The following is a 222,883-nucleotide window of genomic DNA, read 5'->3' on the forward strand; positions in this document are numbered from 1 at the left end:
CGGCCCGGCGGTCTGGACAACCTCAACGTTTTCCGGATGGTCGGGGCCGACCAGGCGGAACGTGAATGGCACCTCGTAGGCGTAGAGCGCGATCAGCACCTTCCAGGTGTAGGACGAGAAGGGATGGCCAAAGAGTTCGAGGCTGGGGCCGGGATTCATGCGGAGGTTCCTGCCAGTGCGGCTTCGATGGCGGCTATGTCGATCTTGCGCATCGTCATCATCGCTTCCATCGCCCGCTTGGAGGCGGCGCGATCAGGATTGGTGAGGGCGTCCGACAGGGCTCTGGGCGTGATCTGCCACGACAGGCCCCACTTGTCCTTGCACCAGCCGCACTTGCTCTCCGCGCCGCCATTGCCGACGATGGCGTTCCAGTAGCGGTCGGTCTCTTCCTGCGTTTCGGTCTCCACCTGAAACGAGAAGGCCTCGCTATGCGGAAAGGCGGGGCCGCCGTTGAGGCCGAGGCACGCGATCCCCATCACCGAGAACTCGACGGTGAGCACATCACCTGCCTTGCCGTCGGGATAGTCGGCGGGTGAGCGGGTCACCGCGGTGACGAAAGTATCGGGAAACACGCCGGCGTAGAAGTTTGCCGCTTCCTGCGCCGCGCCGTCATACCACAGGCAGATCCGGTTCTTGGCCCGAGGTGCCGGCGCGGTCATTTTTTCATCTCGGCAATCAGCGTGTTGTCCACCGCCTTCGCGGCCTTGTAGGCGTCGCGGGCCTGAAGCCGTTCGGCATAGGCAACAAAAGCAGGGCGCGGCGGCATCGTGCCGAATGTCAGCCCCCAGTCCACCGCGCTGCCGACATAGACGTCCGCCATCGTGAAACGTGCGCCGCAGACCCAGTCACGCCCTTCGAGGTGCTTTTCCAGCGTGTTCATCGTGCGCTCGAAGCTGCCCCAGCCGGCCATCATTTCCTGTTCGGGAGAGGGTTCGCTGTTGAAGTGGCGCGACATGACCGCCTGTTCGACCGGCCCCGAGGCGAAGAAGGTCCAGCGCAGATAGTCGGCCATTTCGGTTTCGCTGGGCAGGAGGCCGGCTTCGGGGTTCATCTCGGCCAGGTAAAGGCAGATTGCGGCGGCTTCGGTCACCACCCGGTCGCCGCTATCGGCATGATGGACAAGCGTGGGCACTTTGCCCATCGGGTTGATGTCGAGGAAGCCTGCGGGCTTATCCTTCCACTCGACAATCACCTGATCGTAGTTCGCACCGGCTTCGTGGAGGGCCCAGCGGGCGATCTGGCCGCGCGACATGGGGTTGGTGTAGAAGGTGTAGTCTGCCATTCCCGGTGCTCCTCGCAGTCCATGTCCTCGATGGAACAATTATGGAACAAATGCCCGCCGTCAAGCCATGATCGACGGGCTGCCCGCATCAAGCGCCCTTGGGTCCGACAACACCGAAACCTGCCCCTTGCGGGTCCATGGCAACAATGATCCACTCGCCGCCGGGGATTTCGTGCGGCCCCATCAGCACGGTTCCGCCATGGGCCTCGATCGCCGCCTTTGCCGCGGTTATGGAGGGGACGCCGAAGTAGAACAGCCACATTGCCGGTTGCTGGTCGCTCTGCCGCTGCATGATCGCGCCGAGCGTCTGTCCGTGGTGGCCGATGAAGCAGTAGTCGCCCATGTCGCCCATCGACATCTTCTCGTTGAACGTGAAGCCGAAGTGCCTGGCATAGAAGGCCATGGAGGCGGCCTGGTCGGGGCTGGCGAGTTCGTTCCAGCGCACGTGCTGGGTCTCGGTGGCGGAAAAGACATCGCTGACGGAGCCGGCATCGTCCTGATCCTGGCCATCGCTGGACAGTGATTGTCCGGCGGGGGACACCGGCTTCATCAGGTAGATCGGCACGCCTTGCGGATCGGCGACCATGGCGATGCGGCCGACCGGCAGGTCGAAGGCGGGAAGCTGCTCTCGCCCGCCGGCAGCGACGATCGCATGGACTTCGGCATCGACGTCGTCGACCGCGAGATAGGGCAGCCAGCAAGGGCGGGCGCCGCCCATTGCCATGTCCTGCGTGATCTCCATCGCACCGCCGGCCATGCCGCCGTCGTCGCGGCCGATCATGCGATAGTTCATGTCCTCGGCATCAGGATAGGCATCGGGCGAGATCGTCCAGCCGACCACCGCCTTGTAGAAGACGGCGGCGCCGTCGATGTCGCTGGTGAGAAGCTCGTACCAGATGAAGCTGCCGACCGGGTTGCCCATCGTCATTCTCCCACCGCGACGACGCGCTGGAACCCGCCGAAGATCATCCGGGCGCCGTCGAACGGGGGCGGATTGGTCTGCGGGTCGAAGCGCGGGTCGTTTTTCATCAGTTCGCCGAGCAGGCCCATCTGGCGGTCGCGGGTTTCCTTGTCGGGCCATTCGATCCAGCTGAAGCAGACCGTCTCGTCCTCCCTGGCGGCGACGGCGCGATGGAAATCGGTCTGCTTGCCGTGGGGAACGTCGTCGCCCCAGCATTCCCAGACGCGGATGGCGCCATATTCGATGAAATAGTCGTCGAATTCACGCGCGTGGGCGATGAACCGGTCCTTGCTTGCAACCGGTACGGGGATCACGAAACCGTCGACATAGGCCATGGCTGTATCTCCTGTGGGGGTCACTCTCCCGTGGGGGCGGCGTAGGCTTCAAGCTGTTCGGCAAGCGCGCGGACAAAGGCGGGGCGGGCCTCGCCGCGTGCCTTGTAGGCGGCAAGGGCCGGGAACTCGGCGAGGACATCCGTGTGGTCGAGCAGGCGCAGCACGGTGACCATCAGCACGTCGGCGATGGAGAAGGGGCCCGCCAGCCACGCGCGCTCGCCCAGCGCCTTCTGGAGCGAGGCCAGCTTGCGCCGGGCCTGCTTGACGGCGCCGGGACGGGCCTGCTCCGCCCAGGGTTCCTGCGCGAAAAACAGGTCCAGCCCGTTAAGGTGGGCAAGCGCCGGTTCGACCGAGTTGCCGGCGGCAAACAGCCAGGTGATCGCCTGCCAGCGCGCTTGCGGGGCCGTGGGCAGCAGGTGCGCGTCCTGTTCGCCGAGATAGAGCAGGATCGCGCCGCTTTCGAACATGCGGATCTCGCCATCGTCGAAGGCGGGGACCTGGCCGAAGGGCTGCCATTGCCGGTACTCGCCGCTGCGCGGGGCCATCGCGTCGATCAGGTCGAGCCGGTAGTCGCGCCCGATTTCCTCCAGCGCCCAGCGGATGCGCAAGTCGCGCACGTGTCCGCGCACTTGCGGCGGCACGTTGCTGAAGCCGCTGATCACCGTTGCCGCGTCATCGCACAGGGGCATCTGTCGTCTCCCTTCGAGGATCGTACCACAAGTTCGCTCAGGAACGGATCATTCAAGCGTTCCCGAACGGCGCACTTGCGGCGAATCGTTATTGCCATGGGCTGCGCTTCAAGGTTACGAAAAGCAACCATGAAGTTACTAAATGAAACTGATGTGGCGCCGAAGCGCGCCGGGGCTGCGCCAGTCTCCGCGCCCGCCCGCCACGGGCGCTGGTATGACGATGCCTGCGGGGCGTCGCTGGCGCTGGAACTCATCGGCGAACGCTGGTCGCTGCTGATCGTGCGCGAGATGCTGCTGGGCCCGCGCCGCTTCAACGAACTGCGCGGCGCGCTGCCCACGCTGAGCGCCAAGGTCCTGACCGAGCGCCTGGTGGCATTGGAGGCTTCGGGCATCGTCCGGCGCATCCGCATGGCGCCGCCCGCCTCGGTGCAGGTCTATGGGCTCACCGAATGGGGGCAGGGGCTGGAGCCGGTGCTGCTGGAACTGGTGCGCTGGGGGCTGCGCGCGCCGGGGCACGATCCGGCGCTGGCGTTCACGCCGGTGGCGCTGATGCTGTCGCTGCGGGCGCTGATCGATCCGGTCCGCGCGGGCGCTCTTTCGCTCTGGGTGGAATTCGACATCGGCACGCAGAAGTTCGCGGCCCGGCTGCGCGGGGGTGAGCTTGCCATCCACCCGGCCGGAGAGGGCATGAGCGCGCCGGACCTGCGCTTCACCGCGGCCAGCGCGTCCGATTTCCTGCCGGTGTTCTACGGCAAGCGCAGCCTTGGCGAGGCGGTGGGCAAGCTCAAGGTCGGCGGCGATCCGGCACTGGCCGGGCGGTTCATCGATCTCTTCGCGTTGCCGCCGAAGTTTCGCGGCTGACGGGCGGGGGCAGTGTTCAAACCCTGTTGCGGTGCAGCGCCCGCTTGTCTACGCGGTTAGGCACGATGACTGAGACCATGAAAGCCGAGAGTCGCGACGCCACCGTGCTGGCCGCCCCCGATATCGAACTCGACGTGCGCGAGACCTTCGGGATCGATATCGACATGAAGGTGCCCGCCTTCTCCGTGGCGGACGAACGCGTGCCCGATCTGGACGAGACTTATGTCTTCGACCCGGATACCACCCTCGCGATCCTGGCGGGCTTTGCCTACAATCGCCGCGTGATGGTGCAGGGTTACCATGGCACCGGCAAGTCGACGCACATCGAGCAGGTGGCCGCGCGCCTCAAGTGGCCGTGCATCCGCATCAACCTCGACGCGCACATCAGCCGTATCGACCTGATCGGCCGTGACGCGATTGTCCTGCGTGACGGTCTTCAGGTCACCGAATTCCGCGAAGGCCTGCTGCCCTGGGCGCTCCAGCACCCGGTGGCGCTGGTGTTCGACGAATACGACGCGGGCCGTCCGGACGTGATGTTCGTGATCCAGCGCATCCTCGAAACCGAGGGCAAGCTGACGCTGCTCGACCAGAACCGCGTGATCCGCCCGGACCGGAACTTCCGCCTCTTCGCCACGGCCAATACCGTCGGCCTTGGCGATACCTCGGGCCTTTACCACGGCACCCAGCAGATCAACCAGGGCCAGATGGACCGCTGGAACTTGGTGGTCGGCCTCAATTACCTGCCGCAGCCGGTCGAGACGGAAATCGTCACGAAGAAGGTGCCGCAGGTGGATGCGGCAACGATCGCCAACATGGTCAAGGTCGCCGACTTCTCGCGCCAGGGCTTCATGAACGGCGACATCTCGACCGTGATGAGCCCGCGCACCGTCATCACCTGGGCGCAGAACACCGCGATCTTCAAAGACGTGGGCTTTGCCTTCCGCCTCTCGTTCCTCAACAAGTGCGACGAGACCGAGCGAGTGATGGTTGCCGAATACTACCAGCGTGTGTTCGGCACCGACTTGCCCGAAAGCGTCGTCGCCAAGGCCTGATGGCCCGAGAGTCTGTTTGAAAAATGCCCGATAGGGCATTTTGAGGGCGGCTGGTGCCGCGAAATTCGCTTTTGGCGAATTTCCAAACGGACTTTGCGCCTCGGCGAACAGGCAAAAGGGAGGCCGCGGCCTCCCTTTTTTCATGTCAGTCGTAGGAGAACGCCGTCACCGTGCCGTGGCGGGTGTCGCACTTGAAGGTCATCTTCTTCATTTTCAGCTTGCCGTCCTTGTCGGGGATCGCGACATCGACTTCGGCGCGCACCGAGGCGCGGCCGTCGCTCTTCTTGTCGGTATCCTCGACCTTGCGCATGCTCACGTCGCGCGCGCCGAGCTTTTCGCCGCGCGCCTTGGCCTCGGCCATGCAGACCTGGACCACCTGATCGCGTTCATCGCCCGAAACCGGGGGCGGCGAGGGGTCCTGGCTCCAGGCCTTGGTCACGAATGCGACGCTGAGCACGAGCACGTTCGCGCTGGCAAAGTACTTCAACATGAGATCCCGCATTGCCACCTCCTGCCCAATCCCGGCGGGGCATGACCGGCCGGGCCGATGTCATCCATTCGGCAGGATCGAAGGTACCGGGAAAGTGTCAGCGCTCCCATTGGGGCAAACCCTCGTCGGCGCAGGGGAAATCCCCAAGACGGCGTATGGCGCGGCGCGCTGGACCGGCCCCGATCAGTCCCCGGGATACGTCGCCTTGACGAAATAGAGCCCGTCCGGCGGCGAATTGAGGCCGAGGGCCTGCCGGTTGCGCGCTTCCAGCGCCGCGGTGACTCGGGCTTCCTCCCAGCGGCCCATCCCCACGAGCGCGAGGCAGCCGACCATCGAGCGAACCTGGTGGTGCAGGAAGCTGCGCGCCTCGGCCTCGATCAGCACCATCTCGCCCTCGCGCCGGACCTCGAGCCGGTCGAGTGTCTTGAGCGGGCTCTGCGACTGGCAATGGGTGGAGCGGAAGGTGGTGAAGTCGTGCAGCCCCACCAGCCTTTGCGCGGCGCGGTGCATGGCCGTTTCGTCGAGCGGCTTGGGCACTTGCCAGGCCTTGCCGCGCTCCACCGTGAGCGGGGCGCGGCGGTTGGCGATGCGGTAGATGTATGAGCGGCCGATGCACGAGAAGCGGGCGTGCCAGTCGTCCGGCACCACCTCGCAGCCGACCACCGCGATCGGATGCGGGCGCAGCCGCGCGTTCATGCCTTCCGAGAACTGGAAGGGCGTGAACGGCTTGTCGATGTCCATGTGCACTTTCATGCCCAGCGCATGGACCCCCGCATCGGTGCGCCCGGCGGCATGCATGCCGGTGACTTCCCCGGTCAGCGCAAAGGCCGCTTCCTCGACGCTCTGCTGCACCGAGGGCCCGTGCACCTGCCGCTGCAGGCCCATGTAGGGCGCGCCGTCGAATTCGAGAGTGAGGGCAAAACGGGTCACGCGAGCCTCGTTCCGGCAGCGACCGGACGGCCGCGCAGCAGGTCCGCCGCTTCCATGGCGGGCTTGCCCGCGCGCTGGATGCGGGTCACGCGGATCGCGCCTTCACCGCAGGCGACGGTGAGAACGTCGTCGAGCGTTTCGCCGGGCGTGCCCGAACCCTCCGCGAGATCGGCGGCGAGTACCTTGTAGCGCTCGCCATCGAGTTCGAAGAAGGCGCCGGGCGCAGGCATGAAGGCGCGCACCTGGCGCTCCACCTGCTCGGCGGGAGCCGCGAAGTCGAGCCGGGCTTCGGCCTTGTCGATCTTCCTGGCATACGTCACGCCGTCTTCCGGCTGGGTGACGGCGCGGTGCACGGCAAGGTCGCGCAGGGTGCCGACCATGAGCTGCGCGCCCTTTTCGGCCAGTTCGGCGGTGAGTTCACCGGCGGTCTTGCGGTCGATCGTCGTGCGCAGCGTCGCCAGCATCGGCCCGGTGTCGAGCCCGATTTCCATCTGCATGATCGTCACCCCGGTGGTGGGATCGCCCGCCAGGATCGCCCGCTGGATCGGCGCCGCCCCGCGCCAGCGCGGCAGGATCGAGGCGTGGATGTTGAGGCAGCCAAGGCGCGGGGCATCGAGCACCGCCTGCGGCAGCAGCAGGCCGTAAGCGGCGACAATGGCGATGTCGGCGCCCAGCGCGGCGAACTGTTCCTGTTCCTCGGCGCTCTTCAGCGAAACCGGATGGCGCACCGCGATCCCGCGGGCCTCGGCTTCCTTGTGGACGGGCGAGGGGGTCAGCTCCTTGCCGCGGCGACCGCCGGGGCGCGGCGGCTGGCTGTAGACGGCAACGACTTCGTGCCCGGCCTCGACCAGCGCGACGAGTGCGGGCACCGCAAAATCGGGCGTTCCCATGAAAACGATGCGCATGGTGTGGGGAATTCTCCGAAGGACTATCTCTTGGGCTGCGCAGGCCCTATCTCCGCCGCCATGGCATCGCAAGAGATCGAGACGCTTACCGCCGCGCTGTCGCGCCTTCCCGGCCTTGGCCCCCGCTCCGCGCGGCGGGCGGTGCTGTGGCTCATCAAGCGCCGGGAAAGCTCGCTGGTGCAACTGGTCGATGCGCTTGCCGCCGTGCGCGAGGCGCTGGTCGAGTGCCGGACCTGCGGCAACATCGATACCACCAACCCTTGCGGCATCTGCGCCGATCCGCGCCGCGATGCAGGTTCGCTCTGCGTGGTGGAGGAAGTGGCGGACCTCTGGGCGCTGGACCGCGCGCGGCTGTTCAATGGCCGATATCACGTGCTTGGCGGCCGGTTGTCGGCGCTCGACGGGGTGCGGCCGGAAGACCTGACCATCGACCAGCTCTTGCGCCGGGTCGAGGAAGGCGGCATCGACGAAGTCGTGCTCGCCATGAATGCGACGCTCGAAGGGCAGACCACCGCGCACTATATTGCCGAGCGTCTTGAAGGGCTTGCCGTGCGCATCACCCAGCTGGCCCATGGCCTGCCGGTGGGCGGTGAGCTGGACTATCTGGACGAGGGAACACTCGCCCAGGCCATTCGCGCAAGGCGGCCGGTGGCCTGACGATCACTCTGATCGGACCGACGACCTTGCGAGAATCGGCCATCGCGCTTATTTGGCGGGCATGGCTATCCGTGAAATCCTCGAAGTTCCCGATCCGCGTCTCAAGCAGGTTTCGGTCCCCGTCGAAAAGTTCGACGACGAGCTCAAGACGCTTGTCGAAGACATGTTCGAGACCATGTACGATGCCCCGGGCATCGGTCTTGCCGCCATCCAGGTGGGCGTGCCGCTGCGCGTGCTGGTGATCGATCTCCAGCCTGACGACGAGGATGCGGAACCGGAAGTGTGCACGGCCCATGGCGGTCACCACCACACGCACCAGCCGACCAGGAAGGAACCCCGGATCTTCATCAATCCGGAAATCCTCGACCCTTCCGAAGACCACACGGTCTATCAGGAAGGCTGCCTGTCGGTGCCGGAGATCTTCGCCGACGTCGAACGCCCCTCGCGCATCCGCGCGCGCTGGCAGGATCTTGACGGCACCGTGCACGAGGAAGAGATGGACGGCCTCATGGCCACCTGCCTCCAGCACGAGATGGATCATCTCGAAGGCATTCTCTTCATCGATCATCTCTCGCGCCTGAAGCGCCAGATGGCACTCAAGAAGCTCGACAAGCTGCGCCGCGCGGCCTGATTTGCACGCATTGGGGAAAAGCCGGCCGGAAGGCTGGCGTTCCCTGAATGTTCTGGCTATGCTGCCGGAATGGAAATCGCAGTCGTCGCCATTGTCGCGCTCGTTGTCGGTCTTGGGGCCGGCTGGTTCTTCGGATCCCGGCCGGCCGCCGACTGGCGAAACCGCCACGAAACCCGCGATCGCGAAGCGCGTGAACTCGACGAGAAGTTCCGCGCCGCGATTCGCGACCTTGCCGCCGCCGGTGAACGCGCCAGCCGGGCGGACGACCTTGCCGAAACGCTCGAACGCACCCGTGCCGAGCATGGGCAGGCGATGGAACTTGTCCGCCGCGGCCATGACGAAGCGCAGCAGCGCCTGCGCGGCGAACTGACGCAGGCGCTCGACACTACCCGATCCGAACATGCGACGCTGGTCGACGCCTTGCGCCGCGAACAGCGCGAACTGGCCTCGGAACTGGCGACCCTGCGGGAAAAATCCGCCAATTTCGACGAGCAGAAGCGCCTCCTCATCGAAGCGCAGGAAGCGCTGCGCAAGGAGTTCGAGAATGCCGGGGCCAAAGTGCTGGCAGGAGCGCAGGAAGCCTTCCTCAACCGCGCGGGCGCGCGCTTCGAGGAGAGCGAAAAGGCCAGTGCCGAGCGTATCCGCACCCTGCTGGCCCCGGTCGGCGAGCGCCTGAAGAGCTACGAGGAGCAGGTCGCCACGCTTGAAAAGCAGCGCACCGATGCCTTTGCGACGCTGACCGGACAGCTTGTCGAACTGAGCGCCGGGCAGGAACGTGTGCGTAGCGAGGCGGCGCGTCTCAGCAATTCGCTGCGCAACGCGCCCAAGGCGCGCGGCCGCTGGGGCGAGCAGCAGCTCAAGAACGTGCTCGAACAGTGCGGCCTTGCCGAACATACCGATTTCGTGACCGAGCATTCGGTGGAGACCGAGGATGGCCGCCTGCGTCCCGACGCGATCGTGCGTATCCCCGGCAACAAGCAGCTGGTGATCGACGCCAAGGTCTCGCTCAACGCCTATCAGGATGCCTTCGAGGCCGAGGACGAGACGCTGCGTGCCGCCTTCCTCGACCAGCATGCCGCCTCGATGCGAGGCCACATCCAGACGCTGGGCAACAAGAGCTACCAGAGCCAGTTCGAGAACGCGCCCGACTACGTGCTGATGTTCGTGCCGGGCGAGCATTTCATCGCCGCTGCGCTCGACCACGATTCCAGCCTGTGGGACTATGCCTTCGAGCGGCGCGTGCTGCTGGCGAGCCCGACCAATCTGGTCGCGATCTGCCGCACCATCGCGCAGGTCTGGCAGCAGGAAGGCCTCGCCAAGGAAGCGCGCGAGATCGGCAAGCTGGGCAGCGATCTCTATGACAGCCTGGCCAAGACGCAGGACGATCTCGGCAAGGTCGGTGTGCATCTGGGGCGCGCCGTGAACAGCTTCAACGACTTTGCCCGCACCTACGAAGGCAACGTGATGAGCCGTGCCCGCCGTCTTACCGAAAAGCACATCAAGATCGGCAAGCGCGAGATTTCCGATGAAGTGGCGGGGGTGGAAGCGATGCCGCGCTACGCCGAAACCGGGGGGCAGATCGCCGACTTTTCCGGCGATACAGCCGGCGATACAGCCGGCGGTTCAGGCAGCGATGCAGAGAGCGAGGACGCCGCAGCGGCCGAATGAACCCCGGGGCCTATTTGCCGGCGACGGCGGCCTCTCGTTGCAGTTCGGCGCTATGGCCGCTCGACTGCAAGGTCATCCGGCCATGGTCGACGACCATGCGCGGCGTGGCGACGAGCAGCGCGCCGATGGCCTTTTCCTGATCCCAGGCGGGCGTCGGACAGCTCATCTCGGTGAGCGAGAGTGGGCCCGCGATCAGCCGGTCGTCGTCGACATGCCAGGGGCCGTCCAGACGGTTGCAGCCCACCCGGACGCCGATCTTGCCGCCCACGAAGGCGATGCTGGCGCCGTCGGCCTGCGGCCGCTGGCCGTCGATCAGGGTAATCCGCCAGGAGGTGCGGGCAAGCTGCGGGTCACCATCGCCGCCGGGGCTCGAGCAGGCCGCAAGCATGGCGGCGCAGGAGGCCGGAAAAATCGCGTGACGAAGCATGGCGAAGCCTTGTCACAGCTGACCTGAGGCTGTGATGAACGTGCGCCACAGATATGCCGTTCCCAGCGAGGCGTTGACAGCCATCGGGCCGGGAATGGCGGCGATGCAGGCGCGGGCAGGGGCTTGCCCCGCCTCTGCCGGTTTCGGTCGGTGACGGCAATCAGTCCCGGCGCAGGTGGGCGAGCGCTTCGTAAGCCAGAACTGCCCCCGCAACCGCCGCGTTCAGGCTGTCCGCACGGCCCAGCATGGGGATCGTGACACGCAGGTCGCAGGCTTCTTCGTAGGCCTGCGGCAGGCCTTGCGATTCGTTGCCTACCATCAGGAAGCAGGGCGCGGCGTAGGCCGCCTCGCGGTAGTCGGTCGGGTCCCGCAGCGAGGCGGCGACCAGCTGGCCGCCCAGTGCCCCGGCGTCCTGCGTTCCGGCGCCTTCGCGCAGCCAGGGCAGGAACTCGTCCCAGCGGGCCGTGACGATCTTCTGCGTGAAGATCGCCCCCATGCTGGCGCGCACGGCCTCGACCGAGAAGGGATCGGCGCAGTCGTCCAGCAGGATCAGGCCGCCCGCGCCCACGGCGTCGCCGGTGCGCAGCATGGTGCCGAGATTGCCGGGGTCGCGCAGCGCCTGCGCCACCAGCCAGATCGGGGCGGCAGAGCGGTCGAGGGTGGCAAGGCGGGTGTCGAATTCGGCAAAGACGCCGGCGACGGCCTGCGGATTGTCCTTGCCGGTGACCTTGGCGAGGATCTCCACGTCCATCTCGACGATGTCGCCGCCGGCGGCCGCAACGGCCGCTTCCAGCGCATCGAGCAGGGGATGGGGATCACGGCCGATTGCCATGACCAGGATCTCGGGCACGATGCCGCATTCGCGCGCGTCTGTCAGCAGGCGCAGGCCTTCGGCGAGGAAGCGCCGTTCCTGCTTGCGGTGCTTCTTCTCGCGCAGCGAGCGCAGGAACTTGACGAGCGGGTTGGAAAATCCGGTAATGGTACGGCGCACGGCCAAAACTCTTGCCTTCTACTCTTCGCCGAAACCGTCGCGCACCAGCGTGGCGAGCGTGGCCAGCGCTTCGGGGGCGCCTTCGCCCGCGCAGGAAATCTCGATGCTGTCGCCCTTGGCGGCGCCCAGCATCATCAGGCCGAGGATCGAGTTGCCGGCGGCCTCGGTGCCGTCCTTGCCGACCTTGACCAGCACGGTGGCCGGCAGTTCGGCGACGTGGTTCACGAACTTGGCGCTGGCGCGGGCATGAAGGCCGCGCTTGTTGACGATCAGCACCGTTTCACGAAAATCGCTCATGCCGCATCCTGCCCCAGATACTCGCTGGCGATGGTGATGTAGTTGCGCCCGGCGTCGCGCGCGGCGGCGGCGGCTTCGCGCACCGACATGCATTCGCGGGCCTTGGCGAGGCGGATCAGCATCGGCAGGTTGATGCCGGCGATCACTTCCACGCGGCCCGCTTCCATCAGCGAAATGGCGAGGTTGGACGGCGTGCCGCCGAACAGGTCGGTGAGGATGATGACGCCCGAACCGCTGTCGACCGCGGTGATCGCGTCGGCAATCTCGCTGCGGCGGCGCTCCATGTCGTCATTGGGACCGATGCAAACGGTTGCAACCGCCGACTGATCGCCGACGACGTGTTCCATCGCGTTTACGAACTCCTCGGCTAGATTGCCGTGAGTGACGAGGATCATGCCGATCATGCTGGAAGCAGGCTCCGAACTTTTTCTTGCGTGGGCGACCAGGTTACTTGTTCATTTTTCACGCCGCTGACCCCCTTCCAGAAGATCGGCTGCTCGCGAGCCCAGGTTGCGGTGCAGCAATGTGGGCGAAAATCCCGCATCGCGCAAGGCCGCAGCCATGAGTTCGGCGGTGAATACCGACCTGTGACGCCCACCCGTACACCCGAAAGCGACGTGAACATAGGCTTTGCCCTGTGTGCGATAGCGTGGAAGCAGGAGCAGGAGAAGGTCGCGAATCCGCGTGAAAGCTTCGTTAAACGCAGGGTCCTGCCGGACATAGTCGCCCACGGGGGCATCAAGCCCGGTCATCGGCCTCAGCACCGGATCCCAATGCGGGTTTTCCACGAAGCGCATGTCGAACACGAGGTCGGCAAGCGGCGGCATCCCGCGCGAAAAACCGAAGCTCGATACCGTCAGCGTGAGGTCTTCCGGCGCTTCGGTTGCGAATCTTTCGCGAATCACGCGCTGGAGGTCGTTCGAGGTGAACTCGGTGGTTTCGACCAGGAGATCGGCCCAGCGGCGCAGTGGTGCCAGCAGTTCACGCTCGGCGCGGATGCCGGTGTCGACCGGGGCGTCGGCGGCCAGCGCGTGACGGCGGCGGGTCTCGTTGAAGCGGCGCTCCAGTTCCTTGCTCGAACAGTCGAGGAACAGGGTGTTGAGTTCGACATCCTCGCGCTCGTCGAGGGCCTTGACCTGCGCGATCACCCGCGCCGGGTCGAAGCCGCGGGTGCGACAATCGAAACCGATCGCCAGCGGCGGGCGCGGCGACCCTTCCGCGGTCGGGGACCGTTCGATCAGGCGATCGAGCAGGCGCACCGGGAAATTGTCGATGATCTCCCAGCCGAGGTCTTCGAGTACCCGCAGGGCAGTGGTCTTGCCCGCACCCAGCATGCCCGTGACGAGCAGGACACGCTGACGATCGGCAGCCGGGGTGGGGGGAGGAACGGCGGCGCAGGGGGATGCGCCGCTTTCCGGGGATTCGCGATTCATCGCGTCTGTTTGCGCCGGGCGGCCGCGAAAGGGAAGGGGGTGCCGGTGCGGTCAGCCCGGCCTGTGGCCAAAGTGGGACAGTGCCAGTTCGGTCTTGAGCGCGAGCGGTCCCGATCCCGGCCAGAGGCGCAGATGTGGCAGCGGGATTCCGGCAATTTCAGTGGTTTGTGGGATCTCGATGAAGCGCGGTGCCGCGGGATCGAGGGTGACGAGCAGGGCGAGCGGCACCTCTTCCACGCAGGGAAACGGCAGCAGCCCGAGATTGCGCACTTCGATCAGCCCGCGGGTATTGGGATGCGGGCGGGCGAGAAGCACGCCGTTTTCCGCCATCAGCAGCACGCTGTCGTCGCCCACCAGCGCGGCTCCCCGGTCGATCAGTTCCAGCGCGAGGCTGGACTTGCCGGTACCGGATGCGCCCTCGATCAGCACGCCGCGCCCGCCGATGGCGACGCAGGTCGACTGGCGCGCGAAGGGGGAGGGATGTGCCGGTGCCGGTGCGGATGCGGGTGGGGTGTCCATGCTCATTCGCCCTGCCATGCGGGCAGCGAGACCACCAGCCGCGCGCCGTGTTCGCCGTCGATCCGGTCGGTCGCGCGCAGCTTGCCGAAGTGGGCCTCGACGATGGTGCGGGCGATGGCGAGGCCGAGGCCGCTGTGCTTGCCGAATTCCTCGCCGGAAGGGCGCAGCGAGTGGAAACGGTCGAAGATGCGTTCGCGCGCGCCTTCGGGGATGCCCGGGCCGTGGTCCGATACCGCGATGATCACCCGCGTACCCTCGCGCGCCAGCATGACCTCGATCGGCGCGCCGGCCGGGGAGAACGACACGGCGTTGTCGAGCAGGTTCTGGAGCACGCGCTCAAGGCGCGGCGCGTCGCCCGGCACCATCAGGCGGGTGGTCTCGTCCATGCCCGGTTCGCTGGTTTCCAGGACTTCGACCGGGCAATGGCCGTTGACGCCGCGCTGCGCCCTTTCGCTCGTCAGCGCGCGCACCAGGCGCCCCATGTCGACCGGCTCGAAAGTCGTGCGGCTGAGTTCGGCGTCGATGCGGCTGGCATCGGCGATCTCGGTGACGAGGAAGTCGATCCGCCGCACGTCGTCCTTGGCGATGCCGATCAGCTGGCGGCGCAAGTCGGGCTCGTCCACCCGGTCGAGGCTTTCGAGCGCGCTGCGCAGCGAGGTCAGCGGGTTCTTGAGTTCGTGGGCGACATCGGCGGCAAAGCTCTCCACCGCGTCGATGCGCTGGCGCAGGGCTCCGCTCATGTCGGAGACGGCGCGGGCCAGCAGGCCGATCTCGTCGCGGCGGTCGGGCAGGCGGGGGACGACCACGCTGCGGTCGCGTCCGAGGCGCACGCGCACGGTGGCGCGCACCAGCTTGCGCAGCGGCTCGACGATGGTGCGCGCCAGGAACAGCGAGAGCAGGATCGAGACGGCAAAGGCGCCGCCGACGATGATCGCCAGGGTCTGGCGGGCCATGCGCACGTTTTCGGTGATGTCGCGGGCGTTGCGGGTGACCAGCAGGGCCTCGCCGTCATGGCCGACCGGCGTGGCGGCGATGATGATCGGGGTCTGGTCGGGGGCGGCCTCGTGGTTGACCTCGGTGCGGCCATTGAGGAGGGCCTGGGTGATCTCGGGCCATGCCCGCGCATTGGCCCCGGGATTGTCCTCGTACGGCGGGATCGGCGGGGCGCCGAGAACGAAGTCCATGCCCTGGTCGATGGCGCGGGCGGCATCCTGCAGCCAGGGCTCGCTGGCGGGATCGACCAGCCGGTAGGAGGGCGGCGCGAGGTCGAAGCTGTCGGCGACGAGCTTGCCGCCTGCGTCGTAGAGGCGCAGGCGCAGCGCCTGCCCGGCGCCGATGCGGGCGATCAGTGCGCGGCGATCGGCAGAGTCCATGCCGGTCAGCGCATGGGCAACGATCTCGGCCTGCGAGGCGGCAAGCCGATACCGCTCGGCCAGCAGTTCGCGCCGGTAGCTGTCAATGTAGAACAGGCTGCCGGCCAGCAGGGCGAGGGCGATGACGTTGACGGCGAGGATGCGCGCGGTGAGCGAGACGCGCCAGGGCAGGCCCAGCCGCATGCCGAGGGGCGTTTTCCGGTGCTTGCCCTTGCCCCGTTTGCCCTTGCCGCGTTTGCCCGTGCCGCGCCGGGAGCGCTTCATGCCCTGTTGGCGGGGCGCCATGCTGCGGGATTCAGGCATCGGAGAAGGAGTAACCGGCGCCGTAGAGCGTGTCGATCGCGCCGAACTCGGGGTCGACCGCGCGGAACTTGCGGCGCAGGCGCTTGATGTGGCTGTCGATCGTGCGGTCGTCGACGTAGACGTCCTCGCTGTAGGCGGCATCCATCAGCTGGTTACGGCTCTTGACCACGCCGGGGCGGGTGGCGAGCGCCTCGAGGATCAGGAATTCGGTCACCGTCAGCGACACCGGCTCACCTTCCCAGGCGACCTGATGACGCGCGGGGTCGAGTTGCAGGCGGCCGCGCACGACGAGGTCCGGCAGGCCTTCGCCAGCGGCCGCATCGCTGGGCGTGCGGGTCAGTTCGCTGCGGCGCAGGATGGCGCGGATGCGCGCCACCAGCAGGCGCTGGCTGAAGGGTTTGGTGATATAGTCGTCGGCACCCATCGCGAGGCCGAGGGCCTCGTCCGGCTCCTCGTCCTTGGACGTGAGGAAGATCACCGGCAGGCTCGATTGCGCGCGCAGCGCCTGCAGCAGCGAGAGGCCGTCCATGCGCGGCATCTTGATGTCGAAGATGGCAAGGTCGGGCGGATTGTCGAGCAGGGCCTTCAGCGCGGTTTCGCCGTCGGTATAGACCCGCGTGGCGAAACCTTCGGCCTGCAGGCTGATCGAGAGGGTGGTGAGGATGTTGCGGTCGTCATCGACCAGCGCGATGGTCTGCGCGCGTGCTGCGGGACTGTCTCCGGGGGCTGTCGCAGGATCTGCCATGGGGCGGTGCACTGTCCTCTTGTCGCAGCATTTTTCGATAGGATGGTACGCCTAGCCGGACCGCTTCGGGCTGACAATCTCCGTTCCCGACGCAAAAGGGATGGCGTTCGTCGCGAGGGGCTTGGTTTATTTCTGCGGCGATTTGATCGAAAAGGGAGCGGCGCGTAAGCGCGGCCCCGAGTCTTGCGTAAAAATGTCCGGGCGCCAGACGACCCCGTCGTCTGGCGTCTGAAAATGGAGGAGATGACATTGACCGCTACCCTGAACTACTCGCTTGCCAAACAAGGCATTGAAACCAGTGCGGAAATATTCGCAAACCTGGGCACGGCACCGCTCGTCGAGCATGCAGTACGCAATGGAGAAGGCGTACTGAGTGCGGACGGTCCGTTCGTCGTTGCCACCGGCAAGCACACCGGCCGTTCGGCCAAGGACAAGTTCATCGTCAAGGACGCCGAGACGCAGGATACCGTCTGGTGGGGCAAGACCAACGTCGCCATGACGCCGGAGCACTTCGCGGCGCTCAAGGAGGACTTCCTCAAGGCCGTCGCCGAGAAGGACACGCTCTACGTGGCGGACCTGTTCGGCGGCTCGCAGCCCGAGCACCGCGTCAAGGTGCGGGTCATCAATGAATTCGCCTGGCACAACCTGTTCATCCGCACCCTGCTGGTGCGTCCCACCGAGGCCGAACTCGCGGATTTCGCGCCCGAATACACGATCATCGACTTGCCGGGCTTCCGCGCCGATCCCGCGCGTCACGGCTGCCGCAGCGAAACCGTGATCGCGGTCAACTTCACCGAGAAGCTGATCCTGATCGGCGGCACCGCCTATGCGGGCGAGATGAAGAAGTCGGTCTTCGGCATCCTCAACTACCTGCTGCCGGTCAAGGGCGTGATGCCGATGCACTGCTCGGCCAACATCGGCCCGGACGGCGATACCGCGGTGTTCTTCGGTCTGTCGGGCACCGGCAAGACCACGCTTTCGGCCGATGCCTCGCGCACGCTGATCGGCGATGACGAGCATGGCTGGTCGGACACCGCCGTGTTCAACTTCGAAGGCGGTTGCTACGCCAAGATGATCCGCCTCTCGGCCGAGGCCGAGCCGGAGATCTTCGCCACCACCAAACGCTTCGGCACCGTGCTCGAGAACGTGGTGATCGATCCGGTGACGCGCCAGATCGATCTTGAAGACAACTCCCTGGCCGAGAACAGCCGCGGTTCCTACCCGATCGACTTCATCCCGAACACTTCGGAGAAGAACCTCGGCCCGGTTCCCAAGAACATCATCTTCCTCACCGCCGATGCCTACGGCGTGCTGCCGCCGATCGCGCGGCTTACCCCCGACCAGGCGATGTATCACTTCCTCTCGGGCTATACCGCGCGCGTCGCCGGTACCGAGATCGGCGTGACCGAGCCGGAAGCCACCTTCAGCACCTGCTTCGGCGCGCCGTTCATGCCGCGTCACCCCTCGGTCTACGGCAACCTCCTCAAGGAGCGCATCGCCAAGGGCGGCGTGAAGTGCTGGCTGGTCAACACCGGCTGGTCGGGCGGCAAGGCGACCATGGAAGGCATCAAGCGCATGCCGATCAAGGCCACCCGCGCGCTGCTCAATGCGGCGCTCGACGGCAGCCTCAACACGGCCGAGTTCAAGGAAGATCCGAACTTCGGCTTCGAGGTTCCGGTGGCGGTGCCCGGCGTCGATGCCCGGCTGCTCGATCCGCGCGGCGCCTGGGCGGACGGCGCCGAGTACGACAAGACCGCACAGACGCTGGTCAAGCAGTTCATCGACAACTTCGCCCAGTTCGAAGCCCATGTCGACGAAGGCGTGCGCAAGGCGGCTCCCGTTTCGGCGTGATCCGGCGCTGTTCGGCGTGAAATAAGGGCAGGGCCCCGGAGCGACCGTTCCGGGGCCCTTGTCTTGTCACGAATAGGGTGCATCTTGCGGTTCCCCCCTCTCTTTCATGGAGATACGAACATGGGACTTTTCGACGGCATTCTCGGTCAGGTCAGCGAACACCCCGATGTCGCCAACCTCGCAGGCCAGCTGGGCATCGAGCCGGCGACGGCCGAGAAGGCGATCGCCGCGCTCGGCTTCGCGCACCAGCAGGAAGGTGACACCGCGCAGCTGGCCGCCGCCAAGACCGGCCTCGGTGTCGACACGATCCAGCAGATCATCGCCGCGATCGGCGGCGAGGGCTCGCTGAGCCAGTTTGCCGGCATGCTGGCGAACGACCCCGGAAAGTTCGCGGCCTTGCTCGACAAGGACGGCGACGGCAGCGTGATCGACGACATCACCGATGCCGCCAAGGGCCTGTTCGGGCAGCGCTGATCGCCAACGCGGCGCAGCAAAAAGGGCGCTCCGGCCAGGCCGGGGCGCCCTTTTCCTGTCTGCGGTGAAATCAGCGCTTGCGCGTTACCGCGATGTAGTCGTCGATGTTGGTGGCCAGCACGTCGAGCGGGACGTTGCCGCCGTCGACCACGGCCTGGTCGAAATCGCGCAGGTCATAGGCCGAACCCAGCGCCTGCTGCGCGCGGCTGCGCTGGAGGTTGATCTCCGAATGGCCCATCTTGTAGCCGCAGGCCTGTCCCGGCCAGGAGCAGTAGCGGTCCACTTCGCTGGCGATTTCCTCCCGCTTGTTGCCGTTCTTCTGCATGAAGAACTGCACCGCCTGTTCGCGGCCCCAGCCCTTGGTGTGGAGGCCGGTGTCGACCACCATGCGGCAGGCGCGGAAGGCCAGCGACTGGAGGTAACCGAGGCGGCCGACCGGATCGTTGTCGTAGGCGCCCAGTTCGTCGGCCAGCTGCTCGCCGTAAAGCGCCCAGCCTTCCGAATAGGCGTTGAACGCCAGCATCGAGCGGATCAGCGGCAGGCGGTTGGCATATTCGCCCTGCCAGACGTGGCCGGGGATCGCCTCGTGATGGACCAGCGTGGGCAGGTCGTACTTGCGGTGCAGGTCGGTGGAACGCAGGTTGATCCACATCTTGCCCGGCACCGTGCCGTCCTTCGAGCCGCCGCCGCCGTAAGCGGTGGGGGCGCCGGGTTCCTCGGCAAGCGGCAGGCGGTGCACTTCCACCTTGCCCGAAACCGGATCGCGGAAGGCGCGCGGCATCTGCGCGCGGATCCAGTCCACCCGCTTCTGGATGAAGGCCATGATCTCGGCGCGGCCGGGATCGCCCTCGGGGAACATGAAGCGCTTGTCGCTGCCGAGCGCGGTCATGCGCTCGCCCACGGTGCCCTGCGTGTAGCCGAGCGACTTCAGGATCGGCTCCATGCGGGCGTGAAGCACGGCCAGTTCCTCGAGGCCGCGCTCATGGATTTGCGCGGCGGGGACGGTCGTGGTCGTGCTGGCGCGCAGGGCCCAGGCGTAGAATTCGTCGCCGTGCGGGCGCGCGCTCATGCCGGGGTCGCTCTTGGCAAGGCCGCGCTGGCGCTTGAGTTCGGCGAGCTGGCGTTCGAGCGCGGGCACCACTTCGCCCGCCACGATCCTCTTCGTGCGGCCTTCCCAGTCGCCGGGGATCGTTTTGGTGCGGCTGACCAGCGAGGAGACCATGCCGCCGCCGCCATCGCGGGCATCGGCAAGGGTGCTTTCCATCTGGGCGATGGCGCGGTCCAGCAGGAAGTCGGGTGGGACAAGGCCCTGGTCGGTCGCCGCGCGCATGCGCTCCAGTTCGCCGTCGAGCTGGCTGTCGAACTGCGAGAGGCGCGCGACATAGGCCTCGGCGTCCTCGGCGGTCTTCACCTGGTGGTCGGCATCGAGGAACTTGGGCGTGTCGAGATAGGCGCCGACGTTCTGGATCACCACGTAGGGGGTGTTGCGCCAGCCGCCGACGGCAACGTCGCCGTAGGGCAGGGCAAGACCGTCGAGCGAGGTCTTGTAGGCGCTGCGGATCACCGCCAGGCTGGTGCGCTCGGCATGGTTCAGGTGGCTGGGGTTGAAGGCCTGCACTTTGGCAAGATCGCCGCGCAGCGTGTCGGCAAGCGCCGCGCGTCCGGCAAAGGAGCGGTCCTCCAGTTGCGATCGCAGCGCGGCATGGGTGCCGGTATCGACGCCAAGCGTGGTGGCGGTTTCGGGGGCGTGCCGGATCAGGTCCCAGGCGACCGCATCGAGCAGCGGCGCGGCGCTTGTCGGCGCGGCAGGCGAGGCGGCCAGCGCGCGGGCGCCCGGCAGCGCGAGCGCGGCCGTGCCGGTGGCGAGAAGCTGTAGCGTGGTGCGGCGCGAGAGGGGCGCGCTTCCCATGACGTGGTTGTTCATGGCCGGCGAAACTGGCGAGCGCGGGGCCCGCTGTCAAACCCGCTCGATTGCGCCGCCGTGCTGGGCTAGGGGATAAGCCATGGATATTGCGCTTTCCCTGCTCGTTCTTGCCATTGCCGCGCTTGTGCTGGGGGCGACCGCGCTGTTCCGGCGCGGCGGCTATCGCAGGCAGGCGGTGCTGATGCTGGTGCTGGCGGCCGTGATGGCGGTGAACGTGGCGATCCTGGTGGTGCCGACGGGCCGCGGCGAGACGGTGGCGGCGGCAGCAAAGGAAAAGGCGCCGGAGTAGCTCTCCGACGCCTCGTGTTTTCCGGTCCGCGGTCTCGCGCCGATTACTTGATCGGGCAATCCGGCGCGAGGCGCATGTCGAGGTAGTTGTCGACCGAGCGCATCAGGTCGTCCATCTCGTTCTCGAAGAAGTGGTTCGCGCGCGGGATCTCGTCGTGGTGGATGGTGATGTGCTTCTGCGTGCGCAGCTTGTCGACCAGCTTCTGCACGGCATTGGGCGTCACCACCGTGTCCGCCGCGCCCTGGATGATGATGCCCGAGGCCGGGCAGGGGGCGAGGAACGAGAAGTCGTACATGTTGGCCGGCGGCGCCACCGAGATAAAGCCGCGGATTTCCGGGCGGCGCATCAGCAGCTGCATGCCGATCAGCGCGCCGAACGAATAGCCCGCGATCCAGGTGGACGAAGCCTCGGGGTGGATCGACTGCACCCAGTCGAGCGCCGCTGCCGCGTCGGACAGTTCGCCCACGCCGTTGTCGAAGCTGCCCTGGCTGCGGCCGACACCGCGGAAGTTGAAGCGCAGCGTCGCGAAGCCGCGCGCCACGAACGTCTTGTAGAGGTGCTGGGTGATGCGGTCGTTCATCGTGCCGCCCGCCTGCGGGTGCGGGTGGAGGATCATCGCCACCGGTGCGCGCGGGCGCGTTGCGGGCTGGAAGCGGCCTTCGAGGCGGCCTTCGGGTCCGGGAAAGATGACTGATGGCATGTGTTTTGCGGGCCTGACCTGTTGAAACTCCCGCGAAATACCGCCGGCCATTGGCCGCATCGACATTCACGGGAGTGGTAAAGGAATGGATCGCTATATAGAAACACTGGGCCCAAAAACAACTTTTGCAGAACATGGCCTCTCAAACGATCTATCTCGATCACGCCGCGACCACTCCGATCATGCCCGAAGCGCGCGAAGCCTGGCTTGAAGGCGCCGCGATCTGGGCGAATCCGTCCAGTCCGCACAAGGCCGGACGCGCCGCCCGCGCCGCGCTGGAGCAGGCGCGCGAACGGGTGAAACAGGCGCTCGGCTGGCAGGGTGAACTGATTTTCACCTCGGGCGCCAGCGAGGCCCTGGCGATTGGGCTTGGCCGGGCCAAGGCGGAGCGGCGGCTGGTCTCGGCGGTGGAGCACGATGCGGTGTTTCGTGCCGCGCCCGGCGCGCTGGAATTGCCGGTGCGCGAAGGCGAGGTCGATCCCGAGGCTCTGGCGGCTGCGTTGGCTGACGGTGGACGGGCGGTGGTCGCGGTCCAGTCGGTCAATTCGGAAACCGGCACGATCTTGCTGCCCTACGCACGCAATCCGCTGATCGAGCAGGTGCGCGCGGCGGGCGGGCTGGTGCTGGCGGACTGTTCGCAAAGCGCCGGCAAGGCGCCGCTTCCCGATGCCGACATGGTGGTGCTGTCGGCGCACAAGCTGGGCGGCCCGATCGGCATCGGCGCGCTGCTGGTGAAGGACTGGGCCATGCTGGAGCCGAGCGGCGGGCAGGAGCGCGGCTACCGTGCGGGCACCGAAAACCTGCCCGGCGCGATGGGCTTTGCAGCGGCGCTTGAGGCGCGCGGGCTGGAGGACTGGGCAACCACCGCCGAGCAGCGGTTCGATTTCAAGAACGCGCTGTTCAGGCATGGCGAGGTGATCCAGCCCGGGGTGCAGTGCTCGCATATCTTTGCCGTGGCCGCGCCGCGTCTGGCGGCGACGGCAATGCTCATCCGCATGGATGCGATGGGCTTCGCGATCTCGGCGGGCAGCGCCTGTTCCTCGGGTACGCTCAAGCAGAGCCGGGTGCTGAAGGGCTTCGGCATCGACGAGGATCTTGCCCGCCGCACCGTGCGTGTGAGCATCGGCTGGAACACCACGCCCGCCGAACTCGATGCCTTTGCCGAGGCCTGGGCGCAGGTGAACGCGTGATCTACCTCGACTATCAGGCCACCACCCCGCTCGCCCCGGAGGCGCGCGACGCCATGCTGCCCTGGCTGGGCGGGCCTGAGGGCATGGGGTTCGCCAATCCGCACAGCCCGCATCGGCCGGGGCGCGGCGGCGCCGCCATCGTCGAGGTCGCGCGCGAGCAGGTTGCGGCGCTTTTGCCGCCGGGTGGGAGGGTGATCTTCACCTCGGGCGCTACCGAGGCGATCAACCTCGCGCTGCAGGGCAGCGGCGCGCGGCGTCTCGCCGTTTCGGCCATCGAGCATGCCGCCGTGCTGGACACCGCGCGGGCGATCGATCCCGAGGTGTCGGTGCTGCCCGTCGATGGCCAAGGACTGATCGCCAGCGATGCATCGATCCCGGAGGGGTCCGGCCTTGTCGCGGTGATGCAGGTCAACAACGAGATCGGCACGATCCAGCCGGTCGAGGCGCTGGCCGAGGCGGCGCACCGGGCAGGCGCGCTGTTCCTGTGCGACGGGGTGCAGGGCGCGGGCAAGCTCGCCGCGCCCCAGGGCGCGGACCTGATCGCGATCTCGGCGCATAAGCTCTACGGCCCCAAGGGCATCGGCGCGCTGTGGATTCGCGATGGGATCGACCTCAAGCCGCTGATCCACGGCGGCGGTCAGGAGCAGGGCCTGCGCTCCGGCACGCTGAGCCCCGCGCTCTGTGCCGGGTTCGGCGCGGCGGCGGCATTGGCGGCGACCCGCATGGACGAGGACGCCGCCCATGTCGAAATGCTCTGGGCCCACGCCCGCGCGATCCTTGCCCGCTGGGTGCTGAACGGCTCGGCCGAGCATCGCTGGCGCGGAAACCTCAATCTGCGGCTGGCGGGGCTCGATGTCGCGCGGCTGATGTCGGACCTTCGGAACATCGCGTTTTCCGCCGGTTCCGCCTGCGCCAGCGGCTCGGGACGGCCCAGTCACGTGCTCAAGGCACTGGGACTTTCGGACGCGGAGGCCAAAAGCTCTATCCGTCTGGGATTCGGGAGATATAGTGGCCTCAGGGAAATCGAGGATGCCTGCACACGAATAGAAGCCGCGGCAGCGGTGCAGGGAGTCTGAATTGTTGAACGTCAGATTTGTTACCGCCGAAGGAGCCTCCGTCACGGCCGAGGCCGAACCGGGCACGCGCCTGCTTGCGCTTGCGCAGCGCTGCGGCATGCCGCTTGAGGGAACCTGCGAGGGGCAGATGGCCTGTTCCACCTGTCACGTGATCGTCTCGCCCGACTGGTTCGACGTTCTGGAGCCTGCCTCCAACGACGAGGAAGACATGCTGGACCTTGCCGCCGGCGTCACCCGCACCAGCCGCCTTGCCTGCCAGATCGAACTGACGGACGCGCTCGACGGCCTTGAAGTGCGCATCCCCGGCCTCTCGCGGGACATGCAGATCGGCTGATCGCGATAAATCGGAACGAATCGGGAAACCAAGCTCTGGAAAACGCTGGAATCCGACTTGGCACCGGGCGGGGCGCTGCTAGGTTCCGCGCATGGTGACCACGACCGACGAAGACTCCGATCCGTTCGACGCCATTGTCGACGCGCCTTTCGATGCCGCGCTCTCGCAGCGCTACCTCGTCTATGCGCTCTCGACGATCACGGCGCGCTCGCTGCCGGACTTGCGCGACGGGATGAAGCCGGTGCACCGCCGCCTGCTCTGGGCGATGCGGCAGCTCAAGCTCGATCCCGCCAGTGCCTACAAGAAGTCGGCCCGCGTCGTCGGCGACGTCATCGGCAAATACCACCCGCATGGCGACGCCTCGGTCTACGATGCGATGGTCCGCCTCGCGCAGGACTTCTCGCTGCGCTATCCGCTGGTGCAGGGGCAGGGCAACTTCGGCAATATCGACGGCGATAACGCCGCCGCCTACCGCTATACCGAAGCGCGCCTGACACGCACGGCGATCCACCTCATGGCGGGGCTGGACGAAGGCACCGTCGATTTCGTTCCCACCTACAACGGCGAAGAGAGCGAGCCGGACATCTTCCCCGGCATGTTCCCGAACCTGCTGGCGAACGGCTCGACCGGCATCGCCGTGGGCATGGCCACCTCGATCCCCAGCCACAACGTCGCCGAGATCATCGATGCGACGATGATGCTGATCGACAATCCCCAGGCCGAGCATGACCAGCTCATGCAGGTGTTCCACGGCCCGGACTTCGCGACCGGCGGCCTGGTGGTCGACAGCCCCGAGGCGATCAGCCACGCCTACGAGACCGGCAAGGGCGCGTTCCGCGTGCGCGGCCGGTTCTCGACCGGAAAGGACGAGGCGGGCAACTGGGAAGAGACCGGGATCGAGAAGCTGGGCAGCGGCCAGTGGCAGCTGGTCATTTCCGAAATCCCCTACATGCTGCCCAAGGGCAAGCTGATCGAGCAGGTCGCCGCGCTGATCGGCGACAAGAAGCTGCCGATCCTCGAAGACATCCGCGACGAGAGCGACGAGCAGATCCGCATCGTCTTTGTGCCCAAGAGCCGCAACGTCGATCCCGAGATGCTGAAGGAGAGCCTCTACAAGCTCACCGATCTCGAAAGCCGCTTCTCGCTCAATCTCAACGTGCTGGATTCGCACCGCACGCCGGGGGTGATGGGCCTCAAGCTGCTGCTGTCCGAATGGGTCTACAGCCAGATCGACATCCTGCTGCGCCGCACCCGGCACCGGCTGGAAAAGATCGCCTCGCGGCTGGAGCTGGTTGCCGGCTACATCATCGCCTACCTCAACCTCGACCGGATCATCGAGATCATCCGCACCGAGGACGAGCCCAAGGCGGTGATGATGGCCGAGTTCGAGCTGACCGACCGTCAGGCCGAAGCCATCCTCAACATGCGCCTGCGTTCCTTGCGCAAGCTGGAGGAGATGGAGCTTCGCAAGGAGCATGAGGACCTGCTGAAGGAGCAGGACGAACTCAACAAGCTGCTCGAAAGCCCGGCCCGCCAGCGCACGCGCCTGAAGCGCGACCTGACCACGCTACGCAAGGAATATGCCGAGGATACCGTGCTCGGCCGTCGCCGCACGACGATCGCGCAGGCCAGGCCGACGGTCGAGTTCAGCATGGACGCGATGATCGAGAAGGAGCCGGTGACGGTGATCCTCTCGGCGCGCGGCTGGGTGCGTGCGGCCAAGGGGCACGTGGCTCTGGACGGCGATTTCAAGTTCAAGGAAGGCGATGGCCCGGCTTTCGCCTTCCATGCGCAGACCACCGACAAGATCCTGATCGCGCTCGACAATGGCCGTTTCTACACGGTCGGCGCCGACAAGCTGCCGGGTGCGCGCGGGTTTGGCGAGCCGATCCGCACGATGGTCGACATCGATGCCGATGCGCACATCATCGCCGCGCTGGTCTACAAGCCGAAGTCGCAGATCCTGCTGGCCTCCAACATCGGGCGCGGCTTCGCGGTGGAAGCCGAGGACCTGCTTGCCGAAACCCGCAAGGGCCGTGCGGTAATGTCCACCAAGCCGGGCATCCACCTCAAGATCGTGCGCGAGATTCCGGCGGAGCACGATCACGTGGCCGTGGTGGGCGACAACCGCAAGCTGGTGATCTTCAGCCTCGAGGAACTGCCGCTGATGGCCAAGGGGCAGGGCGTCACGCTCCAGCGCTACCGCGACGGCGGGCTGTCGGACCTCATTACCCTCAGGCTGGAGGATGGTCTTTCGTGGACGATGGGCGGCGAGACCGGCCGCACGCGCAACGAGAAGGACATGGGCCTGTGGAAGGTCGCGCGCGGCGCGGCCGGCCGCTTGCCGCCGACCGGATTCCCGCGCGACAACAAGTTCCAGGGTTAGCTTTTGCGAGATTAAACCTTGTCGTCCCCGCGCAGGCGGGGACCCCGCTTTTCCTTCGCGGTTTGGCAGAAGGTAGCGGGGCCCCCGCCTGCGCGGGGGCGACGAGGTGTTTGTTGTGAGGGCGTGCGACGGCTCAGGCTACGCTCCCCTGCTTTAACCTTTCTTCTTCACCCGCCCGAAGCGGCAGCCTTGGGCACCAGGATCAGCTGGTTGTTCTCCACCCGCCACGATCCGAGCTGCGAGAGCAGGTTCATCCCGATCACATTGGTTTCCACCTCGTTGTCCGGCCCGATGGCGACCGGCAGCGAGGTCGCCTCGATCGAGCCGAAGCGCAGCGAGCCGGCGGTCGCCATGCGGGCGACGATGGTGCCGTTCGCGGTATCCAGCATCACGCCCTGATCGCCGTCGTCCGGCAGGATCCCGGCGCGCTGGGCGACGGATTGCGAGATGCCGGTATAGGTCGCGCCGGTATCGATGAGGAAGTTCACCGGCTGGCCGTTGAGCTGCGCTTCCACCCAGAAATGTCCGTCGGTGCGCAGCGGTAGCACGGTCTGCGCGCCTTGCACCGTGGCCGGGCGCAACTGGTCGAGCCAGAGCGCGGCGTCGGAGCGGTGGGCGTTGCCGGCGAGGCTGGCCACGGTCAGCAGCAGGGCGGCGGTGAGGCCCAGATAGGAGGTGTTGCGCAGCCCGTGGCTGAGGCGCGGGTAACGCACCGTCAGCATGCCCGCCAGGATCGAGACCAGGATCGCCGCGATGGTCAGCGCCATCAGCGGCTTCTGGTAGAGGAATTCGGATAGTTCGCCGAGATTCACGAGTTCTGCTCCGCCAGTTCGGCGTCGAGCAGGGCATCGACGCGGGCCGCCGCGGGGAAGCCTTCGGCAATCCAGCGCTCTTCCACGCGGCGCAGCAGGCGGGCGACTTGCGGCCCGGCGCTGACGCCGCGAGCGACGATCTGGCCGCCTTTCAGCGGAAACGCGGGGATCTGCCAGCCGGTGATCGATGCGGCGTCGGCCCCGGCGATCAGCAGCCGGTCGAGCGCGCCGTCCTGGCCGAGGCGGTAGGCGAGGGCGCGGGCCTCGCCGGGCTCGGCCTCGCGCGCGGCGGCGAGGGCCAGGCGCTTTTTCTGCGCGCCGGAGAGGCGAAAGCGCGAGGCAACCTGTTCGGCCAGCGGCACTTGCGCCGGTAGCAGCGCGGCAAGACGGCGCAGCGGATCGGGGCCGATGTCCTGTGCCTGCTCGGCAGCGACCAGCGCGGCAAGGGCAGCGGGATCGGCTTCGGGCAGGATGACGGCAAGCACGCCAAGCTCTGCCATGCGCGCTACGGTCGGCGCGGGATCGGGCAGGCCGAGGAGGTTCATCATCTCCATGCCCACGCGCTCGCGGGACAGGCCCTTGAGCGTGGCGGCGAGTTCGGAGCAGGCGCGTTCGGCTTCCTCGTCCGCCGGTTGCGACCCGAACCGGGCCTGGAAGCGGAAGTAGCGCAGGATCCGCAAGTGATCCTCGCGGATGCGCTGGCGGGCGTCGCCGATGAAACGCACGCGGCGCTCGGCAAGGTCGGCAAGGCCGCCGAAATAGTCGACGATTTCGCCGTTCAGCGGATCGGCATAGAGTGCGTTGATCGTGAAGTCCCGGCGGGCGGCATCGTCGCGCCAGTCCTCGGCGAACTCCACGGTGGCACGGCGACCGTCGGTGGAGACGTCGTGGCGCAGGGTGGTGATCTCCACCGGCCCGCCGGGCAGCACGGCGGTCACGGTGCCGTGTTCGATGCCGGTCGGCACGCGGTGGATGTCGGCGCGCTTGAGGCGGATCATCACTTCGTCCGGTTCCAGCGTGGTGGCCATGTCGATGTCCTTCACCGGCAGGCCGAGCCGCGTGTCACGCACGGCGCCGCCGACGAAGCGGACGTTCTGCGCGCCCAGCGTGTCGACCAGCGCGGCGATGTCCTCCCGGTGCATCCATTCGGGTGCGATGCGGGCGGGCAAGTGTTCAGTCATTCCAGTCGAGCCTGCGGGAAAGGTTGTGAAGGATCGCCCCGGTCACGCCCCAGATGCGGTGGTCGTGCCAGTTGATCTCGACAAAGCGGTGGTAGCGGTTTTCCCACTCGACCGAGCAGTGCTGCTGGTTGGCGGGATCGAGGAGATAGCCCATCGGCGCCTCGAACCACTGCGCCACTTCGGCCGGGTTGGGGTGGATCGGCAGGTCGGCGGGGATCACCGCGAGGACCGGGGTGATCTCGTAGCCGCTGCCGGTGCGGTAGACGTCGCTGGTGCCCAGCACCTGCACGTCGCGCGGATGGATGCCCAGTTCCTCGTCCGCTTCGCGCAGAGCCGCTTCGATCGCGGTCTCGCCGTCATCCAGCCGGCCGCCGGGAAACGCGATCTGGCCGGGATGGGCGCGCATGGTGGAGGGGCGGTGGAGCAGCAGGGTGCCGGGTTTTTCCCGCTCGGTCAGCGTGATGAGGACGGCGGCGGGCTTGAACTCCGGGATATTCTCGATGCGCGGATCGAGCCAGAGCTGTGGCGGGGCGTTCCTGTGGGCGGCCTCGAAACGCGGGCGCAGGCGGTCGAACAGCAGGCTCATGCCGGCACCAGATCGAACGTCGCGCCCTGGCTGGTTACCGACAGATCGCCGCCCGCGAACGCGATTTCGGCAAGCTGGCCATAAGTGCTGCGGTTGAGGCGGGCTTCGGTGCCGTTGCGCACGGAAAGGTAGATCGCCGGGGTTTCGGGATCGCCATGGCTGCGGATCGGGTGGTCGGGCCCGGCGATGACAAGATCGTCGGTGTTGAGGCGGAAAACCAGCGCATCGCCCTCGGCGCGCACGTCGGTGGCGATGAAGGCGGCGTCCTCGACTTCGATGGAAAGCTTTTCGGCGGGCGTGACCAGCCAGTGCCGGCCCTCATCGTCGCGCAGCAGCAGCGAGGCGAAGGCGCGGACCATCGCGGGACGGCGGATCTCACCGCCCTGATGGAACCAGCGGCCATCCGCCGCGATGCGCATTTCGCTGTCGCCGATGACCGCAGGCGACCACTGCGACACCGGCGGCAACTTGCGCGCGGCCATGAGTTCGGCCGCTTGCGAGAGCGTCAGCGCGTTCAGATCGGGCGGCACGTCATAAGGCATGGCTATCGCGATGCCAGATAGGGACGCCCGCGCCAAGGTCCAGCCTGCGATTTAACGCGGGCCGGTTGTTGTGGATCAGCGCAGCCCCAATCAGCGCAGCCCCAATTAGCGGAGCCAGGGCCCCAGCATGCCCTCACGCGGGAGGACGGCGGGATTTTCGCTGCGCACCAGCAGGCGGTGCTGCTCGAACGGGCCGGGCAGGCTCCAGCCGCCGGTGGCCTCGCTGGTGAAGCCCCAGCGCTCGTAGTACTCGGGATCGCCGATCAGCACTTGCGGCAGCGGCGCGCGGGCGTCGATCCCGGCGAGGCTGGCCGATACCAGCGCCTTGCCGAAGCCCTGTCCCTGCAGTTCGGGCAGCACGGCGACCGGGCCGACCATGATCAGCGGATGGGCACGGCCTTCGCCATCGGTGAGTGCCACCGGCCAGCACTGGATCGAGCCGACCAGCATCTCGGCGCTGTCGAGCGCGGCGAAGGACAGGCCGGGCAGCCATTCGGTCCCCTCGCGTACCTTGTAGGCGGTGCGCGTGTGTCGCTCCGGCTCGAACGCACGGTCGAGCAGCGCTTCGACGAGCGCGGGATCGACATTGTCGAGCGGGATGAGCGTGGCGGTGTCGGGGATGGTTTCGGACATGGCGCGCGCCGATAGGATTGGCGCGCGCCTTTGTCGATTCAATTCGGCTAATGCGGGATTAGTGTCTGTTTGGAAAATGCCGTCCCGGCATTTTCGTGGCGGCACCAGCCCACTCCCCCACCCGACCACCCATCAGGGTACACTAGTGGGTGGTCGGCCCCCTCAGCGAAAAGGTCCGCCGGACCTTTTCGTGTTCTTCGGGACGGGAGTGGGCTGGTGCCGCAAATTCGCCTGCAGCGAATTTCAAATAGCCGCCTAGGTTTGCGGCGTGAGATGCAGCAGGTGCCCGGAATCCGGCGCCGGGCCGTCTTCCAGCAGCCAGATCGATCCGTCGAGGCCCTGCTGGATCTCGCGGATGCGGTTGCCGAGCGGGTAGCGCGCTTCCTCGATCGCCTTCTCGCCGTCGATCCGCACGGTGACGAGGCCGGGTTCGGAGAACGAGGCGATCACGAACTTGCCCTTCCACTGCGGGAAGCGGTCGCCGGTATAGAAGATGAAGTCTCCCGGCGCGATCACCGGGTTCCAGCTGATCGCCGGCGCGGCAAGATCGGGACGGGTCTTGTGGCGCGGGATCGGCTTGCCGTCATAGTGGTCGCCGTCCGAAACCAGCGGCCAGCCATAGTTCTGCCCCGGCTTCACCAGGTTGATCTCGTCACCGCCCGCAGGTCCATGCTCGAGATCCCAGAGCCGCCCCTTGTCGTCGAACACGAGGCCAAGGACATTGCGGTGACCGTAGGACCAGATCTGGCTGGTCGGGGCGGGTCTACCGGCAAAGGGGTTGCCCGGGGCGGGCGTGCCATCGGGCAGCAGGCGCACGATCTTGCCGAGATTGGTGCCAAGATCCTGCGCAGGCGTGAACTTCTGCCGCTCACCGGAACTGACGAAGAGGTACTGGCCATCGGGCGAGAAGGTCAGGCGGTGCGAATAGTGGCCTTCGCCGGAAACCTTGGGGGTCTGGCGCCAGATCACCTGAAGGCCCTGCAGCGCGCAGCTTGCCGGCTGCGGGCAGGAGAGGGTGGCCTTGCCGACGGCGGCGCCGCGCGTCTCGCCTTCGCCCGCCTCGGCCCAGCTGAGATAGACCACGCGGCCGTCCAGGGTCTTGGCCGGCGTCTTGCCGCTTTGCCCCGGTGCGAAGATCACGTCGCCAAGCCCGCCCTGTCCGCCGTAGGCGACCGTCGGTGCGCCGGAGACTTCGCCCAGGGTGCCGTCGGCCAGGCGCAGGCGGATCGCGCCCTTCTTCTCGGTGACGATCATGGCCCCGGTGGCCGCGTCGATGTCCATCGCCCAGGACTCGTCGAACGCGGCGACCTGTTCCACCTTGAAGGGCGCCGCCTCGGTCGCGGCCGCCGAGGCCTTATCCCCCGAGCCTGCCGCACCGCAGCTTGCGAGGATGCAGGCGACGGGCGATACCGCAGCCAGGAACGATCTGGAGTTTTTCCGCTTGGTCACGTCGAGTAAATCCCTTGCCGCCAGCGCACCGGGCCGCCTGATCATCGGGGTGGATGAGGCAGGGCGTGGCCCTCTGGCAGGGCCGGTTGTGGCGGGCGCGGTCGTGCTGTGCAAGCCCCGGCCTGCGGGGCTGGACGATTCCAAGAAGCTTTCCGCCCGGCGCCGCGCCGAACTGGAAGAGGCGATCAAGCGCCGCTGCCGCTGGGCGGTGGGCGTGGTGGACGTGGAGGAGATCGACCGCCTCAACATCTTCGGCGCGACGATGCTGGCGATGACCCGCGCGGTCGCCGCGCTCTGCGCGCAATTGGGCGAGGAGCCGGACGAGGTCCTGATCGACGGCAACATGACCCCGCAGGGCCGCACGGCGGAGTGGCGCTGGAAGGCCCGCGCCATCGTTGGCGGCGACGCGGTGGAGCCGTGCATTTCCGCCGCCTCGATCATCGCCAAGGAACACCGCGACCGCATCATGCGCGATCTGGCGCTGGTCCATCCACACTACGGCTGGGAGCGCAATGCCGGCTACGGCACCGCCCAGCACCTCGAGGCGCTGCGCGTCCATGGGCCCACCATCCACCACCGCCGCAGCTTCGCGCCGGTCGCTCAACTGGAGATGATGTTGTGACGGGATTTACCGCGGCCGACGTGACCGGGCAGGCCGGCAAGTGCTTCCTTGTCAGCGGCGCCAATACCGGCCTCGGCTTCGAGGTGACAAGAGTGCTGGCCGCGCGCGGCGCCCGCGTGCTGCTGGCCTGCCGCAGTGAGGACAAGGCCCGGCTCGCCATGGAGCACATCCGCATGGAGGTGCCCGGCGCCAATCTCGCCTTCGTGCCGCTCGATCAGGCGGACCTTGCCAGCGTGCGCGAATGCGCAGGCATCGTGGCGCGGGACGAGCCCCGGCTCGATGTGCTGGTCAACAACGCCGGCGTCATGGTGCCGCCGCTGGAGCGCACCGTGCAGGGGCATGAACTGCAGTTCGGCGTGAACCACCTTGGCACGTTTGCGCTCACGGGGCTGCTGCTGCCCAAGCTCGCCGAAGTTCAGGCTGGCCGCGTTGTCATTACCGCCAGCCTTGCCCACCGGCGCGGCAGGGTCGACTGGGACGATCTCGACGCGCATCGCGGCTACAGCCGCTCCAAGCGCTATGGCGACAGCAAGCTGATGAACCTGCTGCACATGTACGAACTCGACCGGCGCCTGCGCGCGGCGGGTTCGCCGGTCACGGCCCTGGCCTGCCATCCGGGGGTGGCTTCCACCGAACTGGGACGCCACTCGCTGGCATTCCGGGCGCTCTTCCCGATTGCGGGGCGGGTGCTCAACAATGCCGAGGACGGCGCCTGGCCGACCTTGCAGGTGGCGACGGGGGCGGTCGAGCCGGGGCAATATTACGGCCCGCAGCGTTTTGGCGAACTCTCCGGCCCCTCGGGCGTGGCCAGGCGCAGGGCTTCCGCCACCGATCCCGACGCGGCGCGGCGGCTCTGGGAGATCAGCGCGGCGATGACCGGGGTCGACTACGCGGGGATTTGAATTTCATCGCGCCCTGCCGGACTCGGGCAGGTTCAACGACGCGGCTGTGCATTTCGCATGCGGCGGTGTTGATAAAAAAATTTGCCGGAATCGCGCGAGTCGCTGCCGAGTCGCGAACCCCAAGATGTTGAGTCAGGTGATTCCCTCATGACTCGATATCTTGTGTGGGATTCGTTTTGTTCCATAGTGCTGAACAGGTGAATCACTAGGGAATCCGGCGAGTCGCAGCTTGACGGTGAATCCCGAAAGACTCATTGGGGAGTCAATCCACAGTTCAAATTCCCCGGAGCAAACATGGGCCAGCTACTCGTCAAGCAGAAGATCCGCGCTCGCGCACCCGCGCCGACGCCGAAGGAACTGCTGCCCCTCGGCCAGATCATCCCGGGCGACTGCATCGAGGCGATGCGCACCATTCCCGACGCCAGCGTCGACATGGTCTTCGCCGACCCGCCCTACAACCTCCAGCTCGGCGGCGACCTGTCGCGTCCGGACGGCAGCCATGTGGACGCTGTCACCAACGACTGGGACAAGTTCTCCAGCTTCGCCGTCTACGACCAGTTCACCCGTGACTGGCTGACCGAGGCCCGCCGCGTGCTCAAGCCCGAGGGCTCGCTGTGGGTGATCGGTTCGTACCACAACATCTTCCGCCTCGGCGCGATCATGCAGGACATGGGCTTCTGGATCCTCAACGACATCGTGTGGCGCAAGGCCAACCCGATGCCGAACTTCAAGGGCACCCGCTTCACCAATGCCCATGAAACGCTGATCTGGGCCTCGATGGGCGAGAAGTCGAAGTACACCTTCAACTACCGCGCGATGAAGACGCTGAACGACGAGCTGCAGATGCGTTCGGACTGGGTCCTGCCGATCTGCAACGGTGCCGAGCGCCTCAAGAAGGGCGGCCGCAAGGTTCACCCGACCCAGAAGCCCGAGGCGCTGCTCTACCGCGTGATGCTGGCCACCACCAACGAGGGCGACGTCGTGCTCGACCCGTTCTTCGGCACCGGCACCACCGGCGCCGTCGCCAAGCGCCTCGGCCGCGAGTGGATCGGCTGCGAGCGTGAGGGTGACTACCGCGAAGCCGCGCTGGAGCGCATCGAGATGGCGCTGCCGCTCGACGAGCGTGCCCTCAAGACCATGCAGTCGAAGCGCACCGCGCCCAAGGTGGCGTTCGGCACGCTGATCGAGACCGGCTGGATCGCCCCCGGCACGGTGCTTTCGGACAAGAAGAACCGCTTCCGCGCTGTGGTGCGCGCCGATGGTTCGCTGGCCGCCGACAAGGTGACCGGCTCGATCCACGGCCTTGGCAAGGAACTCCAGGGCGCGCCTTCGTGCAACGGCTGGACGTTCTGGCACCTTGAGCATGAAGGTCAGGTCAAGCCGATCGACGCGATCCGCCAGCTTTACATTCTGGCCACCGAGCCCTGAGGCTTCTGAACCGCCCTTCGAGACCGATCGAAGGGCGGTTCATTCTTAGCGAGAGGTGATTGGGCAAAATACGGGGTGGGCCCCGAAACCTGTTCTGCGTGGCCCGCGCAAAGGCTAAGGGCCGCTCCATGACTCGCCAGATCTACATCCAGCCCATCGCCTTCGCCCAAAGCCCGCAGTGCGAGGACGGCGAGGCCGTCCGCCTCGCCGGTTCGCTGGTCTGGGCCAGCCGCTTCGCGCTGATCGTGCGGGAAAACGGCAAGGTGGTCTCGCGCGACCGGCTGGGCGCGGCCGATGTGCCCGCCGCGCTGGCGGCGCTGCCGGACGATCTGGCGGCTGCGGCCGAGACACAGTGGGCAAACTTCAAGAAGATCCACCCACCGCTCCAGCTGAAGCTGGCAGGCGGCGGTGCGCGCACGATCCGCCTCGAACAGCCGCAAGTCGCCGGCATCCTCAACATGACGCCGGACAGTTTCTCGGACGGCGGCGCGTTCCTCGACAAGCCCGATGTCGCCTCCGGTCACGCCGCCGCCATGCTCGAAGCGGGCGCGGCGATGATCGACCTCGGCGGCGAATCCACCCGTCCCGGCGCCGGCGCGGTGTGGGAAGGCGATGAGATCAGGCGCGTGGTGCCGATGGTCGAGCAGCTTGTCGCCATGGGGGCTGCGATCAGTGTCGACACCCGCCGACCGGCGGTGATGGAAGCCACGCTGGCAGCGGGCGCGCATATCATCAACGACGTCTCGGCCTTGCGCTACGATCCGCGCAGCGTCGAACTCGCGGCGGCATCGGGCGCGCCGGTGGTGCTGATGCACGCGCCGGGCAAGGCGGACGACCTCCATTCCAACGGCACTTACGCCGACGTGGTGCTGGACGTCTACGACTGGCTCGAACGGCGCCGGGACGAGTGCCTGGCCGCGGGCATCCGGCCCGAGAACATCATGCTCGACCCCGGCGTCGGCTTCGGCAAGACCCTGGCCGAGAACCTCGCGCTGATGAACGGCCTCGCGATCTTCCACGGCCTTGGCCATCCGCTTTACGTCGGCGCCAGCCGCAAGCGCATGATCGGCGCGCTTTCCAACGAGGCGCCCGCGCATGACCGGCTCGGCGGCTCGCTGATGCTGGCGATCAGGGCGATGGATGCGGGCGCGCATATCCTGCGTGTCCACGATGTGCGCGAGACGGTGCAGGCGGTCCACGTCTGGCGCGGCCTGCGCGACGCCGCACTGACCGATTTCGGCCAGCTCCCGCGCTGATTTCTGCGACAAAACTGGCTGGCGGATGAACCCGGGATTGCCCCCGGATGAATGCGCGCTCCTGCTGTGTCGCCTGGTGACCGCATGGCCGCGTCCGGTCTCGGATCGTCCGTCCGGCGCCCCGGTTCGTCTCTCCGGCTTGAGCAAAATCGTGTTTCGGCTCGTTTCTCCATCGAACCGACCACACGAAGCCAAGGGAGAAGTCCCCATGAAGAAGACGATTTTCCGCACCGCACTGGTTGCCATGGCCCTCGTTCCCGCCGGTGCCGCGATCGCCATACCGACGATGTACGAAAAGGAAGTGGCGCGCGGCGAGGAAGCCCGCATCATCCAGAGCCCGATCGGCGGGATCCAGAACAGCAAGTGGTATGACTATCGCATCAACGTGAACGAGAGCCGCAAGGAACTCGCCAGCGATCTGCGCCGCGCCAGCGACATCGAGGACCAGCGCGATGCCTACAGCGAATATGCCACCGAGCTTTCGCATGAGCGCGGCAAGTACGTGAAGTACATGGCCAAGCGCGGCTACCGCGTGCCGCAGGTCTATCTCGAAGCGCTGTAATCTCGGCCTGCGCTAGGCTTGACTGAGAGCAGATTGGTCAAGCCCGCGCGGCGCCTGAGCGTTCCAGGCGGCTGATGCCTCCGCATCACCGCAGCCTGGTATGGCGCCTGCAATCCCCTTGGGGGCAGCCCCGCAAGGGGCGGCGGCCTCGGAGCTACGGCTCCGGGGCCGCCTATCGTTATGCCGCCTATCGTTATGCCGCGTTGTCGATGCCGAGTTCGCTGAGCTTGCGATAGAGCGTGGACCGGCCGATCCCGAGCCGGCGCGCGACTTCGGTCATGCGTCCGCGATACAGGCCGATGGCGAGACGGATCACGTCCGCCTCGATATCCTCCAGCGGGCGCAAGTGGCCGTCCGGCGTGTAGAGCATGACGCCCGAGCTTTCCTGGCGCGGATTGGCCGCCACGCTCGACGAATCGGTGCCGAGGATGCTGAGAAGCTGGGGGAAATCGTCCGAAGTCAGCGCATCGCCGTCGCAGAATACCGCCGCGCGGAACAGTACGGCCTGGAGCTGGCGGACGTTGCCCGGCCAGTCATAGGCGGCAAGCAGCGAGAGGGCGCCGTCGGTGATGCCCAGTTCCCTGAGGCCCGGCTGCTCGCCGATGCGGGCGAGGAAAAAGCGGGTGAGGGCGGGGATGTCGCCCGTCCGCTCGCGCAGCGGCGGCAGCTCGACCTTGGTGGGCGAGAGCAGTTCCAGCAGGTCCGGCAGGAATTCGCCGACATCGACAAGGTCCTGCAAGGGCATGTTGCTGGCGGCAATGACCCGCACGTCGACCCGGAACGAATGGCGCGCGCCGATCGGGCGCACGTCGTTCTTGCGCAGCGATTCCAGCAGGCGTTCCTGGACGCTGAGGGGAAGGCGGTCCACCTCGTCGAGCGCGATGGTGGCGCCGTCGCAATGCTGCATGGCGCCGATCTGCCGTTCGAACGCGCCGGGAAAGGCGCCTTTTTCGTGGCCGAACAGGTTGGATTCGATCGAGTTGGCGGCCAGTCCGGCGATATTGACGATCCGCAGAGGCGACTTGGCGCGGGGGCTGGCGGCGTGGATCGCGCGAATCAGCACTTCCTTGCCGGTGCCGCTTTCGCCTTCGATCAGCACGTGGCCGTGCCCGCGCGCGGCCTTGGCGGCGACCGCCAGCGCCTTGCGGAAATTGGGCGAGGCCCCGATCATCGATTCGAAATCGGGGGTGGAGGGCATCTTCTCGGTCAGCGGCGCCAGTTCGTCGCGCGGGGCTTCGCGCGTGGTGGCCGAGCGCAGCGCGTGCATGAGCCGGTCCGGCGCGATGGGCTTGACCAGATAGTCGGTCGCGCCCGCGCGCATCGCCTCCACCGCCAGCAGCGGCGAGGTATTGGCGGTGAGCATCAGGATCGGCAATGCCGGGCGGCGCACCTTGAGTTCGGCGATCAGCGCGCAGGCATCGTCGCCCGGTACCCATTGGTCGAGAACGATGGCGGAAAGCTGCATGCCCTGGCGGGTGCCGAGCGTGGCGATCGCGGTTTCGGGGTCACGGGCGATCAGCGTGCGCCAACCTTCCCGCGCCGCCAGCGCCGAGATGAGGCGGCTCTGCGCAGGTTCGTCGTCGATCAGCATGAGGAGGCGTTGTTCGGAATCCGCCATTTCTTACGCTTGTTCTTGCGCCCCCTTGTTGTGGTGCCAGAGACTTAGGTCAAACCGGTAAAGAGCAACTTAAGCCTGACGCCGCGTTCAGGGCTAGCCGATTGTTGAACCTTAAGGGAGTCTCCAGTCTCAAGTTCGATCCGAAATGGCATCAATCCGGCGCCATCGCGATGCCAAGGCCCTTGAGCCCGGCGCCCTGCAAGGTTAGACCATCGGCAATAACACAAGAATGACAACGCTTTTGAAAGCGGCGGACCTCGCCAAGGCGCGCAACAGGGGATTTCATCTGATGGCTTCCGGCACGGACATCAAGGCAGCTACCGAAACCTACAACAGCTTCATCAAGGCGACGGTCTGGGGCACGGCAGTCGTGCTGGTGATCGTTGTCCTCGTCGTCGGCCTGATCGCGTCCTGAGCCGCCCGGTGGCGGGCACGCGCTTCGCCGTCCTGAAAGAGCGGGCGGCGGGTGAAACGCGGGTTTCGGCTACGCCGGAGACCGTCAGGAAGCTCATCGCGCTTGGCGCAAGCGTCGCGGTGGAAACGGGCGCAGGGTTTGCGGCCAGCATCGGCGATGACGACTATGGGGCGGCCGGGGCCGAAGTCGGCCCGGCGGCGCAGGTGATTGCCGGCGCGGATGTGGTGTTTGGCGTGCAGGGCCCGGATCCCGCCTTGCTGTCCGGCGCGAAGGCTGGGGCATGGGTGGCGGCCGGGCTCGATCCCTTCGGGAACCGGGCGCGGGTGGATGCTTACGCCGCAGCCGGTATCGAGGCGCTGGCGATGGAATTCATGCCGCGCATCACCCGCGCGCAGTCGATGGATATCCTCTCCTCGCAATCGAACCTGGCGGGCTACAAGGCGGTGCTGGTCGCCGCCAATCTCTACGGCCGGGCCTTCCCGATGATGATGACGGCGGCCGGCACGGTCACGGCGGCCAAGTGTTTTGTCATGGGCGTGGGCGTTGCCGGATTGCAGGCGATCGCCACCGCCCGCCGCCTTGGCGCGCAAGTCTCGGCAACGGACGTGCGCTCGGCCACGAAAGAGCAGATCCTGTCGCTGGGCGCCAAGCCGATCTTTGTCGAAACCGTGGCGGGGATCGAGGGGGAAGGCTCCGGCGGCTATGCCACCGAAATGAGCGAGGAGTACCGGCAGGCACAGGCCGAACTGGTTTCCGGGCACCTTGCCAAGCAGGACATTGTGGTGACGACGGCGCTCATTCCGGGCCGGGCGGCACCACGCCTCATCACCGACGCGCAGATCGCGACGATGAAGCCGGGCAGTGTGATCTATGATCTGGCAGTGTCGCAAGGCGGCAATGTCGAGGGTTCCGAGGCGGACCAGGTGGTGGTGCGCCACGGGGTGAAGATCGTCGGCTATTCGAACACGCCCGCGCATCTGCCCGCTGACGCTTCGGCGCTGTTCGCGCGCAACCTGTTCAATTTCATCTCGGCGTTCTGGGACAAGGAGCAGGGCAGGCCGGTGCTTGACGAGGAGATCGGCAATGCGATCCGGCTGACGCGGGGCGGCAAGGTGGTGAACGAGAGGCTGTTGGGGTGAGGGCCATCGCTTTTGGACTCGCAATAGCGATGCTGGCTCTCCCGCAAAATGTCTGGCCGCAGGTCAAAACTGATACCGGATCGATCAGGTACATATTTGAGACCCTTCTCGTCCCGAATGCAGGTGCTGAACGTTCGATAACCGTAGACAAATACGGCCCTTGGGTCGGCGGCAAAGCGGTTCCTGCGAAGGCCGTAGTGCTGGCGACCGATGTGCCGCTTCCCGAAACAGGGATCTTTCTGCGCAGCGGCACGGTCATGACGGCCGCAACCGCAGATCGTCTGATCGCATGTGCAAACGGCGTCCTCGTCAAGGCCGGCGTAGGGGGGATGGGGAAGTCGCCGATATGCCTTGTCGATCTGGATCAGGATGGCAGGCCCGACGGGTGGTTCAAGGGTAGCATCAACGCGCTAGGGCCTTGGGGATATTACGAAATTCGATTTGGGCAGGGCATGCTGACTTGGTGCATCGGGCGGTCAGATGTCTGCAAGCAGGGGGCGCCCAAGATCAAATTGACCGATAGCGAGCAACTGAGCGAGTTCATGGGTGGGGTGTTCGCCTATCGCAAGTTGGCCGACGGAAATCTGGCGGTTCGAATAGTTCGCGATCCTGGGGAGGGAAAATACTAGCCATGGACTTCGTCTCGATCCTCTCGATCTTCGTGCTGGCCTGCTTCGTGGGTTACTACGTCGTCTGGTCGGTGACGCCGGCGCTGCATACGCCGCTGATGGCGGTGACCAATGCGATCTCCTCGGTGATCGTCGTCGGCGCTCTTGTGGCGAGCGCGGCGCCGGGCTCGCCGCTGTCGAAGTGGCTGGGGCTGGGCGCGGTCATGCTGGCCAGCATCAACATCTTTGGCGGTTTTGCCGTCACCGCGCGCATGCTGGCGATGTACAAGAAGAAGGACAAGCCGGCCTCCAGGGAGACGAAGTGATGGAGGCCCACGCGGTGAACCCCTGGGTGGCGGTCGCCTACCTGATCGCCGGTATCTGCTTCATCCTCGCACTGCGGGGGCTTTCCTCACCCGCGACCAGCCGCAGGGGTAACCGCTACGGCATGGCGGGCATGGCGATTGCCGTGGTGACGACGCTGGTGACGCACGTGCCCACCGTGACGGCGATCGGGACCGACTACAAAGTCCACATCGACGGCTGGCGGTTTCTGGAGATTTTTGCCGCCATCGCGATCGGCGCGGTGATCGGCCTCACCACGGCGCGCAAGATCCAGATGACCGCGATGCCGCAGCTTGTGGCGGCGTTCCACTCGCTGGTCGGCCTGGCCGCGGTGCTGGTGGGCGTGGCGGCCTTTTACAATCCGGCGGCCTTCGGCATCCTGGAGGCGGGCGGGCTGGACATCCTCAAGGGAAGCCGGATCGAGATGGGGCTGGGCGTCGCCATCGGCGCGATCACGTTCTCGGGTTCGGTGATCGCCTTTGCCAAGCTCAACGGCAACATGAGCGGGGCGCCGATCCTGCTGCCCGCGCGCCACTCGATCAATCTGGCCGCGCTGCTGGCGATCATCGTGCTGGTCAGCCTGTTCCACGGCGATACGCCGCATCTGTTCTGGGGTATCGTGGCACTGAGCTTTGTCATCGGTTTCCTGCTTATCATCCCGATCGGCGGGGCGGACATGCCGGTGGTCGTCTCGATGCTCAATTCCTATTCGGGCTGGGCGGCGGCAGCGATGGGGTTCACGCTGCACAACACGGCAATGATCGTGACCGGCGCCTTGGTCGGCTCTTCCGGCGCGATCCTCAGCTACATCATGTGCCGGGCAATGAACCGCAGCTTCATCTCGGTGATCGCCGGCGGGTTCGGCGCCGAGAACGCGGCGGGCGGCGGCGAGGGCAGGGAGCAGCGCCCGTGGAAGCGCGGATCGGCGGAAGACGCGGCTTTCCTGATGCAGGAGGCGGAGAACGTCATCATCATTCCCGGCTATGGCATGGCCGTGGCGCAGGCGCAGCATGTGCTGCGCGAGATGGCGGATCTCCTGAAGAAGCACGGCGTCAACGTGAAGTACGCGATCCACCCGGTCGCCGGGCGCATGCCGGGGCACATGAACGTGCTGCTGGCCGAAGCCAGCGTGCCCTATGACGAGGTCTTCGAACTGGAGGACATCAACGGCGAGTTCGCCCAGTGCGACGTGGCCTTCATCATCGGCGCCAACGACGTGGTGAACCCGGCCGCGCGCACCGACAAGTCCTCGCCGATCTACGGCATGCCGGTGTTCGACGTGGAGAAGGCCAAGACGATCTTTTTCGTCAAGCGCTCGATGGGCGGCGTGGGTTATGCTGGCGTCGACAACGACGTGTTCTACATGGACCAGACGATGATGCTGCTGGCCGACGCCAAGAAGATGGTCGAGGACATCAACAAGGCGCTGGCGGATTGAGGATGAGCCGCTAAGGGCGCGGCATGCGTATGTTGAAGCGAATCCTGTTGCTTGCGGGTCTTGTCGTGGTTCTGGTTGTCGGCGCGCATTTCTATGCGGCCTGGCGCCTGCATTCGGCACTGATCGAGAATGGCATGTCGAACCGTGTCGCCACTTGCATGACCAGGCGCATGATGAAGCGGCTGAACCTGATCCAGATCGTCAAGCTGCAGAAGCTGGAGGGCGACAAGCCCACGCTGGGCGCCTGGGTGCGTGCGGTGAAGTCGGTGGACGATAGCGAGGTGATCCTTGTCACCACCTCCTCGGCGGCGCTGTGCAAGACCGGTCTGGCCACGTGAAGCGGTTGCAAGTCAGGTGTTTCCCCCGCCACTCGAAATGCTCTAGGGCGGCGGGAAATTTCTAGGCCGTTGATGAGTTCACGACCTAGCTCCAGGAAAGACCAAGGCTTGACCCTCGCTCCTTACGCATCCGATCCGGCTCGCACGCGCGGGCGCGAGTTCCTGACCGACGACAGCGGCACGCGCGGGCCGCGCAGCGCCTATCAGCGCGACCGTGACCGCATCATCCATTCCATCGCGTTCCGCCGCCTGCGCTACAAGACCCAGGTCTTCATCGCGCCCGACGGCGATCATTATCGCGTGCGCCTGACCCACAGCCTGGAAGTCGCCCAGATCGCGCGTGTCATCGCCCGCATCCTCGGGCTCGACGAGGATCTGAGCGAGGCGCTGGCGCTGGCGCACGATATCGGTCATCCGCCGTTCGGCCATGCGGGGGAGGAGGCGCTCGACGCCGCGCTCCACCAGGCTGGCGGGTTCGACCACAATGCCAATTGCCTGCGCACGCTGATGCGCATCGAGACGCCCTATTGCGAGCACGACGGGCTCAACCTGACGTGGGAGACCCTGGAAGGGCTGGCCAAGCACAACGGCCCGGTCACCGCGCCGAACTGGGCGCTGGGTGAGCTGGATGCGGCCTATAACCTCGAACTCGGCTCCTATGCCTCGCTGGAGGCGCAAGTGGCGGCGCTTTCCGACGACATTGCCTACGACAACCACGATATCGACGATGGCCTGCGCGCGGGGTTCCTCGATCTCGACGAACTGCTGGCGCATCCCTTTGTCGCCGCGCGCTGGCGCGAGGTGGAGCGGCGCTTCCCGGGCGTGGCGCGCAGCCGGCAACTGGCGGAGCTTATCCGCAGCCAGATCGGCTTCATGGTCAACGACCTGATCGCCCAGACCAGGGCCAACCTCATCGGCATCGAGAGCGTGCACGACGTGCGCACCGCGGGGCGTCAGCTGGTCACCTTCTCGCCGGACGTCGAGGAGGGGGAGCGGGCCTTCAAGCGCTTCATGTACGAGAAGCTCTATTACCACCCCGAACAGCTCGAAACCGCGCGCCGCGCGCGGGCGGTGATCGCCGAACTCTATGCCGCCTATTCGCAGGAGCCGGTGCTGATGGAGGAAAGCTGGATCGACGGCTTGCCGCGCCAGGAGCCGCAGCGCAGCCGCCATATCGCCGACTATATCGCCGGCATGACCGACCGCTATGCCATCGCCTGTCACGCGCGGATCTACGGATCGACGCCGGAGGGGCTGCGCAATGTCTGAAGCCGCAACGCCTGTATGGCGGCTTTGCCTCGTCGGGGCGAGCGGGCTGGTCGGGCAGGCGGTGATCGCCGGCAGCGTGGCGCGCGCCGATGTGCGTGTGGTCGGTGTTGCCCGGCGCGAGGTGCCCTTGCCGGAAGGTGCGCGGATGGAAGTGCTGGTGGGCGATAGCGACCAGTGGCCTGCGCTCATCGCCGCCGCCCGGGCCGAGGTGCTGGTCTGCGCGCTCGGCACCACGCGCAAGGCGGCGGGCAGTGACGAGGCGTTCCGGGCGGTCGATCACGACCTCGTGCTGGAGGTGGCGCATGCCGCCCGCGCCGCCGGGATCGCGCATTTCATCCTCGTCTCCTCGGTTGGCGCCGACCGGGCGAGCGGCAACCTCTACTTGCGCACCAAGGGCGACGTCGAGGATGCTGTCCACAAGCTGGGTTTCCGCCGCCTCGACATCCTGCGCCCCGGTCTGCTGCGCGGCCCGCGCCGCGAGAGCCGCCCGCTGGAAAGCCTGGCGCAAGTCTTGAACCCGCTCGCGGATGCCACCGTGCTGCATGGCCGGTTCTCGAAATTCCGCTCGATCACGGTACGCCGCCTTGCCGAGGTGATCCTCGCGCTGAGCGCCGAGAAGACGCGCGGCCGCTTCATTCACGAGCACGCAGCGATGATGCGCGTGCTGGGCCGGGCGCAAAGATAGGTGGGACGGGGCGGGGGGTGCGGCGGGGTTTGCAGCGGGGCCTTGCGCGAAATTGTGCGGCACTGCAGCGCAAGCGGCGTTGACACAAACGCACCGGTCACCCAAGGGACAAGGCATCGCTGACAGCGCGGGAGAGACCTGCCGATTCGCATGTGCGGCCTAGGCCGCGTTTGGGATGAAGTGGGCGCCGAAGGAGCAACCGCCCCGGAATCTCTCAGGCAAAAGGACCGCGCAGCGTCGATAGCGAGACTCTGGAAAGTGTCTCATTCCTTTGGAATGAGGCCGCCGACGGTGTAACTTTGGCCATGCCTGTCATGGGCGCGCCAAGGGAAGCTCTCAGGTTTCCGTGACAGAGGGGGCACCTGGAATGGTGTGCCGAACTGTGCGGAGTCATGTCTTGAGCGAATACCCGATTTCCGATTCCGATCAGGAACCCGAAGAACTGGCGCCGATGCTGTTGCCGCTGGATGGCTGGCACCGCGATCACGGTGGCCGCATGGTCGAATTCGCCGGTTACATGATGCCCGTCCAGTACGAAGGGATCATGGCCGAGCACCTGTGGACGCGTGAGAGCGCCGGGCTGTTCGACGTCAGCCACATGGGCCAGCTGTTCATTTCCGGCGAGGGTGTCGACGCCGCGCTCGAAGCGGCGCTGCCGATCGATCTTTCGACCCTCAAGCTCGCCTCGGTGCGGTATTCGCTGCTGCTCGACGAGAACGGCGGCGTGCTCGACGATCTCATGGTCACCCGCCAGGAAGACGGCTTCTACGTTGTCGTCAACGGCGCGACCAAGTGGGACGACATCGCCGTCTTCCACGAGCTGCTGCCCGAGGACGTGACGCTCAACCACCTCGATGACCGCGCGCTGCTGGCGCTGCAGGGGCCCAAGGCGGTCGATGCGCTGGAGCGCGTGGCGCCGGGCGTTGCCGCGCTCACCTTCATGAAGAGCGGGCGCTTCACGCTGGGCGGCGTCGAGGCCTGGATCAGCCGCTCGGGCTATACCGGCGAGGACGGTTTCGAGATCTCGATCCCCGGCGATGCCGCTGCCGAGGTGGCGGACCTGCTGCTGGCCCAGGCTGAAGTGAAGCCGATCGGCCTTGGCGCGCGCGATTCGCTCCGCCTTGAAGCCGGCCTGCCGCTCTATGGCCATGACATGGACCCCGAGCGCGGCCCGGTCGAAGCCGGTCTTGCTTTCGGCGTGAACAAGCGCCGCCGCCTCGAAGGCGGTTTCCCCGGCGCGGCCCGTGTCCAGCGCGACTTTGCCGAGGGCACGGCCCAGAAGCGCATCGGCCTCACGCTCGAAGGCCGTCAGGCCGCGCGCGAAGGCGCCAAGGTTTTCCATGGTGAACAGGAGGTTGGCGTCGTCACTTCAGGCGGTTTCTCGCCTTCGCTCCAGCATCCCATTGCCATGGCCTATGTCGACGCGGCGCTTGCCGCCGACGGCACCGCCCTTTCCATCGACATCCGGGGCAAGAAGCTGGGCGCCACCGTCGCAGCCATGCCCTTTGTCCCCAATCGCTATCACCGCTGAGGAACTCTCCCATGACCCGTTATTTCTCGCAGGAACACGAGTGGATCGAAATCGAGGGTGACCTCGGCACCGTGGGCATCACCGACTACGCACAGGGCCAGCTGGGCGACATCACCTTTGTCGACCTGCCCGCCGAAGGCGCGACGTTCGAAAAGGGCGATTCGGTTGCCGTCGTCGATTCGGTGAAGGCCGCTTCGGACGTCTACACCCCGGTTTCCGGCACCATCGCCGAAGCCAACGAAGTTCTGGCCGACCAGCCCGAACTGGTGAACACCGACGCCGAAGTCGGCGGCTGGCTGTTCCGCATCACCCTGTCGGACGCTTCCGAACTGGAAGCGCTCATGGATGAAGCGGCTTACAAGGACTATGTCGAAAGCCTCTGAGCCTTCGATCCTCCCCCTGAGGGGGAGGGGCACCGCCGCCAAGCGGTGGTGGAGGGGTATTCAGACCTGCGGCGTGGTTCCACGCCGCGGGCAGCTTGCCCCTCCGTCAGCCCTCCGGGCTCCGCCTTTCCTCAGGCACCTCTCCTTGCAGGTGAGGATCCTCGAGATTTCTGACCAGGAAACCCCATGCGCTACCTTCCCCTGACTCCGGCCGACCGTGCCGAGATGCTCGGCGTCATCGGCGCCGCCAGCGTCGACGATCTCTTCGTCGATGTGCCCGCCGAAGCCCGCCTGTCCGGCCCGATCGCAGGCCTGCCTGCCCACGCCAGCGAAATGGCGGTCGAGCGCCACATGGCGAGCCTCGCGGCCAAGAACCTCTCGGCCGGCACGGCGCCGTTCTTCATCGGTGCGGGCGCCTACCGCCACCATGTTCCGGCCTCGGTCGATCACCTGATCCAGCGCGGCGAGTTCCTCACCGCCTACACGCCCTACCAGCCGGAAATCGCGCAGGGCACGCTGCAGGTGCTGTTCGAGTTCCAGACCCAGGTCGCGCGCCTGTTCGGCACCGACATCGCCAATGCCTCGATGTACGACGGTTCGACCGCGTGCTGGGAAGCGATCCTGATGGCCAGCCGCGTGACCCGCAAGGTCCGGGCCGTGCTGTCCAGCGGTCTGCACCCGCACTACGCCGAAGTCGTGCGCACGATGGCCAAGTTCACCGAGGACGAGATCGTCAGCCTCAAGCCCGAACTGGTGGCCGAGGCCGATGACGCCGCCGTGATCGCCGCGATCGACGACAAGACCTCCTGCGTCGTTGTCCAGTATCCCGACGTCATGGGCCGCATTCCCGATCTCGCCGCGATTGCCGAGGCCGCGCATGCCAAGGGCGCGCTGCTGATCGCCGTCGTCACCGAGCCGGTGGCGCTGGGCATGATCGAGGCGCCGGGCGCGCTGGGTGCCGACATCGTCGTGGGCGAGGGCCAGTCGCTGGGCGTCGGCCTGCAGTTCGGCGGTCCGTACCTGGGCCTGTTCGGCTGCCGCGAGAAGTTCGTGCGCCAGATGCCGGGCCGTCTCTGCGGCCAGACCGTGGACGCCGAGGGCAAGCGCGGCTTCGTGCTGACGCTCTCGACCCGCGAACAGCATATCCGCCGCGAGAAGGCGACCAGCAACATCTGCACGAATTCAGGGCTTTGCGCGCTGGCTTTCAGCATTCACCTGACCCTGCTGGGCGGTGAGGGCCTGGCCCAGCTGGCCGCCGTGAACCACGACAAGGCGCAGGCGCTGATCGAGCGTCTGGCCAAGGTGCCGGGCGTGACGGTGCTGAACCAGGCCTACTTCAACGAGGCGACCGTGGTGCTGCCGCGTGACGCCCGCGAAGTCGTGCGGGACCTTGCCGACCGCAAAGTGCTGGGCGGCGTCTCGCTCGGCCGCCTGTTCCCCGAGGACTGCGATCTGCACAACGGCCTGCTGGTGACGGCGACCGAGACCGTGACCGACGAGGATATCGAAACCTTTGCCCGTGAGCTTGAAGGAGTGCTGGCATGAACGCGGTAAACGCAAGCGGCTGGCGCCCCCAGATGGGCGAAGCCGGTGAGGGCGCTGTCTTCAAGACCGCCTCGGGCGACTATGGCCTGATGCTGGAAGAGGCGCTCAGCTTCGAACTCGGTTCCTCGGCCAAGTGCGGTGTCGATCTCGACACCCCGACGCGCCCCGTTGCCTCGGGTCTTGCGAAGTTCCTGCGCAAGGCGGCCCCGGCGCTTCCGGGCCTCACCGAGCCGGAAGCGGTGCGCCACTACACCCGCCTGTCGCGCCAGAACTACGCGATCGACCTCGGGCCGTTCCCGCTCGGTTCGTGCACGATGAAGCACAACCCGCGCCTGAACGAGAAGATGGCTCGCCTGCCGGGCTTTGCCGACGTTCACCCGCTCCAGCCGCAGAAGACGGTCGAGGGCGCGCTGGAAGTGATCGAGCAGCTGGCCGACTGGCTGATCACGCTCACCGGCATGGCCTCGGTGGCGATGAGCCCCAAGGCAGGCGCGCACGGCGAGCTGTGCGGGTTGCTCTGCATCCGCGCCGCGCTCGATGCGCGCGGTGAGAAGCGCGACGTGGTGCTGGTGCCGGAAAGTGCCCACGGCACCAACCCGGCAACCGCGGCTTTTGCGGGCTTCAAGGTGCAGTCGATCCCGGCGACCCCGGAAGGCCGCGTCGATGTCGAGGCGCTCAAGGCGAAGCTCGGGCCCAACGTGGCCGGCGTGATGATCACCAACCCCAACACCTGCGGCCTGTTCGAGCCGGAGATGAAGGCAATTGGCGACGCGGTTCACGCCGCCGGCGGCTACGTCTACTGCGACGGCGCGAACTTCAACGCCATCGTCGGCAAGGTGCGCCCAGGCGACCTCGGCGTCGATGCCATGCACATCAACCTGCACAAGACCTTCTCGACGCCCCACGGCGGCGGCGGTCCCGGTGCGGGTCCGGTCGTGCTGTCCGAAGCGCTGGCGCCCTTCGCGCCGCTGCCCTTCGTCAGCCGCGGGGACGATGGCCGCATCCACCTCGTCGAGGAAGAGAACCGGGGCGAGGGTCACGATCAGGCCTTCGGCCGCATGGTCGCCTTCCATGGCCAGATGGGCATGTTCACCCGCGCGCTGACCTATATCCTCAGCCACGGCGCGGACGGTCTGCGTCAGGTTGCCGAGGATGCGGTGCTCAACGCCAACTACGTCCTGCGTTCGTGCGAGGACCTGCTGCCGGCGCCTTTCGCCAAGAGCGGCCCGTGCATGCACGAGGCGCTGTTCAGCGATGCCGGGCTCGCCGAGGGCTTCTCCACGCTCGACATCGCCAAGGGCCTGATCGACGAGGGTTTCCACCCGATGACGGTCTACTTCCCGCTGGTGGTCAAGGGCGCGATGCTGGTCGAGCCGACCGAGACCGAAAGCAAGGCGGGCCTCGACCGCTTCATCGCTTCGCTGCGCAGCCTTGCCCAGCGCGCCAAGGACGGCGACCAGAGCCTGCACAGCGCGCCGCACTTCGCGCCGCGCCGCCGGCTTGACGAAACGCTCGCCGCGCGCAAGCCTGTGCTGGTATGGCAGGACACCCCGGGTGAGCCGGGCACGCCTGCGCTGAGCGAGTTCGGAGGCAGCTGAGGCATATGGGGGGATCCGGTAACGGCATGGCGGCATGGGTGCCGCTGGCGATTTTCGGTGCGGTGATGCTCTGGCGTTTCCGCAATCTTGAAAAGGCCCGCCCGCTCCGGCTCCCCCTCCTGTGGATCATGCCGCTGATCGTGACGGCAGTGGTCTGCTTTGCGCTCAGCGCGATGATGCCATCGCCGCTGGGGTGGGCCAGCCTCGCCGCGGGTTTCGTGGTCGGCGGCGCCATCGGCATGCAGCGTTCACGCCTGATGCGGCTTCATGTCGAGGGTGAGGGCGAGGATGCCCGCGTGATGGTGCGCCAGTCGCCGCTTGCGCTGATGCTGATCGTCGGCGTCGTGATGGCGCGCAAGCTGGTGCTGCCGGGCGGCATGGCGATCGGGGCCGGGCATCCGGCGGCAACCGCCTTGCTGGTGACCGACGGAATGCTGGGCTTTGCCCTGGGCGTGGTGCTGGTGAGCCGGTTGGTGCTCTGGCAGCGCGCCCGCGCCATGGTGGCGGCGCACGTCTCAGACAGCTGAAACACGGGAACGGCCTGCCGGGATGACCCGGCAGGCCGTGTTTCTCACATCGCGCGGTCGACCGAGTTCGCCGCCGATTCCAGGTCCTGCCCGACACCGCGTACGGTGTTGCAGGCAGCCAGGCCCAGCACGAGACCGGTGCTCACGGCAACCAGGACCAGCTTCCTCACCATCTTTTCGCTACCCTTATCGCTCCGCGGCCACGATTGGCCGGGACCTTCTGCCGCTAGGCGAAGGCGAAGAATAGCGAAAGAGGAGAGGCGCTGCCGCCCGGATTATACCAGGCTGCAGTGATGCTGACGCATCAGCAGCTAGGCACGCTCAGGCGCCGCGCGGGCTTGACCAACCTGCAATGAGCCAAGCCCAACGCAGGTTGGTATTACTTGTGGATCGCGTCGTCGCCGGCCTGACCCACCGATTCGATGTCACGGCCCGCGCCCTTGACCGTGTTGCAGGCCGAGGCCGACATCACGATGCCGCCGGCCACGAGGGCGAGTACGATTTTCCTGACCATAGTGCGTTCCTTTCAGGCTCTTCCGGCGCATGGCCGGGATCGCTCAGAGCAACGCGTGATGGCGGAGCAGGTTCCCTCGAGGAAATTCAGGCGGCGATCTCTTCGGTCGCGCCTTCGTCGAGCGCGGACGTCGGGGCGATGCGCTTGGACAGGGTGTGTTCGCGCCAGGTGATGATGAGCCCGGCCAGGATGATCAGCGGCGCGCCCGCCCAGATCGATGAGGGTGGCAAGGCGCCGAAGATCGTCAATTCGTAGAGGGTCGCCCAGATCAGGGCGCTGTAATCCATCACCACCACGCTCGCCACCGCGCCGTAGCGCAGGGCGGCGGTGATCAGCAATTGCGCCAGCGTGCCCGCCAGCCCCACCGCGACCAGCAGCGCCCAGACATGCGGCGCATGGAACTGGCCGTAGAACGGCAGCAGCACGGCGGCGAGAAGGGCGCCGAAGAACGAGAACCAGAACACGCAGGCGATCGGCGCCTCGGTGCGGGCAAGGTCGCGGATCTGGAAACTGACGATCGAGACGACCACGCCGGCGCCAAGCCCTGCCGCAAGACCGGCCAGCGGCACCGCCTGTTCGCCCGGCCGGGTGATCAGCAGCACGCCCACGAAGCCCAGCACCACCGCCGTCCAGCGCCACGGCCCGACATGTTCGCGCAGCACCAGCGCGGTGATCAGCACGGCAAACAGCGGCGCGGTGAAGCCCAGCGTCGTGCCCACGGGCAGGGGCAGCAGCATCGCGGCGGTGACGTTGCACACGAGGCCCACGGTGCCGGTGGTCGCGCGCATCGCGTGATTGCGCAGGCGCTGCGTCTTGAGCACGCCGATACGCCCGGTCGCGAGCAGGCAGCCGGCGATCAGCGGCACCGCCATGGCCTGGCGCCAGAACACCATTTCCGGCGCCGAGACGCCGTTCTGCCCGGCCAGCCGGATCAGCATGAACATCGTCGAGAGCATGACCATCGCCAGCAGGCGCAAGCCGATGGCGAGCATCGGGCGATCGCGTGACGGCGTGGCGGTCCGGGCGGGCATGGCGGGCGATGCGTTCACGAGGGAGGGCTTTATCTTCCTGTCACGACGAGGCAAGGGGCTGCGCCATGATCGACACCGACCTTGTCATGGCCATCGCGGGCCTTGTCTGCGCGTTTGTGGCTGCCGCCGCCTGGATCGGCGACCATCGCCGCATGAAGCGCCGCGATCTCGACCGGGTCGGCTTCATGCCCTGGACGGCGCTGTTCTTCATCGGCCTGATGGGGGCGGTGCTGCTGCTGGGCATTTCCGCCAAGGACTGGTTTTCGCGCTAGGTCGAGGCCGACCGCTGGCTGCGCGGCTTTTGCAGCACGGCGCCGGAGGCCTTGCGCACGGCATCGGTCAGGGCGCGCAGCGCCCCTGCCTGAAGCCGCGTGACGGTCCAGTAGAGGCTGACTTCGAGCGCTTCGCCCGGCGGCAGTTCCTTGAGCTGGCCCGAGGCGATATGCGGCAGCGCAAGCGGTTCGGGGTGCATGCCCCAGCCGATGCCTCTTGCCGTGAAATCGAGGAAGCCTTGCGTGGAGGGCACCCAGTGCGTCGGCGCCGAGAGCTTTACTGCGTGGAATTCGGCCGCCCAGCGGGCCTGCACCGCGTCGCGGCGGTCGTAGCGCAAGGTCGGGGCGGCGGCCAGCGAACGCGCATCGACGCCCTCGGCAAAATGGCGCGCAAAGAATTCCGGCGAGGCACAGGCGCGGTAACGCAGGGCGCCGAGTTCGATCGTCGAGCAGCCCTGGATCGGTTCCGGGTCGGAGGTGATGACGGCGGCCACTTCGCCCGAGCGCAGGCGGTCTGCGGTATGCGCCTCGTCATCGACGATGAGGTCGAGCAGGGTGCCGCTGGTTTCCACGAACAAGGCGGCGGCATCGGGAAACCACGTGGTCAGGCTGTCTGAATTGACCGCGACCTTCAGCGTCAGCGGCGCTTCGCCCTTGCGCAGCTGGGGGGTGAGGTGCGGGGCAAGGTCGGCCTCCAGCAGCCGCACCTGATCGAAATGGGCGCAGAGGGCGCGGCCGGTCTCGGTCGGTTCGCAAGGCTGGGCGCGCACGACCAGCACCGTGCCCAGCCGTTCCTCGAGGCCGCGCACGCGCTGCGACACCGCCGAGGGCGTGATGCCAAGCGCGTCGGCGGCCCGTTCGAACGAGCCTTCGCGCACCACCGCGGAAACCGCCGCCAGAGCCGGATAATCGAGCATGATGAAGCAATGCTTCATCGGCCTTAGGCGATCAAGTTTTATTGTTCCGATGCGGGGCGGTAGACGCTGCGCTCATGGACACGATCATTTTCCCCCTCTGCCTTGCACTCGGTGTGGTCTGCGCCTCGCTGGTTTCGCTGTGGTCCGGCCTGCGTGCCGGGTCCTCGGCTGCCCGCAAGGGCCTGGCACGACGATGACCGGCACCGCCTATCTTTCCGGCTTCGCGCTGTCGGCGGCGCTGATCGTCGCCATCGGGGCCCAGAACCTCTTCGTGCTGCGGCAGGGGCTACGGCGCGAGCATGTCGGCGCGATCGTGCTGTTCTGCGCGGCGGCGGATTCGATCCTGATCGCGGCGGGCGTCGCCGGGGTGGGAGCATTCCTTGCCGCCCTGCCGCAATTGACGAGGGCGCTTTCGCTGGGCGGGGCCGCATTTCTGGGCTGGTACGGCGTGGCCGCGCTTCGCCGCATGGCCGCGCCGGGTTCGGTGGACGTCACGGGCGGCGGGACCGTCACGCTTGGCCGTGCGCTGGCGGCAACCGCGGGCTTCACGTTCCTCAATCCGCATGTCTACATCGACACGGTCCTGCTGATGGGCGCGGCAGGTGCGACCCAGCCGCTGGCCTTGCGGCCGGTGTTTGTGGCCGGTGCCGCCAGCGCCAGCGTGCTGTGGTTCTCGGCGCTGGGCTACGGCGCGCGGCTGTTGATCCCGCTGTTCGCCCGCCCGGCGGCGTGGCGGGTGCTGGACGCCGTGGTCGGCGCGACGATGCTGACGCTTGCCGCCTCGCTGATTGCCCGCGCGCTGGGATAAGCGCGCTTTCCTACAGCGGGCAAATCTGTCCTAACCTTGCGGATGCAACGCCCTTCGCTCCGCAGCAAACCCCGCCATCTGCGGGTTCCCGCTTTCTCGCCCGTGCCCTTGCGCGCCCGCGCCGATGGCTGGACTGCGGCCCGGCAGGCGGCCTTCCTTGGCGCGCTGGCGGAGACCGGCTCGGTCCGCGAAGCCGCGGCGCGCGCGGGCATGACGCGCGAGACCGCCTATCGGCTGCGGCGCCGGCCGGGGGCGGGCAGCTTTGCGGCGGCGTGGGACAAGGTGACAGGCGCCTCGGCGCAAGGTGACAGGCGCCCAAAACGGAAGGTCACACTGGAGGAGCGGGCGGGGCGGGCGCTTTACGGCGTGCTCAAGGTGCGGATGTACCGTGGCCGCCATGTCGCGACCGAGCGAAAGGCCGACAATTGCGCGCTTCTGGCCTATCTCTCGCAGCTCGACCGTCTTGCCGCATCCGGCGAGCCCGACTTCACAAGTTTACGGCGTTTCACACCCGCTTGCGTGTCAACCGGGTGTGAAACGTGAAGGGGCCGTGCTCAGAGGCAGGCTTCGAGATAGGCCTGATCGAACCCGAACTGGCGAGCCTTCTCCAGCGTATAGGGACGCAGGCCCGAGGGGCGGAATTCGCCGATGATCTTGCCGTCGTCGGTCTCGTCCAGATACTCGAACTTGAAGAGTTCCTGGGTGACGATGACGTCGCCTTCCATGCCGATCACTTCGGTGATGTTGGTGGTGCGGCGCGAACCGTCGCGCAGGCGCTTCACCTGCACGATGATGTCCACCGACTCGGCGATCTGGCGGCTGATGGCTTCCTTGGGGATCTTGATGTCGCCCATCAGGATCATGTTCTCCATACGGCCAAGGCACTCGCGCGGGGAGTTGGCGTGGAGCGTGCACATCGAACCGTCGTGGCCGGTGTTCATGGCGGCGAGCAGGTCGAAACACTCGGCGCCGCGGATTTCGCCCAGGATGATGCGGTCAGGACGCATGCGCAGCGCGTTCTTGACGAGGTCGCCGATGGTGATCGCGCCTTGCCCTTCAAGGTTCGGCGGGCGGGTTTCCAGCGGCAGCCAGTGCGGCTGCTGCAGGCGCAGTTCGGCGGCGTCCTCGATGGTCAGCACGCGCTCGCCCGGATCGATCATCTTGGACAGGGCGTTGAGCATCGTCGTCTTGCCCGAACCCGTACCGCCGGAGATGACGATGTTCATGCGGCAGGCACCGGCGATCTTGAGCGCGGTCGCCATCTTCTCGCTCATCGAGCCGAAGTCCTTGAGCATGTCGATGGTGATCGGCTTTTCGGAGAATTTGCGGATCGAGATCGCGGTGCCGCGCAAGCTGAGCGGCGGCACGATGACGTTGACGCGGCTGCCGTCCTTGAGGCGGGCGTCGGCCAGCGGCGTGGTCTGGTCGACGCGGCGGCCGACCTGGTTGACGATGCGCTGGGCGATCTGGAACAGGTGCTGCTCGTCGCGGAACTTGGTGGGGGCGAGCTGGAGCTTGCCCTTCTTCTCGATGTAGGTCTGGTTGGGGCCGTTGACCATGATGTCCGACACGTCGGGGTCGTTCAGCAGCTCCTCCAGCGGGCCGAAGCCGAGCAGTTCGTCGATCAGCACCTTCTCCAGCGCGAACTGTTCGCGGCGGTTGAAGGTGATCTTCAGTTCGGCCAGCACCTCGATGATGATCGGGCGGAATTCCTCGGAAAGCTCGTCCTTGGTCAGCGTGGCGGCGGCCTCGGGGTCGACGCGTTCGAGCAGGCGGGGAAGCACCTGTTCCTTGATCTTGTGGATCGAGGCTTCGAAGCCGCCCTGTTCCGACTCGCCCGAGTGCACCGCGTTGGAACGCTCGGCCAGGCGCGACATCGCGTCGTCGCGCAGGTTCTGCGGGGCGGAGGAGGGGCCGTCCATGCCCGGGACCGGCGGGAACTGGTCGCCGCCGGGAAGCGGCGAAGAGCCGGGGGCAGGGGCCTTTTCGCCGGCGCCGCTCTTCAGCGGCTTGGCCACGCCGAACGCGGGACGCGCGCCCTGGCCCATCCCTCCGATGCCGTTACGTCGCCCGAATGCCGTCATGTCTCACTAAACCTTTCCAGCGCCACGATTGCCCGGGTTTCCCCGGGAACCTGTGCGAATATGCAGAGGATTAAGGTTGAAACTTTGATAACTTCCTAATGCCGCACCGGCTCGCGCCGGGATTTTGGGGCTATCGTCCGCAGCCGCTGAACACGGTCTGCACTTGCGGGCCGTTGTGATCGTAGATGGTGAACTTGCGCTGGCGCTTGCAGGCGCGGACATAACGCTCGACCTGCCGGACGTTCGTCATGTTGAGCGGCGCGGCCTGGATCGGGAACTGCGAGATCACGGTGGAGGGGCGGCCGGCAAGCACCTGGCGCAAGGCTGCAACCTCGTCGATGCCGGTCCATTCGCGGCCCTCGTACATGTGCGGGGCAAAAGCGAGCACGCTGGGCGGACGGGTGCCGACCACGGCGTAGAGGAAGTTCGGATTGCCCCAGACGAAGATGTCGCGCCGTGGGGTCTGCTCAAGGATGTAGTCCACCATCTCGCGCGCTGCCGAGCGGGCCTGCCAGCGGTCCTTGAGGTGGAAGGTGCCGGAGAGCGCAAGGCTCACGCCGACCAGGGCGGCGATGCCGAGCCAGGGGCTGCGGCGATGGATGAAGTAGCCCGCGCAAAGGATGGCGAAAGGCGCCAGGGTCGACTGGGCGTAATGGACGTAGATGTTGGGGAAGGTGGCAAGCCCGAACAGCGCGGCGGCGAGCCAGAGGCAGACGAACGCCAGAACCTCGCGTCGCTGCGGTTCGCCGCAGGTTCGCGCCTCGGTGACGAAGCGGTGCAGGCCGATGCCGCCAAAGACCAGCGGGATGCCAAGCATGCCGATCATGACCAGTTGGCCCTTGAAGCGGATGCCGGGGTCGGCATAGCCGCGCGCCAGATTGGATTCGACAAGCGCGGTCCACATCTCGGGGAAATGACCGCGGGCAAAATAGAACAGCCCGGTCAGCAGCATGGGCAGCGCTCCTGCAAGCGCAAGCGGAGCGGCCTTCCAGAGCACGGAGAGCGGTTTGCAGCCGCCGCGAAGAAGCATGACGATGACAAACAGGCCGAAGCAGGCGCCTTCGATCGCGGTGGACTGCTTGTAGGCGATCGCGATCCCGGCGCAGGCAAAGGCGGCAACGACGGCGCGGTCGATGTGGCCCCGGCTCAGGCGATCGAGGCGCGAGACGATCAGCGCCGCTGCCGCGATCAGCCAGGTGTTGAAGAACACGCCGGCCTCGGCGTTGTCACCCTCGAAGCGATTGAGCAGGGCGATGTAGACGACGCCGGACAGCAGCGCCCACTGTGCGGGGGCGAGCCGTCTGGCAATGCGATTGACGCCGTAACCGCCCATCGCGGCAACCAGGGTGGCGACAAGCTGATAGGCGATCGCCGAGCGCGAGATCAGCCCGATCAGCGAAAAGGTCAGATAGAGGGCAGGGCCCTTGCGGTCCCAGATGTCGACATAGAGCAAGTCGCCGTCGAGCAGGCGGTGGCCTACGAGGGCGTAGTACTGGTCGTCGATGGCGTAGTTCCATTCGCCGTAAGCGGGAAACCGGAACGCCACGGCCAGTGCCAGGATGACAAGAAACTGCGCGGTGCGGCTTGCGCACAGACGCGACACAAGGGATCGTGCAGGGATAGTGGTCGATCGCGGGAAGTGCGACGTCAGCGGCATGCTTGTCATGAGGATCTCGCAGATTTGCGAGTATTCCTAGGCATGCAGTGGTTACCAAAGCGATAAATGCAAAAAGGGGCGCCGCGGTTGCCCGGCGACGCCCCCTTTCAAAGCCATGCGGCCTGCTGCGAGATCAGCCTTCGACGTGCTCGGCCAGCAAGGTCAGGCCCTTTTCGCCCACTTCGGCGAAACCGCCGGTGATGCGGATCTCTTCCGGCATGCCGCTCTCGGTCTTGTAGACCTTGATGGCGCCGTCAGCGACGGTCGACATGAAGGGCGCGTGGCCCTCCAGCACGCCGAACTCGCCTTCGGTGCCGGGGACGACCACCATGTGGACGCTTTCCGAGCGGACGAGCTTCGCCGGCGTGACGAGTTCGAAGAGCAGAGCCATGATCGCTTACGCCTCTTCGGCCAGCTTCTTGGCCTTGGCGACCACTTCCTCGATGCCGCCGACCATGTAGAAGGCTGCTTCCGGAAGGTGGTCGTATTCGCCTTCGACGACGGCCTTGAACGACTTCACGGTGTCTTCGAGCTGCACGAACTTGCCCGAAATGCCGGTGAAGACTTCGGCCACGTGGAACGGCTGCGACAGGAACTTCTGGATCTTGCGGGCGCGGGCGACGGTGAGCTTATCTTCTTCCGAAAGCTCGTCCATGCCCAGGATCGCGATGATGTCCTGAAGCGACTTGTACTTCTGCAGGGTTTCCTGGACCTTGCGGGCGGTCTCGTAGTGCTCGGCACCGACGACGCGGGGCTCAAGAACGCGCGAGGTCGAGTCGAGCGGGTCGACGGCCGGGTAGATGCCCAGTTCCGAGATGGCGCGGTTCAGCGTGGTCGTTGCGTCCAAGTGGGCGAACGAGGCGGCCGGCGCCGGGTCGGTAAGGTCGTCCGCGGGGACGTAGATCGCCTGGACCGAGGTGATCGAGCCCTTGGTGGTCGAGGTGATGCGTTCCTGCAGCGCGCCCATGTCGGTCGACAGGGTCGGCTGATAGCCCACGGCCGAAGGAATACGGCCGAGCAGAGCCGACACTTCCGCGCCCGCCTGGGTGAAGCGGAAGATGTTGTCGACGAAGAACAGGACGTCCTGGCCTTCCTGGTCGCGGAAGTACTCGGCCATGGTCAGGCCCGAGAGCGCGACGCGGGCACGGGCGCCCGGGGGTTCGTTCATCTGGCCGAAAACGAGGGCAACCTTCGAACCGTCCGAGGTGGCGTTGCCTTCGGCGTCCTTGGCGATAACGCCGGCGTCGAGGAACTCGTGGTAGAGGTCGTTGCCTTCACGGGTACGTTCACCGACGCCCGCGAAGACCGAGACGCCGCCGTGGCCCTTGGCGATGTTGTTGATCAGTTCCTGGATGAGAACCGTCTTGCCGACGCCGGCGCCGCCGAACAGGCCGATCTTGCCGCCCTTGGCGTAAGGCGCGAGAAGGTCGATGACCTTGATGCCGGTGACCAGGATCGCCGCTTCGGTCGACTGGTCGACGAATTCGGGAGCCTTGGCGTGGATCGGGGCGAACATGTCCGAACCGACGGGGCCACGCTCGTCGATCGGGTCGCCGACGACGTTCATGATGCGGCCGAGGGTCTTCGGACCGACGGGGACCGAGATCTGCTTGCCGGTGTTGGCGACGGGCTGACCGCGGGTGAGGCCATCGGTGCCGTCCATGGCGATGGTGCGGACGGTGTTCTCGCCAAGGTGCTGCGCGACTTCGAGAACCAGCTTCTGGCCGTTGTTCTCGGTCTCGAGCGCGGTGAGGATTGCCGGCAGTTCACCTTCGAAGGTGACGTCGACGACGGCGCCGATGATCTGGCTGATCTTGCCAGTGGCGGTCTGGTTTAGCACGGGTGCGGTGGCCATTTTGGTTTCCTTGCCTGCGATGTCTTAGAGCGCTTCCGCGCCCGCGATAATTTCGATGAGTTCGGTGGTGATCGCGGCCTGGCGGCTGCGGTTGTACTGGATCGTCAGCTTCTGGATCAGGTCGCCGGCGTTGCGCGTGGCGTTGTCCATCGCGGTCATCGACGCGCCCTGTTCGGAAGCGGCGTTCTCCAGCAGTGCACCGAAGATCTGCGTACGCAGGTAGCGCGGCAGCAGCGCGGCGAGGATTTCTTCCTCTTCCGGCTCGTATTCGGTCACGGCATCGCCGGACACGACCGCCTTGGGGGCGGGAACCGGGATGATCTGCTGGTCGGTCGGCTCCTGCAGAAGTGCCGAACGGAACTTCGAATAGAACAGGTGCGCGACGTCGAACTTGCCGGCCTCATACATGGCCACCAGTTCGTCGGCGATGCGCTCGGCTTCGTTGAAGCCGGGGTCACGCACGTCGGTGGTGTCGAACATGTGCGCGATCTGCTTGGGGAATTCGCGGCGCAGCGCGGCGCGACCCTTGCGGCCGACGAGGTAGAACAGGACGGTCTTGCCCTGTGCTTCCAGCTCACGCGCCTTGACGCGAGCGGCCTTGACGATGTTCGAGTTGAACGCGCCGCACAGACCCTTGTCCGAGTTGGCGACGACGAGCAGATGCACCTTGTCGCTACCGGTGCCGGCGAGCAGCTTGGGGCTGTTCTCGCTGACCGTGATCTTGCTGGCGAGCGAGCCCATCACCTCGGCGAGACGCGCAGCGTAGGGACGCGCGGACTCCGCGGCGGCCTGCGCCTTGCGCAGCTTGGCCGCGGCGACCATCTGCTTGGCCTTGGTGATCTTCTGGGTCGACTTGACCGAGTTGATGCGGCCTTTGAGTTCCTTGAGCGAAGCCACTCGTTTCTCTCCGTTTTCCGCTCCGGCCGCCTTTACGGGCAACCGGAACGGAGGATCAGGTCAATCTCAGGCGAACTGCTTGGCGAACGCGTCGAGCGCAGCCTTGGTCTTCGCCTTGGCTTCGTCGCCGAAGTCCTTGGTCGAACGGATCAGTTCGAGAACGTCGGCGTGCTTTTCGTGCATGAAGTCAAGCATTTCGGCTTCATACTCGGTGACCTTCGAAACCGGCAGGCCGTCGAGGTAGCCGTTGGTGCCGGCAAAGATCGACACGGTCTGCTCTTCGAACTTCAGCGGCGAGAACTGCTTCTGCTTGAGCAGTTCGGTCAGGCGCGCACCGCGGTTGAGGAGCTTCTGGGTCGAGGCGTCGAGGTCCGAACCGAACTGGGCGAAGGCCGCCATTTCGCGGTACTGCGCCAGCTCCAGCTTGATCGAGCCGGCAACCTTCTTCATCGCCTTGGTCTGGGCCGAACCGCCGACGCGCGACACCGAGAGGCCGACGTTGATGGCCGGACGGATGCCCTGGTAGAACAGGCCGGTTTCAAGGAAGATCTGGCCGTCGGTGATCGAGATCACGTTGGTCGGAATGTAGGCCGAGACGTCACCCGCCTGGGTTTCGATGATCGGCAGCGCGGTGAGCGAGCCGTTGCCGTTCTCGTCGTTCATCTTCGCGGCGCGCTCAAGCAGGCGGCTGTGGAGATAGAACACGTCGCCGGGATAAGCTTCGCGGCCCGGAGGACGACGCAGCAGCAGCGACATCTGGCGGTAGGCGACGGCCTGCTTCGAAAGGTCGTCGTACACGATCACGGCGTGCATCGCGTTGTCGCGGAAGAATTCGCCCATCGCGGCGCCGGTGTAGGGCGCGAGGTACTGCAGCGGAGCGGGCTCCGAAGCGGTTGCGGCGATGACGATGGAGTATTCCATCGCGCCGTTTTCTTCGAGTTGACGGACGATCTGCGCCACGGTCGAGCGCTTCTGGCCGACGGCGACGTAGATGCAGTAGAGCTTCTTGGACTCGTCGTCGCCCGCGTTCGCTTCCTTCTGGTTGATGAAGGTGTCGATGGCGACGGCGGTCTTGCCGGTCTGGCGGTCACCGATGATCAGCTCGCGCTGGCCACGGCCGACGGGGACGAGGGCGTCGATCGCCTTGAGGCCGGTCTGCACGGGTTCGTGCACCGACTTGCGCGGGATGATGCCGGGAGCCTTGGCTTCGACGCGCGCGCGCTTTTCAGCCACGATCGGGCCCTTGCCGTCGATCGGGTTGCCGAGAGCGTCCACCACGCGGCCGAGCAGGCCCTTGCCGACGGGAACGTCGACGATGGTGTTGGTGCGCTTGACGCTGTCGCCTTCCTTGATCTCGGCGTCCGAGCCGAAGATCACGACGCCGACGTTGTCGGCTTCGAGGTTCAGGGCCATGCCCTGCACACCGTTGGCGAATTCGACCATTTCGCCGGCCTGGACCTTGTCGAGGCCGTGGATGCGGGCAATGCCGTCACCCACCGAGAGCACGGAACCGACTTCCGAAACCTGGGCTTCGGTGCCGAAATTGGCGATCTGGTCCTTGATGACCTTCGAGATTTCTGCGGCGCGGATGTCCATTGTGGTGCCTTTCTTAGCCCTTCATGGCCTGGGCGAGCGAATTGAGACGGGTGCGGATCGAGCTGTCGATGCGCTTGGAGCCGATGGTGACGACCAGGCCGCCGAGCAGATCGGCGTCAACGCTGGTCTTCACGCTGATCTTGCGGCCCTCGCGCAGTTCCAGCTTCTGGCGCAGCTCTTCGACCTGAGCGTCGTTGAGCGGGTGCGCGGTGGTGACTTCGGCAGTCGCCTCGCCGCGCTGGGCAGCGGCGATCGCGGCGAAGGCACGAATGATCTCGGGCAGCGCGGAAAGACGGCGATTGGCCGCCAGCACGCCGACGAAATTCTTCGTCAGGGGTGCCAGGCCAAGCACGTCGGCCACAGCCTCCATGGCCGCACCGGCCGCCTTGCGGCTGATTTCGGGATTGCGAATCAGGTCGGCGAGGTCGCCGTTTTCCTTGATCGCAGCGCCGATACGCTCGAGGTCGCCCTCGACGCTCGTTACGACGCCGTTCTCGCTGGCAAGGTCAAACAGCGCCGAAGCGTAGCGCCCTTGCAAGCTGGCTTTGATGCCGCCGGAATTCTCCACGCGTGTCCTATCCTTACATCGGGTGGGCTGAGGCACTTGGGTACACGAATATAACGTGCCCCCCGGCCCGCAGACGGGGCGCGCATAGCGACGATAGTGTTACTATGCAAGGTGCGGGTGGCCACCTGGGGACAATGCCCAAAAAAGCGGTTTGAAAGCAAGGTGCGGGAAGCGGGGGCGGCGTGGGTGCTGCAGAACTTCGGGTGAAGCGTGGCAGGAGTGTGGCAGTGTCTTTTCGAATCGTTGGCCTGGAGGCAGGTGATTTCGCCCCCTATTTCTTCATGAGTGACGCGGAACTGAGACGTTCCGGCGCACGAATGGTCGTCGCCGATGCGCATCCCGGCTTTCCGTGCCGCGCCAGCCTTGAAGACGCGCGGCAAGGTGAGCGGGTTCTGCTGATCAATTTCACGAGCCACGATGTGGCGAATCCCTATCGAACCGCACATGCGATATATGTTCGCGAGGGGGTGTCGGCACCCGAGCCGTGGATCGATCGGCTGCCGCCGGTGTTCGCCGGCCGGACGATGTCCCTGCGCGGATTTGATGATGAGGGCATGATGGTGCGGGCGCTGCTGGCCGGGTCGGGAGAGGTGGAGGCGGGAATCGCTGCGCTCTTTGCCGAACCGCGTGTGGCCTGCATTCATGCTCACAACGCCGCCTATGGCTGTTTCGCGGCCCGGATCGAACGAGAGGGAGATGGCCTGTGACCCCGACGACCGCCCAAGCCGATCACGCTCCCGTCGATGAGGAGCGGGCCTGGCAGGCCGTAATGGCGCGGGACAAGTCCTTCGACGGGCGTTTCGTTACCGGGGTTCTCTCCACCGGCATTTACTGCCGCCCGTCCTGTTCGGCGCGCCATCCCAAGCGGGAGAACGTGCGCTTCTTTGAGGAGGCCGGTGAGGCAGAACTCGCCGGGCTGCGGGCCTGCCTGCGATGCAGGCCCAATGAAGTTTCCCGCGACGATGAGGCGGTGAATCGCGCGCTGAAGATACTGGACGCGGTGGACGGCGTCGCGCCGGGGCTTTCCGAACTGGCGGATGCGGTCGGTTATAGCCCCACGCATTTCCAGCGTGTGTTCAAGCGGGCGGTGGGGCTTTCGCCCGCCGCATATGCCCGTGCGCGGCGCTTCGATCGCGCGGGTGAGGCGCTGAGCAATGGTGCCAGCGTGACCGAGGCGATCTACGAAGCCGGTTTTGGTGCCGCGTCCCGGTTTTACGAGGGGAGCGACGGGCGGATGGGCATGGTGCCTTCGGCTTGGCGTGGCGGCGGAGCCGGGGTGGTGATCCACTGGTCTGTGGTGCCGACCACGCTGGGGGCGATGCTGGTTGCCGCCACCGCCAAGGGCGTTTGCCGGTTGTCGTTCGGTGAGGGACGCGAGGAATTGGCCGAGCGCTTCCCCAAGGCCGACCTGGTCGAAGGCGGCGAGGACTTCGCGCGGATCGCAAGGGATGTCGTTGCGGCCGTCGAGCAGCCGGGGCAATCGCGCGCGATCCCGCTCGACGTGCAGGGCACCGCGTTCCAGCAGGCGGTCTGGCACGAGTTGCAGCGCATTCCTCCCGGGGAGACGCGGACTTACGCGCAGATTGCCGCTGCCGTCGGCAGGCCCGGCGCGGTTCGGGCTGCGGGGTCGGCCAATGGCGCCAACAACGTGGCCGTGCTGATCCCTTGCCACCGCGTGATCCGCTCCGACGGATCGATCGGCGGTTATGCCTATGGCGAGGCGATCAAGCGCGAACTGCTGCGTCGTGAGAAGGCTCAGACGAAGCTGTAGGGGTCGACGTCGATGTGCACGCGCACGCCGCGCGGGAACTGGAGCGGCTCCAGCCATTCGCGCAGCACCCGCTGCAGTTCGGCTGAGCGCTTTGCGTTGATCAACAAGCGAAAACGGTGGCGCCCGCGCAGCAGCGACAGCGGCGCGGGGGCAGGGCCCAGCACCAGCATGTCGGGCAGGTTGGGTGCGGTGCCGCCGATGGTGCGGGCGGCGGCCTTGGCCTCGGCCTGATCCTCGGAAGAGACGATGATCGCGGCCCAGCGCCCGAACGGCGGGGCATTGGCATCGCGCCGCGCCTCGATTTCGGCGGCGTAGAAGGCATCGCGGTCTCCGGCCGCCAGCGCCGCGATGACCGAGGCTTCCGGATGGCGCGTCTGGATCAGCACTTCGCCGGGCTTTTCGCCGCGCCCGGCGCGCCCGGCGACCTGGGCGACTTGCTGATAGGTGCGTTCCGCCGCGCGCAAGTCTCCGCCTTCAAGGCCGAGATCGGCATCGACCACGCCCACCAGTGTCAGTTCGGGGAAGTGGTATCCCTTGGTGACCAGCTGGGTGCCGACGATCACGTCGATCGCCTTGTTTTCCGCCTTGGCGACGAATTCGTTCATGGCTTCGGCGGTGTTCATGGTGTCCGAAGTCACCAGCGCCACGCGCGCTTCGGGCAAGATTTCCGCGACTTCGTCGGCAATGCGCTCGACGCCGGGGCCGCAGGCGACCAGGCAGTCGCCGGTGCCGCATTCGGGGCAGGCCTCGGGCACCGGCACTTCGTGGCCGCAGTGATGGCAGGCCAGGCGCTGGGAGAAGCGGTGCTCCACCAGCCAGGCCGTGCAGTTCGGGCATTGGAAGCGGTAGCCGCAGTGGCGGCACAGCGTCAGCGGCGCATAGCCGCGGCGGTTGAGGAACAGCAGCGATTGCTCGCCGCGTTCGAGGCGCGCCTTCATTTCCTCGACTAGCCGGGGGGCGAGCCATTTGCCGCGTTCCGGCGCTTCCTTGCGCAAGTCGACGATCTGGATGTCGGGCAATTGCGCGCCGCCGAAGCGGGCGGGGAGGTCGATCTTTCTGTAGACCCCGGCCTCGGCCAGTTGCATCGTCTCCAGCGCCGGCGTGGCGCTGGCGAGGATGACCGGAAAAGCCTCGAATTTGGCGCGCATGACCGCCACGTCGCGGGCGTTGTAGCGCACGCCGTCGTCCTGCTTGAACGAGATTTCGTGGGCTTCATCGACGATGATCAGGCCGAGATGGGCGTAAGGCAGAAACAGGGCAGAACGTGCCCCTACGACGACCTGAGCGTCCCCTAGAACGATGGAGCGCCACGCGCGGCGGCGTTCGCTGGACTTGAGCGAGGAGTGCCAGAGGATCGGCGATACCCCGAAGCGATGTTCGAAGCGGCGAAGGAAGTTCTCGGTGAGCGCGATCTCCGGCAGCAGCACCAGCACCTGCCGATTCAGGCGCAGCGCTTCGGCCACGGCCTCGAAGTAGGTTTCGGTCTTGCCCGAGCCGGTGACCCCGTCGAGCAGGAACGGCGCGAACCTGGGGGTGCGGACGGCCTCCACGAAAACATCCGCGGCGGCCTGCTGTCCCTCCGACAGTTCCGGGACCGCGAATTCCGGGTTGGCGCGCGGATAGGGGCGGTCGAGGTCGACGGTGACCGGCTCCAGCAGTCCCGCGCCGACCATGCCGCGCAGCACGCCGTCGGAAACCGAGGCCAGCTCCGCCAGTTCCTTGATCGAGGCCTGCTCGCCCTGCAGCGCATCCAGCGCTGCGGCGCGCTGCGGGGTGAGGCGGGCCGGTTCCATGTCGGTCAGCCTGTACTCGGTGGTGGTCCCGCCGCCGCGCAGCGCCGCCATCGACCCCAGTGCCATGCGGGCCACCGAGGCCAGCGGGGCGCAGTAATAGTCCGCCGTCCACTCGATCAGCCGCCGGAGCCGCTCGGGGATGGGCGGGACCGGCAGGACTTCCAGAATCGGACGCAATTTGCTTTCGGGCACTTCTTGCGCGCTCAGGCGTTCCGCCTCCCAGACGATCCCCAGAACCTGACGGGGGCCGAGCGGCGCGATCACCACGGATCCGTGTTCGACGGGCCTGCCTTCGGGCACGCGGTAGTCGAGCACGCCCAGCGCGGCATTGAAGACAAGGATTCGAATGCGTTTCATCTGAAATGCATATAGGCATCGGAGTAAGGTCGCGTGAAGGACATGATGATGGTGAATTGGGGATCGCCGGACCTGGCGGACGGACATGAAGGTGCAGGGCAGGGGTACATGATCGAGCGCCGTGCCCTGCTGGGCGGCTTTGCGCTGTTGGGGGCCTTTGCCGTTTCCGGCTGCGCCACGACGGGCCTGCGCCGAGCTTTCACCAGCGATGCCGAGCCGGTGCGCCGCCTGATGCGGCTGTCGTCCGAGCGTGCCTTCACCTGGCTGGTCCAGCCGGACGGGTTCTGGACCAGCCCGGTTGCGCGCATTGCGCTGCCGGTGCTGTTCACCCGCACCGGTGCGACCCGCTCGCGCAAGTTGCGCTCTGCCGATTTCAGGATGAAGCTGCAGCACCAGCTCAACACCATCGCCGGCAAGAGCGCGGCGGTGGCCGCCCCGCTGGTGGCGCAGGCGGCCCGGCAGGTTCCGATTCCCGACCCTGCCGAGGTGCTCGGCGGCGGCCGTACCGCGGCAACCACGTTGCTGCGCAAGGCGATGGGCCCGGCGCTGGTCAATGCCATGCTCCCGGAGATGGAACGGGCGATGCAGCAGGCCGGTGATCCCACGCTGGGTGAGGCGATTGCCGCGCTGAAGGGGGTGACGATCACCGATGCCGCCCATGCCCTGGCGCTCGAGGCGGACAATGCCATCTGGTACGAGATCGGCTCGGCCGAGGCGGCCATCCGGCAGGATCCGGCACAGACGGGCGACAGCCTGCTGATCGCCACCTTCAAGGCGGCCTGATCGTTCGGCCGTTCGGCGGGGTATCCAGCACGGCGCTCTGTGCCTATAGGGGGCGCCAGAATCGCCCCTCGGGCCGTGGGCCTGAGGGGCGTGATGCCATTACAGGAACCCCGCCATGAAGTTCTTCGTCGACACCGCCGACACTGCCGAAATCGCCGAGCTGGCCGCTACCGGCCTGCTTGACGGCGTTACCACCAACCCGTCGCTGATTGCCAAGTCCGGCCGTGACTTCATCGAAGTCACCAAGGAAATCTGCGGCCTTACCGATGGTCCGGTCAGCGCCGAAGTCGTCGCGCTCGACCATGCCGGCATGATGCGCGAGGCCGAAATCCTGCGCAAGATCGCCGACAACGTCTGCATCAAGGTGCCGCTCACCTTCGACGGCCTCAAGACCTGCAAGGCGCTGACCAGCGACGGCACCATGGTCAACGTCACCCTGTGCTTCTCGGCCAACCAGGCGCTGCTTGCCGCCAAGGCGGGCGCCTCGTTCATCTCGCCTTTCGTTGGCCGTCATGACGACAACGGCTTCGACGGCATGGACCTGATCCGCGACATCCGCCTGATCTACGACAACTACGCCTTCGAGACCGAGATCCTCGCCGCCTCGATCCGCCACCCGGTTCACGTCCTCGAATGCGCCCGCATCGGCGCCGACGTCGCGACGATGCCGCCGGCGGTCATCAAGAACCTGGTCAAGCATGTCCTCACCGACAAGGGCATCGAAGGCTTCATGGCCGACTGGGCCAAGACCGGCCAGAGCCTCTGACAGGCTGCACGGGAAATGCCCATTCGGGCATTTCCCGTGCGGCACCGGCCCACTCCCCCACCCGACCTCCCACGAGCATATCCTGACGGGAAGTCGGATGGGGGAGTGGGCCGGTGCCGCAAGATCCGCGTGTCGCGGATTTCCATTCCAGCGTCTTGCGCCTGCGCGGCGATGTCGTCATTGAGCGGTGATGTCCGAAGAAACACCTGTCGACCGCTTCAAGCTCGCGCTGACCGGCGCTTCGCGCGCCATCGCCAACGATGCCGAAGTCGAGGTCAACTGGACCGCCGATGCCCCCAGCGCGACCGGGGGCACCTTCCGCATCCCGATGCCGGGCCGCTCCGTACCACGCGCCGCCGCGATGCAGGCGCGTGGCTATGCCGACAGTTTTGCGCTCAGGCTGCGCCACCACAACGAGGCGCTGCACCGCCGTCACGCCCCGTCCGAACCTTCCGCGCGCGCCTGCTACGACGCGGTGGAGATGGTCCGCTACGAAGCGCTGGGCGCCAATGCCTATGCCGGTATGCGCGACAATCTTGACGCCTCGCTGGAAGCGCGCATCGCCAGCGACCCGATCGCGCGCGCCGATGCGCCGGACAAGGTTCCGGTGCCGACGGCGCTGGCACTGCTTTTGCGCGAGCGCCTGACCGGCCAGCCCGTGCCCGACGTGGCGCAGGACGGCGTGCAGATGGTGCGCCGCTGGATCGAATCGAAGGCGGGCGACGACTTTGACGCGCTCGCCGGATTGCTGGAGGACCAGAAGGCCTTCCAGAAGCTCTCGCTCGACATGCTCGCGCATCTTGAGATGACGCAGGCCGATGAAGTCGACCTGCCGCCCGAGGACGCCGACGAGATGGACGGCGACGAGCAGACCGAGGAAGACGAGACCGGCGATGAAAGCGGGCGCGAGGAGCAACCTGCCGAAGCCGCCGCCGAACCCTCCCGGGGCGAGGACCAGGGGGAGGCCGAGGCCGAGGGCGAAAATCCGGCGGACATGGACGAGGGCCAGGAAGGCGACGAGGGCGATGAGGGCATGCTGCCGGTCCGCCCGAACCGCCCCTGGACCGACATTCCGGAAAGCTTCGACTATCAGGTCTTCACCGAGGCCTATGACGAAGTGGTCGGCGCCGCGGACCTCTGCGACGAAGAGGAACTGACCCGCCTGCGCGCCTATCTCGACGCGCAGCTCAAGGGCCTTCAGGGCGTCGTCACGCGGCTGGCCAATCGCCTACAGCGGCGCCTCATGGCGCAGCAGAACCGCTCGTGGGACTTCGATCAGGAAGAGGGCATGCTCGATGCCGCGCGGCTGGCCCGTGTGGTCGTCTCGCCCGGCCAGTCGCTGTCCTACAAGATCGAGCGCGATGTCGAGTTCAAGGACACGGTCGTCACGCTGCTGCTCGACAATTCGGGGTCCATGCGCGGGCGGCCGATCTCGATAGCGGCGATCAGTGCGGACGTGCTGGCGCGCACGCTGGAACGCTGCGGCGTGAAGGTGGAAATCCTCGGCTTCACCACCCGCGCGTGGAAGGGCGGGCAGAGCCGCGAGGCATGGCTCGCCAGCGGCCGTCCCGCCCATCCGGGCCGCCTCAACGACTTGCGCCACATCGTCTACAAGAAGGCCGACGAGCCCTGGCGCCGCGCGCGCAAGAACCTCGGCCTGATGATGCGCGAAGGGCTGCTGAAAGAGAACATCGACGGCGAGGCGCTGCTCTGGGCGCACAACCGGATGCTCGCCCGCCAGGAAGATCGCCGCATCCTGATGGTGATCTCGGACGGTGCGCCGGTGGATGATTCGACCCTCTCGGTGAACTCGGCGGGTTATCTCGAGGCGCACCTGCGCCGGGTGATCGAATGGATCGAGGCCAAGAGCCCGGTCCAGCTTGTTGCCATCGGCATCGGGCATGACGTTACGCGCTATTACCGGCGCGCCGTCACCATCATGGATGCCGAGCAGCTTGGCGGCACGATGATCGAGCAGCTTGCAGGTCTGTTCGAGGAAGAGTGATTTTTCTACCGGGCGGTATTGAATATGTGCCGCCCGGTCCCAAGTTCGGCGGCGGATTGCAAACTGCCGCCAACGAAGGGAAATTCATGAACGTCACCGACGCCGTCCTCAGCCGCCGCTCTATCCGCGCCTTCAGCGACGAGCCGGTGAGCCTCGACGTGCTGCACCGCGTGCTCGACAAGGCGCGCATGGCGCCTTCCGGTTGCAACTTCCAGCCCTGGGAAGCGACCGTGCTGACCGGTGAGCCGCTGAAGGCGCTGCAGGACAAGATGCTGGCCAGCCAGCCGCAGGATCCTGAGGAATACAGCTGGTCCGCGCCGATGCAGTCGCCCCGCCACGCCGCGCGGCTGCAGGAACTGGGCGGTCTCATGTATGGCGCCATGGGCATCGCGCGGGACGACGCCGCAGGGCGCCAGGCCTTCATGAACCAGAACGTCACCTCGTTCGGCGCGCCGGTGCTGCTGGTCTGCTATTTCGAGCGTTTCATGGGTTCGCCGCAGTGGTCGGACGTGGGCATGTGGCTGCAGACGATCATGCTGCTGCTGCGCGAGGAGGGCCTCGATTCCTGCCCGCAGGAATGGATGGGCCTCTATGCCCGGCTCATCAAGGACCACATCGGCGTGTCGGACGAGACGCACCTGCTGTTCTGCGGGCTCTCCATCGGCAAGCGGCTGGATACGGCCGTGAACACCTTCGATCGCCCGCGCGTCGCACTGGACGATCAGGTGAAGTTCCTCGGTTTCGAATGACCGGAATGCCGGGCGTGGCTTGACTGCGCCCGGCACCTGCCTAATTGCCCTGCGTCATGACCGAGACGCAAAGCCTGACGCTGTTCAACAGCCTGACCCGCCAGCTGGAGCCGTTCCAGCCCGTCCACGCCGGCGAGGCGCGCGTCTATACCTGCGGGCCGACGGTCTACAATTACCCCCACATCGGCAACATGCGAGCCTATGTCTTTGCGGACATCCTCGGCCGGACGCTCAGCCATGCGGGGTACAAGCTTACCCACGTCATCAACATCACCGACGTCGGCCACCTGACCGACGATGCCGATGCGGGTGAGGACAAGATGGAGAAGATGGCAAGGGCGCAAGCCCAGTCCATCTGGGACATCGCCGAGCACTACACGCAGGCCTATTGGGCCGACATCAAGGCGCTCAATATCCGGCAGCCGGCCAAGTGGTCGATCGCGACGGACTACGTTCCGCAGATGATCGCATTTGCCGAGAAGATCGCACCAAGGCACTGCTACGAACTGGAAAGCGGCCTCTACTTCGACGTTTCCACCGTTGCCGACTACGGCCGCCTTGCGCGTGCCGTCACCGATGAGGGGGAGGGGCGCATCGAGGCCGTAGAGGGCAAGCGCAACGCCGCCGACTTCGCGATCTGGCGCAAGACGCCGGAGGGCGAGAAGCGCCAGATGGAATGGGATTCCCCCTGGGGCCGGGGCGCTCCCGGCTGGCATCTCGAATGCTCGGTGATGTCGGGCGATCTGCTCGGCTTCCCGTTCGACATCCACACCGGCGGCATCGACCACCGCGAGATCCACCACCCCAACGAGATCGCCCAGAACCAGGCGTTCTGCTGCCAGCCCGAAGATGCCTGCGGCCTCGACGTGCCCGCAAATTCGGGTGCCAAGGTGTGGATGCACAACAATTTCCTCGTCGAGCGTTCCGGCAAGATGAGCAAGTCCTCGGGCGAGTTCCTGCGCCTGCAACTGCTGATCGACAAGGGCTACCACCCGCTTGGCTACCGCATGATGTGCCTGCAGGCGCATTACCGGTCGGAGCTGGAGTTCTCGTGGGAGGGCCTCGCCGCCGCGCTCGTGCGCCTGAAGCGCATGATTATCGTGGTGGAGCGGCTGGGCGATGTGGAAGCCGGCGATCCCGGCCACCCCAAGCTCGCGCCGATGCTCGAAACGTTCGAGAAGGCCATTCGTGACGATCTCAACACCGCGGTCGCGCTGACGGCGCTCGAGGATGTGCTGGCCGCCAAGAAGGTCGATGCGGGTGCCAAGCGGGCCGTCGTCGAGCGAATGGATGCCGTGCTCGGGCTTGATCTGTTCGGCACCGGCCGCGCCGATCTGCGCCTTCGTCCCAAGGCGGCCGAAATCACCGAGGCCGAGATCGAGGACGTGCTGGCCCGCCGCAAGGCCGCGCGTGCGGAGAAGGACTTCGCCAGCTCCGACGCGCTGCGCGATGAACTTGCGGCCAAGGGCGTTGAGGCGATGGACGGCGACCCGCTCGGCTGGGAATGGAAGCTCGCCTAGCCGAGCGGCACGACTTTCAGCTTGTAGGGCAAGAAGAGCAGCACTTCGGAAAGGCCGGCGCGCGTCCACTCGACCGGGCATTGCAGACCTTCGATTTCCACGCCGTAGCCATTGCCGAGCCGGCTCGCCATGCCCCTGGCATCGGCGGCGATGGCATCGGCGATCTGGCCGCGATACTGGTCCGGAGCGACGATCGAGAGGGTCAGGTCGCCGCTCTCGCTCATCAGCGCGCGGCCGACGGGCTTTACCGATTTCACGAAACGCGTGATCGCGGCCTGTGCGCTCTGGGCATCGATCGTGCCGGTCAGCGGTACTTTCGCGAGAAAGCTGGTGCGTTGGCTGTCGGGCCGGGAATCGTTGCGCAGTGTCAGGTCGCGGTAGTTCTGCGGGGTGAGCGGCTGGAGCGTACGCTCGCCATAGGCCAGTTGCACGCCGGCGCCCGGCGCGGCGGCGATGGCGCTGCGGATCATGTCGTAGATTTCGCTCTCGCGCTGGGCCTTGTCGCGGCTGTCGCCCGATACGGTGACTTCGACGATGGCAAAGTCGGCCTTTCGGCGTAGTCCCACGGCGGGCATCGTCGCGGAATAGTCATCGGCATCGCGGCGCGAGGCGGTGACCACGACTTCCTGCGAGCCTTCGTCCTGCGCCATTGCGCCGAACGGGACCAGCGAGCCCAGAAATGCAACCGCATATGCCCATTGCCGTCTTGCCATGTCGGCTTCCCCTGCCAATTTCACTCTTCTTCAAGTTGTTATGTCTGTCCGGAGCCTGTCAATGACCATCGTCCTCATCTCCGCGCAGTTCCGCCCCGGTCTTGAGGGGCGCTTGCCGGAGGGGATCGAGGCGCGCTGGTACAGCGATGGCGGTGAACTTCTTGCCATGGTGGAACAGGCGGATGCGGTCTGGCTGCACCTGATCGACGGCACGACCGCGCGCGAGGCGGTCACGCGGGGAACACGGCTCAAGTGGTGCAACGTGCTGTCCTCGGGTGTCGACTGGCTGCCGCTCGACCTGCTGCGCGAACGGGGCATCACGCTGACCAACGGCGGGGGCATCCATGCGCAGTCGGTTGCCGAGTTCACCGTCATGGGTATGCTGACGATGGCCAAGGGCTGGCGCGAGGTCGTGCGCGCGCAGGACCGTCACGAATGGCTGGCCGAGCCTCCGGGCAAGCGCGAACTGCTCGATTCGCAGGTACTGGTGATCGGTGCCGGTGAAATCGGCAGCCGCATCGCGGAAATCCTGCGAGCCTTCGGCGCTCAAGTGACCGGCGTTCGCCGTCGTCCGGGCCCGGGGGAACTGGGTGCGGAGGAGTGGCGCGGCGTGCTGGGGCAGTTCGACTGGGTGATCCTGATCGTGCCTTCGACGCCGGACACATACCGCATGTTCGGTTCGGCGGAGCTGGCGGCGATGAAGCCAGGGGCGGCACTGGTCAATTTCGCGCGCGGCACCGTGGTCGATCAGGAGGCGCTGCTGGCATCGATCGATTCGGGGCATCTGGGCGGCGCGTTCCTCGATGTCACCGATCCCGAGCCGCTTCCCGCCGATCACCCGCTATGGTCGCGGGAGAATGTCCATATCTCGATGCACCTTTCGGGGCGGGCGCAGGATCTGCTCTTTACGCGCGGCGAGACGCGCTTTCTTGCCAATGCCGAGCGGTTCGTTGCGGGTGAACCGCTTGGCCATGTCGTCGATCCGGGGCAGGGGTATTGATACCAACCTGCGTTGAGTTCGACTCCTCGCAGGTTGGTATGAGGCGGTGGCGGCTCAGCAGTCGTCGAGCAGCAGCAGTTCCACTTCCACCGTCATGCGCGCGGGCGGGCCTGCCGCATGGTCGACCGCGGCGATGGCGGCATCTGCGACGATTCGCCCCGGCACGGTGAATTCGTGATCGGGCAGGGCGGCGATCAGTGCCTCGCCCTCGACGATGGCATCCACGCCCTCGAATGCCAGCGCGATGGTGTGGCGCGAGCCGGAGAAGGTGGCGCTGCTCCACGGCCGTTCGGCGTGATGGATGAATTCCACTTGCTTGCCTGCCAGCAGCAGCACTTCCGAAAGCAGGAGCAGCCAGGGGCCGCGCGGCCTGCCCGCGCCATCGCCCAGCGCGCTGCGGGCGGTTTCGAGCATGGAGCGGAACTCGCCGGTGTTGCGGGCGTGGTTGCGACCGGCTTCGCGATGGGCGGCGGAATTAGTGCGCATGGAGGCTCTCCAGATAATTGTTCATGAAATGTTCGACGCGTTTCACGGTGCCGGCGCGGGGATTGCGGCCGTTGCGCAAGTCGGCGACGAATCGCGGGTCGTGGGTCGCCAGGCGACCGAACTTGGTCCACGGCATTTCCGTCAGGCGCAGAAAGCGCTCGATCTGGCGCAGTAGCATCGTGTGAAAGCTCCGGTTTTGGATGTTTTCGTAATGTTCCGGAAATCTCGGCATCCAAATCCTACTTGTCTAGGAAATTTCCTTCGGTTACGGATTACATTATGGAAACCCCGGACCCCCGCTCCCGCCTGCTGCAACTCGCCGATGCACGAGGGGTCAGCCTTTCGTCGCTCTCCCGGATGATCGGGAAAAATGCCAGCTATCTCCAGCAATTCATCAAGAAGGGCAGTCCTCGAAAGCTGGAGGAGCAGGACCGCAGCCTGCTGGCGCGGTTCTTTGGCGTGGATGAGGTGGAGCTGGGCAAGGGCGGGGAAAAATCCTACGATCTGACCGGATGGGTCGATGTGCCCCGGCTGGCCGTCGGCGCATCCGCCGGGCCGGGGGCCCATGCGGGGGAGGAGGAGACTTTCGGCACCTTGCGCTTCACCGCGCGGTGGCTGCGTTCGCTCGGGCTGCGGCCCGACGCGCTCTCCGCGATCAGCGTGACCGGCGATTCGATGGAGCCGACACTGCGTCATGGCGACGAGATCCTTGTCGACCGCGATTGGCAGCCGCTGCGCGATGGCATTCATGTCGTGCGTCTGGACGATGCCGTGCTGGTCAAGCGGCTGGAACCGGTCGGGGCCGGGCGGATCGCCTTGCTCAGCGACAATCCGGCCTACCGGGTGATCGAATGCGGGCTCGACGATGTGGTGGTGATCGGGCGAGTCGTCTGGAAGGGCGGGCGCATCTAGCGCAGTTGCATTCAGGGCGGCTTGCGGCCATCTCGTGCGACATGACCGAAACTGCCGACGAACGTCCGATGCGGGTGGGGATCATTCCCGTCACGCCGCTCCAGCAGAATTGCACGCTCCTGTGGTGCACCAGGACGATGCGCGGCGCCTTTGTCGATCCCGGGGGAGACTTGCCCAAGCTGCGTCAGGCGCTGGAGAAGACCGGGGTGACGCTGGAGAAGATTCTCGTCACCCATGGTCATCTCGACCACTGCGGCATGGCGGGCGTGTTCGCCAAGGAAATGGGCGTGCCGATCGAAGGCCCGCAGGAGGAGGACCGGTTCTGGATCGCGCAGCTTAATGACGACGGTCCGCGCTGGAACATGGAAGCGCATACTTTCGAGCCCGATCGTTGGCTCGAGAATGGCGATAAAGTGACGGTGGGCGAGCTGGAGCTCGATGTTGTCCATTGTCCCGGGCACACGCCGGGCCACGTGATCTTCCACCATGCGCCGAGCAAGTTCGCGATGGTGGGCGATGTCCTGTTCCAGGGCGGAATCGGTCGCTGGGACTTCCCGCGCGGGAACCTCGAGGATCTCGTCAACTCGATTACCACCGGGCTCTGGCCGCTCGGCGACGATGTGACGTTTGTGCCGGGGCACGGTCCGATCAGCACGTTTGGGGATGAGCGCCGGACGAATCCCTATGTCGGTGATGCGGCGCTGGAGCGCGGCCTGCCGGCGTGATCTTTGCGGTGGATTAAATGAAAAGGGCGCCGGTCCGACCGGCGCCCTTTTTGTTTGCCTGCCCTGCGCGGCAGGATCAGAAGCGGCCCAGCGCGATCAGCACGGCCATTACCGAAAGCCCCAGCAGCGTGAGCACGGTGACAAGTACGCCGGCCATGCGAAACAGGTTGGGCTTGGGGATGTCCATGCCAAGGCCATGCGAGACGCGTCCCAGCATGAAGACCGCACCGACGATGGCGAGCCAGGGGCCCGCCTTTCCGGTCATTTCTATGGCGGCAACGAGGATCAGCACGAAGGGTGTGCTTTCCACGAAATTGAGCTGGGCGCGCATGCGGCGCGACAGCAGGTCGTGGCCGCCGTCACCGAAAAGGACCTTCTCGCGCATGCGCAGCTGGCCGATACGTGCTATGTGCCAGAAAGTGATGACGGCCGCTGCCGCCGCAAGGCACAGCGTGGTTTGAAGAATCATGGGCTCGTTTTCCCCTTTGTCGATTTCGCGTTCTTGCTGCGGGGACGAACGGGTTGCAACTGGTGAGAAATCGGTTATAGGCGCGCCTTCGCAAGCCGCCGGTCCGCGAAAACGGTTCCCGGCGGCCTTTTTGACATTAATCCAGTTTCAGGAACAGGTGCCGAAATGGCTGTCCCTAAAAGAAAGACCACCCCGTCCCGCCGTGGCATGCGCCGCAGCCATGATGCGCTGAAGGTCGAAGCTTTCCACGAGTGCCCGAACTGTGGCGAACTCAAGCGTCCGCACAACCTGTGCAACGCTTGCGGTCACTACAACGGTCGCGAAATCGTCGCGGTCGAAGTCTAAGACCAAAGACGAGTTTCGGAGAAAAAGCATGAGTCTGCCGCGTATCGCTATCGATGCGATGGGCGGCGACGAAGGTGTGCGCGTCATGATAGAGGGCGCCGCACTTGCGCGCCGTCGCCATGATCAGTTCAAGTTCCTGCTGGTGGGGGACGAGCCGCGGATCAAATCCGCACTTGAGGCTCATCCCAACCTCAGGGCCAGCTCCGAAATCCTGCATACCGAAGGCGTCATCAGCGGTGAGGACAAGCCCAGTCAGGCCTTGCGCCGGGCCAAGGGCACCTCGATGGGGCGCGCTATCGAGGCGGTGAAGGCGGGTGACGCCGGAGCCGCCGTCAGCGCCGGTAATACCGGCGCGCTGATGGCGATTGCCAAGCTCTCGCTGCGCACGATGCCCGGTATCGACCGGCCCGCGCTTGCCGCCTTGCTGCCGACGCTGGAAGACCATGACCTCGTCATGCTCGACCTTGGCGCCAATGCGGAATGCGATGCGCGCAATCTCGTGCAGTTCGCGATCATGGGCGCTGCCTATGCCCGCGTCGCCACGGGGCGCGAGCAGCCGCGCGTGCGTCTGCTGAATATCGGCACCGAGGAAACCAAGGGCACCGAAATGCTGCGCGATGCGGCTGCGATGCTCAAGGCTTCCGCCGCCGACCTGTCGATGTCCTTCGACGGTTTCACCGAGGCCGACAAGCTGGGCCGCGGCGACATGGATGTCGTCGTGACCGACGGTTTCTCGGGCAATGTCGCGCTGAAGGCGGTGGAAGGTACGGCCCGTTTCGTCGCCGACCTGCTGCGTCGGGGCTTCACCAGTTCGCTGCGCTCGAAGATCGGGTTCCTGATCTCGAAGCCGGCCACCGAACTGCTCAAGCACCATCTCGATCCCAATAATCATAACGGCGCAGTTTTCCTGGGTCTCAACGGTATCGTGGTGAAAAGCCATGGCGGCGCCAATGCTGCCGGGGTCGCCAATGCCGTCGCGGTGACTGCGCGACTCCTGGAGGAAAATGTGACCGAGCGGATTTCCGCCGACCTCGCCCGTATGGGTGGGACGTCCCTGCGCAAGACGCGCGTCCAGGAAGAGCGCGCCTGATGCGGCGTTCGGTCATCGTCGGCACGGGCTCGGCCCTGCCGCGCCGCGCGGTCAGCAACGCAGAACTGGCAGAGAAGGTCGATACCAGCGACGAATGGATCGTCGAGCGTACCGGCATCTCCAACCGTCACATCGCCGATGCCGACGAGACGACGTCGAGCCTGGCCACCGATGCCGCCCGCAAGGCGATCGAGGCAGCCGGCATCGACGCCGCGTCGATCGATCTCATCGTGCTGGCAACGGCCACCCCGGACCAGACGTTCCCGGCCACCGCCACGATCGTCCAGGCCAATCTCGGCTGCCGCGGCGGTATCGCCTTTGACGTGGCGGCTGTCTGCTCGGGTTTCCTCTACGCGGTTGGTGTTGCCGATTCGATGCTGCGCTCGGGCATGGCCCAGCGTGCGCTGGTGATCGGTTCGGAAACTTTCAGCCGGATTCTCGACTGGGAAGACCGCACGACGTGCGTGCTTTTCGGCGACGGCGCGGGCGCGATCGTGCTTGAAGCGCAGGAGCAGGAAGACGGCGAGAAGTCGCGCGGTGTGCTCGCCACCCGTCTGCATGCCGATGGCGCGCATAACCAGCTTCTGTTCGTCGATGGCGGACCGTCGACGACGGGAACCGTTGGCAAGTTGCGCATGAAAGGCCGCGAGGTGTTCCGTCACGCGGTGACGAATCTCGCCGAAGTGCTTGAGGAAGTGCTGACCGAAACCGGTCACACCGCGCAGGACATCGACTGGCTGGTGCCGCATCAGGCCAATGCCCGCATTCTCGATGCGACCGCGCGCAAGCTCAATCTTCCCGCCGAAAAGGTGGTGATGACGGTCTCCCAGCACGCCAATACCTCCGCTGCATCGGTGCCGCTGGCGCTCGATCAGGCGGTGCGGGACGGCCGAATCGTGAAGGGCGACCTGGTCGTGCTGGAAGCGATGGGCGGCGGCTTTACCTGGGGTGCCAGCCTGATCCGGATGTAATTCCGTAGAGCCTGTTTCAAATCGGCGCAGTCTCCTGCGTCGAGCATTGCTTTTCCCTCATTTTTTCATATTATCGTCATGGGGGTTCGGGCTCGAAGGGGATGTGGTGGTATGCGCTCCACGGAAACATTGACAAGGGCTGAGATCGCGGAAGCCATCCATCGCCGGTTGGGCCTGTCACGGGCAGAATCGCTTGGTATGGTCGAAGCCATTCTTCAGCATATGTCCAACGCATTGACCGATGGGGAGAACGTCAAGATCTCCGGTTTCGGTACGTTTTTGTTGCGGGACAAGGGTGAACGTATCGGTCGAAATCCCAAGACAGGGATTGAGGTGCCCATCACGCCGCGTCGGGTGATGACGTTCCGTGCCAGCCAGATGCTCAAGGATCGCATCGCGCAAGTCTGACCATGGCCGCTCTGGGGGCGGTGGCCCGTAAGGAGCGAATTTCATGTCTCAGAATCCGGATCGTGATCCGGTGTCGCAAGCGCCGCTTTCTCGTTTTGACGATGGGAAGGCGGCGGATGCGCTGCGCACGATTGGCGAAGTGACCAAGGCTCTGGGCGTGCGCCAGCACGTGCTGCGTTATTGGGAAGAGCAGTTTCCGGCGCTTCAGCCGATCAAGCGGGCGGGTGGACGCCGCTATTATCGGCCGGAAGACGTTGCCTTGATCGCCGAGATCGACCGTTTGGTTCACCGCGAGGGGTATACCCTGCGCGGTGCCCGGCAGGCGCTGGAAGGTGGAACCGTGCCGGAAGCGACGGGGCTGCGAGCGGCTCCGGCGGCAGAACCCGCGTCGCCCGTAGCGGATATTTCGCCCGAACGTCTCGCGCGGCTGCGCGCCATCCGCGACAAGCTGGCAGCGGCCCTGGCCGCCTGAGGTTGCATTTGTCCTGATCAGCGCGGCGCGAGGCCCCTGCTGCCGATCAGAATTCGATCTGCGGGCCCAGTTCTGGGTCCAGGTCGCGCGGGCGGGTGAGGTGCACCAGTCGGCCGCAGCCGTCGGTAATCTCGCTCCAGGATTCGATGTCCAGTTCGATCACGGCAAAGGCGGCGGTCGGAAACTTCTCCTCGACCATGTCTCGCATCGGGCTTGACCCGTCGTCGGGCACGAGGTCGAAGATCAGGTCTTCGAGGCCCGGATTGTGGCCGACAAGCATGAGCGTGCGGGGGTCGGTGGTCTGCTCGCGCAGCAGGTCCATGAGAATGGCCGAACTGGCGAGATAGAGGCGGCGGTCCCAGGTGATCGGCGGCGATTCGCCGGCAGCTTCCTCGGCCAATTCGATCGTCTGCGCGGCGCGCACCGCCGGAGAGGCGAGGATGCGGTTCCATTTCACCGCATGGTCACGGATGTGCAGGCCCATTAAGGCCGCGCCCTTGCGTCCGCGCTTGTTCAGCGGGCGGTCGAAATCCCGCAGGCGGGCGTCGTTCCAGTCGGATTTGGCGTGCCTGAAAATGCCGAGAGTTTTCATGCGGGGATCAAGCTCACACTGAACGGGTCAAACCGGCGGGCGGGCGTGATTGCCGTCCTTGACGGTTTCCCCTGAAACACTTGCGGCCACGCGATGCAAGGCTTCTTCCAGTGAAATCCGATGAACCGGGGTGCCCTTCGGGAACGCGCTCAGGAGGCGCGAAGGGAAGGCCGAGGAGAGGACGACAAAATGGCCGCGGTCGCCGCGGCTGCGGATAAGGCGGCCGAACGCCTGCGCCAGCTTGGCGCGGATCAGGCCGTCGTCGTAGGACGAGCCGCCCCCGGCCAGCCGCCGCGCGCGGTGCAGGATGGTGGGGCGCGGCCATGGCACTTGCTCCATGACGACAAGCCGCAGCGAATGGCCGGGCACGTCCACGCCGTCGCGCAGGGCATCGGTACCCAGCAGCGAGGCGGCGGGATCGTCACGGAAAATGTCGACCAGCGTGCCGGTGTCGATCGGATCGACATGCTGGGCGTAGAGCGGCAGGCCGCCGCGTGCGAGACGGTCGGCAATGCGTCCATGCACGGCGCGCAGGCGGCGGATCGCGGTGAACAGGCCGAGCACGCCGCCTCCCGAAGCCTCGATCAACCGGCCGTAGGCACCGGCGAGCGCGGGGATGTCGCCGCGCGGGATGTCGTTGACGATCAGCACTTCGGCCTGCTCGGCATAGTCGAAGGGGCTGAGATGTTCGGAGAGTTTCGGGGTGACTTCGATATAGGGCACGCCCGAGCGCTTGATCGCCTTTTCCCAGCCTTCGCCGTCGCGCAGCGTGGCCGAGGTCATGACCACGCCATGGGCCGGTTCCAGCACGACACTGGCGAACGGCTTCATCGGATCGAGCCAGTGGCGGTGGATGCCGATATCGTATTCGCGCGCGTCGGACCGGTCGACCGCCAGCCAGTCCACATATTCGGGATCGGCGGGGCCGCTGAGCCGGGCCAGCATCGTTTCCCATGCCGAGAGCAGGTCGATCCGCCAGCCGAGCGATTGGCGGGCGCCTTCGATACGGGCGCGGCCGGGGCCGTCGAGCCAGTCCGGCCCGTCCTCGAGCAGGGCCTCGAGCCGCAGGCCGAGCCGCATCAGCGGCTGCCGCAGTTCGGCCAGAGCCTCGCGCGCGGCCTCGGCGCGTTCGACGAAGGGGCCGTCGAGGCCCGCGGCTTCGGTTTCGAGGCCGTAGCCCGCTTCCTGTCCGCCGCTCTCGTCGCGGGCGTAGACGGTGGCGCGGGCGGCGGCGAACAGCTCTTCCAGCGGGCCGGAGGGCGCGCCGTCGACGATGCGCTGCATCCAGCTGTCGCCGGGTAGGGACTCGGCGGCGGCGCAGGCGGCGGTGATGGCCTTGGCCCCGGCCTCGTCATAACTGGCGACGTCGGCAAGGCGGGCGGAGAGGCCGCGGCGGCGGCCACGCGCGTTCTTTTCGGGGCCGATCACCCAGCGGCGCAGTTCGATGGCCTCGGCGCCGGTGAGCGCGGCGGCGAACGTGGAATCGGCGGCGTCGAAAACGTGATGGCCTTCGTCGAACACCACGCGGGTAGGGCGGGAGGCCTGATCGCGCCCGCGCGCGGCGTTGATCATGACAAGCGCGTGATTGCCGATCACGAGGTCGGCGCCGACGCTGGCGCGGGTGGCGCGCTCGATGAAGCATTTGCGGAAATGCGGGCAGCCGGCGTAGACGCATTCACCGCGCCGGTCGGTCAGCGCAGTGATGCCGCGCTGGCGGAACAGCGTGCCGAGCCAGCCCGGCAGGTCGCCGCCGATCATGTCGCCATCCTGCGAATAGGCGGCCCAGCGTGCGACGAGTTGCGCCATGATCGCGGCGCGGCCCGCAAAGCCGCCTTGCAGCGCGTCTTCGAGGTTCAGCAGGCAGAGGTAGTTCTCGCGGCCCTTGCGCACGACCACGGGCTGGCTTCCGTCCGGCCGATACTCGGGCCAGGCGCGGCGGCTTTCCTTGCGGAGCTGGCGCTGGAGCGCCTTGGTATACGTCGATACCCAGACGGTGCCGCCCGATTCCTGCGCCCAGAGCGAGGCCGGTGCGAGATAACCGAGGGTCTTGCCGATGCCGGTTCCGGCCTGTGCCAGCACCACATGCGGGCGGCCACGTGCCTCGCGCGGGGCGAAGGCATAGGCCGCTTCGGCGGCATAGGCCTGCTGGGTGGGGCGCTGTTCGGCATTGCTGCCGGTCAGTTCGGCCAGTCGGCGCAGCACGGCATCGGGTTCGAGCACGATCTGGCGGGGCTGCGGCAGTTCGGGCGTCTCTTCCCATTCGGGCAGGCGGGTGAACAGCCAGCGCTCCGCCCGTTCCGGTTTGCGGATGTGTGCCCCGAGCAGGCCTGCCCAGGGCCAGCGCATGCGCACCAGCGATTGCAGGCCGGTCCATGCGCCTTCGCGTTCGGCCCATTGGTCGCTTTCGCAAGTTGCCAGCAGCGCCCCGGCAGCCTCCTGAAGCAGCCTGGGCACCTCGGCATCGCCCTTGGGTTCGTCGAGCCCCAGGGCGTGGGCAAGCCCCTTGGCGGTGGGGACGACAAAGCGGGCAGGGTGCACGAAGGCAAACAGTTCCAGCAGGTCGAGCCCGGACAGATCGGGGTAGCCGAGTCGGGTGGCGACGAGCGGGGCGTTGAGGATCAGCAGCGGGGTGTCGGCGGCTGCGGTGACTGCCTCGCCTTTGGAAACGGGACGAGTCGAGCCGGAACCCTCGCGCAGCCAGGAGCCTGCGTGGCTGGCGTGGAGGGCGGGGATGGAGAGGGCGGCCATTGCCCCGTCTTAGGCACGGCGGAACGGAAAGGGAAACCCGGCAATGCCCGGTTTTGGCGGAAACGCGCGCTTCAGTGGCGTTCTCATTAAAAAAATACATCAAGATACATTTTAGGTTCTTGCGGAATGCGATTTAAAATATATCTTGAGTCCATCATGAAGATAGGAAACGAGAAGAGAATGATGAAGCATCATCACAACTGCGGCATGGGTCGCGGAAGTCGTGGCGAACACGGCGGGCGCGGCGAAGAGTTCCGCGGTGAGGTTCGTGGCGAACGCCATGGTGAGGGCCGTTTCGGTCCGCGCGGCATGCGTGGTCGCGGTGGTTTCGGCATGGAGCGTGGACCGTTCGGCCGCGACGGCGGCGATTTCGAGGGCGGCTTCCCCGGCGGTCGTGGACGCGGTCGCGGCGGTCGCGGTGAAGGTTTTGGCGGCGGTTTCGGGGGCGGTTTCGGCCCCGGCGGTGGCCGGATGGGCGGTGGACGCCGCAAGCGGCTGTTCGATCAGGCGGAACTGCAGATCCTGCTGCTCGCGCTGATCGTCGAGGCGCCGCGTCACGGCTATGAACTGATCCGCGAGATCGAGGCGTTTTCGGGCGGCGACTATGCGCCGAGCCCGGGCGTGGTCTATCCGGCGCTGACCTACATGGAAGAAGCGGGCCTGATCGCGGCCACGGCCGAAGAGGGGGCCCGCAAGTCCTACGAGGCGACCGGGGAAGGCCGTACGCAGGCTGAAGCCGATGCCGAGAAGGCCGTCTTGCTCAAGGCCCGCCTGTCGGCACTGGCAGAGGCGCGCGACCGGGTCGATCCCGCGCCGGTGCGCCGGGCCATCCATGCCCTGCGGACTGCGGTGCACGACCGTCTTTCCAAGGACGGTGCCGATCGCGAGATCATCCTCCAGATCGCCGATGCGCTCGACGAGGCGACCCGCAAGATCGAAAGGATCGCAGGATGAGCCACACGATCGGGGCAGAGGTCGCCACGCCCAATGGCGCGAAGTACGTGCTGCAGCTCTGCAAGCACTGGAGCCACAAGCTCGAAACCACTGTGGAAGGCAGCACCGGCACGGTGACCTTCCCCAATGCGGTGGCGACGATGGCGGCGGGGGATACCGGCATCGCCATCGCCATCACCGGTGAAAACCGGGACGACGTGCAGGGGCTGACCGATGTGGTCGCCCGGCACATCGACCGCTTCGCTTTCCGCGAAGCGCCGCTCACCTACGACTGGAAGTGGCAGGATATCGCACGGCCGTAATCCGCCGAAGCTTTCGTCACGCAGTGAAGCGGCCCGCTCTCCGGATGGAGGGCGGGCCGCTTCATTTTTTGTCAGGCCGCGCGCTTGTCCGGCGTGTGGGCGTGATCGATCGGCAGGGCTTCCTTGAAGGTGTTGGTCACGTAAGGGTAGGGGATCTCGATGCCTTCTTGGTCGAGCGCCGCCTTGATGCGCTTGATCACCGCGCTTTTCACGACGCGAAGGTCGTTTGTGGTTGTCAGCGTCCACCACTGGACCAGGAAGTCCACCGAACTGGCGTTGAATTCCTGGGCCACCACCAGCACACCCTTGGCCAGGTCGAGGCCATCGGTTCCTTCCACTGCAGTGCGGATCACCCGCTCGGCTTCGTCGAGGTCGCTGTCGTAGGAGACGCCGACGACGACTTCGTTCCGGCGCACCGGCTCGTCGGTCAGGATGAGCACCGGGTTCTTGAACAGCATCGAGTTGGGCACGACCGTGAGTTCGCCGGTGAACTGGCGGATATGGGTTTCGCGCAGGGTAATGCGTTCGACCTTGCCGGTGATGCCCTGGCACTGAATCGAATCGCCGATGTTCATCTTGTCGCGCAGCATGATGAGCACGCCCGCGAGGAAGTTCTCGAAGATGTCCTGAAACGCGAAACCGATGGCGAGGGCGCCGACGCCGAGGCCGGCGAAAGCGCCTGCAGGGGTGAAGCTTGGCACTGCCACCGTCAGGGCGACCAGCGAGCCGATGATCCAGACGAACAGGCGTACAAGAGTGTCGAGCAATTGCTTGAGATCGTTGCGGATCGTTGCGCGGGATGTCAGCTTGTCGGCCAGGCGCACGGCGAAGCGGGCAAGCGCCCAGGTAACCATGAGCACCATGAGCGCGATGACGAGGCTGGGCAGGGCCTGCACGAAGCCCTCGGCCATGCTTTCGAGCTGTTTCTGCAGGGTATCAACGTACTTCACGACTTGACCATGTCCTTCTGCGACCTGAAAATTCACAACGGCTCCCCGTTCGAGTGGTTCCCCGCACAGCTTCGCGCTTGCGAAATGCGGCAAATTCGCGTCATAGCGCGCGCATGACTGAACAAGCCCTGATCGAAGCCGCACGTGTGTCCAAGGCCTGGCCCTTCCAGGAGGCCCAGAAGCTGCTCAAGCGTTTCCCGAATGGAAAACTCGGCCCGGACGGAAAGCTTGTGCCGGTGCTGTTCGAGACGGGCTACGGTCCCTCGGGCCTGCCGCATATCGGCACCTTCCAGGAAGTGCTGCGCACCACGCTGGTCCGCCGTGCCTACGAGGCGCTGACCGGCGGTGCGCCCACGCGCCTTGTCGCCTTCTCGGACGACATGGACGGGTTGCGCAAGGTTCCCGACAACATTCCCAATGCCGAAGTTCTGGCCGCCAATCTCGGCAAGCCGCTCAGCCGCATTCCCGACCCGTTCGGCACCCATGAGAGCTTTGCGCATCACAACAACGCGATGCTGCGCGAGTTTCTCGACCGTTTCGGTTTCGACTACGAATTCGTCTCGGCCAGCGACCGCTACAATTCCGGTGAATTCGATGCCGCGCTGACCCGTGTTCTGGAATGCAACCAGGGCATTCTCGACATCATGTTGCCGACGCTGCGCGAGGAGCGCCGCAAGACCTATTCGCCGATCCTGCCGGTCTCGCCGACCAGCGGGGTGGTGCTGCAGGTGCCCGTGGAAGTGCTCGATCCGGCGACCGGCATGGTCCGTTTCACCGACGAGGACGGCTCGGTCGTCGAACAGTCGGTGTTCGGCGGCAAGGCCAAGCTGCAGTGGAAGGTCGACTGGGCGATGCGCTGGTATGCGCTGGGCGTCGACTACGAGATGTGCGGCAAGGACCTTACCGATTCGGTCACCCAGTCGGGCAAGATCGTGCAGGTGCTGGGCGGCCGCAAGCCGGAAGGGCTGATCTACGAACTGTTCCTCGACGAGAACGGCGAGAAGATTTCGAAGTCCAAGGGCAACGGCCTGACCATCGAGCAGTGGCTGACCTATGGCACCGAGGAATCCTTGGGCTTCTACCTGTTCCGCGAACCCAAGAGCGCCAAGCAGCTTCACGTCGGCGTGATCCCCAAGGCGGTCGACGAATACTGGCAGTTCCGTGGCAACCTTGCCGATCAGGCGCTGGACAAGCAGCTTGGCAACCCGGTCTGGCATCTGCTGCGCGCCAATGGCGAAGGTGAGGGCGCGGGCGACAGCGTGCCGGTGACGTTCTCGCTTTTGCTCAACCTCGTGGGCGTGCTGGGCGCCGATGCGACGGCGGAACAGGTCTGGTCCTACCTCGGCAACTACATCGAGGATGCCCGTCCCGAGGCGTACCCGGAACTGGGCGAGATGGTCCGCGCGGCACTTGCCACCAACCGCGACTTCATCGCGCCGACCCTGAAGCGCCGCGCGCCGACCGCCAATGAGGCCGAAGCGCTCAAGGTGCTGGATGCCGAGCTGGAGAAGCTGGGCGGTGAGGCAACGGCCGAAAACCTCCAGAATGCCGTCTATGAGATCGGCAAGAACGAGGCTTACGGCTTCGAAAGCCTGCGTGACTGGTTCAAGGCCCTCTACGAAACCCTGCTCGGTTCGCCGCAGGGGCCGCGCATGGGCAGCTTCATCGCCCTTTACGGCGTGCCTGAAACGCGCAAACTGATCGCCGAGGCCCTTTCGGCCGCCTGAGGTCGGAGTCTAGCCTGAATGCGTAAGAACCCGCGAACGCCCGAGGAACTCGCTGAAGAACTCCTCGGGCGCAAGCTGGAGGAGCTCGATCCCGAGGATCGGCGGGTGCTGGGCCGGCTGGCCGCTGGCACTCTGGTCGGGCCCGATGCCGACGAACTGGCGGCCATGCACGCCTCGCACGGCGACCGCATCGCCGACAAGGTGGCGGCGGTCGGCGGCAGCTGGGGGTTCATCATCGCCTTTGCGGTGGTGCTGTTTGGCTGGATGCTGCTCAATTCGAGCGTGCTGCAGATGCTGGGCGTCAAGCCCTTCGACGCCTATCCCTATATCTTCCTGAACCTGATGCTCTCGATGCTGGCGGCGATCCAGGCACCGGTCATCATGATGAGCCAGAACCGGCAGGCGGACAAGGACCGCATCACCGCGCGGCACGACTATGAGGTGAACTTGCGCACGCAGCTGGAAATCATCCGGCTGCACCGCCGCTTCGATCAGCTGATGGAATATCTCGACAATCGCAAGGCCGCCGAAAACGGCGAGGAATGCTGAGGATCGCTACTGCCAGGTGCGGGCGCGATACCATTTGGTGACGACGTACTTCACCCCGCGCACGACGGGGCGGGCCGCGTGGATCGTCCAGGGATTGGGCGTGCCGTCGGGCAGGGCGTTGTTCCATAAGAGCAAGGTGCCGGGGCAGGGCGCGACACGCAGGCCGAGGCGGGTGAAATCGGTGTACCCGCCTTCCTCGACGGCGTTGAGATAGACCATCGCCGTCCAGCTGCGCTGTCCGCCGTTGCGATCCTCTCCCGCCCAGTAGGCGGCCTTGGTATCGAACCAGTCCCAGTGCTCGTGGTAATATTCCCCCGTGAGGTAGCGCTGGCCTTGCGCGCATTCGCTGCGGGTGGTGTCGAGCCCGGTAAGGTGCGCCAGTTCCCGCTCGAGGTCGCGGACGGTGGCGTCTCCGGGGTCTATATCGCCGGAGTAGCTGGTGCGGTATCCCTCCCAGTCCGCTTCCTCGACCAGCCGGGAAGGGCAGGCAACGGCGTCGATCAGGGCCGTCAGCCGCCGGCAGGTGGCGGAAGGGAGGAAGTTGGCGATGGTATAGATTTCCGCATCATCGACGGCGACGCGCCTTGCAGCCGCCATCAGCGAGAGGCGATCACGAACATCGGCACCGATCCGGGCGAGCGCTTCGCAATCTGGATGGTGTTCTTGCGCCATTGCCGGATCAGCTTAGCGCGGCATTCGACAAGATCAATCGGTTGCCGGTTACGTTCATGAAAATGCCTCCGAAGCAGGGACTTCGGAGGCATTTCTCGAATTACCAGAAGAAGTCGTAGATCACGTCGACCACTTCGCCGGTGTAGGTGTCGACCAGCAGCACGTCGTCGTAGTAGCGGACCCAGCGGTAGGGGCCGTAGACGGGCGGCAGGCGATACATCCAGGGATCGTCGAGCCAGTAGGAACTGCCGTAGAACATCGAGCTCATGTAGAAACCGATGCTCAGGCGGCGGTACGAATAGCCGCGATAAGGGGCGTAGTAGGGCCGTGAGCGGTAGACCGAGCGGTGGCGGTCACGATAGTCGCGCCAGTCGTAGCGGTTGTCGCGGCGCCAGTCGTTGCGGTCCCAGCGGTGGTCGTCGTTGCTCCAGCGGCGGTCACCGCCCTGCCTGTCGCCCTTCCATGCGGGGGTGCGATCACGGTCGCGGTCGTTCCAGCGGTTGGCCCCGTCACGATCCCGGTCGGGACGAGTGTCTGGCCTGCGATCGGGACCACGATCGGGACCACGGTCGGGCCCGCGATCAGGACGTCCATCGGGACCGCGATCAGGGCCGTCACGACCACCCTGCCACGACGGGCGCCCGGACTGATTGTCGGAAGGACGGTTCCGGTCGGTGTTGGCGCCGGGGCGATTGTTGCCCAGATTGCGGGCCCAGTCCGGCGTGCGCGACGGCTGGCCCTGTCCGCGCCAGGCGTTGCCGCCATTGCCCTGCGCAGGCCGCTGGGCATCGGGGCGGGGAGCCTGGGGCTGGCCGCCACCTTGCTGCTGCGGTGCACGCATCTGCGGACGCGGTTGCTGGGCCTGCTGCGGAGCGCCGCGATTGCCGCGCCAACTGCCGTTGCCGCCGCTGCGTTCGCTGCGCGTTTCGCTGCCGCGGCGGTCGTCATCCGCCATCGCCGGGGTTGCCGCGAGCGAGGTCAGCGCCACCGCCATGGCACCAGCTGCACCCGCACCCTTGAGGAACTTCAGTGTCGTACCCTTTGTCATTGTCTTCCGGTCTCCAAACCGGACTTGTCGCAGGCGACCCGCGACTTATCCTATGACGAGTAGTTATACCCCATCGGCTGTCGCATCGGTGAACCGTGCTGTTGCCATTCGTTCATTTTACCGGATCTTAAAATGAACAAGGCCGCCGTCCACGTTTTGGGACGACGGCCTTGTAATATCAGCTAAATCGCTAAGGTCAGCGCGTCAGCTTCTTGTAGGCAAGACGGGTCGGACGGTCGGCCGCATCGCCCAGGCGGCGGCGCTTGTCCTCTTCGTAAGCCTCGAAGTTGCCTTCGAACCATTCGACGTGGCTGTTGCCCTCGAAGGCGAGGATGTGAGTCGCCAGACGGTCGAGGAAGAAGCGGTCGTGGCTGATGACCACGGCGCAGCCCGCGAAGTTCTCGATGGCTTCTTCCAGCGCGCCCAGCGTTTCGACGTCGAGGTCGTTGGTCGGTTCGTCGAGCAGGAGGACGTTGCCACCCTCCTTGAGCATCTTGGCCATGTGGACGCGGTTGCGTTCACCGCCCGAGAGCTTGCCGACGTTCTTCTGCTGGTCGGCGCCCTTGAAGTTGAACGCGCCGACATAGGCGCGGGTCGACATGTCGTGGCCGTTGACCTTCATGTAGTCGAGGCCGTCCGACACTTCTTCCCAGACGTTCTTCTTGGGGTCGAGGTGGTCGCGGCTCTGGTCCACGAAGCCCAGGTGCACGGTCGAGCCGATCTCGATCGAGCCGCTGTCGGGCTGTTCCTTGCCGGTGAGCATCTTGAACAGCGTCGACTTGCCGGCGCCGTTCGGACCGATGACGCCGACGATGCCGCCCGGCGGCAGGATGAACGACAGGTCCTCGAACAGCAGCTTGTCGCCGAACGCCTTCGAGATGTTCTTCACCTCGATGACCTTGCCGCCCAGACGCTCGGGCACCTGGATGACGATCTGGGCCTTGCCGGGCTTGCGTCCGGCCTGGGCTTCCTGGAGCTGCTCGAACTTGCGGATACGCGCCTTCGACTTGGTCTGGCGGGCGGCCGGGGTCTGCCGCATCCACTCCAGCTCGTCCTTGAGCGCCTTCTGGCGGCCGGATTCCTCGCGGTCCTCCTGCTCCATGCGCTTGGCCTTCTTCTCGAGGTAGGTCGAGTAGTTGCCTTCGTAGGGGAAGTACTTTCCGCGGTCGAGCTCGAGGATCCAGTCCACCACGTGGTCGAGGAAGTAACGGTCGTGGGTGATCATCAGCACCGCGCCCGCGTATTCCTTGAGGTGGTTTTCCAACCATTCGACGGATTCTGCGTCGAGGTGGTTGGTCGGTTCGTCGAGCAGCAGGATCGACGGCTTCTGGATCAGCAGGCGGGTGAGCGCGACGCGGCGCTTTTCACCGCCCGAGAGCTTGTCGACGGGCCAGTCGCCCGGCGGGCAGCGCAGCGCTTCCATCGCGATTTCGAGCTGGTTGTCGAGCGTCCAGCCATCAACTGCGTCGATCTTGTCCTGCAACTCGCTCATCTCGGCGCCGAGGGCTTCGAAATCGGCGTCTTCCTCGCCCATTTCCATGCCGATCGCGTTGAAGCGATCGACCATGTCGGCCGTCGCGCGGGCACCGTCCTTGACGTTTTCGAGCACGGTCTTGGTCGGATCGAGTTCCGGTTCCTGCTCGAGGTAGCCGACGGAGATGTTCTCGCCCGCCCAGGCTTCGCCGGTGAAGTCGGTGTCGATACCGGCCATGATCTTGATCAGGGTCGACTTACCGGCGCCGTTCGGGCCGACGATGCCGATCTTGGCGCCCTGGTAGAACTGCAGATTGATGTCGTTCAGCACCGGCTTCTGGGCGCCGGGGAAGGTCTTGGTCATGCTCTTCATGACGAAGGCGTATTGCGCGGCCATCGGATTCCTCTGGATGGAAAGTCTGTAAGATCGAAATGTCGGGTGTCTTGGGCGCCGCTCTACAGGCGCGCGCCCCTGTTGCCAAGGGCAGCGGCGGGGAACCGGCGCGTGCCATGTCCCGCCTGCCACGATGACTGGAACGTCGGGGCCGGAACGTCGGGGCTGGCCCGGCGAGTTTCAAGGGGGCGTTCGGCGGGGGCGGGCCTTGCCCAAATTTCGCAATGCACCCGTTGGCAGAATGACCAAGCCGGGCTAGCCAGTCGACATGCAACGCTCATTCACCCGCGCGGCGCTTCTCGCCGCTTCCGCCGCCGCGCTTGTCGCTGTTCCCGCATTCGCCACGCCGACGCAAGGTTCGGGCGTCGCCTGGGACATCGTCGAGGGGCTGACCACCGAGATCGGCCCGCGCATCGCCGGATCGGATGCCGAGGGCCGCGCCCGGGCATGGGCGGACGCGAAGCTGAAGGCGCTGGGGTTCCAGAACGTCAAGGTGGAGCCGTTCACCACGCTCGCGTGGACGCGCGGCGAGGAAAAGGCCGTGCTCACCGCGCCCTATAGCCAGCCGCTGGCGATCGCCGCGCTGGGCATGTCGGTGCCGACGCCTGCCAGCGGACTCAATGCGGAAATGATCTATTTCCCGACCCTTGATGCGCTGCGCGCCGCGCCCGATGGGTCGTTGAAGGGCAAGATCGCGTTTGTCGATCACGCCATGCGGGCCGCGCAGGACGGTTCGGGCTACGGGCCCTACGGCGATGTGCGCCGCAAGGGTCCGGCGCTGGCCTCGCAGAAGGGCGCTTCGGCGATCGTCATCCGTTCGGCCGGTACGGACAGCCACCGCAATCCGCACACCGGCGTGACGGTGTTCCCCAAGGGTGTCGCCGGTATTCCGGCTGGCGCCGTTTCCAACCCGGACGCTGACCTCATTGCTCGCATCGCCAGCCGCGGTCAGCCGATGAAGATGGACCTGACGCTGGCGGGCAAGCCGTTCCCCAACGCCCCATCGGGCAATGTGATCGCCGAACTGCCGGGCCGTGATCCCTCTCTGCCGAAGATCGTGCTGGCGTGCCACCTCGATTCCTGGGACCTCGGCACCGGCGCCATCGACGATGCCTCGGGCTGCGCCATCGTCACTGCTGCCGCGCTTGCCGCGCAGAAGGGCGGGCAGACGCTGCGCACCATCCGCGTGCTCTGGGCCGGTAACGAGGAAATGGGCCTGAGCAATGGCGGCAACGCGGCCTATGTGAAGACGCATGGCTCCGAACCCCATGCGCTGGCGATGGAAAGCGACTTCGGCGCGGACAAGGTCTGGCAGGTGAAGTTCTCCGCCGCGCCGCAGAACCAGGCCATGGTGGACAAGGTGAAGGCCGCGCTGTGGCCGATGGGCATCACGCCCCATGCCGGTGCGGCCGATGGCGGCGAGGATGTCTCCGGAATCATTCAGGCCCAGAACCTGGCGGTGATCGATCTGGGGCAGGATGGCACCCATTACTTCGACCTGCACCACACGCCCGACGATACGCTCGACAAGGTGGACCCGGCGGCGCTCCAGCAGAACGTCGATGCCTGGACGGCGGTGCTCAAGGTCGTTGCCAACGAGACGGGTGAGATCGCCAAGGTTCCGGCTCAGGGCGAATAAGCCGGATCATCCAGAAAAAACGGGAAAGGGGCGGGCTTTACCGCCCCTTTTTCATATCAGCCGGCAGCAGCGATCTGTTCGGCCACCGCAAGCAGGCGTCGTGCCTGGTCGAGGTGGAGCAGTTCGGTCATCTTGCCGTCGACGCGGATGGCGCCCTTGCCCCGGTTTTCGGGCAGGGCAAAAGCCTCGATCACGCCGCGCGCCCATGCCAGATCGGTTTCGCTGGGTGAAAACACCGTGTTGCAGGGATCGATCTGGGCAGGATGGATCAGGCTCTTGCCGTCAAAACCGAACATCAGCCCCTGGCGGGCTTCCGCCTCGAACAGGTCGAGGTCGCGGAACTCGTTGCAGACGCCGTCGAGAATGGAGATGCCGTTGGCACGGGCAGAGGCAACCGCCATCGACAGGAACGGCAGGAACGGCGTTCGGCAAGGCGTCAGCTGCGCGCGCATTTCCTTGGCCAGATCGTTGGTGCCCATGATCCAGAGGGCAAGCCGGGTCGTGTGTGCCATGGCGGCGATGGCGGGCAGGTTGCCGACGCTCGCACACGTCTCGATCATCGCCCAGAGCCGCATCCGCGGCGGCGCGCCGTCAAGCGCTTCCTCGTAGCGCGCGATATCCGCGGCATCGTTGACCTTGGGGACCAGCACCGCATCGGCCTGCGACCCGGCAATTGCGGCAAGATCCGCCGCGCCCCATTCGGTGTCGAGTCCATTGGCGCGGATCACCAGTTCACGGTGACCGAAACCGCCTTGTGCAATGGCCGCGATCGCGGCATCGCGCGCCTCGTCCTTGGCCTCGGGCGCGACGGCGTCCTCCAGATCGAGGATGACCACGTCGCAAGGCAGCGTGCGTGCTTTGGCAATCGCCTTGGCGTTCGAGGCGGGCAGGTAGAGCGCGCTGCGACGCGGGCGCGGGACGGTCGGGGTGGCGGACGAGGCAGTCATCGTGAGAAGGCTCCTGGGATAGCGCACGGCGGTCTTTCGGCTGGCGATCCGGACAGGTCAAGCGCGGCATGATCGTGGTTCGGGGGCAGGGGATGGTTAGCCGGACGTTGCCTGTCGCACAGGCGTTTGCCCCCCGGTCGAAAGTCCTAATGATATCGTTTGCGAAGCGCGGTATTCCTTGCCTGTCGCCAACGATCACAACAGCCTCGGTGATCGCGGAAATGCAGACTTCCCCTTCTGCCCATCCCGGCGACAGCCTTACGGGTCGCACCGCCGTCCCGTACTCGCGCCACATCCAACCCCCTCGACTGGCGCGGGTACGGGACGGTTCTTTTTCAGTCCGTTATGAGGCGGATGCGAGAATCGCTTGCAGCATCTTCTCGCTCTCGGCCCAGAGTTTCGCGGCAGCGGTATCATCCCGCGCCTGAGGCGCCGGCTCCTCCTCCCCGAGATCGTGGAAATAGCGCCCGCCCATGCCGCCCAGTTCCTGTGCATTGGCCATCCAGACGAGGGTTCGGGCTGGCTGCTCCGGCGGCACGGTGTCATTCCCTCTCATCCAAGCCTGCATCTGCGGGTCGGCGTGGCTGGCGAAGTTCGACGCCACGCGGCCGGGGTGCATGGCCAGCGAGACGATGCCCCTGTCGCGAACCTTGCGGTCAAGCTCACGCGCGAACAGCAGGTTGGCGAGCTTGGCCTGGCAATAGGCGGCATTGGCGTCGAATGCCGCCTTCATCGCCAGATCGTACCAGCGCATCCCGGAGCAGGCCGCGTGACCTGCCGATGAGACCGCGATGACCCGCACCAGTCCGGGAGCGCTGTCTCCCGCGGCCCGCTCCAGCAGCGGCATGAGTTCGCGGGTCAGGAGAAAGGCGGAAAGGTGATTGGCGGCAAATGTCGCCTCCAGGCCGTCGGAGGTGCGATAATACCCGTCGCGGACACCGCCGGCGTTGTTCACCAGGACATCGACATGGTCGGTCAGGTCGGCGATCTCGCGGGAGATGCGCAGGACCTCGCGCATTTCCGTGAAATCGCCGCGCAGCATGTCCACCCGCGCCTCTCGGCTGGCGGCGGCGGCAATCTGCTGGGCCGCATCGTCGCAGCGGGCCTCGTCGCGGCCGGTGCCGATGACGTGCCAGCCCATGCGTGCAAAGGCCTGTGTGGCGGCGCGGCCGATGCCCGAGCTTGCGCCGGTCACCACCACGCAGCGCCGTTTTCGCGCCGGGGTCGGTTTTGCCGTTGCTGCCATGTCGTTCTCTCCCGTTATTGTTTTGATCTGGCGTGGTTCAGCGGGGCAGGGCGCCTCTCAGGAACAGGCGGACCGCAAAGGTCACGCGGTGGCTGACGCTGGCGGCATCGAGCGCATTGCCGGAGGCGAGAAAGCGGACCGGGCCGCTCACTACCATGCTCATGAAGACATTGGCCGCGAGCATCGGGTCTTGAGCCGCCAGTGTCCCACGGGCGGTTTCCTCTGCCAGCAGGTCGGCAAGGAACTCCACCGTCGGCAGGGCGGCGATCTCGTAGTAGGTCTGGAAAATATCCGGGAAACGATAGGCTTCGGTGTTGATGAGTCTCTGAAGCTTGATGCCTTCCTCGGTTCCGGCAAGTTCGATCCGCAACATCGCGATGTTGACCAGCGTCTGTTCGAGGCTGTCCACATAAGTGGCCTCGATCCGCGCGCGGCTGGCGGCACGGCGTTCCATGCCCCGGCGCAGGGCGGCACGGAAAAGCGCGGCCTTTTCGGGGTAGCGGGCATAGACCGTGCGCTTGGTCATCGAGACTTCGGCGGCGATCGCCTCGATCGTGGTGGGCTCGTACCCCTTGTCCAGAAAGTGCCCGAAGGCGCAGTCCAGAAGCTGTTCGTGCCGTGCGCGCGCTTGTTCGCGCGTCGGACGGCCCGCGCGCACGCTGACCGAAGGGGCGGGGGTGTCCATGATGTCGCGCGCATCGCTCATCGGTCCATAGGAACCGATCCTGCTTGTCCTGCCAAGTGAATCGTGAATAATGAAACGCACAAGATGCCATTAATCGAGTCGAAACCCTGCGTCCAGCGGGGAGCTTCGGTCGGCAGGATTGGGGAGAATGGGAATGGGAGAAGCGGCCGACAGGCTCATGGCGCGCATTGCCGATCCGCAGCGCTTCAGCTTCAGCGCCGGGGAATTGCGGGAAACGCAGCTTGCCGCGCTGAATGAGCGTTTTCAGGAGCGCAGGGACCGGATCAGGCTGCTGGGCCTGCGCGCCCGCGATGCCGGGGTCGAGACGATCGAATCCATCGCCGACGTGGTGCCGCTGCTGTTTCCGCACACGGCTTACAAGTCCTATTCCGAGACCTTTCTGATGGAGGAGCGGTGGGGCAAGCTGACCGGGTGGCTGGGCGCGGTTTCGCCCTATCCGATCGAGGCGCTGAACCTCGAAAGCGTCGAAGGTATCGACGACTGGATCGAGCGGCTGGCGGCGCTGGGCCATTTCATTTCGTGCTCCAGTGGAACTACCGGCAAGTCGGCCATGCTGATCGCCTCGCAAAAGGACATGGACTGGTCGAGGCGTGACACGGTCAATGTCTTTGCCTGGGGATCCGGCGTGGCTCCGGCGCAGGACCGGGTGATTGTCGGTTGTGCGCCGGTCGCCACAGTGCCGAAGAACCTGACCATCGCTCAGGCGCAGTATGAGGCGTTTGCCGATCCGTCGGCGCCGCGCTGGCATTATCCGGTGCCGCCGATCACCGTGGGTTCGCTGACCTCGATGGTGGTGATGCGCAAGAAGATCGCCGAGGGCACGGCCCGGCCCGGCGAGATCGCGGCTTTCGAGGAAACCTCCGCCGCGCGGGCCAGGGCGGTGGCTGATGCGATCCCGGCGACGGCGCAGTTCATCATCGAGAACCGCCATCGCAAGCTTCAGCTTTCGGGCCTGTGGAGCGGGTTGTGGCAGGTGGCCAAGGCCGTGCGGGATGCCGGGTATGGTCGTGCCGATTTCGACCCGGACAACTCGATCTATGTCGGTGGTGGGCTGAAGCGTGCGCAACTTCCCGATGATTATCAGGAGTATGTTTTCGATACCTTCAACATTCCGGAAGATCGCCACTTCCAGAATTATTCGATGCAGGAACTGAACTCGGGCATGCCCAGGTGCCGCGAGGGCGGGCGCTATCACGTGCCGCCGTGGGTCGTGCCGGTGCTGCTCGACACGTCCGGCGACGCTGCAGTGGAGGGGGCACTCGACCACACTTCAGGTGAAATGGAGGGGCGTGCCGCTTTCTTCGATCTCTCCCTCGACGGGCGCTGGGGCGGCGTGATTACCGGCGACCGGATCTCGCTCGATCATGGTCCCTGCAAGTGCGGAAACAACGGTCCTTCGATCCGCGACAACATTGTCCGTTATGCGGATCTGGAAGGCGACGACAAGATCGGCTGTGCCGGCACGGTCGATGCTTATGTGCGAGGTCTGGCATGAACTCTGTAACGCAACATTCTGAAACAGAAGAACTTGTCTCGGCTCCCTTCTTTCTGCGCGGAGAGGTGCTGCATGGCGCTGACGTGATCCAGAAATCGCGTGACCTGGGTGTGACCTTCGTGACGCCCAGGATACCTTTCGACCGTGCGGTGCCCCCACGCACCGAGGTGCCGCCTCTGCTCGGCGTGCGGCTGGCGGAGGTCATCGACTTTCTTGTCGAAACCGGCCAGCGTCTCGTCGCCTCCGACAACGATCACATGCAGGAGTGTATCGAGCGGATGTGCCGCACGCACATCTTGCCGCGCGCCGTCGTCGAGAATACCGCTCGCCATGCCGCCGCCTATCTCGACAGGCGCGTGCTCATGGCGGAAGTGGAGCAGAACTTCCCCGATCCCCGCGCACTCGATGAATGGGTGCCGAGGCAGGACTTCACCGGCCGCAAGAGCTTCGTGCGCGCCTTTGCGCCCCGCCTGATCCATGTGCTGCCGGGCAATTCGCCGGGCGTCGCGGTAAAGTCGGTGGCGCAAGGCGCGATGGTCAAGGGCGTGAACCTGTTCAAGATGAGCAGTGCCGATCCCTTCACGATGGTCGCGATCCTGCGGACCATGGCGGATATCGATGCGGATCATCCGATCGTGCGCTCGATGTCGGCCGTCTACTGGCGCGGCGGCGACGATGCGACCGAGCGTGTGCTCTATCGCCCCCAGTATTTCGACAAAATCGTTGCCTGGGGCGGAGGTGATGCGATCGGTAATGTTATCAAGTACCTGGGTCCGGGATTTCAGCTGGTTTCCTTTGATCCCAAGACTTCAGTTTCGTTCGTCGGCCGGGAGGCGCTGGTAGACGAGGAGGTCGTCGATCGTGTGGCGGATCTTTGCTCCGCTGACGTCATGACGTTGAACCAGGAGGCCTGCGTTGCCAGTCGTTTCCAGTTCGTTGAAGGTAGCGAGGAGGACGTCGACCGCTTCTGTGCGCGGCTGCACCATCACATCGCCCGCCGCGCGGCCGAAAGCGGAGATGTGCGCCCGCTCGACCGCGACATGCGCGAGGCGGTCGATACCATGATGCTGATGGATCAAGACTATCGTGTCTGGGGGCGGACCGACGGCAAGGGGCTGGTCATCCGGTCCGATGAGCCGGTTGACTTCCACCCCATCAACAAGACCGCCAACGTCGTGCGGGTGGATAGCCTCGACGATGCGGTGAAGCGGATCAACGTCGCCACCCAGACGGTTGGTTTCTATCCGTTCCACCGAATGGCGCAATTCCGCGACCGCTTGGCCGCAGGTGGCGCGCAGCGGGTTGTCCATCTGGGCGAGGCGGGGCCCGCGACGATCGGCAATCCGCACGATGCGATGTATCCGCTCCATCGCTTCGTGCACTGGATGGTGCATGAGGACGGAACGGTGCCCGTCTGATCAACCCGGCGCGAGCAATGCAGGGGCGATACCCGTCAAATTGCTCGCAAATCCCGATAGGCGGTGGGGTCGAAGCTGCTAGTCCCATGATTGGGCGCCTCCTGTTTGACGGCAGGCGGCCGGTTTCGGGACAAGGAGTTATGCGGATGAAGATGGCACGGATCCTGGCGGGGTTAGGCGGAGCGGCGGCGCTGGCAGCCTGTGCATCCGCCGTGGCGTCAAGCGAACCGCAGGGCGCTGCCGCGCCGGCGGCTGCCACGTCGCTGGACGATGCGCAGAAGGCGGCGATGGCGGCTGTCATGCGTAACGGCAGCTATCTGCCGAAAGGGACCGCGCCGAACAGCCTGCTGTTCAATCCGCCGCCGCCGGCGCCGGGATCGGCGGCGATGGCGCGCGACGAGGAAGGGGCCCGTGCCGCGATTGCCATGCAGGGCACGGCGCGCTGGGAACAGGCGAAGATCGATGCCAACCTGTTCACGCCGAGCGTCACCGATACGTTCTCCTGTGCGGCCGGCTTCCGCATCGGCCCCGAGACGACGCCTCGGGTCCAGGCGCTGCTGCTCAAGTCGATGATGGACTTCGGGCTAGCCAGCTACCCCACCAAGAACCGCTACCAGCGGGCCCGGCCTTTCATGGAAAACGGCAAGGCGACCTGCACGCCGGATCAGGAGGCGGTGCTGCGCAAGGATGGTTCCTATCCTTCAGGGCACAGCACGATCGGTTTCGGGATGGGGTTGATCCTTGCCGATCTCGTGCCGGATCGGGCTGGGGAGCTTGTCGCACGGGGGCGGGCCTTCGGGGAGAGCCGCCGGATCTGCAATGTCCACTGGCTCAGCGATATCGAGGAAGGCCGCGTGGTCGCCGCGACGGTATTTGCGCGCCTGAATGCCGATCCCGTCTTTGCCGCCGACATGGCGGCAGCCCGTGCGGAACTGGCCGAAAAGCGCGCTTCTCTGGCCGCACCGGACTGTGCGCGAGAAAACGCGGCGCTGGCGATGTAATCGTACCGGCGAAACCTGCATGTGCCCGCGCTCTCGGCCCTATGCCGGTGCGCGGGTGCACGATAGGCAATGGTCAAAGACATTCGCAAAGGATCGAGAAAGACCATGGCCGTTGAAATCCTGCTCCCCAAGATCGGCTTCTCCATGCAGGAAGGGCAGATCGCGGAATGGCTTGCCAGTGATGGAGACCAGGTTGCCGAAGGTCAGCCGCTGTTCTCGCTCGAGGCTGACAAGTCGACCAACGAGGTGGAGGCTCCGGCGTCCGGCACGCTGAAGATCGTGGCTGCCATCGGCGAGACCTACGAAGTGGGAACGGTTCTCGGATATATCGAGTAAGCTGCGGGAATTACGCTCCGCAAGGCGGCCGGGGAAGGGGGCTGGACAGCATCCCTCCCAAGGTCCAGATTGCGCGCCATGCGCAAGACTTTTCCCGCTCTCGCCGCCGCCATGGCTCTTGTTGTTTCCGCCGGCGCGGCCGATGCGGCGCTTCCTGTCGGTGCCAAGGCGCCGGTCTTCTCGACGCAGGGCGCCAAGGGCGGAAAGGTCATGCCCTTCGACCTCAAGGCGGCGCTGAAGAAGGGGCCTGTTGTCCTTTACTTCTACCCCAAGGCCTTCACGCAGGGCTGCACGCTGGAGGCGCACGCCTTCGCTGATGCAACCGACGATTTTGCCAAGCTGGGCGCTACCGTGGTTGGTATGTCGAACGACGACTTGCCCACGCTTCAGAAATTCTCGACAGAGGCCTGCCGCGACAAGTTCACGGTTGCCGTTGCCTCGCCGGCAGTCATCAAGGCCTATGATGTTGCGTTGAAGCGCGAAGGCGCACCCGCCGGCATGACCGACCGCACCAGCTATGTGATCGCGCAAAACGGGAAGATCGTCATGGTCCATTCCGATCTCGACTACCGCGACCATGTGAAGCTGACGCTTGAGGCGGTGAAGAAACTGAAGGGCTGAGAAGTCCGTTCACGGCACTTGAACAATACCCCCCTCAGCGGGTAATAGCGCCGCTTTCCCGCGTCGTGCGCCGGTATCCGGCGGCTCGCGTGCTTTACTTATGTCGCTGGTCCGCTATGCGCGGCACCGGAGTCATGGGCGTTTCTTGGGAGTTTCAAGTCATGCGTGCCGAAGGGCAGGCCCACATTGCGCGTATCGAGAAGGCCCTCGCGCTGGTCCGCAAGTTCCTCGACTGGGACCGTGCCCTGCGCCGGTTCGACGAGCTGAACGCGCGCGTCGAAGATCCTACGCTGTGGGACAAGCCCAAGGAAGCCGAAGCGGTGATGAAGGAACGTCGCCGCCTTGAAGCCTCGATCGGTGCGGTGAACGAGATCAGCCGCGAGATGCAGGACGCCGTCGAGTTCGTCGAACTGGGCGAGATGGAAGGCGACGAGGATACCATCAATGAAGGTATCGCCGCGCTGGCCGCCCTTGCCGAACGCGCCGACCACGACAAGGTCACCGCGCTGCTTTCGGGCGAGGCCGACAGCAACGACACCTACCTTGAAGTCCATGCCGGTGCCGGCGGTACCGAGAGTCAGGACTGGGCCGAGATGCTCCAGCGCATGTATACGCGCTGGGCCGAGCGTCACGGCTACAAGGTGGAGCTGGTGGACTATCACGCCGGTGAAGCCGCGGGCATCAAGAGCTGCACCCTGCTGATCAAGGGCGAGAACGCCTATGGCTATGCCAAGACCGAGAGCGGCGTCCACCGCCTGGTCCGCATCAGCCCCTATGACAGCTCGGCGCGCCGCCATACCAGCTTCTCGTCGGTCTGGGTCTACCCCGTGATCGACGACAGCTTCGAGATCGAGATCAACCCGGCCGACCTGAAGATCGATACCTATCGCGCTTCCGGCGCGGGCGGCCAGCACGTCAACACCACGGACTCGGCGGTGCGTATCACCCACGGTCCGTCGGGCATCGTCGTGGCGAGCCAGATCGACCGTTCGCAGCACAAGAACCGCGAAATTGCCATGGGCATGCTCAAGGCGCGCATGTTCGAGGAAGAAATGCGCAAGCGCGAGGAAGCCGCCAGCGCCGAACATGCCTCGAAGAGCGACATCGGCTGGGGCCACCAGATCCGTTCCTACGTTCTCCAGCCTTATCAGCAGGTGAAGGACCTGCGCACCGGTGTCGTTTCGACCGCGCCGGGTGACGTGCTCGACGGTGCGCTCGATCCGTTCATGGCCGCCGCGCTGTCCCAGCGCGTGACGGGTGAAAAGGTCGAGGTCGAAGACGTCGATTGATCCGTGGCGGTATCGGCCCGGCGCTTGCGGCAGAGTGTTTTGCCAAGCGCGGGCCGAACCGCTAAAGGGCCGCATGCGTTTGCCTCGCCCCCTTTCCGGTCGAACCGCTTTGCTGGCCTTTGTGCTGGCGCTTGCGGCGTGCCAGCAGAAGGCGCCGGATGACGGGCGGCCGGAGACGGCGCGTGCCTTCCCGGTGGCGGACCGTCCGGTTTCCAAGGCCAGCGAGACCGATTTCGGCAGCGAAGTCCAGCGCGACTCCCTGCACGAGGCCGAAGTGGTCATGGACCTCGCCCGGATCGCACCGGGCATGACCGTGGCCGACATCGGCGCTGGCGAGGGCTATTACACCGTCCGGCTTGCCAAGCGGGTGGGGACCCGTGGCCGGGTGCTCGCCGAAGACATCGATCGCGGAGCGAACGAGCGGCTGGGCCAGCGCGTGCTGCGCGAACAGCTCGACAACGTTTCGATCAAGCTCGGACGCAGTGATGATCCGAGCCTGCCCGAGAAGAGCTTCGACCGGGTATTCCTGGTCCACGTCTATCACGAAGTGAGCGAACCTTACGCATTCCTGTGGCGGCTTCAGCCGGCGCTGCGCAAGGGCGGCAAGGTCGTGGTCGTCGAGGCTGACCGGGCCAGCGACAGCCACGGCATGTCGCCGCAACTGCTTTTCTGCGAATTTGGCGCCGTGGGGTTTCGTTTGACGGAATTTGTCCGTAAGCCGGAACTTCAAGGCTATTTCGCCCAGTTCGAAGCCACCGGGGAGCGGCCCGATCCGGCCAGTATCGTGCCGTGTCGACTATCCGGAAAATCGACGACGCAAAACAGGTGAGCGTCATTCACACAGGGCGTATAAGGCAGGTCTGATCGACCCGCCACGCCGGGGGAAAGTTGAAAGAGAAGATGGGTTTCAAGGGTCTCAAGCCGATTGTCTATGGTGGACGCGAAGTCTGGCCGCTCGTCGAGGGTGGCAAGGGCGTTGCCGCGACCAATCACATGAGCTCGGGCGCCTGGGCGGCGGCCGGCGGCATCGGCACCGTCAGTGCCGTCAATGCGGACAGCTATGATGCGGAAGGCAAGATCGTTCCCCAGATCTACCGCGCGCTCACCCGCAAGGAACGTCACCAGGAACTGATCGACTATGCCATCGACGGCGCGGTCGAGCAGGTGCGCCGTGCCTACGAGATTTCGAATGGCAAGGGCGCGATCAATATCAACGTCCTGTGGGAAATGGGCGGCGCCCAGACGATTCTCGAAGGCGTCCTGGAAAAGACCAAGGGCATGGTTGCCGGCGTCACGTGCGGCGCGGGCATGCCCTACAAGCTGTCCGAGATCGCGGCGCGCTTCAACGTCAACTACCTGCCGATCGTCAGCTCCGCGCGTGCGTTCCGTGCGCTGTGGAAGCGTGCCTATCACAAGGTTTCCGACCTGCTGGGCGCGGTCGTTTATGAAGATCCCTGGCTTGCCGGCGGCCACAACGGCCTGTCGAACGCCGAAGATCCGCTGAAGCCGGAAGATCCGTACCCCCGCGTGAAGGCGCTGCGCGACACCATGCGCGCCGAGGGTATCTCGGATTCGGTGCCGATCGTCATGGCCGGCGGCGTCTGGTTCCTGCGCGACTGGGAAAACTGGATCGACAATCCCGAACTCGGCTCGATCGCCTTCCAGTACGGCACGCGCCCGCTGCTGACGCAGGAAAGCCCGATCCCGCAGGCGTGGAAGGACCACCTGCGCACGCTCGAACCCGGTGACGTGCTGCTGCACCGCTTCTCGCCCACCGGCTTCTACTCGTCGGCCGTGCGCAACCCGTTCCTGCGTAATCTGGAGGCCCGTTCGGAGCGCCAGATCCCTTACTCGAAGGTGGAAGCGGGCGAACATACGGTGCGCCTCGACGTCGGCGTCAAGGGCAAGAACTTCTGGGTCGCCCCCAAGGATCTCGACCGTGCCCGCGCCTGGTCGGTCCAGGGCTTCACCGATGGCCTGCGCACACCCGACGATACGATCATCTTCGTGAACCCGGCTGAACGCGACGAGATCCGCCAGGATCAGGCTGACTGCATGGGCTGCCTCTCGCACTGCGGTTTTTCGTCGTGGAAGGACCATGACGACTACACCACCGGCCGCCTTGCCGATCCGCGCAGCTTCTGCATCCAGAAGACCCTGCAGGACATCGCTCATGGCGGCCCGGTCGACCAGAACCTGATGTTTGCGGGGCATGCGGCTTACAAGTTCAAGCAGGATCCGTTCTATTCGAACGGTTACACGCCGACCGTGAAGGAACTCGTGGATCGTATCCTGACGGGCGACTGATCCCGCGCAGAGCCTCTGGCAGACAGGAAAAGGGCGGCCTCCCGGGGCCGCCCTTTTTCATGGGCGCTTTCTTGGTCTAGGCTTCGGCCCCGGTGTGTCCCGAGCGACAGATACGGTCGCGGCCGCCGCGCTTGGCGTCGTAGAGGGCCTGGTCGGCACGCTGGAGCGTTTCCTCGACATCTTCGCCGCGCCAGCGGCTGACCCCGGCGGAAAAGGTGATGGTGCGGCCATCCACTTCGCCGATTGGCATCTCGCGCATCCGCGCGGCGATCCGGCTCAGCGTCCAGTCGGCCTCCTCTTCAGTGCTTTCGCGGGAAGATGAAGGGCGTCGCGAGATAGAACTGCATGGGCACCCGATGTTCTTGTCTGGACAGGGTAAATTGACTGCAGTTCTGAAGGTTACCTCAATTCCGACAACGATCATGCGTTACCGGACGGGGCGTAGGATTATCGGGATCAGTCGCGCGGTGGTGTGGCAGGCGGAATGAAAAACGGCGGAGATCGTCTCGATCCCCGCCGTTTGTCTGATCAGATTCGCGCTTCGTTTGCGGCGCTGAGGACGGCTCGTACCGAAGCTGTCGCCACGTCCTCGTCGATGCCGACACCCCAGATGGTGCGGCCGTCCGGCGTCACGCATTCGACGTAAGCGGCTGCGCGGGCATCCGAGCTCTTGCCCATCGAATGCTCGGCATAGTCGCGCACTTCGAGGCTGACGCCGAAACTTTCGGCCAGCGTTGCGGTGACCGAGGAGATCAGTCCGTTGCCACGGCCCGAAACGGTCTGCTCCTTGCCGTCGACGCCGATCTTGCCGGCAAAGACACGGGTGCCGTCGGGGCGCTTGGCCTCCTCGTAGTCGATCAGCGCGAAGTGCTGCGGATCGTCGAGGCGGTAGGCCTGCTTGAACACGTCCCAGATATCGGCAGCCTGCAGTTCGCGGCCCAGTTCGTCGGCCAGGTTCTGCACGTGCTTGGAGAAGTGTGCCTGCATGCGCTTGGGCAGCTTGAGGCCCTGGTCCTGTTCGATCACCCAGGCAAAACCGCCCTTGCCGGACTGCGAGTTGACGCGGATCACGGCTTCGTAATCGCGGCCGAGATCGGCGGGGTCGATCGGCAGGTAGGGCACGGCCCAGAGCTCGTCGTTGCGCTTTTCCTGCGCGGCGAAGCCCTTCTTGATGGCGTCCTGATGGCTGCCGGAGAAAGCGGTGAAGACCAGTTCGCCGCCATAGGGGTGGCGTTCCGCGACCTTCAGCTGGTTGCAGTATTCGACCGTCTGGATCACTTCGTCGATGTCCGAGAAGTCCAGTTCGGGGTCTACGCCCTGCGTGTACATGTTCAGCGCCACGGTGACGAGGCAGCAGTTGCCGGTGCGTTCGCCATTGCCGAACAGGCAACCTTCGACGCGGTCGGCGCCGGCCATCAGGCCCAGTTCGGCGGCGGCGACACCGGTGCCGCGGTCGTTATGGGTGTGCAGCGAGATCACCGCCGAATCACGGTTCGGCAGGTTGCGGCAGAAATACTCGATCTGGTCGGCATAGACGTTGGGCGTCGCCGCCTCGACCGTCGCCGGCAGGTTGAGGATGATCGGATTTTCCGGGGACGGCTGCAGGATGTCCATCACCGCCTCGCAGACCTCGATCGAGAAATCGAGTTCGGCGGTCGAGAAGGTCTCGGGCGAGTATTCGAACTGCCACTTGGTCTGCGGATACTTCGCCGCCTGATCGCGCAGGATCTTGGCACCGTTCTGGGCGATGCCCTTGATCTCGTGCGGTTCCATGCCGAACACCACGGTGCGCCACAGCGGCGAGACGGCGTTGTAGAGGTGGACGATCGCCGCGTGGACGCCTTCCAGGCTCTCGAACGAGCGGGTGATCAGGTCTTCGCGCGACTGGGTCAGCACCTGGACCAGCACGTCTTCGGGAATGCGGTCGTTCCTGACGAGGCCGCTGATGAAGTCGAACTCGGTCGCGCCGGCGCTGGGGAAGCCGACTTCGATTTCCTTGAGGCCCACCTTGACCAGCAGGTCGAAGAAGCGGTTCTTCTTCTCCGCGCCCATCGGGTCGATCAGCGCCTGGTTGCCGTCACGCAGGTCGGTCGAGAGCCAGCGCGGCGCCTTGGTGATGACCTGCGAGGGCCACTGGCGGTTCGGCAGGTCGATCTGCGGGAAGGGGCGGTACTTGACCGAGGGGTCTTTCAGCATGGTCATGGGTATTCTCGCTCGGATTTACGTCTTCGTCTGGAAAGGCCGTGATTTCGGCCTGGTCTGGCAGGGTCCCCTTGAGCGCCGAGCGCGCCGCAGGACCGACGCGTCAACTCACGCCCAAGGGCGTGTAAGTCGAAGGGTAAGGCCAAGACGAAGGTTCATGGCCGTGCCTATGCGCATTGGCGGCATGCTTGTAAAGCGAAAAGGCGCATCCTGTTGCGATCCTTCGGCTTCGCCGCGCAACAAACTTGCCGTGTCAGGCGGGCGGGTGGCGATCGAGGAACAGACGGTCGAGGCCGCTCCACGGCAGCATCCAGAACACGGCGACCAGCGCCGCGCTGGCTACGCCGAGCCACGGCGAAACGTAAGTCAGCGGAATGCCGAGAGCATAGACGAATGCCGCCGCGAGGCCCTTGCGGTGGGAGGCCTTGTGGTAGCGGCGACTGGCCGAGGTCTGCGCGCCGGTCGCGGCGATCCGGCCTTGCAGCAGGACATAGGCAAGGGCGGGCGTCAGCATCGTTACCAGATAGAGCAGCGTCGCTTCGCGGCTGAAATGATGCTCACCGAGATAGGCGGTGGAGAAGGGGATCAGCGAAAGAGTGAACAGCAGCAGCATGTTCGCCCAAAGGAGGCCGCTCGTCACCACGCGCGCATGGCTGAGCAGGCGGTGGTGGTTCACCCAGTAGATCGCGACGTAGGCGTAGCTCAGCACATAGGCGACAAAGATCGGCCACAGGGGCCAGAGCGCTGCCAGCCCTTCCGACACCGGGGTTTTCAGCTCCAGCACCATGATGGTGATGATGATTGCCAGAACCCCGTCGGAGAATGCCTCCACGCGGGTAAGGCTGTCTTCGCGTTCGATATCCGTAGCTTCGGTCATGGGGCCCCTGCTGATGTGCGGCCTTCATGCCTGGACGAGACAGGGGGCGGGATCAAGGCGCTGGCGGCCGAAAATCAGGCGCAGTTGAAGCCCTTGATCTTGCCGTCCTCGCCGATCTGCACGTTCAGTCGGTCGGGGCGGAAGTCCATGGTCATCGGCTGGCCTGGGCGCAGCACGCGCATCGGCTTGTCGCCGCGCCACTGGGTGATCGCGGCGATCACCTCGTCGCTGGCGGGCTGGCCGATATAGGCACCGAGTTGATCGGCGCCGCAACCGGGCGCCATCGAGGGCGGGGCAGGCGGCGTTGCTTCAGCCACTGTGGCGTTCCCGGTAGTGCAGGCGGAAAGAGCCGTGAGGCTGATGGCGAGAGCCGTCATCGCGGTCGATTTGCGCAACATGTCATTCTCCCATCGGGATTTTACCGGAGGAGAGCATGCATGAAAATCCGCGACGCGTCGATGACGGCCTCTGCTTCGGCCCCGAACGAGCGTGCCTTTATTGCTTTTCGAACGCCGCGTTGATGACCAGTACCGTCTCGTCGGAGACCATCGGTACGTACTTCGAGACGCCGAAGTCCGAGCGCTTGATCTGGGCGCGGGCAAGGAAGCCGATCGAGTCCTTCTTGCTCATCGGGTTCTGCGCGGCGCCGAAGAAATGGGCCATGATCGTGATCGGCTTGCTGACGCCGTGAAGCGTGAGGGTCCCGTCGATCATCGCCATGCCGGAGCCGTGCGGGGTGACCTTGGCGGCGACGAAAGTCGCGCTGGGAAACTTTGCCGCATCGAGCCAGTCGGCGCTGACGAGTTCTTCGGAGAGCTTGGAACTGGTCGTCTGCACCGAGGCGGTCGGGATGGTGACGCTCAGCTTGGTGGCTGCGAGGTTCGCGGGATCGAGAGTCATGGTGCCGCTGGCGCCGGAAAACGTGCCGGCAAAGGGCGAGATGCCCATGTGCGAGACGCTGAAGGTGACCTGGGTGTGCGCCGGTTCGACCGCATAAGTGCCGGCCTTGACGTCGGCGGGCGTGCCGGCGCCGTGCAGCATTTCCATGTGCCCGCCCGTACCGGGCTGGGCGATGACGGGAGCGGCAAGAACGGCGGCGGCAAGGACAAGCGCGATAGGCGAACGACGCATGGGTCTGCTCCCGAAAGAAAAGAGGCGGCGCATTTCTGCGCCGCCTCCCGAATTTCGTCAAACGCGAAAGCGCGAGTGGGAAATCAGTTCTTTGCCTTGTCGACCAGGGCGTTGGCGCCGATCCAGGGCATCATGGCGCGCAGCTTCGAGCCGGTTTCCTCGATCGGGTGACGCTTGGCGGCGATGCGCGACGCCTTCAGTTCGGGCTGGCCGGCGCGGTTGTCGAGCACGAAGTCCTTCACGAAACGGCCCGACTGGATGTCTTCCAGAACGCGCTTCATTTCCTTCTTGGTCTCTTCGGTGATGATGCGCGGACCGGTCTTGATGTCGCCGTATTCGGCGGTGTTCGAGATCGAGTAGCGCATGTTGGCGATGCCGCCTTCATACATCAGGTCGACGATCAGCTTCAGCTCGTGGAGGCATTCGAAGTAGGCCATCTCCGGTGCGTAACCGGCTTCGACCAGCGTTTCGAAACCGGCCTGGACCAGCGCGGTGGTGCCGCCGCAAAGCACGGCCTGCTCGCCGAACAGGTCGGTTTCGCATTCCTCGCGGAAGTTGGTTTCGATGATGCCCGAACGGCCGCCGCCGACGCCCGATGCATAGGCCAGGGCGACGTCCTGCGCGTTGCCGGTCACGTCCTGGTGGATCGCGACGAGGCAGGGCACGCCGCCGCCCTTGACGTATTCGCCGCGCACGGTGTGGCCCGGGCCCTTCGGCGCGATCATGATCACGTCGATGTCGGCGCGCGGCTCGATCAGGCCGAAGTGGACGTTGAGGCCGTGGGCGAAGGCGAGCGCCGCGCCGGGCTTCAGGTTCTCATGGATGTCGGCAGCGTAGATCGCGGCCTGATGCTCGTCGGGGGCGAGGATCATGAGCACGTCGGCCCATGCGGCCGCTTCGGCGTTGGCGAGCACCTTGAAGCCGGCGCCTTCAGCCTTCTTGGCAGAGGGCGAACCCGGACGCAGCGCGATGGCGACTTCCTTGACGCCCGAATCGCGAAGGTTCTGCGCGTGGGCGTGACCCTGGCTGCCGTAGCCAAGGATCGCGACCTTCTTTTCGGTGATCAGGTTGATGTCGCAATCGGCGTCGTAATAGACCTTCATTGTATTGCCCTTTCGAGGACCATGACGTCTCGTTCCTGTGAGAGGTCAGGCCGGATTTGTGGTGCGCCTTGCAGCGCGTTCTTTCAGTTCCAGCGCCAAATTTCAGAGGCGGCTGGATGGGATGGTTTCCGTCAGGCGCCTTCGGGCCCGCGGATCATGGCGACGATGCCGGTGCGGCCGACCTCGACGAGGCCGAGGTCGCGCATCAGCGCCACGAAACTGTCGATCTTGTCGGGCGCGCCGGTCAGTTCGAAGATGAAGCTGCCGGTGGTGGTGTCCACCGGGCGGGCGCGGAACACGCCGGCGATCCGCAGGGCCTCGACCCGCTTTTCGCCAACGCCGGTGACCTTGATCAGCGCCAGTTCGCGCTGCACGTAAGGGCCGACTTCGGTAAGATCGGTCACCTTGTGCACCGGCACCAGACGCTCAAGCTGGGCGTGGATCTGGTCGATCTGGCTGGGCGGGCCGTGCGTCACGATGGTGATGCGGCTCACCGAGTGGTTCTCGGTAATGTCGGCCACGGTCAGGCTGTCGATGTTGTAGCCGCGCGCGGTGAACAGGCCTGCGATCTTGGCGAGAATGCCGGCCTCGTTGTCGACCGTCACGGTCAGGACGTGGCGTTCCTCGGCTTCGTGCTGGATATGCATCATGATTGTTCTCTGATCTCTCGCAGTCTCAGACCAGCGCCTTGGCGGCATCGTCCATCGTTCCGGCGACGGTATCGCCGTAAAGGATCATCTCGACATGCGACGCGCCCGAGGGGATCATCGGGAAGCAGTTGGACTCCTTGGCGACAAGGCAGTCGACAATGACGGGGCCGTCATAGTCGATCATCGCCTGGATGCCCGCGTCGAGTTCGCTCTCGTTCTCGATGCGGATACCCTTCCAGCCATAGGCTTCGGCCAGCTTCACGAAGTCCGGCAGGCTGTCCGAATAGGACTGCGAGTAGCGGCTCTCATAGGTGAGTTCCTGCCACTGGCGAACCATGCCCATCCACTCGTTGTTGAGGATGAAGATCTTCACCGGCAGACGGTACTGCGTGGCGGTGCCCAGCTCCTGGATGTTCATCTGGATCGAGGCGTCGCCGGCGATGTCGACGACGAGGCTGTCCGGGTTGCCGAGCTGCGCGCCGATCGCGGCTGGCAGGCCATAGCCCATCGTGCCGAGACCGCCCGAGGTCAGCCACTTGTTCGGACCGAAGAAGTGGAAGTGCTGCGCCGCCCACATCTGGTGCTGACCGACCTCGGTCGAGATGATCGGATCCTTGTCCTTGCTCAGTTCGAACAGGCGCTGGATCGCCAGCTGCGGCATGATCGCGTTGCGGTTCTCGGGGAATGAGAGGCTCTTCTTCTCGCGCCAGCTTTCGACACGGGCCTTCCACGGCGCCAGGTCCTGTGGCTTGCGGTCGCCCCACAGGTCGAGGATCTGTTCGAGGACGGTCGCGCAGTCGCCGATGATCGGCAGGTCGACGCGCACGGTCTTGTTGATCGAGGCGCGGTCGATGTCGATGTGGATCTTCTTCGAATTCGGCGCGAAGGCGTCGAGACGGCCGGTCACGCGGTCATCGAAGCGGGCGCCGATGCAGACGATCAGGTCCGCCTGGTTCATCGCCAGGTTCGCTTCGTAGGTGCCGTGCATGCCCAGCATGCCCAGCCAGTCGGCATGGTCGGCCGGGAAGGCGCCGAGGCCCATGAGTGTCGAGGTGACCGGCGCGCCGATCTTTTCCTGAAGCTCACGCAGCAATGCGGTGGCGCGCGGGCCGGAGTTGATGACGCCGCCGCCAGTGTAGAACACCGGTGCCTTGGCCTTGGCGATCATCTCGACCGCTTCGGCGATCTCATCGGCCGAACCTGCGGTGCGCGGATCGTAGCGCTTGCGGCGCTGGATCGGGCCTTCGTGCCACGGAGCCATGGCGATCTGCACATCCTTGGGGATGTCGATCAGCACGGGGCCAGGGCGGCCGGTGGTGGCGATCTCGAAGGCTTCGTCGATGATCGCGGCAAGGTCCGCCGGATCCTTCACCAGATAGTTGTGCTTGGTGCAGTGGCGCGAGATGCCGACGGTGTCTGCTTCCTGGAAGGCGTCCGAACCGATCAGGGCGGTGGGGACCTGTCCGGTAATGACGACCAGCGGAATCGAGTCCATGAAGGCATCGGCAATGCCGGTGACGGCATTGGTCGCACCCGGACCGGATGTGACCAGAACGACGCCGGGCTTGCCGGTCGAACGTGCATAACCTTCGGCCGCGTGAGCCGCACCAGCCTCGTGACGCACGAGGATGTGCCTAAGTCGCTCGTCACCGAAGAGAGCATCGTAGATCGGTAGCACGGCACCGCCGGGATAGCCGAATACGAATTCGACTCCCTGCTTGACCAGGCTTTCGACCAGGATGTTCGCGCCGCTGCGCTCTTCAGTCACAATACTTTCCTTTTCGACTCTCGGCAGACCCCGGGGATAGGGTGCCTACGAATGTTGCGGCTCGATACGCTCTTTGCCGCATGACACAACACTTAGTCCGCCGTTTCGCGCACTATAATGAAACCGACCCGACACGACGGACGCCGTGCCGGGTCTCCCTCTCCTCCTGCATCACTTCCACGGCAGGACGATGGGGGCTCTAGGGGGACGAAAATGTTACGTCAACCCCATAACCTGAAATAATCTATCTTCAAGAGATTTTTGATCGAAACTTTCGTACTCAAGCCTAACCCATTCTTGCGGGGGCTGATGGCGGAGCCAGGTGAATTGACGCTTGGCGTAATTGCGCGTGGCCTGGGAGCCGCGGGCGATGGCGTCATCCAGGCTCCATTCCTTACGGACGACTCCCGCCAGTTCGGGCACGCCGATGGCGCGCATGACAGGCAGCGCGGGATCGAGATGGCGTTCCAGCAGCGCCTCCACTTCGCCAAGCGCACCCCGTTCGATCATGCGTTCGAAGCGCAAGTCGCAGCGGCGATAGAGCGCCTGACGCTCGGGCAGGAGTACGACGGGGAACAGGCTGATAGTGTGCCCAATCCCGCCGGTCAGTTCCGCCTGCCAGTGCGCGAGCGGTTTTCCGGTGGAGCGGACGACTTCAAGCGCGCGCGCGATGCGCGCCGAATCGGCCGGGGCGAGGCGAGCGGCGCGTTCCGGGTCTTCGATCTGGAGGGCGGCATAAGCTTCCGAAACGGGCAGGGCGCGCACGGCCTCGCGCACGGCCGCGTCAATTTCCGGGACCGGCGCAATGCCATCCAGCAGCGTGCGGATATAGAGGCCGGTGCCGCCGACCAGGATGGGCACGGCGCCTTCGGCATGAATTGTGGCGATGGTTTCGCGCGCCGCCTTGGCCCAGTCGGCGGCGGAGCAACCGGTTGCGCCATCCCATGCGCCGAACAGGCGGTGCTCGATGCCGCCCATCTCGTCGGGCAGGGGGCGGGCGCTCAGGACGGCCAGATCGGCATAGACTTGCGAACTGTCGGCATTGACCACGACCGCCCGGCGGCCGCGCCGTTCCAGTTCCTGTCCCAGCCTGACGGCACAATCGCTCTTGCCGCTGGCAGTCGGCCCTGCGATGAGCGCGAGCGGTGGTCTGCTGTCGTCAGCAGGCGCGCCAGTGGAATTTTCATACGCAGCTTCAAGGGAATTCGCAGTGCTCATTGCGCGGCTGATAGCAGAACCGGACCACCTCTCGGCAAGAATCGATGCGGCTCGTGCCGAAATGCAGGAAAGCGGCGTGCGACTGGCCTCTGCGGCGATGCTCGATTTCTGCGACCAGACCATGCAGATCGCGTCTCCCGACAGCGATGCGGCGGCGCTGCGCAAGGCACTGGACGATCACTTTGCGCCGACCGATGGCCTTGTCTGCGATCACGAGCCGACGATCCCCGGCCTGTTCATCTCCGACATGGATTCGACCATGATCGGGCAGGAATGCATCGACGAACTGGGCGATTTCGCCGGTATCAAGGATCGCATCGCCGAGATTACCGAGCGCGCCATGCAGGGTGAACTCGATTTCGAGCAGGCCCTTCGCGAACGCGTAGGGCTGCTCAAGGGGCTGTCGGTCGACGCGATCGAGGAATGCCTCGCCAGCCGCATCCGGCCGGTGGAAGGCGCACGCACGCTGGTAGAGACGCTCAAGAAGTTCGGCTGCCGCACGGTGCTGGTCACCGGCGGTTTCCACCACTTCGCCGATCCCGTCGCTGCGCATCTCGGCTTCGACTATGTCGTCGGCAACCGGCTTGAAGTCGTGGGCGGCAAGCTGACCGGCGGGCTCGACGGTCCGATCGTCGACAGCTCGGTCAAGAAGGCGACGCTGCTGGCCGAACTCGAACTGCTGGGCGGCAATGTCACCACGCTGGCCACCGGCGACGGCGCCAACGACATCCCGATGCTGGAGGCGGCGCATTACGGCATTGCCTATCGCGCCAAGCCCAAGGCCCGCGCGGCCGCCAACGGCTGGATCGACCGGGGAGACCTGACCAGCGTGCTGCGCCTGCTCGGCATCGACGAGCAGGAATGGGTCCGCGTCTGATCCAGGGGAGCGAAATGCGATGGCTGGTGAGCGAGATCCCTTCCTGAGCCGGCTGTCGCATCCGCGCTACCTGCTGTTCCTGGGCGTGATGACGGCAGCGGCCATGGCGCTACTGTTGGTGCTCCCCGCCGTCGAAGCGGTGATCACCGCATTCGACCTTGGCGTGATCGCCTTCGTGACATCCTGCGTGCCGCTGTGGCGTAGCGGCAATGCCGAAGTCATGCGCCGGCAGGCCAAGCGCGACGATGTCGGTCAGATCATGCTGCTGATGCTGACGGCGGTGATCACCTCGGTGATCCTTGCTGCGCTGGGCACGCTGGTTCTCGACAACAAGATCCTGAAGGCGGGCGAGATCGCCTTGCTGGTGGTCACGCTGCTGTCCTGCTGGACCTTCGTGAACCTGATCTATGCCTTCCACTACGCCCGGCTCTACTATTCCTCGCGCGCCGGAGGGGATCATGAGGGGCTGGACTTCCCGGGCGACTGCGTGCCGGACTTCTCCGACTTCGTGAACTTCGCCTTCGTGATCGGCATGACCTGCCAGACCGCCGATATCGCGATCACGCAAACGAGCGTCAGGCGCGTCTCGACCTTCCACGGCCTGTTCGCTTTTGCGTTCAACCTCGGCATCCTGGCGCTGACGGTGAACGTGCTGGCATCGACGACGGGCGGAAGCTGAGCCTCAAACGAAAAGAGGGCGCCGATGCGGCGCCCTCTTTCCGGTTCCATACGCGCTGACGCGGTGGATCAGGCTTCCATCCAGTCGCGGAAGAAGGCCTCGTTGGCTTCCTTGAGCGCTGCAATCTCGTTGCCGGCCACCTGGGTGCCGCCAACCGTGCCGATCTTCACGGCGCCGGGCAGGGCGGTGCCGGCAGGGGCAGTGACGACATAGCGTGACTGGTCCTCGCCGAATGCCTCGGCAGTGGTCAGTGCCGCGTCCAGTTCGACGCCAAGGCCGCTGGCGAGTGCCATTTCGGCCAGCGCGACGAGCAGGCCGCCGTCGCTCACGTCATGCACCGCGGTGACCTTTCCTTCGGCGATCCAGCCGCGGACCGCAGCGCCGTTGGTGGCTTCGGCCTTGAGGTCGACCTTGGGGGCATCGCCTGCTTCCTGGCCGGCGATCTCGCGCAGCCAGATCGACTGGCCGAGGTGCGTGCCGCTTCCGCCGAGCACGAAGACCTCGTCGCCGGCGTTCTTGAAAGCGACGGTCGCCATCTTCTCGTGGTCGCCCAGCAGGCCGACGCCGCCGATCGCCGGGGTCGGCAGGATCGCCGAGCCGCCGCCGGTGGCCTTCGATTCGTTGTAGAGCGAGACGTTGCCCGACACGATCGGATAGTCGAGCGCACGGCAGGCATCGCCCATGCCGTTCAGGCAGCCGACGATCTGTGCCATGATCTCGGGACGCTGGGGGTTCGCGAAGTTCAGGCAGTTGGTGATGGCGAGCGGAAGGCCGCCGACCGCGCTGATGTTGCGATAGGTCTCGGCCACGGCCTGCTTGCCGCCTTCGTAAGGATCGGCGTAGCAGTAGCGGGGCGAGCAGTCGGTGCTGATTGCCAGCGCCTTCTGCGTATCGTGGATGCGCACCACGGCTGCGTCGCCGCCGGACTTCTGCATCGTGTCTCCGCCGACCTGGCTGTCGTACTGTTCCCAGATCCACTTGCGCGAGGCAAGGTCGACCGTGCCCATGAGCTTGAGCAGGTCGGCGCCGACGTCGGCGCTTTCGGGTGCGCCCGCGATGGCGGGAACCTTGGCCCAGGCCTTGTATTCCTCGGGCGAGACGTAAGGGCGCTCATATTCCGGCGCATCGTCGGCAAGCGGGCCGAGGGGGATGTCGCAGACCACTTCGCCGTTGAATTCCAGCACCATGTGGCCGGTGTCGGTCACTTCGCCGATCACCGCGAAGTCGAGTTCCCACTTCTTGAAGATGGCCTCGGCCATGGCTTCCTTGCCGGGCTGAAGCACCATGAGCATGCGCTCCTGGCTTTCCGAGAGCATCATCTCGTAAGGCGTCATCGCCTCTTCGCGGCAGGGCACGGCGTTCATGTTGAGGCGAATGCCGGCACCGCCCTTACTGGCCATCTCGACCGACGAGGAGGTGAGGCCGGCCGCGCCCATGTCCTGGATGGCGACGATGGCGTCGGTGGCCATGAGTTCGAGGCAGGCCTCGATCAGCAGCTTTTCGGTGAAGGGATCGCCTACCTGCACGGTCGGGCGCTTCTCGTCCGAATGCTCGTCGAAGTCGGCCGAAGCCATCGTGGCGCCGTGGATGCCGTCGCGGCCGGTCTTCGAGCCGACGTAGACGATCGGGTTACCGAGTCCGGTGGCGGCGCAGTAGAAGATCTTGTCGGTGTCCGCGACGCCCACGGTCATGGCGTTGACAAGGATGTTGCCGTCGTAGGCCTTGTGGAAGTTGGTCTCGCCGCCGACGGTCGGCACGCCCACGCAGTTGCCGTAGGAGCCGATGCCCTCGACCACGCCCTGCACCAGATGCTTCATCTTCGGGTGATCCGGGCGGCCGAAGCGCAGCGCGTTCATGTTGGCGACCGGACGCGCGCCCATGGTGAAGACGTCGCGCAGGATGCCGCCGACGCCGGTGGCCGCGCCCTGGAAGGGCTCGATGTAGCTGGGGTGGTTGTGGCTTTCCATCTTGAAGATGGCAGCCTGGCCGTCGCCGATGTCGATCACGCCCGCGTTCTCGCCCGGGCCGCAGATGACCCAGGGTGCCTTGGTCGGCAGCTTCTTCAGGTGGAAGCGGCTCGACTTGTACGAGCAGTGCTCCGACCACATGACCGAGAAGATGCCGAGTTCGACAAGGTTCGGCTCTCGACCAAGGGCGTTCAGGACGCGCTCGTATTCTTCGGGATTGAGGCCGTGCGCCTCGACGACGTCAGGGGTGATTTCGCTCATGCGAGGCGCCTTAGCCATGTCCGTCGCGGAGCGCTAGACGGCATGGACCCTGACATGAACTTTCACTTTCGATGCCGGGGGTGATGTGCCAGATGCCGCTGAGCGACTTTCCGATTGAAACGGGGTATTTATGCGTAAGATTATCGCCGGGCTGCTGCTCGCCCTGGGCACCATGACGAGCGGTGTGGCTGAGGCCCAGATGGTGACGGCCAAATCACCCGCCAGCCTTGTCTCGGCCTTGCAGGACGCGGGCTACCGTGCGGAACTGACCAAGGATTCGGTTGGCGACCCGATGATCAAGAGCGCGTCGTCGGGCTCGAAGTTCACGATCACGTTCTATGGCTGCACCGACGGCGCCGATTGTTCCAGCATCCAGTTCTATGCGGGCTGGACCGAGGCGACGCATTGCAGCCTCGACGCGATGAACACCTTTTCCCAGAAATATCGCTTCGTGACCCCTCAAGTGGACGGCGATGGCGACTGCGTGATCCAGTACGACCTCGATCTCGACGAGGGCGGCATGAGCAAGGCGCTGTTTCTCGACACGCTGGAGTTCTGGACCGACACGATGGCGACATTCCAGGACTACATCTACGAGAAATGACGGCGGGATTTTCGCGACTTGCGGCCGGACCGTGGTCCGCCCGGCGGACCGGCGGCGCAATCCGGGAAATAGCGGCCGGCTCCCCTTGACCGGCCCGTGCGCTAAGGCCATTGCTTCGCCATGGTAGACGAGACTGAAACCATCGAAAGCCTCAGCTTCGAGGACGCCCTGCGGGACCTTGAGGGCATCGTGAGGCGACTGGAAAGCGGCGATGTCCCGCTCGAGGATTCGATCACGCTCTACGAAAAGGGCGAGAAGCTGCGACAGCATTGCCAGAAACGCCTGGACGCGGCGCAGGCGCGGATCGAGCGCATCGTCGCCGGTCCGGACGGTGCGGTTGCCGGCACGCAGCCTTTCGACGCGGAGCGCTGAGGGGATGGGCGAGGTCGTAATCAGCGACCCGCTGCTGGCGGAGGGGCTTGCAAGGATCTCTGAGGAGATCGACGGTGCATTCGATGCGCTGCTGCCGGTGCCTGACGATCAGCGCGCGCGCCTGGTGGAAGCCATGCGCTATGCGGCCATCGGCGGCGGCAAGCGGCTGCGTCCGCTGCTGCTGACGGCGGTTGCCGAGATGTTCGGTGTCGTGCGCGAGGCGGCGATCCGGGCGGCCATCGCCATCGAATCGATCCACGTCTATTCGTTGATCCACGACGATCTGCCTTGCATGGATGACGATGCCCTGCGTCACGGCAAGCCGACCGTGCATCTCGCCTATGACGAGGCGACGGCGGTGCTGGCGGGCGATTCGCTGCTGGCTTTTGCGTTCGAGGTTCTTGGCGATCCCGCCGTCAGCGCAGACCCCTTCACCCGGATCGAACTGGTGCAGGCGCTTGCCCACGCCAGCGGCGCATTGGGCATGGCAGGTGGCCAGATGATGGACATCGTGGCCGAGAACAGCGAGTTCGACCTTCAGACGATTACCCGCCTGCAGCAGCTCAAGACCGGCGCGCTGCTGGGTGCCGCGGTGGAGATGGGGGCGATTCTCGGGCGTATCCCGCCGGAAGGGCGCACGCATTTGCGCGGTTATGCGCGTGATATCGGGCTGGCGTTCCAGATCGCGGACGATCTCATCGACCACGAAGGTGATGTGGTGCTGGCCGGCAAGGCGGTCGGCAAGGATGCGGCGGCAGGCAAGCAGACCTTCGTGTCGCTGCTGGGCGCCGAACGGGCGCGCGAGCAGGCGCGGATGCTGGTCGAGCAGGCCATCGGCCATCTCGCCCAGCACGGCAAGGAAGCCGATCTCCTGCGCGCGGTGGCGCGTTATATCGTCGAGCGGAAGCATTGAGGCCGCAAGCCTGCGGAAATCTCGCAGGCGTTTGGCGGATCGCTGAAATTGCGTGCGCCGCTGCGGCGGCGGGTTCAAGGGAATTGGGGAATAATCGGCCATGACTGAACGCATCGGGGTCTATCCCGGCACTTTCGATCCGATCACGCTGGGGCACGCCGACATCATCCGGCGCGGCGCCAAGCTGGTCGATCGGCTGATCATCGGGGTGACCACCAATCCCTCCAAGAACCCGCTGTTCACGCCGGAAGAGCGCATGGCGATGGTTGAACGCGAAGTGGCGTCGCTGGGTATCGAGAACGTCACTGTTGTCGGCTTCAACGCGCTGCTGATGAAGTTCGCGCAGAAGCAGGGGGCGAGCGTGATCGTGCGCGGCCTGCGGGCGGTCGCGGACTTCGAGTATGAATACCAGATGGCGGGCATGAACCAGCAGCTCAACCCGAACATCGAGACAGTTTTCCTGATGGCCGATGTCAGCCTTCAGCCGATCGCCTCCAAGCTGGTCAAGGAAATCGCCACGTTTGGCGGCGACATCTCACGGTTCGTCAGTCCTGCGGTGCGGGCGGATGTGGTGGACCGTATTGCTGCCAAGGGCCTCCAGGGCGACTACTGAGAGCGCTTGCGACAAATTCATTCATTGTCACGTCAGGCCGCGCGCTCTATCGCCGCGAGCCTGAACGGCTTCCTTCAGTGAGTAATCGATGACGTTTCGCCTGACCCTTACCACGACGATGATCGGCCTCGCGCTGGCGGCAACGCCGGCAATGGCCAAGAAGAAGGAAGCGCCGACCCCCGATGCCGCCGCCGCTCCGGTGGCGCCGCCGCTTTCGCCGGTGGTCGATGCCGATATCTCGCACGAGCCCGAAAACGTTCTGCTGCTCGACCTGTCGGACGGTGGCCGCGTGGCCATTCGCCTGATGCCGCAATGGGCGCCGCACCATGTCGAGCGTATCAAGACGCTCGCCTCGCAGGGCTTCTACAACGGCCAGATCTTCCACCGCGTGATCGATGGTTTCATGGCGCAGACCGGCGATCCGACCGGGACCGGGCAGGGCGGTTCGCAGCTTCCCGACCTCGAGGCCGAGTTCAACTCGCTGCCGCACTTGCGCGGCATGGTCTCGATGGCGCGTACCAACGAGCCGAACAGCGCGAACAGCCAGTTCTTCATCGTGTTCTACCCGCGCTTCTCGCTCGATCATAAGTATACGATCTTTGGCCGTGTGATTTCGGGCATGCAGTACGTCGATGCGATCCAGCGCGGCGAGCCGCCGGCGAATCCCACCAAGATCGTGCAGGCTTCGCTGGCGTCGGAAAACAAGGCGCCGCCGGTGGCCGCTCCCGCGCCGGTTGCAGCGCCCGCCAAGATCACGGCCGACCAGTTGAGCAATTCGAAGTCGAACTGAATTTCTCCGAAAGGGGATGACGAAGCGATGGCGCGCGCCTAGACGCGCGCCATGCGCGTTGACCTTTTCGACTTCGACCTTCCGCCCGAGAACATTGCCCTGAGGCCGGCCCGGCCGCGCGATTCCGCGCGCATGCTGCTGGTGGAAGGGGCCGAGAGCGGATCGCTCGTCGATCGCCACGTCCACGATTTGCCTGGCATCCTGCGGCCCGGCGATGTGCTGGTGTTCAACGACACGCGTGTCATCCCCGCCCAGCTCGAAGGGCGACGCGGCGAGGCGAAGATCGGTGCGACGCTGCACAAGCGCATCGATCTGCGCCGCTGGCAGGCTTTCGTGCGCAATGCCAAGCGGCTGCGGCCCAGTGACCGCATCGAATTTCCTGCCGGTGTCACCGCGCTGGCCGAGCAGCGCCTGGACGACGGTAGCTGGGTGCTGTTCTTCGAAGGCGAGGAGCCGGTCGAAGTCCTGCTGGAGCGGGCAGGACGCATGCCGCTTCCCCCGTATATCGCCGGCAAGCGCGAAACCGACGAGGCAGATCGCAGCGACTACCAGACGATGTTCGCCGAGAAGGATGGTGCGGTTGCCGCGCCGACCGCCTCGCTGCACTTCACCCCGGAACTGATGGCGCGCCTGGAGGCCGCAGGCGTGAAGCGGGAGACGCTGACGCTGCATGTCGGCGCGGGCACTTTCCTGCCGGTCAAGGCCGACGATACGCAGGACCACCGGATGCATGCCGAATGGGGCAGCATCGACGCGGCGACCGCCGATCGCCTCAATGCCGCGCGTGCGGCGGGAAATCGCGTTATCGCGGTGGGCACCACCAGCCTGCGCCTGCTGGAAAGCGCGACCGGCGACGACAACGTGATCCGTCCGTTCGAAGGCGATACCGCGATCTTCATCACGCCGGGCTATCGCTTCAAGGCGATCGACGGACTGATGACCAATTTCCACCTTCCCAAGTCCACCCTGTTCATGCTGGTCTCCGCGCTGATGGGGCTGGAACGTATGCAGGCGGTCTATCGACACGCTATTTCAACGGGTTATCGTTTCTATAGCTATGGCGATTCCAGCCTGCTGATTCGGGAATAGGGGGAACTATCATGATCATTTCGAAGTGGCCGGCGGCGGCGGCGGCTGTCGCACTCGCGGCGCTGCTGCCGGTGGGCGCGGCTGCGGCCCAGACGCCGACTTCGCCTGCCGCAACGGCGCCGTTGGCGCCGGACGTCGAACGCGATCTTGCCGGCAAGCTTGGTGAGTGCTTCGCGATGAAGTCGACCGGGGAGGACCGGGTGACGTTTGCACGGTGGTTCCTGACCGCGATGGGCAGTGCGCCGCAGGTGGCCGACGTCGCCAAGATCGACCCGGCCGTGAAGGACAAGCTGGACCGCCAGGTAGCGACGATTTTCACCCGCCTTATCACGGTGGACTGTGCCGAACAGGCCCGCCCGCTCTATCGCGCGCACAGCAGCGCCGGGTTCCGCACGGCGGGGGAAACGCTGGGCCGGATGGCGATGCAGGAACTCATGGGCAACCCGGAGACTGCCGCGAAGATGTTCGGCGGTTACGTGGGGTATATTCGTCAGGACGACTTCAAGGGCCTGGAACAGTAATCTCCCGCTTCGGCCGGCTGGTGGAAATTTCCCCGGTCGGCCCGATATTTCGGTCTTGGAACCGTCATCGCTTTCGCGCATCACGCCGGCCATGGATGCCATTCTTGAAATCAAGGGTCTGACCAAGACCTATGACAGCGGGTTCACGGCGCTTCACGGCGTGGATCTTTCGATCAACCGGGGCGAGATCTTTGCGCTGCTGGGGCCCAATGGCGCCGGCAAGACGACGCTGATCGGTGCGGTCTGCGGCCTGGTCCGGCCGACCGGTGGCAGCATGACCGCTTTCGGTGAGGACATGGGGCGCCACTGGCGGCGCCTGCGTGCCCGGATCGGACTGGTTCCGCAGGAACTGGCGACCGATATGTTCGAGACGGTGATCCATTCGGTCAACTACTCGCGCGGGCTGTTCGGCCTTGCGCCCGACGCGGCGCGGGTCGAGGAAATCCTCAAGGCGCTGAGCCTGTGGGACAAGCGCAACGACCAGATTCGCGCGCTGTCCGGCGGCATGAAGCGCCGCGTGCTGATCGCCAAGGCGCTGGCGCACGAGCCCGAACTGCTGTTCCTCGATGAACCCACGGCGGGCGTCGACGTCGAACTGCGCCGCGACATGTGGGCGCAGATCTCGCTGCTGCGCGATCGCGGCACGACGATCATCCTGACCACCCACTACATCGAGGAAGCCGAGGAAATGGCCGACCGGGTGGGCATCATCCAGGGGGGGCGCATTCGCATGGTCGAGGAAACCCGCGCGCTGATGAAGCGACTGGGGCGTACCGAAGCCCATTTCGCCCTTGGCGCGCCGCTGGCCGCCGTTCCCGAGGTGCTCTCCGGCCTGAACGTCAGCCTTTCCGAAGACGGGCTGGAACTGGTCTACCGCGGGGGGGACGGCTCCGGGCGGGGCAAGGCGGAAGTGGCGGAAGTCACCAAGCGGCTGGCCGGTGCGGGCATCGACTATGTCTCGATCGACATCCGCGAATCGAGCCTCGAGGACATCTTTGTCGACCTTCTGGAAGGAGCGGCGGCATGATCGCCTTCAACGCGCGCAGCACCTGGACCATCTACAAGCGCGAGGTCATGCGGGCCATGCGCACCGCGATGCAATCGATCCTCGGGCCGGTGCTGACGACGGTACTCTATTTTGTCGTGTTCGGCGCCGCGATCGGCGGGCGGATGGATTCGGGGGTGACCGGCGTCAATTACGGCGCCTTCATCGTGCCGGGCCTGCTGCTGTTGACGATTTTGGGCGAAAGCGTCTCGAACGGCAGCTTCGGCATCTACATGCCGCGTTTCACCGGCGCGATCTACGAACTGCTGTCCGCCCCCGTCGGCGTGGCCGAGACGCTGATCGGCTTCGTCGGTGCCGCGGCGACCAAGTCCCTCATCCTTGCGGCGATCATCCTGGGCACCGCGACGTTCTTTGTCGACTACACGATCGTCCACCCGTTCTACGCGCTGGGCTTCATCCTGCTGGTTTCGGCGACGTTCTCACTGTTCGGTTTCATCCTCGGCATCTGGGCCGACAGTTTCGAGAAGCTTGGCATCGTGCCGGTGCTGTTCGTGGTGCCGCTGACGTTCCTGGGCGGCACGTTCTACTCGATCCAGATGCTGCCCGAGCCATGGCGTTCGGTGGCGATGGTCAATCCGGTGGTCTACCTCGTCAACGGTCTGCGCTGGTGCTTCTATGGCAGGTCGGACTTCCCCATCGGCATCTCGCTGGTAATGACGCTGGCATTCCTCGCGCTCTGCGTGGGTTTCATCGCCTGGATCTTCCGGACGGGGTGGCGCCTGCGCGCCTGAGCGGATAACTGTCTGTCATGTCGATGCGTTTGATGGGTCTTCCGCTTGTGCTCGCCGCCGTGCCGGCGCAGGCGCAGACCCTTGTCCACCTCCCCCCGGCGCCGCAGCCGGTACCGTTCATCGTGCCGGTGGTGGCGGTGGCGCTGCCGACGTATCCCTGGCCGATGCCGTTCGTGGCTGCGGGACCGCCGCGGCTGCCGGAAAACGTGCGTGCCATGCTCGAAGCGGCGATCCGTACCGGTGATTCGGCAACGGTTGCCGCGGTGGTGAAGGTCGCGCTGGATACCAAGCCCTACGACAAGGATGAGATCCGTGCGATGCAGAAGGCCTTCAACGACGAGGCTGCCCGCCTTGCCGCTGCCAAGGCCAATGCGGAAACCCAGCGCATCCGCCAGTCCGACATCTTCCAGTTGTGGACCGGGAAGGTCGAGGCCGGCGCGTTCCGGGCAACCGGCAATACCAACAATTTCGGCTTCAGCGGGGCTATCAATCTCGATCGCAAGGGGATCGACTGGCAGCACACGATCCAGCTCACGGCCGATTACCAGAAGGACAAGGGCACGGTCACGCGCGAGCAGTACCTGGCCGGCTATCAGGCGCGCTACACCTTGCGTGACGGCCTGTTCACGTATGGGCGTACCCAGTGGGAGCGTAATGCGATCCAGGGCTACGATGACCGTTATTCGCTTTCGGGCGGTCTCGGCTACCGCGTGATCAAGCGAAAGGATCTGGCCCTATCCCTGGAAATCGGTCCGGCCTTGCGCCGTACGCGCTATGTCACGGACCCGGTCGAGACAACCTGGTCGACCCTGACTTCGCTCGATTTCAGCTGGAATGTCGACGATGCGGTGAAGTTCACCCAGACGGCCTCGTCGTACATCGAAACCGGCAACAGCACTTTCACGACCAACACCGGCATCGAGGCGGGCGTGTCCAAGAAGTTGAAGGCCAAGCTCTCCTATTCGTTCGAGCATGAGACCTCTCCGCCCGCCGGGACGCTGAGGACCGATACGATTTCGCGCTTCTCGCTGGTCTACGGCTTCTGAATTCGATAACGGGCGGGCTATGAACCCCCGTTTCGAATTCTCCATCCACGCCACCGACGGCAAGGCCCGCACCGGCGTCATCAAGATGCGTCGCGGCGAGATCCGCACCCCGGCCTTCATGCCGGTGGGAACCGCCGCCACGGTCAAGGCCATGAAGCCGCAGGATGTGCGCGCCACCGGCGCCGACATCATCCTGGGCAATACCTATCATCTCATGCTGCGCCCCGGCGCCGAACGCGTGGCGCGGCTGGGCGGGCTGCACAAGTTCATGAACTGGGATCGCCCGATCCTGACCGATAGTGGCGGGTATCAGGTGATGAGCCTGTCGGACCTGCGCAAGATCACCGAGAACGGCGTGACCTTCGCCAGCCATCTCGACGGATCGCGCCATCTGCTTACGCCCGAACGGTCGATGGAAATCCAGCGGCTGCTGGGTTCCGACATCGTCATGTGCTTTGACGAATGTCCCAAGATCGACCAGCCGCGCGATGTCATCGCGCGTTCGATGGAAATGTCGATGCGCTGGGCAAGGCGCAGCCGCGACGGCTTCGACAGCGGCGGTGAGCATGCGGCCAATTCGGCGTTGTTCGGCATCCAGCAGGGCGCGCTCGACGAAGGTCTGCGCAAGACTTCGGCGGATGCACTGATCGACATCGGTTTCGACGGCTACGCGATCGGCGGCCTGGCTGTGGGCGAGGGGCAGGAGGCGATGTTCGCGACGCTGGAGTTCGCGCCGCTGCAGCTTCCGGCCGATCGTCCGCGCTATCTCATGGGCGTCGGCAAGCCCGACGATCTCGTGGGCGCGGTGGAGCGCGGCGTCGACATGTTCGATTGCGTCCTGCCCAGCCGTTCAGGGCGTAACGGACAGGCTTTTACCTGGAACGGTCCGCTCAATTTGCGCAACGCCCGCCATGCCGAGGACAATGGTCCGCTTGACGAGCGCTGCAAGTGCCCGACGTGCGCGACGTATAGCCGTGCCTACCTGCACCACCTCGTGCGCTCGGGCGAGATCCTGGGCTCGATGCTGATGACCGAGCACAACATCTCCTTCTATCAGCAACTCATGCAGGGAATGCGCGACGCCATCGCAGAAGCGCGGTTCGCGGCTTTCGCGGCCGACTTCCGGCGTTCCTATTTCCGTTTATAGGGGGTGGCTGAGCTGTTCCGGGTTGCCCCGGAGCGCCTCTCCCGCTCGTCTTGAAGGGGCTGGCTAGGGCAGTCAGGCCGAGACTTCGAGCCGCGTTCCGGGATAGGCGACGAAGCGGCCGCTGCGCAGATCGAGGAAACCGGCGCCGATCTGGCTGGCAAAACGCTGGGCCAGTTCGAGGGTGGCATACCATTTGCCGGTGCGGTGCGGAGTGATGAAGCGAAAGCGATTCATGATGCAGGTCCAATGCCGTCAAACGATGTCGGTTCCCTGACAAGTCCCTCGATTCGCCGTATTTTCGTGCCATTCGTCGTGCAAAAGAAACGGGCGGCTCCGTGGGGAGCCGCCCTTCCTATTTCTGGTCCGGAGACCCGAAACTTAGCGCGAGTAGAACTCGACGACCAGGTTCGGTTCCATCTTCACCGGGTAGGGCACTTCGTCGAGCGTCGGGACGCGGACGAAGGTCACCTTGTCGGTGCCGTCCTGAGCGACGTAGTCGGGGACTTCACGCTCGGGCAGGTTCTGGGCTTCGATGATCAGCGCCATTTCCTTGGCCTTGTTGCCCAGGCTGATGACGTCGCCGACCTTCACGCGACGCGAAGCGATGTTGCACTTCACGCCGTTGACGCGGATGTGGCCGTGCGAAACGATCTGACGGGCCGCGAAGATGGTCGGAGCGAACTTCGAGCGGTACACGACCATGTCCAGGCGCTGTTCGAGCAGGCCGATCAGGTTCTGGCCGGTGTCGCCCTTCATGCGCGAGGCTTCCTGGTAGGTAGCCTTGAACTGCTTCTCGGTCACGTCGCCGTAGTAGCCCTTGAGCTTCTGCTTGGCGCGCAGCTGCAGACCGTAGTCCGAGATCTTGCCCTTCCGGCGCTGGCCGTGCTGGCCCGGGCCGTAGCTGCGGCGGTTAACCGCGCTCTTGGGGCGACCCCAGATGTTTTCGCCCATGCGGCGGTCGAGTTTGTACTTGGCGCTTTTACGCTTCGACATAAGTCGTCTCCTTTTCTGCTGCCGCATCCACTGTGGATGCGGTCCATGTTTTCCCGGGGCGCACCATTCCGCCTATTTCGCGGAATGCGGCCGCCGCTTCACCGGGGTGCGGGGCCGAATGGACGGACCTGTCAAGAAGACAGGCGCCATGTGAAGGGGTGCCCCATACGGGCTCGGGGGTGAAAGTCAAGCGGATAAGCCGGAAACCGGCTCAACTCCGCGGGCGACGCTCGTTTCCGAGGGCAGAGAGCACACCGCGAAGGGTGCGCACTTCGAGGTGATTCCAGGCCGGCTTCGTGAGAAGATTGCGCAAGGTCAGCCGGTTGGCTGCCGCGCGCGTTTCCGGCCAGAAATAGTTCTTGGGTTCGAGCAGTTGCTCGAAATGGCCGATGAGGCCTTCCAATTCGTCCTGGGGGGCAGGGGGAAGCAGTTCCTCCTGCGTGGGCTGTGCCAGTTCGCCGGACGCCGCCGCGCCTTTCGACCATTCATAGGCGCAGAGAATGACGGCCTGCGCGAGATTGAGCGAGGCAAATTCGGGGTTGATCGGCACCGTCAGGATCGCGCGGGCGAGGGCGACGTCCTCGGTTTCCAGGCCCGAACGCTCGGGCCCGAACACGTAAGCCGAGCGGGCACCGGTAGTGCGGGCGGTCTCGTGCACTTCGCGGGCGGCCTGCTCGGGCGTGACGACCGGCTTGGTAACGCCGCGTTTGCGTACGGTGGTGGCATAGACATTGGCGCAGTCGGCCACGGCTTCCGCCAGCGTGTCGAAGACCTGCGCGTGTTCCAGTACCACGTCTGCCCCGGCGGCGGCCGGGCCGGCCGAGGGATTGGGCCAGCCGTCACGGGGGGCGACAAGGCGCATTTCGGCAAGGCCGAAGTTGAGCATGGCGCGGGCGGCCTTGCCGATATTCTCGCCCAGTTGCGGGCGGACCAGTACGATGACCGGCTTGCTTGCGTCAGCCATCATTCGGCGCCCTTTGTTACGCCCTTGGTCGCACCTTGCCCGGCGACATCGCGCACGGTGCCTGCAAAAGCTTCGAAATCGCGCGCTTCGTTGAAGGCGCGGTAGACCGAGGCGAAACGGATATAGGCGACCGAATCGAGCTGACGCAGCCCTTCCATCACCATCTCGCCGATTTCGCGGGAGGGAACTTCGGATTCGCCCAGCGTCTCGACCTGGCGCTGTACGCCGGAGACGAGCTGATCGATCTTCTCGCGCTCGATCCCGCGCTTGCGGCAGGCGAGCGTGACCGACTGTTCGATCTTGGCGCGGTCGAACGGCTCGCGCGCATCGTCACTTTTTACGACAGTGATGTCGCGAAGCTGGACACGCTCGAACGTGGTGAAACGCGCGCCGCAGCTGGAACACTGGCGGCGACGGCGGATCGCCGTGTTGTCCTCGGTCGGGCGGCTGTCCTTGACCTGGGAATCGTCATGGGCGCAAAAAGGACAGCGCATTCAGTCGGTTACTTTCGAATAATCAGGCAAGACAGAGCAGGCTTTCAGGGGCGCACGCGCTTGTAGAACTGGTATCCCGCGCCGACCGCAAGGCCGAGCGGGATCGACACGAACGGAAGCACGGCCGCCGCGACCGCCCCTGCCGCGCCCCAGATCAACACCGGTTTGGTCGATGGATGGTCCAGGCCATCCTGCAGCATTCCGGCCAGCTCGTGGCGGGCGTCGGAAATGAAGTCACCGGTGTCGTCGGGGCGGTCAGGGTCGGTCATGGCGTTCAGGCTCCTGGATCAGTTCTCGTAGATCGGGAAACGGTCGCACAGCGCTTCGACGCGTGCACGCACGTTCTGCTCCACCTGAGCGTCGCCCGCTTCGCCGCACTTGGCAAGGCCGTCGAGCACGTCGGCGACCATGTTGCCGATTTCACGGAACTCTTCCGGACCGAAGCCGCGGGTGGTACCGGCGGGCGAACCCACGCGGATGCCGCTGGTCTTCATCGGCGGCAGCGGATCGAAGGGGATGCCGTTCTTGTTGCAGGTGATGCCCGCACGTTCCAGCGCCTCGTCCGCATCCTTGCCGGTCACGCCGAGCGGCGAGAGGTCGATCAGGGCGAGGTGGGTGTCGGTGCCACCCGAAACGATCGCGGCGCCGCGTTCCTTGAGGGTGTCGGCAAGGACCTTGGCGTTCTCGATCACGCGCGCGGCGTAGTCCTTGAACTCGGGGCGAAGCGCTTCACCGAAGGCGACGGCCTTGGCGGCGACGACGTGCATCAGCGGACCGCCCTGGAGACCGGGGAATACCGCCGAATTGATCTTCTTGGCGAGAGCCTCGTCATTGGTGAGGATCATGCCGCCGCGCGGGCCGCGCAGCGTCTTGTGCGTGGTGGTGGTGGCGATGTGCGCGTGCGGGAAGGGCGAGGGGTGCAGGCCCGCGGCTACCAGGCCGGCGAAGTGGGCCATGTCGACCTGGAACAGCGCGCCCACGCTGTCGGCGATTTCGCGCATGCGCTTGAAGTCGATCACACGCGGATAGGCGGAGCCACCGGCGATGATCAGCTTGGGCTGGTGTTCCGTGGCGAGAGCCTGGACCTCATCGTAGTCGATCAGGTGGGTGTCCTTGGTCACGCCGTACTGCACGGCCTTGAACCACTTGCCCGAAAGCGCCGCGCGGGCGCCGTGGGTGAGGTGGCCGCCGGCATCGAGGCTCATGCCCATGATGGTGTCGCCGGGCTTGACGGTGGCGAGGAGCACGGCGCCGTTGGCCTGCGCGCCCGAGTGGGGCTGCACGTTGGCGAACTGGCAGTCGAACAGCTGCTTGGCGCGTTCGATGGCGAGCGTCTCGACTTCGTCCGAGGGCTCGCAGCCCTGGTAGTAGCGCTTGCCGGGATAGCCTTCGGCGTACTTGTTGGTCAGCACCGAACCCTGGGCTTCGAGCACGGCCTTGGAGACGATGTTCTCCGAGGCGATCAGTTCGATCTGCTTGCGCTCGCGCTTGAGTTCGTGGCCGATGGCCTTGGCAACAGCGGGGTCGCTCTGGGCAACGCCGTCAGAGAAGAAGCCGGCGGAACGGATGGCGGTTTCTACAGTCATGTTCGGGCTTCTCCGTTTCAGAAGACGGGGTTGGAAAGCTTTTCGACGCGGCCTGCGTGGCGTCCGCCACCGAACTCGGTCGAAAGGAAGGCATCGAGGCAAGCCTTGGCCATGTCCTCGCCAGTCAGGCGGGCACCCATGGCGATGACGTTGGCGTTGTTGTGCTCACGCGCGAGTGCGGCCGAGAGCGGCTCGGATACGAGCGCGCAGCGGCAGGCCGGATCACGGTTCACGGCAATCGAGATGCCGATGCCTGAGCCGCAGAGGGCGACGCCGAACTGCGCAGTGCCGTCGGCGACGACCGAGGCAAGTTTGTAACCGTAGTCGGGATAATCGACACGATCGGCGGTCTCGGGGCCGAGATCGGCGACTTCGTGGCCGAGTTCGATGAGGTATTCACGCAGAACCGTCTTGAGGTCGACGGCGGCGTGGTCTGAAGCAATCGCAATGCGCATGGGATCGGGCTGCCTGTCCTGATGCGGGGATTCGTTTGCGCCTCCCCTTAGTCGCGACTTCGTCGCATTGCCACCTTTGTTGACATTCCGCCTGCGCATTTCCCGGATGTGCAAGGATCAGGCGCAATTACGGTCTGAACGCGCAGGAATCCGCTGCTCGTGACCGTGAATGGCGCAGAATTCCAAACTTGGTCGGATGCGATTGACACCCGGGCGGGCAGGCATGATTGTTTCGCGTTTGCGATGAAGGGGTTAGCGGTGAAATCGGCGAAATTGCTTGTCCTTGCGCTGCTGATCGGGGTGGTCCTCGCCATCCTCGGCACGACGCCGCCGCGCCCGCTCGCAGCCGATACGGCCGGGGAAGACTTCTCGGCAGGCCGCGCCATGATCGAGGTCGCGCGGATCGCGCGGGCTCCGCATCCGAGCGGTTCGGCCGAGCATGCGGCCTTGCGTGGATATCTGATGGATCGGCTCGGTGCCCTCGGCCTGGTCGTGCATACGCAGGAAGCACTGTTCCCGGACGATGCGCGGGAAAAGCTGAACCATCGCGGCGGGGAGAACCGCGCGCAGATCCCGTTGGTCAACATCGTTGCGGTGCTGCCGGGGCGGGATCGCACTTTGCCCGCCGTGGCGCTGATGGCGCATTACGACAGCGTCTGGGGCTCGCCTGCCGCTGCCGACGACGGCGCGGGCGTGGCTTCGATCCTCGAGACGATGCGTGCGCTGTCCGGCCAGCGCGATCGTCGCCGTGACGTGATCGTCATCCTGACGGACGGCGAGGAAGCGGGGCTCAACGGAGCAGAATTGTTCTTTGGGCAAGCGCCCGAGGCAAGCCGGATCGGCGCGCTGATCAATCTTGAAACCCGTGGAGGCGGCGGCAAGGCGAACCTGTTCCAGACTTCCGCGATGAACGGCGACGCGGCGCGGCTCTGGGCAGCCACCGCGCCGCATCCGGCGGGCACCTCGCTGGCGACGTTCATCTATAGCGTCCTGCCCAACGACGCGGACCTCACCGTCGCGCTGCCGCACGGCTATGCGGCGTGGAACTTTGCCTTCATCGGTAGGCCCGGGCTCTACCACTCCCCGCTGGCGACGCCGGCCAATCTCGATCAGGGGGCGCTCCAGCAGATGGGCGAGCAGACGCTGGGGCTGGCGCGGGCCATGGTGGAGGCGCCCGAACTGCCGGGGCGGTCGCCGGATATCGTGTTCTTCGACGTGTTCGGGCTGTTTGCGGTGCACTATGCCGCATGGTGGGGCTGGGTGATGCTGGCCGTGGGATTTGCCGGATACGGTATCCTTTCGCTGCGGCGGTTCGATGGCCGGGCGCTGGTCGGCGGAATGGTCCGCATGCTTGCTCTGGTCGCGGTGACGGCGGGCTTGCTCTATCTGCTCAACTTGCTGTCGGGCGCCGATGGTCCGGTGAACTATTACGACCGTCTCGCCGCGATCCCCAGGCTTCAAGGCATGGCGCTGTGTGCGAGCGTGGCCGTTGCAATTCTGCTGGTGGGGCGAAAGCCGGACGGCGAGGCGGGGGAGGCAGGGCTGGTGCTGCCTGTATTGCTGGGCGGCGCTGTGTTTCAGGCCTTTGCGCCGGCGGCGGCCTATGTCCTGACCGTGCCGCTGCTGCTGGGCGGCGTTGCGGCGCTGGTGCGCGCCTCGGGGCACGACGGTCTGGCGCGGGCGGTCGCGGTGGTCGTGGCCGGCGTGGTGACGGGTTATGCGCTCATGCTCGGCTATGCGCTCATGCAGGCGGTTGGCCCCACCATGCCGATGGTGGCCGTGCTGCCGCTGATGGCCGGCGTTTGCGTGCTGATACCGCTGCGACCTGCATTGTCCTTGGTGCCCGGGCGTGTGGTGGCCGTGCTGCTGCTGGCAGGAGCCCTCGCCGTTTCGCTGTGGGTGCGACTGGATGCCCCGGCGCCCAGTATCGCCGCCTATTCGGACAGTGCCAAGAACCGCGGCAGGACCTGAGCGCTACTCGAAGAACTCGGGCGATGGCTCGCGCAGATTCCGTGCGCCGCGCATGCCTTGTTGCACGAGTTTGCAGACCACGAGTGCCAGCGTCCCGATCGGGATAACGGCGAAAACGCCGATGGCACCAACGGGCAGCGCGAGGTAGGCGGTAGCAAGAACCGTTGCCAGCAGGGTGGCAAGCATCAGGTAGCCGGTGTGTTCCCCCTTGTACGCTGCAAAGCGCGCAGCACAGGCAAACGAACCGACGGGGATCCATGCGATGAGAACGAGTAGCGCCATTGGCAGAGAAAGCCACACCTGAAGGCCTGCGATGCGAACCATCCACAGCAGTTCCAGGATTACAAACGAAGCAAACGTGACGCAGGCGGCGGCGGCACAACGGAGTGCTTCACGCGCGCCTGCTTCGCTGACGATGTCGGTATCTCCGAAGGCCATGGGTCTTGTCTTTTTCCAGCCTGAGGGGTGAGGGGGCTAAAAAAGAACCCCGCCGAAGCGGGGTCCTTTCATCTTCAGGCAGCCGTTACTGATCGAGGAACGAGCGCATCTTGCGGCTGCGGCTCGGGTGCTTGAGCTTGCGCAGGGCCTTTGCCTCGATCTGGCGGATACGTTCGCGGGTGACCGAGAACTGCTGGCCGACTTCCTCGAGCGTGTGGTCGGTGTTCATGCCGATGCCGAAGCGCATGCGCAGCACGCGTTCCTCGCGCGGGGTGAGAGAGGCAAGGACACGGGTGACCGTTTCCTTGAGGTTCGCCTGGATCGCGGCGTCGACCGGGATGATCGCGTTCTTGTCCTCGATGAAGTCGCCGAGGTGCGAATCCTCCTCGTCGCCGATCGGCGTTTCGAGGCTGATCGGCTCCTTGGCGATCTTCATCACCTTGCGCACCTTCTCGAGCGGCATCGACAGGCGCTCGGCCATTTCCTCCGGCGTCGGCTCGCGGCCCTGCTCGTGGAGGAACTGGCGGCTGGTGCGCACCAGCTTGTTGATCGTCTCGATCATGTGCACCGGGATACGGATCGTTCGGGCCTGATCCGCGATCGAGCGGGTGATGGCCTGACGGATCCACCAGGTGGCATAGGTCGAGAACTTGTAGCCGCGGCGGTACTCGAACTTGTCGACCGCCTTCATCAGGCCGATGTTGCCCTCCTGGATGAGATCCAGGAACTGCAGGCCGCGGTTGGTGTACTTCTTGGCGATCGAGATGACGAGGCGCAGGTTCGCCTCGACCATTTCCTTCTTGGCGATGCGAGCTTCGCGCTCACCCTTCTGGACCATGTTGACGATGCGGCGGAACTCGGGAAGCGCCATGCCGGTGGCGGCGGCGATGTCCGAGACTTCCGCGCGGATACGCTCGACAGGGTCCGCTTCGTTTTCGGCGAAGGCAGCCCACTTCTTGTCCTTCTTAGCCATGTCGGTGAGCCAGGTGTCGTCCAGCTCGCGGCCCACGTAGGTCTCGAGGAAGTCGGCACGCTTGACCTTGTGGCGCTCGGCCAGGCGCAGCATCTGGCCGCCTAGCGTGGTGAGGCGGCGGTTGAAGGCGTAGAGGTTGTCGACGAGGTATTCGATCTTCGTCGCGTGGAACTTCACCGATTCGACCTGCGCAGTCAGTTCCTCGCGCAGCGAATGGTACTGTTCTTCCTTGGCGGCAGGGAAGTCGATGCCCAGCGCCAGCGCTTCGAGGCGTTCCGACTGGAGGCGTTCGAAGGTCTGGAACAGCTCGGTGATGAGCAGGAACTTCTCCAGCGCCTCGGGCTTGAGGGCCGCTTCCATCTGGGCGAGGCTGAGGGTGTTGTCCTCCTCCTCTTCCTCGGCTTCGCGCTTGGGGATCGGGTTGCCGTCCTCGTCGACTTCCTCCGAGTTGTCCTCGTCGGAATCGTCCTCGTCCTTGAACGTGGGGCCGGCGGTGGCTTCGCTGATCTCCCCGTCCTCGTCGCCTTCGCCGTCTTCGCTCAGGCTTTCGGGCGCGGGTTCCTTGGCAAGCATGGCGTCGAGATCGAGGATCTCGCGCAGTTGCATTTCACCGTTGTTGAGGGCTTCGGACCACTGGATGATCGCGTGGAAGGTGATCGGGCTCTCGCACAGGCCCAGGATCATCATGTCGCGGCCGGCCTCGATGCGCTTGGCGATGGCGATTTCGCCTTCGCGGCTGAGCAGTTCGACCGCGCCCATCTCGCGCAGGTACATGCGGACGGGGTCGTCGGTCCGCTCGACCGTTTCCTTCTTCTTGGTCTCGACGACCATGCGCGGGCCGGCGTCGTCGCCATCCGCATCGTCGGTGTCGGTATCCCGGTCGGAATCATTGTCTTCCTGACCGTCGGCATCTTCATCGCTCTCGACGATGTTGACGCCCATCTCGTTCAGCGCGGCGGTGATGTCCTCGATCTGGTCGGAAGACATGTCCTGCGGGAGCGCTTCGTTGAGCTCGTCGTAAGTAATGATGCCGCGGCGTTTGGCGCGGGCGATAAGCTTCTTGATGGAAGCTTCGTTGAGATCGATCAGCGGCGCATCGTCGTTCGGTTCGCCGGTGTTGTCGTTTTTGCTCATTCTTCGCCGTTATCCCCGTGCATCCGAACTGATTATACAATCAGGACGAAGCCGCCTGTCTTGTCGCCATTTGCCTGAGGCGACTGTCAAATTCCAGCTTTCTCTTGAGGAGGCGTTGCTGCTCGGCAAAAGCATCGTCGGACAGTTCGTTTTCGAACCGCGCCGTTGCCTGTGCCAATGCCGCCTCCAGAACCGGACGTTCCACCAAGAGATCGACCGCCTGCACAAGATCCTCTGCCGCCTGATCCGCGCCGGTATCGGGATTCAGGAACCCGAAGCGCAATCCTGAGTATTCGGCGGTGCCGGGGATCTCCAGACCACTGTCGGCCAATATGGAGGCAAGCGCTGCGCTTTCAAGCGGTTCGTGCATGTGGCAGCAATCAAGCAGCAAGGAAAAGCGGGGGTCGAGCCCCGGGGTGCGGGCCAGGGCTTCCGCGTGACGGATGATCTGGTCGGGCCAGCGGATGAGCCCGGCCAGAACGGCGGCCGAAAGGGCGTCGCGCGCGCCGCCCGCGATCGCCTTGCGCAGGCGTTCGAGTGATTCGGGATCCGATTCGGGGATCGGGCTCCAGCGGCCTTTCTGGAAATTGCCCCGGCCCCCGCCGCGCGGCGGATTGGGCTTGAACGCTCCGCCCTGACCGCCGCCCTGCTGCCAGCGGCTTTCGCGCTTGGGGAAGGCGAATTCGGAATAGCGGTCCTGCAACTCGCGCCGATAGAGGCTGGCGATGTCCGGGTGCTGGATCGCATCGACATGGGCCATCAGTCGCGCCTTGAGACCGGCCTTGTCTTCGGGCGTGGTGAGCGGCTGGGCATCGCGTTCCACGTCCCAGAGCACTTCGATCAGGCTCTTGGCGGCGCCCAGCACGTCTTCCATCGCCCGTGCGCCCCTGGCCTTGATAAGGTCGTCGGGGTCAAGCCCTTCAGGCAGGCGGACGATCCGCAGGGAATGGGCAGGGCGCAGCAGGGGCAGGGCGCGGGTTACCGCGCGCATCGCCGCGCGCTGGCCGGCGGCGTCTCCGTCGAAACACAGGATCGGCATCTCGACGTGGCGCCAGAGCATCTCGATCTGCTGCTCGGTCAGCGCGGTGCCGAGCGGCGCGACGCATTCGCCAATGCCCGCCGCCGCCATCGCGACCACATCCATGTAGCCCTCGACCACGACCATCCGGCCAGACTGGCGCGCGGCAGGCGCGGCGCGGTGCAGATTGTAGAGCGTGCGGCCCTTGTCGAAGAGGGGGGTGTCGGGAGAGTTCAGATACTTGGGCGCATCCGTCTTCTCCTTGGTGAGAATACGGCCGCCGAAAGCGATGACCCGGCCGCGTGCATCCTCGATCGGCAGCATCAGGCGGCCGCGGAAGCGGTCGTAGGGATCGCGGCCTTCGACTTCGATCCTGAGGCCCGCCTCGATCAGCATGGCCTCGGGAAACTTGCCGAGCGCTTCCTTCATCGCCTGGCGGCCTTCCGGAGCGTAGCCGAAGCCGAATCGCTGGAGGGTGTGGGCGTCGAACCCGCGGGTCGCGAGGTAGGCGCGCGCCGATTCGCCGCCGGGGGCGGAAAGGTTCTGCACGAACCAGCCCTGCGCGGCGGCCATCACGTCATGAAGCGTGTCGCGCTTTTCGGCCGCCTTGGCCGCGCGCGGATCGGGGGCAGGGACGTCCATCCCCGCTTCGGCCGCCAATTCCTTGACCGCGTCCATGAAGGACAGGCCCTGGTGATCGGTCATCCAGCGGATCGCATCTCCATGTGCGCCGCAGCCAAAGCAGTGATAGAAGCCCTTTTCATCGTTGACGGTGAAGCTTGGAGACTTCTCGTTGTGGAACGGGCAGCAGGCCTTGAACTCGCGCCCCGCCTTGGTGAGGCGGGTCGAGCGACCGATCAGCGCGGACAGCGTGATCCGCGTGCGAAGCTGGTCGAGCCATTGAGGGGTAAGCACGGTCCTGCCGCCCTATCGCGTGTCAGGTCAGGCCAGCGCCGCCTTCACCCAGCCCGAAGCCTTGCCCATGTCGAGCTGGGTGCCGTGGCGTGCCTTCAGCGCGGCGACGACCTTGCCCATGTCCTTCATGCTCTCGGCGCCGACTTCGGCCTTGATCGCCTCGATCAGGGCCTTGGTTTCTTCCTCGGAGAGCTGGGCGGGAAGGAAAGTCTCGATCACCTCCAGTTCGGCCTTCTCCTCGGCGGCCTTTTCGGGACGGCCACCTTCCTCGAAGAGCTGGATCGATTCGCGGCGCTGCTTCACCATCTTCTGGAGCACGTCGATCACCATGGCATCGTCGTCGGGAAGAGAATCGGCGGTGCGCAGTTCGATGTCGCGGTCCTTGATCTTGGCAAGGATGAGGCGAACCGCGGCGAGGCGCGGCTTGTCGCCCGCCTTCATCGCGGTGATCTGGGCGGCCTTGATCGAATCACGAAGCATTGTTTTCCTGCTGTTCTGCTGGTTCTGGAAAAGGGTGATGGCGCAAAACTAGCAAGCCGCGCGCCAAATTGCACCTCTCGCGCCTTGACGCGGTGCACAACCCTGTCTAGCGGGCGGGCCTTAGCACACATAGTCAGAAACGCCGAAAACGGAGCGACCCACCATGGCCGACGCCGCATATACGCTTGCGCCCAAACCTGAAGGGGCGACAGGCGTTCTCGTCCTGAGCGATGGACACGTGGTCTGGGGCCGCGGCTTTGGAGCCGTTGGCGAAGCAGTCGGTGAAGTCTGCTTCAACACCGCGATGACCGGGTATCAGGAAGTGATGACTGACCCGTCCTACGCGGGCCAGATCGTCACGTTCACTTTCCCCCACATCGGCAATGTCGGTGTCAACGACGAGGATCTCGAATCCCGGGTCGATGGCGCCGTTGGCTGCGTTGTCCGCGAGGACGTGACGCTGCCCTCGAACTTCCGCTCTGCCGGTGAGTTCGGCGATTGGCTCGCCGCCAAGGGCAAGGTCGGTCTCGCCGGGGTCGATACCCGCGCGCTGACCCGCCGCATCCGCCTGCAGGGCGCGCCCAACGCGGTGATCGCCCATAATCCGGCGGGCGAGTTCGACATTCCCGCGCTCATCAAGCGTGCGCAGGAATGGCCGGGCCTCGAAGGCATGGACCTTGCCAAGATCGTCAGCCGCGAGATCCAGGAGGGCTGGGAAGGTTCGACCTGGGAACTCGGCCAGGGCTTCGGCGCGACCGAGGGTGATGCTCTGCCGCATGTCGTCGCCATCGACTACGGCGCCAAGGACAACATCTTCCGCAACCTGGTGAAGGCCGGGGCCCGCGTGACGGTGGTTCCCGCCGAAACCTCGCTCGAGGCCATCCTCGCGCTGGAGCCGGCGGGCGTGTTCCTCTCGAACGGCCCGGGCGACCCTGCCGCGACCGGCGAATATGCCGTGCCCGTCATCAAGTCGCTGCTTGACCGCGACGTGCCGGTCTTCGGTATCTGCCTCGGTCACCAGATGCTCGGCCTTGCGGCCGGCGCCAGGACCTCGAAGATGCACCAGGGGCATCGCGGCGCCAACCACCCGGTGAAGCGCCTGACCGACGGCGTTGTCGAGATCACCTCGATGAACCATGGCTTCGCGGTCGACAACCAGTCGCTGCCCGAAAACGTCGAGGAGACCCACGTCTCGCTGTTCGACGGTTCGAACTGCGGCATCGCGATCAAGGGCAAGAAGGCGTTCGGCGTGCAGTATCACCCGGAAGCCAGCCCCGGTCCGCAGGACAGCTTCTATCTCTTCGAGAAGTTCGTGGGGATGCTGGCCTGATGGGCGTAACGGGTTGGAACTTGATGGCGGCATTCGTGCCGCGCCCCGCATCGGCGATCATTGCCGGTGCGGACCAGCGAGTTTTCGACCCGGTATCGCACTTTGCCTATGCACGGGAAATTCCGGCCTTCGCGCCGGGAACCCGTGTTAAGCAAGGTGCCACGCCATGACCGACCTCATCGACCACATGCTCGCTTACTACATTGCCGGACAGGCTGCCGAACTCTCGGTTGCGCCGCGGTTCTACCCTTACGGGGAACTGCAGCTCATTTTCGAGGACAAAGTCTCGGTGGCGGTTCGCAAGTTCGGCCCCAAGGTGCGCAAGCACGCGAAGGAAGCCGGCAAGGCGTTCATCGACAGGATGCTCGAGGCGGGCGCCTGGTCGACGACGCAGGGCGAATATGGCGGCTCGATGCACCAGTTTCAGGCTGACCGGTTCAAGGCGGTGATCCGCATGGAACAGGAAAGCAACCCGATCATTCTCCAAGCCAAAGCCGAAGGCCCGGATTACTGGGACAAGGCGTTTGGCGAACTGGTGGCCTAGGCCGCCAGTCCGACATACAAGACACACAGGACACCCCAGGACAGCCCATGCCCAAGCGCACAGACATCTCCTCGATCCTCGTCATCGGCGCTGGCCCGATCATCATCGGCCAGGCTTGCGAATTCGATTATTCGGGGACGCAGGCGATCAAGGCGCTCAAGGAAGAGGGTTACCGGGTCATCCTGGTCAACTCGAACCCGGCCACGATCATGACCGACCCGGACATGGCCGACTCCACTTATGTCGAGCCGATCACCCCGGAAGTGGTCGCCAAGATCATCGAGAAGGAGCGCCCCGATGCGGTGCTCCCGACGATGGGCGGCCAGACCGCGCTGAACTGCGCGCTGGCGCTGTTCAACGACGGCACGCTGGAGAAGTTCGGCGTGCAGATGATCGGCGCCGATGCCGACGCCATCGACAAGGCCGAGGATCGCCAGCGCTTCCGCGACGCGATGGACAAGATCGGCCTCAACTCGGCCCGTTCGGGCGTGGCCCACACCATGGACGAGGCGTTCAAGGTGCTGGAGACCACCGGCCTGCCGTCGATCATCCGTCCCAGCTTCACGATGGGCGGCACCGGCGGCGGCATCGCCTACAACAAGGCCGAGTTCGAGACGATCGTGCGCTCGGGTCTCGACGCCTCTCCCACCACCGAAGTGCTGATCGAGGAATCGCTGCTCGGCTGGAAGGAGTATGAGATGGAGGTCGTGCGCGACAAGCACGACAACTGCATCATCATCTGCTCGATCGAGAACGTCGATCCGATGGGTGTCCACACCGGCGACTCGATCACCGTCGCTCCGGCGCTGACGCTGACCGACAAGGAATACCAGATCATGCGCAACGCCTCGATCGAGGTGCTGCGCGAGATCGGCGTCGAGACCGGCGGTTCCAACGTGCAGTTCGCGGTCAACCCGAAGGACGGCCGCCTGATCGTCATCGAGATGAACCCGCGCGTCTCGCGCTCGTCCGCGCTTGCCTCGAAGGCCACCGGTTTCCCGATCGCGCGCGTCGCGGCGAAGCTGGCCGTCGGCTACACGCTCGACGAGATCATGAACGAGATCACCGGCGCCACGCCGGCGGCGTTCGAACCGACCATCGACTACGTCGTCACCAAGATCCCGCGCTTCGCCTTCGAGAAGTTCAAGGGCGCCAAGAACGACCTCACCACCGCGATGAAGTCGGTCGGCGAAGTCATGGCGATCGGCCGCAACATCAAGGAATCGATGCAGAAGGCCCTGCGCGGTCTTGAAACCGGCCTCGACGGTTTCAACCGCGTGGTCGAACTGGAAGGTGCGGGCCGTGACGTGATCACCGCGGCGCTGTCGAAGGCGACCCCGGAGCGTCTGCTGCACGTCGCGCAGGCCTTCCGCGAAGGCTTCACCGTGGACGAGATCCACGCGATCGCGCATTACGACAAGTGGTTCCTTCGCCACATCGAAGAGATCATCGCCGAAGAAGCCAACATCATGAAGCACGGCCTGCCGGCCGATGCGCAGGGCATGCGCCGCCTCAAGGCGATGGGCTTCTCGGACAAGCGTCTTGCCACGCTCGCCGTGCGTTCGGTCGGCGTCGCGGGCGGCATGGGCGAGACCCAGGCCAAGCGCTCGGGCCTGCTGCACGATGCGTTGCTGGCGATGGCGGGTGCCACCAGCGAGGACGAAGTGCGTAAGCTGCGCGGCAAGCTGGGCGTCCACCCGGTGTTCAAGCGCATCGACTCCTGCGCGGCCGAGTTCGAGGCGGTGACGCCCTACATGTACTCGACCTACGAAGCCCCGATCTTCGGTGAGCCCGAGAACGAGGCCAATCCGTCGGAGCGCAGGAAGGTCGTCATCCTCGGCGGCGGTCCCAACCGCATCGGCCAGGGCATCGAGTTCGACTACTGCTGCGTCCACGCCTGCTTCGCGCTTGCCGAGGCCGGCTACGAGACCATCATGGTCAACTGCAACCCCGAGACCGTCTCGACCGACTATGACACTTCGGACCGCCTCTACTTCGAGCCGCTGACGGCCGAGGACGTGCTGGAAATCCTGCGTGTCGAACAGTCGAAGGGCGAACTCGTCGGCGTGATCGTGCAGTTCGGCGGGCAGACCCCGCTGAAGCTCGCGCAGGCGCTCGAGGATGCGGGCATCCCGATCCTCGGCACGTCGCCCGACGCCATCGACCTTGCGGAAGACCGCGAGCGTTTCTCGGCTCTGGTCGAGAAGCTGGGCCTCAAGCAGCCTGCCAACGGCATTGCCCGCAGCCGTGACGAGGCCGTCGCCGTCGCCAATCGCATCGGCTACCCCGTCCTCATGCGTCCCAGCTACGTGCTGGGTGGCCGCGCGATGGAAATCGTCGACAGCGAGCAGCAGCTTGACGACTACATCACCACCGCCGTCCAGGTCTCGGGTGACAGCCCGGTGCTGATCGACCAGTATCTGCGTGATGCCGTTGAATGCGACGTCGACGCGCTCTGCGACGGCGAGCAGGTTGTCGTGGCCGGCGTCATGCAGCACATCGAGGAAGCGGGCATCCACTCCGGTGACAGCGCCTGCACCCTGCCGCCCTACAGCCTGCCGGCCGAGATCATCGCGGAAATGGAACGCCAGGCGGAAGCGCTGGCCTTCGGGCTCGGCGTGCGCGGCCTGATGAACATCCAGTTCGCGGTGAAGGACGGTGAGGTCTACCTCATCGAGGTCAACCCGCGTGCTTCGCGTACCGTGCCGTTCGTCGCCAAGGCGCTTGGCCAGCCGGTTGCCAAGATCGCCAGCCGCGTGATGGCGGGCGAGAAGCTGTCGGACTTCCCGCCGTTCAAGCGCGACCTGTCGTACATGGCGGTCAAGGAAGCGGTGTTCCCGTTCGCGCGCTTCCCGGGCGTCGACCCGGTGTTGAGCCCCGAAATGAAGTCCACCGGCGAAGTCATGGGCCTCGACGCCGACTTCCCGCGTGCCTTCCTCAAGGCCCAGCTGGGTGCGGGCATGCGCCTGCCCGACAGTGGCACGGTGTTCGTGTCGGTGAAGGACAGCGACAAGGCCGTGATCCTGCCTGGCGTGCAGACGCTGGTGAAGGAAGGCTTCAAGATCGTCGCCACGGCCGGTACCCACAAGTACCTGAGCGAAGCCGGGGTTCCGGTGGAGCTGGTCAACAAGGTCGCTGAAGGCCGTCCGCACATCGTCGACAAGATCGTCGACGGCGAGATCGCGCTGATCTTCAACACCACCGAGGGTTGGCAGAGCCTCAAGGATTCGCAATCGATCCGCGCTTCGGCGCTGACCGGCAAGATCCCCTACTTCACCACTGCAACCGCCAGCGTCGCTGCTGCACAGGCAATTTCCGCCCTGCGCGGGACCCAGCTTGAAGTGCGTTCGTTGCAGGATTATTATAACTGAAATCGATCTAGCCTCCCCACATCGCTGCGGATCGGCCCGCCCCCGGAAATTTCCTGAGGGGCGGGGCAGGGAACTAGTCGCCTCCGACTGGTTTCGCGTGCGGGGAGGTTGCAGGAAGGAAGTGTTTGATGGCCAGTATCGAAAAGCTCCCCATGCTCGCCGAAGGGTATGAGAAGCTGACCGCAGAGATCAAGGCGCTCCGCGAGGAACGCCCGCGGATCGTCGATGCGATCGAGGAAGCGCGCGCGCACGGGGATCTCTCGGAAAATGCCGAGTACCACGCGGCCAAGGAACGCCAGGGCCAGGTTGAAGCCACGATCGCCGATCTGGAAGACAAGATCAGTCGTGCCCAGATCGTGGACCCGGCCACGCTGACCAGCGAGAAGATCATCTTCGGTGCTACCGTGACCTTGCTCGACGATGACGACAAGCCGGTGAAGTACCAGATCGTCGGTCCTTACGAGGCCGATGCCAAGGTTGGGCGGATCAGCTACAACTCGCCGCTGGGCAAGGCGCTGATCGGTCGCCGGATCGAGGACGAGGTCGAAGTGACCGTGCCCTCGGGCGACAAGTTCTACCTGGTGCAGAAGATCGAGTTCATCTGATCTCGTCCGGCTGCGGCAGGCAAAAGAAAAGGCCGGCGAAAGCCGGCCTTTTTCGTATCCGCTTGCCAGTTGGAAGCGGGGAGCCTTGTCAGGCTAAGGCTCAGGCTTCCGGCTGGTCCGGCTGGAGCAGGCGGTGAAGGTGCACGATGACGTACTTCATTTCGGCATCGTCGACGGTGCGCTGCGCAGCCGAGCGCCATGCGTCTTCGGCCGCGGCATAGTCGGGGTAGACGCCGACGAGATCGAGTTCGTTCAGATCGGCGAATTCGAGCGTGCGCGGGTCCTTGACCCGGCCACCCATCACGAGGTGAAGTTTCTGCATGGAGAGGGATCGCTTTCCTGTGGGAGAGACGAAGGTCCCCATAGGTCGTGGCGATCAGCAGGGCAAGAGCCGATCGCGCCTGCGATGCGGCTCTTTAATGCTCCTGTAAATCATTATCGATAATTTATCAACGACTGATGCGCTGCGCGAAATCCTGAATGCGCCGAGCGAAACGTTGCGACGATTCCGACGCGGTTTCCGCAGCTTCATGACCGAATTTTCCAGCCTTTTCGGCCGTGCTACCGGCCTTTTCGGCCGCTGCCTTGCCCAGCGCTCCAGCTGCGGCGAGGGCGGCCAACCCGAATCGCTCGAGTCGCTCCGCGGCGGCGCCGCCGGCCTTCTCGGCGCGGTCGGCAAGGTGGCCGGCCTCGCGCCTGGCGCCGATGCCAAGATCATGGGCCTTGTCAGAGGCGTTACGTCCCAGCAACGCTGCCGCGCCGCCTGCCGCTTCGGCCAATGCGACCGAGCGGTTCAACGCCTTGCCGGCAACGCCGCGCGTCAGGCGCCTGGGGAGCAGCGCGCTGACAAGCGCCCCTGCCGCAAGCCCGCCTGCCACGACCAGTACGGGATGCTCCTTGGCAAATGCGATGATCTTGCGGGAAGGGCGCTCGTCCTGCGCCGGCTTTGCCCTGATCGGCACCACCGCGCCGAGATTGGCCTCGGTTGCCGACTGAGCTGGCGTTTTCGGTTCAGCTTCGCTCACCGTCGAACTCCTTTTTACTGTCGTTACCGTGCGATCCTTCACCGTGCAGTCGGCCCAACACGTCGGAGACCAGCGAAAGGATCGGATTTCGGAAGATCCAAAGCACCAGCGCCGTGAAGGTTCCCCCCACTGCGGCAGGGTGTTCCTCAACCACGGTGACGGCTTCATCGAGGACGTCGATGGCCTTTTCGATCGCCTCATCAGCAAGGCGACCGCCGATGCCGCGTTCATCGATATCGGCCTTGATCGCGGCGTAATGGGCATCGAACGCGACCCTGGCCGCGTCCCTGGTGGCGCGATGCTCGGCGAGGCGATGGGCGAGTGCGGACATCAGGCGTCTCCCGCCGAAAGAGCCGTACGCATCCGCCGCATGCGAGCCCGCGCCAGCAGGAGCAGGGCAAGGGCGATGCCGCCGATGATCAAAGTCCCCGCCGCCATCGCCGCCCAGGGCCCCAGAACGCTGCCAAGCGCGATGACAAAGCCGACCACCAGCGCCATCAGTGCAAAGAACACGAAGACAGCGCCGAGCATGCCGAGCAAGGTGATCGTGCGCAATTCGGCACTGACATAGGCGGCGCGCGCTTTCTGGAAGGCCAGTTCGGCCTGGGCCAGTGTACGCGCTTCCTCTGCCAGCAACCGAAGGTCCTGGGCGAACGAAAGGTCCTCCTCCTCGGTCTCAAGGCCGAGGGACGGTGCGGGATCGAGCATTGTCGCGATCTGTCCCGACCTGCCCGATCAGTTGCTCTTCTTGAACAGGCGGCCAAGCAGGAAGCCTGCCGCGATGGCCGCGCCGATCGCCACGCCGGGGCTCTTGCGCACGAATTCGCGGGCTTCGTCGCCCAGTTCGTCGAGGCTTTTCTCGTCGAGCTTGGTCGCGGCGCCGGAAACGGACTTTGCCGCCGAGCGGGCGTAGTCGCCGTACTTGGGACCGACCTTCTCGTCGATCAGGCTGACGTTGTCGTCGATCACCTTCGACAGGCTGATCATGGCCTGGCTGGTCTTGGCCTTGCCCTGGTTGGCAAGGTCGACCGCCTTGACCTTGGCGTCGTCCGCGAAGGCGCTGGCTTTCACCTTCGCGTCGTCCGCGAAGGCACTCGCTTTCACCTTGGCATCTTCCGAGCGGACCTTGGCCTCGCTCGACCATTCGGTCTTCGCTTCGTTCAGCTTGCCGAGGTAACCTTCCGCCGCGCTCTGGGCTTCCTTGCCCAGCGCAGCCGCTCCGGCACGGACTTCTTCCATGGCCTTGGTGAAGTGGCTCTTGGCATTTTCGGTTCCGTTTCCGGTTTCCGTCGTTGGATCGGCCATGGGGTTTCACTCCTCGTTGTCGGTTAACCCGGTCATTCGCCTATAGGCGATGCACATTAAGTGTAACACATCTTGCACTCTGTGCTGCAACGCAACTTGTAACCTCGGGTTCCCCTGCTAAGACGCCCTCAAGAGCGCCGAAGCCTCGTTCGAAGGCGCCTTTAAGGAGGAATTCCCAGCATGACCGCGATCATCGATATCCACGGCCGCGAAATTCTCGACAGTCGTGGCAATCCCACCGTCGAAGTCGACGTTCTCCTTGAAGACGGCAGCTTCGGCCGCGCCGCGGTGCCTTCGGGCGCCTCGACCGGTGCCCATGAGGCGGTGGAGCTGCGTGACGGTGACAAGAGCCGTTACCTCGGCAAGGGCGTGCTCAAGGCCGTTGATTCGGTGAACACCGAAATCGCCGAGGAACTGGTGGGCATGGATGCCGAAGACCAGCGGGACCTCGATCTTGCCATGATCGAACTCGACGGGACCGAGAACAAGGGGCGTCTTGGCGCCAACGCGATCCTCGGCGTCAGCCTCGCTGCCGCCAAGGCGGCCGCCAATGCACGTGGCCTGCCGCTCTATTCCTACGTTGGCGGTGTTTCGGCGCATGTCCTGCCGGTACCGATGATGAACATCATCAATGGCGGCGAGCATGCAGACAACCCGATCGATTTCCAGGAATTCATGATCATGCCGGTCGGCGCCGATTCGATCGCCGAAGCGGTGCGTTGGGGTTCGGAAATCTTCCACACCCTGAAAAAGGGCCTGCACGAGAAGGGTCTCGCGACGGCCGTGGGTGACGAAGGCGGTTTCGCCCCCAACATCGCCAGCACACGGGCCGCGCTCGACTTCGTGCTCGCCTCGATCGAGAAGGCCGGCTTCAAGCCCGGCGTCGACGTTCAGCTCGCGCTCGACTGCGCGGCCACCGAGTTCTTCAAGAACGGCAAGTATGAGATCAGCGGCGAAGGTCTTTCGCTCAGCCCGATCCAGTTCGCCGACTACCTTGTCGACCTCTGCGGTGCTTATCCGATCGTGTCGGTCGAGGACGGCATGGCCGAGGATGACTTCGAAGGCTGGACTGCGCTCACCGAAAAGCTTGGTCACAAGGTACAGCTTGTTGGCGACGACCTGTTCGTGACCAACCCCAAGCGTCTGACCATGGGCATCGAGAAGGGCATGGCGAACTCGCTGCTGGTCAAGGTCAACCAGATCGGCACCCTGACCGAGACGCTGGAGGCTGTTTCGATCGCCAATCGCGCCGGCTACACCGCTGTGATGTCGCACCGTTCGGGTGAAACTGAAGATGCCACCATCGCCGACCTCGCCGTCGCCACCAACTGCGGTCAGATCAAGACCGGCTCGCTCGCCCGTTCGGACCGGCTTGCCAAGTACAACCAACTGATCCGCATCGAGGAAGAGCTTGGCAGGGCTGCGCGCTTTGCCGGAGCCTCGGCGTTCGCCCGCCTCGCGCGCTGAACCTATCGGTAGCTGAAAACAAGGGCCTGGCTTCTTTCGGAAGCCGGGCCCTTTTTGCAGCCGGCTGTTTCCTGGAGCAGTTTCCGATCCGATTGCATCGGATAAACTGCTCTAAGATTTTGGTTTTCCGGGTCATCAAGCGATTCCACCTGATTGGGAAACGCTCTAGCGTGCGGCGGCCAATTCCTGTCGGGGATCGTCAAGCAGGACGACCGAGCGCGATGCGGAGGAAAAATATTCCAGCATGGCGGCATAGCCCCGCGCGCTTAGCTTTACGTAGACGCGGCGCGCATCTCCGGGGTCCGCCTCGCGCATCAGCAATCCCTGCTTTTCGAGGATCGTGATCCAGCGCAGCGCGGTTGTGGACGGGACGGCGGAGCCGATGCAGGCACTTGTTACCGAGACGCGGCGCCGTTCCTTGGCCGCGATGAACAGGTCGAGGAGGATGTCCCAGGCAGGCTCGCCGAAAAGTTCCTCCGAATCGAAGATCTTCGTGCGGCGCCGCCGGTCATCGTACGTCTGGCGGGCCAGTTCGACCCAGATGGGATGGTCCTGGCTGGCCGATGTCTTGCCGCTTTCCCGTTGTACCGAATTGGCGATTTCTGTGGCTATCGTCTGTCCGATTTCGAGTTCGCGCGCCATGGCGAGAAGCTCGTTGGCAATTCCAATAAGGCGAATGGCCTTCGCCCGATTGCGCATCAACTGATCGGTCTTCTCCATACAACTGAGCCCACCAAGCCTTGTGGCCGCAATGATCCGTGTCGAGGGGGGCGCCGAGCACGAATACGAGTCGCAGCAATTGCTCCTGCAAGGCTGCAGTCCGCCGCGCCGATGTGTTTTCGCTTCAAATCGGCGAAACCGCATCGACGTGTCGTGCCGCACCTTGCAGGGTTTGTTGCATGCGCGAGCGGCGGCGTCAGCGGTCGGTTAGTCCAGATCGGAGGGGTCTTGGTCCAGGCCCGAATCGCGTCGCAGCGCGTCGATGGCGGCCTGCATGTGGGCCGCGGCGATTTCGGCGCCCAGGTTCTCGAGTTGGGCGAGGTTGGCCATCATGGCTTCGATCAGCGCACTGCGCTTCGCTTCGATGTTCACCTGCAGTACTCCTCCGTCGCGGGTGCGTGCCCGGTCGGGCCCCGCTTCCCGGGGGCATGGGTTGCGACCCTCGTCCCGTAGGCGGGGTATTCTTGGTTAATGATGTGTCCGATTAAGATCGAATTCGGATACTTCTTTCTCTGGCTACAGTATCCGGCCAATTTGCAAACCGGACTTTTTATGGTGTCCAAGTTGGATACATGCAACTTGAGGATGGATAACGGGCGCCGGATGGCTTCCGTCAGAACTATTTATCTGATGTTCTGGCGGAATTCCATGCAGAATAGGGGTATTTGCTTGGCTACCCTCGTGCGTCGTTGGCGAGAAAGGCTTCCGCGGGAGGTTGCAAATCGCAGATCATGGCAAGCTCGCGCACTTTCTCGGGCGAAGTGGCGCTGGCAATGGGGGCGGCAACGCCTGCCCGCGTGTTGAGCCAGGCTAGTGCGGTTTGCGCGGGAGTGGCGCCCAATTCATCGGCGATCCTGCGAAGCCAGGCCAGACTCTGCCAGCCGTTTCCGGCGGCAGCCTCGTCGAGCGCGTGGGCGCGGGCTGTTCCGGCCCATTGATCGGCCTGCGTGTACTTGCCCGTCAGGAAGCCTGCAGCGAGGCCATAATACGGGAATGCCGCGATTCCCCGTTCAACGCAGATGTCCTGCAAGCCGCCCTCGAACTGCGCGCGGGCGACGAGGTTGTAGAGCGGTTGCAGTACGGTGAAGGGGTGAAGACCCCTCTCGCCAGCCACCGCGAGGATGGCGGAAAGCCGGGCGGGGGAGTAGTTCGACGCGCCCAGTTCGCGGGCGCGGCCCGAGGTAAACGCCTGATCGTAGGCTTCGGCCACTTCGTCCAGCGGCGTCGCGGCGTCATCGCGGTGGGCGTAGTAGAGATCGACATAATCGGTGCACAACCGCTGCAGAGACGCCTCTAGCGCCGCGCGGACAGTGTCGGGAGCCAGCATGCCAGGTGCGCCGCCCTGACCGGTCTTGGTGGCGATGCGCATCTCGGAGCGGACCCCGCGCGTTTTCAGCCATTCACCGATGATCGTTTCGGATTCGCCGCCCTTGTGACCGGGAACCCAGTTGGAATAACCGTCGGCCGTGTCGATCATGCGGCCGCCGGCTTCGTAGAAGGCGTCGAGGACCGCAAGGCTGCGATCCCGATCGATTGTCCATCCGAAGACGTTTCCACCCAGCACCAGGCGGATGCCGCCAAGGCAGGGGTGCTCGCAGTGCGGGCTGTCCTTCAGGTCGGAGACCGGGATCGTGTCAGCCATTCCTTACTCCGTCAGGCGAAGCGCTCCTTGAGGTCGTAGAGCGCGATGGCGGCCTTGGCGGCTTCGCCGCCCTTGTCCTTCTGTGCGGGATCGGCGCGGACCAGCGCCTGTTCCTCGTTCTCGACGGTAAGGATGCCGTTGCCGATGGCAATGCTGTCCATGGTCAGCGCCATGATACCGCGTGCCGATTCCCCGGCGACGATTTCGAAGTGGTAGGTCTCGCCGCGAATGACCACGCCGATGGCGACGTAGCCGTCATAGTCGCCGGTCGCCTCGGCCATCGAGATGGCGGCGGGGATTTCCAGCGCGCCGGGCACGGTGATCACTTCAGCCTTGTGGCCGGCGGCCTTGAGCGCGGCCTTGGCGCCGGCGATCAGCTGGTCATTGAGGTGGTCGTAGAAGCGGGCTTCGACGATGAGAAAACGGGCCATGTCAGTTCGCTCCTTCAGCGGCAGCATCTTCGGAAGTGCTGGGAATGGGGCGCTCGTTCACGATGTTGAGGCCATACCCCTCCAGCGCGACAAGCGAATGATGCGTGTTGGTGAGCAGGATCATGTCGTGGACACCAAGTTCCGCGAGAATCTGCGCCCCCACCCCATAGTCGCGAAGTTCTTCGATGTCAGGCGTTTCGCCCGCACGAATCTGTTGCTTGATGTCCATGACCTTGGACATCGAGCTGCCGATCTGGCGGTTGATGACGACGATCACGCCGCTGCCTTCTTCCGCGATCATTTCCATCGAGCGGTGCAGCAGGTTGCCGCGATCCGCCGACTCCTCGCCGAACACGTCGGTGAACATCGAAAGCGTGTGCATGCGCACCAGCGTCGGCTTGGCGGGATCGATGCGGCCCTTGATCAGCGCCATCGTCTCGTCGCCGGTGGCCTTGTTGTAATAGCTGCGGGCAAGCCACTGGCCGCCGTGGCGGCTCTGGAAGGTGATCTCGTTCTTCTTCTCGACCATGCGGTCATGCTTGCGGCGATAGGCGATGAGGTCGCGGATCGTGCCGATCTTGAGGTCGTGGATGCGGGCGAAGCCGATCAGGTCGTCCATGCGCGCCATGGTGCCGTCGTCCTTCATGATCTCGCAGATCACGCCCGAAGGGTTGAGGCCGGCAAGGCGCGAGATGTCGACGGCGGCTTCGGTATGGCCGGCGCGGACCAGCACGCCGCCGTCACGCGCGCGCAGCGGGAAGACGTGGCCGGGGGTGACGATGTCGGCCTTGCTCTTGGTGCCGTCGATGGCGACCGAGATCGTGCGCGCGCGGTCGCCCGCCGAGATGCCGGTGGTCACGCCTTCGCGCGCCTCGATCGAAACGGTGAAGGCGGTTTCGTGGCGGGTGCCGTTGTGGCGGCTCATCAGATCGAGGCCGAGTTCGTCGATGCGCTGGCTGGTGAGCGTCAGGCAGATCAGCCCGCGGCCATGGGTGGCCATGAAGTTGATCGCTGCCGGGGTTGCCATCTGCGCCGGGATCACGAGGTCGCCCTCGTTCTCGCGGTCCTCGTCATCCACGAGGATGAACATGCGGCCGTTGCGCGCCTCGTCGATGATCTCCTCGATGGGGACAAGCATCTGGCGGTCGTCGTTGGAGAACAGTGCGCGCTCCAGCTTGACCAGGGTTTCGGCGGTGGGGTTCCAGTCCGGCTCGGTGCAGTCGCGCAGCGTGTTGGCGTGGAGCCCGGCTGCGCGGGCAAGGCCCGACTTGCTCATGCCGCCCTCGGCGACGAGCTTGCGGACCTGTTCGATCACATTGCCTGCCATTGGAGTATCTCATTCTCACATTGTGGTGTGAGTGCGATATGAACTCATCACATCGAAATTCAAGACCCCTTGAATTCGGGCCGTCGCTTTTCGAGGAATGCCTCGACCGCCTCGGCGTGATCCTGGGTGGCGTGGGCGGCGGACTGCATGGCGGCGGCCATTTCCAGCAGGGTGGCGAGATCGGCGCGGCGGCCTTCCCACAGCAGGCGCTTGGTCATGCGCACGGCATGCGGTGGGTTGGCGGCGATGCGGCGGGCGAGGGCGCGGGCCTCGTCCATCAACTGGTGATCGGGCACCACCTTGGAGACGAGCCCGCAGGCCAGCGCCTCCGCCGCGTCGATCATGTCGCCGGTCAGCGCCATTTCGGCGGCCTTCGACCAGCCGACGACGCGCGGCAGCAGCCAGGAGCCGCCGTCGCCGGCGATCAGGCCGATCTTGACGAAGCTTTCGGCAAAACGCGCGCTTTCACCGGCAATGCGCAGGTCGCACATGCAGGTAAGGTCGCAGCCCGCACCCGCCGCCGCGCCGTTGACGGCGGCGATCACTGGCACTTCGAGCGCGGCGAAGGCGAGCGGCAGGCGCTGGATGCCGCGCTTGTAATTGAGCCGGGTGCGGATCGGCTCGCCGCCGTTGACGTTGCCGCCGGGCTTCATCTCGTTGATGTTGCCGCCCGAGGAGAAGCCCTTGCCCGCGCCGGTGAGAATGGCGACGCGCGCGGCGGGATCGTTGTCCAGCCGGTCCACGGCGCCCAGCAGGGCCTCGATCACTTCGGGATCGGAGATCGGATTGCGCATTTCCGGCCGGTTGAGAGTGATCGTGACGATGCCTTCGGCGTCGATCTCGTACAGTACGGCGTCGGTCATGCTTGTGGTCCTGCTCCTTGTTCTTGCGACTGCCTTAGCAGGTTGACGCATAGGTAAAAGAGGCGGGGGTAAAAGGGGCTGGGGTAAAAGGGGCCGGATGCACAGGCAGCCGACCCCTTTTCGAATTTTGTCGCCGAGCGATCAGGCAGGCTGCTTGGAAGCCGCGCTCATCATCTTGGTGATGTCCACTTGGCCCGTGGCGAGGCCGCCCATGAAACCGCCGTCCACCGGCATGACGATGCCGTTGACCACGCCGGCAAGGTCGCTGCAGATCAGTACCAGCGGACCGGCCTGTTCGGCGGGCGTGGTGTAGCGGCCGAGCGGCTCGGCGGCGGCATCGACCACATCCTTGCCCGAAGTGGCGTGGAAGGTCGCCATCATCGGCGTCTGGGTGGGCGAGGGCAGCGAGCAGTTGATGCGGATGCCCTTCTTGATGAGCTGCGCGCCCATGAACTGGGTCCAGACGATCACCGCTTCCTTCGAGAAGGCATAACCCTCGTTGACCTGTTCCATGTTGGCCTCGCACCAGGCGAGACCGGCGTCGAAGCCCTGGGTCGCAAGCAGTTGCATGTGGACGGGGATGCGGCGGCTCCAGCCAAGGCCGCCGGTGGAGGCGATCGAGACGATGGCGCCGCCCTGGCCCATCAGCGGCACGACCTGTTCGGTAAGGTGGCGGGTGCCGAGGAAGTTGACCTTCATCACGTCCATCGCCGGGAAGCCGCCGCCGCCGGGCAGCCCCGCGCAGTTGAACAGGGCGTCGATCTTGCCGCCGACACCGGCAACCGCGGCTTCGAGACTGGCCGGGTCGCGCAGGTCGATCCGGGTGAACGAGGCCATCGGCACCGCGCTTTCCTTGAAGTCGAAGCCGTGGACTTCTGCGCCGAGGTCGACAAGCAGCTTTGCCGTCGCCTCGCCCATGCCCGAGAAGCAGCCGCTGACGATTACACGCTTGCCTTTGTAGCCGAGAACATCGCTCATCCGGTTATCCTTCCTCTCTCGGGCGCGCGCATGGGCTGGCCCCGATCTCTTGTTGCCGGATAGCTAGTCGCACAGGGGCTGCGGCATCAACCGCGATGCGGGCTGATCGCCGGTACGATACGCCGTGACGGCTCGCAAACGGGCGGCGGTGCTGCTAGGCGAACGGGCATTCCAGCGGAGGGACGAGGTGCACGGACAGGCGGAAACGGAAGGGGCGGGGGCCGTGCCTGCCATCTATCGCGAGCCCGGATGCGCCGCGCGGATCGCCTTGATAGCCGGGAGCTTCGAGCGCCTGCTGGGGCGTCCGCTGGTGCGCGGCGGCGATCCGATAGCGGCGTTGTGGCAGGCGCCGTTTGCCGTGGTTGCCCACGGCACCGAGGCCGATCCGCTGTTCTTTTTCGGCAATGCGCGCGCGCTCACGGCATTCGAGAGCGATCTTGCGACGTTTGTCGGCATGCCCTCGCGCCTCTCGGCCGAGGCGCCGCTGCGCGAAGAGCGGCAGGCCCTGCTCGACCGCGTGACCGCCCACGGCTTCATCGACGATTATGCCGGTGTGCGCATCAGCGCCAAGGGGCGGCGCTTCCGGATCGGCCCGGCGGTGGTCTGGAACCTCGTCGACGGCGATGGGGTCTGCTTCGGTCAGGCCGCGATGTTCCCGCTGTGACCGGGCTCGATCCCCGCCTTGTGGATGCCGTGATGGAGCAAGTCCAGGGCGCGCTTTCCGGCGCGCTTTCAGGCCCGCGGCCCGGCTCTTGGCCCGGCTCCCGCCATCGTCCCGTCGTCATCGGCATTTGCGGCGCGCAAGGGTCCGGCAAGTCCACGCTGGCGCAGACGGTGCAGGCCCGTTGCGCGGCCGAGCGCCTCGCGAGCGCGGTGCTGTCGCTGGACGACCTCTATCTCACCCATGCCGAGCGGCAGGCACTGGCGCGCCACGTTCACCCCCTGCTCGCCACGCGCGGGGTGCCGGGCACGCATGACATCGCCCTCGGGCTGGACGTGCTCGACGGGCTGGAGGCGGGCGGTCCGGTGGCGCTGCCGCGTTTCGACAAGGCCCGCGACGACCGGGTTTCGGAGCATGACTGGCCCATCGTCGGGCCCGGCTGCCAGGTGCTGGTGCTGGAGGGCTGGTGCCTCGGCGCCTTTCCGCAGCGGACACGCGAACTGGCCGAACCGGTCAATGCGCTGGAGGCGGGGGAGGATCCCGATGGCCGTTGGCGGCGCTGGGTGAACGACATGCTCGGCGATTCGTACCAGCGGCTCTTTGCCCGGATCGACCGGCTGGTGCTGCTGGCCGCGCCCGGTTTCGAGGTTGTCCACCGCTGGCGCAGTGAGCAGGAGCGCGATCTCGCCGCGCGCGCCGGGCCGGACGACAAGGTGATGAGCGAGGCGCAAATAGCGCGCTTCATTGCCCATTACGAGCGGATCACCCGCGCCATCCTCGCCGAGATGCCCGCGCGGGCGGATCTGGTGGTGCGGCTGGATCGGGACCGCCGCCCGCAGGCGGTCGAGGCGCGTTAATCCGCCCTTCGGCGTGCCTTCTCGGCGCGGCGGCTGCGCTTGCGCTGGAGGTCCGCGAGCGAGGGCACCCGGTCGTCGATGACGTCGGCCAGCACGGCCCCGCGCTCACCGGGCGGTTTGGGCGGACCTCTGGTGGTGTCGCAGAAGGTCTGCCGCTCGATTTCCGCATTGAGCAGGGCGCCGAGCAGGATGCCGTAGGCCGACAGGAACAGCCACATCAGGAACACGACGATGGCCGAAAGCGAGCCATAGGTCGCGTTGTAGTCGCTGATATAGGCGACATAGAGCGAGAACCCGAACGAGACGGCGATCCACAGCAGGGTCGCCAGCAAGGCACCGGGGGCGAGCCAGCGCCACTTGGCGGGGCGCCGGTCCGGGCCGTAGCGCATGATGAGCGCAAAGCCGCTACTGCCGAGAAGGATGGCGGCGAGCCAGGTGAGCCAGTTGAACAGGCTTTGCGTCGCATCGCCGAGGTAGGCGGCGGCATGGGTCTGCAGCCATGCGAAGATGCCGCCGGAAACCACGCCGGTCATCGCGATCAGCACGGCGGACAGCGTCAGGCCTCCGGCGCGCAAGGTGAGGGCGATGATGCCGCGGGTCTCGCGCTCCTCGTTGATGACGTTGAGCGCGCTGATCATGCCGCTCGCCGCGCGCATGCCTCCGTAGATCGCAAAGAACAGCGCGATCACCAGTGCAAAACCGGTGACGCCGCGGCTGGTGGTGACGATCTGGATCAGTTGCTGTTCGAGCATATGGGCCACTTCGGGTGGGACCACCCGGACGATGCTCTGCATCTGGTCGCGCACGGTGTCGACGTCGCCGACGAGGCCGTAGGTCATCACGGTGGCGGCGATCAGCGGCGTCAGCGCGAGAAAGCAGTAGAACGCGAGCCCCGCCGCCAGCAGGCCGAGTTCATGGAACCCGCTCATCACCCAGACCCGCCGCACCACCCGCCACCATGCGCGCGCCGGCAAGGCGAGCGGCGTATCCGCATCCCAGCCCGGCGTGACAGGCGCGGGACCGATTGCCGCCGGAGCCGCCGTCAGGGGTGGCGCATTCGTGTCGGAAACCGTATCCGGCGTGTCACGCTCGACGGTTCCTTCGTGTCCATTCATCAGCTTCCCCCTTGCCGCCGGGAACTTTCGCTGTTGCAATGCGATACGCTAAGGCACGAGGGCGTCCGTTGCCCAGACTCGAAGTGGCCATCACGACCTGGCCACGGATGATACGGTTGATTATCGGGCCGGTCTGCGCAAGGCCGGACGCTACAGGGGGTATTCATAAGTCTGCTCATGCCAGGACCAAGCGATCACGCCGCCATCGGTTCCCGACTGGTGCGTGAAGGCGCCGGATTGGCGACGCTGGCATTCGTGCTGGCGCTCACCGGTACGCCTGCGCGCGCGCAGCAAGCCGATCCGGCCAGCCCGGCGGCAGACAGCAGCGATGCCAGGCGGCCTGATGCGAGAGGCGCGGATGCCGGAAAGCCCGACGAGAACGATACCCTGCAGGCCGGAAAGCTTGCCGTGCCGGCGCCGCCTGCCGATGCGGTGATGCCCGATGTGAAGCCGGTCATTTCCGACGACGAGTTTAACCGTTCGATCCCCAGGCTGGGCGCCGAAGACGATCCCGAACTTGGCAAGCCGCTGGAGACGATCGACGAATTCGAGAAGCGACTGGCGGGCGATGGCAAGGCGGCGAATGCCCAGTCTCCTGTCCAGTCTCCTGTCCAGTCTCCTGTCCAGTCTCCTGCCCCGGCGCCTCCTGCTGCTCCTGCCTCGGCGGGCGCTGCCGTCCAGCAGGCGGCGGCTCCCACCGCCGAAACCGAAACCATCGGCACCGCGCCGGTTCGGGACGCGGAACTGACCGCACCCCTGCCGCCGATCGACCAGTTCGAAGTGACCCCGGTCCAGTTCGCCGAGGCCGAGGAAGAGGCCAAGGACACCGAAGTCGCCTATGCGATGCGGATCGACGGGGTGGAGGAGGCCGACAAGGCCGCGGACACCGATCTGCTGGCCGAGTTCAAGTCCCATTCCGCCCTCAAGAAAGGGGACGGCAAGGCCGCCAATATCGCGATGCTGCGCGCGCGTCTGGCGGAGGATGCGACGCTCATGCAGACCGTGCTCGCGTCCGAGGGCTGGTATTCGCCGGTCATCCGTACCCGGGTCCAGCGTGATCGCAACGACGAGGGCAAGGTTGCGCTGACCGCGGTGATGACGGTGTCGCCGGGCAAGCGCTACACGCTTTCCGACATCGTCGTGAAAGCCGACCCGACGGTGCCGCCAAGCCTCATCGCCGACAATCTCGCACTCAAGCGCGGCGAGCCGATCATCGCGCAGCGCGTGCAGGGCGCCGAGGCGCAAGTGGCGCTGGCGCTTCCCGAAAACGGCTATGCCTTCGCGCAAGTGGGGGACCGCGACATCCTGCTCGACCCGGATAGCGGCGAGGGTGTCTATACGCTGCCGGTCGACGTCGGCCCGCGCGGCCGCTTCGACGGGTTCACGACCTCGGGCGATCTGGCCTTCGATGCCAGGCACATCGGCGTGCTTGCGCGGTTCAAGAAGGGCGATCTCTACGACAGCCGCAAGGTCGACGACTTGCGCAAGGCGCTGATCGCGACCAGCCTGTTCTCGACGATCGCGGTGGAACCCCGCAAGACCGGGCAATCCGCGGGGAGCGACGGTACCGAATACGTCACCCTGCACGTCCAGCAGGACGCCGGGCCGCCGCGCACGATTGCCGGGACCATCGGGTATGCCACGGGCGAGGGTCTCAGCGCCCAGGCCAGCTGGACCCATCGCAATCTGTTCCCGCCTGAAGGCGCGCTGATCGTCAGCGCCATCGCGGGTACCAAGCAGCAAGGGCTGTCGACGACGTTCAGGCGCTCCAATTCGGGGCAGCGCGATCGCACGCTGGAACTGGTGACCGAGGCGTTCCACAACGACTACGACGCCTACAGCGCCTATACCGGGCGCATCGCCATCCGCATGGCGCGCGATTCCACGCCGCTCTGGCAGAAGAAGATCACGTATGCCGTCGGCGCCGAAACGCTGATCACCGGCGAGACCGACTACAACACGGCAACCGGCACGCGCGACCGCAAGCTCTATTACGTGGCCGGGGTGAACGGGCAGCTCGGTTTCGACCAGACCGACAGCCTGCTCGACCCCACCAAGGGCTTTCGCCTGACCGCGCTGGTCCAGCCGGAAGCGACCGTGAAGGGCGGCTTCAACCCCTATATCCGCAGCCGGATCGATGGTTCCGGCTACTTCCCGGTGACCGACAGTCTTGTCCTGGCGGGGCGTGTGCGCCTCGGCACCATCAAGGGCGCCGGTCTGTTCGACATCGCACCGTCGCGGCGGCTCTACGCCGGCGGCGGCGGCTCGGTGCGCGGCTACAGCTATCAGGCGCTGGGCGAGCAGGCCGCCGACGGCAAGGCGGTGGGCGGGCGCAGTCTCAACGAGGCGTCGGTCGAGGCGCGTTACCGTTTCGGCAACTATGGCATCGTCGCCTTTGTCGATGCCGGGCAGGCCTATCGGCAGACCACCCCGCAGTTCAACGACTTGCGCTACGGCGTCGGCATCGGCGGGCGCTTCTACACGAATTTCGGACCGATGCGCCTCGATCTCGCCACGCCGATTGACCGCCGGCCGGGCGAATCGCGCCTCAATATCTACGTTTCGATCGGACAGGCCTTCTGATGAGCGGCGACGAAGACAACCTGCCCCCGGCAGAGAGCGGAAACCTGCCGGAAGCGGACATGGCAGTGACCGGGGACGAGACGAACGAGCGGCCCCGGCTCACGCTTGGACGGCGCCTGCGCATTCGTGCCCTGAAAACGGTTGTCACCGTGGTGCTGGGCGCGGTGCTGCTGGCCGGGGCACTGATCTTCGGCATCGATACCGGCCCCGGCCACCGCTTCGTCGCCGAGCAGATCGCGGGGCTGCGCTTCGACAACGGCATGCGCATCAAGGTCGGGCGGATCGAGGGTTCGCTCTACGGCAGGATGACCCTGCACGACCTCTCGGTCAGCGACCCGCAGGGCGAGTTCCTGTTCTCGCCCGAGATCGATGTCGACTGGCGCCCCTTCGCCTATCTCGACAAGCACGTCGACGTGCGCAGCGCCGTGGCCGAGCGGATGGTCCTGCGCCGTTCCCCCCGGTTCAAGCCGACCCCGCCCAGCACCGAGCCGCTGCTGCCCGATCTCGACATCGACGTCGGCCGCCTCCGGATCGGCCAGTTCGTCGCCGAGCCGCCGGTGGCCGGGGTGCGCCGCATCCTCACCGTCGACGGCCGCGCGCATATCGCCGATGGCCGCGCGCAGGTCTTTGCCAGGGGCGGCGCGGTGGCGATCAAGGGCGCCGTCAAGAACGGGGAGGGCGGGGACCGCTTCGATCTCGTGCTTGATGCCGTGCCCGCCAGGAACCGGCTGGCGCTCAAGGCCGACGTCGATGCGCCGGTGGGCGGCGTGATCGCCGCGCTCGGCGGGTTCAAGCAGCCGATGGCGCTGCGGCTCGACGGCAAGGGCGACTGGAAGTCCTGGAACGGCACCTTCGATGCCGATCTTGGCGGCAGCGAGATGGCGCGGCTGGCACTGACCGCGCGGGACGGCACGTTCGTCGTCAAGGGGCCGACCCGGATCGCCCGGCTCTTCACCGGCCCGACCGCGGGTCTGCTGGGGCCGGTGACGAACGTCGATCTCACGGCAGCACTGGACCAGCGCAAGGCCAGGCTGTCGGGCCTGGTGTCGAGCGATGCCTTCACCCTGCGTCCCGACGGCGTGATCGATCTATCCGCCAACAGCTTCGAGAACCTGCGCCTGCAGTTCGCGCTGCTCAAGCCCACGGTCATGGCGAAGAACCTCGGCGGATCGGGGCTGACCGCCTCGCTCGCGCTGGACGGTGCCTTCACCGCGCCAAAGGCTGCCTACAAGATCAATGCCGCGCGTCTGATGATGAACGACATGGGGCTTGAAGGGCTGAGCGCGCAGGGCGCCGCGCGGGTCGATGCCGACAAGATCCTGATCCCCCTCGATGCCCGCGTGCGGCGCATCGTCGGGCTCGACACCGTGGCTGGCGGCACCCTGGCCAATGTCACCCTCAAGGGCGACCTTGCCATCGACGGGCCGCGGGTGCTGTCCGACAACATGCGCCTCAAGTCCGACCGCATCGACGCCGGGCTGATCCTGGTCGCCGATGTGAGCAAGGGTTTCTACACCGGCGCCATCGACGGCAAGATCGACAACTACCGCCTCGAGAGCGTCGGCCTGTTCGACATTCGCACGAACATGGACCTCAAGAGCGAGAACCAGGGCTTCGCACTGGAAGGCACGGTCCACGCGCGCTCGCGCAAGCTGTTCAACTCGACCCTGCAAAGTTACCTCGGCGGCAACTTCGCGGCCTCCTCGCGGGTGCGCTACGGTTCGGACGGGATCGTGCGTTTCGCCGCGCTCAGGATGAACGCGCCGGATCTGCGGATCGTCGACGGGCAGGGCAGCTGGTCGCCCGAGGGCCGGATCGCGCTTACCGCGCGCGGCGCCTCGCAGCGTTACGGCGCGCTTGGCGTCAGGGTCACGGGCACGCTGACCAATCCCGACGCGCACCTTACCGCCGAGCATCCCGGTTTCGGGATCGGCCTCGCCAATCTCGATGCGCGGATCACCGGCGTGCGCGGCGGCTACCGCCTCGACGTCCGGAGCGACACCGACTACGGCCCGCTCAAGGCCGACGTGAACCTGCTGATGGGCGGCCAGATGGCGATCCGGATCAACAGCGGCAACTTGTCCGGCGTCGATTTTGCCGGGCAGATGACCCAGACCGCGGCCGGGCCGTTCGCCGGTGAACTGACCGCCAAGGGCAACGGCATCGGCGGCGCGCTGCGGCTGGCGGCCGAAGGCAAGTTCCAGGCCGTGGACTTCAACCTGCGCGCCAAGGACGCGACGTTTGCAGGGCCTGCCAACCTGACCATCGGCTCGGCGCTGATCGACGGGCGCGCGGTGCTTTACGACAAGCCCACCGTGGTTGCCGATGCCCAGCTTGCCGGCACCTCGATCGGCGCACTCGATCTGGCCGCCGCGCGCGTGCTGGTCGATTACCGCGATGGGCGCGGGCAGGCCAAGGGCCTGATCGAAGGGGTTAGCGGGGTGCCGTTCAAGCTCGGCGTCAATGCCGACCTGGCGCCCGAGATGTGGCGCGTGGCGCTGTCCGGGCGGGTTCGCGGCCAGTCGCTGCGCACGCTCAGCCCTGCGCGGATCGTGCCCGGCAAGGACGGCTACGAACTGCTGCCGACCACGCTGTCGTTCGGCCGCGGCCAGGCACGCGTGGCGGGCAAGTACGGCGAAGGCATGCGTTTCGAGAGCCGGATGGAGAATTTCGACGTCGGTGTCATCAATGCCTTCGTGCCGGGCTACGGCCTTGGCGGCAGTGCCAGCGGCAGCTTCGATTTTGCCCAGGCCGGCAGCGATGCCTTCCCGCAGGCCGATGCACGCCTGACCATCACCGACTTCACCCGCACCAGTTCCAGCACGATCAGCCAGCCGGTGGACATCAATTTCCTCGGCAAGCTGGTGAGCGACGGCGCCGAGGCCCATGCCGTGATCCGCAAGCGCGGCAGTGTCGTCGGGCGCATGGAGGCGACGCTGCGGCCGCTTCCGGCGGGTGGCGGCACCTGGTCGCAGCGGCTGCTGGAAGCGCCGCTGGGCGGCGGCATCCGCTACAACGGCCCGGCCGACACGCTGTTCTCGTTCGCCGGGCAGCCCGGACAGACGCTGGTCGGCTCGGTCGGGCTGGCGGCGGACTTCTCGTGCAAGCTCACCGATCCTTGCGTGAACGGTCTGGTGAAGGGGCGTGACCTCACATACGAATACCAGGCCTATGGCACCAAGCTGACCAACATGACGCTGGAAGGCCGCTTCAACGGCAACAACTTCGAACTGCAGTCGCTCAATGCCAATGCCGGCAGCGGCACCGTGAGCGCGAGCGGGCGGATGAGCCTGGCGGCGGCGGAAGGCTATCCCATGGACCTCGCGGTCAAGCTCGACAAGGCGCGGCTGGCGCGCAGCTCCTCGCTTTCGGCCAGCGCCACCGGCACCGTCAACCTGACCAAGCGGGCGGGCGAGAAGGCCCTCCTCTCGGGCGAGCTGCGGCTGCCGGAAACGCGCTACCAGATCGTGCGGGAAGGGGCCGTGGAGATCCCGCAGCTCACCGGCGTGCGCTTCAAGCCGAAGACCGGGCCGACCCGCGTGACCGGCGACGAGCAGGCCGAGCCGATACTGACCGCGTTCTCGACGCTGCGTCTCGACCTGCACCTCAAGGCGCCGGAAAAGCTCTACGTCTCGGGCATGGGGCTCGATTCGGAGTGGTCGGCCGACTTCACCGTGGGCGGCACCAGCGCCGCGCCGACGATGGCGGGCGACGTCACGCTGATCCGCGGCAACCTCGACTTTGCCGGGCGCTCGTTCGACATCTCGTCGGGCAAGATCTCGTTCAACGGCGGACGCACGATCGATCCTTCGGTCTCGATCGCCGCAACCGACACGATCGAGGACGTGGCGGTGACCGTCTCGGTCAGCGGCAGGGCCTACAACCCGCAGATCGAGTTCAGTTCGGACCCGAGCCTGCCCGATGACGAGATCCTCTCGCGCATCCTGTTCGGCAGCTCGATCGCCAACCTTTCGGCGATCCAGGCGGTGCAGCTGGCGACCTCGCTCAACTCGCTGCGGGCAAGCGGGGGCGGCCTCAATCCGCTGGGCAAGCTGCGTTCGGCAACCGGCATCGACCGCCTGCGCATCCTCAGTCCCGACCAGACCACCGGGCGCGGCACCGCGCTCGCCGCCGGGCAGTACCTGACCGACGACATCTACGTCGAACTGATCACCGACGCGCGCGGCTTCACCGCGACGCAGCTGGAAGTCAGCGTGACCAAGTGGCTGTCGGTGCTGAGCCAGGCGGGCGGCTCGGGGGTCAACTCGCTCAACGTGAAGATCAAGAAGGACTACTGATGCGGCGCGCCTCCCTTTGCGTGGCCCTGCTGGTGCTCGTGGCGGCCTGCCACCGCGAGCCCAGCTTCGACGAGCGCTACAAGGCCGCGCAGGACAGCATCGGCGCAAAGGTCAAGGAGATCGACGCCCAGGCCTCTGGCAGTGCGCTCCCTCCGGCGGAAGACGCACCTGCATCCGGTGAGGCTGGCCGCTAGGGCGCGGCCGAGAGGTTTAGCACGGATCGGGCTGGGCGAGACGGGCAGGGGCCATCCTGCGCCCGGTTCGGGATCGCTTCGGACCTGCCCCGCTCATCCTGCGCTTGTTGAAGAACGGGAAGCCGCGCGCCGCGTCTCAAGGGGCTTCGACAGGCTCAGCCTGAGCGGGGGTGGAAGGTCTGGTTTGAGTGGGTTGTGGACTGTCGGGTTCCGATTTTAAAACACCCGTTGCTGATGCCAAATCCGCACCCGGATCTTCGTCATTCCCGCCCCTCTTCGTCATTCCCGCGGAGGCGGGAATCCAGTTAACGCAGCGCTTCGAAGCCAAAGTCGGTGTGGAGATCGCGCCACTGCGGATTGCCTTCGAGTGTGCCGACATTGCGAGGTTGCTACTGGATTCCCGCCTTCGCGGGAATGACGAATGGAGTGAACAATCGGCAAACCATCCGGGTTCAATGAACGTCCGCAACGGGGCCCGTCCTGCCGTTCCGCGTTTAAACCCCACCCCGCTCAGGCTGAGCTTGTCGAAGCCTGCACCCGGCGCGTGACCATTCGCTGCAGGGGCTTCGTGCAGCGCTTTGCTGCCTGGGGCATGACAAGCTCGGCCTGAGCGGAGTTCGGGGGTGCTATGGCGGCGTACCCCGGCCCTGCGTTGTCTTGGCGCTCCCCGAGGGCTTTCCTCCCGGCGCGGCAGAAATATTTTTAGCGGATTTCCTGCGCCGTTCACCAAGCTGCGTGCCTTCCGGCGAGACGCGGTGCCTGTCCGGGCCTGCCCTTACGGCATGGCTGACGCCGTCATAACGAACATCGTTAAGTTCGGTTAAATGCGTTCTTATACGAAGCTGCGTAGGATGGTTCTAACCATGGAGGCCCCAGACCTCGGGAGCCGTCGTCCGTCCCTGCTTGCAACGCAGGGCAGCGGCGGCGTTACCAAGGAAAGGGATAGTCTATGAACAGGACTGCACTCACGGTAGCCGCGCTCGGGATCGCGCTGGCCATTTCCGGTCCGGCACTCGCCGGCACCAAGGCGGGCGACCTTGCGGCAAGTGTCGCCAAGGCGAACGCTGCGGGCAAGAAGGGGCTTCCCCCGGGCTTCTACACCTCGCAGGGCCACGCGAACGGACATTCGGCCGGTGCGCCGGGTCATGACTACGACCACCACACCAAGTCGCGCGGCTGCTGAGCCGACCTGACCTGACCTGAAAATGGGGAGAGGAGCCTGGGGGGCACCCGTCACGAGGTGCGATTCGCGCTCTGTCGCGAGGCAGGCTTCGATCGGAAGGAAAATGCGCTGAAAGGCGCGGTGGTGGACGCACTTGGGCTCGAACCAAGGACCCGCTGATTAAGAGTCAGCTGCTCTACCAACTGAGCTATGCGTCCACACGCGTTGCCGCGTAAGTGACGGAAATGGTGGACGCACTTGGGCTCGAACCAAGGACCCGCTGATTAAGAGTCAGCTGCTCTACCAACTGAGCTATGCGTCCACACACGTTTCCGTGCAAGGACAGGACTGGTGGACGCACTTGGGCTCGAACCAAGGACCCGCTGATTAAGAGTCAGCTGCTCTACCAACTGAGCTATGCGTCCACACTTTACCCTGTCCGGGCTGCCGTTTCAGAGCCTTGCGGGCTCCTCCTCGGCGGCGGAGAGGCCCCTATAACGGCAAAAATTTGGATGGGAAGGGGGTAGTTCGATTTTTTTTCAGGAAAGGCTGCTGGGGCGCGTATTCCAGCGGTTGATCGCCATCAGCGTGCCGATGCAGATCATGTTGGTCATCATCGAAGTGCCGCCGTGGCTCATGAAAGGCAGCGGAATGCCGACCACCGGGGCAAGCCCCATGACCATCATCAGGTTGATGGCGACGTAGAAAAAGATCGTCGCGGTCATGCCGGCGGCCAGCAGGCTGGAGAATCGGTCCGGCGCGCTGCGGGCGACCCGCATGCCCCAGGTGAGGATGACCGCAAAGACCAGCAGCACGAAGTAGCCGCCGACCATGCCCCATTCCTCCGACATCGTCGCGAAGACGAAGTCGGTGTGCGGTTCGGGCAGGTATTGCAGGTGGCTTTGCGAGCCGTTGCCGAAGCCCTTGCCGAATATGCCGCCCGAACCGATCGCGATCTTGGACTGGGTGATGTGGTAACCGGTGCCCAGCGGGTCGCTCTCGGGATCGAGGAAGGTCAGCACGCGGTTGCGCTGATAGTCGTGCAGGACCGTGAAGAAGGCGATCGGGGCGCCGATCAGTGCGGTCACGCCCGCGCTGACGAACCACCACATTGGCAGGCCCGCCAGGAACATCGTCACGCCGCCGCCAAAGCAGATGGCCAGCGCGGTGCCGAGGTCGGGCTGGATCGCCACGAAGGCGACCGGCAGCAGGATCAGCAGGCCAGCGGGAACGAGGCCGCGCCAGCTGGCGGTCATCGCGTGGGGCAGTGTCTCGTAGAACCGCGCCAGCACCAGCACGATGGCCGGTTTCATCAGTTCCGAGGGCTGCAGGGTCATGAAGCCGAGGTTCAGCCAGCGCTGGCTGCCGCCGCCGACCGCGCCGATCGCCTCCACCAGCACCAGCAGGATCACGATGGTGCCGTAGATCGGATAGGCGGCCATGCGGAACATGTCCCGGCTGAAGCGGGAAATGACGATGGCCATGCAGAGGAACACGAAAAAGCGCAGGACGTGGCTCAGCGCATAAGGCTGGAGACTGCCCCCTGCTGCCGAATAGAGCACCGCGCCGCCCAGCGAGACCAGCCCCATCAGCGGCACCAGCATCGCCCAGGGTTGGCGGGCGATGGTGTCGGGGACGATGGAGCGGCTGATCATTGCGGATTTCCGGGGGTTTGCGCGGGTGTCGCAGTCGGAGTGGAAGAGGACGCGGGGGGCGATGCGGACCCCGAGGCGGACCCCGAAGCGGACGCCGAGGCAGGCTGGGCCGTGCCCGCCGCCGGATTGGCCGCGGCGGCGGGTTCGGGCGCGGGTGACTGCGCGTCACGGACGATCGGCTGCGCGGCTTCCGGTGCGGAATTGGACTGGTCCACCGCCGCGCTTTCCTGTTCGGACGACACGGCCGGGGCGCCGACACCGTATTCGGCGGCATACTTGCGGTATCGCGCGTCGAGCCGCTGCTTGGGCGTGCCGCCCCAGCCCTGTTCCAGCTCGGTCAGGATATCCATGCCCTTCTGCTTGTCGAAGATGTAGGTCAGGATGTCGCGGGCGACCGGATAAGCGGCAGGCGAACCGCCGCCGTGCTCGATGACGACGGAGCAGGCGTAGCGGGGGTTCTCCACCGGCGCGAAGCAGATGAAGTGGCCGTGGTCGCGGTGCTTCCACTGGCCGCCCTTGCCGTTGCCGATGTTGAGGCCGACGACCTGGGCGGTGCCGGTCTTGCCCGCCAGCTTGATGTCCGGGAAGGGCAGGCGTGCGTGCGGCGCCGAGCCTGGGCCGTTGGCGACGTCGGACATGGCCTGGTGGATATAGGCCAGGTGCTCCTCGGCAATGCCGAGCGACTTGGGGGCTTCGTAGTCGCTGCCGTGGATCAGGCGCGGCATGATGATCTTGCCGCTGGCAAGCCGCGAGGCCTGAATGGCCTGCTGCAGCGGGTTCACCAGGAAGTAGCCCTGGCCGATGGTGGCGTTGACCGTGTCGAAGGTCTGCCATTCCTTGCCGTATTTCTTCAGCTTCCACGCCGGGTTCGGCACGGTGCCGTAGGACTGGCCGGAGACCGGCAGCGGGAAATCGTGGCCGAGGCCGAGGCGGCCCGCCATCGCCGCGATCGGGTCCATGCCGATGCGCTGGGCGAAGTGGTAGAAATAGACGTCGCAGCTCTGGTAGATGCCCTTGGCCATGTTGACCTGGCCGTGGCCGCGGTGGTTCCAGCAGTGGAACACGCGGTTGCCGACACGCAGGCCGCCGCCGCAGAACACCGATTCGTTCGGGTCGAGGCCTGCTTCCATGAACGAGAGCGCCACCATCGGCTTGACCGTGGAGCCGGGCGGATAGAGCCCGCGCAGCACCTTGTTGCGCAGGGGCACATGGTCGTCGTCCGACAGCATCTTCCATTCGAGGCGGCCGATGCCGTCGGAAAAGCTGTTGGGATCGAAGCTGGGCATCGAGCACATCGCGAGGATGTCGCCGGTCTGGCAGTCCATGACCACCGCCGCGCCCGATTCGATGCCGATGCGGCGCGCGGCATAGTCCTGGATGCCGGCGTCGATGGTCAGCTTGATGGTCTTGCCGGGGACGTCCTCGCGGGTGTCGAGATCGCGCACGATCCGGCCCGAGGCGGTCACTTCGACGCGGCGGGCGCCGGGCTTGCCGCGCAGGTCCTTCTCGTAGAACTTCTCGAGCGCGTCCTTGCCGACCTTGTAGCCCGGCGTGATGAGCACGGGATCGTGGTCCTTCTCGTACTCCTCGGCAGAGGCAGGGCCGACATAGCCGATCAGGTGGCCGACCGAGGGACCGAGCGGATAGAACCGCGAGAAGCCGCGCTGGGTGACGACGCCGGGAAGGTCGGGCAGGCGCACGCTGACCGAGGCGAATCGCTCGAAATCGAGGCCGCTGGCAACTTCGACCGGTGCGAAGCCGCGCGCCTTCTCGATCTTGTCCTCGAGGTCCTGCACGGCGATCGGCGTCATGTTGAGGAGCTGGCGCAAGGTGCCCAGCGTCTGTGCCTTGTCGCCCATGCGCTCGGGGATCACGTCGACCCGGAAGTCGGCGCGGTTCGAGGCCAGCGGAGTGCCGTTGCGGTCGAGCAGCCAGCCGCGGCGCGGCGGGATCAGCGAGAGGTTGACGCGGTTGCTCTCCGCCTCCAGCTCGTACTTGGCGTTCTGGCCGATGGCCAGCCAGGCCATGCGACTGGCAAGGAGCACGCCGATGCCGCCCTGGATGCCGCCGACCACGAGGCTGCGGCGGTCGAAGCTGTTGCGCAACGTGCCCGCGCTGACGTGGCGCGGCTCGATCAGGCGCCGGAAGTTGATCTTCATCGGCCGACCAGCAGGGGCTTCAGGCGGAAGCGATCGGCAAGGGCCACGAAACGGCCGACAAGCGGATAGGAAAGCACGGAAATCACGATCTGCGGTACGATCACACGAAGAGGGGCGTCGGCTCCGCCGAAATTGGCAAAGACGAGGCACAGCAGGATGTAGGTAACGATCAGCCCGTTCGCCACCAGCCATTCGATGAGGAAGTGGCGCCAGGGAATGCGGGTCTCGACGATGTCGATCACGATCGAGGACAGCGACCAGAGCAGCACCGCGCAGCCGAACGGTTGTCCGGAAAACAGGTCGTCGAACAGCCCGAGCGGCAGGCCGGCCCAGATCGGCATCAGGCCGGGGCGCAGCTGGTGCCAGGCAAGGAAGACCAGGTAGCCGAGCGGCGGCATCACCGGAGCCGAGGCGATCATCAGCCACGACGGCGCCAGCGATCCCAGCATGATCGTCAGCCAGGGGACCGAGTGGGCCAGGAGCGGCGAGGGGGCCCGGTTGATGCTGCGCCGGGGCTGGCCGTGGCCGGAGCGGAGCGCCATCAGGGCTTGCCCGGCTTCTTGGCGGCGGTGGTGGCGGCCGGAGGTGGCGGCGGCGGTGCCCAGGTGCGTTCGACCATGACGTAATCGGTATCCGAAGGGTTGCTCAGCACGCGGGCAATGGCGCCGTCGCGCAGCAGGTCGGTGACGATCGCGATCGGGGTGCCGGGGCGGTAGAGCCCACCGGACCCGGACGTGACCATCACGTCGCCCTTCTTCAAGGGATTGAGGCCAAGGTTGATCAGGCGAATGCGCAAGGTCCCGTCGGACGCCCCCTGGGCGAAGGCGGGAACGCCGTCGCTGGCGCGGCGCACCGGGACGAGGCTCTCGCTGTCGGTGATCAGCAGAACGCGCGAGCTGGAGGCGCCCACTTCGAGCACGCGGCCAACGAGCCCCATGGGCGAGCGTACCGGCATGCCGGTGACGACCCCCTTGTCACGTCCGGCGCCCAGCGTCGCATAGCGGCGCGTGCTGGCCCCGGTCGAGGCGGTGAGGCGCGAGAAGGCCACCGGATTGGCGTCCTTGTCGCCAATGCCGAGCAGGCCCTTGAGCCGCTGGTTCTCCGCCTTGGTGGCTTCGGCCTCGACAAGCCGGACCTTGGCTTCGGCCAGTTCGCGGCGGATGCGCGCGTCTTCGCTACCGGTGTGGAAAAAACCGGTGACGTTGGCGACGACATCGTGCCCGAACGTGCGTCCGCTGGCCGCCGCCTGGCTGGCAGGCTCGGTCGCGTCGGCGGCAAGGCCGCGCAACGGGGAGAAGAAATCGGGGTTGACCAGCGAGACCACCACGAGCCCCAGCCCCACGACGGCGCCCAACACGCCCGCGGAGTAGCTCAGGAAGGTGGTATATTGCGCTCTGCGCGAATAGCTGGAGCGCCTGTTTGCGGGCGGCGCCATGCGCCATGCACTCCTGAAACAAGGGCGGACGGTCCGCCGGGATTACTCAGCCGGCAACCTGGTGCCGGAATAGAAAACGGGCGGCGCGTGCCTCATGGCCGCGCCGCCCGCGCGAACGCTTATGCGGACATCAGGACGCCGCGATAGACCGGGTCTTCCATCGCGCGGCCGGTGCCGAGCGCGACGCAGGACAGCGGGTCTTCGGCGACGCTGACCGGCAGGCCGGTCTCTTCGCGCAGATAGTCGTCCAGGCCCTGGATCAGCGCGCCGCCGCCGGTGAGCACGATGCCCTGGTCGACGATGTCGGCGGCGAGTTCCGGAGCGGTGTTCTCAAGCGCGATGCGCACGCCTTCGATGATCGCGCCGATCGGTTCCGCCAGCGCCTCGGCGACGTTCGCCTGGCTGATGGTGATTTCCTTGGGCACGCCGTTCACGAGGTCGCGGCCCTTGATGTGGATGGTTTCGCCGATGCCGTCCGCCGGGATGGTGGCGATGCCGTAGTCCTTCTTGATGCGTTCCGCCGTGGCGTCGCCGATCAGGAGGTTGTGGTGGCGGCGCACGTAGGAAACGATCGCTTCGTCCATCTTGTCGCCGCCGACACGCACCGAGGTGGTGTAGGCAAGGCCGCGCAGCGACAGCACGGCGACTTCGGTGGTGCCGCCGCCGATGTCGACCACCATCGAGCCGACCGGTTCGGTGACGGGCATGTCGGCGCCGATCGCGGCGGCCATCGGTTCGAGGATCAGGTAGACCTGGCTGGCACCGGCGTTCGAGGCGGCGTCACGGATCGCGCGGCGTTCGACCGAGGTCGAGCCCGAGGGCACGCAGATGACGATTTCCGGATAGCGGAACAGGTTCTTCTTGCCGTGCACCTTGCGGATGAAGTGCTTGATCATCTCTTCCGCGATTTCGATGTCGGCGATCACGCCGTCACGCAGCGGGCGGATGGCTTCGATGTTGTCGGGCGTCTTGCCCATCATCATCTTGGCGTCGTCGCCCACGGCCTTGACCTTCTTGACGCCGTTCAGCGTCTCGATGGCGACCACCGACGGTTCGTTCAGCACGATCCCGCGATCCTGGACATAGACGAGCGTATTGGCGGTACCCAGGTCGATAGCCATGTTCTGGGAGCCGAGCTTGAAGAATCGCGAGAAGGGCGAGGCCATCAGTAATCCGTTGTCTTTCAGGCCGATTGCCGCCCTGTTGGGGGACGGCGTGGCCGGCTTGTTTGAAGGAGAGACAGCCCCTTAGCCCATCGATTTGCGAAACGCCAAAATTTTGTGTCATTTTCCGGGGGGAATCCACGGGGGTCCGTCTCGAATTCCTCGCGCTTCGTCGCTAGGGATGGGAACAGTTCGTGAATGCGGCTTTCCCCCGGTAGAAGCCGCGATGACCAGCGCGCCTCCCGGCGCCACCTAGCCCCGCCGCAACGGGCCGAACCAGAGACCTGAAAATGCCCACGATCCGCCGTCTTCCCGAGCATCTCGTCAACCGCATCGCCGCGGGCGAAGTGGTCGAGCGGCCCGCGGCGGCGCTCAAGGAACTGGTCGAGAATGCCATCGACGCGGGATCGACCGAGATCACCGTGCGGCTCGCCTCGGGCGGTCTCGACCTCATCGAGGTGACCGACGACGGCTGCGGCATGCGCCCCGACGAGATCGCGCTGGCGTTGGAGCGCCATGCCACCTCGAAGCTGCCCGACGAGGCGATCGAACTGGTGACCACGCTGGGGTTCCGGGGCGAGGCGCTGCCCTCGATCGGCTCGGTCGCCCGGCTGACCATCGAAAGCCGTCCGCACGATTCGGTCGAAGGCTGGAAGCGGGTGGTCGATCACGGGCAGGTGGTGGTCGATTCGCCCGCCGCGCTGCCGCCGGGCACGCGCATCCGGGTCGAGGACCTGTTCGGCAAAGTGCCTGCGCGGCGCAAGTTCCTGCGCTCGGCCCGCTCCGAATATGCCGCCTGTCAGGATGTCGTGCGCCGCCTCGCGATGGCGCGGCCCGATATCGGCTTCGTGCTGGAGCATGAGGGGCGCCGGGTGCTGGCGGTGCAGCCGCGCGAGGAACTGGCCTCGCGAGTCGCCCGCCTCGTCGCGCGCGAACTCGCCGACGACGGCGTGCTGATCGATGCCGAGCGCGGGACGGCGCGGCTGACCGGGGTTGCCGGCCTGCCGACCTACAACCGCGGCGTTGCCGATCACCAGTACCTGTTCGTCAACGGGCGCCCGGTGAAGGACCGCCTGCTGGTCGGCGCGGTGCGCGGCGCCTACGCGGACATGCTGGCGCGCGACCGGCACGCGGTGCTGGCGCTGTTCCTCGAACTTCCGCCCGAGGAAGTCGACGTCAACGTCCATCCGGCCAAGACCGAAGTGCGGTTCCGCGACCCGGCGTTCATTCGCGGCTTCCTTGTCGGCGCCTTGCGCCACGCGCTCGAATCGTCGGGCCAGAAGAGCGCGCAGCCGCCGCAGGCCTCCGCGATGAACATGTGGCAGGTCGAGCCGCTGGCCCCGCGCGCGCGCGAACCCGCTCCGGCACTGGGCTCGCTGTTCGCGCGGCAATATTCCCCCGGTCCGCAATATTCCTCTCCGGGCGCGCGCCCGGCAGACCCGCGCGTGGCCGAGGCCGGCGCGGCCTGGCGTTCCTACGAGGCGCAGGTCATGGCCGAACCTTCGGGCCGCGCCGAAATGGTACCCGAGGAGCCGCAGGAGGAGATCGGCTACCCGCTGGGCGTCGCGCGCGGGCAGGTGGCAAGCACGTACATCGTTGCCGAGGCGCAGGACGGCCTCGTGATCGTCGACCAGCACGCCGCGCACGAGCGCCTTGTCCTTGAACGGCTGAAGGCCGCCGGGGCCGAGGACGCGATGGCGCGCAGCCAGGCGCTGCTCCTGCCCGAAGTGGTCGAACTGGAAGAAGCCGCCTGCGACGCGCTGGAAGACAAGATCGCGGACCTTGCGAAGTTCGGCCTTGCGCTCGAACGCTTCGGGCCTTGCGCGATGCTGGTGCGGGCGGTTCCCTCGGTGCTGGGCAAGAGCAACGTCCATGCGCTGGTGCAGGACGTGGCCGACGATCTCGCCAAGAACGGCGATGCCCTGCTGCTGGGTGAAAAGCTCGATCTGGTGCTGGCGACGATGGCCTGCCACGGCTCGGTACGGGCAGGGCGTGCCCTTTCGGTCGCCGAGATGAACGCGCTGCTGCGCGAAATGGAACGCACCCCGCGTTCGGGCCAATGCAACCATGGCCGCCCTACGTGGGTTAAACTCGCACATCAGGATATCGAGAAGCTGTTCGGACGAAAATGATGCGATCTGCGGTACTTGCCTTGGCGGCTTTGGGTGCTCTCTCGGCTTGCGGCAAGGAGGATCCGGCCCGCCAGAGAGCCGAGGATGCCCATGACATCGCCATGGTCGAGCGGATGAGCAAGGAGCCGTTCCGCCCGATCCTGCCCAGGCCGATCACCCGCATCGATGTCGAGCGTTACGGTCTCGACAAGCCGGGCTGCCGGTTCGTCAGACAGGGCGAGGCCGACCCGATCTTCATCGGCAATGCCGAGGAAGGGTTCATGCGGATCGAGGGTGACCTCAAGCGTTACGCCGCCAAGCTGGAAAGCGCGCAATTACCGGGGGATGCGCGGACAACTTATGTCGGTCTCTCGACGTGGGTGGATCTGGTCAGCCTGCCGGACCGTGCCGGGGGATCGGATACCACGCACTGGCCTGCCCGGCTGATCCTGCACGATGCGCAGGAGCGTGTGGCCTTCCGCGCGGACGGCGAGATGCGCTGCCGGGGCGACGCGGCAGCGCCCGGCGAGGCGACCCCGGCCGCCTGACGGGCACGCTTGACCCGTTCCGCGGCATCGGCATTATGTCCGATCATTGAACGGGGGATTTCATGAAGTTACGGTTTCTTGGCGTCGCGGCGGCGGCGCTGATTGTTGCGGCCGGCGTGCCGGTCAGGGCGGCGGACGCGCCGGTGCAGCTTCCCGAAGCAGTTGTTGCCGCCGCCAAGTCGCTGCAGCCCCGGCATGGCAAGATCGCCATCGCCGAGGCCCATGCGACGCTCGATCTTGGCGATGCCTACGATTTTTACGGCCCCGAAGACGCGCGCAAGATCCTGGTCGATATCTGGGGCAATCCGTCGCAATCGGCCGACCGGGTGCTGGGCATGGTCATGCCCGCCGGCGCCTCGCCGCTCAGCGATGCCTGGGGCGCGGTGGTGACGTATGAAGAGACCGGCTTCGTGAGCGACGACGATGCCGGCAAGGTCGACTATGCCGAATTGCTCACGCAGATGCGCGAGGGCGAGGACGAGAACAACGAGAAGCGCAAGGCCGAAGGCTATCCGGCGATGCATCTCGCCGGTTGGGCCGAGCAGCCGACCTATGACGCAGGCACGCATTCGGTGGTCTGGGCGCAGGATATCGCCGTTGGCGATGCGGCCAGCCATACGCTGAACTATGATGTCCGCACGCTGGGCCGGCGCGGGGTGCTGAGCCTCAACCTGGTCTCGTCGATGGACCAGCTTTCGGATGTGCGGCAGGCGGCCACGGCCTTTGCCGACCATGCCGCCTTCGATCAGGGCGCGCGCTATCAGGACTACGATTCGTCCACCGACAAGACCGCCGAATACGGTATCGGCGGGCTGATCGCGGCGGGTGTGGGCGTGGCCGCGGCCAAGAAGCTGGGTATCCTGGCGATCCTGCTCAAGTTCCTGAAGCCCATCGCGATTGCCGCGATCGCCGCGTTTGCGGTCCTGCGCAACAAGATCGCCGGACTGTTCGGCCGCCGCAAGGCCGAGGAGGACGATCCGTCGTTCGAGGAGCAACAGCCGGTCGCCGCTCCGGCCGAAGAAGCTTCCCAAGACGGTGCCGAAGACGGTGCCGATGAGGCTGCCTCGGGCGCTCCCGAGCGCGCGGAAACGCCGGTCGCCTGATGGCCGGTTCGACGGCGGAGCGGCGCTGCTACTTCGCCGTCAGCACGCTGCGGAACGGCGCATCGCTGCCGTCGCCATCCGGGGCCTGCGGCAGCCCGACAAGGTCGCGCAGCAAGGGGGCGACGTCGACATTGTCGAACGCGGGCAGTTTGCCGGAGGCCTTGAATGCCGGTCCCGCGGCCACGAACAGCGCGGCCATTTCCGGCGCGGCATTGTCGTAGCCGTGCGAGCCGCCGCTCCGGGCGGTCCGGGGCGTGGTCGCGGCGATTTCCCAACCGGTCTCGGCCAGGCAGAAGTAGGGCGCGATGCGGGCGTTGGTGCCGTAGCGAAGGCGCGCCGGAATGTCCTGCCGGCGCCAGCACTGCATGTGCGGATGGGGCTTCAGCAGGATTGCGGCGAGCTTGCCGTCCTTGCCCCTGGTCGGCGTGATTGCCGCGAAGGGGCCGGCATCGCCCAGCTTGAACAGCTTCGGGCTGGCGAGCCGGTCGAGCGCGATCGTGCGTTCGCTCGAAGTGGCGGCCATGCCGTGGTCGGCGACGATCACGAGGTTGGCCGGTTGCCCAAGCGCGCGCAGGCCCTCGATCAACATGCCGATGTCGCGGTCGGCATCGGCAACCGCGGCATTGGTCTGCTCGGCATCGGGGCCGTAACGGTGCCCGGCGGTATCGACCTGGTCGAAGTAGACGGTCACGAACTTCGGGCGGGAGGCGGCGGGGCGGCGCAGCCAGTCGATCACCGCCGAAACCCGCTGGCCGGGGGAAACCGCCTGGTTGAACTGCTGCCAGTCGGACGGACGCGTGCCGCCCTGATCCTCGGTCCACGACGACTTCACGCGGCGGCCGCCCCAGGCGACGTTCGAGCCTGGCCAGAACATTGTGGCGGTGCGGATGCCCGCCTTTTCCGCCGTCACCCAGATCGGTTCGGCGCCGTTCCACCAGAAGGGATCGTCGCTCGCCATGGTGAAGACTTCGCCCGGACGCGCGGGGTCCTCGAAGCGGTTGGCGACGATGCCGTGATGATCCGGGACTTTGCCGGTCACCAGCGTCCAGTGGTTGGGGAAAGTCTTGCTGGGGAACGAGGGGCGCATCGCCGCGCTGATCCCGCTTGCGGCCAGTGCGTCGAGATGAGGGGTGATGCCGCGGTCCAGATAGTCCGCCCGGAACCCGTCGATCGAGACGAGGATCGTCACCGGCGCGCGCGTCTCGTCGGGTGCCGTGGTTGTCGGCGGCGAGGACTGGGCAGGGGTGGCGGCAAGAGGGGCGGCGCTGGCGGCGAGAAGGGCCAGCGAAAGGGCAAATCGCTTCATGGGGGCTGCTTGGCGGGGGGACTTTGCAGAATTATGCCAGAACGGCGCGGAAAGTGATTTTCCGCGCCGTTCAGATGGTCAGAGTTTGTTTGGTAATTCGCGGAAGAGCGAATTTCGCGGCACTGGCCCGGTACCGCTAACGGGAATGCCCGTGCGGGCATTCCCCAGGCAGACTCTTAGACGTTGAACTTGAAGTGCATGACGTCGCCGTCGTGCACTAGGTATTCCTTGCCTTCCTGACGCAGCTTGCCGGCTTCCTTGGCGCCGGTTTCGCCGCCGAGCGCGACGTAGTCGTCAAAGGCGATGGTTTCGGCGCGGATGAAGCCGCGCTGCATGTCCGAGTGGATCTCGCCGGCGGCTTCGGGGGCCTTGGCGCCCTTGTGCACGGTCCAGGCGCGGGCTTCCTTGGGGCCGACGGTGAAGAAGGTCAGCAGGCCGAGCAGGTCGTAGCCGGCGCGGATGATGCGGGCGAGCCCGGTCTCGTGGAGACCCATCTCTTCAAGGAACACCATGCGTTCCTCGATCTCCATGCCGACAAGTTCCGATTCGATGGCGGCGGACACGATGACGACGGTGGCGCCCTCGGCCTTGGCCTTCTCGAACACCCGGGCCGAGAATTCGTTACCCTCGGCGGCGGCTTCTTCCTCGACGTTGCAGACGTAGAGCACCGGCTTGGCGGTGAGAAGCTGGGCCTGCGCGAAGACGCGGGCTTCGTCCTCGTCCTTGGGCTGGGTCAGGCGCGCGGGCTTGCCGTCGCGCAGCAGTTCCAGCGTCTGGCCGAGCACCGAAGCGATGATCTTCGATTCCTTGTCGCCCTGGGCGGCCTTCTTTTGTGCCGCGGGAACGCGCTTTTCGAGGCTTTCGAGGTCGGAGAGCAGCAGTTCGGTCTCGACCGTCTCGGCATCGGCGATGGGGTCGACCTTGTTGTCGACGTGCTGGATGTCGTCGTTCTCGAAGCAGCGCAGCACGTGGACGACGGCGTCTACTTCGCGGATGTTGCCGAGGAACTGGTTGCCCAGGCCCTCACCCTTGGATGCGCCCCGCACGAGGCCGGCGATGTCCACGAAGGAAAGCTGCGTCGGGATGATCTTGGCCGAACCGGCGATCTCGGCCAGCTTGTCGAGGCGCGGATCGGGCACGCCGACCTGGCCGACGTTGGGCTCGATCGTGCAGAACGGATAGTTGGCCGCCTGCGCCGCCTGCGTCTCGGTGAGCGCATTGAACAAGGTCGACTTGCCGACATTCGGCAGGCCCACGATTCCGCAACGGAAACCCATGTGTAACTCCGGGAAGAAATGATTGGCCGCGCCTTAGCGTCAGTCGCGGTAAATGGCCAGCCAGCTTGCAGGCTCAGTCCTGCTGGCGCAGCGCGACATCGTTCATGAAGCGCACGTCATCGCCGGCGGAAAGGCGGTCGGCTTCGGCGGCAACGGCGCCCAGCATGCCGGCCAGCGGATCCATCTCGGCCTTGGCGTAGTTGCCCAGCACATAGCCGTGGACGCGGTCCTTGTGGCCGGGATGGCCGATGCCGAGGCGCACGCGGCGGAAATCGGGGCCGAGGTGCTGGTCGATCGAGCGCAGGCCGTTGTGGCCGGCATGGCCGCCGCCCTGCTTCACCTTGACCTTGAAGGGCGCGAGGTCGAGTTCGTCATGGAACACGGTAAGATCCGTGATCGCCAGCTTGTAGAAGCGCATCGCTTCGCCAACGGCGCGGCCGCTCTCGTTCATGAAGGTGGCGGGCTTCAGCAGCAGCACTTTCTGGGTGCCGATGCGGCCTTCCTGCAGCCAGCCCTGGAACTTCTTCTGGACCGGGCCGAAGCGGTGGATTTCCGCAATCGCATCAACCGCCATGAAGCCGACGTTGTGGCGGTTCATCGCATATTGCGGTCCGGGATTACCGAGGCCGACCCAAAGCTGCATGGTTGTACTGATCCCGAAAAAGCGAAAGGCCCCTTCCGCGCGCCGGGCATGCCGGGGCGGAAGGGGCCAATCTCTAGGACTGTCCGATTACTCGGCTTCAGTCTTGGTCGTGTCGCCTTCCGAGCTCTTCAGAGCCGAAGGGGCAGCGATCGTCGCGATGGTGAAATCGCGGTCGGTGATCGCCGAAGCAACGCCCGAAGGCAGCTTCACGTGGTGGATGTGGATCGATTCGCCCACGTCGAAACCGGTCACGTCGATGGTGATCTCGTGCGGGATCTTGTCGGCATCGCAGACCAGTTCAAGGTCGTGACGAACGACGTTCAGCACGCCGCCGCGCTTGAGGCCCGGCGAGGCTTCTTCGTTGGCGAACACGACGGGCACGTTGACGTGCACGGTCGCGTTGGCGCCAAGGCGCAGGAAGTCGGCGTGGAGCGGACGGTCGGTGACCGGGTGGAAGGCAACGTCCTTGGGCTGCGTGCGCAGCTTCTTGCCGCCAACTTCGACTTCGACGATCGAGTTGAAGAAGTGGCCGGTCATGAGCTGACGGGTCAGCTCCTTTTCCTCGACGTGGATCGCGATGGGTTCTTCGTTGCCACCGTAGATGACAGCGGGAACACGGCCGTCGCGACGCAGTGCACGGGAGGCTCCCTTGCCAGCCCGTTCGCGCGTCTCGGCCGGCAGGTTAAGCGTATCGCTCATGGGACTTGCCTTTCAAAACTGGATATAGATCGGCAGCGGATCGCTCATCGACCTGCGCCGTTCCCGCCACGCCTCCAGGGATGACCATGACGGGAAGCGCGGGCCCTTAATGCGAATTCGGCGGAAATGCAAGCGGAGCGGGGCTGGATCGCCCGGAAGGCGCCTTGAGGGGGCGGGGCGGCGGGCAGTGGATGCGCCGGGCCGGAACCGAGACCAGCTCCAGTTCGGGATAACGCAGCGCCGTCAGTTTGCCGCCGAAGACACAGCCGGTGTCGATGCAGACCGTCCGGCCCACCCATTCAGCCTCGCGGACCGGCGTGTGTCCGTAGACGACCATGGCCTTGCCTGCGTAACCCGCGGCCCAGTCGCCGCGAACGGGCAGGCCGAATTCGTCGATCTTGCCGGTCGTCTCGCCATACATGCAAAAGGCGCGGACGGATTTGCCGGTGCGGCCGAGCAGGCTTTCCTTGAAGCCGGCATGGGCCACGATCAGCTTGCCGTGGTCGAGCACGTGGTGGCTGGGCAGGGTGCCGAGCCATGCCTGCATCCCGGCCAGGAACTCCGGCGGTTCTTCGCGGAGTTGTTCGATTGTCTCTGCAAGGCCATGGGAAATGGTGACATTCCGTCCCGCGAGGTGCCGCATGAGCTTGTCGTCATGGTTCCCTACGACTGCGAGGGCGTGGTCGTTCTCGACCATGTGACGGGCGATGCGCAGGGTGTCCGGCGATCGCGGTCCGCGGTCGACCAGATCGCCGAGAAACACCGCGCGGCGGCCGGTCGGCGGCGTGACGGTGACGGTCTTGCCGTTCCATTCCACCCGGTAGCCGAGGTCGTCCAGCAGCTCTTCCAGTTCGTCGGCGCAGCCGTGCACGTCGCCGATGATGTCGAACGGTCCGCTGCCGGAGGTACTGTCGTCCATGGTCATCACTCGACCCGCGTGACCTTGTAGCCGTTTGCCGCGAGCAGGGCGGGCAGGCCTTCCGGTCCGGCCATGTGCGCCGCGCCGACGGCAACAAAAGGCCGGTGTCCTTGCGTCATGGCGGCGGCGATCCTGCTCGTCCAGTCGCGGTTGCGGCCGGTGAAGAGGACGGCGCGCAGTTGCGGGTCGGTGAGCATGCCGCGCCGGGTTTCCCGCTCGATCGCGGTCATGTCGCCCTTGCGCCAGCTTTCCGCGAGGCGGCTGTCGTCGTCGCCCTGCTGGTCGGTCACGACGGCGGTGAGCAGATCGCGCTGGTCGGCTTCGGCAAGGCCGTCGAACAGGCCGAGCTGGCGTTCGGCGCCTTCGAGTTCGACGACGGGTTTCTCGCCTGCCTGTGCCATTACCGCCCGGTCCACGCCGTTACGGCTGTCATCGTCGCTGGCGCCGATGCGGGCGAGGGTGAGGGCGGCGGCCCAGGTGTCCATCAGCGCAAAGTCGCCGTCGGTATAGCCCCCGCGCTTCAGGAGGGCTGCGAGCGCGGGGCGGTATTTCACGGAAATTCTCTGTGAAAGAACGGGTTGCCCACTACTCTTGGCAAGCCGCGCGAACGTGGCGGCCACCGCTTTCTCGTCGGCAAGGTTGCTCACTTCCACCATCACGCTGTCGGCGGCGGCCAGCGCCCCGCGCACCTTGGCGGTGTCCCATGCGAGCGGGCGCTTGACGCTGTGGATCGTGCCGAAGAGCCAGGCCTGCTGGCCGCCGGAGCCTTCGACATGCCAGAGCGCGGGATTTGCCGGCTCGGGCGACTGCGAGCAGGCGGCCAGCAAGGTGCTCGAAACAAGGCCAAGAATGCGTCGCATCGTGTTGTTACTGAACCCGTTTTGCCTTTATTCCGACTTTTGCGAGCTGGTCCTGCACACTGCCTTCACCGGCAAGGTGCCCTGCGCCCACGGCGACAAAGACCGTGCCCGGCTCCGCCATGCGGGCCTGCAGCCACTGGGCCCATGCCTTGTTGCGGTTGGTGATGAAAGCTGCGCGCACGGCCTCGTCCGACTCGTCCTCGTTGAGCAGGCTGGCAAGTTCATCGGCGCGGCCGGTCTTCCAGGCGGTGACCACTTTCGCGACGTCCTCGCGCAAGGTCGGCAACTGCTCCAGCACTTCGCCAAGGTAGCGGTTCTGGCTTTCGAGTGGCATGCCGTCGAACAGTTCGATCTGGTATTCAGGCGTTTCCAGTGCCTTGCGGGCCTTGTGCTTTTCCGCCGCCCGGGCCTCGATCAGCGTCTCGACGCCGTTGGCCTTGTCGTAACCGGCGGCCTTGAGCGGCAGGAGGGACAGCAGCAGCCCGGCATACCACGGCTCGAAACGGTCGAAGGCTTCGGCCGGGATGCCCATGCCGGCCAGCGCCTGCTCGAAGGCCGCGCGCTCTTGCGCAGGCAGGCTGGCGCGCAGGGTCGTGCCGTCGCTGCGCATGCCCTTGTCGATGAAGAGTTGCTGGAGCGATTCGGCGGAGCCGATCTCGGTTTCGGTGACCAGCAGGTCGGACGAATCGAAGGCCTTCTTCACGGGCCCTGCGAACCAGTGGGTGTCTTCCGGCAGGATGTGGATCGTGCCGAAGAGGTAGATCGTGGTGTCCTTGTCCGCGATCTTCCACATGGCAGGGCGTGCGGGCGCCTCCTCCTGCGCCAGCGACGGCGTGGCGGCAAGAAGGCCAAGGGCGGTGGCAGCGGCAAGACGGACCCGGGATTTACGGAAGAATTTCATCGCCATTCCATGAAACGGTACAGGCAAACGTGCGATTAACGGCGCCTCTGGGCTTGCCTTAGCGGCATCGATTGCTCCGGGGTAGCGCTCTGTGTCACGATCGCGTCGTTCAGCGCGGTTGATTTGCCGGTGTCGATCCGCCAAAGGCCGGCTGTTCAAGAGTTTTGACGGGATTTCGATGTCGACCGCCGTGCCATCCGCAGAAAGGCAGCCGCTAAGCTTTCAGGACATGATCCTGACGCTCCATGATTTCTGGAGCAAGCAGGGCTGCCTCATTCTCCAGCCTTACGACATGCGCATGGGGGCGGGTACGTTCCACCCCGCGACCACGCTGCGCGCGCTCGGTCCCGAACCGTGGAAGGCGGCCTATGTCCAGCCTTCGCGCCGCCCGACCGATGGTCGCTATGGCGAGAACCCGAACCGCCTCCAGCACTATTACCAGTATCAGGTGATCCTGAAGCCGAACCCCGAGAACCTCCAGGAACTTTACCTGCAGAGCCTCGCGGCGATCGGTGTCGATCCGCTGGCGCACGACATCCGCTTTGTCGAGGACGACTGGGAAAGCCCGACGCTGGGCGCCTGGGGGCTGGGCTGGGAAGTCTGGTGCGACGGCATGGAAGTGACGCAGTTCACCTATTTCCAGCAGGTCGGCGGTTATGACTGCAAGCCGGTTGCGGGCGAACTCACCTACGGCCTCGAACGCCTTGCGATGTATATCCAGGGCGTGGACTGGGTCTACGACCTCAAGTTCAACAACGAAGGCGTTACCTACGGCGACGTCTTCCTCGCCAACGAACAGCAGCAGTCGAAGTACAACTTCGAAATCGCCGACACCGACGCGCTGTTTGCCGGTTTCAAGGCTGCCGAGGCCGAGTGCATGCGCTGCATCGAGGCGGAAATCCCGCTTGCCGCCTATGACCAGGCGATCGAGGCCTCGCACCTCTTCAACCTGCTGCAGGCGCGCGGCGTGATCTCCGTGCAGGAGCGCGCAAGCTACATCGGCCGCGTGCGCGAACTCGCCAAGGGTTCGTGCAAGGCCTGGATCGACAAGAACAAGGACCAGTGGGAAGCCAAGTTCCCGGGGTGGAGCGCATGACCGACTTCCTTCTCGAACTGCGCAGCGAAGAAATCCCCGCGCGCATGCAGGCCGGCGCCCGTGCCGACCTTGAAAAGCTGTTCCGCAAGGAAATGGAAGCCGCCGGCGTTGCCGTGGGAGACGTCACCGTCTGGTCGACCCCGCGCCGTCTGGCGCTGATTGCCCATGGTCTGCCGCTGGCGACCGAGGCCGTCCATGAGGAAACCAAGGGCCCCGCCACCAGCGCGCCCGAGCAGGCACTCGAAGGCTTCCTGCGCAAGACCGGCCTTACGAAAGAGCAGCTCGAAGTCCGCGACCTCAAGGGCAAGGACACCTATTTCGCGGTTGTCGAGAAGCCCGGCCGCGCGGTGAAGGACGTGCTGGCAGAGGCGATCCCGGCTATTGTCCGCGCGTTCCCCTGGCCCAAGTCGCAGCGTTGGGGCGCGGCTTCGCTCTCCACCGAATCGCTGCGCTGGGTGCGTCCGCTCTCGGGCATCGTTGCGGTGCTCGGCGAAGATCTGGTCGCGTGTGAGGTCGGCGGCATTGCTTCGGGCTACGTTACCAAGGGCCACCGCTTCCACGCCTCCGGCGAGATCACCATCGGCGGCGCGCATGACTATGCGGACAAGCTGCGCCTCGCCCATGTCCTCGTGAACCATGAGGAACGGCAGGACATCGTGCGCACCAAGGCGCGTGAGGCCGCGTCCGCGGCCGGTCTGGTGCTGGTCGAGGACGAGGGGCTCGTTGTCGAGAACGCGGGCCTCACCGAATGGCCGGTGCCGCTGCTCGGCCGGTTCGAAGAGGACTTCCTCGAAGTTCCGCCCGAAACCATCCAGCTTACCGCGCGCGTGAACCAGAAGTACTTCGTCTGCGAGGACGCTTCGGGTTCGCTGGCGAACGCCTTCGTCTGCACCGCGAACATCGTCGCCACCGATGGCGGCACCGCGATTGTCGACGGCAACCGCAAGGTCCTGGCAGCCCGCCTGTCCGACGCGCGGTTCTTCTGGCAGCAGGATCGCAAGACGGCGCTTTCGGTCCACGCCGAAAAGCTGGCACGCATCACCTTCCACGAGAAACTGGGCACGGTCGCCGACAAGGTCGAGCGCGTGGCCAAGCTGGCCGAATGGCTGGCGAGCGAAGGCGTGGTGCCGAATTGCGATCCGGCGCTGGCGCGTCAGGCAGCGGAACTTTCCAAGGCCGATCTCGTCACCGAGATGGTTGGAGAATTTCCAGAACTTCAGGGGCTTATGGGTGGTTATTACGCCCGCGCCGAAGGTCTGCCCGATGCCGTAGCCGATGCCATCCGCGATCACTACAAGCCAGTCGGGCAGGGCGATGAAGTCCCCACCGCCCCGGTGACGGTGGCCGTGGCGCTGGCGGACAAGCTGGATACTCTGCGCAGCTTCTTCGCGATCGACGAGAAGCCCACCGGCTCGAAGGACCCCTTCGCGCTGCGCCGTGCGGCGCTGGGCATTATTCGGCTGATTACCGACAACACCTTGCGCTTCGGCGTGGCCGAGGGCGATCTGCTCGACTTCTTCGTGGACCGCCTGAAGGTCCAGCAGAAGGAAGCGGGCATCCGCCACGACCTGATCGATGCGGTGATCGCGCTGGGCGGCGAGGACGACCTCGTGCGCTTGCTGGCCCGCGTCCATGCGCTTCAGGCCTTCGTGCAGACCGATGACGGCGTGAACCTGCTTGCGGGGTACAAGCGCGCGGCGAATATCCTCAAGAAGGAAGATTTCTCCGGCGCCATCGCCCGCACCGGCGACGAGGATCCGCTCGAAAACGTCGACGATCCCGACATGAAGGACGTCTACGCCGCGCGCGGTTCGCTGCCTTATGCGGCCGAGCCTGCCGAGCAGGCGCTGCTCGATGCCGTGGCAGCGGCGGAACCGCAGGCGGCCAAGGCGGTCGAGGGTGAGGACTTCGCGGCGGCCATGACCGCGCTTGCCACGCTGCGGGCGCCGATCGACGCCTTTTTCGAAGGCGTCACGGTCAACGATGCCGATCCGGTCAAGCGCCGCTCGCGCCTCGCCTTGCTTGATCGCTTCCGCAGTGCAGTGCACAACGTGGCGGACTTCTCGAAGATCGAAGGATAAGGGTCTCTTCCCCCGACGGTTCTCGAAGGAGCATACGAGCCAGGACAGGAAAGTCGGGGATAGATGAACAGGCAGGTCTACACGTTCGGCGGCAGCGCGGGGAACGATGTCAGGAATGACGATCCTCGCGGGCGCGACAAGGTCGTGGTCGGCGGCAAGGGTGCGAACCTGGCCGAAATGGCCGGGATCGGCCTGCCGGTTCCTCCCGGTTTCACCATTACCACCGAAGAATGCGTGAAGTACCTCGCCGAAGGCGGGGACTTCTCGGATGCGCTGCGCACCGATGTGGCCGAGGCGCTGACGCATATCGAGAAGACCGTCGGCAAGGCTTTTGGCGACGCCGCCGATCCGCTGCTGGTCTCGGTCCGTTCGGGCGCGCGGGTGTCGATGCCGGGCATGATGGACACGGTCCTCAACCTTGGCCTCAACGATGCCACGGTCGAGGGGCTGACGCAGACCTCGGGCGACGAGCGTTTTGCCTGGGACAGCTATCGCCGCTTCATCCAGATGTATTCCGATGTCGTCCTCGGCCTCGATCATGGGCGCTTCGAGGAAGCGCTGGAGATCGCCAAGGAAGACAACGGCTACATGAACGACGTCGAGATGACGGCGTCGAACTGGAAGGCCGTGGTCAGGGAATACAAGGGCATCGTCGAGGAGGAACTCGGCCGGCCGTTCCCGCAGGATGTGCACGAACAGCTCTGGGGCGCGATCCGGGCGGTGTTCGATTCGTGGGATTCCGACCGCGCCAGGGTCTATCGCCGCCTCAACGACATTCCCGGTGACTGGGGCACGGCAGTCAACGTCCAGGCCATGGTCTTCGGCAACATGGGCGATACCTCGGCCACCGGCGTCGCCTTCACCCGCGACCCGGCGACTGGCGAAAAGGCCTATTACGGCGAGTGGCTGGTCAACGCGCAGGGCGAGGACGTTGTCGCCGGCATCCGTACGCCGCAGTATCTCACCAAGGCCGCGCGCGAACGGGCCCGGGCCAAGCCGCTGTCGATGGAAGAGGCGATGCCGGAGGCCTACACCGAGCTTGCCGCGGTGTTCGAGCTTCTCGAAAAGCACTACCGAGACATGCAGGACATCGAGTTCACCGTCGAGCGCGGCAAGTTGTGGATGCTGCAGACCCGCTCGGGCAAGCGTACCGCCAAGGCGGCGCTCAAGATGGCGGTCGACATGGTGGACGAGGGCCTGATCGACGAGGCGACCGCGATCCGGCGTGTCGATCCGATGGCGCTCGATCAGCTTCTGCACCCCACGCTCGATCCCAAGGCGCCGCGCGACATTCTCGGCAAGGGCCTTCCCGCATCGCCGGGGGCGGCTTCGGGGGCTATCGTGCTTGATGCCGACACTGCCGAAAAGCGCGCGGAAATGGGCGAGGCGGTCGTGCTTGTCCGGGTCGAGACCAGTCCCGAGGACATTCACGGCATGCATGCCGCCAAGGGCATCCTGACGGCGCGCGGCGGCATGACCAGCCATGCCGCCGTGGTGGCGCGCGGCATGGGGCGCCCGTGTGTCTCGGGCGCCTCCGGCCTGTCGATCGACATGAAGAGCCGCACCTTGCGCATGGGCAGCCGGGCGCTGAAGGAAGGCGACGTCATTACGCTCGATGGCGCCACCGGTGACATCATGGCCGGGGAAGTGCCGACCATCGAGCCGGAACTGGCGGGCGATTTCGCCACGCTGATGGTCTGGGCCGACAAGCATCGCCGCATGAAAGTGCGCACCAATGCCGAAACCCCGGCGGATTGCCGGATGGCGCGCCAGTTCGGCGCCGAGGGCATCGGCCTGTGCCGGACCGAGCACATGTTCTTCGATGCGGGCCGGATTTCGGCCGTGCGCCAGATGATCCTCGCCGAAGACGAAGCCGGGCGCCGCGCGGCGCTGGCCAAGCTGCTGCCCGAGCAGCGCGCCGACTTCACCGCGATCTTCGAGGTCATGGCCGGCCTTCCGGTCACCATCCGCCTGCTCGATCCGCCGCTGCACGAGTTCCTGCCGCACGGCGACGGCGAGTTCGCGGAACTGTCGGACAGCATCGGAATCGGCGTCGAGACGCTCAAGCGCCGTGCGGACGAACTGCACGAATTCAACCCGATGCTGGGGCATCGTGGGTGCCGCCTTGGCATCACTTTCCCCGAAATCTACGAAATGCAGGCCCGCGCCATCTTCGAGGCGGCCTGCGACGTGGCTGCCGCATCGGGCGAGGCGATCGTGCCGGAAGTGATGATTCCGCTGGTCGCCACCCGGCGCGAGTTGCAGATCCTCAGGAAGGTGGTCGATGAGACTGCCGCCAGGGTCTTTGCCGAAAAGGGGCAGGTGCTCGATTACATGGTCGGCACCATGATCGAACTGCCGCGCGCGGCGCTGATGGCGGGCGAGATTGCCGAGGAGGCGCGGTTCTTCTCGTTCGGCACCAACGACCTCACGCAGACGACGCTTGGCGTTTCGCGCGATGATGCGGCGCGTTTCCTCAGCCCTTATGTCGAGAAGGGCATCTACCCGCGCGATCCCTTCGTCAGCCTCGATATAGAGGGTGTCGGCCAGCTTGTGCAGATGGGAGCCGAGCGTGGGCGCGCGGTCCGTTCCGATCTCAAGCTGGGCATTTGCGGCGAGCATGGCGGTGACCCGGCCTCGATCGCGTTCTGCGAGAAGGTGGGGCTCGATTACGTCAGCGCCTCGCCCTACCGGGTTCCCATTGCGCGCCTCGCGGCAGCGCAGGCGGCACTGGCGACATGAAAAAAGGCCGGGGCAATGCTCCGGCCTTTTTCTTATTTCTTCCAGCCGGATAGGGTCAGGATTTCGAAAGTTTCGACGGTCTTGCCGTTGGCTCCGGCGGCCTCGAACGCGGCCTTGGCGCGCGCCAGCGCGGCCTTGCCGAGCGCCGGGCCGGGGTCGGCCAGGACGCTGGAATGGGCCTGGGCACGCAAGTCGCCGATCAGGCGCTCGAAGCTGCGGAACGAGACCTGGAGCGGGCGCTGGTCGATCACCGGGTCGGCATAGAGCGTGCGCTGGAGCAGTTGCCCGCCCGCCCGCACGTCCACCATCGGATGGATGCGGGCGGCGGGACGGTCGGCGTCGGCGGCCAGCATGATCTCGCGCAGGCGCGGCAGGCTTCCCGAGGACAGGAAGCTGGCGATCAGCATGCCGCCCGGGGCCAGCGCCCGGCGGGCGTGGATCAGCGCGCCGGGCAGATCGTTGACGGTATCCAGCGTGCCGAGGCTGGCGATGAGATCGAAGCCGTCGAAGGGGTAGGGCGCCTCCTCATCGAACCCGGAGGCGGGTTCCGCCTCGACCACCTCGATGCCGCGCAGTCGCAGGCTCCGGGCGAGAGAGCCGGTCCAGTCGCCGATCACCAGCGCGCGGCGCGGTTCGAAGCGCAGGAACGAGAGGCGTTCCTCGACATCCTCGATCAGGTCGTCGAGCAGGTAGTGCGGCGCGTCGGGCAGGCGTTGCAGCGCCTCGGCGCGGCGGCGGGCGGCGATGCGGCGGGACGGGGCGAAGATACGCGGCGGGGCGGGGGGAGTGCTTTCGGCCATCGCTTGGCTCCCTGCCGCGTCCGGCGGCTTCGCGCAACCTTGCAGGCGGCTTCGCGGATGAACAGCTTGTAGCTTGCCGTGGCGCCCGGGTCGCCTAGTCTCGGCGCGATGGAGATTGGCAAGGCGCTTGCGCCGCTGTTGGACCTTGTATTCCCGCCGCGCTGCCCGCTGTGCGGCACTGCGATCGTTGCCCAGAACGGGCTCTGTCCGGCGTGCTGGCAGCAACTGATGCTACCCGGCGATCCCGGTTGCCGCACATGTGCCAGGCCCTTCAAGCAGAGCATACCGCAAGGGGCGATGTGCGCGCCTTGCATGGCCGAGCCGCCCAGACATGACGGCATTGCCGCGGCCACGCTCTACAACGATGCCTCGCGGCGCCTGGTGCTGGCGCTCAAGCACGGCAACCGCATCGCACTTTCGCAGATGATGGGCGGGCTGATCGCTGGCCGCATGAGTGATGTCGATGCGGACTGGCTGGTGGTTCCGGTGCCGCTGCATCGCTGGCGGCTCTGGCGGCGCGGCTACAATCAGGCGACGGAGCTGGCCCGCGTCCTCGCCCGGCAGCGGGGTGCGCGATTAGGCGTCGCCGTGCTGGAGCGCCGCAAGGCCACACCCTCGCTCGGCGGCCTGGGGCGCGCGGCGCGCCAGCGGGTGCTGTCGGGGGCGATCGCAGTGTCCCGGCGCCATCGTCCTTTGGTGAAAGGCGCGCGGATCGTGCTGGTCGACGATGTGCTGACCAGCGGTTCGACCAGCGATGCCTGCGTGGCGGCGCTCAAGCGCGCGGGCGCCCGCGAAGTGGTGATCGGTTGTTTTGCCCGGGTTCTGGACGAGGCGCTTTGACCTCAGGGCAGGCTTTGAAAAGGAAATGTCCGATTGGGGCAGGGTAAAAACGAAAACGCCCGGAGCCAAATTGGCTCCGGGCGTTCTCGTGACGAAACTCGTGGACCCCGCTAAGCGGTTCGGCGGCCCCCCTGCAGGCCGCCTGGTCCGATCCCTCAATTCTTCCCTGAACCGTGGTGCCTGTTTCCTGATATTGCCTTGGCATTTCTGCCGGTGAGACATCTATCAGTCAGCGACCTAAGGTCGGAAGCAGCCCCCCAGCTGCAAGGCGACATTCCCAGCAAACGCGGGGGTTGAAAAGGGGCTTGAGCACGTTACGGGGATTTTGGTGATCGGCTGTGGTTATCGTGCAACAACCATTTGGCCGTGACGTATCTGGGGAATATATCTGAAATGTCCGATACCGGTTCCGAGATTTCCAAGGCCGAGCGCGAGCAAGGTTCTGCTTTCCTTCCCAAGTTCGACGCGCAGGGGCTGGTGATCGGCATCGCGGTGGACGCCCTGACCCGGGAAATCCTGATGGTGGCGTTCATGGATGCCGAAGCTCTGGCGCGTACGCGTGAGACCGGGCTTGCCCATTTCCATTCGCGCTCGCGCGGGAAGCTGTGGCTGAAGGGCGAGACTTCCGGCCATGTGCTGCGGGTCGAGGAGATCCGAGTCGATTGCGACCAGGACGCGATCGAACTGCGGGTCCGGCCGGAAGGCCCTGCCTGCCATACCGGAGCGCGCAGCTGCTTTTATCGTCGCCTCACTGGCGAAGGACTCGAATCGGTAGAGGGCTGAAGGATTTGCGGGCTCGCTCCGGGCCTGCAAGTTCATCGCGCAAGAAATGCATATAGAACAGTCTGTTTCAGGCTTATCTGTTCAATTCAGCATGTTAGGCTGAAATTGAGAGGGCCTTCGATTGGCCCGATCCGACGGACGTATCGTCGCAACGCGCTCGCATGCTGCACTGCGAAAGGGAAGGCTCCCGGTTGGCAGTGGTGATTGGCGCGCGATCCCTATTGCCCTGCGATAATTGCAAAAACTGTTTTTCGACTGTCCCGTGGCCGGTGTCTTGCCCCTTCACCGGCCGAGGGAAGACTCGTGCCTGCTGACCGGAACCGGCGCGGGTCGACTTGGGGCAGCGAAGGAGAGGTCGTCGGCCTGGAAAGGTCGTTCGGGGCGCAAAGAAGGAAGGGAAAACCTCATGATGCAACGTCTAACCGTTACTGCCGCCGCCTTGGGCCTGCTGGCAGTCGCTCCAACCGCCGCCATGGCGGGGGAGAAGGCCGCTCAATCGACGCTGAGCGCGTCGAAGCTCAAGCTGGCTGCGCTGACCGGGGATTTCGGCAGGAGCAAAGGCTGGCAGGGCAGCCGGCACGGCAACAAGTGGGGCAACAGCGGCGACCACCGCAATGACGGGGATCATCGTCCCCCCGTCGGCGGAAACAAGTCCAACGGCTGCTGACAGGCCATGAGACGGACCGTGGCTGCCTCGAGGGGCAGCCACGGCCTATATCCTGGCGTTCAGTCCAGAACTTCGTCGAACAGCGAAAGCATCGCGGCCCAACTTTGACGGTCGGCACTGGCGTCGTAACCGAGGGCGGCCATGCCGCGTTCGTCGCTGCCGCGGTCGGTGAAGCCGTGGCGCACGCCGGAATAGGCGTGGAAGTGCCAGTTGGCCCCGGCCTTGTCCATTTCCTCCCAGAAGCCGATGACCTGTTCGCGCGGGACCAGCGGATCGGCATCGCCGTGACAGATCAGGATGCGCGGGCGGATCGTGCCCGGTTCCGCGGGATTGCGCGTTGCCAGCGTGCCGTGGAAGCTGACCGCGGCCAGCAGGTCCTGGCCGTCGCGTGCGGCCTCGAGAACCGCCTGACCGCCCATGCAGTAGCCCACGCCGAGCATCGGCAGGCCTTGCGCTTCGGGCAGCGCGCGCATCGCCGCGATGGCAGCGGCGATGCGGCCACGGTAATGGCCGTTGTCGGCGCGCAGCGTGTCGGCCAGCGGGAACGAGGCCTCGAAGCTGGCGACGGGCTCACCATAAAAGTCGGCGACGAGCGTAAGGTAACCAAGCTCCGCCAGCATCTTCGCGCGGCGTTCCATCGGCGCGTTGACGTTGGCGATGGTCGGGAAGAGGATGACCGCAGCGCGGACCTCGCCCGAGGGGCGGGCCAGCCAGCCAGTCAGCTGCTGACCGGCGTGGCTGTAGGCGATGGCGTCCATCCCGCTCATTCCGGCAGGAAGTCCGGCACCGAGAGATAACGCTCGCCGGTGTCGTAGTTGAAGCCGACCACGCGCGAGCCTTCGGGCAGCGAGGGCAGCTTCTGGGCAATGGCGGCCAGCGTTGCGCCCGAACTGATGCCGACCAGCATGCCTTCCTCGGTCGCGCAGCGGCGTGCCCATTCCTTGGCGTCGGCCGGGTCGACCTGGATGGCGCCGTCGATCGACTGGGTGTGCAGGTTGCCGGGGATGAAGCCGGCGCCGATGCCCTGGATCGGGTGCGGGCCGGGCTGGCCGCCGGAAATCACCGGCGAAAGCGTCGGTTCCACGGCATAGGCCTTGAGCGAGGGCCAGGACGCCTTGAGCGTCTCGGCGCAGCCGGTGAGGTGACCGCCGGTGCCGACGCCGGTGATCAGCACGTCGACCGGGGTCTCGGCGAAGTCCGCGAGGATTTCCTGCGCGGTCGTCTTCACGTGGGCGGCGACGTTGGCAGGGTTGTCGAACTGCTGCGGCATCCACGAGCCGGGGGTTTCGGCGATGAGCTCGCGCGCGCGCTCGATCGCGCCCTTCATGCCCTTTTCGCGCGGTGTCAGGTCGAAGCTGGCGCCATAGGCCAGCATCAGGCGACGGCGCTCGATCGACATCGATTCGGGCATGACAAGGACCAGCTTGTAGCCCTTGACCGCCGCGACCATGGCAAGACCGATGCCGGTGTTGCCAGAGGTCGGCTCGATGATGGTGCCGCCAGGCTTCAGGGTACCGTCGGCCTCGGCGGCCTCGATCATGGCAAGCGCGATGCGGTCCTTGATCGAACCGCCCGGATTGCCGCGCTCCGCCTTGATCCAGACCTCATGGTCCGGGAACAGGCGCGAGAGGCGGATATGCGGGGTATTGCCGATGGTGGCGAGGATGCTGTCGGCCTTCATTGCTCTTGCTCCCAACGTGGTGCGAAGGTTCGGGCCCGGCGGATCTCGGGGAAGCCCCAGGCCCAGATTGCGGTAATGACTATGGCAGCGGTGCCGCCGAAGACAACTGCGCCGGTTGCACCCAGAAGTGCGGCGGCGACACCCGACTGCATCTCGCCAAGCTCGTTCGAGGCGGAGATGGCGAGCCCGGAAATGGCGGAAACGCGCCCGCGCTTGTCATCAGGCGTGCGCAGCTGGACCAGCGAGCTGCGGATGAACACCGAGATCATGTCCGCCGCGCCGATCAGCGCGAGGAAGCCCAGCGAGACGGCAAAGCTGCGCGACAGGCCAAAGCCCAGCGTCATCGCGCCGTAGGCGGCGACCGACACGAGCATCTTGACGCCGACGTTCCTCGCCAGCGGGCGGAACGAGAGCCAGAGCGCGACGACGGCGGCGCCGGCGGCCGTCGCCGCGCGCATCTGGCCGAGCCCCTCGGGGCCGACGTGCAGGATGTCGCGCGCGAACACCGGCATCAGCGCGGTGGCCCCGCCCAGCAGCACCGCGAAGAGATCCAGCGTGATGCAGCCGAGCAGGAAGCGTTCGCTCCAGATGAAGTGGAAGCCATCGACGATCTGGCGCAGCGGGTGCGCCTTGCGCGCATCCACGGGCACCGGCGGAATGTTGCGGATTGCCAGGATATTGAGCGCGGCAAGCGCCATGAGCGCGGCCGCGACCCAGTAGGGGGAGGCGTGGTGGCTGGCGAAGAGGAAACCGAAGGCCGCAGGGCCGACGATCGTACCTGCCTGCATGGCGATCGAGTTGAAGCCGATCGCGCGGGGGATCAGGCTGCTTGGCACGATGTTGGGGGCGATCGCGCTCATCGAGGGGGCGACAAAGACGCGCACGGCGCCGTGTACCGCGGCAAAGATGTAGAGTGCGGGCAGGCTGCGCCAGTCGAGCGTGGTGGTGATGCCGAGGCCGAGCGCGACGAGGATGTCGATGCCCATGGCAAGGCCGGCCACCCGGCGCCGGTCGAACCGGTCGGCGATGACGCCGGAAATCGGGGTCAGCAGGAAGATCGGCAGGAACTGTGCAAAGCCCAGCAGGCCAAGCTGGAACGAGGCCTGGGTGATCGACATGCCATAGTCGCTGCGGGCGACGTCATAGAGCTGGTAGCCGATGATGACGACCATGCCGGTCGAGGCCAGTACCTGGAAAAACCGGGCAAGCCAGAACTTGCGGTAATCGGCGATGCGCAGCGGGGATGTTGGTGGGGATGGGGGCTGCGCTGGGGCGGCTGCAGGGGAAGGGGGCGTATTCACGTCGGGCTGCATGGCAGCATGACCGGCGCTTGCCAAGTCATGCTGCCATGGGGAGCCGATAGGTTATGTTTGGGATCAATAAGTAAACCGCGCGGTGAGGCGCACGTCACGGCCGGCGATCGGCACGAAGTCGCGCGTTTCCGAGGCGGCGAGGCGGCCCGTTGCGTCGAGCAGGTTGTCGGCGGCGAGGATCAGCGAGAGCGGGCCGTCCTGGCCCATCGGGCGCCAGGTGGCGCTGAGGTTGACGAGCGTGAAGGCGCTGGTCGGGTTCTCGTTCTCGGTCACGCGGTCCTGCTTGGCATTCCATTCCACTTCCCCGCGCAGGGTGACGGCCGGCGAATCGAATTCGAGGCCGCCGCGCGTGCGCAGCGGGGGAATGCGGGGTACCGGGCCCATGTTGACCAGCTTGGCATGGGTATAGTCGACCCCGCCGTCGGCCTTGAGCGCGTTGTCGCCCCAGCGTGCGAAGGTCAGCGCGCCTTCAGCCTCGATGCCGCGGAAGCGGGCGGGGGCCTGGAGGTACTGGTAGACCGGGAAGTCCTCGATCACTTCGCCGGTCGGAACGGCGGTGATGAAGTTGTCGAAGTTGGTGCCGAACAGGGTGACCGAGCCGACAAAGGCGCCACCATTGTAGCGCAGTCCCGCCTCGACGGTGTTGCTCTTCTCGACCGTGAAGTTCGGGTTGCCGCGTTCGTAGGACTGGGTGGCGTCATGCAGGCCGTCGACGAAGAGTTCCTCGGCCGACGGTGCGCGTTCGCCGTGCGAGAAGTTGGCCGAGAAGGTCAGCGTGTCGGTGGCGTGCCAGGCGACACCGGCAACGGCGGCGTACTGGTCGAAATCGCGGTGCTCGGTGGCCGGGATCGTGCGGATCTGCGTGTTCTCGTAGCGCAGCGCGCCTTCGAGGTCGAAGCGGCCGACTTCCAGCTGCTGCAGCGTGAAGACCGCGAAGCGGTTGGTGTTGTTGTCCGGCAGCAGGGCCTCGTCGCCGCTGATGTCGAGGCGCGAGGACGAGTACTGGACACCGGTCGAGCCGCTCCAGATGCCGCGCTTGGCCTGGTCGGCCTGGAGGCGCACTTCCACGGCCTGGTTGTGGAACTGGGTGCCGATGTCGCCGTCCTCGATCTCGGCGTGCTCGTAGTCGCCATAGGCGCCGCGCACTTCGAGGCGCTTGAGGAAGCCGGTGAGGTTGAGCCCGGCGCGCAGGTCGACGCGGGTCTGGCGCAGCGAGATGCTGGTGGCCTCGGGATCGGTCGAGGGACGCGGCGGGATGCCGTAGTCGGTGGCGAGACGCTGCACCGAGACGCCGATGTCGCCGCCGTCGTCGATGAAGGCGAGGCCGCCGCCGTAGCTCCAGCCCTCGGTGCCGCTGTTGGCGATCTTGCCCTTGGCGTTGGCCTGCTCGGTGAGCGTGGCGGCGCCGGTCAGGTCGCCGGCGGCGGCAAGGTCGCTCGCCTGGGTCAGCGTTTCGGCGCGCAGTTCGGGCGAGAGCACGTGGCCGCCGACGTGGAGGTCATCGCTGTGGTAGTAAGAAGCGTCGAAGTGGGCAACGAGGCGGCTGGCAAGGCGCACGTTGGTGGCAATGCCGCCGTTCACCATGTCGGCGGCGGTGCCGAAGGAACCCAGCGCGTCGACGGTGAAGGCCTTGTCCGGCACGCTGCGCGGGATGCGCTTGTCCACCGCGTTGACGGCGCCGCCCGAGGGATCGCTGGCGTAAAGCAGGACGCGGGGGCCGTGGAGCACTTCGACACGCTCGACATTGAGCGTGTCGAGCGAGACGGCGTGGTCGGCCGACACCGAGGAGGCATCGAGCGAGCCGATGCCGTCAAGCAGCACCTGCACGCGCGGACCGTCAAAACCGCGCAGGACCGGGCGCGAGACACCCGGCGCGAAGCCGGTGCTGGAGACGCCGGGCAGGCTTGCCAGCATTTCGCCGATCTGCGGCTTGATGTCGCGGGTCAGTGCCTCACCGGTCAGCACCACGGGCGCGCTGATCGGATCGGCATTGCCGGAGATCACGCGGCCGGTGACGATGATTTCCGGGCCGTTTTCCTGCGGATGAGCGCTGTCTGCAGTCGCGGCAGCGTCAGCGTCAGCGGCAAATGCGGCTCCCGGTGCGGCAAGCAGGGCAGTGGTGGCAAGGGCGCCGGCAGAGGCCAGCAGGGCGATTCGGGCTTGGGGCGTCTTCATGGCGCCTGGGCTAGTGGTGATGTTATACTGTATCAAGAGGTAATCGCAGCATGACGTAAAATTCATGTTGCAGTGCGGTGAAGATGCCACGCAAGAAAGCCGCCCGGAGCGGATCCGGGCGGCTTTCTTGCGTGATGCCAATGGCTGGCAGGTGTTACCGGCGCGGGCGGAGGCGCGGATTGGGCTGCGTGGCGTCGACCAGCTTGAGGAAGTCGTCGATGCGGATGATGCGTTCGAACTGGAAGCCGGAGCGGCCTTCGTGCGACCAGATCAGGTGGGCCTCGATCCGTCCCACCACGGGCAGGCGCATCACCAGCCGTTCGCCGCGATCAAGCGCAAGCTCGCCCTTGCACATGAAGCCCTGGGCGGAAAAGTTGACGATATGCAGGTGGACATCGCCCAGTTGGCGATGCTCGGCGATCAGCTTGTGATCGACAGGGTGGCGGGTTGCCCGCCGCTTGTCGGTTACAGAGAGCTGGGCTCCTGCACTCATGTTCTTGTCCGCCTATTGGTTGCCGCCGTGAAACGGTACAGTGCATCAAAATGGCAAACAAACGGTAAACTTCCGGCAGGATTTTGCCGCCTGCCGGAAGTAATGCATTGATGCGGCTCTTTCAGGCGCCGCGCAGGATCGCGTGCTTCTTCTTGCCCAGGCTCAGCTTTCGGGTTTCGCCGGAAGCCACTTCGATCAGGAAGCCGGGATCATCCATGGTGACATCGTCCAGTTTCACGGCGCCTTCACCGATCTTGCGCTTGGCCTCGCCGTTGGAGGCGGTGAAGCCGAGTTCGGTGAGCGCCGCGCCGAGGCGAACGCCTTCGCCGGTGACGTCGAGCGTCGGCAAGTCCTGACCGAGGCCGCCGCCCGCGAACGTTGCCCTGGCGGTGGCTTCGGCGGCGACGGCAGCATCCTCGCCGCGGCACAGCCGGGTCACTTCATTGGCCAGAACGACCTTGGCATCATTGATCGCGGCGCCTTCAAGCGCTTCGAGTCGGGCGATCTCGTCCAGTGGCAGGTCGGTGAACAGGCGCAGGAACTTGCCGACGTCGCGGTCGTCGCAATTGCGCCAGTACTGCCAGAAGTCATAGCTCGGCAGCATCTCCTCGTTGAGCCAGACCGCGCCGGAGGCGCTCTTGCCCATCTTGGCGCCGTCCGCGGTGGTGAGCAGCGGCGTGGTCAGGCCGAACACTTCCTTGCCGTCCATGCGGCGGGTCAGTTCGATGCCGTTGACGATGTTGCCCCACTGGTCGGAGCCGCCCATCTGCAGGCGCACCTGCTTCTCCTTGCAGAGGTGGCGGAAGTCGTAGCCCTGCAGGATCATGTAGTTGAATTCGAGGAAGGTCATCGGCTGCTCGCGCTCGAGGCGCAGCTTGACCGAATCGAACGAGAGCATGCGGTTGACCGTGAAGTGCGTGCCCACTTCCTGGAGCAGCTGGATATAGCCGAGCTGTCCCAGCCAGTCCTGGTTGTTCACCATGACCGCGTCGGTCGGGCCGTCGCCGAACTTCAACAGGCGCGAGAAGATCGAGAAGATGCCCTTGATGTTGGTCTCGATCGTCTCGTCGGACAGCATCTTGCGGCTTTCGTCGCGCCCGGTCGGGTCGCCGATGCGGGTGGTGCCGCCGCCCATCAGCACGATCGGCTTGTGGCCGGTCTGCTGGAGGCGGCGCAGCATCATGATCTGCACGAGGCTGCCGATGTGCAGCGACGCGGCGGTCGCGTCGAAGCCGATATAGCCCGGCACGACCTGCTTCTCTGCGAGAGCGTCGAGGCCCTCGGCATCCGTCGTCTGGTGGATGTAGCCGCGTTCTTCGAGGACGCGGAGCAGGGAAGATTTGTAGGTCATGACCGTGCTTCTTGTTTATGGGAGCGGGGCGCCTAGCATGGGGGGCGCAGGATATGAAGCAATTGGTCGCGTTCGTGGTGATATCCGGCCGAAACCGAAGCGGTCCGGATTGCCAGCATGACCCGCGCGGCTCTACGCAGGGGCCATGTCCGACCTGATCTGCCACCCCGCCCATCCGCCCGTCCTTGTCCGTTCGATGGAGGCCCGCGTGATCGGCCTCGACCAGAGCTGGCTGCGTGTGCGCTGGCGGATCCTGGGTGCGGGCAAGCTGGTGGTTCCCGCCTTTGCGGGCAAGGGCCGGGCCGACGGGCTCTGGAACACCACCTGTTTCGAGCTGTTCCTCCAGGCGCCCGGCGCGGAGCCTTATGTCGAGATCAACCTCTCGCCGTCCGAGCGCTGGAACGCTTATGACTTTACCGCGCGCCGGGAGGGCATGAGCGAGCGGCCGATGCCGCGCGAACCCGAATGCACGATGCGCAAGGGCTCCGACATCGCCATCTTCGATGCCGCCATTCCCGCCGCGGGCCTGCCGGACCTGCCGCTCGGCATGGGCTTCACGGCCGTGATCGAGGAAGAGGGCGGCGTGCGCAGCTTCTGGGCGCTTTCCCACAGCGGCGAGGCGCCTGACTTCCATGATCCGGCTTGCTTCACGCAGGCGCTTGCGGCACCCACCGCGTCATGAAATTCGGTATCGATCGCCTGCTGGCGGACCCTGAACTGCGCAAGCCCCTCGAAGGGCGCCGCGTCGCGCTTGTCGCCCATCCCGCTTCGGTGACGGAGGACCTCGTCCATTCGCTTGACGCGCTGATCGCGGCGGGGGTGAACGTGACAAGCGCCTTCGGCCCCCAGCACGGCCTCAAGGGCGACAAGCAGGACAACATGGTCGAGACGGCGGACGAGCTGGACCCGACCTATGGCATCCCCGTCTACAGCCTCTATGGCGAAGTGCGCCGCCCCAGCGCGGCGATGATGGCCAGTGCCGACGTGTTCCTGTTCGACCTCCAGGACCTGGGCTGCCGCATCTACACGTTTGTCACCACGCTGCTCTATCTGCTGGAAGCGGCGCAGGAACAGGGCAAGAGCGTCTGGGTGCTGGACCGTCCCAATCCCGCCGGTCGTCCGGTAGAAGGGCTGACGCTGCTGCCGGGGCAGGAGAGCTTTGTCGGTGCCGGACCGATGCCGATGCGCCACGGCCTGACGCTGGGCGAGATGGGCCACTGGTTCATCCGTCACTTCAAGCTCAACGTCGATTACCGGGTGATCGCGATGGACGGCTGGGAGCCGGAAGGCCCCGGATTCGGCTGGCCGCTCGACCGGGTGTGGATCAATCCCAGCCCCAATGCCGCCAATCTCAACATGGCGCGGGCCTATGCCGGGACGGTGATGATCGAGGGGGCGACGGTTTCGGAAGGACGCGGCACCACGCGCCCGCTCGAAGTGCTGTTCGGCGCGCCCGACCTCGACGCCAAGGCGGTTCTGGCCGAGATGCAGCGCTTTGCGCCCGAGTGGCTGGAAGGCTGCGCCTTGCGCGAGTGCTGGTTCGAACCGACGTTCCACAAGCATGCGAAGAGCCTGTGCAGCGGCCTGATGATCCATGCCGAGGGCCCGTTCTACGATCACCACGCCTTCCGGCCCTGGCGGCTTCAGGCACTGGCGTTCAAGGCGATCCGGCGCCTCTATCCCGACTATCCGATCTGGCGGGATTTCCCGTATGAGTACGAGTTCACGCGGCTTGCGATCGACGTCATCAACGGCGGTCCGGGGCTGCGGGAGTGGGTCGACAATCCCGATGCGCTACCAGGCGATCTGGAGGCGGCGGCCGGAGCGGACGAAGCCGCGTGGAAGGCCGAAGTCGCCGATCTGCTGCTCTATCGCTGAACAGGATGCCTCAGGGCTTCGCCGTTTCGGCGAAGCCCTGAGGATGCCGCCGCTGCTTAGAAGCGGATGCCGCCGGTGAGCACGGCATGGCGGCGCTGGAAGTTGATGCCTTCAAAGCTGCCGAGATCGGCGTAGTTGATCTCCACGCCGACATAGGCCTTGCTCGACAGATTGTAGTCGAGACCGATGCCGCCCATGACGCCGTCGAGCGTTTCGGTGCCGGATTCGCCTGCGTAGGTCGCCTTGAGCTTCATGCTGTCGTAGCCGAGCTTGCCGTAAAGCTGGAGGGCGGAGCCGAGGTTGAGGCCGATGCGGCCGCCTGCGGCCAGGTTGCCGTCCGAACCCAGGCAGTAGCCGCTCGCGCAGTCCTTCGAGCGGGCATAGTCGTAGTTCACGAAGGGACCGACGGTGACTTTCGTGCTGACCGGAATGTCATAACCGATCTCGCCGCCAATCGAGACCGACTGCCCCAGCTTGTAGACGTCGTCGTCGCTGACGGTCGGGGTTTCCAGACCGACGCGGGCTTCGACGCGCAGCCCGGAAAGCCTGGCTTCGTCGGCGAGCGCCGGCTGGGCCAGAAGGGCTGCGGAGATGAGGCCGTACTTGATGAAACGCATAAATTCCCCCTATTGGAGAAAGCGCACCCGCTTCTCCATTCAACCGATACAGTGTTGTTATGATTTGGTTCTGCGCACCCGAATGGGGCGCCCTTAACGAAGGGGGTGGACGTTCTCAATCGGCAATGGCGGTTACTTTTTTGAAATCCGCCGATAGCGTCACCGCATTGTTTAGCGTCGACGCGAAAGGCTGAGCGTCACGCCTTCTTGCGCGACAGCTCCCGCATCGCCGCGTCGAGCCCGTCGAGCGTGAGCGGGAACATCGCCCCGCCCATCAGTTCGCGGATCATGCGGGTGGAGCCGGAATAGCCCCACTGGTTCTCCGGCGTGGGATTGAGCCACACGGTGGCCGGATACGTCTGCGTCACGCGCTGCAGCCAGACGGCGCCGGCCTCCTCGTTCATATGCTCGACCGAGCCGCCCGGATGGCTGACTTCGTAAGGGCTCATCGCCGCGTCGCCCACGAAGATCACCTTGTAGTCATGGCCGAACTTGTGGAGCAGGTCCCAGGTCGGGGTGCGCTGCGACCAGCGGCGGCGGTTGTCCTTCCAGACGCCTTCGTAAAGGCAGTTGTGGAAGTAGAAGAACTCCATGTTCTTGAACTCGGCGCTGGCGGCGCTGAACAGGTCTTCCATCATCGCGATGTACGGATCCATCGAGCCGCCGACATCGAGGAACAGCAGCACTTTTACGGCATTGTGGCGTTCGGGACGCATGACCACGTCGAGCCAGCCCTGCTTGGCGGTGCCCCGGATCGTCTCGTCGAGGTCGAGCTCCTCGGCCGCGCCTTCGCGGGCAAACCGGCGCAGGCGCCGCAGCGCCACCTTGATATTGCGGGTGCCGAGTTCGCGGGTGTTGTCGAGATTGGCGAATTCGCGCTTTTCCCAGACCTTGATCGCGCGGCCGTGTTTGCCTTCACCGCCGATGCGGATGCCCTCGGGATTGTAGCCCGAATGGCCGAAGGGCGAGGTGCCGTTGGTGCCGATCCACTTGTTGCCGCCGGAATGGCGCTTTTCCTGCTCCTCCAGACGCTTCTTCAGCGTCTCCATGATCTCGCCCCAGGAACCCAGCGACCGAACCTGCTCCATTTCCTCCTGCGAGAAGTAGCGCTCCGCCACCTTGCGCAGCCAGTCCTCGGGAATGTCCACCGGCTGCTGGCCATAGTCGGTCAGCACGCCCTTGAAGACCTTCTGGAACACCTGGTCGAAGCGGTCGAGCAGGCCTTCGTCCTTCACGAATGTCGCCCGGCTGAGGTAGTAGAACGCCTCGGGCGTGCGCTCGATCACCTCGCGGTCGAGCGCTTCGAGCAGCACCAGATGCTCCTTGAGCGAGGCGCCGATGCCCGCGGCGCGCAGTTCCTCGACGAAGTTCAGCAGCATGGCCGCTCTCGCCGGTCAGCCGAACGGCACAGGGAAGCAACGAGGCGGGCAGGGGCCGGGCAAGCGTTCATGCCCATCGCATAGCCTATCGCGCGGCGGGTGGGAAACGCCTGCCCGATGACCGGCGGACGATTGAGAGGGCGCCGCGAAGCTTTATAGATCGCACCGTGCAACTTACCCCGAATCAGATCGCCCGCCTTCGTGAAGATGCCGTCCGCGCGCTGCAGCGCCGGGACGGCCCGGCAGCGCTTGCGGCGCTGGAGCCGCTGATGCAGCTTCCCGATCCGCCGCTGCTGTCGGCGGCGCAGGCCTATCTCTTCGCGGGAGACCCGCGCCAGGCGGATGCGGTGCTCGACAGGGTGCTGGCAGCCGACCCGCGCCATATCGGCGCCCTCCTGCTCAAGGGGGAGGCGCATGGCCAGATCGGCGACAGCCGGGCCGCCACGGCATTCTATCAGGCAGCGCTCGACACCGCCGCCCGGACGCCGAACGTGCCGCAGGGCCTGCAAGGTGCGCTCCAGCGTGCCAGGGAGGCTATTTCCGGCTTCGCTTCGCGTTACGAGGAAGAACTGCGCGGCCGGCTGGAGCAGGAAGGCATTCGCGGCGCGGCGATGAGCCCGAGGATCGCCGAGGCGCTCGACATCCTGACCGGGCGCAAGCAGGTCTTTGTCCAGCAGCCGCAGAGCTTCTATTTCCCCGGCCTGCCGCAGAACCAGTTCTACGAGCGCGAGGCTTTCGACTGGGTTCCCGCGCTGGAGGCGCAAAGCGAGGTCATTCGCGCGGAACTGGAGGGCGTGCTGGCCGAGGAGGATGGTTTCCGGCCTTATGTCGAATCCGAGCCGGGGCGGCCTCCCAAGGCCAATGCCATGCTGGGCGATCCGCGCTGGGGCGCCCTCTATCTCTGGCGCGGCGGCGAGCCGGTGGCGCGCCAGGCCGAGCGCTGCCCGCGCACGATGGCGGCCCTGGAAGCTGCGCCGATCCCGCGCATCGCCGGTCGTTCGCCGATGGCACTGTTTTCGCGGCTCAAGCCCGGCATGCATATCCCCGCGCACACCGGGTTCCTCAATACCCGCCTGATCTGCCATTTGCCCTTGGTGGTGCCGCCGGGGTGCAGCCTGCGCGTGGGCAACGAGGTGCGTTCGTGGGAGCCGGGCAAGTTGCTGATCTTCGACGACAGCATCGAGCATGAGGCATGGAACCGCGGCGAGGACGACCGCGTCGTTCTGCTTTTCGAGATCTGGCGTCCGGAGATCAGCGAGCAGGATCGCGCCGCCCTGACCGTGATGTTCGAGTATATCTCGGCCTACGACGCCTGACCTGAAAGGGTGTGGGGCACCCGTCCGGCGCTCGGCGACGCTGGTCTTGCTGGGGCCAACCCTACCGGGGATCGACACCGGGCGGCGGCGGGGGCTGGCGCGGCCACTGCTCCAGCGCGGGGTCGATCATTGCCCATTGCGGTGCGTCCTCGGTCCAGATCACGGCGTCGGGCTTGAGGCCGTGTCCGGCATCGAGCGCGCCGAGGCGCATGGTCTTGAGGTGCGGGCGGGCCGAACTCTGCGCAAAGATCTGGGTGCCGCATCGGGGGCAGAAGTGGAAGGTCAGCCTGTTGCCGCTGGCGGCCTGCCATGCCGAGGCGGCAAGATCGCCGTCGATGGCGACGTCCTCGGCCTTGAAGATCGCGTTGTTGGTGGGGCCGCCGGCGGCAAGCTGCTGGCACTGGCGGCACCAGCACTGGCGCGTGGCGACCGGTTCGCCCGCGATCGCGAGCGTGACGGCGCCGCAGACGCAGCCCCCGGTGTAAGGTGCGGTCATCGTGTCAGTTCCCCCGGCGCGCCATGAAGGCGAGCCTTTCGAACAGCATGACGTCCTGTTCGTTCTTGAGCAAGGCTCCGTGGAGCGGCGGGATCGCCTTGGCGGCATCCTGGTTCTGCAACACGTCGAGCGGCATGTCCTCGGCCAGCAGCAGCTTCAGCCAGTCGAGCAATTCGCTGGTGGAGGGCTTTTTCTTGAGCCCGGGCACTTCGCGCAGTTCGTAGAAGATCTCCATCGCGCGGGTGACCAGCGTCTTCTGGATGCCCGGGAAATGCACGTCGACGATGGCCTGCATCGTCTCGCGGTCGGGGAACTTGATGTAGTGGAAGAAGCACCGGCGCAGGAAGGCGTCGGGCAGGTCCTTCTCGTTGTTCGAGGTGATGACGACGATCGGGCGTTCGGCGGCGGCGACGTGCTCGCCCGTCTCGTAGACGTCGAAGGCCATGCGATCGAGTTCGGCAAGGAGGTCGTTGGGGAACTCGATGTCGGCCTTGTCGATCTCGTCGATCAGCAGCACCGGAAGGCGCGGGGAGGTGAAGGCTTCCCACAGCTTGCCGCGGCGGATGTAGTTGTTGATGTCATGGACCCGGGCATCGCCGAGCTGGCCGTCGCGCAGGCGGCCGACCGCGTCGTACTCGTAAAGGCCCTGATGCGCCTTGGTGGTGGACTTGACGTTCCAGGTGATCAGCGGGGCGCCGAGCGAGGCGGCGATCTGTTCGGCCAGCACGGTCTTGCCGGTGCCCGGCTCGCCTTTCACCAGCAGCGGACGGCGCAGCAGCACGGCCGCATTGACCGCGACCTTGAGGTCGTCCGTGGCGACGTAACTGCCGGTGCCTTCGAAACGCTGCATCATCCATCCTTAGTTGATCGCTTGATGGGTAGGTTTTGCCTCGCCGCATGGCAAGCGATCTGGCGCGGCTCTTATCGAAGGCATGGACTTCGCCGCCGGGGCGTTGCAAGCAGTCGCAAAATTGGGGCTGCTTATCTTGCGTGAAATGAACTGGCTGGGCGCGGGCCGGGTGCGGGGCTACCTGCGCCTGCTCGCCCTGCTCAATGCGGCGATGGTGATCTGGTTGCTGGCGACCTCGCACGGCGGGGTGGACGCCAATGGGTTCCTGCTGGGCAGCGACTTCATCAGTTTCTGGACCACGGGGCGGATGCTGATCTCCGGCGCCGACCCGTATGACGCGGCGGCGCATATTGCGGCGCAGCGCACCTTTTTTGCCTCGGCGAGCGGTTACACCGCGTTTTTCTATCCGCCCTCGTTCCTGGCGCTGTGCTGGCCGCTCGGCTGGCTGGGCTATTTCCCGGCACTGGCGGCATGGCTGCTGGCGACAGGCGCGCTCTATGTGGCGGCGGTGCGGGTCTGGTGGCGTGAACTGCCGGTACTGGCGCGCCTCGGCATGCCGCTGTGGCTGCCGCTTCTGGCCTATCCGGCGATGGTGATCGTGGTGACCCATGGGCAGACCTCGTGGCTGCTCGCTGCCTTGCTGGGAACGGGGCTGCTTCTGGTTCGCCGCCAGCCCGTGCTGGCAGGCCTGTGCCTCGGCCTCGCGACGGTCAAGCCGCAGTTCGGCGTGCTGGTGCCGCTGGCGCTCATCGCCTCGCGCGAATGGAAGGTGGTGCTGGTGGCCGCGACCACCGCGCTGCTGCTGGCGGGACTGTCGGCCTGGGCGTTCGGCCCGCAGCTCTGGGTAGAGTGGTTGGACGCGAGCGCGCGTGCACAGATCGCGATGGCTGATGGCGCCGTGGGTTTTGGCAAGATGACAAGCGTATTTGCGGCGCTGCGCCTGCTGGGGACGGCGAGCGTGGCTGCCTATGCGGTGCAGGCGCTGGTGGCGGCAATGGTCGCGGCGCTGGTCGTGACCCATGGCTGGCGCAAAGGGTGGCGGCCGGGGCTGGCGGCGCTGGTTCTGGCGGGAGCGCCGCTCGCAACGCCGTTCGTGCTCGACTACGACATGGTGCTGCTGGCCTTCCCGATGCTATGGCTCACGGGAGAGGGGCTGCGGGGCGGGTTCCTGCCTTACGAAAAGCTGGTGGTGCTGCTCGCCTTCGTGGCCACGGCCTTTGCCAGGCCCCTGGCATTGAACCTGTCTGTTCCGATCATGCCGCTGGTGTTGCTGGCCTTTTTCGCCATAGTCTGGCGCCGGGCAACCTTGCGCCCTGCCGCCCATTGCGAGGATCAGCCCCAACCGGAAGGAGCCTGAAGTGCCCGCAGCCAAGCCGCGCGCCGCGCGCAATATCGCGCTGTTGATCGATGCCGACAATGCCTCGCCCGCCAATCTGGAGGCGGCGCTGACCATTCTGGGCGACCTGGGTTCGGTCAATGTCCGGCGGGTATACGGCAACTGGAGCAAGGTCTCGCTGAAAGGCTGGTCGAAGCTGGTGCTGCGCCATGCGCTGGAGCCGCAGCAGCAGTTTGACGTGACCAAGGGCAAGAACGCCACCGACATGAAGATGACCATCGATGCGATGGACCTGCTTTACGGCGGCCATATCGACGGTTTTGGCCTGATGACCAGCGACAGCGATTTCATGCCGCTCGCCATCCGGATCCGCCAGAACGGCACGCCGGTCTACGGTTTCGGCACAAGCCGCACGCCGGAGGCGTTCCGCGAGGCCTGTACCCGTTTCATCGACCTCGATACGCTGCCCGACGCCGATGCCGACGACAACGCGGCGCCGTCGTCGGCCCCGCCGCCCCTCGATGCCGACCTCGTGAAACTGATCGGCGAGGCGTGGAAGGCCAGCAAGCGTGACGAGGGCGGGTTCGCCAGCCTGTCCGAAGTCGGCCAGCGGGTGGCCAACCGATCGAGCTTCGATGCGCGCAGCTATGGGTTCTCGCGGTTGTCGGAACTGGTGCAGACCCTGCCCAACTTCGCCACCGAGAAGCGCGAGAGCGGGCTATTCCTCAAGCGGATGCGCTAGGAACCGGCCAGCCTAGTCCAGAGGGCGGAAAAACCGCGCTCCTTGGGCAGTCTTCAGGCCGATTCCAAACCGGCGAGTAACCGTTGCTGTCATGGTTTTAACTTTTTCGAACAGCGTATTGGGTTTGACAGTGGTTGCCCGGAAATTCTAATCTCGCCCTTGAGGTATTCTTGCCTCACAGGGGGAATTAGCATGAAATTGAAGTATGCCGCGGGCTTCTGCCTGCTGGTGTCGGTTGCTGCTGCGGGTCAGGCACAGCAACAGGAGGCAGCCGTGACTCCGGGGGTGAATCCGGCGGTGGCTCCAGCCGAAAAGCAGGTTGCCGTGTTGGTCGCGCAGCCGCAGGACAACATCCTGCGCGCAGGCCTTGAGGTTCCGCTGCTCACGCGTGAGGAACTGACGACCAAGGGCAAGAAGCTGAAGGTCGGCCAGCGTATCCAGATGGAAGTTGCCGCCAACATCGAGCGTAATGGCATGGTCGTGATCCCGGCTGGCACGCCGGCGATCGGCGAAATCACCGAAGTGCGCAACAAGGGCATGTGGGGCAAGTCGGGCTATATCGGCGCGCGTGTCGTGTCGATCCGTCTCGGCGATCGCAATATCCGCGTGACCGGCACGTTCGACGACAAGGGTGTTACCGGCACGGGCGGCGTTGTTGCGGCCATTGCCTTCGTGCCGATTGCCGGGTTCCTGACCACTGGAACCAGCGCGTTCATCGCGCCGGGCTCCCCGGTCAAGGGATTCCTCGACGAGGATGTGACCTTCACTGCGACTTCCGCGCCCGCGCCGATCCCGGTGGCGGCTACGCCCGTAGCGCCGGCAGCGTCTTCCGGCGCCCAGTAAGAATCCCATCGGACTGATCGGCGCCTCAGGCGTCGATCAGTTCGGGATCGATTTCGCCCGCGCGGTTCTGGATGAACTGGAAGCGGTGTTCGGGATTGCGGCCCATCAGGCGGTCGACGAGGTCCTTCACCGCCGCGCGGCCTTCGTATTCGGGCGGCAGGGTGATGCGGATCAGCGAGCGGCTCGCCGGGGCCATCGTCGTCTCGCGCAGTTGCTGGGGGTTCATCTCGCCCAGACCCTTGAAGCGGCCGACTTCGACCTTCTTGCCCTTGAACATCGTCTGTTCCAGTTCGGCGCGGTGCTCGTCGTCGCGGGCATAGGCGGACGTCGAGCCCGAAGTCAGGCGGTAGAGCGGCGGCTGGGCGAGGTAGAGGTGCCCACGCCGCACGATTTCCGGCATTTCCTGGAAAAAGAACGTCATCAACAGCGTGGCGATGTGGGCGCCGTCGACGTCGGCGTCGGTCATGATGACCACGCGGTCGTAGCGCAGGTCGTCGGCGTTGCAGTCCTTGCGGGTGCCGCAGCCGAGCGCGAGGCCGAGGTCGGCGATTTCCTGATTGGCGCGGATCTTGTCGGCCGTGGCGCTGGCGACGTTGAGGATCTTGCCGCGGATCGGCAGGATCGCCTGCGTCTTGCGGTCACGCGCCTGCTTGGCCGAACCGCCTGCCGAATCGCCTTCGACAATGAAGAGTTCGGTCTCGGCATCCGTTTCGCCCGAGCAATCGGTGAGCTTGCCGGGCAGGCGCAGCTTCTTGGCGTTGGTGGCAGTCTTGCGCTTGACCTCACGCTCGGCCTTGCGGCGCAGGCGTTCGTCCATGCGCTCCATGACCGCGCCGAGCAGCGCCTTGCCGCGCTCCATGTTGTCGGTCAGGAAGTGGTCGAAGTGATCGCGCACGGCCGCTTCCACCATGCGCGCGGCTTCCGGACTGGTCAGGCGGTCCTTGGTCTGGCTCTGGAACTGCGGATCGCGGATGAAGACCGAAAGCATGACTTCGCTGCCGGTCACCACGTCGTCCGGGGTGATGTCCTTGGCCTTCTTGGCCTGCCCGACCAGGTCGGCAAAGGCGCGGATACCCTTGGTCAGCGCGCCGCGCAGGCCCTGTTCGTGGGTGCCGCCGTCGGGCGTGGGAATGGTGTTGCAGTACCAGGAATAGGAGCCGTCCGAGTAGAGCGGCCAGGCGATCGCCCATTCGACCCGCCCCTGTTCGGAGCCGTCCTCGCCGCGCGGGAATTCCTGGCTGCCGGAGAAGAACTGCGTGGTCACGCATTCGCGGCTGCCGATCTGTTCGGCAAGGTGGTCGGCCAGGCCGCCGGGGAACTGGAAGGTCGCCTCGGCGGGAATGCCGTCCACCGCGAGTGCGGGCGCGCACTTCCAGCGGATCTCGACACCGGCGAAGAGGTAGGCCTTCGAGCGCACCAGTTTGAACAGGCGCGCGGGCTTGAACTTCTGGTCGCCGAAAATTTCGGTATCGGGCGTGAAGGTGACGGCGGTGCCCCGGCGGTTGGGCGCGGCGCCGACTTTCTGCAATGGCCCCAGCGTTACCCCGCGCGAAAATTCCTGCGCGAAGAGTTCCTTGTTGCGGGCGACTTCCACGCGGGTCTTCACCGAAAGGGCGTTGACCACCGAGATGCCGACGCCGTGCAGACCGCCCGAGGTGGCATAGGCCTTGCCGGAAAACTTGCCGCCCGAGTGCAGGGTGGAAAGGATCACTTCGAGGGCCGACTTGCCCGGATATTTGGGATGCTCGTCGACCGGGATGCCGCGGCCGTTGTCGGTGATGGTAAGGCGTCCGGCAGTGCCCGGTTCCTCTTCCAGCGTCACCTCGATGCGGTTGGCGTGGCCCGCGACGGCTTCGTCCATCGCGTTGTCGAGCACTTCGGCGGCGAGGTGGTGCAGCGCGCGCTCGTCCGTGCCGCCGATGTACATGCCCGGACGGCGGCGGACGGGCTCAAGCCCCTCCAGCACTTCGATGGCCGAACCGTCGTAGGTTTCACCGCCCGCGGAGGGGAGCTTTTCGAAGAGGTCGTCGGACATGGCTGCGACTATAGGCAGGCGGAAAATCCGCGATCAAGCGTGCATGCCCGATTTTTCGCAGCGATTGGGGAAAAGTGGAAGAAAAAGAGAACAAAAGGAGTGGGGCGCCGCTCCGGACGCCCCGTCTGTCCCGTTATTTACCCGTGGCGAAGCCGGTCGGTGCGGCGTCGATCACCTTCACCGCGCCGGCAGAGACGGTGCGCACTTCCAGCGCGCGCTCGATCAGGCCGTTGCGGTTGAAGCGGAAAGCGCCGTCGACACCGAGGAAGCCGTCCTGCGCGAACATCGCCGCCGTCGGGAACGCGGCGCCCTGCTTCCAGTCACGCGCGACGCGCAAGGTGAGCAGAACCGCGTCGTAGCCGAGCGTGGCGATGCGGAAGGGCTGCACGCCGAAGCGGGCGCGGTAGCTCTTGGAGAACTGGCCGAAGCGCGCGTCCGAAACGGTGGAGAACCACGCGCCGTTCAGCGACGGCGAGGCCGCCAGCTCCTTTTCGCCGCTCCACAGCTCGGTGCCGAGCAGGCGGACCGAAGTGGTGCCGCCGCCCGCACGGTAGGCGGTGGCGGCGCGGGCCGAGAGGCTGCCGCTGTCGGCGATCAGCAGCGCGTCGTAGCCGCCCTTGGCCTTGATGCGCGTGGCCGCGGCGCTGATCGAGGCGGCGGTGCGGTCATAGGGCTCCATCGCCAGCACGGTGCCGCCGCTGGCGCGCACGGTCGAAAGCAGCGATGCACTGACGCGCTGGCCGTAGTCGCCGCGCGGGACAAGGGCGGCAAAGCTCGAGACGCCCTGCTGGCGGGCATAGGCCACCGTGCGTGCGACCGACTGGCCGGGCAGGTTGCCGATCACGAACACGTCGGCTCCGGCGGCTTCCTCGTCGTTCGAGAACGAGATGAGCGGCACCCTGGCAGGCTTGGCGACGGCGCGGACCGCGCCGATGTCGTCCGCCAGCAGCGGGCCGAGGATCAGCTTGTTGCCGTCCGCCACGGCCTTGCGTGCGGCCTCGCCGGGGTTGGTGCCGGTGTCGTAAGTGGTGATGCGCAGGTTCTTGGCGCCGGTATCGAGCAGCGCCATGTTCGCGGCATTGGCCAGCGACTGCCCAACGCCCGCGTTCGGGCCGGTGACCGGAACCAGCAGCGCGATGCGGTGGCGGTCGGTGTCGGTGGCGACGACATTGTTCTCGCTCGGTGTCGGCGTCGGCGCCGGGCCGGGGGCAGGGGCCTTGGGAACGACCGCGCAGCCGGCGAGCAGGGCCATGGCGGCTCCGGCAAGGAAGTTGCGCCGATGGGTACGCCCGATGAGGGTCGTGTCGAACATTGCTTGCCGCTCCCGTGGTCCTTGGGCCATTAGGCCGATGATGGAAAACAGTCTTTCACCGGGCCTCTACATAGTCGCAACCCCGATTGGCAACCTCGGGGACATAACCTTGCGGGCGGTCGAGACGCTGCGGGGCGTCAGCGCGGTTGCCTGCGAGGATACCCGGGTGACCGGCAAGCTCCTGCATCATCTCGGCATCAAGCAACGGATGATTCGCTACGACGACCATGCCGGCGAGGGTGACCGCGAGCGTCTGCTGGCGCTGATGGAGAGCGAGCCGGTGGCATTGGTCAGCGATGCCGGAACCCCGCTGATTTCGGACCCCGGCTACCGTCTGGTGCGCACCGCCCGCGAGCGCGGGATCGCCGTCACCAGCCTGCCCGGAGCCAATGCCGCGGTCATGGCGATGACGCTCTCGGGTCTGCCCAACGACCGTTTCCTGTTTGCCGGGTTCCTCCCCAACAAGGCGAGGGCGCGCGAGGGGGTGCTTGCGGATCTGGCCAAGGTTCCCGCGACGCTGATCTTCTACGAAACCGCGCCGAGGCTGGAGGATTCGCTGCAGGCTATCGATTCGGTGCTGCCGGGCCGCGAAGTGGCGGTGGCGCGCGAACTGACGAAGAAGTTCGAGGAATGCCGCAGCGGCACCCCGCAGGACCTGATCGCGCATTACGCCGCTCATCCGCCCAAGGGCGAGATCGTGTTGCTGGTGGCGCCGCCGGGAGACGAACTGCTGGGCGAGGTCGATGTGGATGCCCTGCTGCGCAGCGCGCTGGAGCAGGCCAAGCCCTCGCAGGCCGCGGCCAGCGTGGCCAAGGCGACCGGACTCGATCGCAAGATGCTCTATGCGCGGGCGCTGGAACTGAAGTGAGCGATCGGCGCGCCCATGCGGAGCGGCAGGGGCGGCGGGGCGAGACGCTTGCGTTGTGGTACTTGCGGCTAAGCGGTTGGCGCGTTCTGGCGCGGCGCGCGAAGACGGTGCGGGGCGAGGTCGACCTGGTGGTCCGGCGCGGGCGGACACTCTGCTTCGTGGAAGTGAAGTGGCGTTCGCGGGCCGAGGATCTGGGGCATGCGATCGACGCCTATCGCCTGCGCCGGGTGGCGGCGGCGGCGCAAGTGCTGGCGGCGCGATACCAGAAACCCGGCGACAACCTCAGGATTGATGTCCTGCTGCTGGCGCCGGGGTGCTGGCCCCGCCGGATCACCAATGCCTGGCAGCCCGGCGGATGACAGCGGGGGGTCTGGTCAGGCCGCCCAGGCTCAGCCGTGCGGCTTGGGGTGTTCGCTGGGCGCCGGGGACGGGTGCTCGCCCGGATGCGTGGTGGGGTGCGAGGTCGGGTGGTCAGCGGGATGGCCGGTGGGATGCGGCTCGGGGTTGGCGGCGGCGACTACGCTGCCGAAAACCAGCATCGTCGCCCCTGCCGCAAGGACTGCGGCCAGTTTGAACGGGTTGGCTTGGCTCAAGGGGGAATTGTGCATGAAGACCATCCTGTTTCGAGATATCGCGGGGGCTTTCCCGCGGCGGATGCGAAACTAGTCGCGCACGTCGCCGATTCCGATTAACCGGCGGTTCCGCAATCCCCCCAAGGAACAGTGATTCATGACCCTGCGCATCGCCGTCCAGATGGACCCGCTCGAGACGATCAACATCGCGGGCGATTCGTCCTTCGCCCTCATGCTTGCCGCCCAGGCGCGCGGCTACACGCTGTTCCATTATGACGTGCGCACCCTGGCCTACGACGCGTCCTACGGCGCGGCCGGGCGGCTTACCTGCTGGGGCGCGCCGGTGACGGTGCAGCGCGTCGAGGGCGCGCACTTCACCCGCGGCGAGTACCGGCTGATCGACCTTGTCGCCGATGTCGACGTGGTGCTGATGCGGCAGGATCCGCCGTTCGACCTTGGCTACATCACCGCGACTCACTTGCTGGAACGGCTGGCCGGGCAGACGCTGGTCGCCAACGATCCCGCCTCGGTGCGCAATGCGCCGGAAAAGGTCTTCGTGCTCGATTTCGCGCGCTTCATGCCGCCCACACTCATCGCCCGCCGGATCGAGGACGTGCGCGCCTTCCAGGAACGGCAGGTCGCGGCCGGCCTCGGCGGTGATCTTGTCGTCAAGCCGCTGCACGGCAATGGCGGCAAGGCGGTGTTCCGCGTGCCTGCCGACGGCAGCAATCTCGGGGCGCTGGTCGAGATGTTCCAGAACGCCTGGGTCGAACCCTTCATGGTCCAGCCGTTCCTTCCCGACGTCGCCGAGGGCGACAAGCGCATCGTGCTGGTCGACGGCGTGGTGGCGGGGGCGATCAACCGCAAGCCGGGCGCGGGCGAGTTCCGCTCGAACCTTGCCGTCGGCGGTTCCGCCGAGGCGACCGAGCTCACTTCGACCGAATTGGCGATCTGCGCGGCGATGGGGCCGGAACTGAAGGCGCGCGGGCTGGTTTTTGTCGGCATCGACGTGATTGGCGGAAAATGGCTGACGGAAATCAATGTGACTTCGCCCACCGGCATCGTCGCCATCGACCGTTTCAACGGCACCGATACCTGCGCGATGATCTGGGATGCCATCGCGGTCCGCCACGCCGCCATGTAACGGCGCGCTGCTCTGTAGTTCCTTGGAATTTCCGACATGGATGATTGGGTCATCCGCCTGATCGAGGGCGGCGGCTACTGGGGCATCGCCTTGCTGATGGTGCTGGAAAACCTGGTGCCGCCGATCCCTTCCGAGCTCATCATGGGTGTGGCCGGGGTCGCCCTCGCGCGCGGCACGATGAGCTTTGCGCCAGTGCTGCTGGCGGGCACCGCGGGCTGCACGCTGGGCAACTACATCCTGTTCCTGATTGCCGATCGCCTCGGCTACGAGCGCATGGAACCGCTGGTCGACCGCTGGGGGCGCTGGCTGACGATGGAGTGGCACGATGTCGAGCGCGCCGGGCGGTTTTTCCGCCGTCATGGCCACTGGATCGTGTTTGTCATGCGCTTCATGCCGATGTTCCGGACGCTGATCTCGGTTCCGGCGGGGCTTTCGCACATGCGGCACGTGCCGTTCCTGCTCTATACGGCGGCGGGCGCGGCGGTGTGGAACACGCTTTTGCTGATGGGCGGGCAGTGGCTGGGGCACCGCTTCACCGAAGCGGGGCAGTGGATCGGCTGGGCAACCCTCGCACTCGCAGCAATCACGATGGCCTGGTACTTCTGGCGGGTGCTCACGTGGAAGTCCACGCGCTAGATTTACTTCGCTCCAGAAAATCGAGCCGCGCTATCGTCTTGGAATAAATCTCGCCTATTCAGTCTACGCATAGTGACGTAGTCTTTCCCCGCAACCACAGGGGAGCAGACGTCATGTCCAAGCGATTGGCCGCTGAATTTTTCGGTACGTTCTGGCTTGTTTTCGGAGGCTGCGGTGCAGCCGTTCTTGCAGCGGGTTTTCCTGAACTGGGTATCGGCTTTGCCGGCGTGGCGCTGGCCTTTGGCCTCACGGTCGTGACCATGGCCTATGCGGTGGGCTCGATTTCCGGGGGGCATTTCAATCCGGCGGTGTCGCTGGGCATGGCGGTGGGCGGCCGGCTCGACTGGAAGGACCTCATCCCCTACTGGATCGCGCAAGTGATCGGTGCGATCGTCGCGGCGGCGGCGCTCTATTCCATCGCTTCGGGCAAGGCGGGCTGGGAACCCGGCGGCTTCGCCACCAACGGGTATGGTCCGCTTTCTCCCGGCGCCTATTCGCTGCATGCGGCGCTGCTGATCGAGATGATCCTGACCGCCGGGTTCATCGTGGTGATCCTCGGATCGACCTCGAAGAGCGCGCCGGCCGGTTTCGGCCCGCTCGCCATCGGCCTTTGCCTGACGCTGATCCACCTCGTGTCGATCCCGGTCACCAACACCTCGGTGAACCCCGCGCGCTCGACCGGCGTGGCGCTGTTCGCCGAGACGGCGGCGCTTCCCCAGCTCTGGGCCTTCTGGGTTGCGCCGCTGATCGGGGCTGCCATCGGCGCCGCGATCTGGCGCTTCCTGCTGGCGGGCGAGGAAGGCGCGATCTGACATCGGTGGAAATTGTCGTCGGGGAGCGGCTGCGCTCCCCGGTCGATCATCCCTGCTCGCGCGGATGCGCGTGGCGGTAGACGTCCAGCAAAGTTGCCGCATCCACTTTGGTGTAGATCTGCGTCGAGCCGAGGCTGGCGTGGCCAAGCAGTTCCTGCAAGCTGCGCAGGTCCGCCCCGGCCCCGAGCAGGTGGGTGGCGAAACTGTGCCTGAGCGCATGCGGGGTCGCCGTCGACGGCAGGCCGAGCGCGATGCGCGCCCGCGCCATGGCCTTCTGCACCATGCCCTGCGCAAGCGCTCCGCCCTTGGCGCCGCGGAACAGCGCGCCGTCCCGCTCCAGCGGCCAGGGGCACTTGCGAATGTAATCGGCGACCGCCTCCCGCACGATCGGCAGCAGCGGCACGACCCGCTGCTTGTTGCCCTTGCCGGTGACGGTGATCGTCTCGGCCAATGGCAGCGCCGCGCCGGTCAGCGACAGGGCTTCGGCGATACGCATGCCCGCGCCGTAGAGCAGCAGCAGCACCGCCCGGTCGCGCGCGCCGATCCATTCCTCGCGGGCGTCTTCTTCCACCATGGCGGCGAGGTTCACGGCTTCATCGGGCGTGACGGGGCGCGGAATGCCTTTCTTGACGCGCGGCCCGCGCACACGCGGACCGGCGCGTTCCGGCACGCCTGCCTGCTGCCGGGCAAAGGCAAGGAAGCTCTTGATCGCCGAAAGCTCCCGCGCGGCGGAGACGTTGCCGATGCCGTCCTCGCGCCTGTCGGCAAGATGGAGGCGCAGCGATCCGGGATCGAGGGCGGCAAGCGCGTTCCAGTCGGTTGCGCCAAGACCGTCGATCAGCCGGGCGGCGGCGGCGATATAGGCGCGGCTGGTATGCGGACTGCGCCGCCGGGCATGGGCGAGGTGATTGCCCCAGGCTTCGAGCAGGTCCGCCTTGGTCATGTCTCGACGAGATCGGCGGGAACCAGTTCGGCCAGCAGCCCGTCGAGCAGCGCCATACCCTGATCGGTCACGCCAAGGCGGCTGCCCTGGCGCCAGACAAGGCCTTGCGTTTCATAGAAAGCCGCCTTGCCGCCGACGCAGAGCTGGTCTGGGGTGAGGCCGAAGCGACCCGCCAGCGCCTCGAGGTCGACGCCTTCGCCAAGCCGCAGGCCCATCAGCATGGCCTCGCTCGCCTGTTCGCGGCGGCCGAGTTCGCGTGTTTCGTTGATGCCATGGCCGTTGCGGTCGATCGCGTCGAGCCAGTTTTCCGGCTTGCGATGGCGGGTCGTCGCCACGCCGCCCCGGCGACCGTGGGCGCCGGGGCCGATGCCGCAATAGTCCTGATAGCGCCAGTAGGTCAGATTGTGGCGGCTCTCCTCGCCGGGGCGGGCGTGATTGCTGATCTCGTAGGCCGGGAGGCCGGCGGCGGCGGTCATTTCGCGGGTGAGCGCGAACATGTCGGCGCAGGCATCCTCGTCCAGCGGCTCGAACTCGTGCTGGCGTACCATGGTGGCGAACCTGGTGCCCGGCTCGATGGTCAGCTGGTAGAGCGAGAGGTGTCCGGTGCCATAGGACAGGGCATGGGCCAGCTCGCGCTGCCAGGCATCGAGGCTCTGGCCCGGGCGGGCGTAGATCAGGTCGAAACTGACGCGTGAGAACCGCTTCTGTGCCACTTCAAGGGCTTTCAACCCCTCTGAAGCGTCGTGAAGTCGGCCAAGGAAGCGCAGCGTTTTGTTGTCGAGCGCCTGAAGGCCGAGCGACACGCGGTTGACGCCGGCGTCGGCCAGTGCGGCATAATTGGCCGCCTCCACGGAAGAGGGATTGCCCTCCAGCGTGATCTCGATGTCTTCGGCAAAACCCCAGAGTTTCTGCGCTTCGTCGAGCAATCGCGCGACAAGGGCAGGGGGCATCAGCGAAGGCGTGCCGCCGCCGAAAAAGATCGACGACAGCGCCTCGCCGCCTGCCACTTCGTGTTCGCGTCGCATGTCCGCCAGCAGCCCTGCTTGCCAGCGGTCATTCTCGACCCGCTCGCGGACATGGCTGTTGAAGTCGCAATAGGGGCACTTTGCGAGGCAGAACGGCCAGTGAATGTAGAGCGCGCGGGCCATGGGGCGGATTAACCTGCGAACTGCTCCGCCACCAGCTTGGCGAAGGCGTCGGCGCGGTGGCTGATCTTGTGCTTTTCCTCGGGATCGAGCTGGGCGAAAGTCACGTCGCGGCCCTGGGGCACGAAGACGGGGTCGTAGCCGAAGCCCATCTCGCCGCGCGGCGGCCACGAGAAGGCGCCGTTGACGCGGCCTTCGTAGACGGCTTCCTCGCCGTCCGGCCAGGCGATGGCGAGGACGCAGGAAAACCAGCAGGACCGGTCGACGTCCGCGCCCTGTTCGCACAGCAGGCCTTCGACCTTGCCCATCGCCATGAACCAGTCGCGGCCCTTGGGCCCCTCGAACCATTGCCGTTCGGCCCAGTCGGCGGTGTAGACGCCGGGGCGCCCGTCCAGCGCGACTACCGAAAGGCCGCTGTCATCGGCCAGGGCCGGCAAGTTGGCGGCCTTGGCAGCGGCATGGGCTTTCAGCAGGGCGTTCTCGACAAAGGTCGTGCCGGTTTCTTCGGGCTCGGGCAGGCCAAGTTCGCCGGCCGACACGCAGTCGACGCCGAACGGGGCCAGCAGGGCCGAAATTTCCTTCAGCTTGCCCGCATTGTGCGTGGCAATGACGAGGCGGGTGTTACCAAGCTTGCGGGTCATGCTCTGCTTTTTTGTCTGCCCTGCTTCCCTGGCCGAAGCCGGGGAAGCAGGAACGGGTGGGAGATCAGCGACCGACGGCCTTGGCCTGTTCGGCAAAGATGCGATCGCAACCGATGCGGGCGAGGCGCAGGAGGCGCAGCAGGCCTTCCTCGTCATACGTTGCGCCTTCGGCAGTGGCCTGGGCTTCGGCGATCTTGCCGCCTTCGATCAGCACGAAGTTGGCGTCGGCATCGGCCGAGCTGTCCTCGAGGTAGTCGAGATCGAGCACCGGGGTGCCTTCGCAGATGCCGCAGGAGATCGCGGCGACGCGGCCGGTGATCGGGTCTTCCTTGATCTTGCCGTCCGCCATCAGCTTGTCGACGGCAAGGCGCAGGGCAACCCATGCGCCCGAGATCGAGGCGGTGCGGGTGCCGCCATCGGCCTGCAGCACGTCGCAGTCGAGCACGATCTGGCGCTCGCCGAGCTTCTTCATGTCGACCACGGCGCGCAAGCTGCGGCCGATCAGGCGCTGGATTTCCTGAGTGCGGCCCGACTGCTTGCCCTTGGCCGCCTCGCGGCTGCCGCGGGTGTGCGTGGCGCGGGGGAGCATCGAGTATTCGGCGGTGACCCAGCCTTCGCCCTTGCCGCGCAGGAACGGCGGCACCTTTTCCTCGACCGAGGCGGTGACGAGCACGCGGGTGTCGCCGAAGGAGATGAGAACGGACCCTTCGGCATGCTTGGTGAAGCCGGTCTGGATCTCGATGGCGCGCATTTCGTCGGGCGCACGTCCGGAAGGTCGCATGGTAATCTCCGTCTTGGAATGTGCGCCCCCTGAGCTATCAGGCTGGCATGGGCAAGCGCAAATTCCTCGGTGTCACGGTGTCGGCGCTGATTGCGGCTGCCGGCATGGGCGTTCTGGCACGGCCGCAGGCCTGCGACTATTCGATCGAGATGCGCTTCTTGCCGCAAGTATGGGCGGCGAACCTGTGGCGGCGGATTTCGGGGCAGGAGCAGGACTGCGATCCATGGTCGCACGTCGAGGCCGATGTTCCGACCCGAGGCATTCTGGTAAGGCGGTCAATAAACGCCTATGCAGGACCTGCCGACATCGACATGTACATCGGTCCCGACGGGCGGGGATACCTCCATCACCGAACGCTGGAAGACACCGAATTGGGCAACAAGCCACCCGAGGCAGTGATGAAGGCTCTGGCCGAACACCCCCGGGGCGACTCCTTCCCGTTCGAGGACAAGGGCCTGTTCTTGCGCGTTGCTTCGCTTCTAGCACCTTTGCGGCACGCGACCGGCGCACCTTCCGATCCCGATGCTCCGTTCCGGCAGGCCCTGCGAGGGAAGGTGTTGGTGCCATGCCGGCCCGACGGATATCACTCGGCCTATTGGATCGACTGGGGCGAAGATCCATATCAGGACGGATCCTATTTCGACAATTCCTCCTCCTACGAGGATTGCGTGCCGATGGCCTCGGCTCTTGCGCGGCTCGACCGAGCCAAGGCATTGTTCGAGGCCGAACGGGAGCGTCCCGGTGCGGTGACGCGCCGGGTCTCCGCAAAGTCTGATAAGAACCGGAACAGCGCATGGCCAACCCACCGATCACCGAACTGACGACCCGCGCGCGCGACATCTTCCGGCTCGTGGTCGAGGGCTACATCTCCACCGGCACGCCGGTCGGCTCGAAGGCGCTGGCGGGGGGGATGAACCTGTCCTCAGCCTCGATCCGGTCGGTGCTCGCCGATCTCGAGGGGCTGGGCCTGCTCGCAGCACCCCACACCAGCGCCGGGCGGCTGCCGACCGAGGCAGGTCTCAGGCTTTTCGTCGATGGCATCATGCAGGTCGCCGAACCCAGCGCGGAGGAGCGTTTCGCGATCGAGAGCCGCATCGCCCGGCCCGGTCCCATCGAGGCCGCGCTGGAGGCGACGAGCGCGCTGCTCTCGAACCTCACTGCAGGCGCGGGCCTTGTCATGGTGCCCAAGCGCGAGCCGCGCCTCGTCGCGCTGCAACTGGTGCCGCTCGCTCCCGGCCGTGCGCTGGCGGTGCTGGTGAGCGAGGATGGAAGCGTCGAGAACCGCGTGGTCGACCTGCCTCCCGGCGTCGATGCCTCGGCGCTGGAGACGGTGACCAACTACATCTCCGCGCATCTCGCCGGGCGCACTCTGTCCGAAGCCGCCCGTGCGATCCGTGGCGACATCGCCTCAGGCCGCTCGGCGCTCGATGCCGCGAGCCGCAATCTCGTCGAGCGCGGCCTTGCCCTCTGGAGCGAGGATGCCCTGCAGCGCCCGGTGCTGATCGTGCGTGGGCAGGCGAACCTTCTCGACGAGACCGCGCTTTCGGACCTCGAGCGTGTGCGCTCGTTGCTCGACGATCTCGAAAACAAGCAGTCGGTCGCCGATCTGCTCGATCTTGCCCGCGAAGCCGAATCGACGCGCATCTTCATCGGTTCCGAGAACCGCCTGTTTGCGCTCTCCGGCTCCTCCGTCATCGCCTCGCCCTATCGCGACCGCGACGGGCGGGTGGTCGGCGTGGTGGGGGTTATCGGTCCGACGCGGTTGAATTATGCGCGCGTAGTCCCCATGGTGGACTTCACTGCCCAGAGCCTGGGCAAGCTCATCGGATAGCTGGAACCCAAGAATAATGACCGAAGAAAAGACGCAGTCGGCAGATGAAGCGGCAAAGGCCGAAGAACTGAAGGGTGTGCCCGAGGATATGATCGAATCCCCCGAACTCGCCAAGCTGCGCGAGGAACTCGAAACGGTGAAGCAGGAAGCGCTTTATGCGCGTGCCGAAACGCAGAACGTGCGTCGCCGTCTCGAAAAGGACATCGCCGACACCCGCGCCTATGCCGCGACCGGCTTTGCCCGCGATATCCTTTCCGTGGCCGACAATCTTTCGCGTGCGCTTTCGGCGATTCCCGCCGAACTGCGCGAGGACGAAAAGCTGAAGAGCATCGTTGCCGGCATCGAGGCCACGGGCCGCGAGATCGAGAAGGTGTTCGGCAACCACGGCATCACCCGCGTGGCCGCCATGGGCCTGCCGCTCGATCCCAACCAGCATCAGGCGATGATCGAAGTGCCCTCGACCGATGCTGAACCGGGCACCGTCGTGCAGGAACTGCAGTCGGGCTACATGATCAAGGACCGCCTGCTGCGTCCGGCCATGGTGGCCGTGGCGAAGAAGCCGGACTGATCTTGTTCACGACACGCCTCGTCCTTCGAGGCGGGCGTGTCGTGGAAAACCCGGAACCTCATGGCATTGGCTCCCGTTGCTCAGGCATGTGACCTGAACAACGGGAGAAATGTCATGCGCAAGTTCACGATTCCCATCCTTGCCGCAAGCGCGCTCGCCATGGCGGGCTGTGCGAGCAATTACGCGGGCGAGGGCGCGCTGGCGGGCGGCGCGCTGGGCGCCGGTGTCGGCGCGGTGACCGGCGGCGATGTGGGCACGGGCGCGGCGGTCGGTGCCGCCGCAGGCGCCGCGGTCGGCTCCACCCAGAAGAAGAACGACGGCTGCTATCGTTACGACCGCGACGGTCGACGCTACTGGGATCGCCGCTGCTGACGGTCGCTCAGAACGGCAGGATCGCCCGGTAGCTGTCCAGCGAGACGGCGCCGGGCACCTGCCATCCGCGCCTGAGCAGAAAGGCGTGGCGGACAATCTCCGCCTGTTGCTCGATGCCGTAGCGGCCGAGCGGCCAGCCCGGCCTCAGGGTGTAGTCGTACCGGCATAGCGGATGGCGCATCAGCGGCAGGTACCAGCGCCCCTTGTTCTGTGCCTGCCAGACATGCACCATCTCGTGGATGAACAATCCTTGCAGCAGCGGCGAGGCCGACGCGAAGTCGTCGTGGTAGAGCGGCGAGCGCGGATGGAAGTGCAAGTGCCCGCAAGGCGCCATCACGACGTTGGCGGGCTGAAACGGAAACCAGCGCCGCCGCCGGATGCGCACCGGCGTGCAGTCGATGGCGGTTCCGAACACGTCCGCGACGAGTGTGCATTCGCCCTGGGTCAGTGGCCGTTCGCCGCCCACCGGGCAGGCGGCGCTGGGGCTTTGGGTGATCAGTGATCCATCCCGGGCATCGAGGCCATGGCATCGCTCTTTGCTGCATCGTGCCCGCCGTGGCCCTGGCTGCCATGATCGTGCCCGGTTGCCGCAGTGGCGGCGCTGCTGGCGGTGCTACTGGGCGCGGTCATCGGCCCCATGCCTTCCATGTCGTCGCCGCTGCCGCCGATACTGTCGATCATGACCGGCATCTTGAGTGTTTCGCCGTTCGCGAAAGTCAGCGTCAGGTCGGTCGACTGACCCGCCTTCAGTGTGGGGGAAAGGTCGAAGACCATGACATGAAGCCCGCCAGGGGCGAACTCGATCTCGGCGCCGGGCGCGATCGGCAGCGAATCGACCGCCTTCATCGAGCCGCCGCTGGTCTCGTGCATCTGGGCCTTGCCGGCCCCGGCAATGGCGACGCCGGTGAGCGCGGCTGCGGTGCTGCTGTCGTTGCGCACGGTGAAGTAGGCCGCACCCGGGCGTCCGGCCACGGCAGGCAGCATCAGCTTGCCATCACGCGCGGAAACTCCGGCGCCAGCTTCGGAAGCGGCGGTGCTGGCGCTATCCGTTGTCGCCGGTGCCTCCTGCTTGCAGCCTGACAGCGAAACGATCAGGGCGGCGGCGATCAGGCTGAGCGAGCGGCATTTGTCCACGGGGAGGAATCCTTCTCGAAATCCGGGCTTCTGGCTGGTCCGGCATGGTTTTGTCGGGCCATGAAAATTTCGCGTGCCTAATGCCATCGCAACGCTCTTGTTCCAAGATAAACCGCACCTATATGCCGCATCGACGACTTTGAACGTCATCGAGCCGTGCAAGCCGCCTTGCCTCTTTCGAGGGAGGCCATCCGCGCGGTGTCATCCACTGACGTGAGGAATGGGGATAATGGCAAAAGTAATTGGTATCGACCTCGGCACCACCAACAGCTGCGTCGCCGTGATGGACGGCGGCAAGCCGAAGGTCATCGAGAATTCCGAAGGTGCGCGCACCACGCCCTCGATCGTCGCTTTCACCAAGGATGGTGAGCGCCTGATCGGGCAGCCTGCGAAGCGCCAGGCCGTGACCAACGGCGACAACACGATTTTCGCGGTGAAGCGCCTCATCGGCCGCCGCTTCGACGACCCGGTGACCAAGAAGGACACCGAGCTGGTTCCGTACCACATCGTCAAGGGCAAGAACGGCGACGCCTGGGTCCAGGCCGGCGGCGAAGACTACAGCCCGTCGCAGATCTCGGCCTTCACGCTGCAGAAGATGAAGGAAACCGCCGAATCGTACCTCGGCGAGACCGTGACTCAGGCCGTCATCACCGTGCCCGCCTACTTCAACGACGCGCAGCGCCAGGCGACCAAGGACGCCGGCCAGATCGCCGGTCTTGAAGTGCTGCGCATCATCAACGAGCCGACCGCGGCCGCGCTCGCCTATGGTCTCGACAAGCAGGACGGCAAGACCATCGCCGTCTACGACCTTGGCGGCGGTACCTTCGACGTCTCGATCCTCGAGATCGGCGACGGCGTGTTCGAAGTGAAGTCGACCAACGGCGACACCTTCCTCGGCGGTGAAGACTTCGACACCAAGGTCGTCGAATGGCTGGCCGACAAGTTCAAGGCCAAGGAAGGCATGGACCTGCGGACCGACAAGCTCGCTCTGCAGCGCCTGAAGGAAGCGGCCGAGAAGGCAAAGATCGAACTGTCGTCCACCGCGACGACCGAGGTCAACCTGCCCTTCATCACCGCACGCATGGAAGGCGGCGCCACCACCCCGCTGCACCTCGTGGAAACGATTACCCGTTCGGATCTCGAGAAGATGGTTGCGGACCTGATCCAGCGTACGCTCGAACCCTGCCGCAAGGCGCTGGCCGACGCCGGCATCTCGGCCAAGGAGATCGACGACGTCGTGCTCGTGGGCGGCATGACCCGCATGCCCAAGGTGCGTGACGTGGTGAAGGACTTCTTCGGCAAGGAGCCCCACACGGGCGTGAACCCGGACGAAGTCGTCGCCATGGGCGCGGCGATCCAGGCCGGTGTGCTTCAGGGCGACGTCAAGGACGTGCTGCTGCTCGACGTGACCCCGCTGTCGCTGGGCATCGAGACGCTGGGCGGCATCATGACCAAGATGATCGACCGCAACACGACGATCCCGACCAAGAAGAGCCAGGTCTACTCGACCGCCGAGGATAACCAGCAGGCGGTGACCATCCGCGTGTTCCAGGGCGAGCGCGAGATGGCGCAGGACAACAAGCTGCTGGGTCAGTTCGACCTCGTCGGCATCCCGCCGGCACGCCGCGGCGTGCCGCAGATCGAAGTCACCTTCGACATCGATGCCAACGGCCTTGTCAACGTCTCGGCCAAGGACAAGGGCACCGGCAAGGAACAGCAGATCCGCATCCAGGCTTCGGGCGGTCTGTCGGATTCCGACATCGACCAGATGGTCAAGGATGCCGAGAAGTTTGCCGAAGAGGACAAGAAGCGTCGCGAGGCCGCCGAGGCCAAGAACAACGCCGACAGCCTCGTCCACGCGACCGAGCAGCAGATCGCCGAGCATGGCGACAAGATCGACGCCGGCCTGAAGTCGGAAGTCGAGGCGGCCATCGCCGCGACCAAGGCAGCGATCGAAGGCGGTGAACCCGCCGACATCACCGCCAAGGCGCAGGCCCTGACCGAAGTCGCCATGAAGATGGGCCAGGCCATCTACGAGAAGGAGCAGGCCTCGGCCGCTTCGCCGGACGCTGCTCCGGCCGGTGACGACGATGTTGTCGATGCCGAGTTCTCGGAAGTCGACGAAAACAAGGGCTGATCGGTCCTCATGACTAGCGTGGCCGCCATCGTTGCCA

General features: G+C 65.7%; 229 protein-coding genes, 3 tRNA genes, 1 pseudogene and 2 riboswitches (1 of these 235 only partly in view). Of the genes and pseudogenes, 113 read left to right on the plus strand and 120 right to left on the minus strand.

Annotated features, from left to right (window positions below; all coding sequences use genetic code 11):
- From DM450_RS05760 to DM450_RS05785, 6 genes are all read right to left on the minus strand, one after another.
- Positions 1–159, minus strand: partial view of a glutathione S-transferase family protein gene (locus DM450_RS05760; RefSeq protein ID WP_142633201.1) — the beginning only. It extends 507 nt beyond the left edge of the window; 159 of the gene's 666 nt are visible here — the first part of the coding sequence; the start codon lies at positions 157–159; its stop codon lies beyond the left edge, outside the window.
- Positions 156–659 (minus strand): VOC family protein, encoded by a 504-nt coding sequence (locus DM450_RS05765; protein WP_142633203.1) that lies wholly within the window; start codon positions 657–659, stop codon positions 156–158. The genes DM450_RS05760 and DM450_RS05765 overlap by 4 nt, the downstream gene beginning before the upstream one ends.
- Positions 656–1,282 (minus strand): glutathione S-transferase family protein, encoded by a 627-nt coding sequence (locus DM450_RS05770; protein WP_142633205.1) that lies wholly within the window; start codon positions 1,280–1,282, stop codon positions 656–658. The genes DM450_RS05765 and DM450_RS05770 overlap by 4 nt, the downstream gene beginning before the upstream one ends.
- An 88-nt stretch (positions 1,283–1,370) precedes the next feature.
- On the minus strand, positions 1,371–2,204 hold the full coding sequence (locus DM450_RS05775; protein ID WP_142633206.1) for a VOC family protein: 834 nt from the start codon (positions 2,202–2,204) through the stop codon (positions 1,371–1,373).
- Between the two features lie 2 nt (positions 2,205–2,206).
- On the minus strand, positions 2,207–2,578 hold the full coding sequence (locus DM450_RS05780; RefSeq protein ID WP_142633208.1) for a DUF1428 domain-containing protein: 372 nt from the start codon (positions 2,576–2,578) through the stop codon (positions 2,207–2,209).
- Positions 2,579–2,598: 20 nt separating this feature from the next.
- A complete protein-coding gene (locus DM450_RS05785) occupies positions 2,599–3,267 on the minus strand; it encodes a glutathione S-transferase family protein (RefSeq protein WP_142633210.1) in 669 nt (222 codons plus the stop codon).
- 153 nt (positions 3,268–3,420) lie between these two features.
- Here DM450_RS05785 and DM450_RS05790 point away from each other — a divergent pair, with 153 nt between their 5' ends.
- Together DM450_RS05790 and cobS are read left to right on the plus strand one after the other, a co-directional pair.
- Positions 3,421–4,128, plus strand: coding sequence for a winged helix-turn-helix transcriptional regulator (locus tag DM450_RS05790; RefSeq protein WP_260610231.1), 708 nt, complete (start codon positions 3,421–3,423; stop codon positions 4,126–4,128).
- 77 nt (positions 4,129–4,205) lie between these two features.
- The gene (gene cobS, locus DM450_RS05795) at positions 4,206–5,180 is read left to right on the plus strand and encodes a cobaltochelatase subunit CobS (RefSeq protein ID WP_370584527.1); all 975 of its coding nucleotides are present in this window, start codon (positions 4,206–4,208) and stop codon (positions 5,178–5,180) included.
- A 145-nt stretch (positions 5,181–5,325) separates the two neighbouring features.
- Here the strand turns inward: cobS and DM450_RS05800 are convergent, their stop codons facing one another.
- The 3 genes from DM450_RS05800 to fmt form a co-directional block, all read right to left on the minus strand.
- Complete coding sequence (locus DM450_RS05800; protein WP_142633216.1) at positions 5,326–5,682, minus strand: hypothetical protein; 357 nt, start codon at positions 5,680–5,682, stop codon at positions 5,326–5,328.
- 171 nt (positions 5,683–5,853) lie between these two features.
- Positions 5,854–6,600, minus strand: coding sequence for a tRNA pseudouridine(38-40) synthase TruA (gene truA / locus DM450_RS05805; protein WP_142633218.1), 747 nt, complete (start codon positions 6,598–6,600; stop codon positions 5,854–5,856).
- On the minus strand, positions 6,597–7,505 hold the full coding sequence (gene fmt, locus DM450_RS05810; RefSeq protein ID WP_142633220.1) for a methionyl-tRNA formyltransferase: 909 nt from the start codon (positions 7,503–7,505) through the stop codon (positions 6,597–6,599). The genes truA and fmt overlap by 4 nt, the downstream gene beginning before the upstream one ends.
- Before the next feature lie 60 nt (positions 7,506–7,565).
- Here fmt and recR point away from each other — a divergent pair, with 60 nt between their 5' ends.
- The 3 genes from recR to rmuC all read left to right on the plus strand — a co-directional run bounded on the left by recR (position 7,566) and on the right by rmuC (position 10,461).
- A complete protein-coding gene (gene recR, locus DM450_RS05815; protein WP_142633222.1) occupies positions 7,566–8,162 on the plus strand; it encodes a recombination mediator RecR in 597 nt (198 codons plus the stop codon).
- A gap of 61 nt (positions 8,163–8,223) precedes the next feature.
- Positions 8,224–8,793, plus strand: a complete 570-nt coding sequence (gene def / locus DM450_RS05820) for a peptide deformylase (protein WP_142633224.1) — start codon at positions 8,224–8,226, stop codon at positions 8,791–8,793.
- 69 nt (positions 8,794–8,862) lie between these two features.
- Positions 8,863–10,461, plus strand: coding sequence for a DNA recombination protein RmuC (gene rmuC, locus DM450_RS05825; RefSeq protein ID WP_142633226.1), 1,599 nt, complete (start codon positions 8,863–8,865; stop codon positions 10,459–10,461).
- A 10-nt stretch (positions 10,462–10,471) separates the two neighbouring features.
- Here the strand turns inward: rmuC and DM450_RS05830 are convergent, their stop codons facing one another.
- The 8 genes from DM450_RS05830 to DM450_RS05865 form a co-directional block, all read right to left on the minus strand.
- On the minus strand, positions 10,472–10,888 hold the full coding sequence (locus DM450_RS05830) for an META domain-containing protein (RefSeq protein ID WP_260610232.1): 417 nt from the start codon (positions 10,886–10,888) through the stop codon (positions 10,472–10,474).
- Positions 10,889–11,048: 160 nt separating this feature from the next.
- The gene (locus DM450_RS05835; protein WP_142633228.1) at positions 11,049–11,885 is read right to left on the minus strand and encodes a TrmH family RNA methyltransferase; all 837 of its coding nucleotides are present in this window, start codon (positions 11,883–11,885) and stop codon (positions 11,049–11,051) included.
- Between the two features lie 12 nt (positions 11,886–11,897).
- On the minus strand, positions 11,898–12,176 hold the full coding sequence (locus tag DM450_RS05840; protein WP_142633230.1) for an HPr family phosphocarrier protein: 279 nt from the start codon (positions 12,174–12,176) through the stop codon (positions 11,898–11,900).
- Positions 12,173–12,580 (minus strand): PTS sugar transporter subunit IIA, encoded by a 408-nt coding sequence (locus tag DM450_RS05845; RefSeq protein ID WP_142633232.1) that lies wholly within the window; start codon positions 12,578–12,580, stop codon positions 12,173–12,175. The genes DM450_RS05840 and DM450_RS05845 overlap by 4 nt, the downstream gene beginning before the upstream one ends.
- Before the next feature lie 51 nt (positions 12,581–12,631).
- Positions 12,632–13,609 carry an RNase adapter RapZ gene (gene rapZ / locus DM450_RS05850; RefSeq protein ID WP_142633234.1) on the minus strand — a complete coding sequence of 326 codons (978 nt, stop codon included), beginning with the start codon at positions 13,607–13,609 and terminating at the stop codon, positions 12,632–12,634.
- Between the two features lie 51 nt (positions 13,610–13,660).
- Positions 13,661–14,128, minus strand: coding sequence for an HPr kinase/phosphorylase (locus DM450_RS05855; RefSeq protein WP_142633236.1), 468 nt, complete (start codon positions 14,126–14,128; stop codon positions 13,661–13,663).
- 2 nt (positions 14,129–14,130) lie between these two features.
- On the minus strand, positions 14,131–15,684 hold the full coding sequence (locus DM450_RS05860) for a stimulus-sensing domain-containing protein (protein ID WP_142637562.1): 1,554 nt from the start codon (positions 15,682–15,684) through the stop codon (positions 14,131–14,133).
- A 112-nt stretch (positions 15,685–15,796) separates the two neighbouring features.
- Positions 15,797–16,549, minus strand: coding sequence for a response regulator transcription factor (locus DM450_RS05865; RefSeq protein ID WP_142633237.1), 753 nt, complete (start codon positions 16,547–16,549; stop codon positions 15,797–15,799).
- Between the two features lie 243 nt (positions 16,550–16,792).
- On the opposite strand from DM450_RS05865, the gene DM450_RS05870 reads away from it, so the two are divergent.
- Positions 16,793–18,400 carry a phosphoenolpyruvate carboxykinase gene (locus tag DM450_RS05870; RefSeq protein WP_370584526.1) on the plus strand — a complete coding sequence of 536 codons (1,608 nt, stop codon included), beginning with the start codon at positions 16,793–16,795 and terminating at the stop codon, positions 18,398–18,400.
- Between the two features lie 120 nt (positions 18,401–18,520).
- Positions 18,521–18,874, plus strand: coding sequence for a hypothetical protein (locus DM450_RS05875; protein ID WP_142633240.1), 354 nt, complete (start codon positions 18,521–18,523; stop codon positions 18,872–18,874).
- A 70-nt stretch (positions 18,875–18,944) separates the two neighbouring features.
- Here DM450_RS05875 and DM450_RS05880 read toward each other — a convergent pair whose 3' ends face one another.
- Positions 18,945–20,783: a DUF885 domain-containing protein gene (locus DM450_RS05880; RefSeq protein ID WP_142633242.1), complete on the minus strand. Its 1,839-nt coding sequence runs from the start codon at positions 20,781–20,783 to the stop codon at positions 18,945–18,947.
- Between the two features lie 94 nt (positions 20,784–20,877).
- On the opposite strand from DM450_RS05880, the gene DM450_RS05885 reads away from it, so the two are divergent.
- Positions 20,878–21,087, plus strand: a complete 210-nt coding sequence (locus DM450_RS05885) for a hypothetical protein (RefSeq protein ID WP_142633243.1) — start codon at positions 20,878–20,880, stop codon at positions 21,085–21,087.
- A 43-nt stretch (positions 21,088–21,130) separates the two neighbouring features.
- Here the strand turns inward: DM450_RS05885 and DM450_RS05890 are convergent, their stop codons facing one another.
- Complete coding sequence (locus DM450_RS05890; protein WP_142633245.1) at positions 21,131–21,787, minus strand: alpha/beta hydrolase; 657 nt, start codon at positions 21,785–21,787, stop codon at positions 21,131–21,133.
- Positions 21,788–21,921: 134 nt separating this feature from the next.
- Between DM450_RS05890 and DM450_RS05895 the strand changes: the two genes are divergently transcribed.
- From DM450_RS05895 to parC, 4 genes are all read left to right on the plus strand, one after another.
- Positions 21,922–22,977, plus strand: a complete 1,056-nt coding sequence (locus DM450_RS05895) for a cysteine desulfurase family protein (protein WP_142633247.1) — start codon at positions 21,922–21,924, stop codon at positions 22,975–22,977.
- Positions 22,974–24,053 carry a cysteine desulfurase family protein gene (locus DM450_RS05900; RefSeq protein ID WP_142633249.1) on the plus strand — a complete coding sequence of 360 codons (1,080 nt, stop codon included), beginning with the start codon at positions 22,974–22,976 and terminating at the stop codon, positions 24,051–24,053. The genes DM450_RS05895 and DM450_RS05900 overlap by 4 nt, the downstream gene beginning before the upstream one ends.
- A 1-nt stretch (position 24,054) precedes the next feature.
- Positions 24,055–24,387: a 2Fe-2S iron-sulfur cluster-binding protein gene (locus tag DM450_RS05905; RefSeq protein ID WP_142633251.1), complete on the plus strand. Its 333-nt coding sequence runs from the start codon at positions 24,055–24,057 to the stop codon at positions 24,385–24,387.
- A 91-nt stretch (positions 24,388–24,478) separates the two neighbouring features.
- Positions 24,479–26,773 carry a DNA topoisomerase IV subunit A gene (gene parC / locus DM450_RS05910; protein WP_142633253.1) on the plus strand — a complete coding sequence of 765 codons (2,295 nt, stop codon included), beginning with the start codon at positions 24,479–24,481 and terminating at the stop codon, positions 26,771–26,773.
- A gap of 167 nt (positions 26,774–26,940) precedes the next feature.
- Here parC and DM450_RS05915 read toward each other — a convergent pair whose 3' ends face one another.
- The 6 genes from DM450_RS05915 to DM450_RS05940 all read right to left on the minus strand — a co-directional run bounded on the left by DM450_RS05915 (position 26,941) and on the right by DM450_RS05940 (position 31,976).
- Positions 26,941–27,585: a TIGR02281 family clan AA aspartic protease gene (locus DM450_RS05915; RefSeq protein ID WP_142633255.1), complete on the minus strand. Its 645-nt coding sequence runs from the start codon at positions 27,583–27,585 to the stop codon at positions 26,941–26,943.
- The gene (locus DM450_RS05920) at positions 27,582–28,766 is read right to left on the minus strand and encodes a CCA tRNA nucleotidyltransferase (protein ID WP_142633257.1); all 1,185 of its coding nucleotides are present in this window, start codon (positions 28,764–28,766) and stop codon (positions 27,582–27,584) included. Before DM450_RS05920 ends, DM450_RS05915 begins: the two co-directional genes overlap by 4 nt.
- Positions 28,759–29,352 (minus strand): CoA pyrophosphatase, encoded by a 594-nt coding sequence (locus DM450_RS05925; protein WP_142633259.1) that lies wholly within the window; start codon positions 29,350–29,352, stop codon positions 28,759–28,761. The genes DM450_RS05920 and DM450_RS05925 overlap by 8 nt, the downstream gene beginning before the upstream one ends.
- Positions 29,349–29,894 carry a DUF1285 domain-containing protein gene (locus DM450_RS05930; protein WP_142633261.1) on the minus strand — a complete coding sequence of 182 codons (546 nt, stop codon included), beginning with the start codon at positions 29,892–29,894 and terminating at the stop codon, positions 29,349–29,351. The genes DM450_RS05925 and DM450_RS05930 overlap by 4 nt, the downstream gene beginning before the upstream one ends.
- A 105-nt stretch (positions 29,895–29,999) precedes the next feature.
- Complete coding sequence (locus tag DM450_RS05935) at positions 30,000–30,527, minus strand: GNAT family N-acetyltransferase (RefSeq protein WP_142633263.1); 528 nt, start codon at positions 30,525–30,527, stop codon at positions 30,000–30,002.
- 255 nt (positions 30,528–30,782) lie between these two features.
- The gene (locus tag DM450_RS05940) at positions 30,783–31,976 is read right to left on the minus strand and encodes a PQQ-dependent sugar dehydrogenase (protein ID WP_260610233.1); all 1,194 of its coding nucleotides are present in this window, start codon (positions 31,974–31,976) and stop codon (positions 30,783–30,785) included.
- Between DM450_RS05940 and DM450_RS05945 the strand changes: the two genes are divergently transcribed.
- The 5 genes from DM450_RS05945 to DM450_RS05965 all read left to right on the plus strand — a co-directional run bounded on the left by DM450_RS05945 (position 31,969) and on the right by DM450_RS05965 (position 36,746).
- The gene (locus DM450_RS05945; protein ID WP_242526158.1) at positions 31,969–32,598 is read left to right on the plus strand and encodes a ribonuclease HII; all 630 of its coding nucleotides are present in this window, start codon (positions 31,969–31,971) and stop codon (positions 32,596–32,598) included. The genes DM450_RS05940 and DM450_RS05945 overlap by 8 nt on opposite strands.
- A complete protein-coding gene (locus DM450_RS05950) occupies positions 32,595–33,500 on the plus strand; it encodes an oxidoreductase (RefSeq protein ID WP_142633268.1) in 906 nt (301 codons plus the stop codon). Before DM450_RS05945 ends, DM450_RS05950 begins: the two co-directional genes overlap by 4 nt.
- A 294-nt stretch (positions 33,501–33,794) precedes the next feature.
- The gene (locus DM450_RS05955) at positions 33,795–34,928 is read left to right on the plus strand and encodes a site-specific DNA-methyltransferase (protein ID WP_142633270.1); all 1,134 of its coding nucleotides are present in this window, start codon (positions 33,795–33,797) and stop codon (positions 34,926–34,928) included.
- A 128-nt stretch (positions 34,929–35,056) separates the two neighbouring features.
- Complete coding sequence (gene folP, locus DM450_RS05960; RefSeq protein WP_142633272.1) at positions 35,057–36,184, plus strand: dihydropteroate synthase; 1,128 nt, start codon at positions 35,057–35,059, stop codon at positions 36,182–36,184.
- A 208-nt stretch (positions 36,185–36,392) separates the two neighbouring features.
- The gene (locus DM450_RS05965; protein WP_142633274.1) at positions 36,393–36,746 is read left to right on the plus strand and encodes a hypothetical protein; all 354 of its coding nucleotides are present in this window, start codon (positions 36,393–36,395) and stop codon (positions 36,744–36,746) included.
- A gap of 193 nt (positions 36,747–36,939) precedes the next feature.
- Here DM450_RS05965 and DM450_RS05970 read toward each other — a convergent pair whose 3' ends face one another.
- Positions 36,940–38,364: a sigma-54-dependent transcriptional regulator gene (locus tag DM450_RS05970; RefSeq protein WP_142633276.1), complete on the minus strand. Its 1,425-nt coding sequence runs from the start codon at positions 38,362–38,364 to the stop codon at positions 36,940–36,942.
- 289 nt (positions 38,365–38,653) lie between these two features.
- Here DM450_RS05970 and DM450_RS05975 point away from each other — a divergent pair, with 289 nt between their 5' ends.
- From DM450_RS05975 to DM450_RS06035, 13 genes are all read left to right on the plus strand, one after another.
- On the plus strand, positions 38,654–38,779 hold the full coding sequence (locus DM450_RS05975; protein WP_142633277.1) for an aa3-type cytochrome c oxidase subunit IV: 126 nt from the start codon (positions 38,654–38,656) through the stop codon (positions 38,777–38,779).
- An 8-nt stretch (positions 38,780–38,787) separates the two neighbouring features.
- A complete protein-coding gene (locus DM450_RS05980) occupies positions 38,788–39,918 on the plus strand; it encodes an NAD(P) transhydrogenase subunit alpha (protein WP_142633279.1) in 1,131 nt (376 codons plus the stop codon).
- A gap of 29 nt (positions 39,919–39,947) precedes the next feature.
- Positions 39,948–40,547 carry a hypothetical protein gene (locus DM450_RS05985; RefSeq protein ID WP_142633281.1) on the plus strand — a complete coding sequence of 200 codons (600 nt, stop codon included), beginning with the start codon at positions 39,948–39,950 and terminating at the stop codon, positions 40,545–40,547.
- Positions 40,548–40,549: 2 nt separating this feature from the next.
- Positions 40,550–40,852, plus strand: a complete 303-nt coding sequence (locus DM450_RS05990; RefSeq protein WP_142633283.1) for an NAD(P) transhydrogenase subunit alpha — start codon at positions 40,550–40,552, stop codon at positions 40,850–40,852.
- Positions 40,852–42,309, plus strand: coding sequence for an NAD(P)(+) transhydrogenase (Re/Si-specific) subunit beta (locus tag DM450_RS05995; RefSeq protein ID WP_142633285.1), 1,458 nt, complete (start codon positions 40,852–40,854; stop codon positions 42,307–42,309). The genes DM450_RS05990 and DM450_RS05995 overlap by 1 nt, the downstream gene beginning before the upstream one ends.
- A 23-nt stretch (positions 42,310–42,332) precedes the next feature.
- Positions 42,333–42,647 (plus strand): hypothetical protein, encoded by a 315-nt coding sequence (locus DM450_RS06000; protein ID WP_142633287.1) that lies wholly within the window; start codon positions 42,333–42,335, stop codon positions 42,645–42,647.
- A 108-nt stretch (positions 42,648–42,755) separates the two neighbouring features.
- The gene (locus DM450_RS06005; RefSeq protein ID WP_142633289.1) at positions 42,756–43,916 is read left to right on the plus strand and encodes a deoxyguanosinetriphosphate triphosphohydrolase; all 1,161 of its coding nucleotides are present in this window, start codon (positions 42,756–42,758) and stop codon (positions 43,914–43,916) included.
- Complete coding sequence (locus DM450_RS06010) at positions 43,909–44,601, plus strand: NAD(P)H-binding protein (RefSeq protein ID WP_142633291.1); 693 nt, start codon at positions 43,909–43,911, stop codon at positions 44,599–44,601. Before DM450_RS06005 ends, DM450_RS06010 begins: the two co-directional genes overlap by 8 nt.
- Before the next feature lie 118 nt (positions 44,602–44,719).
- A riboswitch (glycine riboswitch) is annotated at positions 44,720–44,841 on the plus strand.
- A gap of 1 nt (position 44,842) precedes the next feature.
- A riboswitch (glycine riboswitch) is annotated at positions 44,843–44,964 on the plus strand.
- A gap of 34 nt (positions 44,965–44,998) precedes the next feature.
- Entirely contained in the window at positions 44,999–46,132 is a 1,134-nt protein-coding gene (gcvT, locus tag DM450_RS06015) for a glycine cleavage system aminomethyltransferase GcvT (protein WP_370584525.1), read from the plus strand.
- Positions 46,133–46,143: 11 nt separating this feature from the next.
- Positions 46,144–46,515 (plus strand): glycine cleavage system protein GcvH, encoded by a 372-nt coding sequence (gcvH, locus tag DM450_RS06020; protein ID WP_142633294.1) that lies wholly within the window; start codon positions 46,144–46,146, stop codon positions 46,513–46,515.
- Between the two features lie 186 nt (positions 46,516–46,701).
- A complete protein-coding gene (gene gcvPA, locus DM450_RS06025; RefSeq protein ID WP_142633296.1) occupies positions 46,702–48,060 on the plus strand; it encodes an aminomethyl-transferring glycine dehydrogenase subunit GcvPA in 1,359 nt (452 codons plus the stop codon).
- Complete coding sequence (gene gcvPB / locus DM450_RS06030; protein ID WP_142633298.1) at positions 48,057–49,658, plus strand: aminomethyl-transferring glycine dehydrogenase subunit GcvPB; 1,602 nt, start codon at positions 48,057–48,059, stop codon at positions 49,656–49,658. Before gcvPA ends, gcvPB begins: the two co-directional genes overlap by 4 nt.
- Before the next feature lie 5 nt (positions 49,659–49,663).
- Positions 49,664–50,185, plus strand: coding sequence for a CcdC protein domain-containing protein (locus tag DM450_RS06035; RefSeq protein WP_142633300.1), 522 nt, complete (start codon positions 49,664–49,666; stop codon positions 50,183–50,185).
- A gap of 44 nt (positions 50,186–50,229) precedes the next feature.
- On the opposite strand, the gene DM450_RS06040 is transcribed toward DM450_RS06035, so the two are convergent.
- From DM450_RS06040 to DM450_RS06050, 3 genes are all read right to left on the minus strand, one after another.
- Positions 50,230–50,358 carry an entericidin A/B family lipoprotein gene (locus DM450_RS06040; protein ID WP_142633302.1) on the minus strand — a complete coding sequence of 43 codons (129 nt, stop codon included), beginning with the start codon at positions 50,356–50,358 and terminating at the stop codon, positions 50,230–50,232.
- 206 nt (positions 50,359–50,564) lie between these two features.
- Complete coding sequence (locus tag DM450_RS06045) at positions 50,565–50,699, minus strand: entericidin A/B family lipoprotein (protein ID WP_142633304.1); 135 nt, start codon at positions 50,697–50,699, stop codon at positions 50,565–50,567.
- Between the two features lie 86 nt (positions 50,700–50,785).
- A complete protein-coding gene (locus DM450_RS06050) occupies positions 50,786–51,748 on the minus strand; it encodes a DMT family transporter (protein WP_260610234.1) in 963 nt (320 codons plus the stop codon).
- A gap of 47 nt (positions 51,749–51,795) precedes the next feature.
- Here DM450_RS06050 and DM450_RS06055 point away from each other — a divergent pair, with 47 nt between their 5' ends.
- The gene (locus DM450_RS06055; protein ID WP_142633306.1) at positions 51,796–52,002 is read left to right on the plus strand and encodes a hypothetical protein; all 207 of its coding nucleotides are present in this window, start codon (positions 51,796–51,798) and stop codon (positions 52,000–52,002) included.
- On the opposite strand, the gene DM450_RS06060 is transcribed toward DM450_RS06055, so the two are convergent.
- A complete protein-coding gene (locus DM450_RS06060; protein ID WP_305082433.1) occupies positions 51,999–52,937 on the minus strand; it encodes a LysR family transcriptional regulator ArgP in 939 nt (312 codons plus the stop codon). The genes DM450_RS06055 and DM450_RS06060 overlap by 4 nt on opposite strands.
- A gap of 56 nt (positions 52,938–52,993) precedes the next feature.
- Between DM450_RS06060 and DM450_RS26160 the strand changes: the two genes are divergently transcribed.
- From DM450_RS26160 to DM450_RS25735, 3 genes are read left to right on the plus strand one after another with little or no spacing between them, the layout of a single operon-like run.
- Positions 52,994–53,116 (plus strand): hypothetical protein, encoded by a 123-nt coding sequence (locus DM450_RS26160; protein WP_260610235.1) that lies wholly within the window; start codon positions 52,994–52,996, stop codon positions 53,114–53,116.
- Positions 53,113–53,727, plus strand: a complete 615-nt coding sequence (locus DM450_RS06065) for a LysE/ArgO family amino acid transporter (RefSeq protein WP_142633308.1) — start codon at positions 53,113–53,115, stop codon at positions 53,725–53,727. Before DM450_RS26160 ends, DM450_RS06065 begins: the two co-directional genes overlap by 4 nt.
- A 42-nt stretch (positions 53,728–53,769) precedes the next feature.
- Positions 53,770–54,270: a hypothetical protein gene (locus DM450_RS25735; RefSeq protein WP_185928723.1), complete on the plus strand. Its 501-nt coding sequence runs from the start codon at positions 53,770–53,772 to the stop codon at positions 54,268–54,270.
- Between the two features lie 11 nt (positions 54,271–54,281).
- Here the strand turns inward: DM450_RS25735 and DM450_RS06075 are convergent, their stop codons facing one another.
- From DM450_RS06075 to DM450_RS06105, 7 genes are all read right to left on the minus strand, one after another.
- Positions 54,282–55,811, minus strand: a complete 1,530-nt coding sequence (locus DM450_RS06075) for a CpaF family protein (RefSeq protein WP_142633312.1) — start codon at positions 55,809–55,811, stop codon at positions 54,282–54,284.
- 130 nt (positions 55,812–55,941) lie between these two features.
- A complete protein-coding gene (locus DM450_RS06080) occupies positions 55,942–57,477 on the minus strand; it encodes a hypothetical protein (RefSeq protein ID WP_260610237.1) in 1,536 nt (511 codons plus the stop codon).
- A 124-nt stretch (positions 57,478–57,601) separates the two neighbouring features.
- The gene (locus tag DM450_RS06085; RefSeq protein ID WP_142633314.1) at positions 57,602–57,859 is read right to left on the minus strand and encodes an ATP synthase F1 subunit epsilon; all 258 of its coding nucleotides are present in this window, start codon (positions 57,857–57,859) and stop codon (positions 57,602–57,604) included.
- Positions 57,860–57,865: 6 nt separating this feature from the next.
- Positions 57,866–59,323: a F0F1 ATP synthase subunit beta gene (gene atpD / locus DM450_RS06090; protein ID WP_142633317.1), complete on the minus strand. Its 1,458-nt coding sequence runs from the start codon at positions 59,321–59,323 to the stop codon at positions 57,866–57,868.
- 24 nt (positions 59,324–59,347) lie between these two features.
- Positions 59,348–60,220, minus strand: coding sequence for a F0F1 ATP synthase subunit gamma (locus tag DM450_RS06095; RefSeq protein ID WP_142633319.1), 873 nt, complete (start codon positions 60,218–60,220; stop codon positions 59,348–59,350).
- 66 nt (positions 60,221–60,286) lie between these two features.
- On the minus strand, positions 60,287–61,816 hold the full coding sequence (gene atpA / locus DM450_RS06100) for a F0F1 ATP synthase subunit alpha (RefSeq protein WP_142633321.1): 1,530 nt from the start codon (positions 61,814–61,816) through the stop codon (positions 60,287–60,289).
- Between the two features lie 13 nt (positions 61,817–61,829).
- Positions 61,830–62,384, minus strand: a complete 555-nt coding sequence (locus DM450_RS06105) for a F0F1 ATP synthase subunit delta (RefSeq protein ID WP_142633323.1) — start codon at positions 62,382–62,384, stop codon at positions 61,830–61,832.
- A gap of 227 nt (positions 62,385–62,611) precedes the next feature.
- On the opposite strand from DM450_RS06105, the gene DM450_RS06110 reads away from it, so the two are divergent.
- Entirely contained in the window at positions 62,612–63,091 is a 480-nt protein-coding gene (locus DM450_RS06110; protein ID WP_260610239.1) for a DUF1203 domain-containing protein, read from the plus strand.
- A complete protein-coding gene (locus DM450_RS06115; RefSeq protein ID WP_260610240.1) occupies positions 63,088–64,155 on the plus strand; it encodes a bifunctional transcriptional activator/DNA repair enzyme AdaA in 1,068 nt (355 codons plus the stop codon). The genes DM450_RS06110 and DM450_RS06115 overlap by 4 nt, the downstream gene beginning before the upstream one ends.
- On the opposite strand, the gene DM450_RS06120 is transcribed toward DM450_RS06115, so the two are convergent.
- Positions 64,140–66,305 (minus strand): primosomal protein N', encoded by a 2,166-nt coding sequence (locus tag DM450_RS06120; protein ID WP_142633325.1) that lies wholly within the window; start codon positions 66,303–66,305, stop codon positions 64,140–64,142. The two genes, DM450_RS06115 and DM450_RS06120, sit on opposite strands and share 16 nt — an antisense overlap.
- Before the next feature lie 42 nt (positions 66,306–66,347).
- Here DM450_RS06120 and DM450_RS06125 point away from each other — a divergent pair, with 42 nt between their 5' ends.
- From DM450_RS06125 to cysS, 5 genes are all read left to right on the plus strand, one after another.
- Complete coding sequence (locus tag DM450_RS06125) at positions 66,348–67,088, plus strand: DUF4197 domain-containing protein (protein ID WP_260610386.1); 741 nt, start codon at positions 66,348–66,350, stop codon at positions 67,086–67,088.
- A gap of 115 nt (positions 67,089–67,203) precedes the next feature.
- On the plus strand, positions 67,204–67,854 hold the full coding sequence (gene fsa / locus DM450_RS06130; RefSeq protein WP_142633328.1) for a fructose-6-phosphate aldolase: 651 nt from the start codon (positions 67,204–67,206) through the stop codon (positions 67,852–67,854).
- Positions 67,855–68,044: 190 nt separating this feature from the next.
- Positions 68,045–69,859 carry a cobaltochelatase subunit CobT gene (gene cobT / locus DM450_RS06135; protein WP_142633330.1) on the plus strand — a complete coding sequence of 605 codons (1,815 nt, stop codon included), beginning with the start codon at positions 68,045–68,047 and terminating at the stop codon, positions 69,857–69,859.
- An 86-nt stretch (positions 69,860–69,945) separates the two neighbouring features.
- Positions 69,946–70,608, plus strand: a complete 663-nt coding sequence (locus tag DM450_RS06140) for a nitroreductase (RefSeq protein WP_142633332.1) — start codon at positions 69,946–69,948, stop codon at positions 70,606–70,608.
- A gap of 56 nt (positions 70,609–70,664) precedes the next feature.
- The gene (gene cysS, locus DM450_RS06145) at positions 70,665–72,128 is read left to right on the plus strand and encodes a cysteine--tRNA ligase (protein ID WP_142633334.1); all 1,464 of its coding nucleotides are present in this window, start codon (positions 70,665–70,667) and stop codon (positions 72,126–72,128) included.
- Here the strand turns inward: cysS and DM450_RS06150 are convergent.
- The gene (locus DM450_RS06150) at positions 72,125–72,841 is read right to left on the minus strand and encodes a TonB-dependent receptor (protein ID WP_142633336.1); all 717 of its coding nucleotides are present in this window, start codon (positions 72,839–72,841) and stop codon (positions 72,125–72,127) included. The two genes, cysS and DM450_RS06150, sit on opposite strands and share 4 nt — an antisense overlap.
- A gap of 61 nt (positions 72,842–72,902) precedes the next feature.
- Between DM450_RS06150 and DM450_RS06155 the strand changes: the two genes are divergently transcribed.
- On the plus strand, positions 72,903–73,841 hold the full coding sequence (locus DM450_RS06155) for a D-2-hydroxyacid dehydrogenase (protein ID WP_142633338.1): 939 nt from the start codon (positions 72,903–72,905) through the stop codon (positions 73,839–73,841).
- Positions 73,842–73,895: 54 nt separating this feature from the next.
- Here the strand turns inward: DM450_RS06155 and DM450_RS06160 are convergent, their stop codons facing one another.
- Positions 73,896–74,327: a hypothetical protein gene (locus DM450_RS06160; protein ID WP_260610241.1), complete on the minus strand. Its 432-nt coding sequence runs from the start codon at positions 74,325–74,327 to the stop codon at positions 73,896–73,898.
- On the minus strand, positions 74,317–74,505 hold the full coding sequence (locus DM450_RS06165) for a hypothetical protein (protein ID WP_142637578.1): 189 nt from the start codon (positions 74,503–74,505) through the stop codon (positions 74,317–74,319). Before DM450_RS06165 ends, DM450_RS06160 begins: the two co-directional genes overlap by 11 nt.
- A gap of 101 nt (positions 74,506–74,606) precedes the next feature.
- Between DM450_RS06165 and DM450_RS06170 the strand changes: the two genes are divergently transcribed.
- Positions 74,607–75,239, plus strand: a complete 633-nt coding sequence (locus tag DM450_RS06170) for a helix-turn-helix transcriptional regulator (protein ID WP_142633340.1) — start codon at positions 74,607–74,609, stop codon at positions 75,237–75,239.
- 41 nt (positions 75,240–75,280) lie between these two features.
- Positions 75,281–75,964: an MBL fold metallo-hydrolase gene (locus DM450_RS06175; protein WP_142633342.1), complete on the plus strand. Its 684-nt coding sequence runs from the start codon at positions 75,281–75,283 to the stop codon at positions 75,962–75,964.
- Positions 75,965–76,040: 76 nt separating this feature from the next.
- Here DM450_RS06175 and DM450_RS06180 read toward each other — a convergent pair whose 3' ends face one another.
- On the minus strand, positions 76,041–76,433 hold the full coding sequence (locus tag DM450_RS06180; protein WP_142633344.1) for an MAPEG family protein: 393 nt from the start codon (positions 76,431–76,433) through the stop codon (positions 76,041–76,043).
- 165 nt (positions 76,434–76,598) lie between these two features.
- Between DM450_RS06180 and rpmF the strand changes: the two genes are divergently transcribed.
- From rpmF to DM450_RS06205, 5 genes are all read left to right on the plus strand, one after another.
- On the plus strand, positions 76,599–76,778 hold the full coding sequence (gene rpmF / locus DM450_RS06185; RefSeq protein WP_031342399.1) for a 50S ribosomal protein L32: 180 nt from the start codon (positions 76,599–76,601) through the stop codon (positions 76,776–76,778).
- Positions 76,779–76,806: 28 nt separating this feature from the next.
- A complete protein-coding gene (gene plsX / locus DM450_RS06190) occupies positions 76,807–77,868 on the plus strand; it encodes a phosphate acyltransferase PlsX (protein WP_142633345.1) in 1,062 nt (353 codons plus the stop codon).
- Positions 77,868–78,839: a beta-ketoacyl-ACP synthase III gene (locus DM450_RS06195; protein ID WP_142633347.1), complete on the plus strand. Its 972-nt coding sequence runs from the start codon at positions 77,868–77,870 to the stop codon at positions 78,837–78,839. The genes plsX and DM450_RS06195 overlap by 1 nt, the downstream gene beginning before the upstream one ends.
- Before the next feature lie 111 nt (positions 78,840–78,950).
- Complete coding sequence (locus DM450_RS06200) at positions 78,951–79,247, plus strand: integration host factor subunit alpha (protein ID WP_142633349.1); 297 nt, start codon at positions 78,951–78,953, stop codon at positions 79,245–79,247.
- A 43-nt stretch (positions 79,248–79,290) separates the two neighbouring features.
- Positions 79,291–79,719, plus strand: a complete 429-nt coding sequence (locus DM450_RS06205; RefSeq protein ID WP_142633351.1) for a MerR family transcriptional regulator — start codon at positions 79,291–79,293, stop codon at positions 79,717–79,719.
- 46 nt (positions 79,720–79,765) lie between these two features.
- On the opposite strand, the gene DM450_RS06210 is transcribed toward DM450_RS06205, so the two are convergent.
- Positions 79,766–80,311, minus strand: a complete 546-nt coding sequence (locus tag DM450_RS06210) for a SixA phosphatase family protein (RefSeq protein WP_142633353.1) — start codon at positions 80,309–80,311, stop codon at positions 79,766–79,768.
- 27 nt (positions 80,312–80,338) lie between these two features.
- The gene (locus DM450_RS06215) at positions 80,339–83,059 is read right to left on the minus strand and encodes an ATP-dependent DNA helicase (RefSeq protein WP_142633355.1); all 2,721 of its coding nucleotides are present in this window, start codon (positions 83,057–83,059) and stop codon (positions 80,339–80,341) included.
- A 180-nt stretch (positions 83,060–83,239) separates the two neighbouring features.
- On the opposite strand from DM450_RS06215, the gene DM450_RS06220 reads away from it, so the two are divergent.
- Positions 83,240–84,013: a PadR family transcriptional regulator gene (locus DM450_RS06220; RefSeq protein ID WP_312846166.1), complete on the plus strand. Its 774-nt coding sequence runs from the start codon at positions 83,240–83,242 to the stop codon at positions 84,011–84,013.
- Positions 84,010–84,315, plus strand: a complete 306-nt coding sequence (locus tag DM450_RS06225; protein WP_142633357.1) for a DUF2218 domain-containing protein — start codon at positions 84,010–84,012, stop codon at positions 84,313–84,315. The genes DM450_RS06220 and DM450_RS06225 overlap by 4 nt, the downstream gene beginning before the upstream one ends.
- Before the next feature lie 71 nt (positions 84,316–84,386).
- Here DM450_RS06225 and DM450_RS06230 read toward each other — a convergent pair whose 3' ends face one another.
- Positions 84,387–85,265 (minus strand): mechanosensitive ion channel family protein, encoded by an 879-nt coding sequence (locus DM450_RS06230; protein WP_142633359.1) that lies wholly within the window; start codon positions 85,263–85,265, stop codon positions 84,387–84,389.
- A gap of 113 nt (positions 85,266–85,378) precedes the next feature.
- On the opposite strand from DM450_RS06230, the gene DM450_RS06235 reads away from it, so the two are divergent.
- Both DM450_RS06235 and DM450_RS06240 read left to right on the plus strand, forming a co-directional pair.
- Positions 85,379–86,992 carry a lysine--tRNA ligase gene (locus DM450_RS06235; RefSeq protein ID WP_142633361.1) on the plus strand — a complete coding sequence of 538 codons (1,614 nt, stop codon included), beginning with the start codon at positions 85,379–85,381 and terminating at the stop codon, positions 86,990–86,992.
- 18 nt (positions 86,993–87,010) lie between these two features.
- Positions 87,011–87,541 carry a DUF1003 domain-containing protein gene (locus DM450_RS06240; RefSeq protein WP_142633363.1) on the plus strand — a complete coding sequence of 177 codons (531 nt, stop codon included), beginning with the start codon at positions 87,011–87,013 and terminating at the stop codon, positions 87,539–87,541.
- A gap of 6 nt (positions 87,542–87,547) precedes the next feature.
- On the opposite strand, the gene DM450_RS06245 is transcribed toward DM450_RS06240, so the two are convergent.
- The 3 genes from DM450_RS06245 to ettA all read right to left on the minus strand — a co-directional run bounded on the left by DM450_RS06245 (position 87,548) and on the right by ettA (position 91,131).
- Positions 87,548–88,213, minus strand: a complete 666-nt coding sequence (locus DM450_RS06245; protein ID WP_142633365.1) for a prolyl hydroxylase family protein — start codon at positions 88,211–88,213, stop codon at positions 87,548–87,550.
- Positions 88,214–88,313: 100 nt separating this feature from the next.
- Positions 88,314–89,261: an RcnB family protein gene (locus DM450_RS06250; RefSeq protein ID WP_142633368.1), complete on the minus strand. Its 948-nt coding sequence runs from the start codon at positions 89,259–89,261 to the stop codon at positions 88,314–88,316.
- Positions 89,262–89,457: 196 nt separating this feature from the next.
- Positions 89,458–91,131 (minus strand): energy-dependent translational throttle protein EttA, encoded by a 1,674-nt coding sequence (gene ettA / locus DM450_RS06255; RefSeq protein ID WP_142633370.1) that lies wholly within the window; start codon positions 91,129–91,131, stop codon positions 89,458–89,460.
- A gap of 265 nt (positions 91,132–91,396) precedes the next feature.
- Here ettA and DM450_RS06260 point away from each other — a divergent pair, with 265 nt between their 5' ends.
- Positions 91,397–92,767 carry a M28 family peptidase gene (locus DM450_RS06260; RefSeq protein ID WP_142633372.1) on the plus strand — a complete coding sequence of 457 codons (1,371 nt, stop codon included), beginning with the start codon at positions 91,397–91,399 and terminating at the stop codon, positions 92,765–92,767.
- 56 nt (positions 92,768–92,823) lie between these two features.
- On the opposite strand, the gene DM450_RS06265 is transcribed toward DM450_RS06260, so the two are convergent.
- The 3 genes from DM450_RS06265 to DM450_RS06275 all read right to left on the minus strand — a co-directional run bounded on the left by DM450_RS06265 (position 92,824) and on the right by DM450_RS06275 (position 95,666).
- Positions 92,824–93,714 (minus strand): CoA ester lyase, encoded by an 891-nt coding sequence (locus DM450_RS06265; protein ID WP_142633374.1) that lies wholly within the window; start codon positions 93,712–93,714, stop codon positions 92,824–92,826.
- A 343-nt stretch (positions 93,715–94,057) separates the two neighbouring features.
- A complete protein-coding gene (locus tag DM450_RS06270) occupies positions 94,058–94,960 on the minus strand; it encodes an SDR family NAD(P)-dependent oxidoreductase (protein WP_142633376.1) in 903 nt (300 codons plus the stop codon).
- A gap of 37 nt (positions 94,961–94,997) precedes the next feature.
- Complete coding sequence (locus tag DM450_RS06275; protein WP_260610249.1) at positions 94,998–95,666, minus strand: TetR/AcrR family transcriptional regulator; 669 nt, start codon at positions 95,664–95,666, stop codon at positions 94,998–95,000.
- 133 nt (positions 95,667–95,799) lie between these two features.
- On the opposite strand from DM450_RS06275, the gene DM450_RS06280 reads away from it, so the two are divergent.
- The 8 genes from DM450_RS06280 (at position 95,800) to DM450_RS06315 (ending at position 104,133) form a co-directional block, all read left to right on the plus strand.
- On the plus strand, positions 95,800–97,161 hold the full coding sequence (locus DM450_RS06280) for a hypothetical protein (protein ID WP_142633378.1): 1,362 nt from the start codon (positions 95,800–95,802) through the stop codon (positions 97,159–97,161).
- Between the two features lie 83 nt (positions 97,162–97,244).
- Complete coding sequence (locus DM450_RS06285) at positions 97,245–98,579, plus strand: acyl-CoA reductase (RefSeq protein ID WP_260610250.1); 1,335 nt, start codon at positions 97,245–97,247, stop codon at positions 98,577–98,579.
- Positions 98,580–98,725: 146 nt separating this feature from the next.
- The gene (locus DM450_RS06290; RefSeq protein WP_142633382.1) at positions 98,726–99,580 is read left to right on the plus strand and encodes an acid phosphatase; all 855 of its coding nucleotides are present in this window, start codon (positions 98,726–98,728) and stop codon (positions 99,578–99,580) included.
- Positions 99,581–99,685: 105 nt separating this feature from the next.
- On the plus strand, positions 99,686–99,916 hold the full coding sequence (locus DM450_RS06295) for a biotin/lipoyl-containing protein (RefSeq protein ID WP_142633384.1): 231 nt from the start codon (positions 99,686–99,688) through the stop codon (positions 99,914–99,916).
- A 78-nt stretch (positions 99,917–99,994) separates the two neighbouring features.
- On the plus strand, positions 99,995–100,537 hold the full coding sequence (locus DM450_RS06300; protein WP_142633386.1) for a peroxiredoxin: 543 nt from the start codon (positions 99,995–99,997) through the stop codon (positions 100,535–100,537).
- A gap of 161 nt (positions 100,538–100,698) precedes the next feature.
- Positions 100,699–101,826 (plus strand): peptide chain release factor 2, encoded by a 1,128-nt coding sequence (gene prfB / locus DM450_RS06305; RefSeq protein ID WP_142633388.1) that lies wholly within the window; start codon positions 100,699–100,701, stop codon positions 101,824–101,826.
- Between the two features lie 73 nt (positions 101,827–101,899).
- On the plus strand, positions 101,900–102,655 hold the full coding sequence (locus tag DM450_RS06310; protein ID WP_142633390.1) for a class I SAM-dependent methyltransferase: 756 nt from the start codon (positions 101,900–101,902) through the stop codon (positions 102,653–102,655).
- A 71-nt stretch (positions 102,656–102,726) separates the two neighbouring features.
- On the plus strand, positions 102,727–104,133 hold the full coding sequence (locus DM450_RS06315) for an NAD(P)H-dependent flavin oxidoreductase (RefSeq protein ID WP_142633392.1): 1,407 nt from the start codon (positions 102,727–102,729) through the stop codon (positions 104,131–104,133).
- Between the two features lie 76 nt (positions 104,134–104,209).
- On the opposite strand, the gene DM450_RS06320 is transcribed toward DM450_RS06315, so the two are convergent.
- The 9 genes from DM450_RS06320 to miaA all read right to left on the minus strand — a co-directional run bounded on the left by DM450_RS06320 (position 104,210) and on the right by miaA (position 113,082).
- Entirely contained in the window at positions 104,210–104,557 is a 348-nt protein-coding gene (locus tag DM450_RS06320; protein WP_142633394.1) for a diguanylate cyclase domain-containing protein, read from the minus strand.
- 104 nt (positions 104,558–104,661) lie between these two features.
- Positions 104,662–106,335, minus strand: coding sequence for a 2-isopropylmalate synthase (gene leuA, locus DM450_RS06325; RefSeq protein ID WP_142633396.1), 1,674 nt, complete (start codon positions 106,333–106,335; stop codon positions 104,662–104,664).
- Between the two features lie 253 nt (positions 106,336–106,588).
- Entirely contained in the window at positions 106,589–107,212 is a 624-nt protein-coding gene (locus tag DM450_RS06330) for a TMEM175 family protein (RefSeq protein WP_142633398.1), read from the minus strand.
- A gap of 74 nt (positions 107,213–107,286) precedes the next feature.
- Positions 107,287–107,610, minus strand: a complete 324-nt coding sequence (locus DM450_RS06335) for an I78 family peptidase inhibitor (RefSeq protein WP_185928724.1) — start codon at positions 107,608–107,610, stop codon at positions 107,287–107,289.
- Between the two features lie 97 nt (positions 107,611–107,707).
- On the minus strand, positions 107,708–108,343 hold the full coding sequence (locus tag DM450_RS06340; RefSeq protein WP_142633400.1) for a YceI family protein: 636 nt from the start codon (positions 108,341–108,343) through the stop codon (positions 107,708–107,710).
- An 83-nt stretch (positions 108,344–108,426) separates the two neighbouring features.
- Positions 108,427–109,446: a ketol-acid reductoisomerase gene (gene ilvC, locus DM450_RS06345; protein WP_054441697.1), complete on the minus strand. Its 1,020-nt coding sequence runs from the start codon at positions 109,444–109,446 to the stop codon at positions 108,427–108,429.
- A 131-nt stretch (positions 109,447–109,577) separates the two neighbouring features.
- Positions 109,578–110,096 carry an acetolactate synthase small subunit gene (ilvN, locus tag DM450_RS06350; protein ID WP_142633402.1) on the minus strand — a complete coding sequence of 173 codons (519 nt, stop codon included), beginning with the start codon at positions 110,094–110,096 and terminating at the stop codon, positions 109,578–109,580.
- Positions 110,097–110,121: 25 nt separating this feature from the next.
- Positions 110,122–111,864, minus strand: coding sequence for a biosynthetic-type acetolactate synthase large subunit (gene ilvB, locus DM450_RS06355; protein WP_142633404.1), 1,743 nt, complete (start codon positions 111,862–111,864; stop codon positions 110,122–110,124).
- A 216-nt stretch (positions 111,865–112,080) separates the two neighbouring features.
- On the minus strand, positions 112,081–113,082 hold the full coding sequence (gene miaA, locus DM450_RS06360) for a tRNA (adenosine(37)-N6)-dimethylallyltransferase MiaA (protein ID WP_142633405.1): 1,002 nt from the start codon (positions 113,080–113,082) through the stop codon (positions 112,081–112,083).
- Here miaA and serB point away from each other — a divergent pair.
- Both serB and DM450_RS06370 read left to right on the plus strand, forming a co-directional pair.
- Positions 113,075–113,959 (plus strand): phosphoserine phosphatase SerB, encoded by an 885-nt coding sequence (gene serB, locus DM450_RS06365; protein WP_142633407.1) that lies wholly within the window; start codon positions 113,075–113,077, stop codon positions 113,957–113,959. The two genes, miaA and serB, sit on opposite strands and share 8 nt — an antisense overlap.
- Positions 113,960–113,978: 19 nt before the next feature.
- Positions 113,979–114,638: a DUF1345 domain-containing protein gene (locus DM450_RS06370; protein WP_142633409.1), complete on the plus strand. Its 660-nt coding sequence runs from the start codon at positions 113,979–113,981 to the stop codon at positions 114,636–114,638.
- A gap of 68 nt (positions 114,639–114,706) precedes the next feature.
- Here DM450_RS06370 and purL read toward each other — a convergent pair whose 3' ends face one another.
- Positions 114,707–116,866: a phosphoribosylformylglycinamidine synthase subunit PurL gene (purL, locus tag DM450_RS06375; RefSeq protein WP_142633411.1), complete on the minus strand. Its 2,160-nt coding sequence runs from the start codon at positions 116,864–116,866 to the stop codon at positions 114,707–114,709.
- Positions 116,867–116,996: 130 nt separating this feature from the next.
- Here purL and DM450_RS06380 point away from each other — a divergent pair, with 130 nt between their 5' ends.
- From DM450_RS06380 to tgt, 11 genes are all read left to right on the plus strand, one after another.
- Positions 116,997–117,470, plus strand: a complete 474-nt coding sequence (locus tag DM450_RS06380; RefSeq protein ID WP_142633412.1) for a YbjN domain-containing protein — start codon at positions 116,997–116,999, stop codon at positions 117,468–117,470.
- A gap of 120 nt (positions 117,471–117,590) precedes the next feature.
- The gene (locus DM450_RS06385; protein ID WP_142633413.1) at positions 117,591–117,842 is read left to right on the plus strand and encodes an exodeoxyribonuclease VII small subunit; all 252 of its coding nucleotides are present in this window, start codon (positions 117,591–117,593) and stop codon (positions 117,840–117,842) included.
- A gap of 4 nt (positions 117,843–117,846) precedes the next feature.
- The gene (locus DM450_RS06390) at positions 117,847–118,755 is read left to right on the plus strand and encodes a polyprenyl synthetase family protein (RefSeq protein WP_142633414.1); all 909 of its coding nucleotides are present in this window, start codon (positions 117,847–117,849) and stop codon (positions 118,753–118,755) included.
- 100 nt (positions 118,756–118,855) lie between these two features.
- Positions 118,856–119,368, plus strand: a complete 513-nt coding sequence (gene coaD / locus DM450_RS06395; RefSeq protein ID WP_142633415.1) for a pantetheine-phosphate adenylyltransferase — start codon at positions 118,856–118,858, stop codon at positions 119,366–119,368.
- 88 nt (positions 119,369–119,456) lie between these two features.
- Positions 119,457–120,158 (plus strand): peptidylprolyl isomerase, encoded by a 702-nt coding sequence (locus DM450_RS06400; protein WP_142633416.1) that lies wholly within the window; start codon positions 119,457–119,459, stop codon positions 120,156–120,158.
- 51 nt (positions 120,159–120,209) lie between these two features.
- Positions 120,210–121,247: a tRNA preQ1(34) S-adenosylmethionine ribosyltransferase-isomerase QueA gene (gene queA, locus DM450_RS06405; protein WP_142633418.1), complete on the plus strand. Its 1,038-nt coding sequence runs from the start codon at positions 120,210–120,212 to the stop codon at positions 121,245–121,247.
- Between the two features lie 11 nt (positions 121,248–121,258).
- Positions 121,259–121,768, plus strand: a complete 510-nt coding sequence (locus DM450_RS06410) for a hypothetical protein (RefSeq protein ID WP_142633420.1) — start codon at positions 121,259–121,261, stop codon at positions 121,766–121,768.
- A gap of 91 nt (positions 121,769–121,859) precedes the next feature.
- A complete protein-coding gene (locus tag DM450_RS06415) occupies positions 121,860–122,795 on the plus strand; it encodes an ABC transporter ATP-binding protein (protein ID WP_142633422.1) in 936 nt (311 codons plus the stop codon).
- Positions 122,792–123,565, plus strand: a complete 774-nt coding sequence (locus DM450_RS06420) for an ABC transporter permease (protein ID WP_142633425.1) — start codon at positions 122,792–122,794, stop codon at positions 123,563–123,565. Before DM450_RS06415 ends, DM450_RS06420 begins: the two co-directional genes overlap by 4 nt.
- Before the next feature lie 32 nt (positions 123,566–123,597).
- On the plus strand, positions 123,598–124,611 hold the full coding sequence (locus DM450_RS06425) for a YdiY family protein (protein ID WP_260610255.1): 1,014 nt from the start codon (positions 123,598–123,600) through the stop codon (positions 124,609–124,611).
- A gap of 19 nt (positions 124,612–124,630) precedes the next feature.
- The gene (gene tgt / locus DM450_RS06430; RefSeq protein WP_142633429.1) at positions 124,631–125,758 is read left to right on the plus strand and encodes a tRNA guanosine(34) transglycosylase Tgt; all 1,128 of its coding nucleotides are present in this window, start codon (positions 124,631–124,633) and stop codon (positions 125,756–125,758) included.
- 72 nt (positions 125,759–125,830) lie between these two features.
- Here tgt and DM450_RS25740 read toward each other — a convergent pair whose 3' ends face one another.
- The 7 genes from DM450_RS25740 to rpiB form a co-directional block, all read right to left on the minus strand.
- The gene (locus tag DM450_RS25740; protein WP_185928725.1) at positions 125,831–125,992 is read right to left on the minus strand and encodes a hypothetical protein; all 162 of its coding nucleotides are present in this window, start codon (positions 125,990–125,992) and stop codon (positions 125,831–125,833) included.
- A gap of 144 nt (positions 125,993–126,136) precedes the next feature.
- Positions 126,137–126,751 carry a 30S ribosomal protein S4 gene (gene rpsD, locus DM450_RS06435; RefSeq protein ID WP_142633431.1) on the minus strand — a complete coding sequence of 205 codons (615 nt, stop codon included), beginning with the start codon at positions 126,749–126,751 and terminating at the stop codon, positions 126,137–126,139.
- A gap of 211 nt (positions 126,752–126,962) precedes the next feature.
- Positions 126,963–127,715: an RNA methyltransferase gene (locus tag DM450_RS06440; protein WP_142637586.1), complete on the minus strand. Its 753-nt coding sequence runs from the start codon at positions 127,713–127,715 to the stop codon at positions 126,963–126,965.
- Positions 127,715–128,209: a transcriptional regulator NrdR gene (gene nrdR / locus DM450_RS06445; RefSeq protein ID WP_142633433.1), complete on the minus strand. Its 495-nt coding sequence runs from the start codon at positions 128,207–128,209 to the stop codon at positions 127,715–127,717. The genes DM450_RS06440 and nrdR overlap by 1 nt, the downstream gene beginning before the upstream one ends.
- Positions 128,210–128,253: 44 nt before the next feature.
- On the minus strand, positions 128,254–128,478 hold the full coding sequence (locus DM450_RS06450) for a hypothetical protein (RefSeq protein ID WP_142633435.1): 225 nt from the start codon (positions 128,476–128,478) through the stop codon (positions 128,254–128,256).
- A gap of 18 nt (positions 128,479–128,496) precedes the next feature.
- Positions 128,497–129,795 carry a serine hydroxymethyltransferase gene (gene glyA, locus DM450_RS06455; protein ID WP_142633437.1) on the minus strand — a complete coding sequence of 433 codons (1,299 nt, stop codon included), beginning with the start codon at positions 129,793–129,795 and terminating at the stop codon, positions 128,497–128,499.
- A 17-nt stretch (positions 129,796–129,812) separates the two neighbouring features.
- Entirely contained in the window at positions 129,813–130,250 is a 438-nt protein-coding gene (gene rpiB / locus DM450_RS06460; RefSeq protein WP_142633439.1) for a ribose 5-phosphate isomerase B, read from the minus strand.
- A 258-nt stretch (positions 130,251–130,508) separates the two neighbouring features.
- Here rpiB and DM450_RS06465 point away from each other — a divergent pair, with 258 nt between their 5' ends.
- The gene (locus DM450_RS06465; protein ID WP_260610258.1) at positions 130,509–132,221 is read left to right on the plus strand and encodes a M28 family peptidase; all 1,713 of its coding nucleotides are present in this window, start codon (positions 130,509–130,511) and stop codon (positions 132,219–132,221) included.
- Positions 132,222–132,224: 3 nt separating this feature from the next.
- On the opposite strand, the gene DM450_RS06470 is transcribed toward DM450_RS06465, so the two are convergent.
- The 4 genes from DM450_RS06470 to DM450_RS06485 form a co-directional block, all read right to left on the minus strand.
- Positions 132,225–132,659, minus strand: coding sequence for a hypothetical protein (locus DM450_RS06470; protein ID WP_142633443.1), 435 nt, complete (start codon positions 132,657–132,659; stop codon positions 132,225–132,227).
- An 85-nt stretch (positions 132,660–132,744) separates the two neighbouring features.
- On the minus strand, positions 132,745–134,766 hold the full coding sequence (gene rpoD / locus DM450_RS06475) for an RNA polymerase sigma factor RpoD (protein WP_142633445.1): 2,022 nt from the start codon (positions 134,764–134,766) through the stop codon (positions 132,745–132,747).
- A 40-nt stretch (positions 134,767–134,806) separates the two neighbouring features.
- Positions 134,807–136,699, minus strand: a complete 1,893-nt coding sequence (gene dnaG, locus DM450_RS06480) for a DNA primase (protein ID WP_142633447.1) — start codon at positions 136,697–136,699, stop codon at positions 134,807–134,809.
- Positions 136,700–136,726: 27 nt separating this feature from the next.
- Positions 136,727–137,179, minus strand: coding sequence for a GatB/YqeY domain-containing protein (locus DM450_RS06485; protein ID WP_142633449.1), 453 nt, complete (start codon positions 137,177–137,179; stop codon positions 136,727–136,729).
- 163 nt (positions 137,180–137,342) lie between these two features.
- Between DM450_RS06485 and carA the strand changes: the two genes are divergently transcribed.
- The 4 genes from carA to greA all read left to right on the plus strand — a co-directional run bounded on the left by carA (position 137,343) and on the right by greA (position 143,029).
- Positions 137,343–138,509 carry a glutamine-hydrolyzing carbamoyl-phosphate synthase small subunit gene (gene carA, locus DM450_RS06490; RefSeq protein WP_142633451.1) on the plus strand — a complete coding sequence of 389 codons (1,167 nt, stop codon included), beginning with the start codon at positions 137,343–137,345 and terminating at the stop codon, positions 138,507–138,509.
- Positions 138,510–138,675: 166 nt separating this feature from the next.
- Positions 138,676–139,053, plus strand: a complete 378-nt coding sequence (locus DM450_RS06495) for a hypothetical protein (protein ID WP_142633453.1) — start codon at positions 138,676–138,678, stop codon at positions 139,051–139,053.
- A gap of 47 nt (positions 139,054–139,100) precedes the next feature.
- Positions 139,101–142,424 (plus strand): carbamoyl-phosphate synthase large subunit, encoded by a 3,324-nt coding sequence (gene carB / locus DM450_RS06500; protein WP_142633455.1) that lies wholly within the window; start codon positions 139,101–139,103, stop codon positions 142,422–142,424.
- Positions 142,425–142,552: 128 nt separating this feature from the next.
- Positions 142,553–143,029 carry a transcription elongation factor GreA gene (greA, locus tag DM450_RS06505; RefSeq protein WP_142633457.1) on the plus strand — a complete coding sequence of 159 codons (477 nt, stop codon included), beginning with the start codon at positions 142,553–142,555 and terminating at the stop codon, positions 143,027–143,029.
- A gap of 100 nt (positions 143,030–143,129) precedes the next feature.
- Here greA and DM450_RS06510 read toward each other — a convergent pair whose 3' ends face one another.
- The 5 genes from DM450_RS06510 to DM450_RS06530 form a co-directional block, all read right to left on the minus strand.
- Positions 143,130–143,351, minus strand: a complete 222-nt coding sequence (locus DM450_RS06510) for a DUF4170 domain-containing protein (RefSeq protein ID WP_142633459.1) — start codon at positions 143,349–143,351, stop codon at positions 143,130–143,132.
- A 127-nt stretch (positions 143,352–143,478) separates the two neighbouring features.
- Positions 143,479–144,054 (minus strand): hypothetical protein, encoded by a 576-nt coding sequence (locus DM450_RS06515; RefSeq protein ID WP_142633461.1) that lies wholly within the window; start codon positions 144,052–144,054, stop codon positions 143,479–143,481.
- Positions 144,041–144,385 carry a hypothetical protein gene (locus DM450_RS06520; RefSeq protein WP_260610259.1) on the minus strand — a complete coding sequence of 115 codons (345 nt, stop codon included), beginning with the start codon at positions 144,383–144,385 and terminating at the stop codon, positions 144,041–144,043. Before DM450_RS06520 ends, DM450_RS06515 begins: the two co-directional genes overlap by 14 nt.
- A complete protein-coding gene (locus DM450_RS06525) occupies positions 144,385–144,762 on the minus strand; it encodes a phage holin family protein (protein WP_142633462.1) in 378 nt (125 codons plus the stop codon). The genes DM450_RS06520 and DM450_RS06525 overlap by 1 nt, the downstream gene beginning before the upstream one ends.
- 27 nt (positions 144,763–144,789) lie before the next feature.
- Positions 144,790–145,359 carry a hypothetical protein gene (locus DM450_RS06530; protein ID WP_142633464.1) on the minus strand — a complete coding sequence of 190 codons (570 nt, stop codon included), beginning with the start codon at positions 145,357–145,359 and terminating at the stop codon, positions 144,790–144,792.
- Positions 145,360–145,539: 180 nt separating this feature from the next.
- On the opposite strand from DM450_RS06530, the gene eno reads away from it, so the two are divergent.
- Complete coding sequence (eno, locus tag DM450_RS06535; RefSeq protein ID WP_142633466.1) at positions 145,540–146,826, plus strand: phosphopyruvate hydratase; 1,287 nt, start codon at positions 145,540–145,542, stop codon at positions 146,824–146,826.
- 165 nt (positions 146,827–146,991) lie between these two features.
- On the opposite strand, the gene DM450_RS06540 is transcribed toward eno, so the two are convergent.
- The 7 genes from DM450_RS06540 to DM450_RS06565 form a co-directional block, all read right to left on the minus strand.
- Positions 146,992–147,546: a winged helix DNA-binding protein gene (locus tag DM450_RS06540; RefSeq protein WP_142633468.1), complete on the minus strand. Its 555-nt coding sequence runs from the start codon at positions 147,544–147,546 to the stop codon at positions 146,992–146,994.
- A 207-nt stretch (positions 147,547–147,753) separates the two neighbouring features.
- Positions 147,754–147,918 carry a hypothetical protein gene (locus DM450_RS25745; RefSeq protein ID WP_185928726.1) on the minus strand — a complete coding sequence of 55 codons (165 nt, stop codon included), beginning with the start codon at positions 147,916–147,918 and terminating at the stop codon, positions 147,754–147,756.
- Positions 147,919–148,219: 301 nt separating this feature from the next.
- Complete coding sequence (locus DM450_RS06545; protein ID WP_142633470.1) at positions 148,220–149,188, minus strand: aldo/keto reductase; 969 nt, start codon at positions 149,186–149,188, stop codon at positions 148,220–148,222.
- Positions 149,189–149,199: 11 nt separating this feature from the next.
- On the minus strand, positions 149,200–149,619 hold the full coding sequence (ribH, locus tag DM450_RS06550; protein ID WP_142633472.1) for a 6,7-dimethyl-8-ribityllumazine synthase: 420 nt from the start codon (positions 149,617–149,619) through the stop codon (positions 149,200–149,202).
- A gap of 1 nt (position 149,620) precedes the next feature.
- Entirely contained in the window at positions 149,621–150,946 is a 1,326-nt protein-coding gene (gene ribB / locus DM450_RS06555; RefSeq protein WP_142633474.1) for a 3,4-dihydroxy-2-butanone-4-phosphate synthase, read from the minus strand.
- A gap of 59 nt (positions 150,947–151,005) precedes the next feature.
- Entirely contained in the window at positions 151,006–151,809 is an 804-nt protein-coding gene (locus tag DM450_RS06560) for a crotonase/enoyl-CoA hydratase family protein (protein ID WP_142633475.1), read from the minus strand.
- Positions 151,810–151,950: 141 nt separating this feature from the next.
- The gene (locus tag DM450_RS06565; protein ID WP_142633477.1) at positions 151,951–152,787 is read right to left on the minus strand and encodes a coniferyl-alcohol dehydrogenase; all 837 of its coding nucleotides are present in this window, start codon (positions 152,785–152,787) and stop codon (positions 151,951–151,953) included.
- A gap of 223 nt (positions 152,788–153,010) precedes the next feature.
- Here DM450_RS06565 and DM450_RS06570 point away from each other — a divergent pair, with 223 nt between their 5' ends.
- Both DM450_RS06570 and DM450_RS06575 read left to right on the plus strand, forming a co-directional pair.
- A complete protein-coding gene (locus DM450_RS06570; RefSeq protein ID WP_260610261.1) occupies positions 153,011–153,451 on the plus strand; it encodes an MEKHLA domain-containing protein in 441 nt (146 codons plus the stop codon).
- A gap of 32 nt (positions 153,452–153,483) precedes the next feature.
- Positions 153,484–154,305 carry a kinase gene (locus DM450_RS06575; RefSeq protein ID WP_142633479.1) on the plus strand — a complete coding sequence of 274 codons (822 nt, stop codon included), beginning with the start codon at positions 153,484–153,486 and terminating at the stop codon, positions 154,303–154,305.
- Here DM450_RS06575 and DM450_RS06580 read toward each other — a convergent pair.
- Positions 154,302–155,420 (minus strand): YihY/virulence factor BrkB family protein, encoded by a 1,119-nt coding sequence (locus tag DM450_RS06580; RefSeq protein ID WP_260610262.1) that lies wholly within the window; start codon positions 155,418–155,420, stop codon positions 154,302–154,304. The genes DM450_RS06575 and DM450_RS06580 overlap by 4 nt on opposite strands.
- Positions 155,421–155,597: 177 nt before the next feature.
- On the opposite strand from DM450_RS06580, the gene DM450_RS06585 reads away from it, so the two are divergent.
- The 4 genes from DM450_RS06585 (at position 155,598) to DM450_RS06600 (ending at position 163,678) form a co-directional block, all read left to right on the plus strand.
- Complete coding sequence (locus DM450_RS06585; protein ID WP_142633481.1) at positions 155,598–158,003, plus strand: autotransporter assembly complex protein TamA; 2,406 nt, start codon at positions 155,598–155,600, stop codon at positions 158,001–158,003.
- Positions 158,003–162,301, plus strand: a complete 4,299-nt coding sequence (locus tag DM450_RS06590) for a translocation/assembly module TamB domain-containing protein (protein ID WP_260610263.1) — start codon at positions 158,003–158,005, stop codon at positions 162,299–162,301. The genes DM450_RS06585 and DM450_RS06590 overlap by 1 nt, the downstream gene beginning before the upstream one ends.
- Complete coding sequence (locus DM450_RS06595) at positions 162,301–162,495, plus strand: hypothetical protein (RefSeq protein WP_142633483.1); 195 nt, start codon at positions 162,301–162,303, stop codon at positions 162,493–162,495. Before DM450_RS06590 ends, DM450_RS06595 begins: the two co-directional genes overlap by 1 nt.
- 949 nt (positions 162,496–163,444) lie before the next feature.
- On the plus strand, positions 163,445–163,678 hold the full coding sequence (locus tag DM450_RS06600; RefSeq protein ID WP_142633485.1) for a hypothetical protein: 234 nt from the start codon (positions 163,445–163,447) through the stop codon (positions 163,676–163,678).
- A gap of 121 nt (positions 163,679–163,799) precedes the next feature.
- On the opposite strand, the gene DM450_RS06605 is transcribed toward DM450_RS06600, so the two are convergent.
- The 8 genes from DM450_RS06605 to DM450_RS06640 form a co-directional block, all read right to left on the minus strand.
- Positions 163,800–163,875 (minus strand) — tRNA-Lys (locus tag DM450_RS06605).
- 28 nt (positions 163,876–163,903) lie between these two features.
- Positions 163,904–163,979: transfer RNA gene (locus tag DM450_RS06610), tRNA-Lys, on the minus strand.
- A gap of 27 nt (positions 163,980–164,006) precedes the next feature.
- Positions 164,007–164,082 (minus strand) — tRNA-Lys (locus tag DM450_RS06615).
- A 114-nt stretch (positions 164,083–164,196) separates the two neighbouring features.
- A complete protein-coding gene (rodA, locus tag DM450_RS06620) occupies positions 164,197–165,309 on the minus strand; it encodes a rod shape-determining protein RodA (protein ID WP_142637594.1) in 1,113 nt (370 codons plus the stop codon).
- Positions 165,309–167,471, minus strand: a complete 2,163-nt coding sequence (gene mrdA, locus DM450_RS06625) for a penicillin-binding protein 2 (RefSeq protein ID WP_142633487.1) — start codon at positions 167,469–167,471, stop codon at positions 165,309–165,311. The genes rodA and mrdA overlap by 1 nt, the downstream gene beginning before the upstream one ends.
- Complete coding sequence (locus tag DM450_RS06630; protein WP_142633489.1) at positions 167,468–168,013, minus strand: rod shape-determining protein MreD; 546 nt, start codon at positions 168,011–168,013, stop codon at positions 167,468–167,470. Before DM450_RS06630 ends, mrdA begins: the two co-directional genes overlap by 4 nt.
- On the minus strand, positions 168,013–168,906 hold the full coding sequence (gene mreC / locus DM450_RS06635; protein ID WP_142633491.1) for a rod shape-determining protein MreC: 894 nt from the start codon (positions 168,904–168,906) through the stop codon (positions 168,013–168,015). The genes DM450_RS06630 and mreC overlap by 1 nt, the downstream gene beginning before the upstream one ends.
- 119 nt (positions 168,907–169,025) lie before the next feature.
- Complete coding sequence (locus DM450_RS06640) at positions 169,026–170,072, minus strand: rod shape-determining protein (RefSeq protein WP_142633493.1); 1,047 nt, start codon at positions 170,070–170,072, stop codon at positions 169,026–169,028.
- Between the two features lie 287 nt (positions 170,073–170,359).
- On the opposite strand from DM450_RS06640, the gene mutL reads away from it, so the two are divergent.
- The 3 genes from mutL (at position 170,360) to DM450_RS06655 (ending at position 173,831) form a co-directional block, all read left to right on the plus strand.
- The gene (mutL, locus tag DM450_RS06645) at positions 170,360–172,201 is read left to right on the plus strand and encodes a DNA mismatch repair endonuclease MutL (protein WP_142633495.1); all 1,842 of its coding nucleotides are present in this window, start codon (positions 170,360–170,362) and stop codon (positions 172,199–172,201) included.
- A 20-nt stretch (positions 172,202–172,221) separates the two neighbouring features.
- A complete protein-coding gene (locus tag DM450_RS06650) occupies positions 172,222–172,728 on the plus strand; it encodes a hypothetical protein (RefSeq protein WP_260610266.1) in 507 nt (168 codons plus the stop codon).
- Between the two features lie 62 nt (positions 172,729–172,790).
- Entirely contained in the window at positions 172,791–173,831 is a 1,041-nt protein-coding gene (locus DM450_RS06655; RefSeq protein WP_142633498.1) for a DUF2167 domain-containing protein, read from the plus strand.
- Positions 173,832–173,859: 28 nt separating this feature from the next.
- On the opposite strand, the gene DM450_RS06660 is transcribed toward DM450_RS06655, so the two are convergent.
- The 7 genes from DM450_RS06660 to DM450_RS06690 all read right to left on the minus strand — a co-directional run bounded on the left by DM450_RS06660 (position 173,860) and on the right by DM450_RS06690 (position 180,436).
- Positions 173,860–175,137 (minus strand): ectonucleotide pyrophosphatase/phosphodiesterase, encoded by a 1,278-nt coding sequence (locus DM450_RS06660; RefSeq protein WP_142633500.1) that lies wholly within the window; start codon positions 175,135–175,137, stop codon positions 173,860–173,862.
- A gap of 176 nt (positions 175,138–175,313) precedes the next feature.
- On the minus strand, positions 175,314–176,414 hold the full coding sequence (gene ychF / locus DM450_RS06665; protein ID WP_142633502.1) for a redox-regulated ATPase YchF: 1,101 nt from the start codon (positions 176,412–176,414) through the stop codon (positions 175,314–175,316).
- Positions 176,415–176,487: 73 nt separating this feature from the next.
- Positions 176,488–177,057, minus strand: coding sequence for an aminoacyl-tRNA hydrolase (pth, locus tag DM450_RS06670; protein ID WP_142633504.1), 570 nt, complete (start codon positions 177,055–177,057; stop codon positions 176,488–176,490).
- Between the two features lie 87 nt (positions 177,058–177,144).
- Positions 177,145–177,756 (minus strand): 50S ribosomal protein L25/general stress protein Ctc, encoded by a 612-nt coding sequence (locus tag DM450_RS06675; protein WP_142633506.1) that lies wholly within the window; start codon positions 177,754–177,756, stop codon positions 177,145–177,147.
- A gap of 106 nt (positions 177,757–177,862) precedes the next feature.
- Positions 177,863–178,675 carry a metallophosphoesterase gene (locus DM450_RS06680; RefSeq protein ID WP_221889455.1) on the minus strand — a complete coding sequence of 271 codons (813 nt, stop codon included), beginning with the start codon at positions 178,673–178,675 and terminating at the stop codon, positions 177,863–177,865.
- Positions 178,676–178,680: 5 nt separating this feature from the next.
- The gene (locus DM450_RS06685; protein ID WP_142633509.1) at positions 178,681–179,535 is read right to left on the minus strand and encodes a TraB/GumN family protein; all 855 of its coding nucleotides are present in this window, start codon (positions 179,533–179,535) and stop codon (positions 178,681–178,683) included.
- A gap of 7 nt (positions 179,536–179,542) precedes the next feature.
- Positions 179,543–180,436, minus strand: a complete 894-nt coding sequence (locus DM450_RS06690) for a TraB/GumN family protein (RefSeq protein ID WP_260610268.1) — start codon at positions 180,434–180,436, stop codon at positions 179,543–179,545.
- A gap of 178 nt (positions 180,437–180,614) precedes the next feature.
- Between DM450_RS06690 and DM450_RS06695 the strand changes: the two genes are divergently transcribed.
- From DM450_RS06695 to ppdK, 3 genes are all read left to right on the plus strand, one after another.
- Entirely contained in the window at positions 180,615–181,532 is a 918-nt protein-coding gene (locus DM450_RS06695) for a glycine--tRNA ligase subunit alpha (RefSeq protein ID WP_185928727.1), read from the plus strand.
- Positions 181,529–183,613: a glycine--tRNA ligase subunit beta gene (gene glyS, locus DM450_RS06700; RefSeq protein ID WP_142633513.1), complete on the plus strand. Its 2,085-nt coding sequence runs from the start codon at positions 181,529–181,531 to the stop codon at positions 183,611–183,613. Before DM450_RS06695 ends, glyS begins: the two co-directional genes overlap by 4 nt.
- Positions 183,614–183,676: 63 nt before the next feature.
- The gene (gene ppdK, locus DM450_RS06705; protein WP_142633515.1) at positions 183,677–186,355 is read left to right on the plus strand and encodes a pyruvate, phosphate dikinase; all 2,679 of its coding nucleotides are present in this window, start codon (positions 183,677–183,679) and stop codon (positions 186,353–186,355) included.
- Between the two features lie 32 nt (positions 186,356–186,387).
- On the opposite strand, the gene DM450_RS06710 is transcribed toward ppdK, so the two are convergent.
- On the minus strand, positions 186,388–187,155 hold the full coding sequence (locus tag DM450_RS06710; RefSeq protein ID WP_142633517.1) for a class I SAM-dependent methyltransferase: 768 nt from the start codon (positions 187,153–187,155) through the stop codon (positions 186,388–186,390).
- A 108-nt stretch (positions 187,156–187,263) separates the two neighbouring features.
- Between DM450_RS06710 and DM450_RS26460 the strand changes: the two are divergent.
- The 4 genes and pseudogenes from DM450_RS26460 to DM450_RS06725 form a co-directional block, all read left to right on the plus strand.
- A pseudogene (locus DM450_RS26460) lies at positions 187,264–187,458 on the plus strand (double zinc ribbon domain-containing protein); the annotation flags it as partial.
- A 9-nt stretch (positions 187,459–187,467) separates the two neighbouring features.
- Positions 187,468–187,995 (plus strand): phosphoribosyltransferase family protein, encoded by a 528-nt coding sequence (locus DM450_RS06715; protein WP_312846176.1) that lies wholly within the window; start codon positions 187,468–187,470, stop codon positions 187,993–187,995.
- A gap of 393 nt (positions 187,996–188,388) precedes the next feature.
- Positions 188,389–188,778, plus strand: coding sequence for a phosphoribosyl-AMP cyclohydrolase (gene hisI / locus DM450_RS06720; RefSeq protein WP_142633519.1), 390 nt, complete (start codon positions 188,389–188,391; stop codon positions 188,776–188,778).
- Positions 188,779–189,184: 406 nt separating this feature from the next.
- Positions 189,185–189,445: a hypothetical protein gene (locus tag DM450_RS06725; protein WP_142633521.1), complete on the plus strand. Its 261-nt coding sequence runs from the start codon at positions 189,185–189,187 to the stop codon at positions 189,443–189,445.
- Between the two features lie 59 nt (positions 189,446–189,504).
- Here the strand turns inward: DM450_RS06725 and DM450_RS06730 are convergent, their stop codons facing one another.
- The 6 genes from DM450_RS06730 to tyrS form a co-directional block, all read right to left on the minus strand.
- A complete protein-coding gene (locus DM450_RS06730; protein ID WP_142633523.1) occupies positions 189,505–190,212 on the minus strand; it encodes a dienelactone hydrolase family protein in 708 nt (235 codons plus the stop codon).
- Entirely contained in the window at positions 190,209–191,126 is a 918-nt protein-coding gene (gene cysK, locus DM450_RS06735) for a cysteine synthase A (RefSeq protein WP_142633525.1), read from the minus strand. The genes DM450_RS06730 and cysK overlap by 4 nt, the downstream gene beginning before the upstream one ends.
- A complete protein-coding gene (locus tag DM450_RS06740) occupies positions 191,123–192,427 on the minus strand; it encodes an MFS transporter (protein ID WP_260610269.1) in 1,305 nt (434 codons plus the stop codon). The genes cysK and DM450_RS06740 overlap by 4 nt, the downstream gene beginning before the upstream one ends.
- Positions 192,428–192,502: 75 nt before the next feature.
- The gene (locus tag DM450_RS06745; RefSeq protein ID WP_142633527.1) at positions 192,503–194,614 is read right to left on the minus strand and encodes a TonB-dependent receptor; all 2,112 of its coding nucleotides are present in this window, start codon (positions 194,612–194,614) and stop codon (positions 192,503–192,505) included.
- A 154-nt stretch (positions 194,615–194,768) separates the two neighbouring features.
- Positions 194,769–195,107 (minus strand): PilZ domain-containing protein, encoded by a 339-nt coding sequence (locus DM450_RS06750; protein WP_142633529.1) that lies wholly within the window; start codon positions 195,105–195,107, stop codon positions 194,769–194,771.
- A gap of 121 nt (positions 195,108–195,228) precedes the next feature.
- Positions 195,229–196,458: a tyrosine--tRNA ligase gene (tyrS, locus tag DM450_RS06755; RefSeq protein WP_142633531.1), complete on the minus strand. Its 1,230-nt coding sequence runs from the start codon at positions 196,456–196,458 to the stop codon at positions 195,229–195,231.
- Between the two features lie 145 nt (positions 196,459–196,603).
- Between tyrS and DM450_RS06760 the strand changes: the two genes are divergently transcribed.
- Together DM450_RS06760 and DM450_RS06765 are read left to right on the plus strand one after the other, a co-directional pair.
- Positions 196,604–197,140, plus strand: coding sequence for a DOMON-like domain-containing protein (locus DM450_RS06760; RefSeq protein WP_142633533.1), 537 nt, complete (start codon positions 196,604–196,606; stop codon positions 197,138–197,140).
- Positions 197,137–198,336 carry an exo-beta-N-acetylmuramidase NamZ domain-containing protein gene (locus DM450_RS06765; protein WP_142633535.1) on the plus strand — a complete coding sequence of 400 codons (1,200 nt, stop codon included), beginning with the start codon at positions 197,137–197,139 and terminating at the stop codon, positions 198,334–198,336. The genes DM450_RS06760 and DM450_RS06765 overlap by 4 nt, the downstream gene beginning before the upstream one ends.
- Before the next feature lie 56 nt (positions 198,337–198,392).
- Here the strand turns inward: DM450_RS06765 and DM450_RS06770 are convergent, their stop codons facing one another.
- Together DM450_RS06770 and DM450_RS06775 are read right to left on the minus strand one after the other, a co-directional pair.
- A complete protein-coding gene (locus DM450_RS06770; RefSeq protein ID WP_142633537.1) occupies positions 198,393–198,953 on the minus strand; it encodes an outer membrane beta-barrel protein in 561 nt (186 codons plus the stop codon).
- Between the two features lie 197 nt (positions 198,954–199,150).
- Positions 199,151–200,332, minus strand: a complete 1,182-nt coding sequence (locus DM450_RS06775) for a vWA domain-containing protein (RefSeq protein ID WP_142633538.1) — start codon at positions 200,330–200,332, stop codon at positions 199,151–199,153.
- A 167-nt stretch (positions 200,333–200,499) separates the two neighbouring features.
- Here DM450_RS06775 and DM450_RS06780 point away from each other — a divergent pair, with 167 nt between their 5' ends.
- Entirely contained in the window at positions 200,500–201,648 is a 1,149-nt protein-coding gene (locus tag DM450_RS06780) for an aspartyl/asparaginyl beta-hydroxylase domain-containing protein (protein WP_260610272.1), read from the plus strand.
- Between the two features lie 61 nt (positions 201,649–201,709).
- Here the strand turns inward: DM450_RS06780 and DM450_RS06785 are convergent, their stop codons facing one another.
- Together DM450_RS06785 and DM450_RS06790 are read right to left on the minus strand one after the other, a co-directional pair.
- Positions 201,710–202,144, minus strand: coding sequence for a GFA family protein (locus DM450_RS06785; protein WP_142633541.1), 435 nt, complete (start codon positions 202,142–202,144; stop codon positions 201,710–201,712).
- 4 nt (positions 202,145–202,148) lie between these two features.
- Positions 202,149–202,994: an AAA family ATPase gene (locus DM450_RS06790; RefSeq protein ID WP_142633543.1), complete on the minus strand. Its 846-nt coding sequence runs from the start codon at positions 202,992–202,994 to the stop codon at positions 202,149–202,151.
- A gap of 121 nt (positions 202,995–203,115) precedes the next feature.
- Between DM450_RS06790 and DM450_RS06795 the strand changes: the two genes are divergently transcribed.
- From DM450_RS06795 to DM450_RS06805, 3 genes are all read left to right on the plus strand, one after another.
- Positions 203,116–204,351: a glycosyltransferase family 87 protein gene (locus DM450_RS06795; RefSeq protein WP_142633546.1), complete on the plus strand. Its 1,236-nt coding sequence runs from the start codon at positions 203,116–203,118 to the stop codon at positions 204,349–204,351.
- 1 nt (position 204,352) lies between these two features.
- Entirely contained in the window at positions 204,353–205,072 is a 720-nt protein-coding gene (locus DM450_RS06800; RefSeq protein WP_242526138.1) for an NYN domain-containing protein, read from the plus strand.
- Between the two features lie 192 nt (positions 205,073–205,264).
- Entirely contained in the window at positions 205,265–205,915 is a 651-nt protein-coding gene (locus DM450_RS06805) for a hypothetical protein (RefSeq protein ID WP_142633551.1), read from the plus strand.
- Between the two features lie 25 nt (positions 205,916–205,940).
- On the opposite strand, the gene parE is transcribed toward DM450_RS06805, so the two are convergent.
- A complete protein-coding gene (parE, locus tag DM450_RS06810; RefSeq protein ID WP_142633554.1) occupies positions 205,941–207,950 on the minus strand; it encodes a DNA topoisomerase IV subunit B in 2,010 nt (669 codons plus the stop codon).
- 133 nt (positions 207,951–208,083) lie between these two features.
- The gene (locus DM450_RS06815; protein WP_142633558.1) at positions 208,084–209,262 is read right to left on the minus strand and encodes a penicillin-binding protein activator; all 1,179 of its coding nucleotides are present in this window, start codon (positions 209,260–209,262) and stop codon (positions 208,084–208,086) included.
- Between the two features lie 40 nt (positions 209,263–209,302).
- On the opposite strand from DM450_RS06815, the gene rsmI reads away from it, so the two are divergent.
- Positions 209,303–210,130 carry a 16S rRNA (cytidine(1402)-2'-O)-methyltransferase gene (gene rsmI, locus DM450_RS06820; protein WP_142637602.1) on the plus strand — a complete coding sequence of 276 codons (828 nt, stop codon included), beginning with the start codon at positions 209,303–209,305 and terminating at the stop codon, positions 210,128–210,130.
- Positions 210,127–210,489 carry a YraN family protein gene (locus DM450_RS06825; RefSeq protein ID WP_142633561.1) on the plus strand — a complete coding sequence of 121 codons (363 nt, stop codon included), beginning with the start codon at positions 210,127–210,129 and terminating at the stop codon, positions 210,487–210,489. Before rsmI ends, DM450_RS06825 begins: the two co-directional genes overlap by 4 nt.
- Positions 210,490–210,519: 30 nt before the next feature.
- Here the strand turns inward: DM450_RS06825 and DM450_RS06830 are convergent, their stop codons facing one another.
- Positions 210,520–210,738, minus strand: coding sequence for a hypothetical protein (locus DM450_RS06830; protein WP_142633564.1), 219 nt, complete (start codon positions 210,736–210,738; stop codon positions 210,520–210,522).
- A 121-nt stretch (positions 210,739–210,859) separates the two neighbouring features.
- Between DM450_RS06830 and gshB the strand changes: the two genes are divergently transcribed.
- From gshB to aqpZ, 3 genes are all read left to right on the plus strand, one after another.
- Complete coding sequence (gshB, locus tag DM450_RS06835) at positions 210,860–211,846, plus strand: glutathione synthase (RefSeq protein WP_142633566.1); 987 nt, start codon at positions 210,860–210,862, stop codon at positions 211,844–211,846.
- A 36-nt stretch (positions 211,847–211,882) separates the two neighbouring features.
- Positions 211,883–212,482 (plus strand): DedA family protein, encoded by a 600-nt coding sequence (locus tag DM450_RS06840; protein ID WP_142633568.1) that lies wholly within the window; start codon positions 211,883–211,885, stop codon positions 212,480–212,482.
- A 113-nt stretch (positions 212,483–212,595) separates the two neighbouring features.
- Positions 212,596–213,294: an aquaporin Z gene (gene aqpZ, locus DM450_RS06845; protein ID WP_142633571.1), complete on the plus strand. Its 699-nt coding sequence runs from the start codon at positions 212,596–212,598 to the stop codon at positions 213,292–213,294.
- A 46-nt stretch (positions 213,295–213,340) separates the two neighbouring features.
- Here aqpZ and DM450_RS06850 read toward each other — a convergent pair whose 3' ends face one another.
- The 4 genes from DM450_RS06850 to rph form a co-directional block, all read right to left on the minus strand.
- The gene (locus DM450_RS06850) at positions 213,341–214,237 is read right to left on the minus strand and encodes a tyrosine recombinase XerC (protein WP_142633583.1); all 897 of its coding nucleotides are present in this window, start codon (positions 214,235–214,237) and stop codon (positions 213,341–213,343) included.
- Positions 214,234–215,385, minus strand: a complete 1,152-nt coding sequence (gene hemW, locus DM450_RS06855; protein ID WP_142633585.1) for a radical SAM family heme chaperone HemW — start codon at positions 215,383–215,385, stop codon at positions 214,234–214,236. Before hemW ends, DM450_RS06850 begins: the two co-directional genes overlap by 4 nt.
- A gap of 8 nt (positions 215,386–215,393) precedes the next feature.
- Positions 215,394–216,023, minus strand: a complete 630-nt coding sequence (rdgB, locus tag DM450_RS06860) for an RdgB/HAM1 family non-canonical purine NTP pyrophosphatase (protein WP_142633587.1) — start codon at positions 216,021–216,023, stop codon at positions 215,394–215,396.
- A 64-nt stretch (positions 216,024–216,087) separates the two neighbouring features.
- Complete coding sequence (rph, locus tag DM450_RS06865) at positions 216,088–216,804, minus strand: ribonuclease PH (protein ID WP_142633589.1); 717 nt, start codon at positions 216,802–216,804, stop codon at positions 216,088–216,090.
- A gap of 47 nt (positions 216,805–216,851) precedes the next feature.
- On the opposite strand from rph, the gene DM450_RS06870 reads away from it, so the two are divergent.
- The 4 genes from DM450_RS06870 to DM450_RS06885 all read left to right on the plus strand — a co-directional run bounded on the left by DM450_RS06870 (position 216,852) and on the right by DM450_RS06885 (position 219,575).
- Positions 216,852–217,625 (plus strand): hypothetical protein, encoded by a 774-nt coding sequence (locus tag DM450_RS06870; RefSeq protein ID WP_142633591.1) that lies wholly within the window; start codon positions 216,852–216,854, stop codon positions 217,623–217,625.
- Positions 217,598–218,635, plus strand: a complete 1,038-nt coding sequence (gene hrcA / locus DM450_RS06875) for a heat-inducible transcriptional repressor HrcA (RefSeq protein WP_142633593.1) — start codon at positions 217,598–217,600, stop codon at positions 218,633–218,635. The genes DM450_RS06870 and hrcA overlap by 28 nt, the downstream gene beginning before the upstream one ends.
- Before the next feature lie 16 nt (positions 218,636–218,651).
- Positions 218,652–219,203 carry a nucleotide exchange factor GrpE gene (gene grpE / locus DM450_RS06880; RefSeq protein ID WP_142633595.1) on the plus strand — a complete coding sequence of 184 codons (552 nt, stop codon included), beginning with the start codon at positions 218,652–218,654 and terminating at the stop codon, positions 219,201–219,203.
- Between the two features lie 114 nt (positions 219,204–219,317).
- Complete coding sequence (locus DM450_RS06885) at positions 219,318–219,575, plus strand: glycine zipper domain-containing protein (protein WP_142633597.1); 258 nt, start codon at positions 219,318–219,320, stop codon at positions 219,573–219,575.
- A 7-nt stretch (positions 219,576–219,582) separates the two neighbouring features.
- On the opposite strand, the gene DM450_RS06890 is transcribed toward DM450_RS06885, so the two are convergent.
- Positions 219,583–220,041, minus strand: a complete 459-nt coding sequence (locus tag DM450_RS06890; RefSeq protein WP_142633599.1) for a vgr related protein — start codon at positions 220,039–220,041, stop codon at positions 219,583–219,585.
- 29 nt (positions 220,042–220,070) lie between these two features.
- Positions 220,071–220,709, minus strand: a complete 639-nt coding sequence (locus tag DM450_RS06895; protein WP_260610274.1) for a copper chaperone PCu(A)C — start codon at positions 220,707–220,709, stop codon at positions 220,071–220,073.
- Between the two features lie 229 nt (positions 220,710–220,938).
- Between DM450_RS06895 and dnaK the strand changes: the two genes are divergently transcribed.
- Positions 220,939–222,846 (plus strand): molecular chaperone DnaK, encoded by a 1,908-nt coding sequence (gene dnaK / locus DM450_RS06900; RefSeq protein ID WP_142633600.1) that lies wholly within the window; start codon positions 220,939–220,941, stop codon positions 222,844–222,846.
- Positions 222,847–222,883: the final 37 nt, after the last annotated feature.

Origin of the sequence: Sphingomonas sp. IC081 (assembly GCF_006874585.1) — a bacterium.
GTDB lineage: Bacteria > Pseudomonadota > Alphaproteobacteria > Sphingomonadales > Sphingomonadaceae > Novosphingobium.

Bases quoted from the DNA above. Each gene is read 5' to 3' on its own strand.
- DM450_RS06340 (WP_142633400.1), bottom strand. From the start codon at position 108,343: ATGCGTCGTTCGCCTATCGCGCTTGTCCTTGCCGCCGCCGTTCTTGCC.
- mrdA (WP_142633487.1), bottom strand. From the start codon at position 167,471: ATGAAGATCAACTTCCGGCGCCTGATCGAGCCGCGCCACGTCAGCGCG.
- DM450_RS06710 (WP_142633517.1), bottom strand. From the start codon at position 187,155: ATGGCCGAAAGCACTCCCCCCGCCCCGCCGCGTATCTTCGCCCCGTCC.
- DM450_RS06595 (WP_142633483.1), top strand. From the start codon at position 162,301: ATGCGGCGCGCCTCCCTTTGCGTGGCCCTGCTGGTGCTCGTGGCGGCC.
- DM450_RS06120 (WP_142633325.1), bottom strand. From the start codon at position 66,305: ATGAAACGCATTCGAATCCTTGTCTTCAATGCCGCGCTGGGCGTGCTC.
- DM450_RS06235 (WP_142633361.1), top strand. From the start codon at position 85,379: ATGACTGAACAAGCCCTGATCGAAGCCGCACGTGTGTCCAAGGCCTGG.
- DM450_RS06265 (WP_142633374.1), bottom strand. From the start codon at position 93,714: ATGACTGCCTCGTCCGCCACCCCGACCGTCCCGCGCCCGCGTCGCAGC.
- DM450_RS06765 (WP_142633535.1), top strand. From the start codon at position 197,137: ATGAAATTCGGTATCGATCGCCTGCTGGCGGACCCTGAACTGCGCAAG.
- DM450_RS06310 (WP_142633390.1), top strand. From the start codon at position 101,900: ATGCGTTTGCCTCGCCCCCTTTCCGGTCGAACCGCTTTGCTGGCCTTT.
- DM450_RS06585 (WP_142633481.1), top strand. From the start codon at position 155,598: ATGCCAGGACCAAGCGATCACGCCGCCATCGGTTCCCGACTGGTGCGT.
- DM450_RS06525 (WP_142633462.1), bottom strand. From the start codon at position 144,762: ATGCTCGATCCCGCACCGTCCCTCGGCCTTGAGACCGAGGAGGAGGAC.
- DM450_RS06155 (WP_142633338.1), top strand. From the start codon at position 72,903: ATGACCATCGTCCTCATCTCCGCGCAGTTCCGCCCCGGTCTTGAGGGG.
- DM450_RS06655 (WP_142633498.1), top strand. From the start codon at position 172,791: ATGAAGTTACGGTTTCTTGGCGTCGCGGCGGCGGCGCTGATTGTTGCG.
- mreC (WP_142633491.1), bottom strand. From the start codon at position 168,906: ATGGCGCCGCCCGCAAACAGGCGCTCCAGCTATTCGCGCAGAGCGCAA.
- DM450_RS05865 (WP_142633237.1), bottom strand. From the start codon at position 16,549: ATGGCAGATCCTGCGACAGCCCCCGGAGACAGTCCCGCAGCACGCGCG.
- DM450_RS06260 (WP_142633372.1), top strand. From the start codon at position 91,397: ATGCAACGCTCATTCACCCGCGCGGCGCTTCTCGCCGCTTCCGCCGCC.
- DM450_RS06035 (WP_142633300.1), top strand. From the start codon at position 49,664: ATGGGGGGATCCGGTAACGGCATGGCGGCATGGGTGCCGCTGGCGATT.
- fmt (WP_142633220.1), bottom strand. From the start codon at position 7,505: ATGCGCATCGTTTTCATGGGAACGCCCGATTTTGCGGTGCCCGCACTC.
- DM450_RS06790 (WP_142633543.1), bottom strand. From the start codon at position 202,994: ATGCAGCGTTTCGAAGGCACCGGCAGTTACGTCGCCACGGACGACCTC.
- cobT (WP_142633330.1), top strand. From the start codon at position 68,045: ATGTCCGAAGAAACACCTGTCGACCGCTTCAAGCTCGCGCTGACCGGC.
- DM450_RS06140 (WP_142633332.1), top strand. From the start codon at position 69,946: ATGAACGTCACCGACGCCGTCCTCAGCCGCCGCTCTATCCGCGCCTTC.
- DM450_RS06390 (WP_142633414.1), top strand. From the start codon at position 117,847: ATGGGCGAGGTCGTAATCAGCGACCCGCTGCTGGCGGAGGGGCTTGCA.
- parC (WP_142633253.1), top strand. From the start codon at position 24,479: ATGGTGACCACGACCGACGAAGACTCCGATCCGTTCGACGCCATTGTC.
- DM450_RS05975 (WP_142633277.1), top strand. From the start codon at position 38,654: ATGGCTTCCGGCACGGACATCAAGGCAGCTACCGAAACCTACAACAGC.
- DM450_RS06220 (WP_312846166.1), top strand. From the start codon at position 83,240: ATGATGAAGCATCATCACAACTGCGGCATGGGTCGCGGAAGTCGTGGC.
- rsmI (WP_142637602.1), top strand. From the start codon at position 209,303: ATGGAAAACAGTCTTTCACCGGGCCTCTACATAGTCGCAACCCCGATT.
- DM450_RS06640 (WP_142633493.1), bottom strand. From the start codon at position 170,072: ATGGCCTCGCCCTTCTCGCGATTCTTCAAGCTCGGCTCCCAGAACATG.
- DM450_RS06630 (WP_142633489.1), bottom strand. From the start codon at position 168,013: ATGGCGCTCCGCTCCGGCCACGGCCAGCCCCGGCGCAGCATCAACCGG.
- DM450_RS06240 (WP_142633363.1), top strand. From the start codon at position 87,011: ATGCGTAAGAACCCGCGAACGCCCGAGGAACTCGCTGAAGAACTCCTC.
- DM450_RS06275 (WP_260610249.1), bottom strand. From the start codon at position 95,666: ATGAGCGATGCGCGCGACATCATGGACACCCCCGCCCCTTCGGTCAGC.
- DM450_RS05920 (WP_142633257.1), bottom strand. From the start codon at position 28,766: ATGACTGAACACTTGCCCGCCCGCATCGCACCCGAATGGATGCACCGG.
- DM450_RS05985 (WP_142633281.1), top strand. From the start codon at position 39,948: ATGCTGGCTCTCCCGCAAAATGTCTGGCCGCAGGTCAAAACTGATACC.
- ppdK (WP_142633515.1), top strand. From the start codon at position 183,677: ATGAACAGGCAGGTCTACACGTTCGGCGGCAGCGCGGGGAACGATGTC.
- DM450_RS06295 (WP_142633384.1), top strand. From the start codon at position 99,686: ATGGCCGTTGAAATCCTGCTCCCCAAGATCGGCTTCTCCATGCAGGAA.
- DM450_RS06410 (WP_142633420.1), top strand. From the start codon at position 121,259: ATGATCATTTCGAAGTGGCCGGCGGCGGCGGCGGCTGTCGCACTCGCG.
- ettA (WP_142633370.1), bottom strand. From the start codon at position 91,131: ATGGCCGCGCAATACGCCTTCGTCATGAAGAGCATGACCAAGACCTTC.
- DM450_RS05770 (WP_142633205.1), bottom strand. From the start codon at position 1,282: ATGGCAGACTACACCTTCTACACCAACCCCATGTCGCGCGGCCAGATC.
- rapZ (WP_142633234.1), bottom strand. From the start codon at position 13,609: ATGAATCGCGAATCCCCGGAAAGCGGCGCATCCCCCTGCGCCGCCGTT.
- DM450_RS06545 (WP_142633470.1), bottom strand. From the start codon at position 149,188: ATGGCTGACACGATCCCGGTCTCCGACCTGAAGGACAGCCCGCACTGC.
- DM450_RS06065 (WP_142633308.1), top strand. From the start codon at position 53,113: ATGACCGGCACCGCCTATCTTTCCGGCTTCGCGCTGTCGGCGGCGCTG.
- DM450_RS06805 (WP_142633551.1), top strand. From the start codon at position 205,265: ATGAAATTGAAGTATGCCGCGGGCTTCTGCCTGCTGGTGTCGGTTGCT.
- grpE (WP_142633595.1), top strand. From the start codon at position 218,652: ATGACCGAAGAAAAGACGCAGTCGGCAGATGAAGCGGCAAAGGCCGAA.
- DM450_RS05855 (WP_142633236.1), bottom strand. From the start codon at position 14,128: ATGGACACCCCACCCGCATCCGCACCGGCACCGGCACATCCCTCCCCC.
- DM450_RS05880 (WP_142633242.1), bottom strand. From the start codon at position 20,783: ATGGGAAGCGCGCCCCTCTCGCGCCGCACCACGCTACAGCTTCTCGCC.
- DM450_RS06680 (WP_221889455.1), bottom strand. From the start codon at position 178,675: ATGGACGACAGTACCTCCGGCAGCGGACCGTTCGACATCATCGGCGAC.
- DM450_RS06450 (WP_142633435.1), bottom strand. From the start codon at position 128,478: ATGACCGACCCTGACCGCCCCGACGACACCGGTGACTTCATTTCCGAC.
- rdgB (WP_142633587.1), bottom strand. From the start codon at position 216,023: ATGACCCGCAAGCTTGGTAACACCCGCCTCGTCATTGCCACGCACAAT.
- DM450_RS05875 (WP_142633240.1), top strand. From the start codon at position 18,521: ATGGGACTTTTCGACGGCATTCTCGGTCAGGTCAGCGAACACCCCGAT.
- ilvN (WP_142633402.1), bottom strand. From the start codon at position 110,096: ATGATGCATATCCAGCACGAAGCCGAGGAACGCCACGTCCTGACCGTG.
- DM450_RS06210 (WP_142633353.1), bottom strand. From the start codon at position 80,311: ATGAAAACTCTCGGCATTTTCAGGCACGCCAAATCCGACTGGAACGAC.
- DM450_RS06580 (WP_260610262.1), bottom strand. From the start codon at position 155,420: ATGAATGGACACGAAGGAACCGTCGAGCGTGACACGCCGGATACGGTT.
- DM450_RS06175 (WP_142633342.1), top strand. From the start codon at position 75,281: ATGACCGAAACTGCCGACGAACGTCCGATGCGGGTGGGGATCATTCCC.
- glyS (WP_142633513.1), top strand. From the start codon at position 181,529: ATGACCGACTTCCTTCTCGAACTGCGCAGCGAAGAAATCCCCGCGCGC.
- rpoD (WP_142633445.1), bottom strand. From the start codon at position 134,766: ATGAGCAAAAACGACAACACCGGCGAACCGAACGACGATGCGCCGCTG.
- DM450_RS05890 (WP_142633245.1), bottom strand. From the start codon at position 21,787: ATGCCATCAGTCATCTTTCCCGGACCCGAAGGCCGCCTCGAAGGCCGC.
- DM450_RS06080 (WP_260610237.1), bottom strand. From the start codon at position 57,477: ATGACAAGCATGCCGCTGACGTCGCACTTCCCGCGATCGACCACTATC.
- DM450_RS25740 (WP_185928725.1), bottom strand. From the start codon at position 125,992: ATGAATCGCTTTCGCTTCATCACTCCGCACCGCACCGGCAAATGGTAT.
- DM450_RS06075 (WP_142633312.1), bottom strand. From the start codon at position 55,811: ATGACGGCATTCGGGCGACGTAACGGCATCGGAGGGATGGGCCAGGGC.
- DM450_RS06165 (WP_142637578.1), bottom strand. From the start codon at position 74,505: ATGCTACTGCGCCAGATCGAGCGCTTTCTGCGCCTGACGGAAATGCCG.
- DM450_RS06370 (WP_142633409.1), top strand. From the start codon at position 113,979: ATGGCTGGTGAGCGAGATCCCTTCCTGAGCCGGCTGTCGCATCCGCGC.
- glyA (WP_142633437.1), bottom strand. From the start codon at position 129,795: ATGACTGTAGAAACCGCCATCCGTTCCGCCGGCTTCTTCTCTGACGGC.
- DM450_RS05785 (WP_142633210.1), bottom strand. From the start codon at position 3,267: ATGCCCCTGTGCGATGACGCGGCAACGGTGATCAGCGGCTTCAGCAAC.
- DM450_RS06575 (WP_142633479.1), top strand. From the start codon at position 153,484: ATGGAGCAAGTCCAGGGCGCGCTTTCCGGCGCGCTTTCAGGCCCGCGG.
- DM450_RS06205 (WP_142633351.1), top strand. From the start codon at position 79,291: ATGTCTCAGAATCCGGATCGTGATCCGGTGTCGCAAGCGCCGCTTTCT.
- DM450_RS05800 (WP_142633216.1), bottom strand. From the start codon at position 5,682: ATGCGGGATCTCATGTTGAAGTACTTTGCCAGCGCGAACGTGCTCGTG.
- DM450_RS05925 (WP_142633259.1), bottom strand. From the start codon at position 29,352: ATGAGCCTGCTGTTCGACCGCCTGCGCCCGCGTTTCGAGGCCGCCCAC.
- cobS (WP_370584527.1), top strand. From the start codon at position 4,206: ATGAAAGCCGAGAGTCGCGACGCCACCGTGCTGGCCGCCCCCGATATC.
- DM450_RS25735 (WP_185928723.1), top strand. From the start codon at position 53,770: ATGCAACGCCCTTCGCTCCGCAGCAAACCCCGCCATCTGCGGGTTCCC.
- DM450_RS06040 (WP_142633302.1), bottom strand. From the start codon at position 50,358: ATGGTGAGGAAGCTGGTCCTGGTTGCCGTGAGCACCGGTCTCGTGCTG.
- DM450_RS06170 (WP_142633340.1), top strand. From the start codon at position 74,607: ATGGAAACCCCGGACCCCCGCTCCCGCCTGCTGCAACTCGCCGATGCA.
- DM450_RS06690 (WP_260610268.1), bottom strand. From the start codon at position 180,436: ATGAAATTCTTCCGTAAATCCCGGGTCCGTCTTGCCGCTGCCACCGCC.
- nrdR (WP_142633433.1), bottom strand. From the start codon at position 128,209: ATGCGCTGTCCTTTTTGCGCCCATGACGATTCCCAGGTCAAGGACAGC.
- DM450_RS06495 (WP_142633453.1), top strand. From the start codon at position 138,676: ATGACCGACCTCATCGACCACATGCTCGCTTACTACATTGCCGGACAG.
- def (WP_142633224.1), top strand. From the start codon at position 8,224: ATGGCTATCCGTGAAATCCTCGAAGTTCCCGATCCGCGTCTCAAGCAG.
- tgt (WP_142633429.1), top strand. From the start codon at position 124,631: ATGAACCCCCGTTTCGAATTCTCCATCCACGCCACCGACGGCAAGGCC.
- tyrS (WP_142633531.1), bottom strand. From the start codon at position 196,458: ATGACCTACAAATCTTCCCTGCTCCGCGTCCTCGAAGAACGCGGCTAC.
- leuA (WP_142633396.1), bottom strand. From the start codon at position 106,335: ATGACCATGCTGAAAGACCCCTCGGTCAAGTACCGCCCCTTCCCGCAG.
- prfB (WP_142633388.1), top strand. From the start codon at position 100,699: ATGCGTGCCGAAGGGCAGGCCCACATTGCGCGTATCGAGAAGGCCCTC.
- DM450_RS06380 (WP_142633412.1), top strand. From the start codon at position 116,997: ATGCGTAAGATTATCGCCGGGCTGCTGCTCGCCCTGGGCACCATGACG.
- DM450_RS06850 (WP_142633583.1), bottom strand. From the start codon at position 214,237: ATGACCAAGGCGGACCTGCTCGAAGCCTGGGGCAATCACCTCGCCCAT.
- DM450_RS06485 (WP_142633449.1), bottom strand. From the start codon at position 137,179: ATGCTTCGTGATTCGATCAAGGCCGCCCAGATCACCGCGATGAAGGCG.
- DM450_RS06830 (WP_142633564.1), bottom strand. From the start codon at position 210,738: ATGCACAATTCCCCCTTGAGCCAAGCCAACCCGTTCAAACTGGCCGCA.
- DM450_RS06055 (WP_142633306.1), top strand. From the start codon at position 51,796: ATGATCGACACCGACCTTGTCATGGCCATCGCGGGCCTTGTCTGCGCG.
- hisI (WP_142633519.1), top strand. From the start codon at position 188,389: ATGTCCGATACCGGTTCCGAGATTTCCAAGGCCGAGCGCGAGCAAGGT.
- DM450_RS05955 (WP_142633270.1), top strand. From the start codon at position 33,795: ATGGGCCAGCTACTCGTCAAGCAGAAGATCCGCGCTCGCGCACCCGCG.
- hemW (WP_142633585.1), bottom strand. From the start codon at position 215,385: ATGGCCCGCGCGCTCTACATTCACTGGCCGTTCTGCCTCGCAAAGTGC.
- DM450_RS06000 (WP_142633287.1), top strand. From the start codon at position 42,333: ATGCGTATGTTGAAGCGAATCCTGTTGCTTGCGGGTCTTGTCGTGGTT.
- DM450_RS06245 (WP_142633365.1), bottom strand. From the start codon at position 88,213: ATGGCGCAAGAACACCATCCAGATTGCGAAGCGCTCGCCCGGATCGGT.
- carB (WP_142633455.1), top strand. From the start codon at position 139,101: ATGCCCAAGCGCACAGACATCTCCTCGATCCTCGTCATCGGCGCTGGC.
- miaA (WP_142633405.1), bottom strand. From the start codon at position 113,082: ATGAGCACTGCGAATTCCCTTGAAGCTGCGTATGAAAATTCCACTGGC.
- atpD (WP_142633317.1), bottom strand. From the start codon at position 59,323: ATGGCCACCGCACCCGTGCTAAACCAGACCGCCACTGGCAAGATCAGC.
- pth (WP_142633504.1), bottom strand. From the start codon at position 177,057: ATGCAGCTTTGGGTCGGCCTCGGTAATCCCGGACCGCAATATGCGATG.
- dnaK (WP_142633600.1), top strand. From the start codon at position 220,939: ATGGCAAAAGTAATTGGTATCGACCTCGGCACCACCAACAGCTGCGTC.
- recR (WP_142633222.1), top strand. From the start codon at position 7,566: ATGGCATCGCAAGAGATCGAGACGCTTACCGCCGCGCTGTCGCGCCTT.
- DM450_RS06335 (WP_185928724.1), bottom strand. From the start codon at position 107,610: ATGTTGCGCAAATCGACCGCGATGACGGCTCTCGCCATCAGCCTCACG.
- DM450_RS06225 (WP_142633357.1), top strand. From the start codon at position 84,010: ATGAGCCACACGATCGGGGCAGAGGTCGCCACGCCCAATGGCGCGAAG.
- DM450_RS06750 (WP_142633529.1), bottom strand. From the start codon at position 195,107: ATGAGTGCAGGAGCCCAGCTCTCTGTAACCGACAAGCGGCGGGCAACC.
- DM450_RS06125 (WP_260610386.1), top strand. From the start codon at position 66,348: ATGATGATGGTGAATTGGGGATCGCCGGACCTGGCGGACGGACATGAA.
- DM450_RS06660 (WP_142633500.1), bottom strand. From the start codon at position 175,137: ATGAAGCGATTTGCCCTTTCGCTGGCCCTTCTCGCCGCCAGCGCCGCC.
- gshB (WP_142633566.1), top strand. From the start codon at position 210,860: ATGACCCTGCGCATCGCCGTCCAGATGGACCCGCTCGAGACGATCAAC.
- DM450_RS06715 (WP_312846176.1), top strand. From the start codon at position 187,468: ATGGCCGAGCCGCCCAGACATGACGGCATTGCCGCGGCCACGCTCTAC.
- DM450_RS06695 (WP_185928727.1), top strand. From the start codon at position 180,615: ATGTCGACCGCCGTGCCATCCGCAGAAAGGCAGCCGCTAAGCTTTCAG.
- ychF (WP_142633502.1), bottom strand. From the start codon at position 176,414: ATGGGTTTCCGTTGCGGAATCGTGGGCCTGCCGAATGTCGGCAAGTCG.
- DM450_RS05935 (WP_142633263.1), bottom strand. From the start codon at position 30,527: ATGTCCGAAACCATCCCCGACACCGCCACGCTCATCCCGCTCGACAAT.
- DM450_RS06425 (WP_260610255.1), top strand. From the start codon at position 123,598: ATGGGTCTTCCGCTTGTGCTCGCCGCCGTGCCGGCGCAGGCGCAGACC.
- DM450_RS05845 (WP_142633232.1), bottom strand. From the start codon at position 12,580: ATGATCGGCATGATCCTCGTCACTCACGGCAATCTAGCCGAGGAGTTC.
- ribB (WP_142633474.1), bottom strand. From the start codon at position 150,946: ATGGCAGGCAATGTGATCGAACAGGTCCGCAAGCTCGTCGCCGAGGGC.
- cysK (WP_142633525.1), bottom strand. From the start codon at position 191,126: ATGAAGGCCGACAGCATCCTCGCCACCATCGGCAATACCCCGCATATC.
- DM450_RS05775 (WP_142633206.1), bottom strand. From the start codon at position 2,204: ATGGGCAACCCGGTCGGCAGCTTCATCTGGTACGAGCTTCTCACCAGC.
- DM450_RS05995 (WP_142633285.1), top strand. From the start codon at position 40,852: ATGGAGGCCCACGCGGTGAACCCCTGGGTGGCGGTCGCCTACCTGATC.
- DM450_RS06415 (WP_142633422.1), top strand. From the start codon at position 121,860: ATGGATGCCATTCTTGAAATCAAGGGTCTGACCAAGACCTATGACAGC.
- folP (WP_142633272.1), top strand. From the start codon at position 35,057: ATGACTCGCCAGATCTACATCCAGCCCATCGCCTTCGCCCAAAGCCCG.
- rpiB (WP_142633439.1), bottom strand. From the start codon at position 130,250: ATGCGCATTGCGATTGCTTCAGACCACGCCGCCGTCGACCTCAAGACG.
- rmuC (WP_142633226.1), top strand. From the start codon at position 8,863: ATGGAAATCGCAGTCGTCGCCATTGTCGCGCTCGTTGTCGGTCTTGGG.
- DM450_RS06420 (WP_142633425.1), top strand. From the start codon at position 122,792: ATGATCGCCTTCAACGCGCGCAGCACCTGGACCATCTACAAGCGCGAG.
- DM450_RS06520 (WP_260610259.1), bottom strand. From the start codon at position 144,385: ATGTCCGCACTCGCCCATCGCCTCGCCGAGCATCGCGCCACCAGGGAC.
- DM450_RS06560 (WP_142633475.1), bottom strand. From the start codon at position 151,809: ATGACCGACGCCGTACTGTACGAGATCGACGCCGAAGGCATCGTCACG.
- DM450_RS06730 (WP_142633523.1), bottom strand. From the start codon at position 190,212: ATGAGCGGGATGGACGCCATCGCCTACAGCCACGCCGGTCAGCAGCTG.
- DM450_RS05930 (WP_142633261.1), bottom strand. From the start codon at position 29,894: ATGCCTTATGACGTGCCGCCCGATCTGAACGCGCTGACGCTCTCGCAA.
- DM450_RS05990 (WP_142633283.1), top strand. From the start codon at position 40,550: ATGGACTTCGTCTCGATCCTCTCGATCTTCGTGCTGGCCTGCTTCGTG.
- DM450_RS06200 (WP_142633349.1), top strand. From the start codon at position 78,951: ATGCGCTCCACGGAAACATTGACAAGGGCTGAGATCGCGGAAGCCATC.
- coaD (WP_142633415.1), top strand. From the start codon at position 118,856: ATGACTGAACGCATCGGGGTCTATCCCGGCACTTTCGATCCGATCACG.
- DM450_RS06885 (WP_142633597.1), top strand. From the start codon at position 219,318: ATGCGCAAGTTCACGATTCCCATCCTTGCCGCAAGCGCGCTCGCCATG.
- greA (WP_142633457.1), top strand. From the start codon at position 142,553: ATGGCCAGTATCGAAAAGCTCCCCATGCTCGCCGAAGGGTATGAGAAG.
- DM450_RS06160 (WP_260610241.1), bottom strand. From the start codon at position 74,327: ATGCGCACTAATTCCGCCGCCCATCGCGAAGCCGGTCGCAACCACGCC.
- ribH (WP_142633472.1), bottom strand. From the start codon at position 149,619: ATGGCCCGTTTTCTCATCGTCGAAGCCCGCTTCTACGACCACCTCAAT.
- hrcA (WP_142633593.1), top strand. From the start codon at position 217,598: ATGGCCAACCCACCGATCACCGAACTGACGACCCGCGCGCGCGACATC.
- DM450_RS06590 (WP_260610263.1), top strand. From the start codon at position 158,003: ATGAGCGGCGACGAAGACAACCTGCCCCCGGCAGAGAGCGGAAACCTG.
- DM450_RS26160 (WP_260610235.1), top strand. From the start codon at position 52,994: ATGGACACGATCATTTTCCCCCTCTGCCTTGCACTCGGTGTGGTCTGC.
- DM450_RS06540 (WP_142633468.1), bottom strand. From the start codon at position 147,546: ATGGAGAAGACCGATCAGTTGATGCGCAATCGGGCGAAGGCCATTCGC.
- DM450_RS06290 (WP_142633382.1), top strand. From the start codon at position 98,726: ATGAAGATGGCACGGATCCTGGCGGGGTTAGGCGGAGCGGCGGCGCTG.
- DM450_RS06470 (WP_142633443.1), bottom strand. From the start codon at position 132,659: ATGGCCTTCGGAGATACCGACATCGTCAGCGAAGCAGGCGCGCGTGAA.
- plsX (WP_142633345.1), top strand. From the start codon at position 76,807: ATGAGTCTGCCGCGTATCGCTATCGATGCGATGGGCGGCGACGAAGGT.
- DM450_RS06745 (WP_142633527.1), bottom strand. From the start codon at position 194,614: ATGAAGACGCCCCAAGCCCGAATCGCCCTGCTGGCCTCTGCCGGCGCC.
- DM450_RS05830 (WP_260610232.1), bottom strand. From the start codon at position 10,888: ATGCTTCGTCACGCGATTTTTCCGGCCTCCTGCGCCGCCATGCTTGCG.
- DM450_RS05840 (WP_142633230.1), bottom strand. From the start codon at position 12,176: ATGAGCGATTTTCGTGAAACGGTGCTGATCGTCAACAAGCGCGGCCTT.
- DM450_RS06315 (WP_142633392.1), top strand. From the start codon at position 102,727: ATGGGTTTCAAGGGTCTCAAGCCGATTGTCTATGGTGGACGCGAAGTC.
- DM450_RS06010 (WP_142633291.1), top strand. From the start codon at position 43,909: ATGTCTGAAGCCGCAACGCCTGTATGGCGGCTTTGCCTCGTCGGGGCG.
- DM450_RS06815 (WP_142633558.1), bottom strand. From the start codon at position 209,262: ATGTTCGACACGACCCTCATCGGGCGTACCCATCGGCGCAACTTCCTT.
- gcvH (WP_142633294.1), top strand. From the start codon at position 46,144: ATGACCCGTTATTTCTCGCAGGAACACGAGTGGATCGAAATCGAGGGT.
- DM450_RS06215 (WP_142633355.1), bottom strand. From the start codon at position 83,059: ATGGCCGCCCTCTCCATCCCCGCCCTCCACGCCAGCCACGCAGGCTCC.
- DM450_RS06045 (WP_142633304.1), bottom strand. From the start codon at position 50,699: ATGGTCAGGAAAATCGTACTCGCCCTCGTGGCCGGCGGCATCGTGATG.
- DM450_RS06250 (WP_142633368.1), bottom strand. From the start codon at position 89,261: ATGACAAAGGGTACGACACTGAAGTTCCTCAAGGGTGCGGGTGCAGCT.
- DM450_RS06565 (WP_142633477.1), bottom strand. From the start codon at position 152,787: ATGAGCGATGTTCTCGGCTACAAAGGCAAGCGTGTAATCGTCAGCGGC.
- DM450_RS05860 (WP_142637562.1), bottom strand. From the start codon at position 15,684: ATGCGGCTGGGCCTGCCCTGGCGCGTCTCGCTCACCGCGCGCATCCTC.
- DM450_RS06280 (WP_142633378.1), top strand. From the start codon at position 95,800: ATGGGAGAAGCGGCCGACAGGCTCATGGCGCGCATTGCCGATCCGCAG.
- DM450_RS05885 (WP_142633243.1), top strand. From the start codon at position 20,878: ATGGATATTGCGCTTTCCCTGCTCGTTCTTGCCATTGCCGCGCTTGTG.
- eno (WP_142633466.1), top strand. From the start codon at position 145,540: ATGACCGCGATCATCGATATCCACGGCCGCGAAATTCTCGACAGTCGT.
- DM450_RS06840 (WP_142633568.1), top strand. From the start codon at position 211,883: ATGGATGATTGGGTCATCCGCCTGATCGAGGGCGGCGGCTACTGGGGC.
- DM450_RS06195 (WP_142633347.1), top strand. From the start codon at position 77,868: ATGCGGCGTTCGGTCATCGTCGGCACGGGCTCGGCCCTGCCGCGCCGC.
- DM450_RS06775 (WP_142633538.1), bottom strand. From the start codon at position 200,332: ATGCTGCTGAACTTCGTCGAGGAACTGCGCGCCGCGGGCATCGGCGCC.
- cysS (WP_142633334.1), top strand. From the start codon at position 70,665: ATGACCGAGACGCAAAGCCTGACGCTGTTCAACAGCCTGACCCGCCAG.
- DM450_RS05765 (WP_142633203.1), bottom strand. From the start codon at position 659: ATGACCGCGCCGGCACCTCGGGCCAAGAACCGGATCTGCCTGTGGTAT.
- DM450_RS06150 (WP_142633336.1), bottom strand. From the start codon at position 72,841: ATGGCAAGACGGCAATGGGCATATGCGGTTGCATTTCTGGGCTCGCTG.
- DM450_RS05965 (WP_142633274.1), top strand. From the start codon at position 36,393: ATGAAGAAGACGATTTTCCGCACCGCACTGGTTGCCATGGCCCTCGTT.
- DM450_RS06060 (WP_305082433.1), bottom strand. From the start codon at position 52,937: ATGAAGCATTGCTTCATCATGCTCGATTATCCGGCTCTGGCGGCGGTT.
- DM450_RS06385 (WP_142633413.1), top strand. From the start codon at position 117,591: ATGGTAGACGAGACTGAAACCATCGAAAGCCTCAGCTTCGAGGACGCC.
- DM450_RS06600 (WP_142633485.1), top strand. From the start codon at position 163,445: ATGAACAGGACTGCACTCACGGTAGCCGCGCTCGGGATCGCGCTGGCC.
- DM450_RS06760 (WP_142633533.1), top strand. From the start codon at position 196,604: ATGTCCGACCTGATCTGCCACCCCGCCCATCCGCCCGTCCTTGTCCGT.
- DM450_RS06320 (WP_142633394.1), bottom strand. From the start codon at position 104,557: ATGATCGTTGTCGGAATTGAGGTAACCTTCAGAACTGCAGTCAATTTA.
- DM450_RS06785 (WP_142633541.1), bottom strand. From the start codon at position 202,144: ATGACCGCACCTTACACCGGGGGCTGCGTCTGCGGCGCCGTCACGCTC.
- DM450_RS06270 (WP_142633376.1), bottom strand. From the start codon at position 94,960: ATGGCAGCAACGGCAAAACCGACCCCGGCGCGAAAACGGCGCTGCGTG.
- DM450_RS05870 (WP_370584526.1), top strand. From the start codon at position 16,793: ATGACATTGACCGCTACCCTGAACTACTCGCTTGCCAAACAAGGCATT.
- DM450_RS06510 (WP_142633459.1), bottom strand. From the start codon at position 143,351: ATGCAGAAACTTCACCTCGTGATGGGTGGCCGGGTCAAGGACCCGCGC.
- DM450_RS05970 (WP_142633276.1), bottom strand. From the start codon at position 38,364: ATGGCGGATTCCGAACAACGCCTCCTCATGCTGATCGACGACGAACCT.
- purL (WP_142633411.1), bottom strand. From the start codon at position 116,866: ATGAGCGAAATCACCCCTGACGTCGTCGAGGCGCACGGCCTCAATCCC.
- fsa (WP_142633328.1), top strand. From the start codon at position 67,204: ATGAAGTTCTTCGTCGACACCGCCGACACTGCCGAAATCGCCGAGCTG.
- DM450_RS06870 (WP_142633591.1), top strand. From the start codon at position 216,852: ATGGGCAAGCGCAAATTCCTCGGTGTCACGGTGTCGGCGCTGATTGCG.
- gcvPA (WP_142633296.1), top strand. From the start codon at position 46,702: ATGCGCTACCTTCCCCTGACTCCGGCCGACCGTGCCGAGATGCTCGGC.
- DM450_RS06440 (WP_142637586.1), bottom strand. From the start codon at position 127,715: ATGGCTGACGCAAGCAAGCCGGTCATCGTACTGGTCCGCCCGCAACTG.
- DM450_RS06300 (WP_142633386.1), top strand. From the start codon at position 99,995: ATGCGCAAGACTTTTCCCGCTCTCGCCGCCGCCATGGCTCTTGTTGTT.
- DM450_RS06725 (WP_142633521.1), top strand. From the start codon at position 189,185: ATGATGCAACGTCTAACCGTTACTGCCGCCGCCTTGGGCCTGCTGGCA.
- DM450_RS05780 (WP_142633208.1), bottom strand. From the start codon at position 2,578: ATGGCCTATGTCGACGGTTTCGTGATCCCCGTACCGGTTGCAAGCAAG.
- atpA (WP_142633321.1), bottom strand. From the start codon at position 61,816: ATGGACATCCGCGCCGCAGAAATCTCGAAGGTCATCAAGGACCAGATC.
- queA (WP_142633418.1), top strand. From the start codon at position 120,210: ATGCGCGTTGACCTTTTCGACTTCGACCTTCCGCCCGAGAACATTGCC.
- gcvPB (WP_142633298.1), top strand. From the start codon at position 48,057: ATGAACGCGGTAAACGCAAGCGGCTGGCGCCCCCAGATGGGCGAAGCC.
- ilvC (WP_054441697.1), bottom strand. From the start codon at position 109,446: ATGAAGGTCTATTACGACGCCGATTGCGACATCAACCTGATCACCGAA.
- DM450_RS06330 (WP_142633398.1), bottom strand. From the start codon at position 107,212: ATGACCGAAGCTACGGATATCGAACGCGAAGACAGCCTTACCCGCGTG.
- mutL (WP_142633495.1), top strand. From the start codon at position 170,360: ATGCCCACGATCCGCCGTCTTCCCGAGCATCTCGTCAACCGCATCGCC.
- DM450_RS06770 (WP_142633537.1), bottom strand. From the start codon at position 198,953: ATGCGTTTCATCAAGTACGGCCTCATCTCCGCAGCCCTTCTGGCCCAG.
- carA (WP_142633451.1), top strand. From the start codon at position 137,343: ATGGCCGACGCCGCATATACGCTTGCGCCCAAACCTGAAGGGGCGACA.
- DM450_RS06675 (WP_142633506.1), bottom strand. From the start codon at position 177,756: ATGAGCGATACGCTTAACCTGCCGGCCGAGACGCGCGAACGGGCTGGC.
- DM450_RS06530 (WP_142633464.1), bottom strand. From the start codon at position 145,359: ATGGCCGATCCAACGACGGAAACCGGAAACGGAACCGAAAATGCCAAG.
- aqpZ (WP_142633571.1), top strand. From the start codon at position 212,596: ATGTCCAAGCGATTGGCCGCTGAATTTTTCGGTACGTTCTGGCTTGTT.
- DM450_RS06400 (WP_142633416.1), top strand. From the start codon at position 119,457: ATGACGTTTCGCCTGACCCTTACCACGACGATGATCGGCCTCGCGCTG.
- rpmF (WP_031342399.1), top strand. From the start codon at position 76,599: ATGGCTGTCCCTAAAAGAAAGACCACCCCGTCCCGCCGTGGCATGCGC.
- DM450_RS05895 (WP_142633247.1), top strand. From the start codon at position 21,922: ATGGCCTCTCAAACGATCTATCTCGATCACGCCGCGACCACTCCGATC.
- rph (WP_142633589.1), bottom strand. From the start codon at position 216,804: ATGCGACCTTCCGGACGTGCGCCCGACGAAATGCGCGCCATCGAGATC.
- DM450_RS06180 (WP_142633344.1), bottom strand. From the start codon at position 76,433: ATGATTCTTCAAACCACGCTGTGCCTTGCGGCGGCAGCGGCCGTCATC.
- parE (WP_142633554.1), bottom strand. From the start codon at position 207,950: ATGTCCGACGACCTCTTCGAAAAGCTCCCCTCCGCGGGCGGTGAAACC.
- DM450_RS06085 (WP_142633314.1), bottom strand. From the start codon at position 57,859: ATGGCTCTGCTCTTCGAACTCGTCACGCCGGCGAAGCTCGTCCGCTCG.
- DM450_RS06685 (WP_142633509.1), bottom strand. From the start codon at position 179,535: ATGCGACGCATTCTTGGCCTTGTTTCGAGCACCTTGCTGGCCGCCTGC.
- rpsD (WP_142633431.1), bottom strand. From the start codon at position 126,751: ATGTCGAAGCGTAAAAGCGCCAAGTACAAACTCGACCGCCGCATGGGC.